The organism is Virgibacillus siamensis (genome assembly GCF_900162695.1).
In the GTDB taxonomy this organism is placed as follows: Bacteria; Bacillota; Bacilli; order Bacillales; family Amphibacillaceae; genus Lentibacillus; species Lentibacillus siamensis_A.
Map to the genome: position 1 here is coordinate 1,781,606 of NZ_FUIH01000007.1, position 230,686 is coordinate 2,012,291.

226 protein-coding genes, 3 tRNA genes, 3 rRNA genes, 1 other RNA gene, 5 riboswitches and 1 other annotated feature (2 of these 239 cut by a window edge) are annotated in these 230,686 nt (G+C 41.5%); of the genes, 67 read left to right on the forward strand and 166 right to left on the reverse strand.

What is annotated here, in order from left to right:
- On the reverse strand, positions 1-352 hold the 5' portion of the coding sequence (locus tag B1K71_RS12795) for a pseudouridine synthase (protein WP_077327613.1). It extends 365 nt beyond the left edge of the window; 352 of the gene's 717 nt are visible here — the first part of the coding sequence; its start codon is at positions 350-352; its stop codon lies off the left edge, out of view.
- A 12-nt stretch (positions 353-364) separates the two neighbouring features.
- Complete coding sequence (locus tag B1K71_RS12800) at positions 365-1,984, reverse strand: putative polysaccharide biosynthesis protein (protein ID WP_077327616.1); 1,620 nt, start codon at positions 1,982-1,984, stop codon at positions 365-367.
- 126 nt (positions 1,985-2,110) lie between these two features.
- Between B1K71_RS12800 and B1K71_RS12805 the strand changes: the two genes are divergently transcribed.
- From B1K71_RS12805 to B1K71_RS12810, 3 genes are all read left to right on the forward strand, one after another.
- On the forward strand, positions 2,111-3,385 hold the full coding sequence (locus B1K71_RS12805) for an NAD(P)/FAD-dependent oxidoreductase (protein WP_077327619.1): 1,275 nt from the start codon (positions 2,111-2,113) through the stop codon (positions 3,383-3,385).
- A 65-nt stretch (positions 3,386-3,450) separates the two neighbouring features.
- Positions 3,451-3,609 (forward strand): hypothetical protein, encoded by a 159-nt coding sequence (locus B1K71_RS19930; RefSeq protein ID WP_175631908.1) that lies wholly within the window; start codon positions 3,451-3,453, stop codon positions 3,607-3,609.
- 124 nt (positions 3,610-3,733) lie between these two features.
- On the forward strand, positions 3,734-3,922 hold the full coding sequence (locus tag B1K71_RS12810) for a hypothetical protein (protein ID WP_077327622.1): 189 nt from the start codon (positions 3,734-3,736) through the stop codon (positions 3,920-3,922).
- Between the two features lie 55 nt (positions 3,923-3,977).
- On the opposite strand, the gene rrf is transcribed toward B1K71_RS12810, so the two are convergent.
- From rrf to B1K71_RS12845, 6 genes are all read right to left on the reverse strand, one after another.
- Positions 3,978-4,093, reverse strand: a 5S ribosomal RNA gene (rrf, locus tag B1K71_RS12815).
- A 66-nt stretch (positions 4,094-4,159) separates the two neighbouring features.
- A 23S ribosomal RNA gene (locus B1K71_RS12820) occupies positions 4,160-7,077 on the reverse strand.
- Positions 7,078-7,160: 83 nt separating this feature from the next.
- Positions 7,161-7,233: transfer RNA gene (locus B1K71_RS12825), tRNA-Ala, on the reverse strand.
- A 16-nt stretch (positions 7,234-7,249) separates the two neighbouring features.
- A tRNA-Ile gene (locus B1K71_RS12830) sits at positions 7,250-7,326 on the reverse strand.
- A 120-nt stretch (positions 7,327-7,446) separates the two neighbouring features.
- Positions 7,447-9,010: ribosomal RNA gene (locus B1K71_RS12835) — 16S ribosomal RNA — on the reverse strand.
- Together the 16S, 23S and 5S rRNA genes with 2 tRNA genes alongside form the textbook arrangement of a ribosomal RNA operon.
- Before the next feature lie 422 nt (positions 9,011-9,432).
- The gene (locus B1K71_RS12845) at positions 9,433-9,738 is read right to left on the reverse strand and encodes a rhodanese-like domain-containing protein (protein WP_077327629.1); all 306 of its coding nucleotides are present in this window, start codon (positions 9,736-9,738) and stop codon (positions 9,433-9,435) included.
- Positions 9,739-9,847: 109 nt separating this feature from the next.
- Between B1K71_RS12845 and B1K71_RS12850 the strand changes: the two genes are divergently transcribed.
- A complete protein-coding gene (locus B1K71_RS12850; RefSeq protein WP_139343331.1) occupies positions 9,848-10,618 on the forward strand; it encodes a hypothetical protein in 771 nt (256 codons plus the stop codon).
- A 50-nt stretch (positions 10,619-10,668) separates the two neighbouring features.
- Here the strand turns inward: B1K71_RS12850 and leuS are convergent, their stop codons facing one another.
- Positions 10,669-13,086, reverse strand: a complete 2,418-nt coding sequence (leuS, locus tag B1K71_RS12855) for a leucine--tRNA ligase (protein WP_077327634.1) — start codon at positions 13,084-13,086, stop codon at positions 10,669-10,671.
- 44 nt (positions 13,087-13,130) lie between these two features.
- Positions 13,131-13,342 (reverse strand) — a binding site (T-box leader).
- 123 nt (positions 13,343-13,465) lie between these two features.
- Between leuS and B1K71_RS12860 the strand changes: the two genes are divergently transcribed.
- Complete coding sequence (locus B1K71_RS12860) at positions 13,466-14,035, forward strand: class I SAM-dependent methyltransferase (protein ID WP_077327637.1); 570 nt, start codon at positions 13,466-13,468, stop codon at positions 14,033-14,035.
- Here B1K71_RS12860 and B1K71_RS12865 read toward each other — a convergent pair.
- Positions 14,032-15,114, reverse strand: coding sequence for a tetraprenyl-beta-curcumene synthase family protein (locus B1K71_RS12865; protein ID WP_245799266.1), 1,083 nt, complete (start codon positions 15,112-15,114; stop codon positions 14,032-14,034). The two genes, B1K71_RS12860 and B1K71_RS12865, sit on opposite strands and share 4 nt — an antisense overlap.
- A gap of 86 nt (positions 15,115-15,200) precedes the next feature.
- Between B1K71_RS12865 and B1K71_RS12870 the strand changes: the two genes are divergently transcribed.
- On the forward strand, positions 15,201-15,728 hold the full coding sequence (locus tag B1K71_RS12870; RefSeq protein WP_077327641.1) for a gamma carbonic anhydrase: 528 nt from the start codon (positions 15,201-15,203) through the stop codon (positions 15,726-15,728).
- Positions 15,729-15,820: 92 nt separating this feature from the next.
- Here B1K71_RS12870 and asnB read toward each other — a convergent pair whose 3' ends face one another.
- Positions 15,821-17,725, reverse strand: a complete 1,905-nt coding sequence (asnB, locus tag B1K71_RS12875; protein WP_077330225.1) for an asparagine synthase (glutamine-hydrolyzing) — start codon at positions 17,723-17,725, stop codon at positions 15,821-15,823.
- A gap of 421 nt (positions 17,726-18,146) precedes the next feature.
- Positions 18,147-19,346 (reverse strand): methionine adenosyltransferase, encoded by a 1,200-nt coding sequence (gene metK / locus B1K71_RS12880; protein WP_077327643.1) that lies wholly within the window; start codon positions 19,344-19,346, stop codon positions 18,147-18,149.
- A gap of 132 nt (positions 19,347-19,478) precedes the next feature.
- Positions 19,479-19,586: riboswitch (SAM riboswitch) on the reverse strand.
- A gap of 206 nt (positions 19,587-19,792) precedes the next feature.
- On the opposite strand from metK, the gene pckA reads away from it, so the two are divergent.
- From pckA to B1K71_RS12895, 3 genes are all read left to right on the forward strand, one after another.
- Positions 19,793-21,382, forward strand: a complete 1,590-nt coding sequence (pckA, locus tag B1K71_RS12885; RefSeq protein WP_077327646.1) for a phosphoenolpyruvate carboxykinase (ATP) — start codon at positions 19,793-19,795, stop codon at positions 21,380-21,382.
- A gap of 294 nt (positions 21,383-21,676) precedes the next feature.
- Positions 21,677-22,450, forward strand: a complete 774-nt coding sequence (locus tag B1K71_RS12890; protein WP_077327648.1) for an ABC transporter ATP-binding protein — start codon at positions 21,677-21,679, stop codon at positions 22,448-22,450.
- Between the two features lie 16 nt (positions 22,451-22,466).
- A complete protein-coding gene (locus tag B1K71_RS12895) occupies positions 22,467-23,279 on the forward strand; it encodes an ABC transporter permease (RefSeq protein WP_077327651.1) in 813 nt (270 codons plus the stop codon).
- Positions 23,280-23,391: 112 nt separating this feature from the next.
- Here B1K71_RS12895 and ytkD read toward each other — a convergent pair whose 3' ends face one another.
- From ytkD to B1K71_RS12945, 10 genes are all read right to left on the reverse strand, one after another.
- Positions 23,392-23,856 carry an RNA deprotection pyrophosphohydrolase gene (gene ytkD / locus B1K71_RS12900; RefSeq protein ID WP_077327654.1) on the reverse strand — a complete coding sequence of 155 codons (465 nt, stop codon included), beginning with the start codon at positions 23,854-23,856 and terminating at the stop codon, positions 23,392-23,394.
- 33 nt (positions 23,857-23,889) lie between these two features.
- Positions 23,890-24,495, reverse strand: coding sequence for a hypothetical protein (locus B1K71_RS12905; RefSeq protein ID WP_077327657.1), 606 nt, complete (start codon positions 24,493-24,495; stop codon positions 23,890-23,892).
- A 190-nt stretch (positions 24,496-24,685) separates the two neighbouring features.
- On the reverse strand, positions 24,686-25,006 hold the full coding sequence (locus tag B1K71_RS12910; RefSeq protein WP_077327660.1) for a hydrolase: 321 nt from the start codon (positions 25,004-25,006) through the stop codon (positions 24,686-24,688).
- A 100-nt stretch (positions 25,007-25,106) separates the two neighbouring features.
- The gene (locus B1K71_RS12915) at positions 25,107-25,952 is read right to left on the reverse strand and encodes an ABC transporter ATP-binding protein (RefSeq protein WP_077327663.1); all 846 of its coding nucleotides are present in this window, start codon (positions 25,950-25,952) and stop codon (positions 25,107-25,109) included.
- A 334-nt stretch (positions 25,953-26,286) separates the two neighbouring features.
- Positions 26,287-27,819 carry a mechanosensitive ion channel gene (locus tag B1K71_RS12920; RefSeq protein WP_077327666.1) on the reverse strand — a complete coding sequence of 511 codons (1,533 nt, stop codon included), beginning with the start codon at positions 27,817-27,819 and terminating at the stop codon, positions 26,287-26,289.
- A 78-nt stretch (positions 27,820-27,897) separates the two neighbouring features.
- On the reverse strand, positions 27,898-29,331 hold the full coding sequence (locus B1K71_RS12925; protein WP_077327669.1) for an o-succinylbenzoate--CoA ligase: 1,434 nt from the start codon (positions 29,329-29,331) through the stop codon (positions 27,898-27,900).
- 77 nt (positions 29,332-29,408) lie between these two features.
- The gene (gene menB / locus B1K71_RS12930; protein ID WP_077327672.1) at positions 29,409-30,227 is read right to left on the reverse strand and encodes a 1,4-dihydroxy-2-naphthoyl-CoA synthase; all 819 of its coding nucleotides are present in this window, start codon (positions 30,225-30,227) and stop codon (positions 29,409-29,411) included.
- 34 nt (positions 30,228-30,261) lie between these two features.
- A complete protein-coding gene (gene menH, locus B1K71_RS12935; RefSeq protein WP_077327674.1) occupies positions 30,262-31,065 on the reverse strand; it encodes a 2-succinyl-6-hydroxy-2,4-cyclohexadiene-1-carboxylate synthase in 804 nt (267 codons plus the stop codon).
- Between the two features lie 4 nt (positions 31,066-31,069).
- Positions 31,070-32,800 (reverse strand): 2-succinyl-5-enolpyruvyl-6-hydroxy-3-cyclohexene-1-carboxylic-acid synthase, encoded by a 1,731-nt coding sequence (menD, locus tag B1K71_RS12940; protein WP_077327677.1) that lies wholly within the window; start codon positions 32,798-32,800, stop codon positions 31,070-31,072.
- 2 nt (positions 32,801-32,802) lie between these two features.
- On the reverse strand, positions 32,803-34,188 hold the full coding sequence (locus B1K71_RS12945) for an isochorismate synthase (RefSeq protein ID WP_077327680.1): 1,386 nt from the start codon (positions 34,186-34,188) through the stop codon (positions 32,803-32,805).
- Between the two features lie 172 nt (positions 34,189-34,360).
- Here B1K71_RS12945 and B1K71_RS12950 point away from each other — a divergent pair, with 172 nt between their 5' ends.
- On the forward strand, positions 34,361-35,296 hold the full coding sequence (locus B1K71_RS12950; protein WP_077327682.1) for a 1,4-dihydroxy-2-naphthoate polyprenyltransferase: 936 nt from the start codon (positions 34,361-34,363) through the stop codon (positions 35,294-35,296).
- A 13-nt stretch (positions 35,297-35,309) separates the two neighbouring features.
- Positions 35,310-35,693, forward strand: coding sequence for a hotdog fold thioesterase (locus tag B1K71_RS12955; RefSeq protein ID WP_077327685.1), 384 nt, complete (start codon positions 35,310-35,312; stop codon positions 35,691-35,693).
- 184 nt (positions 35,694-35,877) lie between these two features.
- Here B1K71_RS12955 and B1K71_RS12960 read toward each other — a convergent pair whose 3' ends face one another.
- From B1K71_RS12960 to B1K71_RS12970, 3 genes are all read right to left on the reverse strand, one after another.
- Entirely contained in the window at positions 35,878-36,468 is a 591-nt protein-coding gene (locus tag B1K71_RS12960) for an ECF transporter S component (protein WP_175631988.1), read from the reverse strand.
- Between the two features lie 158 nt (positions 36,469-36,626).
- A riboswitch (FMN riboswitch) is annotated at positions 36,627-36,775 on the reverse strand.
- A 467-nt stretch (positions 36,776-37,242) separates the two neighbouring features.
- Positions 37,243-41,619 (reverse strand): S8 family peptidase, encoded by a 4,377-nt coding sequence (locus B1K71_RS12965; RefSeq protein WP_077327688.1) that lies wholly within the window; start codon positions 41,617-41,619, stop codon positions 37,243-37,245.
- A gap of 576 nt (positions 41,620-42,195) precedes the next feature.
- A complete protein-coding gene (locus tag B1K71_RS12970) occupies positions 42,196-43,254 on the reverse strand; it encodes a M20/M25/M40 family metallo-hydrolase (RefSeq protein WP_077327691.1) in 1,059 nt (352 codons plus the stop codon).
- Between the two features lie 184 nt (positions 43,255-43,438).
- Between B1K71_RS12970 and B1K71_RS12975 the strand changes: the two genes are divergently transcribed.
- The 5 genes from B1K71_RS12975 (at position 43,439) to B1K71_RS12995 (ending at position 49,213) form a co-directional block, all read left to right on the forward strand.
- Positions 43,439-43,987: a thioredoxin family protein gene (locus B1K71_RS12975; RefSeq protein ID WP_077327694.1), complete on the forward strand. Its 549-nt coding sequence runs from the start codon at positions 43,439-43,441 to the stop codon at positions 43,985-43,987.
- A gap of 103 nt (positions 43,988-44,090) precedes the next feature.
- Positions 44,091-45,119: a potassium channel family protein gene (locus tag B1K71_RS12980; RefSeq protein ID WP_077327697.1), complete on the forward strand. Its 1,029-nt coding sequence runs from the start codon at positions 44,091-44,093 to the stop codon at positions 45,117-45,119.
- An 81-nt stretch (positions 45,120-45,200) separates the two neighbouring features.
- A complete protein-coding gene (gene yugI / locus B1K71_RS12985; RefSeq protein ID WP_077327700.1) occupies positions 45,201-45,578 on the forward strand; it encodes a S1 domain-containing post-transcriptional regulator GSP13 in 378 nt (125 codons plus the stop codon).
- Positions 45,579-46,126: 548 nt separating this feature from the next.
- A complete protein-coding gene (locus B1K71_RS12990) occupies positions 46,127-47,461 on the forward strand; it encodes a glucose-6-phosphate isomerase (protein WP_077327703.1) in 1,335 nt (444 codons plus the stop codon).
- A 582-nt stretch (positions 47,462-48,043) separates the two neighbouring features.
- A complete protein-coding gene (locus tag B1K71_RS12995; RefSeq protein ID WP_077327706.1) occupies positions 48,044-49,213 on the forward strand; it encodes a MalY/PatB family protein in 1,170 nt (389 codons plus the stop codon).
- 41 nt (positions 49,214-49,254) lie between these two features.
- On the opposite strand, the gene B1K71_RS13000 is transcribed toward B1K71_RS12995, so the two are convergent.
- Positions 49,255-49,827, reverse strand: coding sequence for a superoxide dismutase family protein (locus tag B1K71_RS13000; RefSeq protein WP_077327709.1), 573 nt, complete (start codon positions 49,825-49,827; stop codon positions 49,255-49,257).
- An 83-nt stretch (positions 49,828-49,910) separates the two neighbouring features.
- Positions 49,911-50,093 carry a hypothetical protein gene (locus B1K71_RS13005; RefSeq protein WP_077327712.1) on the reverse strand — a complete coding sequence of 61 codons (183 nt, stop codon included), beginning with the start codon at positions 50,091-50,093 and terminating at the stop codon, positions 49,911-49,913.
- 110 nt (positions 50,094-50,203) lie between these two features.
- Between B1K71_RS13005 and kapB the strand changes: the two genes are divergently transcribed.
- On the forward strand, positions 50,204-50,596 hold the full coding sequence (kapB, locus tag B1K71_RS13010; RefSeq protein ID WP_077327715.1) for a sporulation phosphorelay system protein KapB: 393 nt from the start codon (positions 50,204-50,206) through the stop codon (positions 50,594-50,596).
- Between the two features lie 292 nt (positions 50,597-50,888).
- On the opposite strand, the gene B1K71_RS13015 is transcribed toward kapB, so the two are convergent.
- From B1K71_RS13015 to B1K71_RS13025, 3 genes are all read right to left on the reverse strand, one after another.
- Positions 50,889-52,067, reverse strand: a complete 1,179-nt coding sequence (locus B1K71_RS13015; protein ID WP_077327718.1) for a cation:proton antiporter — start codon at positions 52,065-52,067, stop codon at positions 50,889-50,891.
- A gap of 6 nt (positions 52,068-52,073) precedes the next feature.
- On the reverse strand, positions 52,074-52,562 hold the full coding sequence (locus B1K71_RS13020; RefSeq protein WP_077327721.1) for a cation:proton antiporter regulatory subunit: 489 nt from the start codon (positions 52,560-52,562) through the stop codon (positions 52,074-52,076).
- Positions 52,563-52,640: 78 nt separating this feature from the next.
- The gene (locus B1K71_RS13025; RefSeq protein WP_077327724.1) at positions 52,641-52,904 is read right to left on the reverse strand and encodes a phosphocarrier protein HPr; all 264 of its coding nucleotides are present in this window, start codon (positions 52,902-52,904) and stop codon (positions 52,641-52,643) included.
- 204 nt (positions 52,905-53,108) lie between these two features.
- On the opposite strand from B1K71_RS13025, the gene deoD reads away from it, so the two are divergent.
- From deoD to B1K71_RS13040, 3 genes are all read left to right on the forward strand, one after another.
- Positions 53,109-53,816, forward strand: a complete 708-nt coding sequence (gene deoD, locus B1K71_RS13030; protein WP_077327727.1) for a purine-nucleoside phosphorylase — start codon at positions 53,109-53,111, stop codon at positions 53,814-53,816.
- A gap of 243 nt (positions 53,817-54,059) precedes the next feature.
- Positions 54,060-54,659, forward strand: a complete 600-nt coding sequence (locus B1K71_RS13035) for a biotin transporter BioY (RefSeq protein WP_077327730.1) — start codon at positions 54,060-54,062, stop codon at positions 54,657-54,659.
- A 150-nt stretch (positions 54,660-54,809) separates the two neighbouring features.
- On the forward strand, positions 54,810-55,283 hold the full coding sequence (locus B1K71_RS13040) for a divergent PAP2 family protein (RefSeq protein ID WP_077327733.1): 474 nt from the start codon (positions 54,810-54,812) through the stop codon (positions 55,281-55,283).
- Between the two features lie 40 nt (positions 55,284-55,323).
- On the opposite strand, the gene B1K71_RS13045 is transcribed toward B1K71_RS13040, so the two are convergent.
- Positions 55,324-56,001 (reverse strand): 3D domain-containing protein, encoded by a 678-nt coding sequence (locus B1K71_RS13045; protein ID WP_245799268.1) that lies wholly within the window; start codon positions 55,999-56,001, stop codon positions 55,324-55,326.
- 64 nt (positions 56,002-56,065) lie between these two features.
- Positions 56,066-56,377, reverse strand: a complete 312-nt coding sequence (locus B1K71_RS13050; RefSeq protein ID WP_077327735.1) for a YuiB family protein — start codon at positions 56,375-56,377, stop codon at positions 56,066-56,068.
- Between the two features lie 222 nt (positions 56,378-56,599).
- Here B1K71_RS13050 and B1K71_RS13055 point away from each other — a divergent pair, with 222 nt between their 5' ends.
- Positions 56,600-57,583, forward strand: a complete 984-nt coding sequence (locus tag B1K71_RS13055; protein ID WP_077327738.1) for an NAD(P)/FAD-dependent oxidoreductase — start codon at positions 56,600-56,602, stop codon at positions 57,581-57,583.
- A 167-nt stretch (positions 57,584-57,750) separates the two neighbouring features.
- Here the strand turns inward: B1K71_RS13055 and B1K71_RS13060 are convergent, their stop codons facing one another.
- The 3 genes from B1K71_RS13060 to B1K71_RS13070 all read right to left on the reverse strand — a co-directional run bounded on the left by B1K71_RS13060 (position 57,751) and on the right by B1K71_RS13070 (position 59,390).
- A complete protein-coding gene (locus B1K71_RS13060; protein WP_077327740.1) occupies positions 57,751-58,107 on the reverse strand; it encodes a HesB/IscA family protein in 357 nt (118 codons plus the stop codon).
- 81 nt (positions 58,108-58,188) lie between these two features.
- A complete protein-coding gene (gene dapF / locus B1K71_RS13065; protein WP_077327743.1) occupies positions 58,189-59,046 on the reverse strand; it encodes a diaminopimelate epimerase in 858 nt (285 codons plus the stop codon).
- Positions 59,047-59,063: 17 nt separating this feature from the next.
- Entirely contained in the window at positions 59,064-59,390 is a 327-nt protein-coding gene (locus tag B1K71_RS13070; RefSeq protein WP_077327745.1) for a YuzD family protein, read from the reverse strand.
- A 152-nt stretch (positions 59,391-59,542) separates the two neighbouring features.
- On the opposite strand from B1K71_RS13070, the gene B1K71_RS13075 reads away from it, so the two are divergent.
- Positions 59,543-59,767, forward strand: coding sequence for a NifU family protein (locus B1K71_RS13075; RefSeq protein WP_077327748.1), 225 nt, complete (start codon positions 59,543-59,545; stop codon positions 59,765-59,767).
- Positions 59,768-59,843: 76 nt separating this feature from the next.
- On the opposite strand, the gene B1K71_RS13080 is transcribed toward B1K71_RS13075, so the two are convergent.
- Positions 59,844-60,812 carry a 2-hydroxyacid dehydrogenase gene (locus B1K71_RS13080; RefSeq protein ID WP_077327750.1) on the reverse strand — a complete coding sequence of 323 codons (969 nt, stop codon included), beginning with the start codon at positions 60,810-60,812 and terminating at the stop codon, positions 59,844-59,846.
- Between the two features lie 27 nt (positions 60,813-60,839).
- Positions 60,840-61,811 carry a hypothetical protein gene (locus B1K71_RS13085; RefSeq protein ID WP_077327753.1) on the reverse strand — a complete coding sequence of 324 codons (972 nt, stop codon included), beginning with the start codon at positions 61,809-61,811 and terminating at the stop codon, positions 60,840-60,842.
- 92 nt (positions 61,812-61,903) lie between these two features.
- On the opposite strand from B1K71_RS13085, the gene B1K71_RS13090 reads away from it, so the two are divergent.
- The gene (locus B1K71_RS13090) at positions 61,904-62,416 is read left to right on the forward strand and encodes a phosphatidylglycerophosphatase A family protein (RefSeq protein WP_077327756.1); all 513 of its coding nucleotides are present in this window, start codon (positions 61,904-61,906) and stop codon (positions 62,414-62,416) included.
- A 35-nt stretch (positions 62,417-62,451) separates the two neighbouring features.
- On the opposite strand, the gene B1K71_RS13095 is transcribed toward B1K71_RS13090, so the two are convergent.
- The gene (locus B1K71_RS13095) at positions 62,452-63,222 is read right to left on the reverse strand and encodes a TIGR01457 family HAD-type hydrolase (RefSeq protein ID WP_077327759.1); all 771 of its coding nucleotides are present in this window, start codon (positions 63,220-63,222) and stop codon (positions 62,452-62,454) included.
- Positions 63,223-63,237: 15 nt separating this feature from the next.
- Positions 63,238-63,678: a DUF86 domain-containing protein gene (locus tag B1K71_RS13100; protein WP_077327763.1), complete on the reverse strand. Its 441-nt coding sequence runs from the start codon at positions 63,676-63,678 to the stop codon at positions 63,238-63,240.
- A gap of 90 nt (positions 63,679-63,768) precedes the next feature.
- Between B1K71_RS13100 and B1K71_RS13105 the strand changes: the two genes are divergently transcribed.
- Complete coding sequence (locus B1K71_RS13105; protein ID WP_077327766.1) at positions 63,769-64,038, forward strand: SAV0927 family protein; 270 nt, start codon at positions 63,769-63,771, stop codon at positions 64,036-64,038.
- Between the two features lie 80 nt (positions 64,039-64,118).
- Here the strand turns inward: B1K71_RS13105 and B1K71_RS13110 are convergent, their stop codons facing one another.
- From B1K71_RS13110 to cpaB, 21 genes are all read right to left on the reverse strand, one after another.
- Positions 64,119-65,357 carry an IS256 family transposase gene (locus B1K71_RS13110; RefSeq protein WP_077324861.1) on the reverse strand — a complete coding sequence of 413 codons (1,239 nt, stop codon included), beginning with the start codon at positions 65,355-65,357 and terminating at the stop codon, positions 64,119-64,121.
- A 117-nt stretch (positions 65,358-65,474) separates the two neighbouring features.
- Positions 65,475-66,917, reverse strand: coding sequence for a VWA domain-containing protein (locus tag B1K71_RS13115; RefSeq protein WP_139343332.1), 1,443 nt, complete (start codon positions 66,915-66,917; stop codon positions 65,475-65,477).
- Between the two features lie 42 nt (positions 66,918-66,959).
- Positions 66,960-67,751 (reverse strand): hypothetical protein, encoded by a 792-nt coding sequence (locus B1K71_RS13120; protein ID WP_077327772.1) that lies wholly within the window; start codon positions 67,749-67,751, stop codon positions 66,960-66,962.
- Between the two features lie 21 nt (positions 67,752-67,772).
- Positions 67,773-69,113 carry a vWA domain-containing protein gene (locus tag B1K71_RS13125; RefSeq protein ID WP_077327775.1) on the reverse strand — a complete coding sequence of 447 codons (1,341 nt, stop codon included), beginning with the start codon at positions 69,111-69,113 and terminating at the stop codon, positions 67,773-67,775.
- A gap of 303 nt (positions 69,114-69,416) precedes the next feature.
- Complete coding sequence (locus tag B1K71_RS13130; RefSeq protein WP_077327777.1) at positions 69,417-69,626, reverse strand: hypothetical protein; 210 nt, start codon at positions 69,624-69,626, stop codon at positions 69,417-69,419.
- A gap of 28 nt (positions 69,627-69,654) precedes the next feature.
- Positions 69,655-70,161 (reverse strand): hypothetical protein, encoded by a 507-nt coding sequence (locus B1K71_RS13135; RefSeq protein WP_077327780.1) that lies wholly within the window; start codon positions 70,159-70,161, stop codon positions 69,655-69,657.
- 18 nt (positions 70,162-70,179) lie between these two features.
- On the reverse strand, positions 70,180-70,848 hold the full coding sequence (locus B1K71_RS13140; protein WP_077327783.1) for a Tad domain-containing protein: 669 nt from the start codon (positions 70,846-70,848) through the stop codon (positions 70,180-70,182).
- A complete protein-coding gene (locus tag B1K71_RS13145; RefSeq protein ID WP_139343333.1) occupies positions 70,848-71,252 on the reverse strand; it encodes a TadE/TadG family type IV pilus assembly protein in 405 nt (134 codons plus the stop codon). The genes B1K71_RS13140 and B1K71_RS13145 overlap by 1 nt, the downstream gene beginning before the upstream one ends.
- Positions 71,253-71,283: 31 nt before the next feature.
- Entirely contained in the window at positions 71,284-72,114 is an 831-nt protein-coding gene (locus tag B1K71_RS13150) for a hypothetical protein (protein WP_077327788.1), read from the reverse strand.
- 49 nt (positions 72,115-72,163) lie between these two features.
- On the reverse strand, positions 72,164-73,456 hold the full coding sequence (locus B1K71_RS13155) for a hypothetical protein (protein ID WP_077327791.1): 1,293 nt from the start codon (positions 73,454-73,456) through the stop codon (positions 72,164-72,166).
- 64 nt (positions 73,457-73,520) lie between these two features.
- Positions 73,521-74,231, reverse strand: coding sequence for a hypothetical protein (locus tag B1K71_RS13160; protein WP_077327794.1), 711 nt, complete (start codon positions 74,229-74,231; stop codon positions 73,521-73,523).
- A gap of 21 nt (positions 74,232-74,252) precedes the next feature.
- Positions 74,253-74,966: a hypothetical protein gene (locus B1K71_RS13165; RefSeq protein ID WP_077327797.1), complete on the reverse strand. Its 714-nt coding sequence runs from the start codon at positions 74,964-74,966 to the stop codon at positions 74,253-74,255.
- Positions 74,967-75,050: 84 nt separating this feature from the next.
- Positions 75,051-75,863: a hypothetical protein gene (locus tag B1K71_RS13170; RefSeq protein WP_077327800.1), complete on the reverse strand. Its 813-nt coding sequence runs from the start codon at positions 75,861-75,863 to the stop codon at positions 75,051-75,053.
- 86 nt (positions 75,864-75,949) lie between these two features.
- Complete coding sequence (locus B1K71_RS13175) at positions 75,950-77,368, reverse strand: hypothetical protein (protein WP_077327803.1); 1,419 nt, start codon at positions 77,366-77,368, stop codon at positions 75,950-75,952.
- A gap of 28 nt (positions 77,369-77,396) precedes the next feature.
- Positions 77,397-78,803 carry a VWA domain-containing protein gene (locus B1K71_RS13180; protein ID WP_077327804.1) on the reverse strand — a complete coding sequence of 469 codons (1,407 nt, stop codon included), beginning with the start codon at positions 78,801-78,803 and terminating at the stop codon, positions 77,397-77,399.
- Positions 78,804-78,847: 44 nt separating this feature from the next.
- A complete protein-coding gene (locus B1K71_RS13185; protein ID WP_077327807.1) occupies positions 78,848-79,057 on the reverse strand; it encodes a Flp family type IVb pilin in 210 nt (69 codons plus the stop codon).
- 19 nt (positions 79,058-79,076) lie between these two features.
- Positions 79,077-80,012, reverse strand: coding sequence for a type II secretion system F family protein (locus tag B1K71_RS13190; protein ID WP_077327810.1), 936 nt, complete (start codon positions 80,010-80,012; stop codon positions 79,077-79,079).
- A gap of 3 nt (positions 80,013-80,015) precedes the next feature.
- Positions 80,016-80,945 carry a type II secretion system F family protein gene (locus B1K71_RS13195; RefSeq protein WP_077327812.1) on the reverse strand — a complete coding sequence of 310 codons (930 nt, stop codon included), beginning with the start codon at positions 80,943-80,945 and terminating at the stop codon, positions 80,016-80,018.
- Entirely contained in the window at positions 80,917-82,287 is a 1,371-nt protein-coding gene (locus B1K71_RS13200) for a CpaF family protein (protein WP_077327814.1), read from the reverse strand. The genes B1K71_RS13195 and B1K71_RS13200 overlap by 29 nt, the downstream gene beginning before the upstream one ends.
- An 18-nt stretch (positions 82,288-82,305) precedes the next feature.
- Positions 82,306-83,433: an AAA family ATPase gene (locus tag B1K71_RS13205; RefSeq protein WP_077327817.1), complete on the reverse strand. Its 1,128-nt coding sequence runs from the start codon at positions 83,431-83,433 to the stop codon at positions 82,306-82,308.
- 37 nt (positions 83,434-83,470) lie between these two features.
- Entirely contained in the window at positions 83,471-84,262 is a 792-nt protein-coding gene (cpaB, locus tag B1K71_RS13210) for a Flp pilus assembly protein CpaB (RefSeq protein WP_077327819.1), read from the reverse strand.
- Between the two features lie 416 nt (positions 84,263-84,678).
- Here cpaB and B1K71_RS13215 point away from each other — a divergent pair, with 416 nt between their 5' ends.
- A complete protein-coding gene (locus B1K71_RS13215; protein ID WP_077327821.1) occupies positions 84,679-84,972 on the forward strand; it encodes a hypothetical protein in 294 nt (97 codons plus the stop codon).
- A 26-nt stretch (positions 84,973-84,998) separates the two neighbouring features.
- Here the strand turns inward: B1K71_RS13215 and B1K71_RS13220 are convergent, their stop codons facing one another.
- Positions 84,999-85,274: a YutD family protein gene (locus B1K71_RS13220; RefSeq protein ID WP_077327824.1), complete on the reverse strand. Its 276-nt coding sequence runs from the start codon at positions 85,272-85,274 to the stop codon at positions 84,999-85,001.
- Positions 85,275-85,414: 140 nt separating this feature from the next.
- On the opposite strand from B1K71_RS13220, the gene B1K71_RS13225 reads away from it, so the two are divergent.
- Together B1K71_RS13225 and B1K71_RS13230 are read left to right on the forward strand one after the other, a co-directional pair.
- Positions 85,415-85,972, forward strand: a complete 558-nt coding sequence (locus B1K71_RS13225) for a YhcN/YlaJ family sporulation lipoprotein (RefSeq protein ID WP_077327826.1) — start codon at positions 85,415-85,417, stop codon at positions 85,970-85,972.
- 42 nt (positions 85,973-86,014) lie between these two features.
- Positions 86,015-86,983 (forward strand): M23 family metallopeptidase, encoded by a 969-nt coding sequence (locus B1K71_RS13230; RefSeq protein ID WP_077327829.1) that lies wholly within the window; start codon positions 86,015-86,017, stop codon positions 86,981-86,983.
- A 252-nt stretch (positions 86,984-87,235) separates the two neighbouring features.
- On the opposite strand, the gene B1K71_RS13235 is transcribed toward B1K71_RS13230, so the two are convergent.
- From B1K71_RS13235 to B1K71_RS13275, 9 genes are all read right to left on the reverse strand, one after another.
- Complete coding sequence (locus tag B1K71_RS13235; protein ID WP_077327831.1) at positions 87,236-87,334, reverse strand: methionine/alanine import family NSS transporter small subunit; 99 nt, start codon at positions 87,332-87,334, stop codon at positions 87,236-87,238.
- Positions 87,335-88,876, reverse strand: coding sequence for a sodium-dependent transporter (locus B1K71_RS13240; protein ID WP_077327834.1), 1,542 nt, complete (start codon positions 88,874-88,876; stop codon positions 87,335-87,337). It lies immediately after the preceding gene.
- 200 nt (positions 88,877-89,076) lie between these two features.
- Positions 89,077-90,633 carry a Na+/H+ antiporter NhaC family protein gene (locus B1K71_RS13245; RefSeq protein WP_077327837.1) on the reverse strand — a complete coding sequence of 519 codons (1,557 nt, stop codon included), beginning with the start codon at positions 90,631-90,633 and terminating at the stop codon, positions 89,077-89,079.
- Positions 90,634-90,747: 114 nt separating this feature from the next.
- A riboswitch (Lysine riboswitch) is annotated at positions 90,748-90,925 on the reverse strand.
- Between the two features lie 46 nt (positions 90,926-90,971).
- Entirely contained in the window at positions 90,972-91,763 is a 792-nt protein-coding gene (yunB, locus tag B1K71_RS13250) for a sporulation protein YunB (RefSeq protein ID WP_245799269.1), read from the reverse strand.
- An 83-nt stretch (positions 91,764-91,846) separates the two neighbouring features.
- Complete coding sequence (locus B1K71_RS13255) at positions 91,847-92,149, reverse strand: YunC family protein (RefSeq protein WP_077327840.1); 303 nt, start codon at positions 92,147-92,149, stop codon at positions 91,847-91,849.
- A 77-nt stretch (positions 92,150-92,226) separates the two neighbouring features.
- A complete protein-coding gene (locus B1K71_RS13260; protein WP_077327842.1) occupies positions 92,227-93,621 on the reverse strand; it encodes a bifunctional metallophosphatase/5'-nucleotidase in 1,395 nt (464 codons plus the stop codon).
- Positions 93,622-93,632: 11 nt separating this feature from the next.
- Positions 93,633-94,454 (reverse strand): sulfite exporter TauE/SafE family protein, encoded by an 822-nt coding sequence (locus tag B1K71_RS13265; protein ID WP_342742137.1) that lies wholly within the window; start codon positions 94,452-94,454, stop codon positions 93,633-93,635.
- A 153-nt stretch (positions 94,455-94,607) separates the two neighbouring features.
- Entirely contained in the window at positions 94,608-96,083 is a 1,476-nt protein-coding gene (locus B1K71_RS13270; RefSeq protein WP_245799271.1) for an MFS transporter, read from the reverse strand.
- A gap of 281 nt (positions 96,084-96,364) precedes the next feature.
- Positions 96,365-96,982 (reverse strand): DedA family protein, encoded by a 618-nt coding sequence (locus tag B1K71_RS13275; protein ID WP_077327845.1) that lies wholly within the window; start codon positions 96,980-96,982, stop codon positions 96,365-96,367.
- A gap of 137 nt (positions 96,983-97,119) precedes the next feature.
- Here B1K71_RS13275 and B1K71_RS13280 point away from each other — a divergent pair, with 137 nt between their 5' ends.
- The 3 genes from B1K71_RS13280 (at position 97,120) to B1K71_RS13290 (ending at position 99,217) form a co-directional block, all read left to right on the forward strand.
- Positions 97,120-97,290, forward strand: coding sequence for a twin-arginine translocase TatA/TatE family subunit (locus B1K71_RS13280; protein WP_077327848.1), 171 nt, complete (start codon positions 97,120-97,122; stop codon positions 97,288-97,290).
- A 295-nt stretch (positions 97,291-97,585) separates the two neighbouring features.
- Entirely contained in the window at positions 97,586-98,203 is a 618-nt protein-coding gene (locus B1K71_RS13285) for a DUF47 domain-containing protein (RefSeq protein WP_077327851.1), read from the forward strand.
- A gap of 12 nt (positions 98,204-98,215) precedes the next feature.
- Complete coding sequence (locus B1K71_RS13290; RefSeq protein ID WP_077327854.1) at positions 98,216-99,217, forward strand: inorganic phosphate transporter; 1,002 nt, start codon at positions 98,216-98,218, stop codon at positions 99,215-99,217.
- 139 nt (positions 99,218-99,356) lie between these two features.
- On the opposite strand, the gene B1K71_RS13295 is transcribed toward B1K71_RS13290, so the two are convergent.
- Positions 99,357-99,665, reverse strand: a complete 309-nt coding sequence (locus tag B1K71_RS13295; RefSeq protein ID WP_175631911.1) for a transporter suffix domain-containing protein — start codon at positions 99,663-99,665, stop codon at positions 99,357-99,359.
- 227 nt (positions 99,666-99,892) lie between these two features.
- Here B1K71_RS13295 and B1K71_RS13300 point away from each other — a divergent pair, with 227 nt between their 5' ends.
- The gene (locus tag B1K71_RS13300; protein ID WP_077327860.1) at positions 99,893-100,846 is read left to right on the forward strand and encodes a nucleoside hydrolase; all 954 of its coding nucleotides are present in this window, start codon (positions 99,893-99,895) and stop codon (positions 100,844-100,846) included.
- A gap of 153 nt (positions 100,847-100,999) precedes the next feature.
- On the opposite strand, the gene sufB is transcribed toward B1K71_RS13300, so the two are convergent.
- The 15 genes from sufB to B1K71_RS13375 form a co-directional block, all read right to left on the reverse strand.
- The gene (gene sufB / locus B1K71_RS13305) at positions 101,000-102,397 is read right to left on the reverse strand and encodes a Fe-S cluster assembly protein SufB (RefSeq protein WP_077327864.1); all 1,398 of its coding nucleotides are present in this window, start codon (positions 102,395-102,397) and stop codon (positions 101,000-101,002) included.
- Positions 102,398-102,458: 61 nt separating this feature from the next.
- Positions 102,459-102,890 (reverse strand): Fe-S cluster assembly sulfur transfer protein SufU, encoded by a 432-nt coding sequence (gene sufU, locus B1K71_RS13310; RefSeq protein ID WP_077327866.1) that lies wholly within the window; start codon positions 102,888-102,890, stop codon positions 102,459-102,461.
- Positions 102,880-104,100, reverse strand: a complete 1,221-nt coding sequence (locus tag B1K71_RS13315; RefSeq protein WP_077327868.1) for a cysteine desulfurase — start codon at positions 104,098-104,100, stop codon at positions 102,880-102,882. Before B1K71_RS13315 ends, sufU begins: the two co-directional genes overlap by 11 nt.
- Entirely contained in the window at positions 104,100-105,410 is a 1,311-nt protein-coding gene (gene sufD, locus B1K71_RS13320; RefSeq protein WP_077327871.1) for a Fe-S cluster assembly protein SufD, read from the reverse strand. The genes B1K71_RS13315 and sufD overlap by 1 nt, the downstream gene beginning before the upstream one ends.
- A gap of 18 nt (positions 105,411-105,428) precedes the next feature.
- Positions 105,429-106,214 carry a Fe-S cluster assembly ATPase SufC gene (gene sufC / locus B1K71_RS13325; protein ID WP_077327874.1) on the reverse strand — a complete coding sequence of 262 codons (786 nt, stop codon included), beginning with the start codon at positions 106,212-106,214 and terminating at the stop codon, positions 105,429-105,431.
- 689 nt (positions 106,215-106,903) lie between these two features.
- Complete coding sequence (locus B1K71_RS13330) at positions 106,904-107,737, reverse strand: MetQ/NlpA family ABC transporter substrate-binding protein (protein WP_077327877.1); 834 nt, start codon at positions 107,735-107,737, stop codon at positions 106,904-106,906.
- 15 nt (positions 107,738-107,752) lie between these two features.
- Positions 107,753-108,421: a methionine ABC transporter permease gene (locus tag B1K71_RS13335; protein ID WP_077327880.1), complete on the reverse strand. Its 669-nt coding sequence runs from the start codon at positions 108,419-108,421 to the stop codon at positions 107,753-107,755.
- Entirely contained in the window at positions 108,411-109,442 is a 1,032-nt protein-coding gene (locus tag B1K71_RS13340; protein ID WP_077327883.1) for a methionine ABC transporter ATP-binding protein, read from the reverse strand. Before B1K71_RS13340 ends, B1K71_RS13335 begins: the two co-directional genes overlap by 11 nt.
- An 89-nt stretch (positions 109,443-109,531) precedes the next feature.
- Positions 109,532-109,643: riboswitch (SAM riboswitch) on the reverse strand.
- Between the two features lie 60 nt (positions 109,644-109,703).
- Positions 109,704-110,021, reverse strand: coding sequence for a thioredoxin family protein (locus B1K71_RS13345; protein ID WP_077327886.1), 318 nt, complete (start codon positions 110,019-110,021; stop codon positions 109,704-109,706).
- Between the two features lie 10 nt (positions 110,022-110,031).
- Positions 110,032-110,385 carry a toprim domain-containing protein gene (locus tag B1K71_RS13350; protein WP_077327889.1) on the reverse strand — a complete coding sequence of 118 codons (354 nt, stop codon included), beginning with the start codon at positions 110,383-110,385 and terminating at the stop codon, positions 110,032-110,034.
- A gap of 233 nt (positions 110,386-110,618) precedes the next feature.
- Positions 110,619-111,002 carry a glycine cleavage system protein GcvH gene (gene gcvH, locus B1K71_RS13355; protein ID WP_077327892.1) on the reverse strand — a complete coding sequence of 128 codons (384 nt, stop codon included), beginning with the start codon at positions 111,000-111,002 and terminating at the stop codon, positions 110,619-110,621.
- 63 nt (positions 111,003-111,065) lie between these two features.
- A complete protein-coding gene (locus tag B1K71_RS13360; RefSeq protein WP_077327894.1) occupies positions 111,066-111,422 on the reverse strand; it encodes an arsenate reductase family protein in 357 nt (118 codons plus the stop codon).
- 169 nt (positions 111,423-111,591) lie between these two features.
- Positions 111,592-113,376, reverse strand: a complete 1,785-nt coding sequence (locus B1K71_RS13365) for an acyl-CoA dehydrogenase family protein (protein WP_077327896.1) — start codon at positions 113,374-113,376, stop codon at positions 111,592-111,594.
- Between the two features lie 136 nt (positions 113,377-113,512).
- Positions 113,513-114,688, reverse strand: coding sequence for an acetyl-CoA C-acetyltransferase (locus B1K71_RS13370; RefSeq protein ID WP_077327898.1), 1,176 nt, complete (start codon positions 114,686-114,688; stop codon positions 113,513-113,515).
- Positions 114,689-114,708: 20 nt separating this feature from the next.
- Entirely contained in the window at positions 114,709-117,108 is a 2,400-nt protein-coding gene (locus tag B1K71_RS13375; RefSeq protein WP_077327900.1) for a 3-hydroxyacyl-CoA dehydrogenase/enoyl-CoA hydratase family protein, read from the reverse strand.
- A gap of 212 nt (positions 117,109-117,320) precedes the next feature.
- Here B1K71_RS13375 and B1K71_RS13380 point away from each other — a divergent pair, with 212 nt between their 5' ends.
- The 7 genes from B1K71_RS13380 (at position 117,321) to crcB (ending at position 122,134) form a co-directional block, all read left to right on the forward strand.
- A complete protein-coding gene (locus B1K71_RS13380; RefSeq protein ID WP_077327902.1) occupies positions 117,321-118,172 on the forward strand; it encodes a YitT family protein in 852 nt (283 codons plus the stop codon).
- Positions 118,173-118,437: 265 nt separating this feature from the next.
- A complete protein-coding gene (locus tag B1K71_RS13385; RefSeq protein WP_077327904.1) occupies positions 118,438-119,376 on the forward strand; it encodes a metal ABC transporter solute-binding protein, Zn/Mn family in 939 nt (312 codons plus the stop codon).
- A 14-nt stretch (positions 119,377-119,390) separates the two neighbouring features.
- Complete coding sequence (locus B1K71_RS13390) at positions 119,391-120,146, forward strand: metal ABC transporter ATP-binding protein (protein ID WP_139343381.1); 756 nt, start codon at positions 119,391-119,393, stop codon at positions 120,144-120,146.
- A 17-nt stretch (positions 120,147-120,163) separates the two neighbouring features.
- Positions 120,164-121,018 carry a metal ABC transporter permease gene (locus tag B1K71_RS13395; RefSeq protein WP_077327908.1) on the forward strand — a complete coding sequence of 285 codons (855 nt, stop codon included), beginning with the start codon at positions 120,164-120,166 and terminating at the stop codon, positions 121,016-121,018.
- Complete coding sequence (locus B1K71_RS13400) at positions 121,015-121,428, forward strand: Fur family transcriptional regulator (RefSeq protein WP_077327910.1); 414 nt, start codon at positions 121,015-121,017, stop codon at positions 121,426-121,428. Before B1K71_RS13395 ends, B1K71_RS13400 begins: the two co-directional genes overlap by 4 nt.
- Positions 121,428-121,802, forward strand: a complete 375-nt coding sequence (locus tag B1K71_RS13405) for a fluoride efflux transporter FluC (RefSeq protein WP_077327912.1) — start codon at positions 121,428-121,430, stop codon at positions 121,800-121,802. Before B1K71_RS13400 ends, B1K71_RS13405 begins: the two co-directional genes overlap by 1 nt.
- Positions 121,799-122,134, forward strand: a complete 336-nt coding sequence (gene crcB / locus B1K71_RS13410) for a fluoride efflux transporter CrcB (protein ID WP_077327914.1) — start codon at positions 121,799-121,801, stop codon at positions 122,132-122,134. The genes B1K71_RS13405 and crcB overlap by 4 nt, the downstream gene beginning before the upstream one ends.
- Positions 122,135-122,296: 162 nt before the next feature.
- Here crcB and B1K71_RS13415 read toward each other — a convergent pair whose 3' ends face one another.
- The 3 genes from B1K71_RS13415 to B1K71_RS13425 all read right to left on the reverse strand — a co-directional run bounded on the left by B1K71_RS13415 (position 122,297) and on the right by B1K71_RS13425 (position 123,819).
- On the reverse strand, positions 122,297-123,100 hold the full coding sequence (locus B1K71_RS13415) for a VLRF1 family aeRF1-type release factor (protein ID WP_077327916.1): 804 nt from the start codon (positions 123,098-123,100) through the stop codon (positions 122,297-122,299).
- Positions 123,101-123,169: 69 nt separating this feature from the next.
- Positions 123,170-123,484, reverse strand: coding sequence for a DMT family transporter (locus B1K71_RS13420; protein WP_077327917.1), 315 nt, complete (start codon positions 123,482-123,484; stop codon positions 123,170-123,172).
- Positions 123,481-123,819 (reverse strand): DMT family transporter, encoded by a 339-nt coding sequence (locus B1K71_RS13425; protein ID WP_077327919.1) that lies wholly within the window; start codon positions 123,817-123,819, stop codon positions 123,481-123,483. The genes B1K71_RS13420 and B1K71_RS13425 overlap by 4 nt, the downstream gene beginning before the upstream one ends.
- A 102-nt stretch (positions 123,820-123,921) precedes the next feature.
- Positions 123,922-124,013, reverse strand: a riboswitch (guanidine-I (ykkC/yxkD leader).
- 124 nt (positions 124,014-124,137) lie between these two features.
- On the opposite strand from B1K71_RS13425, the gene B1K71_RS13430 reads away from it, so the two are divergent.
- Complete coding sequence (locus tag B1K71_RS13430) at positions 124,138-124,704, forward strand: YitT family protein (protein WP_077327921.1); 567 nt, start codon at positions 124,138-124,140, stop codon at positions 124,702-124,704.
- Positions 124,705-124,872: 168 nt separating this feature from the next.
- On the opposite strand, the gene B1K71_RS13435 is transcribed toward B1K71_RS13430, so the two are convergent.
- From B1K71_RS13435 to aceA, 4 genes are all read right to left on the reverse strand, one after another.
- The gene (locus B1K71_RS13435) at positions 124,873-125,463 is read right to left on the reverse strand and encodes a nitroreductase family protein (RefSeq protein WP_077327923.1); all 591 of its coding nucleotides are present in this window, start codon (positions 125,461-125,463) and stop codon (positions 124,873-124,875) included.
- Between the two features lie 191 nt (positions 125,464-125,654).
- Entirely contained in the window at positions 125,655-126,914 is a 1,260-nt protein-coding gene (locus B1K71_RS13440) for a C40 family peptidase (protein ID WP_077327925.1), read from the reverse strand.
- Between the two features lie 231 nt (positions 126,915-127,145).
- Positions 127,146-128,096, reverse strand: coding sequence for a magnesium/cobalt transporter CorA (gene corA, locus B1K71_RS13445; RefSeq protein WP_077327927.1), 951 nt, complete (start codon positions 128,094-128,096; stop codon positions 127,146-127,148).
- A gap of 213 nt (positions 128,097-128,309) precedes the next feature.
- The gene (gene aceA, locus B1K71_RS13450) at positions 128,310-129,587 is read right to left on the reverse strand and encodes an isocitrate lyase (protein WP_077327929.1); all 1,278 of its coding nucleotides are present in this window, start codon (positions 129,585-129,587) and stop codon (positions 128,310-128,312) included.
- Positions 129,588-130,000: 413 nt separating this feature from the next.
- On the opposite strand from aceA, the gene B1K71_RS13455 reads away from it, so the two are divergent.
- Positions 130,001-131,014 (forward strand): aromatic acid exporter family protein, encoded by a 1,014-nt coding sequence (locus tag B1K71_RS13455; protein WP_077327931.1) that lies wholly within the window; start codon positions 130,001-130,003, stop codon positions 131,012-131,014.
- A gap of 201 nt (positions 131,015-131,215) precedes the next feature.
- Here the strand turns inward: B1K71_RS13455 and B1K71_RS13460 are convergent, their stop codons facing one another.
- From B1K71_RS13460 to B1K71_RS13490, 7 genes are all read right to left on the reverse strand, one after another.
- Positions 131,216-131,845, reverse strand: a complete 630-nt coding sequence (locus B1K71_RS13460; RefSeq protein ID WP_077327933.1) for a response regulator — start codon at positions 131,843-131,845, stop codon at positions 131,216-131,218.
- Positions 131,838-132,881, reverse strand: a complete 1,044-nt coding sequence (locus B1K71_RS13465; protein WP_077327935.1) for a sensor histidine kinase — start codon at positions 132,879-132,881, stop codon at positions 131,838-131,840. The genes B1K71_RS13460 and B1K71_RS13465 overlap by 8 nt, the downstream gene beginning before the upstream one ends.
- Positions 132,878-133,609 carry a cell wall-active antibiotics response protein LiaF gene (gene liaF, locus B1K71_RS13470; RefSeq protein WP_077327936.1) on the reverse strand — a complete coding sequence of 244 codons (732 nt, stop codon included), beginning with the start codon at positions 133,607-133,609 and terminating at the stop codon, positions 132,878-132,880. The genes B1K71_RS13465 and liaF overlap by 4 nt, the downstream gene beginning before the upstream one ends.
- Positions 133,610-133,703: 94 nt before the next feature.
- The gene (locus tag B1K71_RS13475; protein WP_077327938.1) at positions 133,704-134,333 is read right to left on the reverse strand and encodes a PspA/IM30 family protein; all 630 of its coding nucleotides are present in this window, start codon (positions 134,331-134,333) and stop codon (positions 133,704-133,706) included.
- Positions 134,334-134,383: 50 nt separating this feature from the next.
- Positions 134,384-134,737 carry a lmo0954 family membrane protein gene (locus B1K71_RS13480; protein ID WP_077327940.1) on the reverse strand — a complete coding sequence of 118 codons (354 nt, stop codon included), beginning with the start codon at positions 134,735-134,737 and terminating at the stop codon, positions 134,384-134,386.
- Positions 134,738-134,940: 203 nt separating this feature from the next.
- Complete coding sequence (locus tag B1K71_RS13485; protein WP_077327942.1) at positions 134,941-135,924, reverse strand: LLM class flavin-dependent oxidoreductase; 984 nt, start codon at positions 135,922-135,924, stop codon at positions 134,941-134,943.
- Positions 135,921-136,508: a DUF1836 domain-containing protein gene (locus tag B1K71_RS13490; RefSeq protein ID WP_077327943.1), complete on the reverse strand. Its 588-nt coding sequence runs from the start codon at positions 136,506-136,508 to the stop codon at positions 135,921-135,923. Before B1K71_RS13490 ends, B1K71_RS13485 begins: the two co-directional genes overlap by 4 nt.
- A gap of 131 nt (positions 136,509-136,639) precedes the next feature.
- On the opposite strand from B1K71_RS13490, the gene trhA reads away from it, so the two are divergent.
- Positions 136,640-137,287 (forward strand): PAQR family membrane homeostasis protein TrhA, encoded by a 648-nt coding sequence (gene trhA / locus B1K71_RS13495; RefSeq protein WP_077327944.1) that lies wholly within the window; start codon positions 136,640-136,642, stop codon positions 137,285-137,287.
- A gap of 28 nt (positions 137,288-137,315) precedes the next feature.
- On the opposite strand, the gene B1K71_RS13500 is transcribed toward trhA, so the two are convergent.
- From B1K71_RS13500 to secG, 9 genes are all read right to left on the reverse strand, one after another.
- Positions 137,316-138,500, reverse strand: a complete 1,185-nt coding sequence (locus tag B1K71_RS13500) for an MFS transporter (protein WP_077327945.1) — start codon at positions 138,498-138,500, stop codon at positions 137,316-137,318.
- 6 nt (positions 138,501-138,506) lie between these two features.
- A complete protein-coding gene (locus B1K71_RS13505) occupies positions 138,507-138,968 on the reverse strand; it encodes a MarR family winged helix-turn-helix transcriptional regulator (RefSeq protein WP_245799273.1) in 462 nt (153 codons plus the stop codon).
- A 128-nt stretch (positions 138,969-139,096) separates the two neighbouring features.
- Positions 139,097-140,152 carry a M42 family metallopeptidase gene (locus B1K71_RS13510; RefSeq protein ID WP_077327946.1) on the reverse strand — a complete coding sequence of 352 codons (1,056 nt, stop codon included), beginning with the start codon at positions 140,150-140,152 and terminating at the stop codon, positions 139,097-139,099.
- Between the two features lie 262 nt (positions 140,153-140,414).
- Positions 140,415-142,019 (reverse strand): APC family permease, encoded by a 1,605-nt coding sequence (locus B1K71_RS13515; RefSeq protein ID WP_077327947.1) that lies wholly within the window; start codon positions 142,017-142,019, stop codon positions 140,415-140,417.
- 723 nt (positions 142,020-142,742) lie between these two features.
- Positions 142,743-143,106: a transfer-messenger RNA gene (gene ssrA / locus B1K71_RS13520) on the reverse strand.
- A gap of 94 nt (positions 143,107-143,200) precedes the next feature.
- Positions 143,201-143,665 carry an SsrA-binding protein SmpB gene (gene smpB / locus B1K71_RS13525; RefSeq protein ID WP_077327948.1) on the reverse strand — a complete coding sequence of 155 codons (465 nt, stop codon included), beginning with the start codon at positions 143,663-143,665 and terminating at the stop codon, positions 143,201-143,203.
- A gap of 399 nt (positions 143,666-144,064) precedes the next feature.
- On the reverse strand, positions 144,065-146,227 hold the full coding sequence (gene rnr, locus B1K71_RS13530; RefSeq protein ID WP_077327949.1) for a ribonuclease R: 2,163 nt from the start codon (positions 146,225-146,227) through the stop codon (positions 144,065-144,067).
- A gap of 49 nt (positions 146,228-146,276) precedes the next feature.
- Entirely contained in the window at positions 146,277-147,023 is a 747-nt protein-coding gene (locus B1K71_RS13535) for an alpha/beta hydrolase (protein WP_077327950.1), read from the reverse strand.
- 90 nt (positions 147,024-147,113) lie between these two features.
- Complete coding sequence (secG, locus tag B1K71_RS13540; RefSeq protein WP_077330239.1) at positions 147,114-147,344, reverse strand: preprotein translocase subunit SecG; 231 nt, start codon at positions 147,342-147,344, stop codon at positions 147,114-147,116.
- A 153-nt stretch (positions 147,345-147,497) separates the two neighbouring features.
- Between secG and B1K71_RS13545 the strand changes: the two genes are divergently transcribed.
- The 5 genes from B1K71_RS13545 (at position 147,498) to clpP (B1K71_RS13565) (ending at position 151,790) form a co-directional block, all read left to right on the forward strand.
- Positions 147,498-148,421: an alpha/beta hydrolase gene (locus tag B1K71_RS13545; protein ID WP_077327951.1), complete on the forward strand. Its 924-nt coding sequence runs from the start codon at positions 147,498-147,500 to the stop codon at positions 148,419-148,421.
- A 66-nt stretch (positions 148,422-148,487) separates the two neighbouring features.
- Positions 148,488-150,194: a phosphoenolpyruvate--protein phosphotransferase gene (gene ptsP, locus B1K71_RS13550; RefSeq protein WP_077330241.1), complete on the forward strand. Its 1,707-nt coding sequence runs from the start codon at positions 148,488-148,490 to the stop codon at positions 150,192-150,194.
- A 187-nt stretch (positions 150,195-150,381) separates the two neighbouring features.
- The gene (locus tag B1K71_RS13555) at positions 150,382-150,612 is read left to right on the forward strand and encodes an RNA polymerase sigma factor (RefSeq protein WP_077327953.1); all 231 of its coding nucleotides are present in this window, start codon (positions 150,382-150,384) and stop codon (positions 150,610-150,612) included.
- Between the two features lie 56 nt (positions 150,613-150,668).
- Positions 150,669-151,178, forward strand: coding sequence for an RNA polymerase sigma factor (locus tag B1K71_RS13560; RefSeq protein WP_077327955.1), 510 nt, complete (start codon positions 150,669-150,671; stop codon positions 151,176-151,178).
- Positions 151,179-151,196: 18 nt separating this feature from the next.
- Complete coding sequence (clpP, locus tag B1K71_RS13565) at positions 151,197-151,790, forward strand: ATP-dependent Clp endopeptidase proteolytic subunit ClpP (protein ID WP_077327957.1); 594 nt, start codon at positions 151,197-151,199, stop codon at positions 151,788-151,790.
- A 177-nt stretch (positions 151,791-151,967) separates the two neighbouring features.
- On the opposite strand, the gene B1K71_RS13570 is transcribed toward clpP (B1K71_RS13565), so the two are convergent.
- The 10 genes from B1K71_RS13570 to rpoN all read right to left on the reverse strand — a co-directional run bounded on the left by B1K71_RS13570 (position 151,968) and on the right by rpoN (position 162,673).
- Entirely contained in the window at positions 151,968-152,552 is a 585-nt protein-coding gene (locus B1K71_RS13570; protein ID WP_077327959.1) for a nitroreductase family protein, read from the reverse strand.
- Between the two features lie 14 nt (positions 152,553-152,566).
- The gene (locus B1K71_RS13575; protein ID WP_077327961.1) at positions 152,567-153,526 is read right to left on the reverse strand and encodes a nucleoside hydrolase; all 960 of its coding nucleotides are present in this window, start codon (positions 153,524-153,526) and stop codon (positions 152,567-152,569) included.
- Positions 153,527-153,797: 271 nt separating this feature from the next.
- Positions 153,798-155,081: a phosphopyruvate hydratase gene (eno, locus tag B1K71_RS13580; RefSeq protein WP_077327963.1), complete on the reverse strand. Its 1,284-nt coding sequence runs from the start codon at positions 155,079-155,081 to the stop codon at positions 153,798-153,800.
- Between the two features lie 46 nt (positions 155,082-155,127).
- Positions 155,128-156,666, reverse strand: a complete 1,539-nt coding sequence (gpmI, locus tag B1K71_RS13585) for a 2,3-bisphosphoglycerate-independent phosphoglycerate mutase (protein WP_077327965.1) — start codon at positions 156,664-156,666, stop codon at positions 155,128-155,130.
- Positions 156,663-157,421, reverse strand: coding sequence for a triose-phosphate isomerase (gene tpiA, locus B1K71_RS13590; RefSeq protein WP_077327967.1), 759 nt, complete (start codon positions 157,419-157,421; stop codon positions 156,663-156,665). Before tpiA ends, gpmI begins: the two co-directional genes overlap by 4 nt.
- 16 nt (positions 157,422-157,437) lie before the next feature.
- The gene (locus B1K71_RS13595; protein ID WP_077327969.1) at positions 157,438-158,619 is read right to left on the reverse strand and encodes a phosphoglycerate kinase; all 1,182 of its coding nucleotides are present in this window, start codon (positions 158,617-158,619) and stop codon (positions 157,438-157,440) included.
- 323 nt (positions 158,620-158,942) lie between these two features.
- On the reverse strand, positions 158,943-159,950 hold the full coding sequence (gene gap / locus B1K71_RS13600) for a type I glyceraldehyde-3-phosphate dehydrogenase (RefSeq protein WP_077327971.1): 1,008 nt from the start codon (positions 159,948-159,950) through the stop codon (positions 158,943-158,945).
- Positions 159,951-160,003: 53 nt separating this feature from the next.
- A complete protein-coding gene (locus B1K71_RS13605; RefSeq protein ID WP_077327973.1) occupies positions 160,004-161,023 on the reverse strand; it encodes a sugar-binding transcriptional regulator in 1,020 nt (339 codons plus the stop codon).
- A gap of 121 nt (positions 161,024-161,144) precedes the next feature.
- Complete coding sequence (locus B1K71_RS13610; RefSeq protein WP_077327975.1) at positions 161,145-161,387, reverse strand: glutaredoxin family protein; 243 nt, start codon at positions 161,385-161,387, stop codon at positions 161,145-161,147.
- 14 nt (positions 161,388-161,401) lie between these two features.
- Positions 161,402-162,673: an RNA polymerase factor sigma-54 gene (gene rpoN, locus B1K71_RS13615; RefSeq protein ID WP_077327977.1), complete on the reverse strand. Its 1,272-nt coding sequence runs from the start codon at positions 162,671-162,673 to the stop codon at positions 161,402-161,404.
- A gap of 355 nt (positions 162,674-163,028) precedes the next feature.
- On the opposite strand from rpoN, the gene B1K71_RS13620 reads away from it, so the two are divergent.
- The 4 genes from B1K71_RS13620 to B1K71_RS13635 all read left to right on the forward strand — a co-directional run bounded on the left by B1K71_RS13620 (position 163,029) and on the right by B1K71_RS13635 (position 168,625).
- Positions 163,029-164,468 carry a sodium/proline symporter gene (locus tag B1K71_RS13620; RefSeq protein ID WP_077327979.1) on the forward strand — a complete coding sequence of 480 codons (1,440 nt, stop codon included), beginning with the start codon at positions 163,029-163,031 and terminating at the stop codon, positions 164,466-164,468.
- Between the two features lie 178 nt (positions 164,469-164,646).
- Complete coding sequence (efeO, locus tag B1K71_RS13625) at positions 164,647-165,516, forward strand: iron uptake system protein EfeO (protein WP_175631912.1); 870 nt, start codon at positions 164,647-164,649, stop codon at positions 165,514-165,516.
- 2 nt (positions 165,517-165,518) lie between these two features.
- On the forward strand, positions 165,519-166,814 hold the full coding sequence (efeB, locus tag B1K71_RS13630) for an iron uptake transporter deferrochelatase/peroxidase subunit (protein ID WP_342742141.1): 1,296 nt from the start codon (positions 165,519-165,521) through the stop codon (positions 166,812-166,814).
- A gap of 29 nt (positions 166,815-166,843) precedes the next feature.
- On the forward strand, positions 166,844-168,625 hold the full coding sequence (locus B1K71_RS13635; RefSeq protein ID WP_245799275.1) for an FTR1 family iron permease: 1,782 nt from the start codon (positions 166,844-166,846) through the stop codon (positions 168,623-168,625).
- Between the two features lie 95 nt (positions 168,626-168,720).
- On the opposite strand, the gene B1K71_RS13640 is transcribed toward B1K71_RS13635, so the two are convergent.
- A tRNA-Arg gene (locus tag B1K71_RS13640) sits at positions 168,721-168,794 on the reverse strand.
- 210 nt (positions 168,795-169,004) lie between these two features.
- Here B1K71_RS13640 and B1K71_RS13645 point away from each other — a divergent pair.
- The 9 genes from B1K71_RS13645 (at position 169,005) to clpP (B1K71_RS13685) (ending at position 178,133) form a co-directional block, all read left to right on the forward strand.
- Positions 169,005-170,003, forward strand: coding sequence for an ABC transporter ATP-binding protein (locus B1K71_RS13645; RefSeq protein ID WP_139343335.1), 999 nt, complete (start codon positions 169,005-169,007; stop codon positions 170,001-170,003).
- Positions 170,000-170,998, forward strand: coding sequence for an ABC transporter ATP-binding protein (locus B1K71_RS13650; protein ID WP_077327988.1), 999 nt, complete (start codon positions 170,000-170,002; stop codon positions 170,996-170,998). Before B1K71_RS13645 ends, B1K71_RS13650 begins: the two co-directional genes overlap by 4 nt.
- A 21-nt stretch (positions 170,999-171,019) precedes the next feature.
- Complete coding sequence (locus B1K71_RS13655) at positions 171,020-172,654, forward strand: ABC transporter substrate-binding protein (RefSeq protein ID WP_077327990.1); 1,635 nt, start codon at positions 171,020-171,022, stop codon at positions 172,652-172,654.
- Between the two features lie 91 nt (positions 172,655-172,745).
- On the forward strand, positions 172,746-173,750 hold the full coding sequence (locus tag B1K71_RS13660; protein ID WP_077327992.1) for an ABC transporter permease: 1,005 nt from the start codon (positions 172,746-172,748) through the stop codon (positions 173,748-173,750).
- Positions 173,751-173,773: 23 nt separating this feature from the next.
- Positions 173,774-174,691, forward strand: coding sequence for a nickel transporter permease (nikC, locus tag B1K71_RS13665; protein WP_428848862.1), 918 nt, complete (start codon positions 173,774-173,776; stop codon positions 174,689-174,691).
- Between the two features lie 101 nt (positions 174,692-174,792).
- Positions 174,793-175,383, forward strand: coding sequence for a DUF6305 family protein (locus B1K71_RS13670; RefSeq protein ID WP_077327996.1), 591 nt, complete (start codon positions 174,793-174,795; stop codon positions 175,381-175,383).
- Positions 175,384-175,398: 15 nt separating this feature from the next.
- Positions 175,399-176,790, forward strand: coding sequence for a sensor histidine kinase (locus B1K71_RS13675; protein WP_077327998.1), 1,392 nt, complete (start codon positions 175,399-175,401; stop codon positions 176,788-176,790).
- On the forward strand, positions 176,765-177,376 hold the full coding sequence (locus tag B1K71_RS13680) for a response regulator (RefSeq protein ID WP_077328000.1): 612 nt from the start codon (positions 176,765-176,767) through the stop codon (positions 177,374-177,376). Before B1K71_RS13675 ends, B1K71_RS13680 begins: the two co-directional genes overlap by 26 nt.
- Positions 177,377-177,539: 163 nt before the next feature.
- Positions 177,540-178,133, forward strand: coding sequence for an ATP-dependent Clp endopeptidase proteolytic subunit ClpP (clpP, locus tag B1K71_RS13685; RefSeq protein ID WP_077328002.1), 594 nt, complete (start codon positions 177,540-177,542; stop codon positions 178,131-178,133).
- A 117-nt stretch (positions 178,134-178,250) separates the two neighbouring features.
- Here the strand turns inward: clpP (B1K71_RS13685) and B1K71_RS13690 are convergent, their stop codons facing one another.
- The 6 genes from B1K71_RS13690 to B1K71_RS13715 all read right to left on the reverse strand — a co-directional run bounded on the left by B1K71_RS13690 (position 178,251) and on the right by B1K71_RS13715 (position 183,876).
- Positions 178,251-178,505: an HPr family phosphocarrier protein gene (locus B1K71_RS13690; RefSeq protein WP_077328005.1), complete on the reverse strand. Its 255-nt coding sequence runs from the start codon at positions 178,503-178,505 to the stop codon at positions 178,251-178,253.
- A gap of 148 nt (positions 178,506-178,653) precedes the next feature.
- Positions 178,654-179,607, reverse strand: coding sequence for a DNA-binding protein WhiA (whiA, locus tag B1K71_RS13695; protein WP_077328007.1), 954 nt, complete (start codon positions 179,605-179,607; stop codon positions 178,654-178,656).
- Between the two features lie 22 nt (positions 179,608-179,629).
- Positions 179,630-180,592: a gluconeogenesis factor YvcK family protein gene (locus tag B1K71_RS13700; RefSeq protein WP_077330245.1), complete on the reverse strand. Its 963-nt coding sequence runs from the start codon at positions 180,590-180,592 to the stop codon at positions 179,630-179,632.
- Positions 180,592-181,479, reverse strand: a complete 888-nt coding sequence (rapZ, locus tag B1K71_RS13705) for an RNase adapter RapZ (protein WP_077328009.1) — start codon at positions 181,477-181,479, stop codon at positions 180,592-180,594. Before rapZ ends, B1K71_RS13700 begins: the two co-directional genes overlap by 1 nt.
- Positions 181,480-181,840: 361 nt before the next feature.
- Positions 181,841-182,794, reverse strand: coding sequence for a thioredoxin-disulfide reductase (trxB, locus tag B1K71_RS13710; protein ID WP_077328011.1), 954 nt, complete (start codon positions 182,792-182,794; stop codon positions 181,841-181,843).
- Between the two features lie 83 nt (positions 182,795-182,877).
- Positions 182,878-183,876, reverse strand: coding sequence for a tetratricopeptide repeat protein (locus B1K71_RS13715; RefSeq protein WP_077328013.1), 999 nt, complete (start codon positions 183,874-183,876; stop codon positions 182,878-182,880).
- A 122-nt stretch (positions 183,877-183,998) separates the two neighbouring features.
- Between B1K71_RS13715 and B1K71_RS13720 the strand changes: the two genes are divergently transcribed.
- The 3 genes from B1K71_RS13720 (at position 183,999) to B1K71_RS13730 (ending at position 186,281) form a co-directional block, all read left to right on the forward strand.
- Positions 183,999-184,643: a nuclease-related domain-containing protein gene (locus tag B1K71_RS13720; protein WP_175631913.1), complete on the forward strand. Its 645-nt coding sequence runs from the start codon at positions 183,999-184,001 to the stop codon at positions 184,641-184,643.
- 91 nt (positions 184,644-184,734) lie between these two features.
- Complete coding sequence (locus tag B1K71_RS13725; RefSeq protein WP_077328017.1) at positions 184,735-185,583, forward strand: ABC transporter ATP-binding protein; 849 nt, start codon at positions 184,735-184,737, stop codon at positions 185,581-185,583.
- Entirely contained in the window at positions 185,583-186,281 is a 699-nt protein-coding gene (locus B1K71_RS13730) for an ABC transporter permease (protein WP_077328019.1), read from the forward strand. Before B1K71_RS13725 ends, B1K71_RS13730 begins: the two co-directional genes overlap by 1 nt.
- A gap of 24 nt (positions 186,282-186,305) precedes the next feature.
- On the opposite strand, the gene B1K71_RS13735 is transcribed toward B1K71_RS13730, so the two are convergent.
- The 18 genes from B1K71_RS13735 to uvrB form a co-directional block, all read right to left on the reverse strand.
- The gene (locus B1K71_RS13735) at positions 186,306-187,976 is read right to left on the reverse strand and encodes a glycerol-3-phosphate dehydrogenase/oxidase (RefSeq protein ID WP_077328021.1); all 1,671 of its coding nucleotides are present in this window, start codon (positions 187,974-187,976) and stop codon (positions 186,306-186,308) included.
- A gap of 200 nt (positions 187,977-188,176) precedes the next feature.
- Positions 188,177-188,563, reverse strand: a complete 387-nt coding sequence (gene dhaM / locus B1K71_RS13740; protein ID WP_077328023.1) for a dihydroxyacetone kinase phosphoryl donor subunit DhaM — start codon at positions 188,561-188,563, stop codon at positions 188,177-188,179.
- Positions 188,563-189,186: a dihydroxyacetone kinase subunit DhaL gene (gene dhaL, locus B1K71_RS13745; protein WP_077330247.1), complete on the reverse strand. Its 624-nt coding sequence runs from the start codon at positions 189,184-189,186 to the stop codon at positions 188,563-188,565. The genes dhaM and dhaL overlap by 1 nt, the downstream gene beginning before the upstream one ends.
- 20 nt (positions 189,187-189,206) lie before the next feature.
- Positions 189,207-190,193: a dihydroxyacetone kinase subunit DhaK gene (gene dhaK / locus B1K71_RS13750; RefSeq protein ID WP_077328025.1), complete on the reverse strand. Its 987-nt coding sequence runs from the start codon at positions 190,191-190,193 to the stop codon at positions 189,207-189,209.
- Positions 190,194-190,290: 97 nt separating this feature from the next.
- Positions 190,291-191,784, reverse strand: a complete 1,494-nt coding sequence (gene glpK / locus B1K71_RS13755; protein WP_077328028.1) for a glycerol kinase GlpK — start codon at positions 191,782-191,784, stop codon at positions 190,291-190,293.
- A gap of 16 nt (positions 191,785-191,800) precedes the next feature.
- Entirely contained in the window at positions 191,801-192,631 is an 831-nt protein-coding gene (locus B1K71_RS13760) for an MIP/aquaporin family protein (protein ID WP_077330249.1), read from the reverse strand.
- A gap of 216 nt (positions 192,632-192,847) precedes the next feature.
- Positions 192,848-193,393 carry a glycerol-3-phosphate responsive antiterminator gene (locus B1K71_RS13765; protein ID WP_077328031.1) on the reverse strand — a complete coding sequence of 182 codons (546 nt, stop codon included), beginning with the start codon at positions 193,391-193,393 and terminating at the stop codon, positions 192,848-192,850.
- A 17-nt stretch (positions 193,394-193,410) separates the two neighbouring features.
- Positions 193,411-193,929, reverse strand: a complete 519-nt coding sequence (locus tag B1K71_RS13770; RefSeq protein WP_077328033.1) for an acyltransferase — start codon at positions 193,927-193,929, stop codon at positions 193,411-193,413.
- Positions 193,930-193,932: 3 nt separating this feature from the next.
- A complete protein-coding gene (gene ppaX, locus B1K71_RS13775) occupies positions 193,933-194,568 on the reverse strand; it encodes a pyrophosphatase PpaX (protein ID WP_077328035.1) in 636 nt (211 codons plus the stop codon).
- Positions 194,543-195,502 (reverse strand): nucleoside recognition domain-containing protein, encoded by a 960-nt coding sequence (locus B1K71_RS13780; RefSeq protein ID WP_077330251.1) that lies wholly within the window; start codon positions 195,500-195,502, stop codon positions 194,543-194,545. The genes ppaX and B1K71_RS13780 overlap by 26 nt, the downstream gene beginning before the upstream one ends.
- Positions 195,503-195,530: 28 nt before the next feature.
- Positions 195,531-196,367, reverse strand: a complete 837-nt coding sequence (gene lgt, locus B1K71_RS13785; protein WP_077328037.1) for a prolipoprotein diacylglyceryl transferase — start codon at positions 196,365-196,367, stop codon at positions 195,531-195,533.
- Positions 196,368-196,379: 12 nt separating this feature from the next.
- Positions 196,380-197,315: an HPr(Ser) kinase/phosphatase gene (gene hprK, locus B1K71_RS13790; RefSeq protein WP_175631914.1), complete on the reverse strand. Its 936-nt coding sequence runs from the start codon at positions 197,313-197,315 to the stop codon at positions 196,380-196,382.
- A 153-nt stretch (positions 197,316-197,468) separates the two neighbouring features.
- A complete protein-coding gene (locus B1K71_RS13795; protein WP_077328040.1) occupies positions 197,469-197,831 on the reverse strand; it encodes a phage holin family protein in 363 nt (120 codons plus the stop codon).
- Complete coding sequence (locus B1K71_RS13800) at positions 197,831-198,025, reverse strand: PspC domain-containing protein (protein WP_077328042.1); 195 nt, start codon at positions 198,023-198,025, stop codon at positions 197,831-197,833. Before B1K71_RS13800 ends, B1K71_RS13795 begins: the two co-directional genes overlap by 1 nt.
- A 21-nt stretch (positions 198,026-198,046) precedes the next feature.
- Entirely contained in the window at positions 198,047-198,718 is a 672-nt protein-coding gene (gene bshB2, locus B1K71_RS13805) for a bacillithiol biosynthesis deacetylase BshB2 (protein WP_077328044.1), read from the reverse strand.
- A gap of 21 nt (positions 198,719-198,739) precedes the next feature.
- Positions 198,740-199,093: a YojF family protein gene (locus tag B1K71_RS13810; RefSeq protein WP_077328046.1), complete on the reverse strand. Its 354-nt coding sequence runs from the start codon at positions 199,091-199,093 to the stop codon at positions 198,740-198,742.
- A 152-nt stretch (positions 199,094-199,245) separates the two neighbouring features.
- Positions 199,246-202,122 (reverse strand): excinuclease ABC subunit UvrA, encoded by a 2,877-nt coding sequence (uvrA, locus tag B1K71_RS13815; RefSeq protein ID WP_077328047.1) that lies wholly within the window; start codon positions 202,120-202,122, stop codon positions 199,246-199,248.
- A 55-nt stretch (positions 202,123-202,177) separates the two neighbouring features.
- A complete protein-coding gene (uvrB, locus tag B1K71_RS13820; protein WP_077328049.1) occupies positions 202,178-204,160 on the reverse strand; it encodes an excinuclease ABC subunit UvrB in 1,983 nt (660 codons plus the stop codon).
- Between the two features lie 226 nt (positions 204,161-204,386).
- Here uvrB and B1K71_RS13825 point away from each other — a divergent pair, with 226 nt between their 5' ends.
- Positions 204,387-205,121, forward strand: coding sequence for a FixH family protein (locus tag B1K71_RS13825; protein WP_175631915.1), 735 nt, complete (start codon positions 204,387-204,389; stop codon positions 205,119-205,121).
- A gap of 51 nt (positions 205,122-205,172) precedes the next feature.
- Here the strand turns inward: B1K71_RS13825 and B1K71_RS13830 are convergent, their stop codons facing one another.
- The 15 genes from B1K71_RS13830 to B1K71_RS13895 all read right to left on the reverse strand — a co-directional run bounded on the left by B1K71_RS13830 (position 205,173) and on the right by B1K71_RS13895 (position 222,401).
- On the reverse strand, positions 205,173-206,360 hold the full coding sequence (locus tag B1K71_RS13830; RefSeq protein ID WP_077328053.1) for a PDZ domain-containing protein: 1,188 nt from the start codon (positions 206,358-206,360) through the stop codon (positions 205,173-205,175).
- Positions 206,361-206,701: 341 nt separating this feature from the next.
- Complete coding sequence (locus B1K71_RS13835; protein ID WP_077328054.1) at positions 206,702-208,162, reverse strand: S41 family peptidase; 1,461 nt, start codon at positions 208,160-208,162, stop codon at positions 206,702-206,704.
- Positions 208,163-208,291: 129 nt separating this feature from the next.
- Positions 208,292-209,674, reverse strand: coding sequence for a murein hydrolase activator EnvC family protein (locus B1K71_RS13840; RefSeq protein WP_077328055.1), 1,383 nt, complete (start codon positions 209,672-209,674; stop codon positions 208,292-208,294).
- Between the two features lie 57 nt (positions 209,675-209,731).
- Positions 209,732-210,625: a permease-like cell division protein FtsX gene (ftsX, locus tag B1K71_RS13845; protein ID WP_077328056.1), complete on the reverse strand. Its 894-nt coding sequence runs from the start codon at positions 210,623-210,625 to the stop codon at positions 209,732-209,734.
- Positions 210,615-211,301 carry a cell division ATP-binding protein FtsE gene (gene ftsE, locus B1K71_RS13850; protein WP_077328057.1) on the reverse strand — a complete coding sequence of 229 codons (687 nt, stop codon included), beginning with the start codon at positions 211,299-211,301 and terminating at the stop codon, positions 210,615-210,617. Before ftsE ends, ftsX begins: the two co-directional genes overlap by 11 nt.
- 310 nt (positions 211,302-211,611) lie before the next feature.
- A complete protein-coding gene (gene cccB / locus B1K71_RS13855) occupies positions 211,612-211,956 on the reverse strand; it encodes a cytochrome c551 (RefSeq protein WP_077328058.1) in 345 nt (114 codons plus the stop codon).
- Positions 211,957-212,133: 177 nt separating this feature from the next.
- Positions 212,134-213,235 (reverse strand): peptide chain release factor 2 gene (prfB, locus tag B1K71_RS13860; RefSeq protein ID WP_217697239.1). Its coding sequence is split into 2 segments (ribosomal slippage): positions 212,134-213,162 and positions 213,164-213,235, totalling 1,101 coding nucleotides; the frame shifts between segments, so codons are not numbered across the junction.
- 68 nt (positions 213,236-213,303) lie between these two features.
- On the reverse strand, positions 213,304-215,817 hold the full coding sequence (secA, locus tag B1K71_RS13865) for a preprotein translocase subunit SecA (RefSeq protein ID WP_077328059.1): 2,514 nt from the start codon (positions 215,815-215,817) through the stop codon (positions 213,304-213,306).
- Between the two features lie 200 nt (positions 215,818-216,017).
- Positions 216,018-216,173: a hypothetical protein gene (locus tag B1K71_RS19940; RefSeq protein WP_175631916.1), complete on the reverse strand. Its 156-nt coding sequence runs from the start codon at positions 216,171-216,173 to the stop codon at positions 216,018-216,020.
- A 275-nt stretch (positions 216,174-216,448) separates the two neighbouring features.
- A complete protein-coding gene (gene hpf, locus B1K71_RS13870) occupies positions 216,449-217,006 on the reverse strand; it encodes a ribosome hibernation-promoting factor, HPF/YfiA family (protein WP_077328060.1) in 558 nt (185 codons plus the stop codon).
- Between the two features lie 238 nt (positions 217,007-217,244).
- Positions 217,245-217,919, reverse strand: coding sequence for a ComF family protein (locus B1K71_RS13875; protein ID WP_077330253.1), 675 nt, complete (start codon positions 217,917-217,919; stop codon positions 217,245-217,247).
- Between the two features lie 2 nt (positions 217,920-217,921).
- The gene (locus B1K71_RS13880; protein ID WP_077328061.1) at positions 217,922-219,298 is read right to left on the reverse strand and encodes a DEAD/DEAH box helicase; all 1,377 of its coding nucleotides are present in this window, start codon (positions 219,296-219,298) and stop codon (positions 217,922-217,924) included.
- Between the two features lie 76 nt (positions 219,299-219,374).
- Positions 219,375-220,217, reverse strand: coding sequence for a DegV family protein (locus B1K71_RS13885; RefSeq protein WP_077328062.1), 843 nt, complete (start codon positions 220,215-220,217; stop codon positions 219,375-219,377).
- Between the two features lie 226 nt (positions 220,218-220,443).
- On the reverse strand, positions 220,444-221,136 hold the full coding sequence (locus B1K71_RS13890; protein WP_077328063.1) for a response regulator: 693 nt from the start codon (positions 221,134-221,136) through the stop codon (positions 220,444-220,446).
- A 125-nt stretch (positions 221,137-221,261) separates the two neighbouring features.
- Complete coding sequence (locus B1K71_RS13895) at positions 221,262-222,401, reverse strand: sensor histidine kinase (protein WP_077328064.1); 1,140 nt, start codon at positions 222,399-222,401, stop codon at positions 221,262-221,264.
- 148 nt (positions 222,402-222,549) lie between these two features.
- Between B1K71_RS13895 and B1K71_RS13900 the strand changes: the two genes are divergently transcribed.
- Positions 222,550-223,182, forward strand: coding sequence for a YigZ family protein (locus B1K71_RS13900; protein WP_077328065.1), 633 nt, complete (start codon positions 222,550-222,552; stop codon positions 223,180-223,182).
- 30 nt (positions 223,183-223,212) lie between these two features.
- Here the strand turns inward: B1K71_RS13900 and nagB are convergent, their stop codons facing one another.
- From nagB to B1K71_RS13925, 6 genes are all read right to left on the reverse strand, one after another.
- Positions 223,213-223,938, reverse strand: coding sequence for a glucosamine-6-phosphate deaminase (gene nagB, locus B1K71_RS13905; RefSeq protein WP_077328066.1), 726 nt, complete (start codon positions 223,936-223,938; stop codon positions 223,213-223,215).
- Entirely contained in the window at positions 223,939-225,102 is a 1,164-nt protein-coding gene (gene nagA / locus B1K71_RS13910; protein WP_077328067.1) for an N-acetylglucosamine-6-phosphate deacetylase, read from the reverse strand.
- Positions 225,103-225,125: 23 nt separating this feature from the next.
- On the reverse strand, positions 225,126-225,272 hold the full coding sequence (locus B1K71_RS19945; RefSeq protein WP_175631917.1) for a hypothetical protein: 147 nt from the start codon (positions 225,270-225,272) through the stop codon (positions 225,126-225,128).
- Between the two features lie 92 nt (positions 225,273-225,364).
- A complete protein-coding gene (locus B1K71_RS13915) occupies positions 225,365-225,862 on the reverse strand; it encodes a VanZ family protein (protein WP_077328069.1) in 498 nt (165 codons plus the stop codon).
- 58 nt (positions 225,863-225,920) lie between these two features.
- Positions 225,921-226,253: a helix-turn-helix domain-containing protein gene (locus B1K71_RS13920; protein ID WP_077328071.1), complete on the reverse strand. Its 333-nt coding sequence runs from the start codon at positions 226,251-226,253 to the stop codon at positions 225,921-225,923.
- 73 nt (positions 226,254-226,326) lie between these two features.
- The gene (locus B1K71_RS13925; protein ID WP_077328073.1) at positions 226,327-226,458 is read right to left on the reverse strand and encodes an anti-repressor SinI family protein; all 132 of its coding nucleotides are present in this window, start codon (positions 226,456-226,458) and stop codon (positions 226,327-226,329) included.
- Positions 226,459-226,730: 272 nt separating this feature from the next.
- Between B1K71_RS13925 and B1K71_RS13930 the strand changes: the two genes are divergently transcribed.
- The gene (locus B1K71_RS13930) at positions 226,731-227,396 is read left to right on the forward strand and encodes a class D sortase (protein WP_077328075.1); all 666 of its coding nucleotides are present in this window, start codon (positions 226,731-226,733) and stop codon (positions 227,394-227,396) included.
- Positions 227,397-227,482: 86 nt separating this feature from the next.
- Complete coding sequence (locus B1K71_RS13935; protein WP_077328077.1) at positions 227,483-229,507, forward strand: penicillin-binding transpeptidase domain-containing protein; 2,025 nt, start codon at positions 227,483-227,485, stop codon at positions 229,505-229,507.
- Positions 229,508-229,806: 299 nt separating this feature from the next.
- Here B1K71_RS13935 and B1K71_RS13940 read toward each other — a convergent pair whose 3' ends face one another.
- Positions 229,807-230,262 (reverse strand): carboxymuconolactone decarboxylase family protein, encoded by a 456-nt coding sequence (locus B1K71_RS13940; protein WP_077328078.1) that lies wholly within the window; start codon positions 230,260-230,262, stop codon positions 229,807-229,809.
- 156 nt (positions 230,263-230,418) lie between these two features.
- Between B1K71_RS13940 and B1K71_RS13945 the strand changes: the two genes are divergently transcribed.
- On the forward strand, positions 230,419-230,686 hold the 5' portion of the coding sequence (locus B1K71_RS13945; RefSeq protein ID WP_077328080.1) for a DUF6612 family protein. Its footprint extends 677 nt past the window's final position; the window shows 268 of its 945 coding nt (coding positions 1-268); its start codon is at positions 230,419-230,421; its stop codon lies beyond the right edge, outside the window.

Sequence of the window (230,686 nt, forward strand, 5' to 3'; positions counted from 1 at the left end):
GATCCCCGTCATTTGTAAGAAGAAGCAACCCCTCTGTGTCCTTATCCAGACGTCCAATTGGAAACGGGTTGAATTTATTATAATTTACGGGTAATAAATCAATGACCGTTTTTTCACGATTGTCAACAGTTGCTGATATATATTCTGACGGCTTGTTTAGCATAATATATACATATTGTTGAAATTCAACTGGTTCATTATTCACTTTGACAACATCTTTTTCAGGATCAACGTACAGACTGCTGTCTTTAATCACGGTGTTGTTAACCGTTACGAACTTTTTTTTAATCAGTCCCTTGACGTCTTTCCTGCTGCCGACACCCATATTCGAAAGCAACTTATCAAGGCGCATCATTCACCCTCCTTATCTGCGAAAAATTTTGTCCAGAACACGTACTTTGTTGCCGAGAACACGATCCAGCAAGGTGGATTCATATGCAAACCAGACATAAACACCGCCGCCAACGGCAACACCTGCAACCAACATAATTACTGCTGACAACCGGTCCTCTTCTATATTCAGGAAACTTCCAAATATTGCTTTTGTAATCCAGATGGCAATACACATAATAACGGTGAAAATAAATATCAGCACAAACCGCTTCAGCGTCTGATTAAATGGAAATCGGATAGATACACCAATACGCCATAAATTTAGAATCACTGCGGTACCGACCGCAAGCGCTGTTCCAAAAATGGCACCTTTTGCACCAAACATATGGATTAGCTGTATATTAAACAGTATTTTCATTAATAAGCCGCCGGTTAAGCTGACCACAGCAAATCGCTGTTGATTGATCCCTTGTAAGATGGAAGATGTCACTGTAAACAACGCGAACAAAAGCGCAACTGGTGCATACCAGCCAAGTAATGGACCAGTTATGCTTAGATTTTTCGTCCCGTATAGGGCACCATAGGCCGAATCAGACAGCATTAGTAATCCTACAGCTGCCGGAACAACCAGCACAAGAACAATTTGCAGCGCCTGGTTGATTTGCTGATTCAAAACCTGCCTGTTATTAGTTGTAAATGATTTAGTCAAAGCCGGTAATATGGCCAATGACAATCCCGTTGCAAGGGTTACCGGAATAATCACCAATTTGTGACCAAATACATTAATTGCACCCAGAGCTATCTCCCAATTATCCCCTTCTCCAATCGCAATCATAGCCCGTTGAAACGTAAGTGTATCAACTAATTGATAGAGCGGAGTTGCAATTCCAACAATGACAAATGGACCTGCATATCGGAATAATTCTGTGATCAAATCTTTCGTTGGTATGTCCTGTGAAAATTTTTGCTGTTTTACCTGTTTCTGAATATGCGGTTTCCGCTTTCGCCAGTAATACCACAAAACCGCACAGGAACCGAGCGCCCCGATAAACGCTGCAAAAGCTGAGAAACCCACTGCAGTTGCGACGGTCCCACCCATTATTTTCATAATAATAAAGGTTGCTGCCAGAATAAATACAATCCGGATTATTTGTTCAACAACCTGAGAAACAGCAGTGGGTCCCATCGATTCGTAACCCTGAAAAAAACCGCGTGTTATACTCATTGCCGGAATAATTAATAACGCAAAACTAACCATTCGAATAACCATTGTACCCTCTTCACGGGTAATATCTCCATAGTCTTCGCTTGAAATAATAAAATTGGCTAAGGGTTCGGCCCCAAAAAAGAGCCCCAAAAATGCGATGAAACCGGTAACCAGCATTAATGAGATTCCGGTCTTATAAATGCGCATACCTGTTTCAAAGTCACCCATGGAATTATATTTGGAAACAAATTTTGAAACGGCTAAGGGAACACCAATTGTGGAAATACTAATAAAAATATTATATGGTATGTAAGCAAACGAATATAACGTTCCCCCTGTTTCCCCAACAAGTGTATTAAACGGAATGAGATAAATCATTCCAAGAAATTTCGATAAAAATGTGGCACTAGTAAGAAGCATGGTGCCTCTGACAATATTCGACATTGTTTCACCTGCAATTTATTCATACTTTAATTGTTATTTTATCATATAAGCAGCCATTCACGGCATTATTTCAATTTTTCTTAGCCTGAAAACATGATACTATATATGGGAAGGGAATGAAAAAAGTTGATTTATGATGTAATTGTAATCGGTGGCGGACCTTCCGGATTAATGGCTGCGATAGCAGCAGCTGAACACGGCGCCAACACAGTTTTGCTCGAAAAAGGAAGAAAATTAGGGAAAAAGCTCGCCATTTCCGGCGGCGGACGCTGCAATGTTACAAACAGGCTGCCACAGGAAGAAGTAATCAGACACATTCCAGGAAACGGAAAATTTTTATACAGTCCGTTCTCTGTATTTAATAACTATGATATTATCGACTTTTTTGAAGGGATGGGCGTTGGTCTCAAAGAAGAAGATCACGGTCGCATGTTTCCTGTATCCAATTCTGCAAAAACAGTTGTTAATGCACTGATTGATAAACTTGACGAATTGAATGTTAACGTGCAAATGAACACACCAGTGAAGGCCTTGCACTACGGTGAATCAGAGCATCATTTAATTTTGTCCGACGGTGAAAAACTACATACAAAGTCGATTGTAATAGCTGTCGGTGGTAAAGCTGTACCTCACACCGGTTCGACCGGGGATGGCTATGCATGGGCAAAAAAAGCCGGTCATACTATAACAGAACTATATCCAACTGAAGTTGCCCTTACTTCAGACGAACCGTTCATCAAAAATAAGCGGCTGCAGGGATTATCTTTAAGAGACGCAGCGCTTACTGTTTTAAATAAGAAAAATAAGCCAGTTATCACACACCGGATGGACATGATTTTTACCCACTTTGGTGTATCAGGACCAGCAGTACTGCGCTGCTCCCAATTCGTTGTAAAACAACTAATGAAAGGACAAAAAGAAGTTTCCATGACCCTTGATGTTCTGCCCGACGAACAGGAAGAAAATTTATTGCAGAGATTGCAGACGTTAATTAAAGAAAACCCGAAAAAATCAATAAGAAACGTATTAAAGGGAACCGTTCCGGAGCGTCTTTTAGAATATATCATACAGGAAAATCAGATTGACGCTGATCAAAAAGCTGCGAACATTTCCAGCGAGGCACTACGCACAGCGGTTCATCAAATGAAACACTTTTCATTCAAGGTGAACGGCTCACTTCCACTTGATAAAGCGTTCGTAACAGGCGGCGGTGTTTCCATCAAAGAAATCGTACCAAAGACAATGCGGTCCAAAATAATGACCGGTCTATATTTCTGTGGAGAGATTTTGGATATACATGGTTATACAGGCGGCTATAATATAACATCTGCCCTTGTAACAGGACGCCTTGCGGGTATGAATGCCGCTGTCCAATCAAGTGAATTGGCATTTGATTCCTGACATGATTCCGTTTTTTTGACCAAACCTAAAAATGTCCGGGGACAATAATGGAAAGGGTTGAAAACATGCAAAAGAATCAAATCTGGCTACCGTTAATCGCTTCCGTCGGTGTAGGCGCAGCGACTTACTATACGATGACAAAGAACAACCAAAACTTTAGTCAAACTATGCAAAAAATGGTACCCTTTGTTTCTCAAATGAACGGCGGCGGAGGAAGCCAATAGCAAAACCCATAAAGCAAGCAGCGCACCCGGACTGGGTGCGCTGTTATTTTTCCCTCTATATCGATTAAACCGCACCTTATACAAACATTGTGCAGATCTTTGTTTGAAGGTTGATTTTTAGTTCGTGAAGGTTGATAAGTTCTCGTTGATGGTTGATAAGTTCCAGGTGAAGGTTGATTCCTTCTCAATGATGGTCGATAAGTTCCAGATGAAGGTTGATTCCTTCTTAATGATGGTCGATAAGTTCCGGATGAAGGTTGATTCCTTCCTAATGGTGGTTGATAAGTTCCAGACGAAGGTTGATTTTCTTTAAAAAATGTTTATAACGAAAAAGAGTGTACATGGTTAAATGTACACTCTTTTTAATTGCCTGGCGGCGTCCTACTCTTGCAGGAGCAAAGCCCCAACTACCATCGGCGCTGGAGAGCTTAACTGCTGTGTTCGGCATGGGAACAGGTGTGACCTCTCCGCTATTGCTACCAGACCTATAAGGTCTTATTTTATACCTCAAAAACTAAATAAGAGTATCTGCAACGGTTCATCAAAAGATATAGTTAAGTCCTCGATCGATTAGTATCCGTCAGCTCCACGTGTCACCACGCTTCCACCTCGGACCTATCAACCTCATCGTCTCTAAGGGATCTTACTCACTCGAAGTGATGGGAAGTCTCATCTTGAGGGGGGCTTCATGCTTAGATGCTTTCAGCACTTATCCTGACCACACGTAGCTACCCAGCCATGCTCCTGGCGGAACAACTGGTACACCAGCGGTGTGTCCATCCCGGTCCTCTCGTACTAAGGACAGCTCCTCTCAAACTTCCTGCGCCCACGACGGATAGGGACCGAACTGTCTCACGACGTTCTGAACCCAGCTCGCGTACCGCTTTAATGGGCGAACAGCCCAACCCTTGGGACCGACTACAGCCCCAGGATGCGATGAGCCGACATCGAGGTGCCAAACCTCCCCGTCGATGTGAACTCTTGGGGGAGATAAGCCTGTTATCCCCGGGGTAGCTTTTATCCGTTGAGCGATGGCCCTTCCATGCGGAACCACCGGATCACTAAGCCCGACTTTCGTCCCTGCTCGACTTGTAGGTCTCGCAGTCAAGCTCCCTTCTGCCTTTACACTCATGCGAATGATTTCCAACCATTCTGAGGGAACCTTTGGGCGCCTCCGTTACCTTTTGGGAGGCGACCGCCCCAGTCAAACTGCCCGCCTGACACTGTCTCCGGACCGGATCACGGCCCTGGGTTAGAAGGTCCGTACAGCCAGGGTGGTATCCCACGGATGCCTCCGCCGAAGCTGGCGCTCCGGTTTCGATGGCTCCCACCTATCCTGTACAAGCTGTACCAACATTCAATATCAGGCTACAGTAAAGCTCCACGGGGTCTTTCCGTCCTGTCGCGGGTAATGTGCATCTTCACACATCGTATAATTTCACCGGGTCTCTCGTTGAGACAGTGCCCAAGTCGTTGCACCTTTCGTGCGGGTCGGAACTTACCCGACAAGGAATTTCGCTACCTTAGGACCGTTATAGTTACGGCCGCCGTTTACTGGGGCTTCGGTTCTACGCTTCGGCTTGCGCCTAACGCTTCCCCTTAACCTTCCAGCACCGGGCAGGTGTCAGCCCCTATACTTCGCCTTTCGGCTTCGCAGAGACCTGTGTTTTTGCTAAACAGTCGCTTGGGCCTATTCACTGCGGCTCACTCGTAAGCAAGCACCCCTTCTCCCGAAGTTACGGGGTCATTTTGCCGAGTTCCTTAACGAGAGTTCTCCCGCTCACCTTAGGATTCTCTCCTCGCCTACCTGTGTCGGTTTGCGGTACGGGCACCTATGAACTCACTAGAGGCTTTTCTTGGCAGTGTGGATGCAGGAACTTCGGTACTCTATTTCCCTCCCCATCACAGCTCAGCATTGTTGGACGGATTTGCCTATCCAACTGCCTTACTGCTTGGACGCACACGTCCATCGGTGCGCTTTCCTTCTCCTCCTGCGTCCCCCCGTCATTCAAACGTTCATGAGGTGGTACAGGAATATCGACCTGTTGTCCATCGCCTACGCCTTTCGGCCTCGGCTTAGGTCCCGACTAACCCTGAGAGGACGAGCCTTCCTCAGGAAACCTTAGGCTTTCGGTGAAAGAGATTCTCACTCTTTTTTCGCTACTCATACCGGCATTCTCACTTCCAGATGCTCCACCAGTCCTCACGGTCTGACTTCACAGCGTCTGGAACGCTCTCCTACCACTGTTCGTAAGAACAATCCGCAGCTTCGGTGATACGTTTAGCCCCGGTACATTTTCGGCGCAGCGTCACTCGACCAGTGAGCTATTACGCACTCTTTAAATGATGGCTGCTTCTAAGCCAACATCCTGGTTGTCTGGGCAACGCCACATCCTTTTCCACTTAACGTATACTTTGGGACCTTAGCTGGCGGTCTGGGCTGTTTCCCTTTCGACTATGAACCTTATCACCCATAGTCTGACTCCCAAGGCTGCGTAACCGGCATTCGGAGTTTGACTGAATTCGGTAACCCGGTGAGGGCCCCTAGTCCAATCAGTGCTCTACCTCCGGTACACATTCCTTGAGGCTAGCCCTAAAGCTATTTCGGAGAGAACCAGCTATCTCCGTGTTCGATTGGCATTTCACCCCTACCCACACCTCATCCCCGCATTTTTCAACATACGTGGGTTCGGGCCTCCAGTCAGTGTTACCTGACCTTCACCCTGGACATGGGTAGATCACACGGTTTCGGGTCTGCGACCGTATACTCATGCGCCCTGTTCAGACTCGCTTTCGCTGCGGCTCCGTGTCTTCCACTTAACCTTGCATACGATCGTAACTCGCCGGTCCATTCTACAAAAGGTACGCCGTCACCCATTAACGGGCTTCGACTACTTGTAGGCACACGGTTTCAGGTTCTCTTTCACTCCCCTTCCGGGGTGCTTTTCACCTTTCCCTCACGGTACTGGTTCACTATCGGTCACTGGGGAGTATTTAGCCTTGGGAGATGGTCCTCCCGGATTCCGACGGAATTCCTCGTGTTCCGCCGTACTCAGGATCCACTCCGGAGGAAACACACTTTCGACTACAGGGCTCTTACCTTCTTCGGCCGGCCATTCCAGGCCGATTCGTCTAATGTGTTTCTTGGTAACTCCAATGGAGTGTCCTACAACCCCAGAAAGCAAGCTTTCTGGTTTGGGCTGTTTCCGTTTCGCTCGCCGCTACTTGGGAAATCGCGTTTGCTTTCTCTTCCTCCGGGTACTGAGATGTTTCAGTTCCCCGGGTATGCCTCGCCTATCCTATGTATTCAGATAAGCGTTCTGTTCCATTACGAACAGCGGGTTTCCCCATTCGGAAATCCCTGGATCGAAGTCTACTTACGACTCCCCAGGGCATATCGGTGTTAGTCCCGTCCTTCATCGGCTCCCAGTGCCAAGGCATTCACCGTGCGCCCTTCTTCACTTAACTATGAATTAGCGTACTTTATCTTCGCCTTCGCTTTTGATTTGATGTCGTTGATTACTCTTATTCAGTTTTCAAGGTACAAAAAGTGGAGCCTAGCGGGATCGAACCGCTGACCTCCTGCGTGCAAGGCAGGCGCTCTCCCAGCTGAGCTAAGGCCCCATATGATTATTATAGATGGTGGGCCTGAGTGGACTCGAACCACCGACCTCACGCTTATCAGGCGTGCGCTCTAACCGGCTGAGCTACAGGCCCATCTATAAATAAAGTATGGAAAGAATTACTCTCTCAAAACTGAACCAAACAACCAAGTATGCCTTCCGTAATAATCCAGCTCCAGCGTCCGTGACGCCTGCGCTTTCTCATAATCCTTAGAAAGGAGGTGATCCAGCCGCACCTTCCGATACGGCTACCTTGTTACGACTTCACCCCAATCATTGGCCCCACCTTCGGCGGCTGGCTCCAAAAGGTTACCTCACCGACTTCGGGTGTTGCCAACTCTCGTGGTGTGACGGGCGGTGTGTACAAGGCCCGGGAACGTATTCACCGCGGCATGCTGATCCGCGATTACTAGCGATTCCGGCTTCATGCAGGCGAGTTGCAGCCTGCAATCCGAACTGAGAATGGTTTTATGGGATTTGCTGCACCTTGCGGCTTCGCTGCCCTTTGTTCCATCCATTGTAGCACGTGTGTAGCCCAGGTCATAAGGGGCATGATGATTTGACGTCATCCCCACCTTCCTCCGGTTTGTCACCGGCAGTCACCTTAGAGTGCCCAACCTAATGCTGGCAACTAAGATCAAGGGTTGCGCTCGTTGCGGGACTTAACCCAACATCTCACGACACGAGCTGACGACAACCATGCACCACCTGTCACTCTGTCCCCGAAGGGAACACGCTGTCTCCAGCGCTTGCAGAGGATGTCAAGACCTGGTAAGGTTCTTCGCGTTGCTTCGAATTAAACCACATGCTCCACCGCTTGTGCGGGCCCCCGTCAATTCTTTTGAGTTTCAGCCTTGCGGCCGTACTCCCCAGGCGGAGTGCTTAATGCGTTAACTGCAGCACTAAGGGGCGGAAACCCCCTAACACCTAGCACTCATCGTTTACGGCGTGGACTACCAGGGTATCTAATCCTGTTCGCTCCCCACGCTTTCGCTCCTCAGCGTCAGTTACAGACCAGAGAGTCGCCTTCGCCACTGGTGTTCCTCCACATCTCTACGCATTTCACCGCTACACGTGGAATTCCACTCTCCTCTTCTGTACTCAAGTCCTCCAGTTTCCAATGACCATTCGCGGTTGAGCCGCGAGATTTCACATCAGACTTAAAAGACCGCCTGCGAGCGCTTTACGCCCAATAATTCCGGACAACGCTTGCCCCCTACGTATTACCGCGGCTGCTGGCACGTAGTTAGCCGGGGCTTTCTGGTCAGGTACCGTCACGGTACCGCCTTATTCAAACGGTACTTGTTCTTCCCTGACAACAGAGTTTTACGATCCGAAAACCTTCATCACTCACGCGGCGTTGCACCGTCAGACTTTCGTCCATTGCGGATGATTCCCTACTGCTGCCTCCCGTAGGAGTCTGGGCCGTGTCTCAGTCCCAGTGTGGCCGATCACCCTCTCAGGTCGGCTACGCATCGTTGCCTTGGTAAGCTCTTACCCCACCAACTAGCTAATGCGCCGCGGGCCCATCTGTAAGTGACAGCTAAAAGCCGCCTTTCATCACGTCACCATGCGGTGACGCGCTTCATTCGGTATTAGCCCCGGTTTCCCGGAGTTATCCCAATCTTACAGGCAGGTTGCCCACGTGTTACTCACCCGTCCGCCGCTCGTTCCACAGACTTCCACCCGAAGGCTTCCGTCTGCTTCCCGCGCTCGACTTGCATGTATTAGGCACGCCGCCAGCGTTCGTCCTGAGCCAAGATCAAACTCTCCAAAGAAAACTCACTTTTGGCTCTTCCAAAAGTGTAGTTGCACTTGTGCAAGTAAGAATCGCTTCTTATTTGCCAAAAAAGTTTGTCTATGATTGACACCAATCAACCATAGGTTTAAGTCTTAGCTTTAAAATTGAATCCAGGGAAAAGCATTTGCTTTTGTCCTGTTTCGCTTGACATACTGGTTATTTTGTTCAGTTTTCAAAGAGCAAAATTACGCTACAATCTTTCGACAGCATAAAAATTATATCATTGTTAATAATGTTTGTCAATACAACATTATTCAACATTTTTTGGCGCTGTTTTTTAACAGCAAAATTAATAATACGCCCCACAAAGAAAATTGTCAATAACTTATTCAAAAAAAAATCAGAAGAAAGCGCAATGATTGTATTACGCTTACCATTACGCTTCCCACCCAAAACTAATCACACAACAACTTCGCCTTTCCAGTCAAGCATGCCACCGGCCATACTTGATACATGAAAACCATGTTCATCCATAAATGCTGCAGCTGACATGCTTCTCCTACCCGAACGGCAAACCATAACGTAATGCTTGTTTTTATCAAGTTCCTGCAGAGAATCTGGAATTTTTTCAAGTTTAATATGTTTTGCGCCTTCTATCATTCCTTGTGCAACTTCATCATCTTCCCGTACATCAATGATCACGTCATTTTCTTTCTCGATCATTTCTTCTACTTCTTCCGGTGTTACCTCATTTATATGATCCATTCAATCAGCCTCCGTATAATAATCTCCCTTATTATCATAACTGCTGCAATGAATAGCTTGCAACCATCTGACACAAAATACACTAACAACGAAAAGCGGGGTTTTATTTATGAAGTATATAATATGTCACATATGTATGGTGCTTCTACTATGTTCAGTCACATCAGTTACTGCAGCCAAAAAAACAACCAGCCTGCCGACACCTGATCAAATCAGCGTATTTAATGAGGATTTAACAGGCGACGGGAAGAAAGAATCAATTGCTTTAAAAGGAATTCAATTTTCAAATGAAAGTACCTTTCTTAAAGATATTTGGGCCAATATTGAAATGAATAATCAAAGATGGAAAATCAGTTATGATGGAGGGTATAAACCTGTGCTGCAGTTTATGGATTTAAACCATGATAAGGTTTACGATGTTTTTTACAAAAGCTCAAAAAAGGTCAACGGAAATGCTTATCACCATCAATTGAACACATTGAAAAATGGAACACTAAAGAAAATCCCTTTACCGACTCAGCGCTATATAAAAGTGCAATTCGCAGATAACTTTCAGATACAGGTTCAATTATCACCAAATGAGAAAGCAGTTACGACCAGTTTCAAAAAGCGGGCATCCGAATATATCCAACACGGAATTTATACTAAAAATGGGGAATTGCTGGCGGATGCTACTGTGAATGAGGAACCGATAGCATCCTATAATCCGGTTTTTATCAGTAAGCAGAAAGGATACGGGTTAAAAAGCCGTCAACCGATAAAGGGGATATCAAAAGACGATACTCTTGGAACCATTGATACGCTTTGGTATTTTGAAAACGGGAAATGGGTTATCCTGAAAACCAAATGGAATCCGGCCAATCAGAATAAAAAATCCTAATCATCAAAAAGGACCCTGCTCACACAGACGGAGAGCAGGGTCCTTTTTTTCTAATTTGCTACTATATTAACCAATTTACCAGGAACTACGATTACTTTTCGAACTGTTTTTCCTTCAATCCATTCCTGAACCTTTTCATTTTCAAGTGCCAGTTTTTCCAATTCATCTTTTTCAATATCTTTTGGAACGCTTAGTTTCGATCTTACCTTCCCCATTACCTGCAGAACAACTTCTGTTTCTTCTTCAACAAGCTTGGTTGGATCGTAATTTGGCCAATCTTCATATGTGATCGTATCCGAATGTCCAAGCATATTCCACAGTTCTTCCGACAAATGTGGCGCAACCGGTGAAAGCATTTTGACAAAGCCTTCAATATGTTTCTTGGATATCTTCTCAGCTTTATAACCTTCATTAATAAATACCATTAATTGTGAAATCCCGGTATTGAAATGCAGATTATCAAAGTCTTCCGTCACCTTTTTAACTGTCTGATGATAAACTTTATCAAGTGTTTCATCACCATTTCCTTCAATGACTTTATCGGCGATTTCATTCGTTTCTTCGTTCACAACCAGTCTCCACACTCGTTCCAGAAAACGGCGTGAACCATCCAGGCCGTTTGTTGACCATGCAACTGCAGCGTCAAGCGGCCCCATAAACATTTCATACAGACGAAGCGTATCCGCACCATGTGAATGAATAATATCATCCGGATTTACGACATTTCCTTTTGACTTACTCATCTTCTCATGGCCTTCACCAAGAATCATCCCCTGGTTAAACAGTTTCATGAAAGGTTCCTTTGTCGGTACAACACCAATATCATACAGGAATTTATGCCAGAAACGTGCATACAGCAGGTGAAGTACCGCATGTTCCGCACCACCTATATAAATATCAATCGGCAGCCATTCCTGCAATGCTTTTGGATCAGCAAGCTGTTCCGCATTATCCGGATCAACGAATCGCAGAAAGTACCAGCAGCTTCCGGCCCATTGCGGCATTGTGCTTGTTTCGCGGCGACCCTTCATACCTGTATCCGGATCGGTTACATTCACCCAATCACTGTTTGCAAGCGGTGATTCACCGGTTCCGGACGGCTTAATATCATCCATCTCCGGCAATTCCAGGGGCAGTTCTGATTCAGGAACGGTTGTCATCGAACCGTCTTCCCAATGAATGACAGGAATCGGTTCACCCCAGTAGCGCTGTCTTGCAAACAGCCAGTCACGCAAACGATACGTAACCTTTTTCTCTCCTTTGCCAGTATCCTCCAGCCAGTCAATCATTTTGCTGATCGCTTCATCTGTTCTAAGATCATCCAGAAAATCCGAATTGACATGCTTGCCGTCACCTGTATATGCCTCTTTGGAAATATCCCCGCCTGCAACAACTTCAATAATCGGCAGGTCAAATTTGGTCGCGAACTCATAGTCACGTTCATCATGCGCCGGTACTGCCATAATTGCCCCGGTTCCATAAGACATCAATACATAATCGGCAATCCAAATTGGCACCTTTTGGCCATTCACCGGATTAATAGCATACGCACCGGTAAATACACCTGTCTTATCTTTTGCAAGATCTGTTCGTTCCAAATCAGATTTTGTCTGGATTTTATTAATATACGCATCCACTGCATCTTTTTGCTCAGCAGTTACGATCTTATCCACGTATGGATGTTCAGGAGCAAAAACGGCATATGTCGCACCAAAAAGTGTGTCCGGGCGAGTCGTGAACACGGTAAATGTTTCATCAAAACCATCAATTGCAAAATCCACTTCAGCACCTTCTGAGCGGCCAATCCAGTTTCGTTGCATATCTTTAATGCTTTCCGGCCAATCCAAGTCTTCCAGATCTTCCAGCAGCCGGTCCGCATATGCAGTAATTTTCAGCATCCATTGCTTCATTGGTTTACGAACAACCGGATGTCCTCCCCGTTCACTTTTTCCGTCAATAACTTCTTCATTTGCCAAAACTGTCCCAAGCGCCGGGCACCAATTAACCGCTACCTCATCCATATAAGCTAAGCCGTTTTCATACAGTTTGGTAAAAATCCACTGTGTCCATTTGTAATAGTTTGGATCTGTCGTATTGATTTCACGATCCCAATCATACGAAAACCCGAGTTCTTTAATTTGACGTTTAAACGTATTAATATTTTTTTCCGTAAACGCCGCAGGGCTATTTCCGGTATCAAGCGCATATTGCTCTGCCGGCAATCCGAAAGCATCCCACCCCATTGGGTGAAGCACTTCATACCCCTGCATCCGCTTCATGCGCGAATAGATATCAGTTGCTGTATAGCCTTCCGGGTGACCGACGTGCAAACCGGCACCTGACGGATATGGAAACATATCAAGCGCATATACCTTATCTTTATCTGAATACGTATTCGTTTTAAAGGTTTTATTTTTTTCCCAGTATTGTTGCCATTTTTTCTCAATTTCCTTATGGTTGAATGTCATTATGTTTGCCTCCCTTAATCAATAAAAAAAGCCACCCATCCCACTAAAGGGACGAGAGACTGAATTCCCGCGGTACCACCCGATTTAACACTTCTTTCGTGTTCGCTTGGATCCTTAACGCAGATTCACGGCAGGAACTAATCCTTTCATCCCTGCAGCTTAAAGGCGAGTTCATAAATCTTCAGGAGCAGTTTTCACCAGCCACTGCCTCGCTTGACCCGAACAATTTACTACTAATCCTTTTCAACGCCGATAGTATATGTATATCGAATTTTAATCAAAGTGTGCTGCTTTGTCAAGTTATTGCACAATATTTCGTGAACCAGCGGCTTCGTGATAGAATTATTCTAGTATTTGACAAAGAGAGGCGAGCCTATACATGATTAAAGGAATTATCAATTATTCTCATCACCTGCTAGAAACCGCTGTTGAAAAAGGAGACACCGTTATTGATGCCACATGCGGCAACGGCCATGACGCTGTCTTTCTGTCAAAACTGGTCGGTGAAAATGGACAAGTATTTGGGTTTGATATACAGGAACAGGCTGTCATCAATACACGAAATAGACTTGCGATGAATGGTTACACCAATGCAACCATCATCCAGGACAGTCACAGCAATTTTATTCATCATATTGCAGTTGACCAGTTAACGAAACTAGGCGGTGCCATTTTTAATCTTGGCTATCTTCCCGGAAGTGACAAATCGATTATTACTAAAGGGGAATCAACCATTCTGGCCGTTGAAGGCATTTTATCCCACCTGAAACAAAACGGCCTCGTTGTCTTGGTAATTTACCATGGTCATGAAGGTGGTTCAGAAGAAAAAGAACAAATCATGAAATATGCCCGGTTGCTTGACCAGAAACTTTTCCATGTACTCTATTACGGATTCATTAACCAAAAAAACGATCCGCCTTTTATACTGGCAATCCAAAAAAGAAACTAGTTACGAGACGCCCGTTTTCTTTTCAACGTATAATACATTCTTGTATTCCAATGGAAAAACCAGGTGCTTCCGCCGCTTGTCTGAATTAACTGTTTTGTCATTCCTTCTCCTCCAATTAATTTTTGGACTTTCGGGTCACCAAGGTACAGTCCAATCAGCCCCTGCTGGATCATTTCATGAAAATGGCGGTCAGGGAGCTGCTGTGCCTGCCAGGAGGCTTGTTCGATAAAATGCATAAACCGCCTTTTCATATGTGCTTCATTATCAAAAAAACTGCAGAAATTCAAATCCGCTTCCTTCTGGTCCTCCAGTTGATCAATATAATAATCCAATAAGATATGCAGCCCTTGCATATAAGGAAAATACCCGCGGCAGATTTTTGCTGCTTCCTCATCCGCTATTTTTCTTCCAAGCGAGTACGATACGATGCAAAAAATGCCCAAAGTCGAACCGGCAGCGGCAGAAAATTCATACCAGGCCAACCTAGTTTGCTTACCACTGTTTTTCTCATACCAGTTCTGTAACCTTGACACACGTTCGTCTACACGAACATGCTTATGTACTTGCAAATCACAGTATAAGTGATTCAAATGAAACAGATAGTCACGCACATCGTCATAATTATCAAGGATTCGGATTGTTCGTTGACATACATGGACAAGATCAGCAAGGTATGATCCATCAGACTGTTCCTGCCGCAGCCTATAGTAATTCTCAATGGTGTTCCCGGGGCTTAGCGCATCAACCATAGACTGATGCAACAACCGGAAATCAGCGGGATCGAGTGATGTACTTCTATCGCAAAGATTATCCAGATAGTCACTGATTGTCTGATATGCTACAATAAACCGAACCGCCTCATTCCACCTATCACCTGCCAGCAGCGCATACACAGCTCCCCCTTGACAGTGAAACCGTTTTGACCGAATACTTGCGAGTGCCTGTGTACGCAGCTCAGCGTCGGGAATTGCAGCAGCCCGCTTCTTCCAATACTCCAGTTCTTTTTTGACGGCAGGAAAGATCCTTAAATACACATTTGCCATTAATGTCAGCGATGATTTCGGCAGCTTAACTTCCAATGTTGCTCCTCCGTTTCTTTCGTTCGATACCAATTTATACAGTTTGCTATAATACATATATGACCATATTTTGAAGGGGGATTCAAATGATTCATCATTATAAAGAATTATACCCAAAAATCGACAATTCCGTATTCATCGCACATGACGCCGAAATTATCGGCGATGTAACAATCGACGAACAATCCAGTATCTGGTTCAAAACAGTCATACGCGGAGATGTTGCCCCTGCCCGGATTGGAAAGCGGGTTAGTATCCAGGATTTATCCATGCTGCATCAAAGTCCGGATAACCCGGTCATTGTTGAAGATGATGTAACCGTTGGACATCAGGTAACCCTGCACGGATGTACAATCCGTAACAATGCATTAATTGGCATGGGGTCCGTTATTCTGGACGGGGCAGAAATAGGTGAGAATGCTTTTGTCGGGGCAGGAAGCCTCGTACCACCGGGCAAAAAAATTCCGCCGCACACGTTGGCTCTTGGGCGCCCTGCCAAAGTAGTGCGATCCTTGACCGATGCAGACTATCAGGAAATGAAGCGTGTACTGCACTCGTATGTGGAGAAAGGTCAATACTATAAGCATCATACGAAACTTGGACAGGACTTTTAACATTTAACAGAGAAAACATTCCTGAGTTCCCGCGTTATTCGAGCAAATTCAAAAAACAGGCAATAACGGTACAGCCGCTATGCCTGTTTCATTTATTGTGTTACTTTTTCGATTACGCTATCCGGTTTACTTAACGCATTAACATCAAACTTATTTTCGATATTAATTTGGTGCCACAGCATAAACATAAGAACTGTCCATATCTTTCTGCTGTAATCCCCTTTTCCTTGACAATGCGCATCAAGAAGCCGGATGACATAGTCTTTATGAAGCAAATGATCGGTCTGGCTTTCCTGAATCAACTGCTTCGCCCATCCATTCAACTCATTCTTCAACCAGTGACGTATCGGAACCGGAAATCCAAGTTTTTTACGATCAAGTACATGGTCCGGAATAATTCCCCGTGACGCCTGACGCAAAATGCTCTTAGTCGTGCCATTAGCAATCTTCATATCTACCGGAATCTGGCTGGCCACTTCGAACACGTTCTTATCTAGGAATGGCACACGCAGTTCCAATGAATTTGCCATTGTCATTCTGTCTGCCTTCAGCAAAATATCCCCGCGCATCCATGTATGAATATCCACATACTGCATTTGGTTAACAAGCGGATAATCCTGCACTTCATCAAAAAGCTTTTCCGTTACTTGCTGGTAAAAAACATTTTTGTCGTATGTCTTCAATAACTCCTGTTTCTCCACATCTTCAAACATTTTGGCATTGCCGATATAACGGTTGCGGAGTGGTGTTGTTCCCCGTTCCAAAAAGCTTTTGCCGCGAACACCTTCCGGAATAGCATCTGCTACACGTGCAAGCAGTGATTTAGCCGGTGTTGGAATGGAATTGAACATTCTCAATGATTCCGGTTCGCGGTAAATATTATATCCGCCGAATAACTCATCAGAACCTTCACCTGATAAAACAACTGTGACATGTTTTCGTGCTTCCCGTGCCAGGAAATATAACGGAACACATGACGGATCTGCCAATGGATCATCCATATGCCACATGATTTTCGGCAGTTTTTCCACATATTCTTCAGGTGAAATAATATAGGAGATGTTCTCTACATCCAGCTTTTCCGCTGTTTCTTTGGCAACATCCACTTCTGAAAAACCTTCCCGTTCAAAACCAACTGAGAATGTTTTAATATTCGGATTGAATTTTTTAGCCATTGCAACAATGATGGTGGAATCAATTCCACCGGATAAAAATGAACCAACTGGAACATCACTGCGCATATGAACATTGACAGAATCATACATAACATCCTGAATCCGCTTTATCCAGTCCTGCTTTTCCATTAACACAGGGTTAAATGTTGCATGCCAATACCGGGTAAACTTCAGTTCTTCCCCGGGCTTTGTCACAAAATAATGGCCAGGCTCCATTTTTTTAATGCCTTTTGTCATGGTTAAAGGCTCAGGCACAAATTGGAAGCTCAAATAGTGCTGCAGCGCCGTATAATCCACTTCTTCGTCTTCCATCATTAATGTAATGCTTTTCTTCTCAGAGGCAAAAATTGTTCCTTGATTGGATTCTTTGTAAAACAATGGTTTTATACCAAATGGATCCCTTGCACCGTATAATGTTTCCTTCTCCTTGTCCCAGATAATTATGGAAAACATCCCTCGCAAGTACTGAAATGCATCCTCTTTATGTTTGGAAAATAAAGCTGCAATTACTTCCGTATCGGATTCGGTCGCAAATGTGTATCCTTCTTTAAGCAAATCCTCTCGTAATTCAACATAATTATAAATTTCCCCATTAAAAATAAGCCAGATTTTGTCATCATCATAACTCAATGGCTGCTGGCCGGACTCAATGTCAATAATACTTAGTCGTCTGAATCCGAAAGATACATAGTCGTCATGATAATACCCTTCATCATCCGGACCTCTATGTGTAATAATATTGTTTTGATTTTCAAATTCATTTAATTGATTTGCATTCATTTCAACTGGTTTGTTTCGCAGTATTCCTATAAAACCGCACATCTTTTTTGCCTCGCTTTCATTCATGTTGAACCCTTAAGATTATACCATAAATGTAGAATCTTTACGAAAGGACTTATATTATGCCCGAACAGGATAATCACGTTTGTCACAACCCACAGAATCCATTTTTCAGACAAAATTCAGGGCTGGGACAAAAGTGTGTTATCCAAAGAAAAAAACGAACAACCAATTAGAAAATGGAGCGTCTAGCCGCTCCGGAAATATACTTCGCTTTCCGCGGGCAGCTGTTGAGCCTCCTCGTGCTTACGCACTGCGGGGTCTCATCTAGGCTTTACTTCCCGCAGGAGTCTCCGTATATTTCCTACGCTAATTCTCTAATTGTTCGTCTTTTTAATAACACGTTTTGTAATGTCCCAGCCACGTTTTGTCTAAAAAGAAGTGCATTTAGCACCTCTCTCTATTATTCATTTATAATAGCTTGCAGTTCCTCGATCTTGTCTGTCTTTTCCCATGGAAATAATATATCTGTTCTGCCGAAGTGTCCGTATGCGGCTGTTTTTTTATAGATTGGACGCTGCAAATCCAACATCCGGATGATTCCAGCCGGCCGCAGATCAAAAATCTTTCTAGTTGCTTTTTCCATTTCAGATTCAGCAACAGTACCGGTTCCAAATGTGTTAATGGAGATTGAAACCGGCTCTGCTACACCAATCGCATATGCCAGCTGCACTTCACACGTTTTCGCCAGTCCTGCAGCAACGATATTTTTGGCCACATAACGGGCTGCATATGCAGCAGAGCGATCAACTTTGGTTGAATCCTTACCACTGAAAGCACCACCACCGTGTCTTGCATATCCACCATACGTATCCACAATGATTTTGCGCCCGGTTAAGCCGGCATCCCCCTGTGGACCACCGATCACAAACCGGCCCGTTGGATTGATAAAGAATTTTGTTGATTCATCAAGCAGATTCGCTGGAACAATCGGACGTATAACATGTTCAATTAAATCTTTTTCAATTTGTTCGGTCGAAATGTCCTGATGATGCTGCGTGGAAATAACAATCGTATTGACTTTAACCGGTTGATTATTTTCATCATATTCTACCGTAACCTGTGTTTTACCATCAGGTCGCAAATAATCCAATATATGATCTTTCCGGACATCTGCCAGCCGCTTTGACAATTTATGCGCAAGTGAAATCGGCAATGGCATTAATTCCTCTGTTTCATCACAGGCAAAACCAAACATCAAACCTTGGTCCCCTGCACCAATAGAAGCAATTTCTTCATCGGTTTTATTCCCTTGTCTTGTCTCATATGCCGTATCAACCCCGCCGGCAATATCAGCTGACTGTTCATCGATAGCAGTCAGTACAGCACATGTTTCAGCATCAAATCCGAATTTTGCCCGCGTATACCCAATATCTTTGATAGTCTGGCGCACAATTGCAGGAATATCTACATATGTAGTAGTAGAAATTTCCCCGGATACCAATACTAATCCTGTAGTAACAGTTGTTTCGCATGCGACCCTTGCATTAGGATCATTTTTTAATATTTCATCCAAAATGGCATCTGATATTTGATCACAAATCTTGTCCGGATGACCTTCTGTAACCGATTCAGATGTAAACAAACGACGATTTGCAGTCATATGACTAAATCCTCCCCTAAAATAGATGGTACGGAAATCTGTCTATTCAGTGTATGATTATGTTTTAATAAGGTTAGAAAAAATAAAAAAACCTTTCCCGTAATCATGAGGAAAGGAATGTGCAGCCTTTCGCTCTTATTGTCCAAGGATAAATCCTTGCTTCAGGTTAGCACCTTTTCACATAACGTGACGGTTGCTGGGCTTCATGGGGTCTGTCCCTCCACCGACTCTGAATAAGAGAGTTTCCGCTCGAAATTCAGCTTAACGGAATAGCGCCGTCATGTCAACTCTTAACGTGTGTACACATTTGACAATAAAATTTCATATAATTATTCGTATAATTAGTATGGACTAATCTTGTGAATGTGTTATACTAAATAAACAGATTTACACGATGAATCAAATGCATGTCAATTAAAAATCCATCAAAAAGGTAGGTATCACATATGAACGCGGTGGAACAATCAAAACTTATCAAAGAATTGCTTTCTCATCACAACTTGCAAAATAATCTCTCCGTGCCACAGCTCGTTGAGAAAATATTATCACGCGGTGAGGGAACATTGTCCGCCACAGGTGCTATTCGCGCTACTACCGGTAAATATACCGGACGCTCCCCTAAAGACAAGTTTATCGTACGGGATGAAACAACACAGGATGTTATTGACTGGGGATTGGTCAACCAAGAAATTGACGAAGCTTCCTTTGATAACCTGTACGAAAAAGTGATTGCATATTTAAAAAAGAAAGATGAGCTATACCATTTTAAAGGCTATGCCGGTGCCGATAAAAATTATCGTCTCCCCATTCAGGTTTTTAATGAATATGCATGGCATAACTTATTTTCCAGACAATTGTTTATTGAACCGACAGAGGAAGAAGTAGAATCGCATCAATCAGAATTCACTATCGTATCTGCTCCTACATACAAGGCAGATCCGAAAGTGGACGGAACAAATTCCGAAACATTTATACTTGTTTCATTCAAAAAGCGCACCATTTTGATCGGGGGCACGGAATACGCCGGGGAAATCAAGAAATCCATCTTTTCCGTGATGAATTTCCTTCTCCCGCAACGTGATATTTTATCAATGCACTGCTCAGCAAACGTTGGCCAGGAAGGCGATGTTGCACTGTTTTTCGGCCTGTCCGGAACCGGTAAAACAACCCTTTCCGCCGACCCGTACCGTCGTCTGATTGGTGATGACGAACACGGGTGGAGTACCAATGGTGTTTTCAATATTGAAGGTGGATGTTATGCAAAATGCATTAACCTTTCCAAGGAAAAGGAACCGCAAATATACGAAGCTATCCGATTCGGTTCTGTTTTGGAAAATGTAATTCTGGATGAAGGCTCACGAAATCCTGATTATGATGATACATCTTTAACGGAAAACACTCGGGCTGCCTACACACTTGAAAACATCGATAACATTGTTACACCAAGCGTTGCCGGTCATCCGAATACAATCATTTTCCTAACGGCGGATGCTTCAGGAACCCTTCCGCCAATCAGCAAACTGACTAAAGAACAGGCAATGTATCATTTTCTGAGCGGCTATACAAGTAAACTTGCCGGTACCGAACGTGGCGTAACCGAACCACAGGCAACTTTTTCGGCCTGTTTCGGTTCACCATTTCTTCCGCTTGAGCCGTCAACATATGCTGAAATGCTAGGTGAAAAAATCGATCAATATAATACAAATGTTTTTCTTGTGAATACCGGTTGGACCGGTGGATCGTATGGAACCGGTAAACGGATGAAGCTCTCCTACACCCGGGCAATGGTTCATTCAGCACTTGAAGGTGAATTAAACTCTGCTGAAACAACCAAGGACGATATTTTCGGACTGGAAATTCCAATGCATGTTCCGGGAGTACCGGATGAAGTCCTGATTCCTAAGAAAACATGGAACGATAACGAAGCTTATAACAAAGAAGCTCAGGCGCTTGCCATGAAATTTCATGATAATTTCAAACAGTTCACCCATGCAGGTGATGAAATCAAAAACGCCGGTCCTTTATACCGGGGTTAAAATCAATTGTTTCCTCATCCCACAAGGATTTTTTAATATATGATGGAAAAAGCTTTTGTCAGGTAAATGCTGACTACGGCCTCTCTTCAGGGGCCGTTTTTTTTGTGCCGGTCTGAACCAAAGTGGAGGTAAACTAAACTAGGCATGCACACATTATTGCTTGGCAGCATAGATTAATGACAACACATCTTGAATCGGGAAAAGCTGCTAAAATCTTTTCCGGATCTATTAAAAATGATGAAAGGGAAAATTCAGAATTTGCGGGGAAAACTGAAAAGCTAAGGAGGAAAAGTCATGTCATTTCTTGCCTTAGAAAATATTTCACACCATTACTTTTCAGCAAAAACATTTACAAAAGCATTGGATAATATCACATTCAGCGTCAAAGAGGGCCAAATAACAGCTGTCCTTGGGCCGAGCGGCTGCGGGAAATCCACATTACTTTCCATTATTTCCGGAGAAATTCAGCAAACTGAAGGGAATGTCCTGCTGGATCAGAAGCCTTTAAGCCAATCTGAACACACAATTGGACTTATGCTGGAGCACGACTATCTTTTTCCCCGGAAAACAATTATCGATAATGTACTGATTGGCCCCAAAATATCCGGTCAATTGTCCACCGAAACCAAACAGAGAGCCGTGGACTTATTATATGATGTCGGTCTGTCTAATGTCAGTAAGACTTATCCTAATGAATTATCCAAGGAGATGCGACAACGGGTGGCTTTCATCCGGACTTTAATCACCGACCCGAAAATCCTGCTTATGGATGAACCTTTTTCTGCTCTTGACTACCAGACAAAACTCAAACTCCAGGATCTTTTCGCAAAAACCCTGAGGACATACCACAAAACAACCCTTCTTGTAACACACGACATCGAGGAAGCGATTGCTATGAGTGATCGGATCATTGTCATGGAGTCTGGATCAATTGACAGAATATATGACGTTCCAATCGAGCTCCGTGAGGAAAAACCGTTTTTTGTTCGAAGACATCCAAAGTTTCGGATACTGTTTGAAAAAATTTGGGAAGGATGCCGTAAACATAAAACAGATCCTTTTTATTAACGGGCGGTGGAATCATATGATAGAAGCCAAATCAGATTATCGTCTTTTTAAACAGCAAAAAAATAAACAAAAACGCGGGAAAAGAATTATATTTTTCCAGCAGCTTTTGATACTGATTGCCTTTTTTGGCTTGTGGGAACTGGCAAGCGAAATGCAATGGATTAATCCATTGTTATTCAGTTCACCTTCCCGAATTATCAACTTGCTTATTGAAAATGGTTCAGACGGTTTATTATGGATGCACCTGCGGACAACAATACTTGCAACGTTAGCCGGGATTACGATCGGTACTATTAGCGGAACCCTGATTGCCTGCATACTTTGGTCATTGCGATTTTCCGGCTTGATGAACCCTTATCGAACCATCATATATGCCATGCCAAAAGTAGCACTTTCACCAATTATCATTGTTGCACTTGGTCCGGGATATGCTTCCATCATTGCCATGGGATCGATTATGACGGTACCTGTCACTACATTTGTTGTAAATGCAGCCTTCAGGGAGATTGGCCCCAACTATATCAGAGTTCTAAAAAGCTTTGGTGCAACAAGAGGACAAATTTTTAAGGAAGCTGTACTTCCTGCTGCTCTCCCGACAATGATTTCGTCCTTAAAGGTGAATGTCAGGCTTTCTTTGGCAGGGGTTATTGTAGGGGAATTTCTGATGTCAAAACAAGGGCTTGGCTACCTGATTTTGTATGGATTTCAAACGTTCGATATTACCCTTGCTATGTCCAGCCTACTCCTGTTAACTTTAAGTGCTGCGGTTATGTACAAAATCTTTGAATGGATTGAACAGTACCTGATTAATCCCAAGCATTTCATGTAAAAAAAGGCCGGGACTAAAGCGTTTATCCAAGAAAATCCGAACGACGAATTAGAAAATGTAGCCGCTCCGGAAGTTCAGCTTTTGGATTACACGTTTTTGGTCCCAGCCTCTTCTATTTAAATTTCAGGTATTTCATACAATGAATTAGAACACCATCTTTCATAATAAAGCTGTACAATTCATTTTGATCCACATTTTCCGGGATGGCATCCAACAGAACCGGCCCATCTGTTTCATAATACGTATCCCGATTAAGCAATGACGCGATGTCCGCGTAATAAACATTCTTAATAACATTACCAGCTTTACCCGCGACAAAATACTGGGCAATATAGCGAATTTTCCGGATTGTGCCCCCTGTTTCCTCCATCACTTCCCGAACAGCAGCCTCGCCTGCTGATTCACCTGGCTCAACTTTTCCACCCGGGAATTCAAGACCACGATCTTTATGCCGTGTAAGAAGCCATTTCCCATTATATTTGCAAATTACCCAAACATGCTTAGGCTCTTTGGAAAAAGGGTGATCATCAAAAGATAGCTTTACTTTGTTACGATAATAATCCTTAAACGTATACATAAATAACTTCAACTGCTTTCATTTTCTTTTACATCATTGGTGTTTAATGCTGGTTATTTTCCACTTGCCACCACTATAGGTGAATTCAAACTTTACTGTATAACTGCCATACAAATCATTTTTATTATGCTGGACAACCTGCACCACATTTTTATCCTTACGTATCATATCATAGTCATTCTGTTCCTGAAACCATGACGGTCTCTCAGTCGGAACAACATACAATCCATCAGCCTTCTCCTTGAAATAAAAATCAACATATTTTAATGCAACTTCTCTTGTCGTTACTGTTTCAAACTTATTAAGCAATGCTTCCTTAGAATCGAAATGAATAACCTTGTTATGCTTATCCAAATCCTGTATCAAAATATTCATAAACTGGTTAGTCATTGAAATAACCTTCTGATCCGAAAGCTTTTTCATGTTTTCTGATTGACTTATTTTTTTATGTTGGCTGTCCTTTTCAGAGTTCTGAAAAGCCTGGACTTTTTCAACGCTTGTCCTGGATGCTTTTGGATTGTCACTATACTCGTGAGCTGTAACAGTTTGTACATGTGCAGTTTGGATCAGGAATAATAATGGTAAAACAATCGCCCCGGTAATGATCCATTTAAAATACGTTCGATGGTTATCCTTCATTGCTGTTTCCCCCTCCGTATTTATGTATAAGATGAATTTGGTAATACTATTCCTTTTTTCAGGAAATGTAAACGTAATATACACCTGATATCATACATAATTTCTGCTGAAGGCTCGTATTCCCCGCAAACGACTGTTTCTTTTGATTGAAAAAGAACAGGATCATAAACCCTGTTCCTCCGCAAAATTTTTACATATGATTTTCAGTTAAGACACCCATATTCGTAATATGCTCTTTTGTTGCGTCATTTCCCAGATCATAAATCAACCGATATGCATCCGTAATCCCGGCATCATAATCATCATTCGGTTCATCTTTATGATATGGTCTTATAGGTACATGTGCTCTGAAAAATCCATTGAGATCCGCATCATTCATACGATCTAACTTCGCCCGCAGCAACTGGGCTTCTTCCCATGTCGCATGGATCACAAAATCGGCATTGTTTCCGTATTCAATTCTGGATATTTCCTGGCTTGCCATATTGACATAATATTTTTTTCTTTCCATACTGCACCTCCCATTCTTAATTTGCCTAAGAATCGGAAATGAATGTATAGAAAAACCCATTCATCCCCTTCCCACGGATGAATGGGTTTTGTAAACAAATTCAGTTTAATGCAGCTTCTGATGTGTTTGTTCCGGTCCCGGCACCACCATTGGCATAAATACATCTGCCTCTTCCATGCGGGATACACATCGGTGTTCCGAACATTGGATCAAACGTAACATCACACTTCATCTGGAATACTTCATGAACAAGCTTGCATGTGACGATTTCTTCCGGTTTTCCTTGGGCAAATACTTTCTTATCCCTAATTGCCACAATATGATGTGCATAGCGGCAGGCAAGGTTCAGATCATGCAGTACCATAACCACTGTACGGCCATCTTTTTCATTTAATTCAAACAATAAATCAAGAACATCGATTTGATGTGTCATATCCAAGTAAGTTGTTGGTTCATCAAGCAAAATGGTATCGGTGTCTTGAGCGAGTGTCATCGCAATCCAGGCACGCTGTCGCTGTCCACCGGAAAGTGAATCAACTGTACGATCTTTAAATTCAACCATATTGGTGACATCAAGCGCTTTATTGACTGCCTGATCATCTTCTTTTGACCACTGTTTCAAAAACCCGCGGTAGGGATGACGCCCCTGTTTCACAAGTTCCATTACTGTCAATCCCTCTGGTGTGACCGGACTCTGCGGAAGGATAGCAAGCTTTTTAGCCACTTCCTTCGTACGCATTTTAGCGATATCTGCACCATCCAGTACAATATCCCCGCCTTTTGGCTTGAGGAGCCGTGCCAATGAACGCAGCAACGTAGATTTTCCACAGCCGTTTCCACCGATAAATACAGTGATTTCACCTTTAGGTATTGTTATATCCAAATCATCTATTATAATATCTTCGCCATAGCCAAGCGTTAAATCCTTCGCTTCCAACGTCTGCATATTGGAATCTCTCCCTATGTCATACTTTACATTTAAAATAACGGCAAACCCGGTAGACAAATACTGCTCATACGGGGTCACCTGGAAAACAACATACATATGTAGCCTGATGTATGCACTTACTTTTTTAAAGTACTATTTACAGTTTATGAGGTTTTAGCCTATAAGTCAATGATTTTGAGAATCATTTTCATTCAAAAATTTAAGTTTCAGAATCGACTGAACAAAGAAAGTTTTTATAAAGCGCGTTAAACTGATTATATAAATAAGAAGGACACCCATTCAAATGGATGCCCTTCTTAGGCGATTGGTAATTTGTGCCTTGTCCTTTACTTTAGAGGTTATCTTCCTGATTTTTATCTTTTATTTTGGTTTCTTCTATTGTTTGATCAAACCTTGCTAAATGCTTGCTCGCAAATTCTTTTCCGCCAAGACCGAACGCAAGTCCAAATGCCAGCGCCAACCCGCCGAGAATTAGCGTAAATGCTGTGGTTACGATTGATGTAGCAATGCCAAGCTGTGACAATGCCATAAATACAGCTAATACGATAATCGCATATTTGGCAAATGCAGCAAGGACTTTGCTTGCCGGTCCAGCCAGTAAATTAACGAGAATGGTCTCAACAATACCCGCAATAATTAAAGCAACACCAAGAACAAGTACTGCAGCAAGTACATTTGGTAAATAAGCGGTTATGGCTGATGCAATATCAACCAGAAATTCCAGCTTAATCAATGTTAAAGCCTGTACTGCAAGGAAAAAGACAATCAGGACTTGAACAATATACCCGACAAGTGCCGACGGCTTCATTTTGGAGTCAAATGCATCTTTATTGCCAATCTGTATTTTGGCTGCCAGTCCGTCAAAACCAAGACGCTGCAATAAACCAGTTACAAATCCGCCGATAAATTTACCAAGCCATACGCCCACCAGAATCAGTGCGGCTGCAATCAGAATATTCGGGATCATATTCATAATGTCATTCAGCATAGAAATTGCCGGATCCGTAATTCCGGTAAGTTCAAGCTTTTCCAATGCTGCAATCGTAATTGGAATCATGATTAAAATGAATACAAGATTTCCAACAAACGCAGCAAGACTGGTTCCTTCAAACAGTTTTTGCATTTTTAACTTAATGACGATGCCTTCAGAACCTGCTGCTTTAAGCAGATTAACAACAATTCCTTTAATAATCTTGGCTACGAACCAACCAACGAAGAAAATCAGCGCAGCAGCTATTAATTTTGGAATAAAGGCAAGCAGTGTTGCCAGCAATCCGCTGAATGGTTCTGATACTCCTTGAATACTCAGTGCGTCAAGCACACCAGGAATGAACAGAAGCAGAATCAGATAAAATGCTACCTTTCCGACTGTTTCCAGTGCATTATCGGCATCCTCTTCACTTGCAGAAATTTTCAGTTTGGAGAATACTTTCTCCAGATTTACCTTTTTTCCTCCGGTAACTACCAGCCACTGAACAACTGTAGCAATTGCAAATGCAAGCAGCAGAATCAGTCCTGCCTTAAGAACAGTCGGAATAAAGGCAAAGAAAGTAGAAATTAAATCAGATAATGGATTTGCGATCATATTAAGGTTTAACAAATTAAAGAAAATGATAAACACAATGATCAGCAATATGTAATAAACCACTTTTCCAACTACCCGATTGGAGTTTAAAGGTTTATCACTCGTTCGGAATTTGTTGAACAGTTTCTCGTCCAAATTTGTTTTTCCAAGCGCTTTCTCAATCGCGTTTGCAATCATTTTGGCAACCAGCCATCCTAGCAGTAATGCAATGATTGCAATAACAAAATTCTGCAATCCTTGCATGAAGCCTGAAGATAGATACTGATCCATAAAGTTCATAAAAACTCCCCTTTCCAAGAATGTAGTAATATATTCCTTTTAGGGAGTTTTTTAAACATATTTTCGCAAAACACAACATTAATCGACAAGAAATTCCGACAATTTACCTCTGACAATTTTATTGGACGCATTGCGCGGCAGTTGATCCACAAAAATAATCTTCCTTGGAAGCTTATATTTGGCAAGATGTTGTTGCGCATATTCCAGAATTTTTTCCTTGGTGATCTCGTCCTTTTTCACAACAAAGGCAATCGGAACCTGTCCCCATTCTTCGCTTTCTTTGCCAACTACAGCTGCTTCCTGAATTGATTCAAGCATGGCCAGGACGGATTCAATCTCACTTGGATATATATTCTCTCCGCCGGAAATGATTAAATCTTTTCGACGGTCCACCACAAAAAGAAAACCATCTTCATCGACATAACCAAGATCACCGGTAGATAACCACCCGTCGTGAAAGGAGTTTTGTGTCGCATCGGAATTATTATAATATCCATTCGTGACCATTGGACCTTTGACAAAAATCTCACCAACCCCATTGTCAGCCGCAACGATTTTTAAGCGGGCGGGAAAAAGCGGTTTTCCGGATGACCCCAATTTATCTAAGGCATTGTCGGGACTTAACGTAACAATTTGTGATGAAGTTTCCGTCATGCCATATGATTGAAAAACCGGAATCCGGTGTTCCTTTGCCTTCTCAAGCAGCGATTTTGGCGCGGAACCTCCTCCAAGAAGCATGCTTCTGAAACTGGCCGGATAGCTGGCATCCTCCAGTACATTCACGAGCCTCTTCAGCATGACCGTTACAACAGAGGCTATGGTAACATGCTTCGTCATAATCGCTTCATGTACCTTTCTTTCATCGAATGTCTCCATCAAATAGGCCGGAATTCCATAAATCACACTTCGCAAAAAGATGGACAAGCCGCCAACATGAAAAATTGGCAGGACAGCGAGCCATTTATCTTCACTGTTCAGACCAAAATTAAGCATGGAACCAACTGCACTCCACCAATGATTTCCATAAGTATGCATAACGCCTTTCGGAAAACCGGTTGTACCGGATGTATAAATGATTGTAAATAAATCATCCAATTTTAATTCATTGCGGAGCGTGATCTCCGTTTCATCCAGTTTCTTTATTTCGGAAAATGAATATACAGGAACATCCAAGGTTGGTCCCTGTTCTTTGACAAGTACCGTTTCAACGCCTGCATCTTGAATCTGATAGTTTAATTCTCTGGCAGTAAGACGCATATTCAACATCACAGCAACCGCCCCAAGATAGCTGATTGCGTGAATGGCAATGACCATGTCAACGTGATTAGCTGAGAGTATGCCTACACGTGAATCAGCTGTAACACCAACACTTGCAATTTTTCTGGCAAAATGCTGACTTCTGTTTTTCAGCTCCCGGAATGAAATCAGCGATCCATCTTCACATTCAATCGCAGTTTTCCCGGGGGAAAGCTCTGCCTGCTTTGTCAGCCAATGCGGAATTGTTTCAGACATTTATAAAAAACCTCCTGTATAAAGAAAAGCCTTTGCCAAATAAGCAAAGGCCGTTCACTCGTATTAACACGCAGTCATCACGGAAAACGCGGGAACTTTTTCCAATCCGGTTTTCTTTTTTCTTTAAATGCATCTCTGCCTTCTTTTGCTTCATCGGTCGTATAATACAACAATGTAGCGTCTCCACCCATTTGCTGCAGTCCGGCCCATCCATCAACATCCGCGTTAATTGATCCTTTCAGGAAGCGCAAGGCTGTTGGAGATTTCTCCAGCATTTCACTACACCATTGTAATGTTTCTTCTTCCAGTTGTTCCAATGGCACAACTTTATTGACCATGCCCATTTCATATGCTTCTTCAGCATTATATTGACGGCATAGATACCAGATTTCACGGGCACGTTTATGACCAACCATTCGTGCAAGCAGTCCGGCACCATACCCCGCATCAAAGCTGCCAACCTTTGGACCGGTTTGACCGAAGATGGCATTGTCGGCTGCAATCGTCAGGTCACAAACAACATGCAGCACGTGACCGCCGCCAATTGCATACCCGGATACCATTGCTATCACAGGTTTTGGAATTGTTCTGATCAAACGCTGCAAATCAAGAACATTCAGGCGTGGAACCTGGTCACTGCCAACATATCCACCATGTCCGCGAACAGTCTGGTCCCCGCCGGAACAAAATGCTTTGTCCCCTGCACCTGCAAGAATAACGACACCGATGGATGAATCATCACGGGCATCCGAAAATGCATCAATCATCTCATTCACCGTAAGCGGAGTAAATGCATTATGAACACGGGGGCGGTTCATCGTTATCTTCGCAACACCATCATATTTTTCATAAATAATTTCTTCATATTTCTTTGCTTCTTCCCATTGTACAGTCATTCTTTTCCTCCTTTAACATACTCATATGTAGCCATTAACTAATGGACTGTAAGAACTCAATTACTATTTTACCAAAAAACTGCGGTTGTTCCACGTGAATTGCATGTCCTGCTTTTTCAACAACCATCAAATCCGCTTCCGGCATGTGATTTACCATGATTTTATTGATTCCGACAAACTTATTATCATATGCTCCCGCAATCAATAAAACCGGAAGTTTCAGTTCTTCCAGCCTGTCCCACCATGATGGCTGGATTCCTGTCCCCATCGAGCGGAGTGACATCGCCAATCCTGCAGCTGACTGGGATAGCCGTTCATCCCGGATCGATTGCCGAATCATTTCCGGCAGCTTTTTTTGGGTTTGAAACAAGGGAATATTTTCCCAAAAATCAACAAATGCAACAATACCATCCCGCTCCAACCGTTTTGCAAGCTGTTCGTCGCGGTTCACACGGGCAGTTCGTTCTTTCTCGTCATTAAGTCCGGGAGAGGTACTCTCCAGTGTCATGGAGGAAACCTTTTCCGGATGAAGCATTGCAAATGACAAAGCAGTTCGGCCGCCCATTGAATAACCAAGTATATGTACCTGGTGCAGACCAAGCTCAGCGAACAAGCCGGCAAGATCGGCACAGCATGCTTCCATCGTCACAGACCTTTCGGAAACCGTTTTTCCATGTCCCGGCAAATCAATGACTAACAGTTTGAATTCATGTTTCCATTCACTGACAAATCTTGACCATGTTCCGGAATCTCCCGTAAATCCATGTAAAAGAACGACCGGCTTTCCTTCACCTTCTATTTCATACCAATAGGATGTGCCATTTCTTGTAAAATACACTGAATCATTCCTTTACATTGAGCAAATCATTTGTAATGGCATCCCATTTTTCACGGTGCCATTGCATGTTTCCCGTACGATCTGTCTTCACTTCAATTACTGAAAGTCCATTGTATTGATAGCTGTCATCGAGCGCGTTTTTTAATTCACCAATTGTACGGACATTTACGTAATTCCCGCCGTACATGTTAACAAGATGACTGAAATCAACATTCATCGGCGTCCCGAACAATGCTTCAAAATGTTGCTTGTGATTGTTTTGCGGTAGGAATGAAAAGATTCCCCCGCCATCATTATTGATTAATAAAATCGTAATGTTTAAATGGTATTGCTTTGCTGCCAACAGCCCATTCGAATCGTGAAAAAAGGATAAATCACCAAGTAATAAAACGGTCGGCCCACTGGAGGCAGCTGCACCCAACCCGCTTGATACCATTCCATCAATCCCATTCGCGCCACGATTTCCCATGATATGAACAGATTTTGAAGTAGTTTCAAAAAAGGTATCGACATCACGAATGGCCATACTGTTCCCAACATACAGATTTCCGCCATCCGGTATCGTTTCTGCCATAATGCGGACAGTACTTCCTTCAGTCAAGTCATCTTCCTGTTTCAGAAGATAGCACTTAGCGGTGTCATTCATAGACTGCCACTTTCTTAGCCATTCCCCATCGGACATATTCGTTTTTTCCGCGAGCCGGTTGCACAATTCAGCAGGATCCGCATAAATAAATGCTGATCTGTTTCCAGCAGGTTCACGGTAACCTTCTTCTTGTTCCACAATAAATTGCGGCACTTCACCATGTTCCTTCACAAAAAACAGATAAGGCTTAGAAACCGGCATCGCACCAAACCGGATAATATAATCCGGTTTTAATTTGTTACGGATTGTCTCATTCCGCAATATGGCATCATAACCTTCAATGATAACATCTTTAGCATGGTTTCCCGCGCGAAGCTGTGAAAGAGGATCCGCTAAAATCGGCAATTTCCAGGCAGTTGCAAATCTTACTGCAGCTTCCGCAAATGCTCTATCTGTCTGTGGACCGCAAACAATCAATCCTTTTGACAGCCGGCTGATCTGTCCCGACAGCTGCTCGACCTGTTCATCGCTTAATTGTCTGGAACCTGCATACATAGGATAGTATGCGTGTTCCGGCGAATCTCCCCACAAATTTTCCAGGGTGAAATCCGGAACTAATGGTTCGCGGAGTGGAAAATTTAAATGTACTGGACCGGCATTTCCCGCATTCGCTGTATATACTGCACGAGATGCTTTGCTGCGGACGTAATGAAGCATGGCATCACCTGCTTCCGGCAGTGCCATTTCATGAAACCATTTTGCATAATCACCGAACAGTTTCAGCTGACCAATTGATTGTGGCGCCCCGACATCTCTTAATTCATGCGGTCGATCAGATGTCAGTACGACAAGCGGTACCCTACTGTAATATGCTTCAACGATTGCTGGAAAATAATTAGCTGCAGCTGTTCCGGATGTACAAACAATCGCTACCGGACGTTTTTTCTTTTTCGCCATTCCCAACGCAAAAAAGGCAGCTGAGCGTTCATCGAGAATCACCCATTGTGACATTTCCGGATGTTCACTTAGTGTCATTGCAAGCGGTGTGGAACGTGATCCTGGTGAAATAACAACATCCGTCAGTCCGCTCTTGACAAGTTCATCTGTAAAATTGGCGATATATCGTGATAGTTTTTCGGTATGATTCATCGTTAGCCTCCTAAAACGGACAACATTGGTGTAAATTTGATTGCAGTTTCTTCATATTCAGCCATTGGATCCGAATCTTTTACGACACCACAGCCGGCAAACAGGGACACCTCATCACCCTGGATTAGCCCTGAACGAATAGCGACTGCAAATTCACCATTTCCATTGCTGTCAAGCCAACCGATTGGTGCTCCATACCAGCCTCTGTCCAGCTGTTCATGTTCCCGGATAAATTCAATTGACTCCTTGCGAGGCACCCCGCCTAATGCTGGTGTCGGATGCAGCTTTCCAATAATATCAAAAATACTGTATCCAGCACTTAATTTTGCTGTGACTGGAGTAAACAAGTGCTGTAAGTTTTTTAATGGATAAATAACCGGCGCATCCGGTATCTTAATGTCTGTGCAATAATGTTCCATTGCATGCTTAATCATACTGACAACAAACTCATGTTCGCTTCGGTTTTTCTCATCGTCAAGCAAATTTTTAGCAATCTGATTGTCTTCAGAAGAGGTTTCCCCGCGCGGAGCTGTTCCTGCCAGGCAAGTTGACAAAACGTGACTCCCCTCCACCTTGGCAAGTCTTTCGGGTGTAGCTCCAACAAAACAGTCCCCATCCTGTTCAAAAGCAAAAATATAACTGTTTGACTGTGTATAGATGAGGTTATCCAGCACAGCGGAAATGCCTGCCGAATGTTTCAATTTCACACGCAATTCTCTTGCAAGGACAATTTTATCCGCATCTCCCTGGTTAATCGTCTCAGTTGCCAGTTTGACGGTATCCATCCAATCCCGCGGCGCAATTTCCTCCTGCCATTCAATTACCGGTTCATCCGGGAATGAAGATTCACACGGATTTAGTAATAATGATTCATGTTGTTTAATTGAATCAGCCAATTTTCCGGGATTTGACCTTTCATCAGCCTGTACATTTACCGTTAAAAAATAACCCGATTCATTTACTGTTAACATATATTCGGGAACAGTAAACAAACTATGACCGAATTTTTCCCACAAACGTGATTTACGGATGTCGGGGTCAAACGACATACCGCCCAATGAAAGCAAACCAGTTCCAGGCACCTGGAAAGGATTATCAATAATTGCATCCTGCAACAAGCTTTCCCACAATTTTTCCGTCTGCTGGAATCGATTCGCTTCCGCGCTGATTGTATAGGACTTGCCAACGCCAACAATATAAAACTGGTCAGCAGTACTGGACCAAAATGTACGATCCTTTGTGAGCTGTTTGGCATTCTCAAAAAAGTGAAGCGGCTCAACAGCATTTATTTTTCGTGTAATGCTGATAAGTTTCGTACGGTTACTGTCTATTTTATGAATTGCCTCGGCAAGCTTGCTCTCAAGCAATTCCTCTTTTATTTCAATCATTTCATGAACCTCCGTAACATAACACTAAAAAAGTACCATATCTATTTTATTCTCTTTCGACTCGATTCTCAAGAAATCTCTTCTTTTATGTCGTCTTTGTGACATTTTAAATTGACACCCCATGCTAAATTGCCTAAAATTAATATGATATACAATGAAGGAGAGAACATCTGTGAGTACAGCAAATCATACATCAATAAAACAAGCATTAAATGAAAAAAGCGGATTTCAAATTTGGTGGCGCCTGCTCCGGCCGCATACATTAACGGCTTCATTTGTCCCGGTCTTCATCGGAACCATGTTCGCTACCCTGGAGCACACGCTTCATATCGGATTATTTATTGCCATGCTCGTTGCATCCATGCTCATTCAGGCTGCAACAAATATGTTCAATGAATATTACGATTTCAAACGCGGTCTCGATAATGACCAGTCAGTTGGCATTGGCGGGACAATTGTGCGGGATGGTGTCAAACCGAAAACGGTATTGAACCTGGCACTTATTTTCTTTGGTATTTCCATTCTGCTTGGTATTTATATTTGCATTTCATCGAGCTGGTGGATTGCCGTAATCGGCTCCGTATGCATGTTGTTTGGTTACTTGTATACCGGCGGGCCGCTTCCCATTGCCTACACGCCATTGGGAGAAATTTTTTCCGGCTTTTTAATGGGAACAGTCATCATCTGCATCAGCTATTACATTCAGGCAATGGAATTTTCTGCTTCGGTCATTTGGGTATCCTTGCCGATTGCCATCTTCATTGGCGGCATCATGATGTCCAATAACATCCGCGACCTTGACGGAGATAAAGAAAACGGCCGTAAGACACTAGCAATCCTGCTTGGCAGAAAAAAAGCAATCGTCTTTTTGGCAATAATGTTTACACTCTCATTTGTATTAACAGCTGTTTATATTTTTACGGGACTGCTTCCATTATGGTCCATTATTTCCTTTATAAGTGTTATTCTCGCAATTGACGTCATCAAGAAATTCCGCGGCAAAACGAAACCGCTGGAAATGCTTCCTGCCATGGTTGCAACCGGTAAAACCAATACAATTTACGGACTTCTTTTAGGAATATCATTATTGATCAGCAATTTCGGTTAAGGGGGACTAACGATTGAATGTATCCAATACGCTAATCGAAACACTTGGAATTGAAACAGTAAAAATGGAAAAAGATGAAGTCATTATGACCATGCCTGTCGATCACCGGACACATCAACCAGTCGGATACCTGCATGGAGGCGCAAGTGTAGCACTAGCCGAAACTGCTGCCAGCATGGGCTCCATGTTAAATGTGGATTTGGAAAAATATCTTGTATTCGGGATTGAAATTAACGCAAATCATATTAAAAGCAAACGTGATGGCGTCGTTACCGCAACAGCAACTCCAACACACATTGGTAAAACAACGATGGTATGGGAAATAAAAATCACGGACGAAGCGGACCGCCTTATTTGCATATCACGGTGCACTGTAGGAGTCGTCCCGAAAAAATAATCGCTTTTATTACGCCGCCTGGGTGATCAGGCGGTTTTATTTTGAGGTTGCCGACACTTGTTATTTTTCCCGTATTCCCCGCAGTTCTAACGATATTTCTTTTCTTATTACAATAAACTTCACTGAAAAAACATCTTTTTACATCCAAAAAAGCGCCTCCGAATATGGAGGCGCTCCTTTATATTTATGCTGCAAGATTCGATTGTTTTTGCTCAATCCATGTTCTCATCTTCAGAAATAGCGGTACAAACAGCATGCCTACAATGATGCCTTTAATCACGTTAAATGGCAGTACACCAAGCGAAACGGCAGCCCATTTAGCACCGCTGCTCATATCTTCCCACCCCATAAACCAGGCATATGCCGGAAGAATAATGAGATAGTTGAGAACGCTCATGCCAATCGCCATAATAATCGTTCCAGAGGCAAGCCCGGAAATGATGCTTTTAACACCTTTGTATTTATGATACAGTACAGCAACCGGTACAATAAACATTACTCCTGCCAAGAAGTTTGCTGTGACACCAATTGGATCGCCTGCACCTGATACAATCAGATAAAGAATATTTTTAATAGCTTCTACAAGCACTCCTGCCATTGGTGAAAAAATTAATGCAGCGATTAATGCCGGTACCTCACTAAAATCAATCTTCAAATACGGCGGCAGAAACGGTAACGGGAAATTCAGGAAAAATAATAGCAATGATATCGTTCCGAGTAACGCCAAAATAATAAGCCTTAACAATTTTGATGACTGCACACCTGCAGTTTTCATCATCAATCTCCTCCCTCATCTGCTATCGATTCACATCTGTCCGTTTTTGATGAAGGATAAGCTTTATTTCCCGTCCTACACAAAAATCCCTAAAGCCTAATCGGGGCCTTAGGGATTTATTCACAGGAAAACAGAGGCGCATAAGCACCAAGTTCAGCTCGCATCTTCTCCCATCCAGACTGTAACTGTCGGTCCCGGATTTTCACCAGGTCAGCCGCTTGTCAATACGCCTTAGCGGGTCACGGACTTAGAACACAAATGGCTCATTACCGTCGGTCGGGAATTGCACCCTGCCCCGAAGATGGAATCGATATGTTGTTTGAGATTATTATACTATCATTTTATGTATTTGCAAAGTATTGTGCTTAAAATAATAATAACCTGGATTTCGTTGAAAATCGAGGTATTATTCCATACAACTATTTGTTTATGAATCAACCTTCAACTGTTGCTATCAACCGTCGGAGGTGCGTAATCAACGTTCAACTGTCTTTATCAACCATCGGATGCGCGAAATCAACCCTCCCGCATGTTTTATCAACGTTCCTAAACAGAAAATCAACCCTGCGATCCAAATATCAACCTTCAATCATTGCTATCAACCTCCAAGGGGCGTAATCAACCTTCAACTGTTTTTATCAACCATCAGAAGCGCAAAATCAACCCTGCAATCCAAATATCAACCTTCCAACTCGAATTTCCACATGCACCACACCCCCGATTACCTCAAAAAAAGAGAGCGCTGTTTAGCGCCCTCCTTGTCAAGGTCAGCTGTTACTCGCCGTCTACGTTGATAAACAACTTGCCATCGGTCGTTTGACGTGTTTCATTACCGAAGTCATCGACGACTTTCACTTCGATAACAGCGCCCTCAGCAACGACATTGCTTGGAGCTGTCCAATACCCGACATAATGTCCGTCTTCCATTTCCATCATTGGAAGCTCTGTCGCATTGGATACGCGTGCACGAGCATTTGTCAATGGCATATGGATAAAGAATGTTGCTTCCTGTCCGGGCTCACTGTCAAATTCAATCCGTACACTTTCACCAGCATTGAGATGCTTATCCTCAGTTGGTGTCAGACTGTTGATTGTCGGTGCTACAAAATCAACATCTATCGTAACCGTTTTTGTAGTTGTGTTGCCGGCCAAATCTTTGGAGGCAACTTCAATTTCATTTTCTCCGTTGTCCAGCAAGATACGTTTTGAATACGATCCGTCATCAGCAACATCTGCTGTACGTCCATTAACTTTTACAAAGTCAAGGTTCGCATCAGAAATTGTACCTTCCACTGTAACGGTTTCACGATTTGTTTTATCTCCATCTTGCGGACTGTCAATAGATAATTCAGGCTTCATTGTATCAAGTGTGACTGTGATTGCTCCGGATTCTCCCGTCACTGCCCCATCCAATTTTGATACTGCCTTGAACTCATTTGCCCCTTCATCAAGTTCCACATCGATGGAGAATTTACCATTGTCTCCAATTTCGGCTGTTCCTGCTTCCTCACCATTATTCATAAGCTGAATAGTAGTTGTTGGTGAAGCAGTACCTTCAATCGTAACGTTTGTGTCATTGGTAATCAAACCAGCATCCGGGGATGTAATTTCCGGTTTGTTTACCTCATAACTTACACGTGCACGTATCATATAGTTACCTTCATTTGCAGGTGATTGTGACCATGTTCCGCCTACATATTGGTAACTGCGTTCTGCATTTGTACTGCTCTCATCAGTTGCCAGACCAGGTGCATTTGGATTCGGATCCTTTTGAATATAAACCATATAGAAATCGCCGTTTACGATAATATTGTGTTCGCGTAAATCAACGACAGTCCATTCATCCAAATTCCGCACTGCTTCTGCATCCACAGGACCTGCGATTTTTTCACCAGGTGTGCCATCTGGTCCGGAAGCATCCCATACTTCTACGGCAAAGTCAGTACCGCCTGGTGTCGGCCAGTCTGTGCCGTGGAACTGGAATACACCTTCTGTGACAACAGCTGATTCTTTTCCTTCAGGCAGTGACATTTTTACTGCCCAGCCATTACCGGCATCATAGAATGCGCGGGCATTCTCGGCTGTTCCATCATCATAGCCGATTTCACCGCCGGGATACGTGTAGAATGGCTCAAGTTCAATATCAAGCTGTTTGTCTTCAGTCAGATTCACTTCAACTTCCTTGCCATAGTAATCCCTGGCCATAACTTTTACAGTGTATGTTCCTTCATACCCTGTTATGGAAAAGTTTCCATTTTCATCAGAAGTGACAGGTTCAACATTCGCATCTTCCACGAGCATGATGGTTGCACCTTCAATTGTTTCACCTGTCTGCTCATCCGTTATGGTACCACTGATAGTAGCTTGCGGAAGTTCTTCAAGCGTGAAATCAGCCTGTGCCGTGCTATCAGCTTCAAGTTCAACTGTCTGTTCTCCGGATGCATACCCATACGATTCAGCTTTCAGTGTATATGTTCCCGCAGCATGGCTCAAGGAATAGTTACCAGTTGCAGGATCAGTCGTTACAGAACGTCCTGATTCCAAAACACTGACCTGTGCAGTCATCGGCAGCAAGTTCGGGTTAACTGCATCTTCTGTAACAGGAGCCTTTTCTTCTTTTGGCATTTTCGGACGTATTTTGTCCGGATTAACTTTTTCCTTCAAACCAGCTTTTGGATTGGCTTTTACAACACCCAATCCATTTCCATGGAATAAACGATTGTGATGCCCGTTATTTCCTTTTTCCTTTCCAATGGAAGCTTTGCTGCTTTGTGATGTATCAGATAATGCTACATCATCAATATACCAGCCTGGATCGGAAACACTATAGTCAGAAGTCAGGTTAAATCCGATATATACCCGCTGACCGCCGTATTCAGACAGGTCAACTTCCGCTGGAACCCAACCATCTGAATCACCCTCGATTTCCATCAACTGTGTCCATTCCTCACGATCGGTGGAAATGAATACATGACCGAAATCATAGGCATTTCCGGAATCATATTTTTCCAGGTTATACCACTGGTTGAACTGTAAATATGCGTTGCCTTCCGGTAAATCAATTGGGGGCATGACAAGTGTCGCATTCATTTCATCGTCATATTCACCATCAAGATTTGTTGCATATACATTTTCACCGGATGCAGCACTTTCAGGACCCGATGCCGGCACTCCCCATTCCCAGCTGTTATTGTCGCCGAATGATGTCCAGCCGGCAGGAGTTGATTCGAAATCCTCCGCGTAACCGGTGGAGATACCTTGTTTCACATCAACAGTATACGCTTCACTTACGACTTCATTGTCGCCAAAGTCGTTCACAATCCATTTATATGTTAGTGTACCTGTCACGATCTGTTCACCAGGAATAGTGGCTGCATAATCGCCATCCTTGAAATCGCCGGCAGTACGTCCTGCTTCAACAGATTGCCAGTCACCGTTTGAATCAAGGTAGCTCAATTCAACTGATTTTACACTGATATTGTCTGTTACATGTACATTTAAATGAAGGTCCATACCCTCGTAAGTTTGACTTGGGGCGTTATGTTCAAACGCAGGTGCCTCACTATCTTCACCTGGTTTTGTTACTGTCCCTTCAATTGTACCGATTCCGTTCTGCAGCGCCATTACCGCATCATACGCATTAACCAATCCATAGCCATATCCATTATTCGGCGTTTCAGGATATGTTTCATCAGTTAATGGAATTGCAGTATCCATCATCAACTGCTCCATCTCATCCGCAGACAAGCTGCTGTTTACTTGATGGATCAATGCTGCAACGCCGGATACTGCTGGTGCAGCCATGGAAGTACCGCTCCATCCCCCTTCATAACCACTGCCTGGAACAGATGAGCGTACACCAACACCTGGTGCAGAAACATCCGGTTTGATTTCATCGTATGGAGAAGGCCCCAACAATGAAAATCCAGCCAGGTTATTGTTACTGTCGGTTGCCCCTACTGCAAAGGATTCCGGGTAGTTTGCCGGTGCTGCAACCGAACCTGGACCACCTGGGTTAAAAAGACCAGTATTACCGGCAGAGAATACCGGAAGAATACCAGCTGCTCTCCAGTTAATCACGACATCACGGTACCACTCATCCAGACCTGGGCCACCACCCCAAGAATTATTGACAATGTCCGGTGCCATATCAGCACGAGCATTGCCTTCTGAATCGGTTGGTGCCAAGATCCATTGTGCCGCTTCAAGCAAGTCGACATCAGTACCGCCAGCAGCAGTGAACGCTTTCACGGAAATAAACTCAGCTCCCGGCGCTACACCGACCTGGTTCGTACCATCCGGTTCACTTCCAACCATAGTTCCGATTGTATGTGTACCATGCCCAAGGTCATCATACGGTTCAGATTCCCCTGCAGTCGTATCCAGCCAGTTAAAGTCATGATTCACTTCACCGGTTGCTTCATCATAGCCGCGATAATTATCTTTCAAGGCTGGGTGGTCCCATTGAACACCGGTATCAATACTTGCCACAACAGTACCGGTACCATCAATTCCCATATCCCAGACTTCAGGAGCATGGACCTGATCCACGTTCCATTCAACATTAGCAAGACGCGATTTAGGCGTTTTTGCATTTTTGGTTACGGCTTTAAACAGGTGTCTTGTTTCGTTAGGTAAAATTTTCTCAACTTCTGCAAAGTTTGCTACATTTTTTGCGACTTCTTTTGTTGCAGTAACAGCCATTCCATTGACAATATAAAATGATTTAATATTGTCAGCATTGCCCTTCTTCTTCTGTTGCTGCAAATATTTCTTCACATTTTGCTGTGATTCAAGGGAGGTTGACTTTAGTTCGGAAATGACTGCCGAACGTTGCACAAATTCTGTTTTTTGCGCGGTAAGATCAGCAGATTTTGCACTTTTCCTTGCCTGTTTTGCAATCTTCTTCGTATCAGCTTTTTCTTTGAACTTAATCAAGAATGTTACTTGGTCTTTCTGCTTAAACTGTTTCTGCAGCCGATTATTGATCTTTTCTTTTGCAACAGCCTGCGTATCCTTAACCGAATCGTACAATTTGTTTGCATTCGGTTGGGCGTTCGAGATACCTGGCATCAAAAGTGAAAAAATCATTAGCAATGAAGCTGTAATACTAAAGATTCTTGTTCGACGCTTTTTCTTGCGCAATTTCATTCCTCCTCCTTGTTTTTTAATGCCGCAATTCAACCACACAAAAAAGCTCCCATTCGCCTCCTTTACTAATAAAATTAGTGCCGGTTCTCAGCTGATTGTGGAGCTGCCTGTAATATCTTTGTTGTTATTGTAACAGTACTGTATTATTTGCGAATTTTCTGTCGAACGATGTCGACAGAATTCATGATTTTGTCAATTGATAGTTTTGTCGTATATTTAAAAAATTCCATATCATACCAAGGAACCAATTTTTGTCGATTATATGTCAAGCAAAATGTATTAAATGCCTTGAAGACAGCAATACGTAAAAACAATCAGGAAATACGTAACTTGCTTTCATTTTCCGGTTAAAAAAAATGCATCTTAAAGACCAGTATTTTTTACTTATCTTAAAAATAGATGAATTAATTTGCAAAAAGTGGTTATTTTTTCCTGTTTATATTACAATATTATTTCAGTTTGGTTACAAAGATATAGAAAATTTCAAAAAAACAACATCCTTTATTACTATTTTGAACACCAAAAAAAGCCCTGAATCCTTTTACAGATTCAAGGCTTTTTATATTGGTTCAATGATTAATCATCGAGTGGATTCATACTTTCTTCCCCGCTTAAGTTAGCAATCATCGTAACCAGCAGTTCGATTTCTTCATCGATGTCTTTTAAACTCGATGTTTCCACTGGTGAATGCATATAGCGAAGCGGCAGGGAAACAAGTGATACCGGTACACCCTTGCCGGTCAGACGCATTCTGTCCGCATCCGTTCCAGTCATGCGCGGTGTTAATTCATATTGTACATCCATTTTTAATTCACGCGCTGTTTTTTCCAGCAGCTTATTGATTTTGATGTTAATTGGTGCACCTTTGGCTAAAACAGGTCCGCCATCAAGCTTGACATCGCCATGCTTGTTTTTGTTGACACCCGGATAATCGGTTGCAAACGTAACATCACAGGCAAGCGCCATTGTTGGTTCAACTCCCGCAGCAGCAAAATAAGCACCACCCATATTGGTTTCCTCATTAACGGTGCTGGCTGCATAAACGCCTACATTACAACCCTTTTTGGAAAGACGCTTTAATACTTCAGCTACAATAAACGACCCAGTCCGGTTATCCAGGCCGCGGCCGGATACATAACGATCCATCAATATTTCAGGTTCGGTTTTATAAACAGCTAAATCACCAATCTGAACATGTTTCTCCGCTTCATCTTTCTGTTTATATCCGCAATCGATGAATAAGTCATCCAGGTCAAAATCATTTTTTAAACCACCATGATGCTGGGCATTAACACCAATGACACCAGTCACTTGCCCGTTATACCCAAGAACATTGACCTTCATTCCTACTGCAGCTTTCGGATTGATGCCGCCCATTTTATCGAAATGCAAAAATCCATCCTCGTCAATCCGATTAATAACGAGTGCGATTTCATCACAATGGCCGGCCAAAAGCACCTTAAAAGGTGCATCAGGATTCAATACACCAATTGCATTGCCTGCGTGATCTGTTCTGATTTCATCAGCAAACCCTTTCACATATTGAATCCATTTCTTTTGGATTTCTACTTCATTACTTGATGGAGACGGTGTATGTAATAACTCCAGCAAGAAATCTCTGTTCGCTTGTTCCATTGATTTCCCTCCTTCAAAACATAAAGAATCATTTCGCTTGGGATTCAAGTAAAACGCATTTTTCATCTTTAAAATTTCCCACATACCCATGATAGCAAACTTTTAGCACGGAAGCACATCTGTTTACCTTCCCTTTGCAATTGGATAAACTTATACCAGAATCACACTGAAGGAGTGGACAGAAATGGACTTGAATCAATGGTATGAACACGCAATCAATCCCGATGCCTACATTGATAACATGCAAAAAAACAAAGAAAACCTGCTTCATATTTATGATCATTTTACACCGCCTGAAGAAGATGCATTGATTAAGCGTCTTAAGGATAAACATCTACGTGCCATCGTTCTGACAGAAGACTGGTGCGGAGATGCCATGCTGAATATTCCGGTATTACTTCGTTTATCTGAACAGGCAAACATACAGGTTCGCATGCTTCTGCGTGATCAGAATCTTGAACTGATGGATCAATATTTGACCAATGGAAAATCCCGCTCCATCCCGATTTTTATTTTTATCGATGAAGATGGAAACGAGGTAGCAAAATGGGGGCCGCGTGCAGAAATAGTTCAGGAATATGTTGACGAATCCAGAAAAAAACTGCCTCCTAAAGAATCCGATGATTTTGATGAAAAGGCAAAAGAAATGTACATGTTTATGTCCAAGTCGTTCCGGGACAACCCTTCTTTCTGGCAAGCTGTATATGAAAGCATTAAAGATGCACTGCAGTAATTACCAAACCCGTCTTGTACAGGCGGGTTTTTTATGATGCATAGGAATGTCATGCAGTTGCCTATACTATCCATATACTATTTCCATTTAAAAAGGTGACCCCATGAATATTGAATCCTTTAAACATATATATTTTCGTATCCCCATTATCATAAGGCTTTTGGTCTCTGTTTTATTGTTAATGCTAATTTTCGGCACGATTATCAGTTTCGTTGAGCCGAATGAGTTTAAAACGATATTTGATGGTGTATGGTGGGTTGTCGTCACAGGTGCAACAATCGGATATGGTGATCTTGTACCTCAAACCGTATTAGGAAGACTTATTGGCATTGTTCTAATGTTGACAGGCGGCGGATTACTGACATTTTACATCACATCCTTATCATCAGCCGCAATTAACCACGAGCAGGATTTATCCAAAGGTAAAATATCCTACAAAGGAAAAAATCATATCATCGTGATAGGCTGGAATGAACGGACAAGGCAGTTAGTCAGAATGATAGAAGACAAAAATAAGGCATTTGAAATTGTACTGATCGACCGAACCGTTAACAATCTTCCCTATCGGCATTTTCCCGTGCATTTCATCCATGGCGATCCAAGTGAAGATGCGACGCTCATTCAAGCCAATATTCAACATGCAGCATCAGTCATTATTACCTCAGATATTACAAAAAAAGAACGGCAGGCTGATGTTTCCACCATTCTGACCACAGTTGCAATCAGGGGCAATAATGAATATGTGCCGATCAATGCTGAAATACTGTCCATTTCACAGGTAGAAAATGCGATTCGTGCGGGGGCTAATACTGTAATCAGTTCCAACGATTTCATGAGCACGCTTTTTTACCATGAAATTTTTCATCAGGAATCTACACGGCCATTCGAAACAATTCTTGCCATGTTAAACAGCCAGCAGTTTATTCAAAAACCGCTGCCGGAAAAATTAACAGATTGCACCTTTCAAGAATGTGTGATGCATCATATGCAGAATCGGCAGCTATTAATCGGTATAATCCGCGATGACACATGGACCATGAATCCCCCTGCTGAATTCAAACTCAAGAAAGATGACAGACTGCTCGTGTTGATGTCCTGGCAGGAAAAGTCAGCGGCGGACAAACAAGAATAGCTTTTTTGCCTCAATGGAATATTTATGATAAAATATTTTATTGTGTGAAAAGAAACGAATAAGAAATGGGAGTTGTTCAGCATGACGGAAAAGTTTGAGAAAGGTCAAATTCTGCAAGGAAAAGTTACAGGAATCCAACCATATGGCGCATTTGTTGCTTTAGATGAGGAAATTCAGGGACTCGTTCATATTTCCGAAGTAACACATGGATATGTTAAAGATATTAATGATCATTTGACAGTCGGTGATGAAGTAAACGTTAAAATCCTGAACGTTGATGAGGAAAACAACAAAGTGTCATTATCAATCCGTGCAACAGAGGAAGCACCGAAGAAAAGTTCCAAACCCAACAAAAGCAAAGTACAGGAAGAATCCAATACCGGATTCAACACACTAAAGGACAAGCTTGAAGAATGGATTGAACAATCAAAAGAACGCGAGGGAACATTTAAGAAGTAAAGATCCGGTTTCCTGAAATCAATCCTGTATTCGGGTACATTATGCAATCAAAAGGAATCTATTTTTCTTTTATCAGAAGGCTTTCTTCGTGATACAGCTGACAATGACCGTCAATGTTTCCGCAGAAAGTCTTTTTTATTATCCTACAGGAAATTATAAAATTTTATGCTTGTGTATAATTAGATTACCGAATGAAGCCACGTCCAGCTCCAGCGCCCAGCAACTAGCAAACTTCACACTCCTCCACTACGATAAAGAAGACTTGCCGATTGGTGAAACCAGAGGCTTAGTCGCACTTATACCCTTGTGGTGAAAGTCAACATCGTTCGCTTCCAGCTCACCGTGTTTCCTTTATCTCATTGCGGTTGGAGGAAGATCGGCTAAAACCGCCGCTTTGCGCGGCAACGCCGACCCACCCTGCATGGCAGGGCGCAGTTTGTACGTTGCTAACCGGGCGCTTGCGCTTTTGTTTTCTTCAAAAGCTCATTCTTGCTTAAAATCCTTCAGTTCGGTAAAGTGAAAATGTATCGTTAATAAAGGAGGATATCATGACACATCTATCTTTTTCATACAACAAAGCATTGTCTTTTTTTAATGAAAATGAATTGGACTATCTGAAACCATTTGTAGAACAAGCCCATCAGGCATTACATAATCAAACGGGACAGGGGAATGATTTTCTGGGTTGGCTCAACCTTCCGGAATCATATGATAAGGAAGAATTTACCCGCATTCAACAAGCAGCAGATAAAATAAGGAATGATTCCGATATCCTGCTTGTTATCGGAATTGGCGGTTCGTACCTGGGTTCGCGTGCAGCAATTGAAATGCTAACCCATTCATTCGGACTAAACAAGAATGCACCACAGATTATTTTCGCAGGTCACCACATGAGTTCAACCTATATGCATGAATTGTTTGACGTTCTCGAAAACAAAGATATTTCTATCAATGTTATCTCGAAAAGCGGAACGACAACCGAACCAGCTATCGCCTTTCGTATCTTTAAAAAGTACCTTGTCGATAAATACGGAGAAGAAGAAGCTCGAAAACGGATTTTCGCCACTACCGATGAAGAAAAAGGTGCCCTGAAAACGGCTGCTGATGAAGCAGGATATGAAACGTTTGTCATTCCGGATGATGTAGGCGGACGTTACTCTGTACTGACAGCAGTCGGGTTGCTCCCAATTGCTGTAAGCGGTATTTCGATTGATGACATGATGCAGGGTGCGAAGGATGCTATGAATGACCTCAATACCCCGGAACTTTATGATAATCCTGCATATCAATATGCAGCAGTACGAAACATTCTTTACAATAAAGGAAAGACAATTGAAATGCTTATCAATTATGAACCGCATCTGCAGTATGTTGCTGAGTGGTGGAAACAGCTGTTCGGCGAAAGTGAAGGAAAAGATCAAAAAGGTATCTTTCCTGCCTCCGCCAATTTTACAACCGACCTTCATTCAATGGGACAGTACATACAGGACGGCCGGCGGGATCTTTTTGAAACCGTGCTGCATGTAAAAGAACCTAAGCATGAGCTGACACTGGAAGCGGATGAAGCAAATTCGGATGGTCTGAACTACCTTGCCGGAAAAACCATTCATGACATTAATGACAAAGCATTCCAAGGCACGATGCTTGCTCATACAGACGGCGGTGTACCAAACCTGGTTGTTGAATTACCGGCACTTGATGCCTATTCATTCGGTTACATGGTGTACTTTTTTGAGAAAGCATGTGCCATCAGCGGTTACCTGCTAGGCGTCAATCCATTTGATCAGCCTGGTGTGGAAGCATATAAGAAAAACATGTTTGCATTGCTGGGAAAACCGGGTTTTGAAGCAGAAAAAGCTAAACTGGAGGATCGTTTGAAATAAAGCATTTTCCAAGAACAAAAGCGGAAGCGCCCGTTAAGCAATGTACAAACTGCGCCCTGCCATGCAGGGTGGGTCGGCGTTGCCGCGCAAAGCGGCGGTTTTAGCCGATCTTCCTCCAACCGCAATGAGATAAAGGAAACACGGTGAGCTGGAAGCGAACCGATGTTGACTTTCACCACAAGGGTATAAGTGCGACTAAGCCTCTGGTTTCACCAATCGGCAAGTCTTCTTTATCGTAGTGGAGGAGTGTGAAGTTTGCTAGTTGCTGGGCGCTGGAGCTGGACGCGGCTAATCAGAAAATGTTAATGATCCACAGGTGAAAATTCTATAATTTTCTAGATTGTATAGAAAAAAATTACAAATTTCTTGTCAAAATATGTTTATATTAATGGAATCCGGGTATTACTATAAATGTAAGACTTTCTCGTATTCCCCCTGTAAAGCAAGGCGTTTCTAACGCTTTGCTTCTTTTTTTTGCTATTTATTAAGCATGCGTCCTTTGCAGACAAACCGCTAATCAAGCGGCTCCCCTTCTATTTTGTTATAATAATCGTATGATTAAGTTTAGCAGGAGGAGATCATTTGGGAATATTTGAGGAAATTCACGACCGTAAAAATACGAGATCTGTTAAATGGGATATGCTGAAGCCCGTTTTCCAGACGGATGATGTACTGCCAATGTGGGTTGCCGATATGGACTTCAAAGCACCACAGGCCGTTAATGATGCATTAAAAGCACGTGCTGATCATGGGATTTACGGCTATACCATCATTGATGAAGACATAAAAAAATCAATTACCAACTGGGTTGAAAATCGTCACAACTGGACAATTAAACAGGATTGGCTATCATTCAGTCCCGGTGTTGTGGCAAGTTTGCATATGGCTGTTCAAACCTTCACAAAACCGCATGACAAGGTGCTGATACAGACACCCGTTTACACACCGTTTTATAAAGTTATTGAAGGTCATGACCGGCAAATTGTAAAAAACAAGCTTCAATTAAAGGATAATTATTATCACATTGATTTCGCCGATTTTGAAGAAAAGTTAAAAGAAGTGCAAGCCTTCATGCTCTGCTCCCCGCATAATCCGGTCGGCAGGGTCTGGACAGAGGAAGAACTTCAGAAAATGGCTGAATTATGTCTGAAGCACGATGTAATTATTCTGTCCGATGAAATTCATGCCGATCTGATCTATCCTGGTCAAAAGCATGTTCCAATAGCATCCCTTTCTGCGGACATTGCCAATCAGACCATTACATTCATGTCCCCGTCCAAAACATTTAACCTTGCAGGGCTGCAGGCATCCTATATCATAACTGCCAACGAGGATAAACGTAATGCTTTAAGTGAACAATTGGAAAAGCAGGGACATCATATGCTTAATACAATGGGGAATACTGCACTTTACGCAGCATATGAGCATGGAGAAGAATGGCTTGATGAATTGCGTAATGTGTTAAAAGAAAACCAGGATTATGCAACAGAACTGCTCGAGGAAAAAACCGGCGGCAAACTGCAGGTTATTCGCTCTGAGGGTACATACCTTCTTTGGATTGACTGCAGTAAGTTGAACATGGACAAAACAGCGTTAAAGAAATTCATGATTGAGACTGCCAAAGTTGGTTTAAATGCCGGTGCTGACTACGGCGAAGAAGGCGATCCCTTCATGCGGATGAATCTTGCCTGTCCGAAACAAATAGTGGAAGAAGGCGTTGACCGCATTGTGAAGGCTGTTAATACGTTATAAGCAAAAACGGGATCCGCACAGACCAGGATCCCGTTTTATATTTATTTTTCTTTCTGTTTCTCATTGTACATCGTTGGATCGGTTGGTGAATTTCCCGGATTTTTATCTTTATTGGAAATGACGCCGCAAGCAATCCGAGGTCCTGAATCACCGCCCGGCTGGCTTACCCCGTCATCCTGACCGGCTGTAATGACGAGTGAGGTTCCTCCCCCTTCGATCAATGAATTTTTTCCGTCAAGCAATGTTGCCTTTGGAAGCAGCAATTCAGCGTCAGCCAGTCCGCCGGAATCAGCCAGTATATTCGGCAAATCACCAAGATGCGCACCTTCAGGATTCATCGGTCCATGCTCTTTTCCCTCGGGATTAAAGTGACTGCCCGCACTTTTGAAATCCGGACCTTTGCATTTTGGGTATTCATGCACATGGATCCCGTGAAACCCTGCTTCTAATCCCTCCAGTTTCAATTTCACTTGTACCCCTTCAGGCTGCTCGGTCAATTTAGCGGTTCCTATCATATCACCGCCTGCATTATACATTTCAACCGTTCGGGCTGTTTCCATATCTGCTGAACATGCCGTTAATACTAATAGGAACATAATCAATAATACCCTCATTTTCGCCGCTCCTTTTCAAACACTTTACGAGTAGTATTTGCAAGGAGACAAAAAATAAACGGACCAATTTCGTTCGTGGTCCGTCACTCTTTGTCATGGTTATTCAGCTTGTGCTGGTACTGTTGATTAAATTCTTTTTCTTCTTTTTTTGATTTTTTATAAAAAACATACATCATGACGGCCGCACCAATCATGAAAATAATCAGTGTAATCACTGCAGGAATGTATTCTGTTTTATCCTCAGGAAAATAAAGAAATTCCATCATCACTATCACATCCTCGTCAGCTAGTATAACATTTTTTGCCTCCTTGCGGAATAATGATTAGCCATTCCAATTGATTTTTGGCACAATAGAAACGAGGGAGGTACATATTTATGACAATTTCAATAGGAGACACCGTTCAAGTAAAATATAACTCGGGAAAATATATTGGGGAAGTTCTTGAAGACCGTGGAGACCGTTTTTTGGTAAAAGTTCATGCTGTTCAAAAACACCCGAAACAAGGTGATCTGCACAATCTTGGCCAAGTGGAGGATGTCTTTTTTCATGAGCGAAAGGCACTGGCACATTATGAAAAAATGAACGTCGTCCGTTCTGCTGTTCGCCCGTTTGACGGAAAAATCCCGGACTACGCGGAATCACTTCAAGACGCAATCGACGATTTGAAACAGACACTTTTACAAAAAAATACAGAATACAACGAGCTTGCCCTGACAACGCTGAAAAACCTTGAAGAGAATGACTATACCAATAGTTATTATAAATAATGATACAACTGCAGCCCCGGTCTGGGGGCTGCAGTTGTTAGTTTTGAATCACCCGGGGCAATCCCACATGTGAAGGTCGATAACTCACATTGATGGTTGATTCGTACATCCCGAAAGTTGATTATCCCACAATTACGGTTGATTCCTATCCACTATTGGTTGATAATCCTTAATGAAGGTCTATTTCATCAGATGAAGGTTGATTCCCTGCCCCGCCATACCTTGTACACCTCCAGTTCACAAACCATCGTACATAAAAAAGCGCCCCATCCATAATGAGACGCTTTTTTACTTACACGGTTGGGACGCGTAAATTTTTCTTCTTCTTTGGTGGTTTCCCATATATTTTTGTAGTAATATTTGGTGCGTAATTAAATATCATCATGCCAAGAAATGCCGTTATAATAATGTAAACCCCACCAAATACCTTAATTGATCCAGCAGCAACGCCCGCAATAACAACGGAAAATTCACCACGTGCACAAAGTGACAAGCCCGCCCTTAATGCAACTCGTTTCGGAAGCCCGTACAATTTTCCACCAATTATTCCAAGCAGTACTTTTGCAATCAATGACCAAGCAACAAGTGAAATCAGCATTCCAACGAACGGAATACCATTTCCCAATTCAATCGTTGTTCCAAAGTAGACAAAAAAGGTAGGCAGCAAGAGGTCCTTAACTGGAGATACGGTTCCTTCCACCTGTTCAATTTTGCCAATTTCCGCGAGCATAACACCAGCCAGAAATGCACCAAGAACTTCGGATAGCCCAAGGGAGACAGCGAGCCCGCCAAATGCTACTGCAATTCCTACCAACAGCACAATCTTGAAGTCTTCGTCATCAATCCGCAACAGGAATTTTTCGAAACGCTTGAAAACTGTTTTTCCAAGGACAACCGCAATAAGTGCAAGCCCTAAAATTTTTCCAATCAGCAACAGCATGTCCATTCCAGTAAATTGATCACCACTGCTTAACGCTATGATAATTGCAACCAAAATTGGTGCAACCAGATCCTCAAATACCAAAATTCCCAGAATATATTCTGTTTCAGCATTTGCCATTCGGCCTTTATCATCAAGCAGTTTCGCTGTTATCGTTGAACTGGTTGCAAATGTAATACTGCCAATGACAAACGCACTGAACAAGTCCGCACCAAACATAACTGCTATTATAATAGAAACAAACAAACTCAACAGGACATCCAACAGACCAGAACTCCAGATTTTCCTGGCCATTCCCCCAAGACGGCTCATATTAAATTCGAGTCCCAAAAGGAAGAACAATAAAACAATCGCAACTTCACCCGAAAATTGCAAAATCTCATTCTCATGTATTAAACCTGCGATTGAAATTCCAAAAAGAATATAAAGAATGACATTTGGAAACCTGGTCCTGAATCCGATATATCCTAAAATAAAAATACCCAGTAAAATTAATCCGGCACCTAATAGTGTAGGAACGTCATTCCACAAATTGCATCAGTCCTCACCCTTACAAAGTTTAGACAAGGTGGAAATCTGTTCTTCTTTCCCAACGGACATAAGAACATCGCCTGGTTTTAAAGTGGTGTCCGCTTCCGGTATGGCGATTACATCCTCACCATGGACAATGCCAATGATTGTCGCACCGGTAATGTTCCTTACATCAGATTCCTCAATCGTTTTATTTGCGAGAATCGATTTTTTCTCCAGTGTAATGTAATCTATAATAATTTGCCGCTTAAACATCCGCATTTTATCAATGCCCACCGGCTGGTATGTCGCACCGAGCAGTTGTGCGGCAATTTCCCTTGTTTCATCAGGGGTTAAATCCATCGCAAAATCTGCTTCATCATTTTCAGCATCATCAAAAAAGTAAAGTTCCCGTTTTCCTGTATGATGCACAATGATAACCAGCATATCTTCCTCAGCAGTTTTCAACGAAATTTTTTGCCCGATTCCAGGCAATTGGGATACTGAAATATCCATCCATGTCACCTCTTTAATTCCAATTTCCACGCTACACAAAAAAATTAAAAGCTAGAGGGAATTCTCTCTAGCTCCAACTTATTCACCCAAATGTTCTTTCATTACTTCAGCAACACCATTGATTGCTTCTTCTTCGTCACCGCCGTTTGCAGTGATTTTAACTTGTGCATCTTTCGGAATACCAAGTGACATAACACCCATAATTGATTTCAGGTTAACGCTTTTGTCATTATAAGAAATCTCAATTTCTGATTCAAACTGTCCTGCCTTATTCACAAGCAATGTTGCCGGACGAGCGTGTACACCCGTGTCAGCTGTAATTGTAAATGTTTGTTCTTTCATATTATTTCATCCTTCCGAATATAAGTTCATTTTTTATGTACATGTATAACCTGCACAGGTTTATTATATACAATAACAGCTTATTTTGAAACCAAAAAGTTACTGCATTGTTTATTTAGATTGCACTAACTTATTTGTTTTTAAACGCGCATTATGATACCGTTACGTTGAATAATTCCGAACTGATAGGGAGGCAACAAAAAAATGAGTGTACATATAGGAGCAAAACAAGGTGATATTGCCGATAAAATTCTTCTGCCCGGTGACCCGCTAAGAGCAAAATTTATAGCGGAAACATTTTTGGAAGATGTTTCCCAGTACAATAAAGTCCGCGGCATGTACGGATATACAGGCACATATAAAGGTGAGCGCATTTCGGTTCAGGGAACGGGTATGGGAGTGCCATCCATCTCCATCTATGTCAATGAATTGATTCAAAGTTATGATGTACAAAAACTGCTTCGGGTCGGAACGTGCGGTGCAATCCAAAAAGATGTCCAAGTACGTGATGTAATCCTTGCTCAGGGAGCTACAACCGATTCCAAAATGAATCAAATGATTTTTAATGGCATTGACTATGCGCCGATTGCAGATTTTGATTTGCTGAAGAATGCTTATGATACAGGTATTGAAAAAGGCATGAACTTGCGTGTGGGAAATGTTTTTACCAGTGATACATTTTATCGGGATAATGCTCGGGAAGTGAATGAACTGCTGGCAAAATACAAAGTACTGGCAATTGAAATGGAAACTACCGCATTATATACCTTGGCAGCCAAATATGATCGACAAGCATTGTCCGTCCTAACTGTATCTGATCATATTCTGACTGGTGAAGAAACAACCGCGGAAGAACGACAGACGACCTTCAATGAAATGATGGAAATTGCCTTGAATGCAGCAATAAAGTAATTTCAGAAAGAGGCTGAGACAAAAGTGTATGATCCAAAGAAAATCCGAACAACTAATTAAAAAATGGAGCGAATAGCCGCTTCCGGAAATATACTTCTCTAGTCGCCAAATTGTTCGTCTTTTGAATCATACTTTTTGATATGTCCCAGCCTCTTTTCACGCCTTCATTGTTCACCTATGCATTAATAAGTTGACAATATTGCCTTGCCCCATTTAAGATAAATAAAGAAAGGGGCGAACAACGTGAAAGATTTAAGAGCAACTGATCTTACGTTTGGAGCGGTTTTTGTGTGTCTCATGACGGTTGGGGCCAATATTGCCGTCTGGTTCCCGATGCTGGCCATACCAATAGGAGGTGCATCGGTGCCAATATCACTGCAAACCTTCTTTGCGATACTTGCCGGACTAATGCTTGGCAAAAAACTTGGCAGTATTTCAATGATTACGTACATATTGGTTGGAATTGCCGGTGTGCCCGTTTTCGCAAACATGTCAGCAGGTCCGATGGCACTCATTTCACCAACCGGCGGATTTATATTCTCATTCATATTTATCGCGTTCTTTGTCGGAATGATCGCTGAATTGACTAAAAAACCGTCCATTCCCGTTTATACATTTGCATCACTTATTGGACTGGTCTTCAACTATGGAATTGGGGTTACGTACATGTATGCTGCCATGAATACATGGCTCGAACTGCACGTGACCTATCAGGCAGCATGGATTAGTATGATTCCATTTCTAATAAAAGATACTGCCCTCGCAGTACTTGCCGGTGTATTTATGCTCAATTTGGCCAAGCGGATTCCAGCGAGATGGACACCTGCCGCTAAAGCATCGTAAACTGTAAAGATGGCATTCCTGTATGGGGTGCCTTTTTTACGTGATAAAGCGCAGTCATTATGATAAAATTGCATATCATATAATTGAAGTACGTTTTCGTGTTATCCATGAAACACATATGACAACAACAGAAAGGATGTTTTCAGATTCATGGACTTTTTCGCGAATTTTCCATTATGGGCTGCCTTAGCTGCAATCGTATTTGCACAGGTGGTGAAAATTCCGCTTCGGTTTGCGGTGACTGGTGAATTCAAACCGGGACTCGCCTTTAGTACAGGAGGAATGCCAAGCAGCCATTCAGCAGCAGTGGCCGCTTTGACCACCGGTGTCGGGATCATGGAAGGTGTAACTTCAACCATGTTTGCCATTGCAGCCATCTTCAGCATTATCATCATGTTCGATGCCTCCGGTGTCAGAAGACAGGCAGGTGAACAGGCGGTTGTCCTAAATAAACTTGTCAAAGATTTTCAATACTTTGTGGACGGCGCCAAGGGCTGGAACCGGAAGGAAGAATATGAAAAACGAAAGGAACTGAAGGAATTGCTTGGCCACCAGCCAATTGAAGTGTTTTTCGGCGGATTGTCGGGAATCGCCATAGCTTTTCTTGTATATCAGCTCTATTAAAAACAGGCGCCCTGCACCATGCAGGAACGCCTGTTTTTAATTAGCTCTTTTTAATTTTTTCACGAAACACTTGCAAGGCATGATTTTCATTCAACTTTTTAAGCTCGTCGGCTGTTAAAGTACCATCACCTCGTTTGATGATGTACACTTCCACTTCCTGCTTCCCCCACTGCGAATAAACGTCTTCCACTGTTTCATAATAAAGATCGATTTCATTTCCGTTAATTGCAGCGCCTTTATCCGCAACCACTCCATATCCGTAGCCCGGAATGAACATTACAGTTCCTATCGGGTAGACGTCCAAATCCGCTGCGATAGTAGAGTACAAGTCTCGTGTAACTTCAATACCGGAATAAGTAATGCCGTATGTTGAATGTTCAGGTGTCTTGCCGGTTGACTCATATCCAGCCGTATATCCTGTCGCAACAACGGTATTACTCGGATATTGTTCATAATTTACAGCTTCCGCCAATGTTTGCGGCCCTTTAATCTGCTCACTTGAAATATACCTTTTGGGGGATTTTTCAACATTAAGCTCTTTCTTTTTCAATGCAACATGCCTTTTACTAAATGCATCTTCTGTCGTTACGGCAGCCGGCAGTACACTGTCCTCAACAGCTAATGCAGTCATATGCGACAATGCAGGCCATGCCGACCAAAGTAATCCGATAAGCAATGCATACATTCCTGTTTTTTGAATAAATTTCAGATTTTTCAATGATAACACCTCACTCTGCATGTCATCATTTCCAATCTATTAAGTTTTTATTCATATAAAAGAGTTAAAACATTTGATAGCCGCTCTTTCGCAGGAATTTTATTACAAATCCGGATACAATCGTACCAATGAATCCAGCGCCCAAAATAGTAATATCAACAATAGTAATATCCATCAGCCGCGATAAAGCCTCCGAAAACGCACTGTCTGGATGCTTGAAATATTCCAACGTTGAAAAATTATCCACAATCATCACAATAATAATCGGATAAATAAATGCCATCAGCCATGTACGTCGCAGCAGCATATTCAAAATAAACGCCAAACCAAAAAATATGACAAAAAACAATAATATCGAAACAACCAATTGAATCAATGCTGTGTCTCCCTTCACACTTACATACAAAAACCATTCTATAATAAAATAGCACCGGCAACAAGTACAGTCCCCGCACTTCTTTTTAACAATTTCACGACAACTATTCCCCTTGTATAAGTCTGCATACTGAAGAACGTGTGCTTTAATACACAGAAGCCGGTTGTTTGTGATACTATAGGAATGGTGTTTTATTCGACAATCATAAATGGGGGAATTTCCATGTCAGATAAAGTATACGACGTAACAATTATTGGCGCCGGCCCCACTGGCTTATTCACTGCTTTCTATGGTGGAATGCGCCAGGCAAGCGTAAAAATAATTGATAGTTTGCCGCACACTGGCGGGCAATTAACTGCCCTGTACCCAGAGAAAGATATATATGATATAGCCGGTTTTCCGAAAGTCGGTGCACAAGAACTAGTCGACAACCTGGAAGAACAGGCCAATATATTTGATCCAACCATTGTACTGGAACAATCCGTTCAGCAAATTGAGCGGCTGGAAGATGACACATTCAAGCTCATTTCAGATAAAGAAGTACATTATTCCAAGACGATTATCATTACAGCCGGAAATGGCGCATTTCAGCCTCGCCGGTTAAATGTCGGGGAATGTGACCAATTCGAGGGTGTCAATCTGCATTATCATGTAAAAGACATGAATCATTACAAGGACCAGAACGTTATGCTCCTTGGAGGCGGTGACTCCGCAGTGGATTGGGCGCTCATGCTGGAACCAATCGCGAAAAAAGTCAGCCTTGTCCATCGCCGCGATAAATTCAGGGCACACGAACACAGTGTCGAGAAACTTTTCTCGTCAAGCGTAGAAATTTTAACACCGTATGTACCAAAAGCTATCAGCGGAACGGAAAAGATTGATACGGTTACTTTGGAAGAGGTAAAAGGGGATAAGACAGTAGAAATCGACGTCGATTCTGTCCTATGTAACTATGGTTTTGTTTCCACCCTTGGGCCGATAAAAGAATGGGGACTGGAAATCGAGAAAAACAGCATCGTCGTCAACTCCCGGATGGAAACAAACATCCCGGGCATCTATGCAGCCGGAGACATTTGTACTTATCCGGGAAAAGTCAATCTGATTGCGACCGGATTCGGCGAAGGACCAACCGCCATCAATAATGCCAAGCAATACATTGATCCAAAAGCCCGCATCCAGCCGAAGCACTCAACCGCAATGTTTTAAATATATGAAGCCCGAGCACTAATAGAGTGCCCGGGTTTATTTATGAAAAATTTCCGATGATGGAAAGCTCGTTTTTTCCATGACGGACCGTATTTCTATGTGGAGAAGTGCCAAAACAAATTAAAAAAGCCGAAGCACTCAATAAGTGCCCCGGCTATACATGAAGTTTAGCAATTCTCCGGTGTACCTTCACGATTCTTCGCTTTAAACGAAGATCCGCACCCGCACGATACAATAGCATTCGGATTATCAATTGCGAATCCGCCGCCCATCATGTTTTGTTTATAATCAATGGTAGTTCCTTCTATAATCGGTTCATCCTGATTAAAAATAACAACAGGAATTCCGTTAATGTCATATGTGTTATCCAGATCTTCATTCACATCGTATTCAAAACCAAGTGAATACGAAAGTCCGCTGCAGCCGCCACCTTTAATGCCAAAACGCAGGCGAACACCTTCCTCTTCACCATGCATCATTTCTTTTACCTGATCAGCTGCTTTATCCGTAATGGTTATAACCATCTTTACCCTCCTCTGTATTTTGACGGTTTCATACGAATCATTACCTCAAGTATACAAACTATGTTCGGATCGTTCAACCAATCAATCTTTGAAGAAATAAATGCCCTCTGTTATAATCTCTGCCCCGCCAGTCATCCAGACCAAGTTTTGATAATCCCATTTAATCCGCAAATCCCCGCCGCTTAAATGGACCGTTATCTCATTTCCACGCTCTGCTATCCCGTTTAAAACCGCTGCAACAACTGCTGCGCAAGCACCTGTACCACACGCTTGGGTGACACCTGAACCCCGCTCCCATACGCGAAAATTCAGTTCGTCCGGTGACACTGCTTCAACAAATTCAACATTTACCCCGTCCGGAAACCGTGAATCGTCAGTTATAACAGGGCCAAGTTCATAAAGCGGAGCATCCTCGATGGCATCCACAAAAAATACCGCATGCGGATTTCCCATAGAGACTGCCGTAATCTCAAGTTCCTCCCCATCTGCAACAAACGGCTCAGAAACAACTTTATCAACTTCTTCCCCTGTCATCGGAATGTGTGACCGCTGCAAAATCGGCTCGCCCATGTTAATCGTAATCTCCTCCACCATACCATCGACAGGCTGAACCGCAGCCTTCACCACATTCGCGCGGGTTTGGATGTTAAAATCCTCCGTCTTAACAATTCCCTTTTCATACGCATACTTTGCAACGCAGCGTAATCCGTTGCCACAATTCATTCCTTCAGAACCATCCCTGTTAAAAATCCGCATACCAACGTCTGCTGTATCACTCGGATGTATCACAATCATGCCATCCGATCCGATACCAGTGTTGATGTCTGATACCTGCCTGGCCACCTCAGGAAATAGGTCCTCATCCAATTCATCATTAAATAAATCGATATAAATGTAATTATTTCCTAGTCCATGCATCTTTGTATAGGCTATCTTCATCTCCATACCTCATTCCATTAAGATTGCAGTGCAATACCGTGTTTATCCAATTCACGATAAATTGATTTCAGCCTCGGAATACCCTCCGCAACCAGTTCATCATTCACAAAGACAATCGGATAAAATAAATCTTCTTCAATAATCCGCTCTACAAAATCCTGATGCTTTTTCACTTCAGGCGGATTATCGATATCAATATATTCATAATCAATGTCATCAGCAACATATTTTCTTCCAATAGCTGCCTGCAGCCATTCATATGTATCCTTTGATCCTGGTGCACCTACACAGCTGGCACAAATCTGTTCAGCACCGTAAACCGTAACCAGTAAATTTTTCTCCATATATTGCTCCCTCACCTTCATAGTTACTTATATTTTACAAAATACTTGTTTAAAGATAAAATAAAAGAAGCTGTAATTGATGAAATGAAATTATGGATAGATTTTTTCGGCAATTCATTTTATAATGGTAATCAGAAAGGAGAAGATGGATAATGCATGAGCAAGTACAGGAAGTGTTAAGCAAATTACGCCCATTTTTACTGCGTGACGGTGGAGATGTGGAGTTAATTGATGTAGATGAAAATGGCATTGTACTTCTTCGTCTCATGGGTGCATGTGGCAACTGCCCAAGTTCTACAATCACTCTGAAGGCCGGAATTGAACGCGCATTGATGGCAGAAGTTCCCGGTGTAACCGAAATCGAACAGGTATTTTAAAAACATATAGATAAAAGCAGACACCCATACGTGTCTGCTTTTTATTTGATAAAATCCTATAGGCACCTGTCGAAATTTATTGTGTGCTTACCGGCGTTAATGGTTTTTCACCGTTGAATACTGCGGTTACGTTATCAAGGCATAATGTGAGCATTTTCGAACGTGTCTCCTCACTTGCGGATCCTATGTGGGGCAGTGCTGCCACATTATCAAGCTGGACAAGCGGATGTTCCGCACCGATTGGCTCACCTTTAAATACATCCAAGCCGGCAGCGCGAATTTCTCCTTTCGTTAATGCATCGTACAATGCATCTTCATCGACCGTTCCCCCACGCGACACATTCACAAATACTGCCGAGTTTTTCATTTTCCGAAATGCTTCCCGATTAAACAAATCCGCTGTCTGATTCGTTAACGGCACAAGACAAACAACAAAATCAGATTCGGCAAGCAATTCATCAAATGCTTTATAAACCGCCCCGATTTCCCTTTCAGCATCCGGTTTACGCGAGCGTGCATGATACATTACGTGCATATCAAACCCTTTTGCCCGTTTTGCAACAGCCTGCCCAATTCTGCCCATTCCAACGATACCGATCGTTTTATGATGTACATCTGCACCGGCCAGCAAATACGGTGACCAATTTTCCCATGCATTACTTTTAATATACTCACTGGCTTCGACAATACGACGGGCCGCTGCCATTAACAAGGCAAACGTCAAGTCAGCCGTTGTATCAGTCAAAACATCCGGTGTATTGGTTACCATTACACCCCGTTCCTTTGCGGCAGCTACATCAACATTATCAAAACCGACCGCCATATTGGCCACAATTTTCAGCTTTTCCCCATGTTCAAGCAGCTCACGGTCGATTTGTTCGGTCAGCAAACAGAGCAACCCATCGGCATCCTGTATTTCTTTAAGAAGCACATCCCTTGGCACTGGTTCATCCGCCGCTTCCCACATTCGAACATCAAAATGGCTGCGATATGGCTTTAGCACTTTTTCCGGTATTTTTCGTGTTACATAGATTACTGGTTTCAAAAGTCCATCGCTCCTCTAAAATTGTGATTATAACCAGTGTAACACAGGGATTTCCAACCTCTCACAATCAACACCCGCTTCATCAAAAAATTTCCCCAGACGCCGCTCATAATCCTGCTGTCGGTCAAGCAATTCCTCCAATTCAAGAACGCTCCCATCATTCCCTCCTTTGGCAAATCCCCTTTCCATTGCGTCAAATAGATGAATTGGGAAAATCAAACGTGCATAAATCATCCGCCAGCTGAATACCGATAACTGCCGCTCTTCCTGATAATCATTTAAAAAATCCCTGATCTTTTTGACCGGATCGTTTACCTGAAGCAGCCTGTGCCGGATATATTCCGCTAAATCCCTTGCCGGATGATCATAAACCAATTCATTTGTCCATACAAAACCATCCGCTAAATTTCCGGCATATCGCCTTAGTCCCATTGTTCCTTGGTCTACATCGCCAAAACGCTTTTCCCCCTCACTTTCCTGCATATATTGAATTGCATTTTCACTGATACCAACAACATATGGTAGCGCATCCGACAGCAACTTGCTCCACGGTGTCGGATTCTCATTCACATCCATAACAATTTTATTTTCAAATGCAGTAAGCTTATCAATCCATAATTGTTTCCATTGCCCATAGCTTGAAATTTCCTGCGGTTCATACGGATAGTCAAGACCACCCATGTGCAATTCCGCCAGCGCCTTCCCTTCCGACAAACTATGACCGGTTTCGGCAAATGGCGCCTTTACCACAAAGAAATGATCGTTCCGATAACGTGTAAACCATTCGCCGCTTACATTTTGAATTGGATAGGCAATTTTTGTATAATGATTTTCAACTAAAAAATACGCTGCAGCAGCTTGCTCCATATGTATCATTTCCTTATAGTCGGCTGAAATGGTAAAATAAAGAAAGTTATCCTGCTTAAAACCCTCCCTTCCGTTCATAATAATTTTTTCATGTGCCTGTATACCATAGAAATCAGTGAGCAATTCCTTCACGGATATCCTCTCCATTCAAAATAGATCTATATCCTATAACTATGTTTGTACCGGCAGTTTTTTAACTATAAATGAAAGAAAAGGTGGTTCGAATGGATAAAAATACACAACAGAGTGAACTTGAATTAAAAGCAAGAGAATGGCTGACACAACGCGGTGTCACCCTTCATGATATCGCAGAACTGGTTTATTACCTGCAAGCCAAGTACCATGAAGACTTGACGATGGATGAGTGTCTCCATAATGTGGACCGTGTCTTAACCAAACGCGAGGTGCAGAATGCGATTTTGACTGGAATTCAGCTGGATACACTTGCCGAAAAAAACATGCTTGACCGGCCGCTGCAACAAACGATTGAAACGGATGAGAGTCTGTATGGAATTGATGAAATCATCGCCTTTTCCATCGTCAATGTATATGGCTCCATCGGTTTCACGAACTACGGATATATCGATAAGCAAAAACCGGGCATTCTGGAAAAACTGAACGATAAATCAAGCGGGGAATGCCACACATTTTTAGATGACATTGTCGGGGCAATTGCCGCTGCCGCATCAAGCCGCCTGGCACACGGATCGGCTGACGTAAAACAATTGGATGACTGAAAAGATCAAAAGCTGCTCGATACTGAGCAGCTTTTTCAAATATTGTCCATCCATTGATATAAATTTTGCACATAGTAGGTTGGCTTTTTCGCCAATTGCGGATAATCGGCAAAAGGAGTGACACCGGTAAATACCATTAACGTATCAAGCCCTGCATTTATCCCCGCGAGTATGTCTGTGTGATAGTTATCGCCAACCATCAATGTATCCGTACTGGAAGAACCAATTGTCTCCAGCGCCTGTTCCATAATGATCTCTTCCGGTTTGCCAATAAAAGTCGGCTTTTGACCTGTACTGACCGTGATCACCGAGGTCAGCGCACCATTACCCGGCTCCAGTCCGCGCTCAGTTGGAATCGCCGCGTCACTGTTGGTCGAAATAAATGTTGCCCCATTGCGAACAGCAATACATGCTTTGGACAATTTATCATAGCTGATATCCCTGTCAATGCCAACTACCACAAAGTCACAGTCTTTATCCGTCAAAACAAGCCCTTCGTCATTTATCGCCTGATGAAGCCCTTCTTCACCAATCACATAACAACGTGCATTTTCATGTTGTTTCCGAATAAACTTGGCGGTTGCCAGACTTGAGGTGAAAACATGTTCAGGTGTCGATTGAATATCCATCCGCTTTAGTTTATCGGAAATCTGTTCTTGTGTTCTGGAGGAATTATTCGTCAAAAATAAATACGGTATACCCTCTTCAACCAGCTTGTCCACAAATTCACCGGCTGCCTCAATCCGTTCATTTCCTTTGTACATCGTTCCATCCAAATCAATTAAATATGCATTATATTTCCTCAACTGCAGTACCTCTTTCTACTCATTCTTTAAAAATGCGTTGGCAACCCCTAATTCATTATCCAGATATTTTCTCACATAGGCACTGAATTCCGTTAATTTATCCATGTTGTCCCGCAACGTTTTTTCGAGCAATTCATGGTCAACCGACAAATATTCTTTCACTAGATGTTTACGCAATAAAATAACTGCCTTCAGTCCCTCATCATAGTGCTCCGGAACGACTTTTTCATCAACCAGAATATCGATAATATCCTCATAACTGCCCGGATCGCGCATGATGAACCCGTCAATCATCATATTTCCGACATCAAGCATCGACTCAATTACCATATGTACGGTACGTTCCAAGTATAATTTTTCCATAAAAGAACTAAACTGATGCTTTTTCACCTCAGCAAGCAGTTCTTTCATATAATCAAGTATTTCTTCAATTTTTTTACGATCAACAAAGTACATTTTTCACCCTCCGAATATCGTGCTCATTTAACTATATCATAAGAACCGAATCATGTTATAGTAAAATAAAATCGCATGGAGTGAAATGAAATGGATAAAAGCTTTGACATACTGAAAGATGAAACACAAACAAAAGAAATACGCTACATAAGTTTCAAAGGCAACCTGCAACGATACGACTTTGCCCTTATGCAGCACGAAGAGGATCCATCCAAACTTGTTGTCATCTATCTGCAGAAAAACCGTTTCGCCTTTTTAGGAAAAGAAGACCTGGATAAAGAAGGCGAGATTGAGCACGTTTTCCATGAGACTGAAATGGAAGCGGATGAGATCAGGGCGTTTTTGCGGGGAGTGCTATAAGAATAAAGGGAAGAAGCCGCCCCCGAGGCGACTCCCTGGTTTTAATTTGGGTTTGTCAAATAAAGTGTGTAAGTTAATTATTACTCAAGATATTTGGAGACCCTGTCTTTGAAATGATCATGCACAAGAAGCTGATTCATCACCATAGCCCAGTTTTGGATGTGTCCACCATCCCATTTTTTCTCTAATTCCTGGATTCGCAAAAACAATAGCTTTAACAGGGCATTCTCGTTGGGGAATGCTCCTTTTTTGGTTACTTTGCGAAAACTGGAGTGGATGCTTTCTACGGCGTTTGTCGTATACATGACTTTACGTATGGCACTGCCGTAATCATAAAGCTGTTCGACATGATTAAAGTTTCGTTTCCAAACATCAATCGCTCCCGGATAGGCAGCCCATTGTTGCTTAAAGGATTCAAAGGCACTGTGACAAGCTTTTAAACTTGGTGCACCATATACCTTTCTTAATGCTTGAGTAAATGGCTTATAATCCTTGCTTGGAACGTATTTCACGGAATTGCGAATCAGATGGACCATGCAGCGTTGAACGACAACGTTCGGAAAAATGGCTTGCGCCCCTTCCTCCAATCCACTAACACCATCCATGGAAATAAAGAAAATGTCTTCCACTCCTCTGGCTTTGATTTCATCAAAAATCTGCATCCACTTATGCTTGCTTTCTGTTTCATTCAACCATAATCCAAGTATTTCTTTTGTCCCTTCCATGGTGTAACCAAGAATCGTATAAACGGCATATTTCTTCGTTTCATACTGGTTTCGAATGGTCGTATACATGCAGTCCACAAATACGAAGGCATAACAGTTACTTAAAGGTCTGGCCTGCCATTCTTCTAAATCAGGCAATACATTGTCTGTAATATCCGAAACCATGTCATGAGAAACCGAAAATCCATAGATATCTTCAATCGTGGAGGAGATATCACGTTGGGACATTCCACGGGCATACATGGCTATCACCTTGTCCTCAATGGCAGAAACATCCTTTTTCCGTTTAGGGATAAGTTTTGGATCAAAAGATCCATCACGATCCCGTGGAACTTGAATATCCAGTTCGCCTGAACTGGTATGGATGTTTTTCTTTCCGTATCCATTCCGCCTGTTTTCCGTGTCCTTTTCAGCTTTATCATTCGATTCATACCCCAGGTGATGATTCATCTCTCCTTTTAACATGGACTCAAACATAGGTCCAAATATATCTTTCAGGGCGTCTTGCATATCTTCAACGGACTTTGGCTGGTATTCTTCAATAATCTTGTTCGCTAATTCTTCGGAGTAAGGATTTCTTTTCGGCTTTGCCATAAAAATCACTCCTCTTATCTAGTAATTCTATTCTACCAAATAAAAAAACTGTGTGAGTAAGAACCGTACGCATTCTTACTTACACAGTTAATATTACACTCCCTTTAATTTTGAAATCTATTTGTGGTTTTTCTTCGTCTCATTTTCAAATCTTTCATTAATAGATTTTTTCATTTCCGTAATTTTTTGTTCACTGATTTCTTTTAATGTCACTTCCAGTTCATCTACTGTTTCATCAATTTCATCGATAATATCATCCACCCTGTCTTTAAGTTCCATTTTTTGATCATGCGTGATAATTCCAATGTCTTTCATCACATTGGCTAAACTGTTTAGATTATTACTTGTTCCCAGTGTGGTGAAATACCAGTCATTATGAAGCCCCATAATATCAAAACTATTTTCGACCTCAATATAATCCACATCTTTCAGAGCATCTTCTTTCCATTCTTCCCAGGCTTCCAGCACTTCTTTTGCACGCTTGAATTCCTCTTGAAGTTCTTTTTCATTGTCTGCAGTAGCAAAAATACCACCGGATACCTCAGCCATTTTTTCCAATTGCCTTTGTGCTTCAGCATCTGTTTGAAAACCAATAATATTAATAATTGGCTTAGCATTGGAATTCGCCAAAGATTTTGCCACTTTAACAGGATTACCACCGCAAGTTTCAATTCCATCACTGACAACATAGATCAAATTAGTATTTTTCTTTGTATCAAACTTACTTAATGCTTTCTTTGACTGTTTTAATGCACCAGCAAGCGGCGTCCATCCACTTGGCTGAAATTTATCCAATGCTTTCTGAAATTTCCCTTCTTTAAATGAATCAAATCCGTAAACCTGTTCAATTGCATTACATGACATTTCTTTATCACCCTCAGACCCGGTTCCTTTGTGTCCATATACACGTAATGAAACATTTGCTTCCTCAGGTAATTGCGATAAAAAGGCATTAATTGATTCTTTGGCTACATCCATCCGTGTTCCATTGCCAGCAGGATTAGCCATACTGCCACTGGAATCCAAAATTATTTCGACATTATAATTCTCTTTAAAATGGAATTTTGCATCAGGTAAATCCGGATTTCCAAACGAAGCAAATTCCCATTTTTTAATCATATCTTGTGGGTTGGGATAATTTTCAGACACAAGCCAGTACATGAAACGTAAATACTTTCGATATTCCTTATCTGTAGGGTTCTTACTCATTGGGCCTAGTTTCTCAAATTTCTTTTTAATCTTTTGTTCTAGATCGTAAATATTTTTTTTATCTCCTCCAAACGGACCAGCCGTCTGCTTAGCGAGACCCTCAACATCTGTTGGAATTGGAAGTAAATCCTTTAGCTTAACCTTTTCTGTTGGTTCACTTTCAGCGGGTTTATCCTCTTTTTCATTTTTGTCATTCGATGTTATACTGTTAACTTTCTTGTTCTGATTACCTTCTTTTTCTTCCTGTTTGTCAATTTCCGATTTTGCATTGTTATTTCCACTGTCGCCACATGCAGCAAGTAATGTAAACAATAAAATTACAATCATGAATACTAACCACTTCTTATGCACAAACACAACCCCTTTTCATCAAATTTCATTAGGTTTATTAACTTATTCCACATCCCGATACCGGTAATTGTATTTATAATAGACAACCCGTTCTTCCGTCGTGAAAGTTGATTGACTCCAAATGTCCCTATGTTCACTAGTTTCTTTCGTTTTAACCATCTTTAACTCGCCTGGTTCCAGTTCCATTATGTTGGAATTGATAACCTTCAGTTTTTCCTTGTCGCCATTCTGTACGTGTAACTTGACTTGCACCTCTTTTTTCTGATCCATGTTATTGCGTATGTAAAACACATTATCAAATTGCTCGTCAATACACCTGGTTCCTAGGCAATCACTTGTTGACCTCATAAGTACAATTGAAAAATCTTTATTTTTCGGTGATTCTTCCATCATATTTATGGCGTTGTTCAATGTAACAGCATATGTGACTTTTTGCCCCAACGGCATGAACCACAGGAAAAAGATAAGCAACGTTCCGCCTATTACACCGGTTATAATCCATACAACTCTTGGATTATGAAATGTTTTTGACAAATTATTACGACGTGCATATAACGTGGCAAAAAAGTTAATGATGGCCATAATACCCACAATTAATCCAACCACAATTAACCCAATGATACTGCCGGTACTATTTTGAAAGAATGCCAGATTATAGGCTGATGAAAGATAAAAATTAATGATGATACTACCAACCGAAATTACAGCAAACAGGAGAAGCGGCCCTTTCCAATTAACCTTTTGCCGCTTCCCTTTTCGGACATCAATCATGGACCACGCAAACCATATGAATGGTATTACATAAATAACAATCACTATTCCGATATAGAGCAATGCAAGTAATCCTCCCTCACCTTAGTTTTTCGACCGCTCTTTCTTCATCTTATCAATCAAATCACTTGCCTTTTGCTTCTCTCCTTCAATCCGCTTTTTAAGTTGTTCCTCTTTCTTTTCGTTCAATTGGTCCAACTTTTCCTCTCTGGATTCTATCAGTTCCTCTACTTTATCCGCTTCTTTTTCCGTTATTTTCTTCGTTTCAACCAATCCTATTAATCCCGATAACAGAAAATCTTTCTCCTGTGAAATAACATCATCAAAATCGGAAGCAATTGCATCCAAATCATCGTTCTTATGAATCGCATCCCAGGTTAGATCCACACCTTCCATAGCGCTCCACATATTTAGCTCTGCCGCTTCAACCGCTTCCTGGATATTATTCTGTGCTGCCACAAAAATATCTTTGCCGGAATCAACATTCGTGAAAGATCCGCCACCGGCTTTCGCAACTTTTTTCAGCTGTGCCTGTGCTTTATTTCCTACATCGAAGCCAATAATATTTACTGCAGTCGCAATGCCTGAATCGTGTAATGTCTTTGCGGCATTTACAGGATTGCCCCCACAGGTTTCCTCCCCATCACTAATGATGTACACAACATTTTTCACGTTTTTTCCGGAATAACCCTTTAAATCCTTTTTCGCCGCTTTTATTGATGCAGCAAGTGGCGTCCAGCCGGCCGGTTTAAATTTAGACAGCGACTTATTAAATTTTGCCTTTTTATATGTACTGAGCGGATAAACAACTTCCGTACTGCTGCAAGATTTTTTCTTGTCGGCGTCACTCCCGGTGCCTTTGTGCCCATAGACCCGTAACATTACCTTAGCATCTTTAGGTAAATCGGAAACGAACTTTTGCAATGATTCTTTTGCTGCTTTCATTTTCATTTCGCCGTTCACATAAGCACCCATACTTCCACTTGCATCCATCAACAAGGCAACATGCAATTTTTTATTTTCTTCCTTCTTGTCCGAACCCTTGCCCTGCTTGGGTGCTCCATCCACGATAAATGAAGGGTTGAAATTTTTGTATTTCTTCAATACCTTGCTGTAATCAGCTGCCAATAAATGAATTAAATGGTTATATGCTTCATCGGCGGTAAGATCCTCAGGCAATGACCCAACAGTTTTCTTTAATTTTTCAGGTCCCATTTTCTCAGATGTAAAGGCTTCACCCGGCCCTTCCTTCACCATTGCTTCGGGTTCTGTCGCCGCTTTCGGTATATTCGATTTGTCCGGTTCTTCTTGCTGTTCCCCGGCTTTTTCGTCTTTCTTACCTTTTGCTGCTTCATCTTCTGAACAACCTGTCAATAGAATCATAAATGCAAATAAAATTATGGAAAGGAATTTTGCTAGTTTCATTTGTACTTCCACCTACTTATCAATAAATTTTAACCAATGTAACATCAATTAGGCTTTCTTTTCTTCCGAGACCATCCCCCTCTATCAGTTTGCCATACATTTTGACCTTTCTGGATGTCTCCCAGAGGTTCGAACTCACTTCGGGAATATTATTTTGTTCCTGGGACTGATTGCTCTCTTTAGGGGGATTTTCCTTTTTGCAGTAACATCTGTACAGCCTGTAAAAATATTTTTCCTATATATGTATGCTCTTTATATAAATAAAAGGGAAAATGCTAAAACCGTCATTTTCCCTTCTTAAAATTATGATGATTGCTTCCCTTCTTTTTCCCATATGGCAGTGAGATGATTCTTCCTCATAAGCGGAAGGGCAAACCCAACAACAATCGCGGTTAACGGAAACCCTTCTGAACCCGCCAGCCATTCAAAAACCGTCACAGGTACAAAAATACCATAGATAAAAATCATTAGGATCAAGTAGAATCGCCGCCAGTTCTTTTCGGATTTTGACATGAATGTAACACTCCCTGAACAGGTTTATTTACTCCGTATCTAGCTGGACATTATACTCCTCAGCTAAGTTTAAAAACTTCTCGTCAGCTTTCTTCCCTAACTCTATTGCCTTCTTCAATTGCTCATTTGCTTTATTCACCAGTTCTTTTGCTTTTTGCTCGCCAATTCCTTCACCCATTTTTTTCACTGCATCAAATTTCATATTCATGCCTTTTTCCCATTTCTCAAATTGGTTGAGTCGCATTCTATGTAATTCCTTTACAACATCCGTTTTAGGATCCTGTGATTTCAGATATTCCGCAATATCTTTAACAATTGGCATTGCTTTTTCCTTTTGCATTTGATAGGCAGCCTTTGGATTTGCCTCTTGGAGAGATTGTTTAATAATTTTATCCAATTCTTCACCTTTATCATTTACATTTTTAAGATAGCTGTTATGGTATTCAACAATCTCCTTAGCCTGTTCGGATGCACAGGCCGCTAATAGCATAACAATTGATAAACCAATTAAAAATAATACCTTTTTCCCTTTCATTCCAATATCCCCAATCTATTAGTTGTCAAGTGGAATCGTATAACTATAATTCCAGATTTCATCCAGGAAATCTATTTCCGGACCGGCCGATTCCTGGTAAACGTTCTCCTCTAACCCTTCCATATACCCATCAAATGATACACTTTCCATTTCATTTGCAGCTCTTACATAAAATCGGTTATCCCGTATGTATAAAACTGCCCCCTCTAATTTACCACCATTATCTGTAATTGTATCTTTCACTTCATTTATGACCTTTCGTTCTATATGTTTATTCTGAAGCAACTCATGTAATTTCTGCCTGACAACGTCTTTGTTTAGCTCTTCTGTTAATACTTGGTCAAATGCCTCCACTTCAATTTCATTTTGTGACCAATCATTATAGGCTCCATTGTTTGCCAATGCAGTTGCTCGATCATCCACATCTTCTTCAATGTCCTTGAAGAAAGCTTGAAGTGCTCCTTCCAGCGTATCATGTTCATAATCGTAAATGACCTTCCGAACTTCTTCGTAGAGTACACTCGAACCTGATAGGCTTGCCTGTTGTACTGTTGTTGTTGAATCCTCCTTCGTAGCAAGTGCAGCACCTAAATTCAACACAAAAATAAGCAGTATCATAATAATGCTTAGCATTCCGAGGACAAATAGCGCAATATTTCCCTCTTCATTTCTGATAGATTTCCACATCACTCAATCACCCGACCATAGGCTTCAGTGGTATAGGGAACAGAGGGTAGGGAATAACCCAAAATTTCTTCGGGTAAAAAGATCAAATGTATATTAACACTAACGCTGGCAGAAAACTCTTTACTTCCCAAGTTCGAACCTGAAATTGAACTTGCCTGCAAATAATTGCCGGTGGAGGATAATATCTCTCTGGCAGCTGTTGCGGCCTCGGCAGGATTTTCTGTTACAGAGTATACCGTAGCATATTCATTTGCAGCCGATTGCGTAACTAATACAGCATTAACACCAACAACAAACTGGACAATAATCATTAACAACATCAGAGCCAATGGTACAATCCCCAGAAACTCTATTGTTGCTGAACCATCTTCACTTTTTGCCTTTTTTCTCCACCATTTAAGCATCATACACTCTCCTACCCTTATAGTTACTATTTTATAGATTTGGATGCCGGATATCCTTTTTCATGGAATTAATCCGCTTTTGCTGTTCGCTATAAAAATAGTCCCATACTGCTTCCTTATGCTCATTCATATTCATGTCCTCCAAACCTTCCACATAAGTTACACTATTGATTTCTTTCGTTAATTTCCGTTCACCTTTTGCAAATTCCTTTATATACTGATTGATTTCATGATTTGATAATTCATTTACGTGCTCATTATCTTTTCGATCTTGATCTATCTTTTCGAATAAATCAACTGCACCACGATTTACAAGCAGCTGTTTATATTGTATATAATCCATCTCGAGGAATACTTCTTTCGCGTATTCAATATCTTCAGGAAAAAATTTGGAACCATCAATTTCCTTTTGATCATAATAAGTCGTATATTCATTCATAAGTTTCACATGCTTTTCCTGAAGCTCTATTTGTGTATTGAGCGAATTCCAACATGTTTTATAATTTTCACGTACATTATCCAATAACACTGCTTTCTCAAGTACAGTTTCCAGGAAAGTTCTTGTTTTATAAAAAGCTTGCATATCGATATTCTTCCGTTCCATTCCATACCTCTGAATATTGCCAGTCATCGTTAACAGCAATATAAGCGATTCGAAAGCTTTTTCATAGTTTTCCAAGGACGTATTACTGCCTGATGACAAAACGGCTGCCTTTGTTTTATCAACTATTCTCTTTTGATAATAGACAAGGTAATAATCTGCATCCTCTAATCGAAAGTGCTGTGGATTAAATTTCACTTTCTCAAAAAACTTTTTATACTTATTGGCTTTTTGTTTGATTGATTGATCTACCTCTGACAACCTTAGCATCCTTTCTAACACAGATTCTTAGATAAGGCTTTCTTCATTATTAAAACCATCCAGTTACTGTATCCCATGCACTGGACGCAACATCTTTAATCGCGTTTCCTGCTTTTTTCGCTAAATGCTTCCCAGTATCCCATAAATTACCTTTCCAATTATCCGCAAATAATTTAACACCTTTGGAAACTACCCAAACACCCGCTCCAACGGCTACCATACCAGCACCAATTGCCTGACCGCCTGGTATTGCTGAAGCAACAACACCGGCGTTCATCAACGTATTTCCCAGGCTTGCCGTTGCATCAGCAACAGCGGAAGTTTTTTCAGCCCCGGATGCATCACTGGTTAAAACATCATATGCCTTGGCACCTTTATATCCCGTTTCGAATGCAGAAACTCCCGTGCCAACAACTGCTGCAGCAACATTTAATTTTGATAATGCACCTACAGAAGCCGCTGGCGGGGTGAAATTATCAGCTGTTCTAGCTGCATCCGCTAATGTATCAGTCGTTGAAGCAAATTGACGTGCAGTACGAAAATCCTGCACACCTTTAACACCATCAGCCACATGTGTATATGTATCATACATACTATTAATGGCATTATTCCCAACACCAAGTTTAACCCCGTTCATAAGTATATTGGAATAAAACCTGCCACCATAGTTAAACTTAGGGTTGTAGCCGAGGTCTTTCATCTTCATATAAGTTTGATAGTCACCCATCAGCTTGGCCTGACCCATTACCACATCATTGACAATATATTTACCTACGTTATATTCGTAAGGGAGCTTTGAATACTCTTCCAATCCAACATCATTGTCTGTGCCATTACCGGGCGTACCGTTTTCCTTTGCTCCATTGCCTTCTGTTTCGTTACCGTCCGTGACATTTCCTTCTGCTCCATCGCTGTCTGTTCCGTTACCGTCCGTGACATTTCCTTCTGTTCCATCGCCGTCTGTTCCGTTACCGTCCGTGACATTTCCTTCTGTTCCATTGCCGTCTGTTCCGTTACCGTCCGTGACATTTCCTTCTGTTCCATTGCCGTCTGTTCCGTTACCGTTCGTGCTATTCCCTTCCCAACTCTTACCTTCCCAGGGGTTTCCTGACCACAGTAAACTGTCACCATCCCAGGAGTTTCCTTCCCAGGTATCTCCGGACCAGGTGTCCCCGGACCATTGTGTATCATTACCTTCCCAAGAATCTCCTTCCCACGGATTTCCTTCCCAAGTGTCACCCTCCCATGGTCCCACTGCAAAGGCAACAGGAGTTAATACAGGTTGAAAGATAACAAAGATTATTGCCAAGGAAACTAAGATTTTTTTAATTAATCCGCTCATAAACTTCCCTCATTTCTAAGTAATTTAATGGAGATATATAGAAAACACTTTTCCTTTAAAAGAGTCAAAAACGTGAATTATCAACATCCAATGTCTGCAGTGACTTTCTCCACTTAATTATATAAAATGTAACAAGAAAAATAATGAATGGATAAAATATCAAATTTAATACCATTTGTGTAATAAGCTGGGCAGCAAACAAATCTGTAATTTTTATTAACTGGGTTGTTGTAAGAATTCCCAATCCCAGTTCTAAAACACCCGAAACAAGAATAATTAATGCAATTTTGAAAAAACGTTTTCTGCCAATCCGGAATCCTTCCTTAAATGCTTTCCATACAGATTTACCGTCAAATACACTAATATATGGAATCGGGAAAAATAGTATTAATATGATCAACCCAGGAATTATGAATAACGTCAGACCCGCAGTTATTAAAATCGAAACAATACAGGCAAAGACAAATACTGTGAATCCATTTGAAAAAAAAATATAAATGGCATTCCGTAAGCTATATTCGTTTCCTTCTTCTTCGTTATACACAAAACGAATATATGGTACCTGGGCATAGATAAAAATTAATAAAGTTATTAAACCGTAATATATGTCCGCAAATGAATAAATAGGAGTGGTTCTTGGAGTGATAGCATATATGTAATTGGTTACGAATGAGTGCAAAATTAATAATGGCAATGTTGTCGTAAGCATTAATACAAGAACTTTTTCAAATTCACCCATATATAATTCCCAAGTTAGTTTAAGTGGATGCTTCATAATTCCCTCCTTAACAAGTAATTAAAATACGTTTTCAGTTTCAACATCAAGTGTATCCTCTGACTCCCGCCATTTTATAATCAAGGATGTCAAATACATAATAACGAATGGAAAAAATAATATATTTAAAGTCATTTGCGTTATAATCTGTGCGGTAAATGACGACGAGATTTTAAAAATTTGAACTGACAGTACTACTCCGACACCAGCTTCAAGGAGTCCCGTAAATAATATAAGCAACAATATTTTTAAAAAATGTTTTTTTCCAATTCGAAAACCCTCTTTGCAAGACCTCCATACAGACTTTCCATCAAAAATGCTAATGTATGGAATCGGGAAAAAAATTGATAATAGAACCAATCCCGGAATCAGAAATAACATAAAACCAATTGTAGAAATGAAAGAAAGCAAACATGCGAATACAAATACGGTAAATCCATTTACAATGAATTGAAACAATGCATCCCGTAAGCTATGCTCTTTTCCACGATATTCATTATACACATATCTAATATAGGGAGTCTGTGCATAGAGAAAAAACAATACAGTCAAAAACCCATAGTAGATATCTGCATACGAATACCTTACAGTAAAACTTGGTGTTATTGCATACACATAGTTAGTTACAAAAGAATGAAGCAGTAATAATGGAAATGTTGTGATAATCATTATTACAAAAACCTTCTCGAATTTCCCTGTATATAGTTGCCATGTATTTCTAAGTGGATGTTCCATTATTATCTCCTTCCGGTTATGGGATAAAATTAGATAGTTATCCCATCCGTTCTACTACATATCGGTTATTATTTTGTAAAAAAACTATGGGAAACGTAATTTTTCATGGTCAACTTCAACTAGCTCATCCAGATCCCTATAATATCTGTTAAGCCATTTATCATATAATTCCTTATATGAATAATGTTCGCCCAAGACCCTGTCTTTTGTTAGTTCATTAAGAGACCTTTCCAAGTCATCTTCGGCAGCTGAACTTGTCATTTCTCTTAATAAGTTTGTATCCACAGATTCATTTACATTTTCCCGATTTTGATAAATAAAATCAAAATCCTTTCGGGTATCATACCTTGGCTTCAATTGTTTATACTGTATTAAATCAAATTCAGGGATATATTTAACTAAGCACTCCACCTCCTCAAAAGTAAACAAACCTTTTTCATTCACACGTTCTATAATATTTCTTGCCCTGGTAAGAAGATTAATTAGTTGATTTTGAAGTTCCTGCATTGAATTTAAGGTATCATACGCCCTTTTATAAATAACCTCTTTTTCACTATCTAAAATCTCTGAATCTATTACAGTTTTTAAATACATCTTTATCTTTTCATGCATTGAAAAATCTAAATTTGCGCGGGATTCACCTTTATTTGTTATGTTATGTTCACTCACTGAGTAATAAACATGTGGAGTAAGAGCCTTTAATGCATCATTTTTATTACCGTTGTCTGGAGTAACTACAGCGTATCCCTTTATTGATGCAGTCATCTTATTTTCGTATATCGCAAAATAGTAAACTGCATTATTCACCATAAATCCATTAAGATTAACTGTAGTATTTTCAAAGAATTTTTTGTGTTTTTCAGCTAATTTAAGAAGTTTTTTGGCACTGATTTTCATTTGACATCCCTCGCAATGTATAAGTCTATACCATTTAACACTATCTTGCATTGAGCATAACAGAATAGGATTATAATCCTATTCTGTTAAGAAAGCCAACCTGTTACAGTATCCCAGGCTTTTTTGGCAGTATCTTTTACCGCGTTACCAGCTTTTTTAGCTAAAGATTTTCCAGTATCCCAAAGGTTTCCTTTCCAATTATCCGCAAATAGCTTTACGCCTTTAGATACTACATATATCCCTGCACCCGCTGCGGCAAGACCAGCACCTATCGCTTGCCCCCCGGGTATCGCCATTGATACACCACCAGCACTCATTAAGGTTTCTCCAAAGTTTGCTCCGATATCCGCACCAGCCGATGTCACTTCGGTTCCCGAAGCATCACTACCAACTTTATCCACGAATGTACTTATACTTTGGCCAGTTTTATATGCAGATACAGCAGTATTTACAGCGGATAAACCTGCATTAAATTTGGATAATGCCCCCATACTTTGCCAAGTACCTTTGATCTTGGAAAAATCAGTATTATGTAGTAGCTTTGAGCCTGAATCACGAAATAATTCAGCATACTTACCAATACTTGATGTACTTGAAACACTTTGTGAGGCTTTTTGTGCTGACTCTGAAACATCGGCGAATTTTTTTGCCATTCCCCGAATGTCTCTCACGTTATCATATGCGTCATAGCCTTTGAACCCTGCATCAACAGCACTTACAAACTCATTATCACCCAAAAACAACTTCGTGCTATTGAGTAAAAAATTTGAGCCAAATTTCCATGGTCTGAATTTTCCTCCCTCAATTCCGAGGGCATAATTCAAACTATCATTAACAAAGTTTGCACTACTGTTTGCCACATCATTTACTAAATAATGCCCTGCCTTGTAAAAAGGAGAGTCATAGAAAGACTGATTATCGGTGGTGTTTCCAGAAAATCCAGAATTTGACCAAGGGGCATACTGAAAACCAATTCCCGGATAACCCGATAATGCCCATGGATTTCCTGTTGTTGTCTCTCCATTAAATCCATCCCTGGTCCATGGATTTCCATCTGTTTCATTTCCATTAAATCCATCTTTGGTCCATGAATTCCCGTCTGTTTCATTCCCGTTAAAGCCGTCTTTAGTCCAGGGATTTCCGTCTGTTTCATTCCCGTTAAAGCCGTCTTTAGTCCAGGGATTTCCGTCTGTTCCATTTCCATTAAAGCCGTCTTTAGTCCAGCCTTCCATATACCAGGGGAGGCTGCTCCATTCATAACCTAACCAATCTGTTCCCTCAGTACCTTCCCAGTCAGAACCTTCCCATGGACTGCCATCCCATTCAAGTTCAGATCCATCCCAAGGATTCCCATTCCATTTATCTCCTGACCAGGTATCACCTTCCCAGGTATCACCCGACCATGAACTGACAGCGTATACTGTAGGTGTCAATACCGGAAAAAAAGCAATAAATGAAATTGAAATCAAAATTAATAACTTTTTTATCCAATTGTCAATGTCCATCACCCCGTTAATTCATTAATTCTGGGTGTTATTTCTGTGCCTGTGTATCAAACTTTTCTTGAACAGTCTTTTTGGTTTTTTTGATATTTTCAGCACTGATGTTTTCCAAGTTTTCACCAATAACATCATTCAATTCTTTAATATGATCATTAATTTTTTCTGCCATATCTTTCATTTTTTGTTCCTGATCAAATGTAATTTTCTCCATCTCTTCTAACATGCTTACTACTGTTACCAAATGGTTACCCTGTGAAAGCGCGTTAGAGTACCAATCATTGGTAAGTTCCAATATGTCGAATGAGTTTTCAACACTTTTGGCGTCAAGGTCATCAATTGCATCTTCTTTCCATTCTTCCCATGCTTCAAGAACTTCTTCAGCACGCTCAAACTCCTCTTTTAGCCCTTTCGGATCGTTTACAGTTGAATATATCCCATCAGACACTTCCGCCATTTCCTGTAATTGCTTTTGAGCTTTTGCATCAGCCTGGTAACCGATTATATTTATAATTGGTTTTGAATTTGCTTTTGAAAGAGATTCAGCAACCTTTACAGGATTTCCACCGCAAGTACCTATCCCATCGCTGACAAGGTAAATCAAATTGGTATTATTTTTTGCATCATATTTTTTTAAAGCTTTTTTAGATTGTTTCAATGATGCGGCTATCGGGGTCCAGCCCTTCGGTGAAAATTTATTCAATGACTTTTGAAATTTAGCTTCTTTATATGGTGCAAATCCATACACTTGCTCAATTGCATTACATGACATCTTTTTATCAGCATCCGAACCTGAGCCTTTATGTCCATAAACCCGTAATGATACATTTGCTTTTTCAGGAACAGTCTTTAAGAAATTATTAATCGCTTCTTTTGCGAGTTCCATCCTGGTTTTACCATCTGCCCCCACTGCTGCCATACTTCCACTGGAGTCTAATATAATCTCTATATTATAGTTTTCTTTGAAATGATAGCGTGAGTCAGGTAAATCAGGATTGCCAAACGAGGCAAACTCCCATTTCTTAATCATGTCTTTCGGATTTGGCAAATCTTCTGCAACTAACCAATACATATATGCCAAATATTTATTCATTTCATCTTTTGATGCATTTTCACTCATATTCGGTAACTTTTTCAATTGCTTTTTTACTTTTTTTTCATTGTCATGAACGCTTTTACCCGCAAACATACCTGGCTTTTGTGAAACAAAGCCAGATACATCTGTCGGGATTGGCTGTACCTGTTCTAAAATAGTGTTATTTTGTGATTCATTATCAGCCTCTGACGAATCACTGCCTTCTTTTGATTTTGCTGCAGTATCTTCCCCATTGGATACTTCTGTATCAGTAGCATTTTCTTCGTCATCTTTATCGTCACTGCAACCTGCAATAATAAAAATCATAGATACTATTAAGAACATATAGAATATCTTTTTAGACATGTAGTAAAGGTCCCCTTATTTCTTACAATATAATCTATATTTAGTTAGCCAATATCTTCGATTAGCTCATTAAACTTATCAACAAGGGTATCTCCAAAATCCCCACCACTGAATGCCTGAGAAACAACACCAACTAGAATAACAATTACCGCTGCAATACCAATCCACTCAAGTGTTTGAGATCCTTTTTCATCCTGCTTTAATTCCTCAACTCTGTTCATAGCCTTTGCGTAAATTCCATTCATAAATTTCATTTAAAATTCCTCCTAGTTTTTAAAATAAATTAAAAATACTATTTTCACCCATCAACATATTCATGATCATTAAGCCAGCGATCATTAATATGGAAACAGGTGCGATTAAAAATGTTGTTACCAATGTTACTTTCGGCGATGCTTTTGCCGCCAACTCTTTCACTTGTTCCTGCCGTATTTTCCTTAACTCTTCCGCTTGAATTTTGAACGTTTTTGCTATCGGTATTCCAAGGTCCATTCCTTGTATAAGTGCCTTTATCAATGATTGAAATTCTTCATTATCGTTTCGTTTCAGCAGTTCACGATATGCTTTTTCTCTTGGAACACCAAGGTCGATTTCCTGATTGAATCGTGTGAACTCTTCACGAATTGGACCGTCGAAATATCGAATCACCTCCCTTAATGCATGATCCAGACTAACTCCCGCCTGTAAACTGGTACTTACCGTATCCATAAAATCGGGCAAGTCTCTTCGAATTAACGTTTGACGTTTCTTTGCCTCCCTTCGTACCAGAATAATCGGTATGAAATAACCGATTAGTGGATTAAATATAATCATATATTGAGAGAATGGCAGGCCAATAACCATGGATAACAATCCGGAAAAGAAACCGATAATAAATAAAAACATTTTCAATCCCTGAAAACGGGAAACAGTCAGTTTTAATGGGTTTCCGGATTTTCTCAGCCATTCTTCCACCATATGGTTCTCACTGAAAAAATTAATTCTTTGCCCCAAATCCGCAAAATCGTCGGCATAATTTGTGATACGACTAAAAAGTTCAGCTCTTCGGTTTTTCTTTTTTACTTTTTTCTCAAATGGATCGATGTGTGTTACATCTGCAACATGATCGATTGCAAATCTTTTCTCACGAAGAAAACTCCAGAAGTGTTTCATTGCAATCAGACAGCAGAACCAAAAAGCAATTATTGTTAAAATTATTAATGCATCCATAAACTACACCTTTATATTCGTAATTTTTCGAATCAGGAAAAACGATAAAAGAATTGCGACAATAAATATAACCAATATAATTAAGCCGAATCCTGAAAATAGTGGTTCAATAAAACCATCAATTACATTATTCATGACCAACAGCAGGAATATGGGCAATGCAGGTACAATAAAAGATATATATTTTTCTTCAGAAGTCATCGTTTTGATAACTTGATCTAGTACCTTTCGTTCTTCAAACGTATCCGCCATTGTATCCAGTGTTAATGCCAGGTTTCCACCTGTCTTTTTCTGAATCAGGAGGGTAGCGATAAATAGATTAAAATCCCTTGATTTATTCCGCTTTTGCACGGACCGGAAAGTCTTTTCCATCGTCACTCCGAGTTTTAATTCATTCGAGATTCGTTTAAATTCATCGCCTGCCGGGGCCGAAACCTCCCGTGCTACGATATCAATCCCCTGGTTTATGGTCAATCCGGATCTTGCAGCATTACCAAGTATCCTGCAAATTTCACCCAATTGTTCATTAAAACGGATTTCATAATTATTTTTTCTGAAGTAAAACAGTAAATAATTTGCTACAAAAAGTAACAGTATTGGCAACAATATCGCCACCGGAATCGGCATCCCAAATACTGAATAGAACAAAACAAATATTGTCAAATAACCAGCTATTAAAATACCTATGTATTCTGAAGGAAGGAGCTTTAAATTGGCATTTTGCAGTTTATTGTGCAATGCTTGGGACGACTCTTTTTCATCAAAATTGTCACCCCATTTACTTATAAAGCTCTTACGTTCCTCTTCCGGGAACCATTGTCTGACCTTCTGTTTCCATTCCTTTTTCTGGGTGCGATACCCTAAATAATAGTAACCGAATAACAGTAGAGAAAGTACAGCTAAACTATAAAGTATGGACACTGCTATATTCATAATCTGCCTCCTCTACTGGGGTAAAGAAATCCATATCCAGATCAATTCCAAAAACCTTCAAGTGTGGCATGCATTTCGGGATAATCCCAGTTGGTGTGAAGTAGCCCTTAATATTTCCTTCACTATCAACACCTGTACGCTGGAACCTAAATATATCCCGGATTTCGATTTTGTTTCCTTCCGTCTTTTCCACTTCAGATATATTAGTAATTTTACGGGTTCCATCGGTAAGTCGCTGTGCTTGAACAATATAGTCCAATGCACCGGCTATGTAATCACGAATAACATGTGTAGGAAGATCCATACCCGCCATAACAACCATCCCTTCAACACGGTTAACCGCATCTGTTGGTGTGTTCGCGTGGACGGTTGTCAATGAACCTTCGTGACCAGTATTCATTGCCTGAAGCATGTCGAATGCTTCCGCACCACGCACCTCACCGACTATGATTCTATCGGGACGCATTCGCAGCGAGTTTTTAACAAGATTTCGAATTGTAACCTCCCCGCTGCCTTCAACGTTTGGCGGACGGGCCTCCATCCCCACAACATTAGGTCGATCAAGTCTGAGTTCCGCTGAATCTTCAATTGTTATAACCCGTTCACCAAGCGGTATCGATTTAGCCATTGCATTCAGCAAAGTGGTTTTACCACTACCGGTTCCACCGGAGATTAATACACTTAGTTTTGTTTCCACCAATGCTTGCAGAAATATAGACATCTGCTGTGTAAACGTATCATATTCCTGTAAATCATCCATCAGAAAAGGTGTCTTTCGAAATTTTCGAATGGAAAGAATTGTTCCTCCCAGACTAATTGGAGCAATAACGGCATTTACCCGACTTCCATCCGGCAATCTGGCATCAACCATAGGCGAACTTTCATCAATTCTTCTTCCCAAAGGTGCAACCACACGATCAACAATATGCCGAACGTGCGACTCATCTTTAAATGATACATTCACCCGTTCCAGCCTGCCTTTTCGTTCCACGTAAATTTCTGTTGGTGCATTGACAAGTATTTCCGTAATGGAATCATCTTTCAACAATGGTTCCAATGGACCAAAGCCAACACTCTCATCAATTAACATGGATAGAAGAGATTCTTTATCCTGGCGTGGAATTACTACCTTTTCCTCTGACATAAACTGATTGATAAACCGTTCAATCTTCAACCGTTTATCCGATTCATTCAGCCTTGTAATTTGTTCGAGATTCACTTCCGTCAAAAGCCTGGTCTTATAATGTTCGACTAATTCATCTATATAGCCGCGGTTGGACACAAAACTAGTATCGATGTCATTATCTGGTTTATTAGCTGTACTTCTTTGAAAGAGGGACATGATACCACCACCTGTTTATTATTTCAGCATGGAGTGAACCCATTTATGTATATCTTTTGCCACTGGAGTCATTTTCTTTTCCTGTGGCACCTTACGTAATGGTTCACCCTGATTGATATATGCTTGAACGTGTTTTATATCCTTTCTGATTTCCGCTGCTATTCCATAGGATACAAATCGTTCCATATCTTTCTTTGTCAGTTCTTTTTCTTTACCTTTAAAGTTCATGACAAATTCCATTCGATCTTCCGTAATAATCCCTAAACGTTGGAATAATGTTTCCACACTTTTTAGTACACTAATCGCTACTGTATCGATATTCATAACATAATAGATTCGATGTGCTTCTTCCAATACGGTAAATGTTTTCTCATCCATTGAGACTGGCAGATCAACAACAATGAAATCATAGCTGCGTTTTGCGGCGCGCAGCAGTTTTAGAATAAAGTTTTCGTTGATTTTTTCCGCCAGTTCAGCATCCCTTGGACTAACTAATACGTTTAACTCGGAATGTTCTTCTTTTTCGGAGACATTTCTAATATGATGTTCTCCAATTTCATCTATTACTGGCAACAAATCGATAATTGACCGGTTGCTTTCGATTCCCAAAAAGGTTTCAGCACCGCCATATTGAAGATTCAAGTCGATAAACAGAACTTTCGCCGTTGATTCAAGTTTCAATGTTTGGGCAAATGTTGTGCTTATTAAGGATTTCCCGGTACCACCGCTACCGCTGTAGAATGCAAATACCTTTCCCCCACCGCGTTTAAAGCTGTCAGCAGTTTTGTCATCCCGGCTCCCCGCTTCTCTCGACATCGCCTCAAGTCTTTCCATGAAAATAAGCTCTTCACCCGGAAGTACATAAAACTCGGAAACTCCTAATCTAATAAGACCTCTTAACAATTCAAAATCCTCTTGATCATTTATACAAATAATAGATGCATTCGGATTTTCTGCCAGAACAATCTGTGCATCATCAACAGCTGACTTACCTTCGTTCACAATAATGATTAATTGTGCATTATATTTGGTTAAATCGGCTGCTGAAACAAAATGCAATTGAAAAGATTCGTTAATTTTCTCATTTAACGAAGCAATTAATTCTTCGTTGTTTCCTAAAACATAAATGTCATTAACTATACTCATTTGTGTCCTCCAACTACATTGCTATGTGCTTCAATTATTACTTATCACTTTTTTTGTTTTCATCTTTACCAGAATCTTTTTGCTGTTCTTTTTTCTTATCTTTTGAATCCTTGGATTCGTTTTTCTTCTTATCATTTGTTTTCTCGTTATCGGATTCCTTTTTCGCTTCCTCTTCTTCAGATTCAGAAGTTTGCTGTTCATTTGATTGCTGTTCCTGCATTTGACCCACACTTGATTTAACAATTCTTAGGCTGTCAGCATAGTTTTGCATATGTATTAATTCAGGAACTTTTTCAAACGGAACTTCCAGTTGTACCCCTTGAAATTTCCCTTTTTTCTTAGCCACTCTGGCTACCTTAACATCCTTCATGAAAACTTCAGTTACCGGCTTTTCCTCAAAACTATGCGAAACAATGATATCGACTCGATCAAGTGCAATTAACTCCTCATCAAAGAATACCTTTTCAGATTTTATCAAGGTAATCAATCTGTTTCCGGCCTCTGTAACGGTTGATGCTTCCTTTAAAATGTTTTTCGTGATAATGTCGCCTTTATCCACAGGGACTACCGCAACTTTTCCTACCAACGTGTCAGGGTTTGTTATGTGTTCATCACGAAGATATTTTTTAGGTATCTCATCGGTTGTAATATCATCTGGTGTTATTACCGATCTTGAAGAAATATCATCTTTCGCGACATATATCGTCACAATTGTCCCCAGATTGCTGTTCAAAGCCTGAACTTTTTTCAATACCAGGAAACCTGATACCAATGCTAATACAAGTGCAATGAGAAAAAATATTATTGCCTTTCTTTTCGATTCAAGCATTCATTGACCCTCTTTCCCTTCATTAAATAAGACATAATTATAGCTTTATTCAAGGTTTATATATACTACATGATTACATAAATTTAAAATATGTCAATTTGGTTACAATGGGCAGTAAGAATTATGTAGTTGCTTCTTCTTATACCTTTAATGCAAAAATGTTAAACCTCTGTAACAAATCAGACAAAAAATAGTTATTAATAACTATTTTTTGTCTGATTAACTTATTATTAAATAGGCATTATGTTTCATTATAGTTCTTTTTATCTATTTTTAATTATTGTGTATCTTGTGACATTTATCTCGAATTCGAGATATTTTTTTAGTAGTAAGGAACCAATCATTTATTGGAGGAAATTGGCATGGTTTTCGCTTTGATTATTATCAAAAGATAAACGGAAAGAAAGGATGATAAAATGACAAAAGGAAGCAAGAAAGAATATCGTGATTTTTCCAATGTGAAAAATGTCCGGGAAAACCTGATCCCCGAAGAATTTCCGGAGGGGCCGTTTGGATCTTCCATCAATGACGAAGAGCCGCCATATACGAAATCAACCCCATGGACGGAAGGGCAACGGCGGCAAAGCGCCTTTATCTATCCGGATAAACTGCAGCACGATGATTTGCCGAGACAAACACCCGGAGCTCATCCGCTGCATGATGAACCCGGTGATCAAACGAATGATGTGGATGACATTGATGAGGATTAGCAGCAGTTCCTGATGGACTGCTGCTTTTATTTATCCACTTTTTTCATAATGAAATATGCACAGCCAAAATTGCAATACTCATAAAGATAATCATCCAATGTACTGATTTTTGTATCGAATGCAGCTTTGGGGTTCTGGTCATCATAAAACCCCTTTAATCGGAGTTGTTCGTATCCCCAGTCGCCTACGATGAAATCATACTTTGACAGGATATCAGAATATCGCTCATTCAGACGGTCTTCCTGAAAACCATCTTTAACATTTTCAATTATTTCGTAGGTCTTGCCTTGTATTTCAATCAATTACACGTCACCTCGCAAAAAGCTGTCTTTAGTTTATCACATTTTCTTACTGTTGCAACCAGCAATTCATTATTAATTGGTATGATTTTTTTTAATTTCAACAAACTAAAGCCATAGTAAAAATTCGGAGGCTGATAAAAATGACCAGAATGTTATTGCTTTCTCTCCTGTTGATAAGTGCGGCATTGGCAGGCTGCGCCAATAATGATAACCCAGACAATGCAACTGATGAACGGGATCAGATTACAGATGAACTTGATCCTTCCAATGAAAGTGCACCCGGAAACTCGGAACAAGATAAGAAACTTGGTTATGTGCGGTATACGAAAGATCAATTAAATAATGATGCAGAGCGTGATCATTCGGTGCGTATCGATCGCACCAAACTGGCAAACATGATTACCCGGATTATTCTTCGGAATGACGGATTTGAGGAAGTCGCTACACTTGTGACCGACAAAGAAGTGTTAATTGCTTATGATAAAAACGATCAATTGAAAGAAAAAGAAGCGGCGGAGATTGCCAAAAAAACAGCCGTATCTGCTGTTCCGGGTTATTTCCATGTGTATGTATCTGGAGATGATACACTGATTCAGGATATCCACAGTTTGCATAATTCCAATGTACAGGACGACAGTTATGACAACACTCTTGACATTATCATCCGTGAGATGAAGAAATCGCCACAAGGTGATTAATCATACAAAACTGCCGTGATAAGGAGGTGGAAATTAAATTATATGAAATATGTTAAAAAATGTATTCTGTTTGCCTTGACTGCTGCCTTTCTGCTCCATGCGCAATCTGTTCATGCTGAGGATAAGGATGAGGAATTATTTGATGAGCGTATGGCACTTTATAAAAAAACGGAGGCAGTTACACAATTGCCATGGTATTATATTGCAGCAATCGATCAATACGAACGGAATAGCAAAAAAGATGATGAAGAAGAGAAGCTTATTTCGATATCCATTCCTCCCGAAATCTGGTTCGGAATCGGTAACAGTTCCAAAATAAAGGCCGAAAATTTTATTCAGTTCTTCCATGGTAAAGGCCGTGATGGAAACGGTAATGGGAAGGCTAATCCGAATAATCCGGAAGATGCGCTTTTTACAATGGCCAATATCATTATGGAATATGGACCAACAAAAGATGAGGTAAAAATTGCACTTTGGAATTTTTACCACCGGGATTTAACTGTTCAGACAATCATGAACACGGCAAAAGTCTTCCGCAAATTTAAAACAATTGAGCTGAAGGACCGGGATTTTCCGGTTTCCACCAAATATAATTACAGCTACCGCAGCACATGGGGGGATCGTCGGGGTTTCGGAGGTCTGCGAATACATGAAGGTACAGATATTTTTGCCGATTATGGCACTCCGGTGAAATCAACCACATATGGTGTTATTGAGATGATGGGCTGGAATCTGTACGGCGGCTGGCGTATCGGGATTCGCGACATCTACAATATTTATCATTATTACGGACACATGAGCGGGTATAATGATGATATTGAAGTTGGACAAGTTGTTAAGCCTGGTGATCTGCTTGGTAAAGTCGGTTCCACCGGTTATGGGCCACCCGGAACATCCGGCAAATTTCCGCCACACCTGCATTATGGGATGTATAAAGATAATGGATACAGCGAATGGTCATTCGACCCTTATCCGTATTTGAGAAAATGGGAGCGTATGGCGAAGGATTAGAGTCCTGTTGATCCCCCTGGTACGTGAAGGTTGATTTCCGGGGCACGATGGTTGATTTCTCGCCCTTGTTGGTTGATATCTCCCAAGGAAAGGTCGATTTCCGGCACTCGAAGGTTGATTCCCCACCGGTATTGGTCGATATCTCCCGTTGAAGGTCGATTCTTGGCACAGTAAAAAATTTAATTTCACAGGCACGTTTCTCCACTTCCATCAAAAAGAGCCTCTACCGCATAAGGTAAAGGCTCTTAAAAGTTACTTTGATTTTTTAACCGCATTTGTGATGCTGGCGGCTAATCCGCCCCAAATAATCACCATACCAAGGATCATAACAACTATTGCTGAAGCACTCATTTAGTTAGCCTCCCCAGTTTTATTTTTGTCTTTCTCATCTGTGTTTCCGGATGCTTTCCATTTGGCAAGTGCAAGCAGGATTCCAATGATCAGTGCACCACCAGCTACGAACCAGCCGCCGTATAGAATAAAGCTGTCGGAGTAGCCCCCATAGTTACCTGTCGGAGTCTCAAAAAGCTTCAATAGGTTATCTCTGAACAGCTGGAACATCGTGTACCCCAAGACAATTGGGGTTATAAAAGTCAGGCTGACAGTCCACCAGCCGCCTAGTTGGATATCCGAAATTTCGTCCGCATGGCTGCGGAATGTTCCCAGTTTGCGCAGGAACCATGCCATCAGAATGACTTCTACCAGACCGAGCATTGCTACTCCAAATTGATTAATGAAGTAATCGGCTGCGTCAAGGAAGTTCAGTCCGCCTCTTGTCGCAAACAATAAGGATATGATGGCCGCAGTTCCGCCGCCGAACAGAACAGCTTTGTTACGGGAAATTTTAAACTTATCCACCAGTCCGGCTACATATGTTTCTGTGATGGACATAAGTGATGTTATTCCGGCAAGTACGAGTGAAATAAAGAACAGGAACCCGAATAGTTCATTTAATGCCGGAAATTCGTTAATGATTGCCGGAAATACGACAAATGCCAAACCGACACCACCTGTAACAACTTCATCAACAGGCACTCCTTGCTGGGAAGCCATGAACCCAAGTACACCAAATACGCCGATACCACATAGCAATTCAAAGCTGGAGTTACCAAATCCGACGATAAAGGCGTTGTTCGTTAAGTCTGTTTTTCTAGGCAGATAACTGGAGTATGTGATCATGATAGCAAATGCAATCGACATACTGAAGAAAATTTGCCCATAAGCAGCGACCCAGACACTTGGATCCCATATTTTATCAAAGTTTGGTTCAAAAAATGCATTCAGGCCTTCTATTGCACCTGGTAATGTTACAGCACGTATAACGATAATAAGGAATATAATTACTAATGCAGGAATGAAAATCCTGTTTGCAATTTCAATACCTTTTTTAACACCTTTAAATAAAATTCCAAGTACAACAATCCAAACGATGATTAACGGGATTAGCACCCCTGGCACAAATCCGCCAACCTGACCCGGATCGGCAAGGTTTAAGTAATCGCTGAACAGGAATGTTTCTGTGTCATCCCCCCAGCTCAGATTAAATGAAAAGATGGAATACGATATTGCCCAGGCAATTATTACAGAATAATAGGTTGAAATAACAAAGGCAACAATTACCGCCCACCAGCCTATCCATTCGACTTTCTTTCCGCCTATGCGATTGTACGTCAGTGGTGCGGAACCCCGATATTTATGACCCATGGTAAATTCCATAATCAGAATTGGAATACCAGCGGTCAATAATGCAATCAGATAGGGTATAAAAAATGCTCCCCCTCCATTTTCATAAGCAACTGCAGGAAAACGCCAGATGTTCCCTAATCCAACAGCAGAACCAACTGCCGCTAAAACAAACCCTGCTCTCGAACCCCATTGTGAACGAGTTTCCATGATTAGACCTCCCCCTTTTTCCTGTTACAATCAATGTATGTCCGACTATAACAAGGAATGTTAGTAATCTTTGTTTTTTTCAGATATTTCTGCTTGTATTATACCGGTACTTTCCTACTATGTCAAAAATATAAATAGTAATATTCAATTTATCTTTATTAAAAGAACCCTTTCACCATGAGGCGAAAGGATTCATGTATTTAATTTTCATGTTTGGTTTTTTCCATAAATTGGATCAGCAAGGCAGTTGCGATAATAACAATGATGGATGCAAGCAATCCCACTGCCACCAAGTCAGTAAAACCAACTACCAGATAACCAATTGAAGCAGAAACAGCTGCGATAACAGCGTATGGGAGCTGTGTCATCACATGATCAATATGATTGGAGCCTGCACCCGTTGATGACAAAATGGTTGTATCAGAAATCGGTGTGCAATGATCTCCGAAGACGGATCCGGCTAGTACTGCTGCAAGGGATGGCAGCAGCATCGATACATCGGTTATCGATGTAACTTCTGCTGCTATCGGAAGCATAATGCCGAATGTGCCCCACGATGTTCCTGTTGCCAATGCCATTATCCCGGCAATCGCAAAGAATAAAAATGGGAGCAGTGACGGACTGATCGAAGCATCACTGACAATTTGGGATAGATACTCACCGGTTCCCAGGGTACCTATAATAGAACCGATCATCCAGGCAAGCAGCAAAATATAAATGGCTGGCAGCATCGTTTTAATACCTTCAACGAAAATCTTAATGATTCCCGCTTTCGGCTTCTGCTGCAGCCCATGGAAAATCCAGGCGGACACAACAGCAGCAACACCTCCGATTAACAGAGAAAGATTGACGTTTGTGTTTGCGAACGTCGACAGCAATGTAACGTCTGTACCGCTAGCCATTATCCCTGTCATAAGCATTGCCGCTACGGTTGCTGCAATAAGGATACCAATCGGTACAAGTAAGTGATAGATCCGCCCGTTGCTGTGCGGATCAAACACATCGCCCAAATCCCCCGGCACATGATCTGTTTCGGGATTAAGCAGGATTCCTTCGTTCATGGCGCGCTCCTCATGTTTTCGCATTGGCCCGATGTCCATTCGGAAGTATGCGACTAAAAACACGAGTAATAATGCTGCCAGTGCGTAAAAATTCAAAGGAATAATTTTTATAAAAGCTTCCAGCGGCTGTATTTCTGTAATTTCATTTGCAGCCAATAGTCCGCCAATAATTCCGATGATATACGCACCCCAGCTGGAAATAGGCGATATAACAGTCACAGGGGCTGAAGTTGAATCAATAAAATAAGCAAGCTTTGCCCGTGAAATGTTATGCCTGTCCGTCAGCGGCCTTGCAATCTGGCCTACAGCCAGACTGTTGAAATAGTCATCAATGAAAATAATTAATCCAAGAACACCAGTCATCACCTGAGCGCCTGCTCTGGTTTTGACCCGTTTAATCATCCATTCCCCAAATGCTCTGCTTCCGCCGGACGCGGTCAAAAATGCTGTTAATACACCCAGTAACAGCAAGAACCCTAATAATTGGAAATTGCCGACATTCAACTGACCATCTATCACAAATATTCCATAAAATACAGCCCATATTTCTTTCAATGAACCGATAATTGCAAAATCGTGAATAAATAATGCTCCGACAACGATTCCAGCCCCGAGCGACAGCAGTACTCTTCGTGTGAGTAATACAAGCACCAGCATTAACAATGCCGGAATAATCGAGTAAATAGTTCCTTCCATAATCATTTCCCCCATTTTCTGTTGCGGCACTTACTGATCAATAAAAATACAAAAAAAAGCAACGATAGAAAATAACCTACCATTGCTTCGCTTTAGTAATTGTTATCCTCCATCACGATCAGTAGTTCTCCATGCACTTCGAATCAGCATGACAGTATGCTTTTTATTCAAAAACATACCAGCAATAATGGACATGACCTCCACTACGCTTCGGCAAATGGCCCTTTCATCAATCGTCATCGATGTCATACTCGAATTGATTACTTATGCCAGCTGCACCTCTACCTCACCGATCTGATAAGGTAATGCTATTTAATTTCCTAGCATAGTATAGCAGTTTATTTGTCTTTCTTCAAGGAGTCTTTTGGAACAGATATGGATGGATTATTACCATCAGCTCCGTAAAACTCCGGCACCGGACCCATAATAACAGTTGAATCAATCGGTATTTTCGTACTGACTTCCTCTACCTCCGATGTGAACGGAATAACTACCTGTACATCAGCCTCGACAAGTATGTAAATGGTAACCAGTGAGTTGTTAATACCAAACGGTTCTACATTCCTGATGACATCTGTTCGCACACTTCCGGCTAGCTCCAAATTAACCGGAATTTTCGGACCTAGATTGGCAAGCGCTGAATTACCTGTTATCTGACCAAGCGGGATTTCCACAACAGTTGGATCTTTGTTTGGCAAGTCTTCCGCAGTGCCATTATATTCAATCGGTTCATCCAATGATTCTTCATATTGAGGCTGCCTTCCTTCGTTCATCGCCATAAAAAATTCTTCCACCCGATCTGTGGCAACCCTGTTTATCTTGCTGACCACATTCGTTTTCCAGCTAAGGGTGGTAACTTGCCCCTCATTATCTGTTGTGGTAACAAATATGTCATCAAAATCATAGTTCTCCGCAAACTTAACAGCCATATTAATCCCTCTTGTTGCAAACTCTTGTGTTTTAATTTTCGCGATATCCATCAACACCGGTTTAAAACCTTGGTTAATAATCCAAAAGCTGAACCAAACCGAAGTGATAAATAAAACCATTGTAATAATGATGATACTTTTTACCGGAGGCGGTGTCCGGGGTGATCGTTTTTTATGGATAAGCATTGGCCGTTTCATCATTAAAAAAACCCCCCTAAAACAACGTATGCTTGTTTATAGGGGGTTAGAATTAAATTCCATCCAGCTGTAGTCAATTTGATTCGTCATGATATTTTCAGCAGGGCATCTTTGCCGATCATTCCCGGTTCCCAGCCGTATTCCCCGGAAGCATCGGTTATTTTCTCCAGTGGTGCATGAAGCAGCTGATCAATTGTTTTCACCCCGACTGCACGGCCGGCGATAACCTTTCTGTCGGCCAGCACCTCGTTCAACAAATCGACATCCAGCGCACCACACATAATGTAGCCTATCTCATTTGAAATCACCAGTAAATTTGTTTTTGGAAGTTCTACTGTGATTGCCGTAAAGAACATACCTTCCACCTCTAGCGGATTGACAGTCAACATCCGAAAAATGCCTCCCTCCTGATACACATGATATGGTATGCAGGCGGAAGACATATTGTCACCTGGATTTTAAGTGGTTAGCCGAAGTGAGTACGCAATGTATCAGCAAGCAAATCACGAAGAAACTCCGGTAAATAGTATTGCTTCGTTTCTGATTTGGCGATTTCCGGCAGCAGCCGGCCAAATGTGAAAGTATCGGCAGTCGCCACTTTATATGTTTTATCCGGATCAAGCGGACTGCCATTACGGGTTACCTGTTGAACATATTCATGTCCGTCATCACGGAAAATAGTATCAACATGTATTCCTGAAAAAATCATTTTACCGATTACTTCACCGCGAAAGCCAAATCCTTTTAGTTTCAGTTCCGTCAGTTCCTTCGTATAGGAAGCACGGACAACCTCGATTAGTTCATCACCGCTCAACTCAACCGTACATGGATTGATCGGGTGCGGACAAATATGATGAATATCTTTATATGTTACATCGCCTGCCGGAAGCTGATCAAGCAGGATCCCCGCATTGAGCATCGCGACGTCTGCATTCGTCCAGTCTTTTATAGTATCAGTCAGCTTTTGCATGATTTCTGTCTGTTGGAACCATTTTACATCAATCGGCTGTTCCAGATGTATCACCGGCTGCCCCAGAATTTTATCCGCCCGAATGCTCAGGTCATGCAATGTCTCCTCAGTCCGAAGATCTTTCGCCATATGGGTAATATCTGTTGTGTGTGCTTCCTTTTTTACAATCGATTGTGCAGTATGGTCCCATGTCAGCGTAACCTCGCCAACAAATGCACAATGCTTTCCTGCAGCGGTAATCAAGGTGTCGTTGATGATTTCACTATCCCGGAGCAGATGGTGTGTATGTCCGCCAATAATCAGATCAACATCACCAAATCGCCGGGCAATTTCCTGATCCTCGGAGATGCCAAGATGTGATAGCAGCACAATCACATCCGATTGTTTTTTTAATTCGGTTATATATTTTTCCAATGTTTTATATGGCGGTGAAATATGCCAGTCCAGTAGTTCATAAAAAGCATTAAACGGGGCTGTCAGGCCAATCACACCTACTTTAACACCGCCTACGGATTGAATGTTTATCGTTGGCTGCTGCCAATCGGGTTCATCTGCCGTCATACTGTGCAAATTGGCACACGTAACCTGAAATTCCGCTTCGTCATACAAATGGCGCAAATCGTCATGTGCCAGCGTAATCCCTTCATTATTGCCAATTGTCGCAAGATCGAAACCTGCATCATTTAAAAGCCGTACATTTGCCTTTCCCATAAATGCTTCAGCAATCGGGTGAACCCGGTCCACATGATCCCCAATATCCACCATCCAGCAAGAGCTGTCTTCTGATTTCCGTTTTTCTTTTTCAGCTTTAAAATAAGCTACGACTCGAGACCAATTCTCAAAATTACTATGTAAATCATTTGTATAGTAGAAATGTATTTTTTCTTGCATGAAAATACTCCTTACATCAATCCTTCAACTATTAAGCGGATTCCAATAATAATCAATATAACCCGCAGCACCCATTCCAGCTTATTTCCTTTGATATGCTGATTAACTTTCGCACCGATTACACCGCCAACCAATGCACCCGGAATAAACAGGATAGCGTACTCCCAGATAACATGACCAAGGTAAATATGTGTGCCCGAGCTGATTATGCTAATAAAAAATATCATAAACATGGAAGTTGCTGATGCAATATGCACCGGTATCCCAAAAAGCAGTATTAACGCCGGTACCAGAATAGATCCGCCGCCAATACCGAACAAACCGGAAAGTATTCCAACGATAACAGAGATTACAATTGCCTGCCAAACTGATACATTATAATGATACGTTTCATCATCAACTGTGAAGGTACGTACTTTTTCCTTATTTCCCGGAACCGTGTCCGGCCGTTTTCGCTTGATTAGAAAAAGCATCGACAACCCAATCATTAACATCCCGAAATAAAGCGAAAATCCATTACTGTTCACAAATTGATTCAGCCACGCCCCGAAAATACCGGCCGGGATACAGCCAATCAGGAACAACAAACCAGTTTTGTAATCCACTCTCCCTTTTTTCATATAGGATACTGTTGAGGAAAAAGCAGTAAATACCATTGTGACCAGCGATATTCCGACAATCATCTGTGGTTCCGCCCATGCGAAGGCATCGGAATATTTATATAAAAATAACAGGCTTGGAATCAGGATAATCCCCCCGCCTAGCCCGATCAAACTGCCAACAAATGCAGCTGCCACTGCAATCACAATACATATGATATAAACCAAAGCCAATCCCTACCAATCCATCTCTCTTCCTTTATAGTAGCATTAATCGGAAGTGAAATGCACGAATTCAAATTGCAGCCAATACCGATTTGATGACAAATACGTGCAATGCCACATAAAACTTCCCGTTTATGTGGCACTGTGTAAAGATCTATTTACTTATACTTCATTTTCATTATTGTAATCATCTTTTCGTTCTGCTATTTCACTTTTTTCATCGGTCCACCATAATGCTTCTTCAGGATCTTCCAGAACATCTTTAATCTCATCCTTCTCTTCAACAGCAGGCGGCTGACCTCTCAATGATTTTCCCGAAGTCTCAACAACGAAAAATGCAACAATGAGAATGCCGACTATGGAGGCAAAGATGATATAGTATGCTGGAACAAGCCTGGTCATCGTTGCGCTGATCAACCATGACACAACGAGCGGTGCTGTACCTCCGAATACTGATGTCGCTACATTATACGTAATTGCCAATGATCCATACCGTACCTCTGTAAAGAAGAGCGAAGGCAATAATGATGGCATAACACCTTGAAATGATGCGAGCAGCGCTCCCAATATCAATAACCCAAGGAAAACCAGCCAGTTATTTCCGCTTCCGATTAATAGAAACGATGGAACAGACAAAATAATCATTCCGGATAAGCCGAACATAATAATCCGCTTATTCCCGATACGGTCACTAAAATAACCCGCCGTTAAGACAAATGGAATCATGATGACCATCACAACAAGTATTAATAACAATCCCTTGGTGTCCCCGTATCCAAGCACAGCATTTAAATGGGAAGGCATATAGGTCAATATGACATAGTATACGGTATTATAAAAAGAAACCAGCCCTAAACCAATCAGTAATGACCTGCGATGGTACACAAATATATTTTTAAGGGATGCCTTTCGATCCTCATTGCCCGCTTCCTCGGTTTTGGATTCAAACGCCGGTGTTTCTTCCAAATTACTTCGCAGGTAAAAGCCAATGATGCCAATAGGAGCAGCAATGAAGAACGGGATTCGCCATCCCCAGTCATGCATCGTTTCTGATCCTAAAACAAATGTAAGCAGTGTAACTATTCCGGCACCAGTGATATACCCCACTAAAGTACCTACTTCAAGACCACTGGACAAAAATCCCCGCTTCTTATCTGCCGTTGACTCTGCAATAAACGTCATGGCACCCGAATATTCCCCGCCTGCCGAAAAGCCTTGAACCAATCTGGCAGCAAGCAATAATATAGGGGCTGTTATGCCAATGGAAGAATACGTTGGAATCAACCCGATACTTAGCGTTGCAAATGCCATTATAATTAAAGTAATGGCGAGGATCCTTTTCCGCCCTAATCGGTCACCAAGCATTCCGAAAAATAACCCGCCAAATGGACGAACTAAAAAAGCGACAGCAAATGTGGCAAAACTGAACACCAGCTGCAATGGACCACTAAACTCAGGGAAAAATAGAGCACCAAGAATAACAGCGAGATATGAATAAATACCGAAATCAAACCATTCCATTGCATTCCCTATCGCTGTTGCAACAACCGACTTTTTCGCCACCTCTGTGTCAACTACAGTAACATCATCTTTGTGCAGGTGTTGTGTTTTGTCCTTATGTTTTTTCTTTTTATCCACCTATTTGCTCCTCCTCGTTTTCAACTTTCATAAACCTCAATCGTGGATTAATTTTATTTCCACAAGGTTTTAATTTCCTAAAGATGATAAGGTTAAACATATTTTACAAATAAATACCATTGTTTTTAATTGTATCATGTCACTAAGGCGGGCTGTAATTACGAATAAGGGGGGGAAGCAGTATGTTCAACCTAATAAAAATATGTACAGCTCATTATAACAATGAAACTGTACATATCGATACCGGACTATATATCTAATTTTTTACAGATTAAATATCCTTAACCTTTCATATTATTCCTTTTCTTTCGGATGAACAGAATAATCAACACGATGATTCCAGCACCAATCAGTGCGTAAGTTATCGTTGAGTATATATCCATAAACTGAAGAATATCTGTCCATGATTCACCCAAGACAGCGCCAATTGAAATGAGTATCACATTCCATGCAACGGTACCGATCATGGTAAACAGTAAAAATAACCAAAATTTCATATTTGACATACCAGCTGGAATCGAAATTAAGCTTCTTACAAGCGGAATCATCCTGCAAAACAGTACAGTCCAATAGCCATATCTGTCAAACCACCCGTCTGCCTTACGAATATCTTCTTTTCGAACACGGATGATATGTCCCCATCTGTCAACAATGTTCTCCATCCGTTCCACATCGAAAAGCACACCAATCCCGTAAAGAATGATTGCGCCAAGTACCGATCCTGTAGTTGATGTAACGACAACTCCCATAAAAGTCAATTTGGTTGTCGTTGTCATAAACCCTGCGAAAGGGAGAATCACCTCTGATGGTATTGGCGGAAATACATTTTCCAACGCCATCATAAAAAGAATTCCAATATAACCGAATTGCTCCATTATATCTGTTACCCATTCTTGCATGATTAACCTCCGTAATAGATAGCTTGTCCATTATTAATTATAATCCTATAGTATAGCAGATATGTTGAATTGGTACATTTTAATAACAAGCGTTATAATATTTGGTAAGCATTAAATATCCTTTGGAGTGATGATATATGTTAAGTAATATTGGTTTTTCAGAATTAATTGTAATCCTGGTCATTGCATTGGTCGTTTTTGGTCCTTCCAAATTGCCGCAAATAGGAAAGTCAGTTGGAAGAGCATTAAATGAGTTTAAAAATGCGACAAAAGATATTATGGATGATGATGGGCCCTCTAAAAAATAATGATTTTGCTTCGCAGCACACTTTAAAATAATAGATCTGATTTGCCCCCACCTTTCATTTTCTTGTTCCCCCAACTTCATCAACTTAACGCTTTTACAGATCAATCCACCGCTCATAACCTGCTTGGACATGACTGGTACATGCTCCTTGTGATAAAAACACAAATATCAGTAGCATCGGGGATATTTTTTTGATAAGATGAAAAAGGATTTTGTTATTTTGTGTCGTTAATTGTCTAAAAATGGCTGTATTTAATAAAACCCATGTTTCGTATTTCATAATGGAGGGACATTAAATGTTCAATAAAAAGTCAGATAAATTTTCACTTTACTTGGTCGATTTTGCTCAGCATTTAGTTCAAGCAACAGATCATTTCGTTCATTACAAAGTAAAAGACCCAGTAACATTGAGAGAATTCGCCAATACGATTAAACAATATGAAACAGAGGCAGACAATAAAGTACATGATATCATCAAGAATTTAAATCAGGCCTTTATAACGCCGATTGAACGAGAGGATATCATGCAGTTGACAATGACTCTGGACGATATCATGGATGGTATGGAGCAATTTACTGCATTAATGGATATTTACCAAATCTTAAATTCCGACAACTATATTGACCGTTTTTCAGACAACATATTAAAATGTTCAAATGAAATTTTGACTGCAATGGAGTTAATTGCCGATAAAAAATTAAAGAAGGTTGAATCCCACGCGATTATGATCAAGGATTATGAACAGCAATGTGACGACTTATACCGTGAATCGTTGCGAAACTTATTCCAATCCGAAAAGGATCCGATAGTTGTCATACAATACAAAGAAATTTATGAGACGCTGGAAGATATTGCAGATGCCTGCCAAAACGTCGCCAGCACACTTCAAAGCATCATCATGAAAAATGCGTAAAGAGGGATTCGGATGGATATTCTTTTTTTAACAGTCATATTAATAGTGATTTTTGCCCTGGCCTTTGATTTTATCAACGGCTTTCATGATACAGCTAATGCTATTGCCACCTCTGTATCAACCAAAGCCCTCACACCGAGGAAGGCGGTTATATTAGCGGCGGTAATGAATTTTGTTGGAGCACTGACATTTACCGGTGTTGCCCAAACGATTACCAGTGGAATTACAAATCCATTTAATTTGGAAAACGGCTTAATTGTTATCTTAGCTGCTTTACTTGCTGCGATTACCTGGAACTTAATCACTTGGTATTTCGGCATCCCAAGCAGTTCTTCCCATGCCATTATCGGATCGGTAATAGGGGCGGTAATTGTATCGGAAGGATTGCATGCGATTAACTATAGCGGACTTAGCGGGATTATTATTGCATTACTGGCATCCCCGGTTCTTGCTTTTCTGATCGGTTTTATTTTATATGGAATTATTAAATTCGTTTTTAGGAACAACAGTAATTTATCCAAAACCAACAAGCGATTTCGGCTTGTGCAAATAGCAACAGCTTCACTGCAGTCATATTCCCATGGTACGAACGATGCCCAAAAGTCAATGGGGATCATTACGATGGCGCTGATTGCGGGAAATATGCATGATTCCACCTCAATTCCCTTTTGGGTGCAGGTAGCCTGTGCCACAGCGATGGGGCTGGGAACTTCTATTGGAGGCTGGAGAATTATTAAAACAGTCGGTGGTAAAATTATGAAGATACGGCCGATTAATGGTGTGGCAGCTGATTTAACGGGAGCAGCTGTTATATTCGGAGCAACATTGATTCACCTTCCTGTCAGTACAACACATGTTATTTCATCAGGAATCCTGGGTGTCGGTGCTTCTCACCGTGTTAAAGGAGTTAACTGGGGCGTTGCCAAACGAATGATAATCACTTGGTTTATAACCCTCCCAATCACTGCAATACTTGCCGGAATATTTTACTGGATCATTAATCTGTTTTTATAGCGAATATATACAACAAACCCTTGCCGCAAAGATCTCATGGCAAGGGTTTGTTATATTAACTGATAGTGCATTTTATCCTTGAACTATTCACTCCGCCTGCTTTTGAAAAAATATTTAACAGCACTGCGGATGCATTCCTTCAATATTCATGTTGGGATTTTTTATCCCTTGACTTTTTAAACCAATTTACAGGATTCAAGTATTTTCGATAACGTTTCATCAATTCCTTGCCAGCAATAATACAACTAATCCAAAACGCAACTTCCCCCAACACAACAAATACAGGAATCATAATGACTTTTATGTTGGTAGATAGAGGAGCAAAGGGAACAACAAAAGCAATGCCATATAAAATCCAGGAAAGTATAAAAAGAAAAATACCAACCCTTTTCAAAGTATGTTTTGTGCTCTGACTTGCAGCAAATTGTTCCTTTTTTTGATATCTCATCATAACAGATACCCCCAATCCCCAAATATCGTTAAATCGGCCAGCTTGTTCTTAGACACCAGTATCCACTTCAATTTTTCATTTATTCCAGTATACCGTCTGGACGGTTTTTATGTCAAGATTTTTTTTCATTTTAAATTCGCTGATACTGGCTGTGTTCTATCAGTGTCGGACAAACATACAAGCAAACCTGTCTGTTTTTCCATAGGGTAGATTGGGGTGAAAAAATGAAAAAAATAATTTTATTTGCCGATACAGGTATAGACGATGCAATTGCGTTAATATACGCGTTGAAAAATCCGGAAATAGAGTTGATTGGAGTGGTCAGCGGCTATGGCAACATCGAACGGGAAAAAACTTACAGGAATGTCGAGTACTTGCTGGAACTGGCAGGTCGTACAGATATACCTGTAATTGCTGGTGCTACCCGTCCCCTGAGTGGTGATGAACCCGTCTTCTTTCCTGAAATTCATGGTATGGAAGGACTTGGGCCGATTGAACCTCCAATTCCAGAAGAACGTTATGCAAACCGGACGAATTTCAGTAAGTTGTTCAATTTGATTAAGAATAACGCGAATGAAGTAACCATCGTTAATGTCGGACGTTGCACATCACTGGCTATAGCCCATTATTTAAGCCCTGAAGTGATGGAAGATGTTAAGGAAACCTACTTGATGGGCGGAGCATTTATCGAACCAGGCAATGCGACTCCAGTTGCGGAAGCGAATTTTTTCGGTGATCCGATTGCAGCTAATTACATTTGTCAACATGTAGTTGATCTGACAATTGTACCTTTAAATGTGACAAGAGATGCCTTATTGACTCCCCGAGTTGTCAATCTCATCGACATGCTTGCCGATTCACCTCTTGAAGAAATAATCAAACCAATTCTGGATTTCTATTATGAGGTCTATCAACAATTAGAGCCAGGTATTGAAGGAACACCGATGCACGATTTGGCAGCATTAATGGCGGCTCTTGATATTGACGGATTGTTTCAATACAAAAAACGACAGGTTGAGGTTGAACATAAAGGTAACTTAGCATACGGTAAAAGTATCGCTGACTTCCGACCAGGATCGAGTAATTGTTTTGGACCAAAATGTTCACGAATTGCCCTGGAAATTAATCAGGATCTCTTTGTAACAAACGTCTTCAAAGTCTTGACGAATCATAGATAAACCAGCCTGTCCGGGGAATATTGTTTATCTCATGGACAGAAAATGAACAAATCAGGAAAATACTATTGGAGAAAGCATTCAAACGGGGAACAAATAACAAAATCAAAGAAAAAACCTTGCCACAAATACTGATGTGACAAGGTTTTTTTAGGGTTAACCGATCGAACCTTCCATTTCCATTTTAATCAGTCGATTCATTTCGACTGCGTATTCCATTGGAAGTTCTTTTGTGAATGGCTCGATGAAGCCCATTACGATCATTTCTGTTGCTTCTTCTTCACCAAGTCCGCGGCTCATCAGATAGAAAAGCTGTTCTTCTGAGACCTTGGATACTTTAGCTTCGTGCTCAAGTGAAATGTTATCATTATTGATTTCGTTATATGGAATGGTATCTGATGTGGATTCATTATCCATGATCAGCGTATCACATTCGATGTTTGAGCGCGCACCGTCTGCCTTGCGTCCGAAGTGTACCAGTCCGCGGTAGTTAACTTTACCGCCTTGCTTGGAAATTGACTTCGACACAATCGTTGACGATGTGTTTGGTGCCAGGTGATGCATTTTCGCACCGGCATCCTGTACCTGTCCTTTTCCGGCGATTGCGATGGACAGTGTATTACCACGTGCCCCTTCACCTTTCAAAAGGCATGCCGGGTATTTCATTGTCAGTTTGGATCCGATATTACCATCAATCCACTCCATAGTTCCGTTCGCATCAACGGAAGTACGCTTCGTAACCAGGTTATATACATTGTTTGCCCAGTTTTGAATTGTTGTGTAACGGCAATATGCATCTTTATGAACGAAAATCTCTACAACTGCACTGTGAAGTGAGTTCGTTGTATAAACTGGCGCTGTACAGCCTTCCACGTAGTGAACAGAAGAACCTTCGTCCGCAATAATCAGTGTACGTTCAAACTGACCCATGTTTTCCGAGTTAATACGGAAATAAGCTTGCAATGGTGTATTGGACTTAACACCTTTTGGTACATAAATGAATGATCCACCAGACCATACTGCCGAGTTCAATGCAGCAAACTTATTATCGGATGCAGGGATAACTTTACCGAAATATTCTCTGAAAAGATCCTCGTTTTCTTTAAGTGCTGTATCTGTATCTTTAAAGATAATCCCCAGTTCTTCAAGATCTTCTTTCAAACTGTGATATACCACTTCAGATTCATACTGTGCGGATACACCGGCAAGATATTTTTGCTCTGCTTCCGGGATACCCAATTTATCGAATGTCTGCTTAATTTCATCTGGTACTTCATCCCAGGTTTTACCCTGTCTCTCGGATGGTTTAACATAGTAAACGATCTCGTCAAAATTTAATTCAGAAAGATCGCCGCCCCATTGTGGCATTGGCTTTTTATAAAATTGTTCCAATGCTTTCAAACGATAATCCAGCATCCACTGTGGTTCTTCCTTCATTCTGGAAATCTCTTCAACCACTTCACGAGTCAGCCCTCTTCCAGAGCGAAAAACTGAAACGTCTTTGTCATGGAAGCCATATTTATACTCTTCCATTTCCGGCATGTTTTTAGCCATGCTGAATACCTCCTTGTAGTGTTCGTACTATATTCCAAAACTGATTTAATCAGTAATTCTTTTATTCCTGAACACCCTTCTCCATTGCTTTCCATGCAAGGGTGGCACATTTGATGCGGGCAGGGAATTTCGACACTCCCTGCAATGCTTCAATGTCGCCGAAATCCATACCATCTAAATCCAATTCTTCCCCAAGCATCATCTGTGAAAAAGCTTTTGACATTTTCAGTGCATCATCCAGCTTTTTCCCTTTAATTGCCTGAGTCATCATGGATGCTGAAGACATGCTGATGGAACAGCCTTCACCGGTAAATTTGGCATCTTTGACAATTCCATCTTCCACTTGCAGCTGCAGTTGGATCCGATCACCGCAAGTGGGATTATTCATATCGACGGTCAATGCATCACCTTCAACAGTGCCGCGGTTTCTCGGATTTTTATAATGATCCATAATTACCTGTCTATATAGTGTATCAAGGTTGTTAAAAGACATCACCGAAAAACTCCTTCGTTTTCAAAAGTCCATCGACTAAACGATCAATATCTTCTTCCGTATTATACAGATAGAAGCTTGCACGTGCGGTTGCTGTGACATCCAGCCAGCGCATAAGCGGTTGTGCACAATGATGCCCCGCCCTGACCGCAATACCTTCTGCATCGAGGACTGTAGCTGTATCGTGGGGATGAACATCATTCAGATTGAAAGTTACAAGTGCTGCCCGTTCTTCCGGACCATACACTGTAATTCCATCAATTGCACGAATTTTATCCAGTGCATATGCTGCAAGTTTATGCTCGTGCTCCGCAATGTTATCCATACCAACTTCATTCAAAAAGTCGATTGCAGCACCTAATCCAACTGCTCCGGCAATGATTGGGGTGCCGCCTTCAAACTTCCACGGAAGCTCTTTCCATGTTGAGTCGTACAGATTCACAAAGTCAATCATTTCTCCGCCGAATTCAACAGGCTCCATGTTTTCAAGCAGCTCCCTTTTGCCGTACAGAACGCCAACTCCGGTCGGTCCGCACATTTTGTGACCCGAAAACGCATAGAAATCTGCGTCAATATCTTTTACATCCACTTTCATATGTGGAGCACCCTGGGCACCATCGATTAGAATAACTGCACCATTATTGTGAGCAATTTGTGCGATTTCCTTGACCGGATTAACAGTACCAAGCACATTGGATACATGCGTGACCGCAACAATTTTAGTCTTGGATGTAACAGTTTCCCGGACACTTTCCAATGTAATTGTTCCATCAGGCTGCATTGGAATGTATTTTAATGTTGCTCCTGTAGCTTTCACTGCCTGCTGCCACGGAATGATGTTGCTGTGATGTTCCATTGGGGTTATCACAACTTCATCCCCGGGCTTCAGGTTAGCCCTTGCATAACTGTATGCAACTGTATTGATCGATGTCGTTGTACCGCGCGTGAAAATAATTTCACCGGTACTATCAGCATTAATAAAACGTCGAACCTTTTCACGAGCACCTTCATATTTCTCCGTAGCTCTAGTGCCCAGTGTGTGAACACCGCGATGTACGTTCGAATTATCCTGACGATAGTACGTATCAACTGCCTCAATTACGGAATGCGGTTTTTGTGATGTTGCTGATGAGTCAAGATATACTAAGGGATGTCCATTAACTTCCTGGTTTAGTGCAGGAAATTGCTGTCGTATGGCTTTTACATCCATTAGTAAACCTTCCTTTCAATTACCTGTGTCAACTGTTCTTTTACAGATGCAATCGGCAGTTCATTAACAACCGGTGCAAGGAACCCGTGAATAATCAGCCTTTCTGCTTCATGACGGGAAATCCCGCGGCTCATCAGATAATACAGCTGCAGCGGATCGACACGTCCGACTGATGCAGCATGCCCTGCTGTTACATCATCTTCATCTATCAACAGAATCGGGTTGGCGTCACCACGTGCTTTTTCACTAAGCATTAATACGCGTGATTCCTGTTCGGCGTTGGATCGTGTTGCACCATGTTCGATTTTGCCAATACCGTTAAAGATTGCAGTGGATTGTTCTTTCATAACACCATGCTGCAAAATATGCCCTTCCGAATCTTTACCGAAGTGGACGATTTTAGCGGTAAAGTTCTGTGTTTGCTTGCCGCGTCCTACAGAAACAGCACGTGCATTGGATCCGGAATTATCACCAATCAGATGTGTGATGTTTTCTGAAACCGTATTTCCTTCATTCATCTGGCCTAATGCCCAATCGATTTTAGCATCGCGGTATGCAACGCCACGGCGGTTTATATAAGAAGTTGTTCCAGCTGCAAGATTATCAACAGCACCAAATGAAATCTGTGCATTATTGTTTGCAATAACTTCTGTTACAATGTTTGCAACTGTTTCCTGTTCAGGATCCCGGGATATATAGTTTTCCACGTATGTGAGAGAACTATTATCGTCGGCAACAACCAATACGTGGTTGAACAACGCTGTCTCCGGGTCCTCCTGCCAGAAAATAACATGGAGCGGTTCCTCCAATTGTACATTTTTCGGAACATAGACGAATGCCCCGCCATTCATTAACGCAGCATGGAGTGCAGTCATACGGTGTTCATCAACAGCTACTGCATCCTTCATGTAATAGCGCTGTACAAGTTCCGGATAATCCTTCAGTGCAGTGAAAATGTCAGTGAAAATAACACCTTTTTCTTGCAAATCCTCGTTCACGGATGCATAGGCAAGTGTATGATCGCGCTGAATCAATAGGTTTCCTGATTTATTTTCCATATCCAGAAATTCCTGGATGTCTGCCGGCAAATCTTCCAATGATGAAATTTTTTCGCTTTGAGCAGCTTCATGCTTGAATTTATTAAAATTCCACCTGCTGATTTTCGTTTTATCAGGTTGTGGCATTTCCAGCGAATCAGCTTGATCCAAAGCTTGAAGGCGTAAATCCCGCATCCATTCAGGTTCATTTTTATCTTGTGAAAACTGGCTGATATAGTCTTTATCGTATGGCAGCTTTGTTTCTACAGTCATACTACCCCTCCTAACTTTTTACGCTTCTTGTTCAACTGTTTCGTCTTCAATGCCAAGTTCTTCTTTAATCCAGTCATAGCCTTCCGCTTCAAGGCGCTGTGCCAATTCCGGTCCGCCGGATTTAACAACACGGCCTTGCATCATAACGTGGACTTTATCTGGTGTGATGTAGTTCAACAGACGCTGATAGTGGGTAATAATCAGGCAGCCAAAGTTATCATCACGCATTTTATTAATCCCTTTGGATACGACTTTCAATGCGTCAATATCTAAACCGGAGTCAATTTCATCCAAGATGGCAATTTCCGGTTTAATAAGCATTAATTGAAGAATCTCGTTACGTTTTTTCTCCCCGCCTGAGAATCCTTCATTCAGGTAGCGCTGTGCCATGTTCTTATCAATTTCCAGAAAATCGAGTACACTGTCCATTTCTTTAATGAACTTCATCAATGAAATTTCATCGCCTTCTTCACGGCGGGCGTTAATGGATGAACGCAGAAAATCAGACGTTGTTACACCGCTGATTTCACTTGGATATTGCATTCCAAGAAACAATCCGGCACGTGCACGCTCATCAACTTCCATTTCCAGAACGTTTTCACCATCAAGAAGTACTTCCCCTTCTGTGATTTCAAATTTCGGATGACCCATGATCGCTGATGCCAGTGTTGATTTACCAGTACCATTCGGTCCCATTACAGCGTGGAATTCGCCACCCTTTATCGTAAGGTCTACACCTTTTAATATTTGGTTGCCTTCAATGGATACATGAAGATTTTTAATTTCAAGCGTTGATCCTGCCATGTCGATACCTCCAGTTACTATTATGTTCTTATTTTTCAAATGGACATTACATCCATTCTCAATTTATTCTCATTACAATCTTAAATCATTTCGAATGTATAATCAACTCTTTAATACCTTGAAAACAGATGTTTGAATATATGAAAACATTCAAGATTGAAGACTAGTTTCTACATTATTATATATCATTTTCAGGAAAAAATTAAATGTCGCGGGTTGTGTAATTATAATGTTTTTTTAAGGCGTTTTTTTATCAAAAAATCACTGGCACCCCGTCAGGAGCACCAGTGTTAACTTTTATTTATGAAGTTGACTATCAATATCAGCGACAATTTGCTTACACTTATCATATTCATGCTGTCGTCTCTTTTCCACGGAAATGCGTTGATCAAGTTTTCTTTCATACTCTGCAAAACCAATCTTGTGAGACTGTTGCATTGCTTTCTCCATCTCTGGAGTGTAATTCATCTTTATGCCACTATAAATAGTGAATCATCCTTTCGAATTGATTACAATAACTATGCTAACATAGGACGATTCCCGCTCCAAAAGTGATTTAAACCTTTCACACTCTCCAGAACCATATTTACAAATCAGAAAATTGGATAGCAAACTTTCACCAAAACTTTTTACGAATTGCTCCCATTTGCTATGGTTTCCTTAAAATTCGACTACAATAACACTCTGGTTCACTTGCTGTCAGCAGTTTTTCCATCAACGGGCACTACTGCTCCGTCAAATTCCTTCAAAATGTAATTCTGAATCTCTTCGGAATGCAGCACATCAACCAGCGTTTTCAATGCTTCATTATCTTTATTTTCTTTCTTTACAGCAACAACGTTCACATATGGAGATTCTTCACCTTCCAGAATCAGTGCATCTTCCATCGGGTTCAAATCTGCTCCGATTGCATAGTTCGTATTAATCGCTACCAGTGTATTTTCTTCTGTTTCGTAAAGCTCAGGCAGAAATGCTGCTTCATAGTCATATGAGAACTTCAGGTTTTTCGGGTTTTTCACAATATCATCCACTGTTGCCTCTACATGATCAACATCATCTGCTATTTTGATTAAACCTGCTTTTTCCAAAAGTGACAATACACGGCCATGATCCGCAACTGAGCGGCTCATAAGCACTTCAGTTCCCTCAGGTACTTCCTTAATACTATCAAATGATTTTGAATAAATTCCCATTGGCTCGATATGAATACCGCCTAAATGTGTAAAATCATAACCAATTTCTGCTTTTTGTTTTTTCAAATACGGGATATGCTGGAAATAGTTCGCATCAATTTCACCGCTGGACAAGTCTTCATTCGGAAGTACATAATCCTGATATTCTTCAATTTTAAGCGTAATACCTTTATCCTTCAAAATTGGCTTTGCTTTTTCTAAAATTTTTGCGTGAGGTGTGCTTGATGCACCGACTTTAATAACATTATCCTTCGCGCTGGATTCATCCCCGCCACATGCTGCAAGTACTAAAATAAATAATACAGATACGAATGCCAATACCTTTTTCATCTGAATTCTCTCCTTTTATCGTTTATCTAATTTACTGGAAATAAAGTCTCCAATGAACTGAAAAATAAATACAATAATAACAATTAGAATGGTACAAATTAGCACAACATCAAATTCCCGGCGCTGGAAACCAAAGAAATAAGCATAGTTCCCAAGTCCGCCTGCACCGATAACACCCGCCATAGCTGTGTAGCCAATGAGCGCAATCGCTGTAACAGTCAGACCGGATACAAGTGCCGGCATCGATTCCGGCAGCAGAACCCGGAAAATAACAGTCCATGTTTTAGCTCCCATTGATTTGGCTGCTTCAATTACCCCTTTATCCACTTCCTTCAAGGCAATTTCAACAAGCCTTCCATAAAATGGCGCTGAGCCAATAATCAGGGCGGGTAAAGCTGCGTTTGGTCCACGGATTGTACCTATTAAAAAATCTGTAAATGGGAACAGCAGCAAAATCAGAATAATGAATGGAATTGCCCGGAACACATTCACAACCGCTGCAGCAATCATATTTAAAAATTTATTTTGCCAAATACCACCTTTTCCGGTCAGAAAAAGCATCAATCCGAGTGCAATCCCCAGAATCAACGTGCCAACCAAGGCAAGTATCGTCATATAAAAAGTCTCATACGTGGCAACCCACAACTCCTGGGTGTCTATATTCGGAAATAACTCAGTCAACATCACGGACCACCTCCACTTCCACAGAGGTTTCATTCTTAATATAGTCGACCGCCTTGTCTATTTCAGATGGCTGACCATCTATTTGAACGAATAGGGTTCCATATGCCCCACGCTGTGTCTGCGTGATTTTTCCCTGTAAAATATTGATATCAATGGCAAACTTCTTGGCGACACTGCTCACCACTGCCTGATTGGCTGTTTCACCAAGGAAATGCAGGCGGATGATTTTACCGCTTTGGTACGTTTCAACCAGACTGGCATATACTTCATTCTCGTCACTGGTACCCATCACCTGTTCCACGAACTTTTTCGTAACCTGCTGCTGCGGCCTCAGGAAGACATCCATCATCTCACCTTGCTCCACAATTTTTCCTTCTTCCATGACAGCAACCCGATTGCATATCTTTCGGATGACATGCATCTCATGGGTAATCAAAATAACAGTCAGATCCAGTTTTTTATTAATGTCAACCAGAAGATCCAAAATCGCATTTGTTGTTTCAGGATCAAGTGCTGATGTTGCTTCATCACAAAGCAGCACTTTCGGTCTGTTTGCGAGTGCTCTGGCGATACCGACACGCTGTTTCTGACCGCCACTTAACTGTGATGGAAAGGCATTTTCCCTCCCGGACAACCCAACCAATTTTATTAATTCCTGTACACGTTCCTCCCGTTCACGTTTTGGAACTCCGGCAATTTCAAGCGGGAAGGCAATATTATCTTTTACCGAACGCGACCAAAGCAGGTTGAAGTGCTGAAATATCATCCCGATTTCCTGTCGTGCAAGCCGTAAACGCTTCGTATTCAAAGCTGTAATTTCCTGCTGATTTATAACAATTCTTCCGTCTGAAGGTTCTTCCAGCCGGTTCAGAAGCCGTACAAATGTACTTTTCCCTGCCCCGCTGTACCCGATTACACCGAATATTTCACCTTCGTTGATGGATAGGGTTAAATCATCAACAGCTGTAATGTTATTCTTATTAGATGTAAATACTTTGCTTAAACCCTCGATTGAAATCAACAAAATCCTCCTTCAGACATTACGATGTCACAAATTAAAAACGCCCTTCCGTAAGAGAACGGAAAGACGTAAGCTGCTATCTTCACGTTCTCTTATCTGTCAAAGCTGTTGCTTTGCAGGAATTGGCACCTTTTCAAATAAACTTCATTTGAGGTTGCCGCGGTTTCACAGGGCCAGCCCCTCCACCGCTCAGGATAAGAGAAAAACGTATTAAATTTTTAAAAAGTATAATCAAGATATTAGCATCCATTTGCCGGCATGTCAATCATTTTTTGCGAACAACTCCGGTTTATATTCCATTAGATAACGATAAATATTTGGTATGGAACGGAATGCATATACTTTTTCCTTCACTTCATTGTTTTCCTTTATCAACAGGCATGGAACACTTTCCACTTTATTTTCCTGCATGAAGTCAGGATTCAAGGATGCATTCATGTCATAAAATATATCTTCACCATGGACCGATTCAATTTTATTCAGCATTGATTTTGCCAAACTGCATGTACCGCAAAATGGTGTGTAGATATACAGTAACAAACGATCCTGTTGTAATACTTCCTCTGTTGCTTCCTGCAAAATGATCACCCTATAGTAAAAAAATCGGATTGACCCTGATTCCCTTTCCGGCCAACTCCACTGCTATATCGTGTTCAGGGGTCGCCGCAACTTCACGGTATTCACCGCTAACGTACATATGCTCGGCATGGGGCAGTTCCCTGGTCAATTGCCGCCGCAGTTTCACTCCTGAACTGTCTTCATCAACTAAAATATACACATCACGGTTATCGAGATTGTACGTTTCCAAAAGTTCGTCAAACTTTTCCACACCAAGTGTGCCGTTCGTACATATGATTTCGAGGTCTTCCGTAATGACCTTTTTAATTTGTTTTTTGTCTGTCAAACCTTCGACAATAATGATTTTTCCCGGATCATCCGTCATCACCAAATCGCTCCCAGTTGAAAACAGATTCTTTAAAATTATAACACAGCAGCCAGGGTGTACAGTTATTTTATGCTTGATGCATGATTTCATAGAAATATGGCTTCCTGCTAAAAAGAACTCTTACAAAAAGCATATTCCATTTTGTAACCCTTATGCTCCAAATTGTACGTTTAGTTGCTTGAGCAATACTCCAAAAAAAGAAAAGCAGGCAAAATTGCCCGCTCCATTCATTAATCTTCGTCAACAATTTCTTCGTATTTTTCTGCTGACAGCAATTTATCAATTTCTGATTCATCGGAAGGTTCAACAACAACCATCCACGCCTTTTCATATGGAGATTCGTTCACAAATTCGGGACTGTCTTCCAGTTCCTCATTTATTTCAACGACTTTGCCGCTGATTGGTGCGTACAATTCTGAAACTGTTTTAACTGATTCGACACTGCCAAATGGTTCATCAACCTCAATTTCATCACCGGTTTCCGGAAGCTCGACAAATACAATGTCGCCAAGTTCAGATTGTGCGAAATCGGTAATCCCAATTCGTACTTTGCCATCTTCTTTTTTGATCCATTCGTGTTCCTCGGAATATAACAAATCTTTTGGTAAACTCATTGAAATTCCTCCCATATTATATTGCAATTTTACTATACTAACTCTTCGACACTTTTTCCAGTACTATTTCCAAGTGTCTTCAAAAACTTCTTCTTTGAACCCAACCGTTACGTTTTCACCATCTGTAACGATCGGCCGCTTGATCAGCATGCCATCTGATGTAAGCAGTTCCGCCATTTCTCCAGTATCGGCATCTTTAATTTTTTCTTTTATGTTTTGTTCCCGATACTTTTTTCCACTTGTATTGAAAAACTTCTTCGCGGGCAGGCCGCTTTTATCAATCAATTCAAGCATTTTTTCTTTGGACGGCGGCGTATCCACAATATGTACAGGCTTATAATCCAATTTCTGTTCATCCAGCCATTTCTTCGCCTTTTTACAAGTACCGCAATTCGGATACCAGTAAAACATCAGCCCCATTCCGCATCCCTCCTTACATTAAATCAATCTAGATACATTATAGCAAAAACATCCTGACAAGGTCGACGAAAACAATTATTCGACATAATCAAAAAACCCGGGCGGTGCCTGCTACTTGTCGAAAATGTAAAAAGCCCCACCGGTATGGTGAGGCAGATTTGTTTGGTTTTTATACGTAATATTTTTCGGCTTCGATAATTCCTGCCGCGATTTCCCGTTTCTTTCCGATTACATTGGTTGGTGTATGACGGGTCAGTTTGCGCAGTGATGACAGCATCATACGCAGTGTGTCCCCGGATTCAACAGCAATTAATGTTTCTTTGGCATCTGCTTCTATACGGTTGAATGCTTCTTGTACATATACTTGAGTATACAGCAGTTTTTGCTTCGCTTTTTCCGCTCCGTCTCGGTTAAGCGCTTTTTCAGTACGAAGAATTGCGGATTCCATATTGTACACTTCAGCTGTCATATCAGCCAGGTTAACTAGGATTTCCTGCTCATTTTCCAGTTCCTTCATATATTTCTGTGTGGCAAGTCCGGCTCCAAGCAACACCATTTTCTTCGCATTTTTCAGGAGATATTTTTCCTGTTCGAGCGGTTCATCTCCGACTTCTTCCGGCATCATCATCATAAGCTCTTCCTGCAGGGTTTGTGCTTTCTGCAGCAATGGCAGTTCACCTTTCATTGCCTTTTTAAGCAATGTTCCCGGCACAATCAAACGGTTGATTTCATTCGTACCCTCAAAAATCCGGTTAATGCGGGAATCACGATACATCCTGGCAACTTCATATTCTTCCATGAAACCATAGCCGCCATGCAGTTGAACTGCTTCGTCTGCCACGTAATCCAGGCATTCCGTAGCTGTATATTTATTCATGGAGCACTCGATTTGATACTCTGCGATTGCCTTTGCAACTTCACGTCCGTCTTTCAATTGCTCATCGGTCAATGCGCCCATACGTTGTTCGAATAAGCCGACTGTACGGTAAACGGCACTTTCGTTAGCATATGTCCGGGCTGCCATGGTTGCAAGTTTTTCCTGTGTCAGACTAAAACTTGAAATCGGAGTATTGAATTGCTTACGTTCATTCACATATTTTGTTGCCAATTCAATTCCTTGTTTGGATCCGCCAACACCACCGATAGCCAATTTGTAACGGCCAACGTTCAGAATGTTAAAGGCAATTTTATGTCCCTTCCCTTTTTCACCAAGCAAGTTTTCAACAGGCACTTCCGCATCTTCCAAAACCAATGTACGGGTTGATGAACTTTTAATCCCCATTTTGTTTTCTTCCGGACCGGTTGAGACACCAGGAAATTCACGCTCAACAATGAATGCGGAGAAATGTTCCCCATCAATTTTTGCATAAACAATGAAAACATCAGCAAAAGCTGAATTGGTGATCCATTGTTTTTCACCATTTAAAATGTAATGTGTTCCAGCTTCATTCAGTTTTGCGGTTGTTTTTGCCCCAAGCGCGTCAGATCCCGAGCTTGGTTCGGTCAGGGCATATGCAGCCAGCAGTTCGCCTGTCGCCAGTTTCGGCAAATATTTTTCTTTCTGTGCATCGTTACCGAAAAATACAATCGGCAGTGAACCGATACCGACATGAGCACCATGTGTTACAGAAAAACCGCCTGCACGTGAAAATTTCTCTGTAATCAAGGAGGAACTGATTTTATCAAGCGCCAGACCGCCGTATTCTTCCGGTACGTCTGCGCCGAGCAGTCCCAGTTCCCCTGCTTTTTTTAGCAAATCAACGGAATGTTCAAATTCATGGTTCTCCAGATTTTCAACCTTTGGCAACACTTCACCGGCGACAAAATCTTCCGTTGTTTTGGCAATCATTTTGTGCTCATCGGTAAAATCTTCGGGCGTGATGACATCATTGCCGGTTAAATCCTCAATTAAAAATGCTCCGCCTTTAAAAAGCTTATCCTTCGTTTCACTCATTACAAATCATTCCTTTCCGTTACGGAATATTTTATTAGGCACAATGTTTGCCCACGATAGAGCCACTTCATAACTGGACGCGTATATCCCATCGCATTCAACAAAATACGACAAAATTCGGGTGGTGCCAGACACCTTATAACAATTCGAATACGCCGGCTGCGCCCATTCCGCCTCCAATACACATGGTGACGACACCGTATTGTACGTTGCGGCGTTTCATTTCATGAATGAGGCTGAGTGTTAATTTGGTTCCTGTCATGCCCAATGGGTGACCGAGTGCGATTGCCCCGCCATTGACATTAACAATGCTTGGATCCAAATCAAGTTCCTGAATTACCCTGACCGATTGTGATGCGAATGCTTCGTTCAGTTCAATCAGGCCAATGTCATTCAGCTCAAGGCCGGCAATTTTCAAAGCTTTCGGCACTGCTTCAATCGGACCAACACCCATAATCTCCGGTTCCACACCGGCTACCGCAAAAGAATGGAATTTCGCCAGTGGCTTCAACCCTTCTGAATCAGCCTTTTCACGATCCATCAGCAGAACGGATGCCGCTCCATCACTCATTTGGGAAGAGTTACCGGCAGTTACAGATCCAGTCATGCTGAATGCCGGTCGAAGTTTCGCCAGCACTTCGGGAGTTGTTCCTGCACGTACGCCTTCATCCATTTCAAATAGCTTCGTCTTTTCTTCAATTTTATTTTTGGGCCCAATGACGCGCTCTGTTACTTTAACGGGAACAATTTCTTCTTTAAATTTTCCTTCCTCAATAGCTATTGCCGCACGTTCATGGCTTTGTGCCGCGAATGCATCCTGATCTGCACGTGAAATGTTGAAACGGTTCGCCACTTCTTCAGCGGTATAGCCCATCCCCATATAATATCCTGGTGCGTCTTGAACAAGCTTCGTATTTGGTTTAATAACATGACCACCCATCGGAATCAGGCTCATTGATTCCGCGCCGCCGGCTATCATCGTATCACTTGCACCAACCATAATACGCTCAGCTGCGTATGCGATACTTTGCAGACCGGACGAACAATAACGGTTAATCGTGATTCCCGGCACATCGTTACGCAGCCCGGCAAGCCCCGCGATATTACGTGCCATGTTCATACCTTGCTCCGCTTCGGGCATGGCACAGCCGATAATGACGTCATCGATATTGCCATCATAATTGCCGGCGCGTTTCAGCGTTTCTTTAATTGTTAGTGCTGCAAGATCATCAGGTCTCGTGTTCGCGAGTGATCCTTTGTTAGCTTTTCCCACAGGGGTCCTTGCACCTGCGACAATTACTGCTTCCTTCACTGTTCCTTCCTCCTCTTCAATTAGTTACGTAGTGGTTTACCTTTTAAAAGCATGTGCTGCATACGCTGCTGTGTCAGTGGTTCTGAAATCAAACTCAGGAATGCTTCACGTTCCAGGTCAAGCATAACCTGTTCATCAATGCGTGTTCCTTCTTTTATGCGTCCGCCTGATAAGACATAAGCCAATTTCTCAGCAATTTTTACGTCATGATCTGATGCATATCCGCCAAATCGCAATGTTTTCGCTCCCAGGAGCATTGCAGCATAACCGGCATCTCCGACCACCGGAATTTTCTCCCGCTTCGGTGCAGTATAACCTGCCTTATCCAGTGCCAATACACGCTGTTTTGCATCATGCAGAAGATGATCCGGATTGACACTGATGGCATCATGTTTATTCAAATACCCATTTTCCACCGCTTCTGCTGCGGAAGTGGAAACTTTGGCCATTGCCACTTTCTCAAAAACATCGTTGGCAACTTTCGTCAGGTCCAGGTCAACGCCCTCCGGCAAATTGCGGAGTTCCTTTAAGTAAAGTTCCTTCGTTCCACCTCCGCCTGGGATTAGCCCAACACCGAATTCGACAAGTCCCATATACGTCTCAGCAGATGCCTGAATAGCTGCGGCTGGCAATGACACTTCTGCACCGCCACCAAGTGTCATGTTAAATGGTGCAGTAACGACGGGTTTCCCGGAATACTTAATGTTCAATGCCATGTTCTGGAACTGACGAACAACCATATCCAGTTCAAAGAAGTTGTCATCTTGTGCTTCCATCAGCATCATGCCAAGGTTGGCACCTACACAGAAATTTTTACCCTGATTTCCGATTACAAGCCCTTTATAATTTTTCCCGACTTCCTCAATAGCGTGATTTACCATCTGGATGATATCGAGACCGATTGCGTTACTTTGTGAATGGAACTCAAGCAGGGCAACATCGTCCCCCATATCTATCAAACTGGCACCGGTATTTTTCTTAATCACTCCATTTACATCTTTCATCCGTTTTATATTAATCTCTTTCGGGTTAAAATGCTGTTGTTTATATTCACCATTATCATAGTAATAGACATTTCCATTGTCCGTTTTATAGAAGGATTTGTTACCGGTCTCAAGCATTTTTAACACCCATTCCGGAACGGTTTCGCCTTCTTCCTGCATGCGTTCAACAGACTTTTTCACTCCGATGGCATCCCACGTCTCAAATGGACCGATTTCCCAGCCGAATCCCCATTTCATTGCCTGATCGATGGAAACAATGTCATCAGCAATTTCTCCGGTCAACTCCGCGGAATAAATCAGTGCCGGTTTCAGCACAGACCAGATCAGATCCCCAGCCCTGTCGCCTTTCGCTTTTACAAGCGCTTTCAATTTGCGACGGGAGCCTTTCTCCTGTTTGGCCATTTCCGTTGCTGGGGTCTTTAATTTTCTGCGATCCTCATATTCTAGTGTTTTCGGATTCAATTGATAGATGGTACTCCCATCTTTCCCTTTCTTTTTCAGGAAGAATCCTTGACCGCTTTTAGCACCGAGCCAGCCTTTATCCTGCATTTTCAACATGAAATCGGGCACCTCAAACAACTCTTTTTCCTTGCCTTCCACCTGATCGTGCACATTATTGGCTACATGAATAAACGTATCCAATCCAACAACATCAAGCGTTCTGAATGTAGCACTTTTTGGACGGCCAATCATTGGACCTGTTACTGAATCCACTTCCCCAATACTGTAACCGCCTTTTAACATTTCCTGTACGGTCACCAAAAGTCCATAAGTTCCGATTCGGTTTGCAATGAAATTAGGTGTATCTTTCGCTTCGACAACACCTTTTCCCAAAACATCCTCACCGAATTTTTTCATGAAATCGAGCACGGCGGGATCTGTATGTTTCGTCGGAATGACTTCCAGCAATTTTAAATAGCGCGGCGGATTGAAAAAATGCGTTCCGAGAAAATGTTTACGGAAGTCTTCCGAACAGTCCGCAGACATCGCCTCCACCGAAATTCCTGATGTATTGGAAGTAACAATTGTTCCTTCTTTACGATGTTTATCCACATTCGCAAAAACTTTTTTCTTTATATCCAAATTTTCAACAACCACTTCAATAACCCAGTCTACTTCTGCCAGCTTTTCCATATCGTCATCCATGTTACCGATTTCAATTAAATCAAGACTTTTTTTGGATGTGATTGGTGACGGTTTCTGTTTAAGCAGTGCCTTTTTGCTTTGGGCCGCCATGCGATTTCGTACAGCCCTATCTTCCAACGTCAGGCCTTTATTCTCTTCATCCTCGGTTAATTTACGTGGTGCAATATCCAGCATGATTGTTGGTATTCCCACGTTCGCCAAGTGTGCTGCAATCCCGGAGCCCATAACACCAGAGCCTAATACTGCGGCACGCTTGATTGAATGCTTCATGGTTTATCCCCCTATCTGCATTTGAATGAATACTCATTCATTTTACTTTTAAAAATAAAAGATAGTCCCCTATCCATCTATTCCAAGTATAAAATATTATCTGACTTTTAGCAAATGATTTTTTTAAATTAAAAAGGTGCCTCGGACTGTTATGTCCTTGAAAACTGCGTTAAACTATTAGAGGCATCATTCACAGAAAGGAACGTACATATATGAAAAAAACAGTTTACGAATACTTGCAAATAATTATCGGCGCAACGCTTGTCGCGCTTTCCTATAACATCTTCCTGCTGCCGGCAAAACTTGCTGCAGGCGGCATTTCGGGTGTCAGTACAATTTTATTTGAATTGTATGGGCTAAGTCCCGCTTTCACGCAATTTCTGATTAATTTACCGATATTTGTTATTGGCTGGATTGCACTTGGTAAAGACTTCAGCTGGAAAACGCTAGTCGGAACATTCTGGGTACCGTTTATTATTTATTTAAGTGCGGATATCCCGTATACCATTACCAATCCATTCCTCGGCGCGGTGTATGGCGGGATCATCCTGGGTATTGGACTTGGAACGGTTTATAAAGGCCGGGGATCAACCGGCGGCACTGCAGCAATCGCACAAGTCGTTAAAAAGTTCACAGGTCTCTCAAGCGGTTATTGCCAGCTGATTGTTGACGGATTTGTCGTCGTTTCTTCCATTATTGTATTTAATCTGGAGCTGACATTGTTTGCATTAATGTGTATTTATATTACAAGCAAAACGATTGATATCGTGCAATTGCGTACTTCTGCATCGAAATTAATTATGATTATAACGGAAAATGAAGAAAAAATTCAGCGGCTGATAAATGAAGAAGTTGACCGCGGCATGACAAAAGTCCGTACAGTCGGCGGTTATTCAAATGAGAACAAAACAATGATTCTTTGTGTTACTGAGCAGCAAGAGGCTGTGAAATTAAAGCGTACACTGCAAAATGAGGAACCAACTACATTTGTAATTTTCCTGAATGCATCTGAAATCCTTGGGCGCGGATTTTCACTGGACAAGTATTATGGACAGAAGTTGTAGTGGATTGGACAGGGTATCTGCTGTAGTTTAACAATGCAATCCGGTTGTAATATTATACGACGGTGTTCCGATCTTTGTTCTGCAGAAATTAGCCGGTATTCAGTCAGCGGGAGTCACTTTATCTATCAGCAAAAATAACCGGATGGTGCTCCGGTTATTTTTTTGTTTATAACTTTCATAAACACAATCGTAATCATTCCTATTTACAAATCGTAACCATTACGGTATTATAAAAAAGCAAACTTACCAAAGGAAGGAATTGAAGATGCGATTTTATAAAATACTAATGACACTTTTCTTAACAGCTATTGTGGCAGCAGGGTGTTCAACACCAACTTCTGAGAAAAATGATGGTGAACTTACCGTCTATACTTCCATTTATCCGATTCAATATGCTGTCGACCGAATTGGCGGTGACACAGTCCATACCGAATCAGTCTACCCTCCGGGGGTTGATGCACACACATACGAACCTTCGACAAAAGAAATGACTGCGATTGCTGAAGGTGACGCATTTATATATCTTGGTGCGGGAATGGAAGGATTTGCTGAATCAGCAGCGCAAGCACTTGATTCACAGGATGTCAAAATGATTGAGCTTGGAACACATGATGAACTTTTCCATACAAGTGGCGAACATGACGATGGAGAAGAACATGTGCATGGCAGTCACCATCATGGTGATAAAGATCCGCATATTTGGCTGGATCCAACACGAATGCTTGATATGGCGGGCATAATTAAAGGAAAACTAATTGATATGAATCCGGAAAATAAAGATACGTATGTGAAGAATTTCAACAAACTAAAAAAAGATTTGCTTGAACTGGATAACCATTACCGAAAAACATTAAAACAAAAAGATAATAAGGAAATTCTTGTTTCGCATGCCGCCTATGGGTACTGGGAAGAACGCTATGGTATTGAACAGCTTGCCATCAGCGGGTTATCATCAAGTGAGGAGCCATCGCAAAAGGAACTGACAAACATAATTGATACGGCAAAAAAACACAATCTCAAGTATATCATTTTTGAGCAAAATGGTTCTGACCGTGTCTCCAGTATTTTGCAGGAACAGCTTGGTGCGGAAGCATTGCACATCCATAACCTTTCAGTCCTGACACAGGAAGATATCGATAATGGCGAAGATTACCTTTCTCTAATGAAACATAACCTTGGGGTACTCGATAAAGCTACCAATTAAAGGAGAGATGAATGTTGGATGAACCGATCGTTTCAATGAAAGATATCACGTACGCATATGAAAACAAAACCGTCCTAAACCACATAAATTTTGAAATTCCCGCCGGTTCCTTTATGGGGCTTGTGGGACCAAACGGCGGTGGAAAAACCACCCTGGTCAAATTAATTTTGGGATTGCTTAAGCCTGATCACGGAAACATTCAGTTGTTTGGAGAACCCGCTGATAAATTTAAAGCAAAAAATAAAATTGGTTTTGTTTCACAAAAAGCAAATTCATTTAATAAAGGTTTTCCAGCAACGGTGTATGAAGTGGTTTCCATGGGTTTGACAGCAAAGGTCGGCTACTTGAAGTTTTTGAATTCGAAGCACAAAACCGAAATTCTGCATGCTATTGAACAGGTAGGTATGCAGGAGTACACCCGCGAAAACATCGGCAACCTTTCCGGTGGACAGCAGCAACGGGTATTTATTGCCAGGTCACTTGTCAGCAAACCGGAACTGTTGATTTTGGATGAACCGACTGTCGGGGTTGACTACGAAAATGTGAAACGATTTTATGAACTCCTGCATCGGCTTAATGAAAAGAAAAATATCACCCTGCTGCTTGTCACACATGACACGGGAACGATGACTGAACACGCTACAGATATTGTCTGTCTGAACAAAACACTACACTTTCATGGAAAACCGGAAGAATACACATCTCTATCCGAAAGGGACCTGTCGCAATTTTACGGACATCCGGTAAGCATTGTGGCACACGATCACTAACAATTGGGGGAAACATCATGCTGGCCGATTTTTTACAATACGATTTTTTACGACACACATTTTTGACAGGTCTCCTGATTGGAATAATTGCTCCGCTTTTAGGAACCTTCATTGTCGTCCGGCGTCTTTCCCTGCTGGCAGATGCGTTATCCCATGTGACACTGGCAGGGATTGCATTTGGTCTTTTAGTCGAAAAGAAAATTGCTGCGGGAATAATTACGCCATTATACAGCGGAATGGGATTTGCTGTACTTGGATCCATTTTTATCGAAAAACTGCGCGGCGTGTATAAAGCGTACCAGGAACTGGCGATACCGATTATTTTATCCGGCGGCGTTGGATTGAGTGTCATCTTCATTTCACTTGCAGATGGCTTCAATACGGAACTGTTTAATTACTTATTCGGCTCTGTTTCGGCAGTCAGCAGAACGGATTTTTATTCCATTCTGGGCATATCGATTGCCATTATAATTGTCATTCGAATTTTTTATAAGGAACTTGTCACATTATCGTTTGATGAAGAACATGCTATCGTTTCCGGAATTCATTCCAAACGAATTCATTTATTGTTTATTATAATGACTGCACTTGTGATTGCTGCATCCATTCGTGTTGTTGGCGTACTGCTTGTATCCGCATTGATGACACTGCCGGTTGCCGCAAGTATGCGACTGGCCCGGGGATTTAAACAAATGCTTTTTCTGTCAATTATTTTCGGTGAACTGGCTGTTATTCTCGGTCTGATAAGCGGCTATTATTTCAGCATCCCGCCCGGAGGTACCATTGTTCTTGTCTCCATTATCATTTTACTGGTTTCCATTGGAATGAAACGATTTTCATTAGTACCAAAAGGAGAGAGTGAATCTGAATGAAACTGGATGAAGCGATGAAACAATTAAAAGAAAAAGGCTATAAAACAACGGCAAAACGGAAAGACATGCTCACGTTTTTTGTGAAAGCTGACGGTTACCGGACTGCGAAAGATCTGATTCAATACATGGAACCGACATATAAGGGGATCAGTTTTGACACCGTATACCGGAATCTGCATTTATTTGATGAGATCGGATTACTGGAAACAACTGTATTAAACGGCGAAAAACAGTTTCAGATAACTTGTACACATAACCACCACCATCATTTCATCTGTAAGGAATGCGGCAAAACAAAGGAAATTGCCGTCTGTCCAATGGATGAAGTAATGAATGAACTTGGCAACTATTCCATAGAAGGACATAAATTCGAAATCTACGGATTATGTCCAATGTGTAAGAGTGCCTGATGCAAATTTATTTAGCTGTCGGTATTGGTGGTATGGCAGGGGCACTGGCAAGGTATGGAATTTCCGTTTTGTTTGCTTCTGTTTCCGGATTTCCCATTGCCACGTTAATCGCTAATTTAATCGGCTGTTTTTTGCTTAGTTATTTATTGAATCAGCCGCGCATCAAAAAAATACTTTCCGAAAAAGTCTATACAGCACTTAGTACAGGATTGATCGGGTCATTTACCACGTTTTCCACCTTTGCCGTTGAAACCATTGCATTATGGCATGTTAGCGCAAGTTTAACCTTCACATATGTTCTAATCAGTATCGCTGGCGGGCTACTATTTGCATACGCCGGATTTCAGACGGCTGGAAAGCAGGTGAACAGATGAGCTTTTTATATGTAGCAATTGGCGGATTTTTTGGCAGCATGGCTCGGTTTTCCTTTGCCAAACTGACGGGGAAACATCCCATTGGAACATGGATTGTAAATATTACCGGTTCCGTCCTGCTTGCACTGCTTGTACGTTTTCATGTATCCGAAGCCATTTCTGAATGGCTGTGGCTATCGGCCGGGGCAGGATTTTGCGGGTCATTCACCACCTTCTCCACTTTCGGAAATGAAACATTGAACTTGTTACTTGAACACAGATATTTTACAGCGTTGCTTTATATAATCTGTTCGCTGGCAGTCTCCTTCACGGCTGTTATATTAATACTATAAATTTTTATTAAAAGATAGGAGAAGGCTGGGACAAAAGTGTTTTATCCATTGAATAATTTGAACAACCATTTGAAAATGGAGCGAATAACCGCTCCGGAAAATCCCCTCTTGTTCGTTTTTTGGATTACACGATTCTGATATGCCCAGCCTCGCTTTCATTTTTTAACCAAATACAGTTTTAAGAACTTCTGTCTCCTCATGATCCAACATGTTTTTATGAATCACTTGGGTTACCGGTTTATTGAGATATTCTTCCAGCTCATGTGATCCATCTGATTCGCCGACAACAAATAATTTTTTCCAGTCATGATCTTTTGCCATCTTATCCATTTTTGGGGCAATTTGTTTATACCAGCGCTGTCTATTCGCCTGATACCGTTCTTTAAAGTTATCTTGCTGTGTACTCTTGCCGCCAGCCCCCATCGATGCTCCAGCCTTATGCGGGCCGGTAAACTGACGCCAGTGATCAGTGTTCACATCAAATTCATAATGGAATTCATCTAATATTTCGTTCATCGCAGTTTCCACTACTTTTATCTGGTCCTGCTGCACTAAAATAATGCCTGATTTCGGAAATTCCCAATGCAGCTTTTTCAGCTGATCCAACTGTGGTGTTTCCTCCCAATAAAATTCAGTTTCTACACCGAGCTGAACCTTAGTTGCATACCAGACTCTCTCATCAGCAGAGGCAAACAAGATAACACCTCTCTGTAAATATTGTTCATTCGAATGGACATATTTTTCAGCCTTCTGTTTCACAAGCTGAAAATTTTCCAACTCCTCTTTATTGTTGGATTCCTCCAAATAGCTTTCAAAATTGCGCAATCCATTTTTAAAATGAATTTTCCATTCACCCGCCTGCTGCTCCGGGTCAGATGGATCGGTGTTTAAATACATTGAAAATACTTTATTCGTACCGTCCTGTTTTACATGTTCCAGTTGCTTAATCTGTTCGGTTAATTCCATGTAATATCGGCACTCCTTTAAAATCGTTGTTAATAATTCCGTATCCGATATTACGTCTTAATAAACATGTCAGGAGATTAGTTTTAATCCAACCGCAGCAGTCAGTACCATACTTATAAACAGAATCCTGCGCCATTCAGTTGATTCTCCGTAAAATAGAATTCCGGCTATTGCACTGCCTACTGTCCCAATTCCAGTCCACACTGCATAAGCAGTACTCATCTGAATTTCTTCCATTGCAATGCTCAAAAAAATAAAACTGATGGTAAACCCTCCGAATAACCAGGCAAATGACCAAAAATTTCTCTCATCATTAACCTTGTTTATCCCCATCACGCCGACGATCTCCCCTATTCCAGCTATCATTAAAAATACCCAGCTCATGTTGCCCTATCCCCTTCCGCTTCCGTCGTAATTATTTTCAGGCCAATAACTCCGCTAAGCAGAACCGCAATCAGAATTACCTTAGCAGTGCTGAAAGGCTCACCAAAGACAGTAAAGTCCAATATGACCGTGCCGGCTGTTCCCATTCCTGTAAAAACCGCATATGCGGTTCCAACCGGTAATTTTCTGGACGCCACAATTAAAAGATGCATACTGAAATAAATGGCGATTACAGTCAGAAGCCATTCCCAGGTGCTATTGGCATGTTTTAAACCAACTACCCAGCCGATCTCAAATAGTCCTGCAAAAAAAACAATTGTCCAGCTCCTATTCATGTTTCTACCTCCTGTATGGTTGATGTGCACACTTATCACGAACATGTTTCCCAAGCTCCGATCGCTCAAAAATAAAAAGCCCGGGACGATATCATTCAGATATCCTCCCGGGCTTTTCTCCCGCCGTGCACACCTACGTGCGTCTTCTCTCGGACCAGTCCAGCCCACACTGCGGAACCCTAGAAGACTTTAATAATGTTAGTATAGCCGACAAGCTTCCCCTGGTCAACCTTCATCATTAATTATGGATATTCACTTCATTACTTACATATCTTTTTATATGGACTAATTTGGACAAGATATGTGGTGATACCTTAGATGATTAAAAAAATGATTTCCACTTTATTTGGCAGCTGCTTGATTGCCATCGGAATAAACTGTTTTGTGATACCCAATCATTTGGTTGATGGCGGTATTATTGGGCTTGGATTGATCGCAAAGTATTCATTCGGCTTTAAACCCGGTTTAACGATTATTGTGCTTAGTCTGCCTTTATACATTATTGCCTGGTTCCGCTTTCGGACGTATTTCTATAATGGCATGCACGGGCTGCTCATTTCCTCATTTCTTATCGACTATTTTCATCCATTATCCACACTCCATACCGCACCGGTCCTGATCAGTGCACTGACAGGCGGATTGTTCATTGGGACAGGTATTGGTATCATGCTGCTTGCAGAAATCAGCACCGGTGGAACTGATCTGCTCGCATTGATGGTAGCAAAAGTCACTTCATTAAATGTCGGGATGATTATCCTTTTTATTGATGGTGTTGTCATCTTACTGGGGTCAACCGTCATTAAGGAAACAACGATTTTTTATTCCAGTTTGATGGTCGCGGTTATTGGTTTAACAACTTCCATTATTACAAAAAACAGCAGCTGACAAATTTTCGTTGAAACTGGATTTTAAAAAGAAGGAGCTGGGACATAAGTGTTTTATCCAGCGACCCGAACAATTATTAGAGGAATGTATTAGCGCTATTCCCCTATCCTAATTGTACATCTTTTCAATAACACATTTTTGATATGTCCCAGCCCTCTAAAATGGACGTTATAATTTTTCCTGGAACAATCCTTCAGAAAGGAAAGCATCTGTTGCATTCCGGTCTGATGGTATTTCACGTTCTTGGAACTGTTCAAGCAATGATGCCTTATCTCCTTGGTAACCGATCGCAACAATTGCATGTACCGCATAATTTTCAGGGATTCCAAGCACCTCTTTCGCCTTTTGCTTGTCAAATCCACCCATCGCGTGTGTGGACAAGCCTTTACGAGCTGCCTCTAGTGCCAAGTATCCCCATGCAGCACCGGTATCGAACGCATGTGAAGGATTATTTCCTCCAGTAAATTCGGCATCCGTTTTGGAAATGACTGCTGTTAATACCGGCGCTTTTTCACACCATGCCACATTGCCATCATTGATGAAGGTGTAAAAACGATTACGATCTTTTTCTGTACGGGCAATAACAAATCTCCACGGCTGAATATTTGCAGCTGATGGCGCCCAGCGAGCCGCTTCGAAAATACCCCGCAATACATCCTCTGAAACTTCCTTATCCAAAAATGATCGTGGAGACCACCTTTTAATATAAATTGGATCAATATCATGTGCCGCCGTACGCAACTCTTTCACATCTTGCATATTACTGTTTCCTCCTCTGAATCCTTGCTAAATAAATTAAAAAAATTCCCGAAAACATTATACAAAAGATAATTGGGGAATGTAATTTATCTGCCTGATATTCAATCAAATATTTAACCCAACAAACTGCTCAAAAAGACAATAAAAAAGATCTACCCTTTATGGATAGATCCTAATATTGACATCTTTAACTATCGAATACGGCGAACATGACCACTGAAATGATTGCTCCAGTATACATTATTTACGCTGGCAACTGCTACCCCGGTACTATTCTGTGCACCGAGAAACTTGCCATTCCCTAAATAAATGGCTACATGTCCATTCTTCTTATACGTATCAAAGAAGATAAGATCACCAGGCTGTGCACTGCTGTATGAAACCTTTGTTCCAACAGACTGTAATGCAGATGTACTGGATGGGATTGAAACACCAGCTTTTCCAAATGCCCATGATACAAAACCGGAACAATCAAATCCGGCTGGAGTTTTGCCTCCAAATACATATGGTGTTCCTGTAACTGAGTAACCAGCTGATATTGCCGAACTGAAACTTCCAGATGAAGCTTTTGAAGAACTGCTGCTTAACTGTGTTAAATCCCTGCCATTATCTGAGGAACTTGATGTTGCATCCGAACTTCCGGATTCAGATGCTGAACTTTCCGTACTGTTTTGTGCTGTTTCCCGGGCTTCTCTTGTTTCGCGTGCAGCGCGATCGCGGATTTCCTGTTCAACTGCGGCAAGGCTGTCATCTTTATTTTCTAACTCGGCTTTCATGTCACGAAGTTTTTCTTCTTTCTCTTTCAATTGTTTCTTATCATCTTCCACTTGGGCTTTTTGTGTTAAAATCGTATCCTGTGTAAATTCAAGTTCAGCTTTCATATCTTTTAAGTCATGAAGTTTTTTCTCTACCTTGTCCTGTTTCTTTTCAAGTTTCGCCTTATCTTCTTTCTGTTGTTCCATCAGATTTTCATCAGCTTCCGCAATTTTGGAAACAGCAGAAACACGGCTGATTAGATCACTGAAATTCTTTGAACCGAAAACGACCTCCAGAAAACTCACATCCCCACCGCTTCGTTGATACGACTTAATGCGATCTTTCAGGATTGCGTAACGTTTTTCGATATCCTTCTCCAATTCCTTAATATCTTTTTCAAACGCTTCTACTTCTGTCTTCGTATCCGATATTTTACTTTTTGTTTCACTCATTTTTTCTTTGTTTTGTTTTAAAGCATTTTCGACTTTATCTACCTTTTTATTCAAATCCTTCAACTCTACCATAACGTCAGCGATTTTTGATTCGGCTTGAGATAAATCTGCTTTAACGTCAGATCGTTGGGATTGCACTTCCTGTAAATTGCTCGGAGTTTCCGCATAAACGGTACTGCCAAAAACTGCACTGCCAAAAACAACCACACCTGCTGTGGCGATTGTACTAATTGTTTTCTTCAACTTTCTATTCCCCGCTTCCCCTCATAACCGCAAAATCTGTTTATGTATGTTCGTGATTTTCTGGGTAATTTGCAGTAATATGAATAATTATTAAAGAATATGTAACTTTTTATCTTAGGTCATTCGCATTATATCATCTAAAAATGACATGATTGTAATAAATGTATTACAATTCTATTTCAAAAATGAAAGCGGTTCTTTCATTAAAAAAAGTGCAGTCATACTGCACTTTTAGTCGAACCATCCTTTTTTCTTAAACCAAAAAAACATCGAAACACTGACTGCAATCATAATAATCCATACGATAAAATACCCATATTTCGCATCAAGCTCCGGCATATATGTAAAGTTCATGCCGTAAACACCTACGATAAATGTCAATGGCATGAAAATTACCGAAATAACTGTCAAAACCTGCATCGTCTTGTTTGTCTGATGCGAGTTTAATGAAAGGTAGCTGTCCCTGATGTCCTGTGTCATCTCACGGTTTGAAGCAATCATGTCAGCAACTTTAATCAAATGGTCATGAATATCGACGAAATATTCCCGCCGTTCGTGAATACCTTCCAGATGGTGTGTATTTAAAACACGATATAACAAATCCCGCATCGGATGGACGGTCTGCCGGAGTTTAAGGAGTTCACCGCGACGGTCAAACAGCTGATCAAGCAGCTGCTCCATTGACAATCGGTTTGTGTTGTCCTCCAGTTCATTAATATGGTCCTCAATATCATAGACAATCGGAAAATATTTATCGACAACATTATCCAAAAGCTGATGAAAAACGAAATACTCGTCCAGCTCTTTCTTGTTTTTTATCCGGTTTAACAGACTGAAAACGGAGTTGATAGAACCTGAGGAATGCTTATGAAACGTAACAATTCTGTTCTCTTCCAGAAAAATATCAATTTCCCGCTTGGATAAGTCTTCCTTACTAACTGCATGAATAACAAAAAATGAGTGATTTTCATAATAATCCATTTTGGGGCGCTGCAGGTCATGCATACAATCTTCTACCGCCAGCGGGTGAAAATGAAAATGTGATTCCAACAATGCAATTTCATTATCGGTCGGTGCCTCGAAATCAACCCAAACCCAGGAAAATTCTTGTTTTTCCAGATCTTCGACAGTCAGGTTGTTGATTATCTCATTATCGTTTGTTTGTGCCACAATGCTTATCATGTGAATATCCTTTCTTTCGTGCTATCTTACTTTTTCCTATTCCGGCCTTGTTTAAACACCCCAGTTTCCAAAACACCAACCATGTTCTATCGGGAATATTTACCGTTCTATCAGGAAAAACTGTCATTCTATCAGCAAAAACAATAGTTCTATCAGGATTTCCAAAAAAAAAAGACACCCTCATCAATGAAGGTGTCCATCCCGTTTCGATAATTACGATGTAAATTGTTGGGTTTCCGTCGATCCTGCCAATGCTCCCGTTGATGATGTGCCGCCGGAAATAACCTGTGCCACTTCATCAAAATATCCAGTTCCGACTTCACGCTGGTGCCGTGTTGCACTGTAACCATCGGCTTCACTCGCAAATTCTGCCTGCTGTAATTTGGAATAAGCGGCCATGCCATGGTCCTTATATCCACTCGCCAAATCAAACATGCTGTGGTTTAATGCATGGAAGCCTGCTAATGTCACAAACTGGAATTTATAACCCATTTTACCGAGTTCGTCTTGAAAGGAAGCAATTTCAGCATCAGAAAGCTTTCCTTTCCAATTAAATGACGGTGAACAATTATATGCCAGCAGTTTATTTGGATATTGCTTATGAATGGCATCAGCAAACCGCTTTGCCTCCTGTAAATTCGGTTCGGATGTCTCACACCAGATCATATCGGCAAATGGGGCATATGCAAGACCGCGGGCAATTGCCTGGTCCAACCCGGACTTTGTTTTGAAAAATCCTTCCGATGTACGTTCGCCTGTAATAAAGTCTGCATCATATGGATCCACATCACTTGTGATCATATCAGCAGCATTTGCATCTGTCCTTGCAATAATAATTGTCGGTGTTCCCATTACATCAGCGGCAAACCGGGCAGAAATCAGATTGCGCACTGCTGTTTGTGTCGGCAGCAACACCTTTCCGCCAAGATGTCCGCATTTCTTTTCGGATGACAATTGATCCTCAAAATGAACGGCTGATGCGCCGGCTTCAATCATCGATTTCATGAGTTCAAATACATTTAACTGTCCGCCGAAACCTGCTTCTGCATCTGCAACAATTGGTGCAAACCAATCAACAGCTTTTTTTCCTTCCGCATAATGGACCTGGTCAGCACGCTGCAGCGCCTGGTTAATCCGCTTCACAACGTTTGGCACACTATTAACCGGATACAGGCTTTGATCGGGATACATCTGTCCGGACAGGTTGGCGTCGGCAGCCACCTGCCAGCCACTTAAATAAATAGCTTTCAAACCTGCTTTCACCTGCTGTACTGCCTGATTCCCCGTCAAAGCCCCAAGTGCATTAATGTAATCCGAACCATTTACAAGATCCCATAACTTTTCCGCTCCCTTTTTTGCAAGCGTATGTTCAATATCAATCGATCCCCGCAGCCTGATGACATCTTCCGCTGTATAAGGCCGCTCTACATTCACCCAGCGCAAATTGTTATCCCATTCATTTTGAACTTGTTCCACACGATTATTTGACATATTCGGTTCCTCCCTCAATTAATTGGATAACGATCAGATTCTCTGCAAATTCAGCTTCACATTGTTATAACACAAATACCCCATAATACATATTGTTATATAACAACTTAGGTAAAAAAATTACTCTTCCTTTTTAGAAAGACAATGTTCACATTCCAGTATCATACTACGTTCATCAATACGTTTTCCACACTCTGGACAAGTTGGAGTTTTCATCTGATCACCCTCCTTTTATATAACAGTTTATTATTTTATTTTATTGTTATAATACAGTCTATGTGATTTAAAACTAAATTGCAACCCCTTCTTTAAATTTTTTTATTTTTTTCCGATTGATTGTTTATAAAAGCTTGATAACTGCGGCTGTTACTGGAAAAATAGAAGAAGATAGTTGATGTTGGAGATGACGTGGTATGAAAAATTTTAAAATCGCCGGCAGTCGGATTGTTAAAACCGGACTGTCTGTTTTTCTGACAGCATGGATATGTGTCTTGCTGGACTGGCCGCCTGTTTTTGCTGTTATAACTGCAATTGTAACGATAGAACCAACTGTATCAGACTCCATAAAAAAGGGAGTTATTCGCTTTCCTGCTTCTGCAATTGGATCTGCCTATGCTGTATTTTTTATTTCGCTGTTCGGCAACTCGCCGCTTACATATACACTTGCAGCAGTTTTAACAATCGCGACGTGCTATAAACTGAAATTATATTCCGGCCTGCTTGTGGCTACACTTACTGCGGTTGCAATGGTGGAAGTAATTCACAGCAATTTTTTAATTTCCTTTTTCATTCGCTTGGGAACAACTACTACGGGACTTGTTGTATCAACAGTCGTCAATATGATTATTTTACCGCCGGATTATACACGTGAAATAACGGGCGGTTTACAAAAAGTATCGGGACAGACAGGGATTGTCGTTAAAAAGATTTATCATCATCTGCTTGAAAAGAACAATGAAGTCGATATTACCATTGAAAATGCAATAAACCGTCTGGATACTACCATTCACAAAACTGGGACACTTGTCCGGTTTCAAAAAGAAGAAGCTAAATACCATCCGCTTGCCGGCAGTGATAAACGGAAATTTGAACATGCGGAAAGGCAGTTGGTCCGACTGCGTCTAATTCATTACCACTTGAACAATGTGATGCAGCTGCCAACTGAGAATATTAACTGGTCTGAGGAAGAACGTTTGATTATTTTTGAGGCTACGGACGAACTGGCTGAGGCGTTGATACATAAGGGCAGTTATAATTCCAATATACATGCAGAGTATTTAAAAAAGATAACACATATTTTTTGGAAGCGGAACAATACGATTCCTGAGGATACTACTAACTTTCCACCTGAATATGTAATATTATATGAACTTGTTTCCATCTATAACCTTGCAGCAAACGAGTATAAAAAAGACCGGGACATATAAAATATAATTCCTCACTTTAACGGTTGATTTCTTCGTCTTGAAGGTTGATTTCTCCATGTGGAGGTTGATTCCTTCGTCTTAAAGGTTGATTTCTGCTCAATGTTGGTTGATTTTGTGTATCTAATGGTTGATAATCGCTGCAGAAGGTTGATATACCAATCATTCTTTGTATAACACACCTTTGACCCGGTCTCTTTTCAACTAAACCAAATTATGTTTAAACGCATAAATTACCGCCTGTGTACGATCCTGCACTTCCAATTTCCCCAATATATTACTGACATGCACCTTCACTGTTTTCAATGCGATAAACAACTCATCGGCAATTTCCTGATTCGTCTTTCCCTGTGCGACGAGGTAAAGAATCTCCTGTTCACGGTCTGTCAGCTGTTCATGAAGATTGGGTGCAGGTTTTTCACGCATACGGTTCATAATTTTACCGGTGACTTCCGGCTCCAAAATAGATTCTCCGGCATCGGTCTTCCGGATTGCGGCCGCAATTTCATCGGCCTTCGAAGTTTTCAGCATGTAACTGGTGGCACCAGCCTCAAGTGCCGGATACACTTTTTCATCATCCAAAAAACTGGTCACCACAATGATTTTGGCTTCCGGCCATTGTTCGATAATCCGTTTTGTTGCTTCAATTCCGTCCATTTCCTTCATGACAAGGTCCATCAGAATAACATTCGGCTTCAGCTCCAGCGCAAGCTTAACTGCTTCACCGCCATCATCTGCTTCCGCCACAACCTCAATATCCGGTTGTGCAGATAAATATGCCGATACACCAATACGCACCATTTCATGATCATCAGCAAACAATACATTAATCAAGTTGCTCACCCTCTTTTCTGTAGCTCGGAACTTTGACTTCCAAACGCGTTCCTTCATCCGGCAAACTGACTACTTTGAATGTACCGCCGATTTGGTAAGCACGTTCCCGCATATTCTCAAGTCCATATGAGCTCGTTTTTACCTGCTCCAAATCAAACCCAATTCCATCATCAACGACACGCATAATAATCATTTCATCGCGTTCAATCAGCATCACATTCAGCGATGATGCTTTTGCATGCCGCAGTGTGTTCGAAACCGATTCCTGCAAAATTCGGAACAGCTGATCTTCCACACCTTTGTCGATTGTAAAGGCTTCTGCTTTCCATTCAATCTTCATTGGTACTTTTTGCGTCAGTTCAACGAGCAGTTCTTTGACACCTTCCTGCAGAGATTTCCCTTTCAATGGTACAGGACGCAGATGCAGCAACAATGCCCGCATTTCCAGCTGTGATTGATGTATCATTTTTTCCACCATTTGCAGCTGTTTACGGATTGAGGTATCTTCAGGAGGGTTCATTTCATTAATAGCTGACATCATCATCGACGCCGCAAACAACTGCTGACTGACTGAATCATGCAATTCTCTTGCCAGTCTGTTCCGCTCCTGGACAACTATTTCCTGCAGACTTTTTTCCCGTTCCTGCGCCCGCTCTGTTACAAGACGTTGTGCATGCTCGGTTTGCAGACGGATTTTTTCCTGTATCTGTCCAACATGATATCGTATTTTTTCAAGTTCTTTAAAAGGTTCTTCATCATCCGAAAGTTTTTGCCCCTTGGCCACTTCATCAAGATGTTTTTCCACCCGTTGAATTCGCTGCCGCCAATACCAGGCTGTCATAATTCCGATCACGGCACCTGCCGTAATAGGGGTCCCCACCACATATACAATGAACGGAACATCGTATAGTGTTTTTTGTACGATATAGGACCAATCATCCGGCGGGAATGCAGCAAAAGTTATACCAACTACAGCAAGCGTAATAAATAAACTGAAAAATATCGCGGTAACGACGTGTCGGAAAATCGTACTCATATCCGTTTCACCTCGATATCCCCGGAAAACTGCGAGGTAACAATTTTTACCCGGGAAGAGGCATGATCATATTGTTCCGTCTGGTAAAAAAGTGACTGATTCATCAATTTCCGGTGATGATTCCCTAAAATATGCGCCCTCCCAAAAACAGCGCTGTGATGAATACTTACTTCTACTTCATACGGCACAAAGATTGTAATATTGCCAAGAACATGACGGATGGAGATGACCGCGGTATCATTTGGCAGCACTGTATTGCTTAAATCAATAGTCCGGTCACCAAAAGCACCATGTATATTTACATCCCGCCATTGATATACCGTATCCGTTGTTTGCTGATCACCGAACAATTTATGACCAAAGAGCGGGGTGATTTGTACTGTCGGTTGTTCATTAACAATATCCGGACCCGGCAATGACGGCTTAATAATGTCGGATTCCTGTTTGGATTTAGAATAGTTTACTAAAAACAGTACAATTGCCGCGACAATCAGAAATCGGACCGCCAGCATATTCAAAACGGAAAAAACTAAACTGATTAATCCAAGCCAGAAAAAGATTTTCCCCCATAATTTGGTGAAGTGTTTCCAGCCGATATAAATAAAAAATCCGGAAAACAAAGCGGATACTATCATCCCGCCGTGAAAAAAAGCGATTTCGATTACAAAGAGAATCACTCCAATAATGAATATCCAGTTTAAGGTGTCCGTTGATAATCGATGAAACATGAAGTGACCCTCCATTCCCCATTTATGTAAAACAGACGCAGAAGTACTGCGCCTGTTCAGTATATCATTTTTTCACAGTAGGCTCTATACTGTTCTAGTTAGCCTCTTCCTGCATTTCTTTTTCAAGTTTGGCAATTTTACTGTCGAACGTGCTTCTGTAATAAGAACTGTTCACTTTGTATTCTAGTCCTTCGATATATTTTTCCATTTCTGCAAAACGATGAAATGGTTTTTCGGTCGAATCATCGACTACCCGGTTAATTTGATGATTGGCGCGGGCGATATTTTCTCTTCCCATCAATTCCATCCGGCGTAAATGCATGTCTTTCAACTTATGTTTCATATCTTCGTATTTCTGTTCCAGTTCTTCCAGTTGTTGAACCGCTTCTTCACGGGAAGCTTTCATACGATCTGCCCGTGCCTGATACTCTTCATATTCCCGTACTGCAAATTCATGCATTTGTTCTTCGCCGGCTTTTTCGGCGATACCCGCTTGACGCTGGCGCTTATCTGCCATATCTTGCGCTTTATGAAATTCTCTTGTGAACTCATCTTTTAGCTTATGCTGACGATCCACCAGCCTGCGCACTCTCTCCTTCTCCTGTTCACTTTGACGCAAATACTGGTTTAACGCTGCAATCGGGTTCTTCTGTTCTTTCTGGTCCATCATATTATGAAGATCCGCTGATACGGAATCTTTAATACGTGTAAAAATATTCGTCATGGTTTTTCGCTCCTTTTTTAATATAAGATGTAACGTACCATTTTTATTTCTTATCGATTTATTTCTGCCCATTGACGTTCAAAATTTTGAAATGGATCATTATCTTCCACAAATTGTCCTGCAGGCTGTGCATCGTCTTCTTTCCAGCTTTTATAAATCAGGTACAGCCCATATGCTGCCGCAACACCGATCACTGCATAGATATTGGAAAGGCCAATGCTTAGTACGATTAACCCTGCTATGACCCAGCCGACCTTGCCTGCTGTTGAATCACTTTTAACAAACTTTTTAAAAATCACATACAGCAGCCATACACTTAGACCAAGCAATATCATCGGTCCGAGATTTGCCAGCAAAATGAAAAAGGCAATCAGACCTCCAACAAATAACATAAATTTCTTCATGCATTCCGCCTCCTTTCTTAATTCAATCTTATCGAACACAACGGTCGCACGTAATGATCCCCAGCCATATTTTGAACTAGGTCTGAAGGCGTATATTGAAATAAAAAAATGCACCCCGTTTGAGATGCATTGCTTCATCAAGTGTTTCCGATGTAAATTAAATACTGATTTCTTGCGGCAAGAACCAGTCCAAGTATTCGAACCTATTTATTTAAATCAAACACTGCATCAGCAAGGAGTTTATACGATTTCATCCTAGCTTCATAGCTGTGTGTAATCGTTACGATCATCCATTCATCTGCATTGTATTTCTTCTGCAGTTGTTCCAACTGCGTCCTGACTTGCTGCGGATTTCCGACAATCATTTTATGGCGCATTTTCCGGATTGTTTCCTGCTCCTCCACTGAAAATGCATAATTTTTAGCCGTACCTGCTGAAGGGACACGTCCATCCCCTTCACCTTTTCCCTTCTGAATATTCCATAATAAACTACTCAATGCCAATTGTTCTGCTTCCGCCGTCGTTTCAGCACAAATAACCGAAACAGTCACGATTGCTCCTGTTCCATCCTCTTTGTATTTTTTTACAATCGCCGGACCATCCGCATCACTCATAAAGTGACCAAATACATATGGCAGTCCTTTCCGGGAAGCAAGTAAGGCACTTTTTTCACTCGTTCCAAGCAGCCATACTGTTGGCGAACGATGGGGCACCGGCGTCGGCTTGATTTTGGAAAACATCTGATCTTCCGCAAAATCGTTATGTAAAAAGTGCAGCAGGTCATCAAGTGCATCCGGCATCCGACGTACATTTTCCAAAAAATTACCAGAGAGTGCGATGGATGCTTCAGCTGATCCACCTGGTGCACGGCCAATACCCAAATCAACACGATCCGGATATAACGTTGCTAACAAGTTATACGTTTCCGCAACATGGTACGGCTTATAATGCGGCAAAAGAACAGCACCTGCACCAATGCGGATTCGCTTCGTATATGATCCAATTAACCCAAGCATAACATCCGGATTGGGACAAGCGAGTCCATCCATATCATGATGTTCTGCTATCCAATACCGAGTGTAACCAAGCTCGTCCGCCAGCACAGCCAGTTCAAGCGATGCATGCAACGCATCCCGGGCTGATTTTCCGGATGAAATTGGTGACTGATCCAAAATACTAAGTTTCATTTTTGATGCCCCTTTTCTTCTTTCCCGATGGCATCGACCATTTTTTCCGCTGCCCTTCGATAGTAATTACTCATATTTGTCATGACTGCAACCATTAATAATTGTTCCAGATACTTTTTGTCATCATCATCCAAATGCTTTACCTTCTCATGAACCGCATCTGAATGTTGATGTACAGCTTTCGAAAACTGATCCACATTATCCCTGTCAAGCTTCAGATAACAGTCGTAAAAGTCTTGCAGATTAAAGGCTTTATCCGTTATATTTTCATTCAGCTTTTCAAGCGTCTGTTTAACATCGTTGATGGATAGTGCACCTTTCATTTGATAGATCATACTGATAAGCATCAAATGTTCTCGTGAATATTTTTTATTTTTAACCGGAAAAAATAACTTGCCCTTGGCATAATTATTAATCATCGTTTTCGTCAATACTTTTTCATCATCATTTCGTTTGGACGCAGCGAATTTATTCTCAAATAATTGTATCACCTGATCCATGTACAGATTTAAATCCGGAATATCCTCCAATGTTAATTGGGAATCTAAATGCATATTATCAATAAAGTGTTCCATATTATTCATCATAAAACTCCAGTTTGTTTTTTGTACATTATACGAAATATCGGCGCTAAAGTAAATGTTGACTACATAATGATATGCGTATATCATTGTTATATAGTTTTAAAAACTACATACAAAAAGGGGTTAATTTAATGAGTGTTTATATTCGCGAACCAGTTAATGGACTGACACACTTATTAGGAGCATTTTTATCATTTGCAGGGCTGCTTGCTTTGGTCATTAAAGCCGTGGAAACATCGGAATCAGCACTTGCGCTGGCATCGGTCATTGTCTTCGGAATCAGCATGATTTTACTTTACAGTGCATCTGCCACGTATCATATGGTGATTGCAAAAGATCATGTCATCGCATTTCTCAGACGAATTGATCACTCGATGATTTTCGTTTTGATTGCGGGAACGTATACACCATTTTGTCTGATCAGTCTGCGTGGCACAACCGGATGGACGTTATTCAGTATCATAACGGCAATCGCTGTCGCCGGCGTAACTTTTAAATTAATCTGGTTTCATGCACCACGACTGTTATCCACTGTTCTATACGTTGCGATGGGATGGATTGTAATCTTTTACAGTGCACACCTGCTGCCGATTATCGGCGGCGAAGGAATGTTCTTGCTCATGCTTGGCGGTTTTTTTTACACAGTTGGCGCCCTGATTTACTGGAAAAAACCAGCATTCCTGTCATTTAAACACTTTGGATTCCACGAAATATTTCACCTGTTTATCATGGCCGGAACATTATGTCACTTTTTCTGTATATATGGATATGTATTATAAAAAAAGCAGCCAATCGGGCTGCTTTTTTTTATTGATTCTCCACCACTTCATATTCCTTTTCTGCTTTTGCAAAACCTATGCTGTAGAGGAAGAGCAGTATCACAATACTTAAAATCGAAAATCCATAAATAAAGTGGTAGCTTGTTACAGATACCAGCATTCCCAATCCGGTTGAACCGATAGCCATTCCCAAATCCATTGAGGAGAAAAACATCGCATTTGCTGTCCCCTGCTTGTGTCTTTCCACAAAGCTGACTGCAATTGCTTGCAATGTCGGGGTGACAATCCCGTACGAAATACCATAGAATACCCCTGCAACGAGCAATGTTATCGTATGATGTGTAATAGACAAAAGAAACAATGCAATCATTCCGGAAATTGCCGCGGGGTATATAACAACTTTATGTCCATATTTGTCAAACCATTTTCCGGAAAACGGCCGAATAACAGTCATCATAATCGTCATGACAAGGAAAAACAGGGAAACAGATTTCAATCCCGCTTCGTTTCCGAGTCCGCTCAAGAAACTGATAACCCCTCCTAATGTAATCGTGAAAAATACAGTTAAAATACATGGAAGCAATGCCTTTTTATCAAAAACATATTCCTTCAGTGTAATGTCTGCTGTCTCATTTTCGGAAACAATCATTTCAGGAGCCTTGACAAAAAAACATAATAAAAGTGCTGCAATGGTAAGGATAACTGAAAAAATAATCATTACATTGTATGAATAAAACTGAAGTAATGCCAGCGCAAACATTGGAGCAACACTCGTTCCGATACTAGTTGCCATGCCATAATACCCTATCCCCTCGCCAAGGCGTTTTACAGGAATGATAGTCGTTGCCATTGTCGCAAAAATCGTTGACACAATCCCGAATCCAATCCCATGAATTGCCCGAAGACTAAGCAGAACAGCAATAGAATCCTGTTCATAGCTCAGGCCAACTGAAACGACAAGGAGGATTAAAGCGGCTGTACTGATCACTTTCATATTAATTTTTTGCATCATATAACCAATCAGCGGACGCGTTAAAATTGCGGCAGCCATAAAAACGGTCGTCATCAATCCGGCTTGTGTCGGGTCGTTTTTTACCGATGTAATATATGCCGGAAAACCTGCCGTTAATAACTGCAGGCATAGAAAAAATAAAAAGGCCATTACAACAATGGCCAAAAATTGGGGTGTCCATAACTTTGGTGCATTTCTCATATAAATCTATTCCTTCTTTCTGTTCCATTCAATTTCCAATAAGCTATCAATGTTGTTTTCCAGGGAGGAAAGTACTTCCTGATAAAGCCGCAGTTTTTCCGAATCAATGTCACCGATCAATTCACTGTAAACCTCTTTCAGGTATGGCCCCACACTATTTACCAGATTGGATCCTTTTTCGGTAATCTGTATTAAAAAGGAACGTCGGTCATCCGGATTCTGCACCCTTGTGGTATATTCGTGTTTTTCCAGTAAATCAAGGATTTTCGTTAATGTGGCTTTATCTTTATCAGCTCGTTCAGACAAAGTTCTTTGGTTGATTAGACCGGATTCATAAACAGTTCGTAAAACGGCCCATTGCTCTGTGGTAATGTTGAACTCCTTCAAATGATGATTAATAATCCGTGATATTTTCTTGCTGAGACGGACTGTGGCTGAACCAATCGCTTTATCTAAACTCAAGGACATGGCACATGCTCCCTTCATTCCAATCTTAATTAAGTATACACGAAAAGTATGTTTGTGTAAATATAATTTGTGCACAAACTAAAATAAATGATAAAAATGATCCGGTATTCGCCGGATCATTTTTTAGTTTAGTATTCTACCAGATCAGATTGCACGTAGTGATATAGTAATTTTTCCGTATGATGAAGTGACTTCTCATGTGTTCGCTCATATGCATGGGATGAATCGATTCCGGGACCAATCAAACCATGGATAATATCATGACCGGCACGTATTGCGGCCGATGCATCAGAACCATAGTAAGGATAGATATCAAGCTTATATTCAATATCATTTGATTCTGCAAGCTGAACAAGGTGCTTACGCAATTCATAATGGTATGGTCCGCTGGCATCTTTGACACAGATGGAAACAGTATATTCATCAGTGGATTGTCCGTCCCCCATGGCACCCATATCAACTGCCATGTATTCCACTGTTTCCGGAGTAATATTTGAATTTCCGCCATAACCGATTTCTTCATTATTTGAGATCAGGAAATGAGTCGTGTATGGGAGTGTTATATCTTCTTCTTTCAGTCGTTTAATAAGCTGCAGCAGCACAGCCACACTTGCCTTGTCATCAAGGTGACGGGATTTAACGAATCCGGTATCGGTCAATTGAACACGGGGATCAAACGCAACAAAATCGCCTACCTCAATTCCAAGCTTACGTATATCATCAGCATTTTCCACTTCCGCATCAATACGTACTTCCATATTTTCCTGATTCCGCTCAGCTTTACCTGCATCTTTATATACATGGACGGAGGTCTGATGCATCAAAATTGTTCCGGTGAATTTTTTACCATCGGATGTTTGGATTTCGCAGTATTCCCCTTCGACTGCATTATAATGGAAACCGCCAATCAAATTGATGCGAAGACGACCATTATCTTTTACCTCTTTAACCATTGCCCCTAATGTATCAACATGGGCTGTCAGCATTCGGTGTTCGGTTTTGCTCTTGCCGGGTAATGTTGCAATTAAACCGCCTTTCCGATTCCGTTTTGTTCCCACCTGCAAATCTTTTAAATAATTTTCCACAAAACTTATAACCTTTGCAGTATTTCCGGACGGACTCGGAATGGAAACCAATTGTTTAAGCAGTTCCTTTGTTTCGTTAATGTTTGGATATACAGCCATAAAACGTTTCCCCCTTCTATGTATTTATCAGTTTCATTGTAACATAAGAAGGATTTTTGGCAGTTCACTGCCGCTAATGGCAACAATCTAAATGGCTGCCGAATGAACATATCGAAAGTGTGTATTTCAAAAAAAGAACGGTACCCAGACCAAGCCTGAGCACCGTTGACACGCATGCTTCTAGTGAAGTGAAGTATATTTCCGCAGCTGGGTACAGGCACCGAGTTCTTCTTTTGACAGAACTCGCTTGCCCAGGAATCAATCAGGAAGCTTCTTCTGTAGCTTCTTCTTCATCATCGGTTATGCGGGCTTTTTTCAAGGCGCTGTTCACACCCCAATAAAAAATCCCCAAAGAACCAAGTGCCATTACAACACTATCCCACGGTCCCGCAAGCAATTGATATGGCATTTCCCCACTCTCTGTTGTCGGACCAAATGATCCAATGAGAGACATCAATACCAAGAAGACATAATAACCAAATAACCACCCTGATGCCTTAAAGTCTTCTTTTAGATTTTTACGGATGGATTCATCTTTATCGGCAAAAGCAAAGAACAAGACAATGGAGCAAACTGTAATTGACACTAGCAAAATAATATTTGACCAGCCGCTCCATAAGGCTACCAATGAGGCGGCCATAAATGTGAGCGGACCGATGAAACCAAGACCTTTCAATACGAATGGTCGCTTCAAATCAGGCGCAGATTTACGCAGAGCGGTAACTGAAACTGGACCGGTCATATACGTCAGGACAAATGAGAATGTAACGGCACCGATTAATCCGCTCCAGGCCTGGAACTGTGTTGGTAATGTCCAGGCAATCCCCATTATCATTGCAAGCCATAAAGCTCCCCGTGGCAACCCTGTTCGTTTATCCACCTTTGCAAAAACACTGTAGAAGTAACCATTCTTTGCCCAGGCAAACATAACGCGGGCAGTTCCAGAGAGAAAAATATTCCCTGTTGCAGCAGGCGAAATCGCGGAATCCAATAAAACAAGGTTTGCCAGCCACACAATTCCCAAGACACCGGCCAATTTAGCCCACGGTGATGTAAGTTCAATTCCTGCCCAGCCGTTGCTCAGCATATCACCGGGAACAGCAGCGACATATGCCAACTGCAGTAATACATACAATCCAAGACAGAGAACAACAGAAAGAACAATTGCCCACGGAACATCCCTTTGCGGATTTTTCGCTTCACCGGCAAAATCTACAGCCTGCCTGAATCCAAGGAATGAAAAAGCAATCCCTGCTGCAACCACGGCTTTAAAAATGCCATGAAGTCCCCCTGGATCAGCTCCTCCTGCACTAAAATTGCTGAAATCTGCATTCAGTAGCAGCATAATAACAATTAAGATTGGAACAACAAACTTAAAAAATGTGATAAACGTATTGAATTTTCCGAAGAAGTTAACACTCCAGTAGTTGATTAGGAAAAAGATAACAACCAATCCTGCCTGCACAGCGAAACCAAGCGCAGACGGACCACCATCAGCCGTTGTCAACGCACCCCAGTAAATCGTTGCATACTGCCGAACAGCGATAACTTCTACACCGATTACACTTGTATAACCAAGCATGGAAGCGAAACCGACCAGATAACCCACAACTGAACCATGCGAATAATCGGGATAACGGAGAAAACCACCACTTCTAGGCATTGCTGCGGACATTTCTGCGTAAGTTAAACCAATTAAAATTATTATAAAAGCACCGATTACCCAGGATAACCATGCACTTGGGCCCGCAAACCCTGCCGCAGTCATGGCACCATAGAGCCATCCTGAACCAATTATTGACCCGCAGCCCAGAAAAGTCAGGTCCAGCAGACTAAGTTTCTTTTTGAATTGACCTTGATTTGACAAAGTAAATTCCCCCTTTAATTAACAAACAAGGATTTTCCGGTAAACTATAATTTATGTATTCCCTCCCTCCGCTTTACAATTTTTCCATGATCATAATTTGGATTTCATCCTAATCACACTGTAAATAGCGAAATGGCATTTTCTGCTATTTAATACCTAGTATATAATTCACAAAAAATGTTGTCAAACAATTCCTAAAATACACATTAACAGGAAAATTGGATTAATTGGAAGAGCAGTATAATACAGGATTTATTGGAATAAATAAACATTTAATTTCAGGAGGTATACGATACGGCTATCCTAATAATAATATGGCGCAAATCCTCATGCGGATTTGCGCCTTGTAACGTCCTTTTAACGCTCATTTTAAAATAAATTAAAAATTGACAATTTTCCCGAGCGAATTCCTGAAATAAAAACCCATTCACCCCATTGTTGCTCCATAGCTGGCCTATAAAAAAACATTTGTTCTAATTCATAAGAAAATGGAGATGAAGAAATGAAAGACTGGGAGGCAGCATACATAGCTGGAATACTGGATGGTGAAGGCAGTATAACCTTAGAATAGTACGTAAAAGGAAACGTGCATTATAACAATGTGACTCCCCGCAATAGGAAATACACCGAAAAAACCTATGCTAGAAAACTTTCTTTTGAAAAGACTTTTTTGCAATATAACCTGTGGAGGAATTTTCATAAAAAAACCACCAACATATGTATTGGTGGAGACGGTGGGAATCGAACCCACGTCCAGAGATATCGCCACTCAAGCATCTACACGCTTAGTTGGTATATTATCTTTCACTGCATCTTTGGCCTGCCAACAGGCTTCAAAGCAGCTAGTCTGATTCGTTTCAACTATCATCCTCAGACGGCGAATGACAGTATAGCCCGCTTCATTTGAGACCCTTCAATCTGCCACACGGGCGATGGCAGGAAGGATCGCTTTAGAACTACTTACGCAGCTGCTAAAGCAGGTTGATTTGTTTCTTTGCCAGTTATTATAGGCGATAACGTTTTACGAGCCGTAACCTCGACGTGCAGCCTGAGCTCAATCTATCCCTGTCGAATCCGTAACGTCCCCATTTAGTGGAGAATCGCTCGGAATAGAACGAGCAATATTTAATTGATATATTTATTATAACATATAAACCGTTGGAATCAAGAGCTGGTAGGTTTTACCGCATATTTTCCTTAATAGCACGATCAACATCACGCTTCATTTGCTTGCGTTTCAGATCCTCTCGCTTATCATATTTCTTTTTCCCTTTTCCAAGGCCAATCAGCACTTTTGCTACCCCGTTTTTAATATAGACTTTCAGCGGTACCAATGCATACCCTTGCTGTTGGGTCAGACCAAGCAATTTATCAATTTCCTTACGGTGAAGCAAAAGTTTTCGTGTGCGGGTTGGATCGTGATTGAACCGATTTCCCTGTTCGTATGTTGCGATGTGCATGTTGATCAGGTAAAGTTCACCCTTATTGATTCTTGCGTGCGAGTCTTTAAGGTTTATTCTGCCGGCACGAATTGATTTGATTTCGGTTCCCTGCAAAACAATTCCTGCTTCGTATGTGTCCTCTATAAAATAATCGTGACGGGCTTTTTTATTTTGTGCGATTACTTTTCCATTTCCCTTAGGCATAACGTGCTTCCTCCTACTACTTGCGTGAACCTTATTCTATCAAAATCCTTCACGAAATCCAATTGTTTTTACTGCCGGGTGTGAATGGATGGTGAAGTAGCTGTGATGTATTAAACTGTTTTACACCGATAATCAACCCTTTATGAAGGATATTAACCTTTACCAGGAGAAAATCAACCTCCAAATGAAATTATCAACCATCATCGGTATGAAATCAACCGTCATTGGTCAGAAATCGACCTTCATCCACATGGAATCAACTCCCCTCCCAAGATATCAACCTTCAATTGAAGTTCCGTTTCCACACGGCAGTCTTTTGACATTACTGTAAAAATTCACATAAAAAAACCAATGCAGGCGCCAAGCAGCTGCATCAGTTTTAAAAATGGTGTGTAGTTTTTATTTCCGTTTATTCTTTTGGCTGGATGGTGTGTTATCCGCCAGTTCAAAATCAACAATCCGCTCATCAAGATTCACCTTAACAACCCGTACATCCAGTTCATCACCGATGCGGTAGATATTCCCGGTCCGTTCCCCGATCATGGCATAGCTGCGTTCGTCAAAATGGTAGTAATCATCGGTCAGGTAACTTACATGGACAAGCCCTTCGACTGTGTTTTCCAGTTCAACAAACAATCCGAAATTAGTAACAGAACTGATTACACCGGTAAACTCCTCACCGATTTTATCCTGCATGTATTCCGCCTTCTTCAAATCATCGGTTTCCCGTTCCGCATCAACTGCTGCCCGTTCCATTTCTGATGTGTGACGGGCGATTTCAGGCATGTGTTCTTTCCAGTATTTGATTGTCTGCGGATCCATTTTTTTATCAATCAGATACGTCCGGATCAGACGGTGTACCGTTAAATCGGGATATCTCCGAATTGGCGATGTGAAATGGGTGTAATATTCAGTTGCCAGTCCGAAATGCCCGATGCTTTGCGGATCATATTTTGCCTGCTGCATCGAACGCAGCATCAGCTTGGACACAATCATTTCTTCCGGTTTGCCTTTAACCGCTTCGATTACTTTCTGCAATGCCTGGGGATGAATTTCATTGGCAGTTCCTTTAACCGAGTAGCCAAGTCCGGCGATAAATTCAAAGAAATGCTGCAGTTTTCCTTCATCCGGGTCCTGATGGATGCGATGAATGAATGGTACGTCCATCCAGTGAAAATGTTCTGCAACTGTCTCATTGGCTGCAAGCATGAATTCCTCAATCAGCCGTTCAGCAACGGATCGTTCACGCAACACGACATCACTTGCTTTGCCGTTTTCATCGACAAGTACCTGGGCCTCTTTGAAATCAAAATCAATCGCACCGCGCCCCATTCGCTTGCCACGCAAGATTGATGCAAGTTTCTCCATCTGTTCAAACATTGGGACAAGTTCCTGATATTTTTCACGGACTTCATCATCGTGATCAACCAGGATTTTATTCACATCTTTATAGGTCATACGTTCATTCGTTTTAATAACGCTCTGAAAAATATCGTGATTTATTACTTCCCCTTTTGGACTGATTTCCATTTCACAGCCTAGGGTCAGCCTGTCCACCTGTGGATTTAATGAACAAATCCCATTTGACAGCCGATGTGGTATCATCGGAATCACACGGTCAACAAGGTAAACACTTGTCCCGCGTTCAAATGCCTCTTTATCGATTGGTGTATCCTGTTCCACATAATAACTGACATCAGCAATATAGACGCCGAGCATGTAATTGCCATTGTCCATTTTTTTCACAGATACGGCATCATCCAAATCCTTGGCATCGGCACCGTCAATGGTAACAATCATTTCATCACGGCGGTCGACCCGGTTTTCCAGTTCGTCCGGTTCAATTTCTTCCGGAGTGTTGGCCGCCTGATCCATAACCTCTTCCGGAAAATCTAGTTTAATACCGTTTTTATGAATGATTGAAAGAATATCAATACCCGGATCGTTTTTATGTCCGAGGATATAAATAATTTCTCCTTCCGCACTTTTACCGGCTTCCGGATATTTCGTAATATGGACAATTACTTTATGACCGGTTACAGCCCCGCCAAATGCACCTTTTGGGATAAATATATCATTTGGAATCCGCTTGTCATCTGCAACCACAAACCCAAATGATCTATTGTTCTCAAATGTTCCAACAATCTGGTGTGTTGCCCGTTCCAAAATCCGGATCACGGTTCCTTCTGGTCTGTTGCCATCATTGCTCTGTTTTTCCAGCCGGACCAGTACTGTGTCGTTGTTCATTGCTGACCCCATATCCGAATGATGGATGTAAATGTCGGCCTGGTTTTCATCATCCGGAATTAAAAATGCGAAACCTTTGGCATGCATCTGAATTCTGCCGCGGATCAGATTCATTTTTTCCGGCAAACCGAAACGATTTTTCCGGGTGCGGACAAGCTCCCCTTTCTCTTCCAATTCATTAAGTGATTTGATAAGTTCTTTAAAATCATCTGTTTCAGTCAATTCCAATTCTTTTTCCAGTTCATTCACAGATAAAGGTTTTTCCCGATGTTCGTTAAAATAATTTTGCAATCTTTCTTTTATTGCTTCACTCATATGTTCACCTTCTTTCTATAGTATTGTTCACGTTTTTTCCACTTTATAATCATTCGCTCCAATCCAATGACTCCAGAAAATTATAAATATCCTTGTGCAATTGTTCTTTTTCTTTATCCATCGTAATCACATGACCCGAATTCTCATACCATTTGATATCCTTTTGATCGGACTGGATATTTTCATAAATATAATTCGCACTGTCTGTATTAATCATTTCATCCTGGCTTGCCTGTACAACCATTGCAGGTGCGTAAATCGTGTCAACATTATTTTTCACTTCTGTTATGAATTTACCGAGATCCTGAAACATGTCTTTTGAATGATCCAAAAGTTCGTTGATTTCCCTATCAATCGTTTCTGCATCTTTTCCTTCAAGCTGCTTAAATTCTTTTGCTTTTGCCTTAAATCCTGTTGTAAGCTCTGTTTCATTGTCAAAGAACATTGGAGCACACATGGTAACCAGTCCCTTGACCTGATTTGAATAAGCAAGCTTTAATGTAAGAACGCCGCCAAGTGACAGTCCGGCCACAGCAATTTCCTTATATCCGAGCTCTTTCAGATGATTGTATGCATTGATCACATCTTCCCACCATTGTGACGCATTCGCCTCGACAAGCGCCTCGGGTTCCTTTCCATGCCCCCGGTAGATTGGGGCATGGCTTGTATATCCTTTTTTCTCTAAAAACCGGCCAAGCATACGGACATCGGCGGAATGTCCGGTAAATCCATGCAGTAATAATACCGCACGAGGACCAGCTTCAAACGTAAATGGTTTTGGTAATATTATTTTCATTTTGCGACATCTCCTTTATTAATTCCCGGTATATACCATACCCTATTAAAAAACCCTTATCACATGGTTTGCGATAAGGGTTATCATAAATTATAAAACGTATGCACTTAGAAAGGCTAAAACGAAAAACAGCACCCCGGTTACAACTGTTCCTCTATGCAGTACAAGATCTGCACCGCGGGCCTTCTGTTTCCCGAAAAGCTGTTCGGCACCGCCGGAAATTGCTCCGGAAAGCCCCTCACTCTTACCTGATTGCAATAATACAAGAACAATCATTACAATTGCATCAACTATCAATAAAATATTCACGACCCCTGCCATAATCAAATGACACCTCCCATAACGGACAAATACCTACAAATAATGTAGCATAATTACATATCCAACCGCAAGCTATTTTCCTTAATTTTGGACGTTTCACTGTTTTCATTTTATCATAGAACGTATATTACCTACGAAATGGATGGTTTTAATATGGAAAAGACTTTTTGGCTGACAATGGAGGATGGTGTGCAGGTACATGTGAAAAATTGGTACAATCCTGCCAGAAAACCACGGGTAGTTGTCCAGCTTTCCCATGGGATGGTGGAACATATTAACCGGTACAATGAGTTTGCTGCATTTCTGCTGGCACATGATATTTTTGTGTATGGCAACGACCACCGCGGTCATGGGAAAACCGGTGAAAAACAAGGACTCTTCGGGCATCTGGCTGATCAGGATGGTTTCGAACGGACAACAAGGGATCTTATTATGATTACAAAACAAATCAAAGCGGATTATCCGAACGTCCCGTTAATTTTATTCGGGCACAGTATGGGATCATTTCTCGCAAGAAATTATATTGCTCAAAACAGCAATTTGCTTGACGGGGTTATTTTGTCTGGCACAGGCTATTTTCCCAAAATACAAAGCTGCATCGCCAAATTGATTGCTTCACGGCTTCCGCCGAAAGAAAAATCTCCATTGATGAATTCGCTGGCATTCCGTTCATATAATAAACGAATTAATGACAAGCAAACCAATTTCGACTGGCTGTCCAGTGACAGAAAAATCGTTAAGACCTATATGGAAGATCCAATGTGCGGACATATTCCGACAGCACGCTTTTTCTATGACTTAATGACAGGACTAATTAAGATTCAGAACTGGCAAAGCATCCAATCAGTCCGGAATGATTTACCATTATTGTTTATCAGCGGAAGTGAAGACCCCGTCGGTGACTATGGTGACGGTGTCTGGAAAACGGCTGAAATGTATTATCGTGCAGGTGTCGAGGATTTAATTGTCATGTTATTTGATCAAGGAAGACATGAATTATTAAACGAAAAAAACCGTGATCTCGTCTATGATGAAATTCTTCGCTGGATCGAGGCCCGAATTAGTCGCAATGCTTGAACCAAGATGCAGGAAAAGGGTACAATAAAGAGTGGTACAAACAGAAAACTGAAGGGTTGGTTAAGAATGATTCAAGGAATAGCAGCATCAAACGGGATAGCAATTGCCAAAGCATATATGCTCACTGCCCCGGACTTATCTTTTTCAAAAAACAACGCTGAAAATCCTAACCTGGAAGTGGAACGCCTTGAGAAGGCCCTGGAAGTTTCCAAACAGGAACTGGAAAAAATAAAAGCACATACAAAGAAAGAAATTGGTGACGAACATGCGGAGATATTTTCTGCACATTTACTTGTCTTAAGTGATCCGGAATTGATTAATCCAATGAAGGAAAAAATCAATACCGAAAACGCAACGGCTGAGGCGGCACTTGATGAAACAGCCAATATGTTCATTGAAATGTTCAAAAACATGGATAATGAATACATGCGGGAACGTGCAGCAGACATTCACGACGTTACAAAACGCGTGTTGGCACATCTGCTTGGTGTAACTTTTCCCGATCCGGCATTGATTGATGAAGAGGTTATCGTTATCGCAAACGACTTGACTCCATCCGACACGGCACAATTGAACCGGCAGTTTGTAAAAGGTTTTGCAACCGACATCGGCGGCCGCACGTCACACTCGGCTATTATGGCGCGTTCACTTGAAATACCTGCTGTAGTTGGCACAAAACAAGTTACGAAAGATATCCAAAAAGATGACATGATCATTGTAGACGGTATCGAGGGAAACGTCATCGTGAAGCCGTCTGATGAACAGTTGGCAGCTTATAAAGAAAAACAAGAAGCATTTGCGAAACAAAAAGAGGAATGGGCCAAGCTAAAGGATGAACCAACCATTGCTTCTGATGGTGAGCAAGTTGAACTTGGAGCAAATATTGGTACTCCGCAAGATGTGGAAGGTGTTCTCGATAATGGCGGTGAAGCTATTGGGTTATACCGGACAGAGTTTTTATACATGGGTAAAAATGAACTTCCTACTGAAGAAGAACAATATGATGCCTATAAATCCGTGCTGGAACAGATGGGAAAAAAACCGGTAGTCGTCCGCACACTGGATATCGGCGGCGATAAGGAATTAAATTATCTGGATCTTCCCGAAGAACTAAACCCGTTCCTTGGCTTCCGGGCGATTCGATTTTGCCTGGAGAATACAGATGTGTTCCGTACCCAATTACGTGCATTGCTGCGTGCAAGTGTACATGGCAACCTGAAAATTATGTTTCCGATGATTGCAACACTCGAAGAATTCCGCCAGGCTAAAGCAATTCTGCTCGATGAAAAAGATAACCTTAAACAGGAAGGCGTAAAAGTTTCCGACCAAATTGAAGTCGGCATCATGGTCGAAATTCCATCCACTGCTGTAACGGCAAAACAATTTGCGAAAGAAGTGGACTTTTTCAGCATCGGTACGAACGATTTGATTCAATATACAATGGCGGCGGATCGGATGAATGAACGTGTATCCTATTTATATCAGCCATATCACCCGGCAATTCTGAACCTTGTCAGCAATGTTATTGAGGCAGCGCATGCCGAAAATAAATGGGTCGGCATGTGCGGTGAAATGGCCGGTGATCCGATTGCCATTCCAATTCTGCTTGGGCTCGGCCTGGATGAATTCAGCATGAGTGCAACATCCATTCTGCCAGCCCGCACACAAATCCGTGAGCTGTCGAAAGAGAAAATGGCTTCTTATAAAGATAAACTATTGTCTATGGCTACTGCCGAAGAAGTCATGGAATTTGTGAAAGAGAAAACGGAATAATTTTTATAGCAACTTTGCCCGGACAACAATAAAGTCCGGGCTTTTTTCTCTTCCCGCATCCACAGTACTAAACCCACTTATACTCTAAAAATGATTGGAATCATAAAAACTTTGTAATAACCCGTATCTTTTTACACCAATTTTTCGTTTATATGAGTGAAAGGAAAATATTAAGGAGTGATTTGCAATGCGGCCGCATGTACAAAAAGCTCTAGCCAAAGCGAATGAAAACTTTGAAAGTGCTGTTCAGCCATACTTGAATGACTTAAAAAACTATTGCTTGTCATTGACAAAATCATCATGGGACGGCGAGGACCTGATGCAGGAAACGTTAATAAAAGCTTACAAAAGCTGGATTAAAAAACCAAAACAAGTATCCAAGGCTTATTTTTTCGAATTGCATCCAATACATGGATAGATGGATTCCGAAAACGAAAGCCATCTGTAGATTTCAATCAGGAACTGTCCGAATTGATGGTAAAGGAAGAAATGGTATCCGATGAATTGTATCACGCCATGGAATTATTACTGCGTGAACTTACACCTAAACAACGCTTGGCTATCTTATTGTCAGGTATGGATTATACTGCGCAGGAAACCGCACAGATGACAGGAACAAGTGAAGATGCAGTTAAAGCAGCTCTCCGAAGGGCCAGAAAAAGGTTGGAGCGGAGCAAACACGAAGATGATCAGAATATAGATGATGACAGAATAAATACGTACATTACCGTATTGCAAAACGGTAATTCCGAAAAATTGATTGATCTTTACCAAAGAGAAATAATGGAACCGCTTCAGATATCCAACCAATCTGCACATATTGGTCCCGGTTCACTTCCGTCATTGCAGCAAATTTCAGGCGCTGGTCTGTCATACATTCTTGTGGCAGTCCGGATTCAAAGCGGAAAAATGCTATTTATACCGTTTTACCGTTCAGAATGGCTGAATTTATGGTTAACACAGGGTTTTTCATTCGCGGCATAATGAAAGGAGTTATCAAGAATGTCAAATGTCATTCCATATGTCGTTGATCAAACAAATCATGGAGAGCGATCCTATGATATTTATTCCAGGTTACTAAAAGACAGGGTAGTATTCCTTGGTACAGAAGTAAATGATGAAGTTGCGAATAGTGTCGTTGCACAGTTATTGTTTTTAGCTGCGGAGGATTCGGAAAAGGATATTTCACTATATATTAACAGCCCGGGAGGATCCATCACAGCAGGATTCGCAATTTATGATACAATGCAGTTTATTCAGCCGGATGTACAAACAATATGCACCGGATTTGCGGCGTCATTTGGTGCCATGCTGCTTGTAGCCGGAACAAAGGGTAAGCGGCTCGCGCTGCCAAACAGTGAAATCGTGATCCATCAGCCGTTGGGAGGGGCAAAGGGGCAGGCAAGTGATATTGAAATTAGTGCACGTCGTATTATCCAAACGCGAAAAAGGATTAACACTATTCTTTCCGAGCGTACCGGGCAACCAATTGATAGAATCAATAAAGATACAGATCGTGATTATTTCATGACAGCGGAAGAAGCCAAAGAATACGGGATGATTGACAAAGTTGTAAAATCAGTGGATTCGGTATAACCCCCGAATTATCCCTTGAACTTCGCACAAATGACAGGCTGGGACAAAAGTGTTTACCAAAAAACTGAACAACTAATTGGATAATGGAGTGTATAGCCGCTCCGGAAATTCCCGATTGTTCGGCTTTTGAATTACACGTTTTTAATATGTCCCGGCCCCTTTTTTCAAGCTAGTGTATCATTCCGATACGATCTCCAGTTTTTCTTCAATCGGTGTCCTTCCTTTATCCCGTGGTATTTTTGCGGGGTACCCGATTTGCATTACTGCAGCAATTTTAAACCTTTCTGGATCCAATCCGATATCCTTGGAAAAACCGGTATCATGCATATACGGGGTGATTGTCCAAAGCATTCCGACACCAAATTCCCATGCAGCCAACTGAGCATTTTGAATAAATGCACAGACAGAAGCGTATTCCTCCTCATAACGCACGGGATCTTCTTCTTTTTCAAAAAAGATGACCGCATGGTGCGGTATTTTCAAAAGGAATTCCCGCATTGACTCTGTCATCTTAATTGTCTTTGGGTCATCATCAGTTTTCAGCATTCCAATTCGCTGATAGCTTTTAAGTATCGCATTAACAAATTCACGTTTGCCATTTTCCTGGTAGATTTTTATGTTCCACGGTTCTTTCATATAATGCGTTGGCGCATACGTGCCATAAGAAAATATTCTTTTTAAAATTGACATATCCACTTCGCTGCTTTTAAAACTGTGAACGGACCTGCGTTGTTTGATTGCATCCAGTAACTCGATGGTCATCACCCTTTTTTCTTTTAGTCGGACTGTTGAAGTGACATCGTTGTCATAAAATCCATGTAAAACTTTTTATAATCCATGGCAAACGCAATTCGTTGCGGCCGAACTTTATCTTTTTCTTCCATTGGACCACCGGGACGAATATCCGCGATACTCTGCCCGCGTGCAACACCAGTTTCCTGCTGCACTATTTTAACCGGCAGTGTCCGGTATGTGAACATATCTTCATGAATAATGGCCATTAACGTAACCACATCATGCATTGGGCCACCCCGGATATCGGGATAAATTTGTTTATAGTAATTGTAATAATAATCAAGCATCGGTTTGATAATATCCAATTTCCCAACCTGATCGATATAATCGGTCATCTTAGGTGTGACCACCGCTTTTTGTGTCACATTCAACGGAAGAATGGTTACGTCCCGAGCATATTTTAACACAATCTGGGCTGCGATAGGGTCTCCATAAAAATTCGCTTCTGATACAGCGGTTACATTTCCCGGAACCCAAAACGCCCCGCCCATAATATAATACTGTTTTATATTATCCATCAATGACTGATATAAGATAAACATGGTTGCGAGCGATGTAAGCCGCCCAATATTGACGATGATTAATTCATCTTTGTATTCATTAATGATATCGACAACCTTGGAAAAGTTTTCGACAACTTCATTTTCTTCAGCCTCTGGCGGGATAATCGGACCAAGCCCGTATTCGCCGTGAATTTCCGGAAAATACTTCGGATTCTCCCCTGTCATCGGGTTTTCTGCACCACCCATAATAATAACCCGATTCCCTATATCTAACAGTTCCCGTATATAATTTACATTAGCCAGCGCATTTTCTCTTGAAATATTTCCATAATCGGCCACTACCCCAATTATATCAATCTCATCCTTAAAAAAAGAATAAATAAGTGCAATCGTATCATCTATTCCGATATCCCCGAAAAGCAATACTTTTTTGACCATCCTCTACCCCACCTTTAATAGGAATTGATTTATCAACAGATTATTCCAGAGAAAGGTGTCCTGTGTTAATGGGATCAGGAAATCTGCATTTGGAAGGGCATATTCGCGTGTTTGGAGGGTGTCTTCGCACGTTTGATGGCAGGTTCGCACGTTTGGATAAACGCTTTGTAAGGAGGAGTTGAATTTCGATTCTTCATTATTGCAATAAACGAAAAGAGGAGGCATCTATTATTCCAAACAAAAAAGAGCGGAAAAATCCGCTCTTCCTTCATTACTTCAAGTTATAAAATGATTTTAAGCCGCCGTACTCACCCATTCCGGCTAATTCATCTTCAATGCGAAGCAGTTGATTGTACTTCGCAACACGGTCTGTACGTGATGGTGCGCCGGTTTTTATTTGTCCGGCGTTTGTTGCAACAGCGATATCCGCAATCGTTGCGTCTTCTGTTTCGCCGGAACGATGTGAGATAACTGCTGTGTAGCCGGCTCGCTTGGCCATTTCGACAGCTTCGAACGTTTCGGTCAACGTTCCGATCTGGTTTACTTTAACCAGTATGGAGTTGCCAACACCTTGTTCAATGCCCTGCGACAATTTGCTTGTGTTCGTTACAAATAAATCGTCACCAACCAGTTGCACACGGTCGCCGATACGATCGGTCAGAAGTTTGTGACCTTCCCAGTCATTTTCATCCAGACCGTCTTCAATGGAGATAATTGGATATTTGTTAATGAGCACTTCGTACCAATCAACCATTTCGGCGGAAGTTCGGACTACACCTTCACCTTTCAGATTATACTTTCCATCTTCGTAAATTTCGGAAGAGGCAACATCCATTGCAAGCTTTACTTCCTCACCAGGCTTGTAGCCTGCTGCTTCGATTGCTTCCACGATTGTTTCCAATGCTTCTTCATTTGATTTCAGGTTTGGTGCAAAGCCGCCTTCATCACCGACACCGGTGTTATAACCTTTGGATTTCAGTACATTTTTTAATGCATGAAAAATTTCCGCACCGGTACGCAATGCTTCCTTAAATGTTGGAGCAGCAACCGGCATAATCATAAATTCCTGAATATCCACATTGTTATCGGCATGTTCACCACCGTTTAAGATATTCATCATTGGTGTAGGCAATGTTTTTGCATTAAACCCGCCAAGATAGTTATACAGTGGCAATCCAAGATAGCTTGACGCAGCGTGGGCTGCTGCCATGGATACACCAAGAATGGCATTGGCACCAAGATTTCTCTTGTTTTCGGTACCATCCAGCTCAATCATGATTTGGTCAATGATATTTTGACGTGTCACATCAACACCGAGCAGTTCCGGTGCAATCACGTCATTTACGTTCTGCACTGCTTTTTCGACACCTTTTCCAAGATAACGGTTCTTATCACCGTCACGAAGCTCAACCGCTTCATATTCACCTGTTGATGCACCACTTGGCACCAATGCGGCACCAAACGCACCGGATTCGGTGGATACTTCCACTTCTACTGTTGGATTTCCTCTTGAGTCTAATACTTCACGTGCATATACGTCTGTAATGTATGGCATCACAATCGCTCCCTTATTTTCTTGAATACATTTAGTTTACCATGAATCATTTTTTAATTAACGTTTCACCAGTCATTTCAGCTGATTTTTCTACATCGAGTAAATCAAGCAATGTTGGTGACAGATCCGCTAGAATTCCACCTTCGCGAAGTTCAGCATCTTCTTTTGTCACGATAACAGGTACTGGATTTGTCGTATGCGTAGTCATCGGTTCATCTTCCATCGTGACCACTTCATCTGAGTTACCATGATCGGCAGTAATAATTGCATTTCCGCCAAGATCGAGAATTTTATCCACGACCTTTCCAAGGCATTCATCAACTGCTTCAATCGCCTTGATGGTTGGTTCGAGCTTGCCTGAATGACCAACCATGTCCGGGTTGGCAAAATTCAGTATGATAGCATTGGGCTGCCCGGAGTCCAGTTCCTTCAAGAGCGCATCTGTTACCTCGAATGCACTCATTTCCGGCTTCAAATCATATGTTGCCACTTTTGGTGAATCAATCAGAACCCGCTTTTCACCGGGGAATTCCTGCTCACGACCGCCGCTCATGAAAAAGGTTACATGCGGATATTTTTCCGTTTCGGCAATACGCAGCTGGTTCATGTTGTTCTGTGACAGCACCTCACCGACTGTATTATCCAAATTCACTGGATTATAAGCTACATAACCATCAATTGATTCACTGAAATTCGTCAGCATGACAAAGTCCAGATTTTTAGGTACTGCATCACCACGATCAAAGTCATGAAAATCCTCATTGGCAAACGTGCGGGAAATTTGAATTGCCCGGTCAGGACGGAAGTTGTAAAAGATAATAGAATCCCCATCCTGCACCTTGCCGATTGGCTCATCGTTTTTATCAGTCAGTACAGACGGAATAACAAACTCATCATAAATTCCATTTTCATAAGAATCATCAACAAGCTCATATGGATCTTTATATTTCGGTCCCTCACCATATACCATGGCATCATAAGCTTTTTTAACACGTTCCCACCGTTTGTCGCGGTCCATTGAATAATACCTTCCTGAAATGGTTGCCAGTTGACCGATACCATATGCTTTCATTTTTTCTTCGGTTTGTTTAATATATTTCTTCGCCGTTTGCGGTCCGACATCACGGCCATCCAAAAAGGCATGAACATAAACATCCTGCAGGTCATTGTCACTGGCCAATTTCAGCAATGCAAACAAATGGTTAATATGACTGTGCACACCGCCATCTGAAAGCAGGCCAAATATATGCAGTGCTTTACCTTTTTCTTTTGCATTTTGAATTGATTTCAGAAAAGCTTCTTTTTCAAAAAAGTCACCTTCCTCAATGGACAGGTTTACCCGTGTCAGACTTTGATATACGATACGGCCGGCACCGATATTTAAATGCCCTACTTCCGAATTCCCCATTTGCCCTTCCGGAAGTCCGACCGCCTTACCACTGGCATTCAGCTGGTTATGCGGGTATTTCTTCCAAAACCGGTCAAAATTAGGTGTTTTTGCTTGTTTTACTGCATTACCCTTTTCCTCACCCCGGATACCAAAACCATCAAGAATGATCAAGGCAGCTAGTTTATCCTGATTCATTTCGTACCTGCCTCCACGAGTTTGAGAAATGATTCTGCTTCAAGACTGGCACCGCCGACCAATGCTCCGTCAATATCAGATTGTGCCAGCAGCTCATCAACATTGGCTGGCTTAACACTTCCGCCATATTGAATCACAACTTTTTCAGCAACAGCTTCTGATGTCACATCTTTGATTACATTCCGGATATGCGCACACACTTCATTGGCATCTTCACTTGAAGCTGTTTTACCTGTACCAATTGCCCAGATAGGTTCATAGGCAATGATTACGGAAGCGGTCTGTTCATCAGTTAAGCCTTCCAATGCTTTACGTACCTGATTTTCAATATGATGCTTCGTTTCATTCGCTTCCCGTTGTTCCAGGGTTTCTCCTACACAGATGATTGGAGTAAGATTATGACTGAATGCTGCATGTGCTTTTTTATTAACAGTTTCATCGGTTTCAGCAAAATATGCGCGACGCTCCGAATGGCCGATGACAACATGTGTGACACCCAAATCACTTAACATAACCGGGCTTACTTCACCGGTAAAAGCGCCGTTTTCTTCATAATGCATATTTTGGGCACCGATTTTAACAGGTGTACCTTTTGATTTCTCTACAAGTTCCGGCAAAAATGGAAACGGTGCACAGACAATCGCTTCCACATGATCATCAGCCGGCACCTTATTTACAACATCATCAGCAAATTGTTTTGCTTCTGCAAATACCTTGTTCATTTTCCAGTTGGCAGCAATTACATTTTTCCGCATTTCCTCACCTCATTTATTATTTTTCATCCAACACTTGTACGCCTGGAAGAACTTTACCTTCCATAAATTCTAGTGATGCTCCGCCACCGGTTGAAACATGATCCATTTCGTCAGCGAACCCGAACTTTTCAACCGCTGCTGCGGAGTCCCCGCCACCTATAATCGTATATCCTTCCGTATTGGCAAGTGCTTCAGCAACCGCTCTCGTTCCACCGGCAAAAGCGTTCATTTCAAATACACCCATTGGACCGTTCCAGATGACCAGCTTCGAATCAGCTACAATCTGTTCATAGGCTTCACGGGTTTTCGGACCAATGTCCAACGCCTCCCAATCGGCTGGAATTTCATCGATTGCGGTGATTTTCGTATTGGCATCTTCGGAAAAATCATCCGCAACTACTGCATCTTTCGGCAATACAAAATGGACGCCTTTATCTTTTGCTTTTTGCATAAATTCTTTTGCCAGATCAATTTTGTCCTCTTCCAACAATGACTTTCCGATTTCATGCCCCTGTGCCTTTACAAATGTATAAGCAAGACCACCGCCGATAATCAGATTGTCTACTTTATCAAGCAGATTATCAATGACGTTAATCTTATCTTTTACTTTTGCACCGCCAATAATGGCTGTAAACGGGCGCTCAGGGTTGTCCAGTGCTTTACCCAGAACTTCGATTTCTTTTTCCAATAACAGACCCGCTGCTGACGGCAGCAGTTCGGCAACGCCTGTTGTCGAAGCATGTGCACGGTGTGCCGCACCGAACGCATCATTCACATACAAATCAGCCATATCGGCAAATGCTTGCGCCAGTTCCGGGTCATTCTTTTCCTCACCAGCTTCAAAACGAACATTTTCAATCAGTAAAATATCCCCATTACCAAGCTGGGAAAGAGCCTCTTCCACTTCGCCCCCGACTACTTCATCTGTTTTGATGACTTCTTTTCCAATCAGGTCACTGAGTCTGGCCGCAACGGGATCAAGGCGAAGTTCTTCAACCGTTTTTCCTTTTGGCCGTCCCAGATGACTCGCCAGAATGACTGCTGCACCATTTTCAGTCAGTTGACGAATTGTCGGAAGTGCCGCTTTAATGCGTGTATCATCTGTCACTTCACCATCTTTCATTGGAACGTTGAAATCAACGCGGCAAAAAACTTTTTTACCCGTAACATCCAAATCCTGAAGTGTTTTCTTGTTCATGTCAAAACCTCCCGCTACTTTACTTATGTACCAGTTTAGATTTTCCCAAATCTTCTATCCGCTAATCATTATACTAGAAATCGAAACACAAATCACAATTCACCTGATGGAGCATTTAAACCGCGCCCATTTAAAAAGGAAATATCCACGTTTTCGGGACATATATCCACGAATTTAGATAGGTTATCCTTGAATGCTGAGTGTTTATCCACGAAAACAGGTGTGATATCCACGATTAGCTTCCAGGCAATGATTTCACTCATCGGCCCTATACAATCAGAAAAGGAGGAGGAAACTTCCCCCTCCTTCCTATTGACTGTTCCTTACAGCCCTTGATTCTGAATATATACTGCCATATCAACACAGCGTGAAGAGTAACCCATTTCGTTGTCATACCAGGAAACAACCTTAACCATGTTATCTTCCATTGTCATCGTTGAAATACTGTCAAAAATGGATGAATGGGTGTTTCCGACAATGTCACTTGAGACAAGCGGTGCTTCCGTATATTCCAGAATACCCTTCAATTCGCCTTCTGCAGCTTCTTTGAATGCTTTGTTCACTTCTTCTTCAGTAACATTCTGATCCAATTCCGCTACAAGGTCGATAATAGAACCGTCTGGAGTTGGAACACGGATTGCCATACCATTCAGTTTGCCGTTCAAGTCCGGCAGCACTTTTCCAACAACCTTTGCTGCACCGGTTGTTGTCGGGATAATATTTTGTGCTGCTGCACGTGCTCTGCGATAATCTTTATGCGGCAAATCAAGAATTTGCTGGTCGTTTGTATATGAGTGTACGGTTGTCATCAAACCGCGTTTCAGACCGAATTTGTCATGCAGCACTTTTGCAAGTGGTGCAATACCATTTGTTGTACAGGAAGCGTTGGAAAGAATATGGTGTTTTGCCGGATCGTAATCCTGTTCGTTTACACCCATTACCATTGTCAAGTCTTCTTCTTTTGCCGGTGCTGAAATAATTACTTTTTTAGCTCCTGCATCCAGGTGTTTTTTAGCATCGTCACGTTGTGTGAAACGTCCGGTTGATTCAATTACAACTTCCACACCGAGGTCGCCCCACCCAAGGTTAGCCGGATCGCGTTCAGACAATACTTTGATTTCCTTGCCGTCCACAACAATGTTTGAGCCGTTCACAGTAACCTCTTCATCCAAAATACCATGAACAGAGTCATACTTAAGCAAGTGTGCAAGCATGTTTGCATCGGTTAAATCGTTTACTGCAACAACCTCTACTTCATCATTTTTCAGTGCCTGACGGAAAACATTACGTCCAATTCGTCCAAATCCGTTTATACCTAATTTTACTGCCATTTATAATTCCTCCTAAAAATTATAGTTAAATTCATATATTTTAAAAGGGATACTTACCCCTTCAATATCTTTTCTGCTGCCGCTTCATCGGTGATCAGCAAATCACTGTTTCCTTTTTTAAAATAGGAAGCAATTGCGTTTGCCTTCGATTCACCCCCGGCGATTGTCATAACTTGCTGAGCGTCTGTCAAATCATCCAGTTGAATGCCGATTGTCCTGACTTTATGAACAACATCACCCTGTCTGTCAAAATAATAACCAAATGCTTCACTGACAGCCTCGGATTTCTCCAATTTCCTGTAAACTTCTTTGGGAGTCTTTCTCCGTTCGGCCATTGTCAGCGCATCACCAATTCCATGCAGTACAATGCCAGCACTTTTTATAAGTTGCAATGTATCCTGTATGGAAGGTTCATTAATCATCGTCTGATAGGATGTTTCACTTAATGGATCCGGAACATACAACAGTCTGTATGAACCATTCGCCTGCCTTGCCATTCGTGCTGCAATGGTATTGGCCTGGTTTTCTTCTTTTTCACCAATCCCTCCTCTGGCTGGCACAAACCGGCAATCCTCCGCATGTTCAAACGGAGTCATCATCTCAGCAGCAGCGGCCATTGTCGTACCTCCCGTAACAGCAATCGTCATGCCGGTTTTTACAACTTTTTTCAAATTTGAAATGCAGACTTTGCCCATTTCCTGTTTAACCCAATTGTGTTCATCGCTGTTTCCGGGAACGATTATAACCTCTTTCACTTGTAATCTATCCTTGAGCTGCTTTTCTAAAACACTCAATCCCATTGCTTCTCGCATAAATTCCGACAAGTGGTCAATAACCAGTTTTCCCGCTTTCGTTATTTGCATTCCTTTTGCAGTTACATGAATCAGACCCTGCTCCTGCAAAAAATCAACTTCGCCCCGCACAAAACGTTCGGTATATTCCGTGTTGTCGGCAAGGCTGCGCCGTCCAATCGGCTGAAGCAATTCAATATGCTGCAGGATAGAATATCGACGCTGCATAATTTCCAGCAAATCAGGATATAATTTTTTCTGTACATCAATTAATTCCCACATCCGAAATACTCCTTATCCGGACATTTATTGTCCCGCCTTTGAAAATTATGTCCCGCAGTTGCCAAAAAAATATAAACAACTTCTACAGCTATTATTTTACCATACGCTTTGTATTATGCAATTAATTTGATTTTTTTAAAGCTGTTTCCAATGAATCATAAGTAATCTGCTCACAATCAAGCATGATGTCATTTATTTGCACCACTGGAATCATCAACTGATATTTTTCCAGCCAATCATCCTTTGTATAAATATCCCTTTCCTCCATTTCAAAGGGATATTCAGGCCGCAATAAATCCAGCAATACTTTGGCATCATCACACAATGGACAGTTTTCCTTTGTATAAAATATTAATTTATGCATCAGTATACTCCTTTTTATTTTCGTTTTGTGGAAGACGGTATTCCCAGTTGTTCACGATACTTCATAATTGTTCTGCGCGCCACAGCTACATCAAACTGCTTCTCCAATTTTTCTTTTATTTTTTGGTCCGATAATGGTTTTCGTTTATTTTCATGCTGGATCAGTTCATGGATCAGTTGTTTTATGACAAATGAAGATGTCTCTTTCCCATTCTGCTGCGTGATACCGGATTGCAGAAAAAACTTAAGCGGAAAAACACCATTTCTTGTCTGTATATATTTATTGGCAATTGCACGGCTTACGGTTGATATGTGCAGATCCAAATCGGCCGCTATCTCTTTCAATGTCAGCGGCTGCATCATAAACGATCCGTGTTCAAAATATAGTCGTTGTTTCTCAACAATTTTATGGATAACTTTTTCCAATGTATTTGACCTGTAGGCTATCGCTTTTTTCAACCAATTAACCTGGTTATATTTTTCTTTCAAAAATGCCGCAGCCTCTTTTTCGTCTGTTTTAAAATCCAAGTAGTCTTTATTGATTTCAATTACAGGCGAGTTCCATTTAAAGAAAGAAATTTTCCATGTTCCATCTTCTTCATAAATGGCGGCTTCCGGAATGATGTAATCCGGTCTGCTATCAGCCAGCAGCTGCCCAGGTTTTGGGTGACAGGATTTGATCTGCTCAACCGCTTCCATTGCTTCGCTTTCAGATATGGCAAACAGCTTGGAGATTTCCGGTATATCTTCTGCAGCAAGCAGTTCCATATGCTGATCAATCAAATTGAATGCAACACTTTCGGCATCGTCAAGTTGTAAAAGGATGCACTCCTTCAAGTTTCTAGCCCCAATCCCGGCAGGTTCCAGTGACTGAATATATGTGAGTGCCTTTTGTACATTTTCAATGGTTGTCTCACAGTTGTCCGCCCATAGGGATAACTCAATATCCAAATATCCATCCTCATCAAGCGAGTCAATCCCGAATACGACCGTCTCTTTCAAATGTTCCGGAATGGAAAGTGTATAAAGCTGGCTTTTCAACTGCTCATACATCGTCAATGTTTTGGAATTGATTTCTCCGACAGCAGCCTGACCTGTATTTGATGTCTTATAATTATATATTTCATAATCGTAATTTACTTCTTCAATTAGAGGGTTCTCCTTGGAAAGCTCACTGATATAGTCAATCATTTCCAATCCTGTATACTGAAGCAAATTAATCGACTGTAAAAGAGACTGATTCATTTTCTGTTTTAATGTCTGCTCCAAATTCAATTTCTGCTTCATTGTATCCCTCTCCCCCTATTCTCCTATTTTGCCATATAATCCACAAAAACTCATCCTGTACACACATTATTTTCACCATGCAATGTAGAGCCGTCTTTTGTTTTGTACTGGAGCTTTAGAAAGAATGCATGTTTATCTGCCGAAATTTATATACATGTACTAAAAGTTTGGTGAGAAATTTTATTTATGCTGCGTAACGGTAATTGGTTTTGTAACTGAGACATTTTGATGATTCCACACCTTTTTCACCGGGCTTCCTAATATAAATTTAGAAGGAGTGGATAAGCGTGTAATTTTATTCTCCTTAATCTCTGCGATTGAAGATTTTAACAAAATCAACAGGAGGAGGCTAACCGTGAACAATGTCATCATTGTTGAATTTGCGCTCTACTTCATTGTCATTATCGGAATCGGCTATTTAACAAGCAGGACCAAAATGAGCCATTCCGTTTTTTTGCTTGGCGGCAAAAAACTGCCTGGCTGGGCACTGGCTTTTTCAGAACGGGCCACTGGGGAGTCTGCATGGCTGCTCTTAGGATTTACCGGGTTTGTATTTACGACCGGACTGGCCGGTATTTGGGTGGCGGCCGGGATTGCGCTTGGTATTATATTTTCCTGGCTTGTCCTGGCCAAAAAGTTTATGCACGAAACTGACAAACACAAAGTTTTGACCCTTCCTGATTATTTGGCGGTCAATTTCGGAGCTAAAGCAAATATCATCCGCTGGGTGTCAAGTATTTTAATCGCAAGTTTCTTTATGTTTTACGTTGGAGCACAACTGGCAGGTGCAGGAAAATTATTTTTCACTTCATTTGAAATGGATAAAACGCTCGGAATTGTTTTGGCTACTATTGTTGTTTTGGCAATTGCCTTTTTTGGCGGATTCATCTCGGTTGTCTGGACGGACATGATCCAAAGCATCATGATGCTAATCACATTATGTGTTTTGCCCGTCGTTGCACTGATTTATATCGGGACCCACGACTTATCCATAACTCAATCGCTTGCGACTGCGGGTGATTCATTCAATTCATGGTTTGGCGGGACAACCGGGTTTGCACTTGGGATTCTGTTCTTTAACAATTTTTCCTGGTTTTTCGGGTATTTGGGTGGACAGCCGCAGCTTAGCGCCAGGTTTATGGCGTTAAAAAATGAAAAAGAGGCTAAACAAGGAATCTCTGTCGCTATCATTTGGACTATTATGGCTTATACAGGCGCATTCCTAATCGGGATTGCAGCAATCGCAATGTATAATCAAGGTTCATTCACAGATGTGGAAACCATTCTGCCGCACATGATTTTAGATCTAATGCCGCCTTGGATTGCCGGCATCTTACTTTCCGGAATTCTGGCGGCAATTATTACGACAGCCAATTCCCAATTAATGGTTGTCACTAGCTCAGTCAGTGAGGATATTATCCATAAAGCGCTTGGTATGAATTTGTCAGATAATCAGCTGTTATGGGTATCAAAAATTACGATATTGGTTTCCGGGTTGGTTGGAATGGTCATCGCCCTGACGTCTGATTCGCTGCTTTATCTGATTGTCAGTTGGGCATGGGCAGGGGTTGGCTGTACATTATCACCTGCCATTCTGATGACCTTTTTCTGGAAACGGTATTCGGGGACAGGGGTTATCGCAACGATTATTTCCGGGTTCATATTTACCGTATTGTGGATCAGCACACCACTCGATTCCATCATCACATCACGATTTTCCACATTTTTCATCGCAGCATTTTTCGGAATTCTATTCAGCCTGCTTTTTCCTGACAAACAACCAACAAAAGAATAACCGAAATCCCCTAACGGTCAGCCGCCACCCAGGCTGACCATTTTATCCCCCCCGCTGAAGATTATTCGACAAAATCCGGGTGGTGCGAGACACCTAAAATTCTCCTTGATAACCATTCTCAGTTGCTTTATACTTATTGAGTGAGAATGATTTTCAATATTAATTAGGGAGTGTTTTGATGAGAAATACATACAGGGTTTCCACCGCTATTATACTTTCTGCTTCTCTCTTATTCGGGTGTGCCCCATCAAATGAAGATACTTCTGCCGATACAGCACAGCAGAATGGCAATTCTCTTGAAAAGGCATCATCCGAAAATCCCAAATTGGCAAATGTATCTGAGAAGTACCGGAAATTTGCGATTAACCAGATTGATAAATTTGTAGAAAAAACGGTTGATTTTTCCGATGCTGTTATCAATGGAAATATTAAAAAAGCTAAAAAGCTTTACGCACCAGCCCGTATGTACTATGAACGATCAGAGCCAATTGCCGAGGCTTTTGCCGGTCTTGACCCGAAAATAGATGCGCGTAAAGGTGATGTGCCGCTAAAAGAATGGGAAGGATATCACCGAATTGAAAAGGGTTTGTGGGAAGAAAACACGACAAAAGGTTACGAAAAATACGCAAAACAACTGAAAAAGGACGTTAAACTGCTCCGTGCAAAAGTTGAAACAGTTGACGTAACACCTGAACTGCTTATTACCGGTGCGGTGGATTTATTGAATGAAGTATCCACTTCCAAAGTTACCGGCGAAGAAGAACGTTATTCGCACACCGATTTGTATGATTTTGCTGCCAATGTGCAAGGAGCGGAAAAGATTTTTGAAATTTTAAAACCAGCGTTGCAGGAAAACCATCCTAAGCTGGCTGACAAGATCAAGAACCGTTTCGATGGGTTGAATGATTTATTAAACCAGTACAAAACAGAGGACGGTAGGTATATTTCCTATACAAAACTAAAAAAAGATGAAGTAAAGGAATTGAGCCAATCCATCAATAAACTGGCAGAGCCACTTTCACAGCTTGGAGTGGTGCTGGAGGGATAATGATGAACAACGAAAAGAATCAGCAAAACAGAGACTTTTTCGAAAAGAAATACTCCAGACGCAGCCTGCTGAAAACTGCGGGGATCGGCGGCGTTGGTGTTTTCGTTGGTGCATCAGGACTTGGCGGCATCCTGTCATTAACCGATACCCCTGAAAAACAAGCAGAAACATTGGCGGCTGATACAGTTCCATTCTATGGAAAGCACCAGGCAGGCATTGCCACAAAGATGCAGAATAATACATATGTCATGGCGCTAAACATTACGGCTGACACCAAAAAGGAACTAACCGATCTTTTCCGGAAATGGACGAAGGCAAGTGATGCAATGGCTTCCGGAAAATTGGTCGGTGATCCAACAACGAACGAATTTCTCCCGCCGGATGATACAGGGGAAACAATCGGGCTATCGGCAGCAAATTTAACAATCACTTTCGGTGTCGGTCCTACATTATTCACCAAAGATGGCAAGGACCGATTCGGCATTGCACATAAAAAGCCAAAGGAACTGAAGGAACTCCCCGTTTTTTCACGTGACCGTCTGGAAGACAAATGGTCTGGCGGGGATGTTTGTATACAGGCGTGCAGTGACGATTCACAAGTAGCATTCCATGCTGTACGGAACCTTGTCCGGATTGCCCGTGGAAAAGCAAATGTACGCTGGGCGCAAGAAGGCTTCCAGCGAACAAAGAAAGCCAGCGAGAAAGGCAGAACACCGCGAAACCTTTTCGGATTTAAAGATGGTACGGTAAACCCCGATACGGGCAATAACGAGGAAATGAACAAGGAAATATGGGTCCAGCCCGGTGATGGGCCTGACTGGCTCGCCGGAGGATCTTATCTTGTTTTCAGAAGAATTCAGATGTTTATTGAAGTTTGGGATCGTACCACCCTTAAAGGCCAGGAGGAGACCTTTGGCAGGCACCGCGATACGGGGGCACCACTTGGGAAACAGAAAGAATTCGCACCGCTTGAACCGGAACGAAAAGATGAGCTGGGCGCTAATGTCATTCCGGTAAATTCCCATGCCAGCCGGGCGCATGGAAACGGTAAGGAGCAAATTCTTCGCCGCTCCTACTCCTATTCGGATGGTATGGATCCGAAAACCGGAACGTTCGATGCAGGGCTTCTGTTCATGTGCTACCAGCGCAAGCCAAGCGAGGGATTCATTCCAATTCAAAAACGGTTAGCCCAACAGGATAAATTGAATGAATATATCGTTCATAAAGGCAGTGCCGTTTTTGCATGTCTGCCGGGAACAAAAAACGGGGGATTTATCGGGGAAACATTGTTTTACTGATTCTTCCTCCGATCAGGAGTTGAGTGCCAATGAAATGGAATAAAACTAAATGGCTGATAAGTATGATAGTTTTTTTGGTTGCAATTAGTGGAATTTTCATCAATCAGAGCAAAGTGGTTGCTGCGGGAAAACTTGATGCTTTATATATTCAAATCGGTGATGCCATGATGAATGCAAAAGATATGAATTGGCAAGCCGTTGATCAGAATATTACCTCTTTCAGTAATCTATGGAAAAATACCAATAAAAAAAATCATGCTACGGCAGATGATGTAACGAAACAACTCGAAATCATTACCGCGAATCTGGAAAATAAAGAAAAGAGTGCGAAAAAAATCAGAGCGCATCTTTCCGCACTTTCCCAATCACTGAATGCGTTCAAAAACAAAACCAAACCAGCCGGAGACAAAGGTCAGCATAAATCTATTAAACAACTGCTCCCCTACCTTGATACGATAGAAAAACATGTTAAATCCGGGGAAATGACGAAAGCTGCGAAAGGGTACGATGAGTTTGTAACAGCATGGACAGAAAAAGAAGTAATTGTGCGTAACGAAAGCATTACATCATATGGTGCCATTGAAACCCAAATGGGCTTTTTACGAATAGCCTTATCCCAGGAACCACCAGATATAAAAGGTGCGAAAGAAGGAATTACTAAATTACGAACAGCCATTCAAGACTTTTTAAAAGGAAAACGTGCGGCAGGTACCGGAGATCAGAAACATTCTTTAACTGATGCGGTACAATTGTTAAACGATTCTGCCGGTGCAATGGCGGATGGAAAAAGTGAAAAATCTGCTGATTATCTTAAGCAACTGCTCGTCATCTGGCCGTCAGTTGAAGGTAAAGTACGCACATCAGACCCGGCTTTGTACAGTGAAATTGAAAATAATGTTCCAAAAACAATCAGTATCCTGAAATCGGAAAATGCGGACCTGGAAAAGGCTGAAGGAATTATTACGGATCTGGAAAAACGACTGCAATTAATTACCGGGGACACCGAATATACTTTTGTCGATGCCCTGCTTATCTTATTCCGGGAAGGTATGGAAGCTATATTGATTATTGCCGGGCTGTTGGCCTTCCTGAAAAAAACAAACAATGAACGAAAAAAAGGATGGATTTGGGGCGGTGCTTCAGCAGGGTTAATTGCCAGTGCCATGATGGCCATCTGTATTAACCTTTTTTTCTCCAATGTCACAGCTGCAGCCAGCCGTGAATATTTGGAAGGCATAATCGGTTTGACAGCTGTTTTCATGATGCTGACTGTTGGGGTCTGGCTGCACAAGAAGACGAATATCAATCACTGGAACCAGTACATTGAACAAACGATGTGTAAAGCGTTAGCCAAGGGAAGTCTTGTTTCCATTGCTGTGTTGAGCTTTTTATCCATTTTCCGTGAAGGTGCCGAGACAATCATATTTTACGCCGGAATGGCCCCTTCCATTAAGTTGAGTCAACTGATACTGGGAATTGGAATAGCACTGGTTATTTTGTTTATTCTTGGATTTTTCATTATCCGTTACAGTGCAAAAATTCCTGTTCGGAAATTTTTCCTTGTAGCAACAGTGCTGATTTATTTCCTTGCATTCAAGATGGTCGGTGTAAGCATTCACGCACTGCAGGTAGCCAATTCATTGCCGATTCATTATATACAACAGATTCCTTTTTTTGAATTTATCGGCCTGTATCCAACAGTAGAAACAATTGTGCCACAGATGATCCTGCTACTCGCCATCGCCGGAACAGCCCTTTACGTACGCCGAAGCGGCAACCTGAAAGCCGCAAACGCAATATCTTCAACATAATTCGGGAAAATGCGGGTGGCGCTTTGCACCAACCGCATTTTTTCCATTTAAAAGGACCCGCCTGTCAATCTTAGGCGGGTCCTTTTTGTTTTTAGCGCGCCCAGAGGGATTCGAACCCCCGGCGCCTGGTACCGGAAACCAGTGCTCTATCCAGCTGAGCTATGGGCGCAAATTCAATCGCACATAGGCTATTATAACGCCACATTTTCAGATAAACAAGCCCTTTTTCAAAATACCTTCTTCAAAATATTATTTTCCAATTTTATTATTTTTGAGAAAAAAGAGAAAAACCCCAAAACCAAGAATCAACCTTGTATACTGTACATGAATTCCAAATCATCTAACAATTACAAATGAATGTACGTAAAGGAGGATGCAAATGGACAAGGATGAACCACTCCTTGAAGTTAAAAATTTACATACACATTTCTTTACTAAATCTGGTGTTGTTAAAGCTGTTGATGGTGTCAATTTCACTGTCAACCCCGGCGAAACACTGGGAATTGTCGGTGAATCCGGATCAGGAAAAAGCATTACAGCACTATCTATTCTTGGCCTTATCCCCTCTCCGCCGGGAAAAATTGTCGATGGTGAAATCAACTTCAAGGGTGAAAATCTTTTTAACAAATCGGCTAAGGAAATGCGAAAAATCCGCGGAAAAGAAATCGCCATGGTCTTTCAGGATCCAATGACATCCTTAAATCCTGTCTTTACCGTCGAAAAACAGATGATTGAAACCATCCTGGCACATGAGAAAATGACCAAACGGCAAGCGAAAGGCCGTGCACTGGAACTGTTGGATCTTGTTGGCATACCAGATCCCAAAAAAAGGTTGCGGAATTATCCGCATGAATTCAGTGGCGGTATGCGGCAAAGAGTGATGATTGCGATGGCTTTGTCATGCAACCCCTCCCTATTAATTGCAGATGAACCAACAACTGCGCTTGATGTGACTATCCAGGCACAGATTCTTGAACTGTTCAAACGGATGCAAAAAGAGCTGAATATGGCGGTTGTCATGATTACCCATGATCTAGGCGTTGTTGCCGAAGTGTGCGATCGTGTCATGGTCATGTATTCAGGAAAACCGGCCGAATATGCAGGGACAGGACATTTATTTGATTATGGAAAACACCCGTACACACTTGGCCTGATGAATTCAATACCAAAAATCACCGCTGAAAAAACGAAACTTGAAGCAATCGAAGGACATCCTCCCGATTTGCGTGCCCTGCCCAAAGGATGCAGTTTTGCACCCCGATGCAAACATGCCATGGAAAGCTGTCTTTCCGATGACCCGGAACTTCGGGAGGTTGAGGATAACCATTACGTTCGCTGTTTACTATATGAGGATTCGAAAAAGGCGGTATCGACATGAACACATTATTGGAAGTAAAAAATATTAAAAAACATTTTCCGCTTAAAAAACAAAACCCTTTGTCAAAAGAACAACCCGTTTTAAAAGCGGTGGATGGCATTTCTTTTTCCATTAATGCCGGTGAAACGCTCGGGCTTGTCGGAGAAAGCGGATGCGGGAAATCAACTGCCGGACGGGTTATGCTGAAATTGCTGGAACCAACTGAAGGAGAAATTCATTACAAGGGTGAAAACATAACATCTTACAAGGGTGAAAAACTCCGCAAGCTGCGAAGGGACATGCAAATCATTTTTCAGGATCCATATGCATCGTTGAATCCGCGTAAAACCATTGAACAGACAATCACAGAACCAATGAAAATATTTCGCATTTCCAAAGTAGAACAGCAAAAAAAATTGAACCGGCTGCTTGATGTTGTCGGGCTCAGTTCGTATCACAAACAACGGTATCCGCATGAATTCAGCGGCGGTCAGCGGCAGCGCATAGGAATTGCCCGATCTCTGGCACTGGAACCGGAACTGGTCATTTGCGATGAACCTGTCTCAGCGTTGGATGTTTCGATTCAGGCGCAGGTAATTAATTTAATGGAAGATTTGCAGGATGAATTTGATCTCACATATATTTTTATCGCCCATGACCTGAGCGTTGTTCACCACATCAGTGACCGTGTTGCTGTCATGTATCTGGGTGAGCTTGCCGAAATTGGCGAAGTAAATGAAGTCTACCAAAATCCGAAACACCCATATACACAGGCATTACTTTCAGCGGTTCCCGAAGCAAATCCACACCATGAAAAAAAGCAGATTATATTATCCGGTGATTTGCCTTCACCTGCAAACCCGCCCCAGGGCTGCAAGTTTCACACACGGTGCCCTTTTGCCGAGGAAATCTGCCGCACCCAGAAACCAAAACTGAAAAAAGTTTCCGAAAACGGACAAATGGCAGCGTGTCACTTTGCTAAGGAGGTGGTAGCGAAAAACACCGCCCAAATCTAAAAATGATCTGAAGGAGGATGTATGTTGAAAAATCGAAAGTTCATGTTTCTGTTATCTTTGCTCTTTACTGTAATGTTTGTACTGGCAGCATGTACACAGGATGCAGGCACCGGCTCCGGGGGAAGTGCTTCCGGTGAAAGTGGATCTTCAGATGATTCCAACGGTAAAAAAACACTGGTCTTTGGCCGTGGAGCCGATTCCATCCAATTGGATCCGTCAAAAGTTACGGATGGTGAATCAATCTATGTTACTAATCAGATTTATGACCCGCTAGTCCGGTACAAAGTGGAAGGAACCGAAGTTAAACCTGCCCTGGCAACCGAATGGGAAGTCAGTAAGGATGGACTGGTCTGGACTTTCCAGCTTCGGGAAGGTGTTAAATTCCATGATGGAACAGATTTCACAGCGGAGGATGTTGTATTCAACTTTGAACGATGGGCATCTTCAGGTGAATATATCTACTATGGCTACATGTTTGGAGCTACGAAGGATGACCTTGGAGGAATTATTGAAAAAGTTGAAGCTACAGACAAGTATGAAGTGAAAATCACCTTGTCAGAGCCTAATGCTCCATTTCTCCAGACATTAGCAATGCCGCCATTTGGTATTGCCAGTCCGGACGCCATCAAAAAATATGGTGAAGACTACTTTAAGAACCCTGTCGGAACCGGTCCATTTGTCTTTAAAGAGTGGATTCCGGATGACAAAATCACCCTAACGAAAAATAAGGATTACTTTGGAAAAGTCGCAAACGTAGACAAAGTCATTTTCCGCACTATTCCGGATAACGGCGCTCGTTTTCTGGAGCTTCAGGCAGGATCAATTGACCTGATGACAGGGCTGAACCCGCAGGATATTCAAACAGCGGAAAATGATGAGAATCTGAAAATCATCCGCCGACCATCGATGAACATCAGCTATATGGCAATGAATATGAGTAAAGATGGCCCAATGTCAAAGAAAAAAGTACGTCAAGCGATTAACTGGGCTATTGACAAAAAAGAACTGATGACACTATTTGAAGGTATTGGCAAGCCTGCCAAAAACCCAATTCCGCCGTCACTCTGGGGTTACAATGATGAAATAGAAGATTACGGATACGATGTGGAAAAAGCTAAAACACTGCTTGCTGAAGCTGGATATCCGGACGGGTTTGATACAACTTTGTATATCATGGCAAACCCGCGACCCTATTTACCGCAGCCAAAACTGACTGCACAGGCCATTCAGCAAATGCTGAAGAAGGTTAATATTAACGTAAAGATAATTGAAAATGACTGGGATACGCATTTAGCAGTAACCGAGGATGGAAAACATGACATGGCATTTTTGGGATGGACCGGTGATAACGGTGACCCGGACAACTTCCTTTATGTATTACTTGATAAGGATAATGCCAAGAAAGGATCTGCGGGTAATATTGCATTTTATAAAAGTGATGAGGTCCATGACTTGCTAAAGGCAGCACAAACGGAAATGGATCAGGAAAAGCGGGTTGAATATTACATGAAAGCACAAGAAATCATACATGAAGATGCACCATGGTTCCCGATTGCACACACAACACCACCGCTCGCGGCAAGCAAGAAGGTTGTAAACTATACACCACATCCTACCGGAAGTGAACCATTCAACCTTCTGGATATTAAAGAATAAAAAACAAAACAGGAACATTCCCGGGGATTCACGCAACAATCTCCGGGAAATGGCTTCCTTGAATTTTACATAATAGACGGGAGGTACACTGATGCTTCAATATATTGTAAAACGAATACTGATGCTTATCCCCGTGCTGCTTGGTGTGTCCATCCTTACCTTCTCCCTGATTCATCTGATTCCGGGTGACCCGGCAAAAAGTATGCTTGGCAATAAAGCAACGGAAGCACAACTGGAGGCACTCCGGCATGAGTTAGGTCTTAATGATCCCTATGTCGTGCAATACGGCCGATTTTTAGGTGATATTTTGCAAGGAGACCTTGGACAATCTGTACAGTCCAAAGAAGATATTGCCGTACAGTTAATGCACAAGCTGCCTGCAACGATTGAATTGACTATATTTGCTATGATTTTAGCGGTCGTTATCGGGGTTACAGCAGGGGTTATCGCAGCCGTGAAACAGTATTCCTGGTTTGACAACCTCAGTATGACCGGAGCGCTGTTCGGTGTTTCGATGCCAATCTTCTGGCTTGGCCTGATGATGATTCTGTTTTTCTCTGTTGAATTGCAGCTTATGCCGCCTTCCGGACGGTTATCGTCGGGTATTGATCTGAACACCATTACCAATTTTTTTCTGCTGGACAGTATATTAACCGGCAACTGGATAGCGTTTAAAGATGCATTCTTCCATCTTCTTATGCCAGGCATTGCACTTGGAACCATACCGATGGCGATCATTGCCCGGATGACCAGATCAAGCATGCTGGAAGTGATGAAGCAGGATTATATTCGAACAGCGGATGCAAAAGGGCTGAGAAAACATTTAATTATTTTTCAGCATGCCTTAAAGAACGCCTTCCTTCCTGTTTTGACCGTCATTGGTCTGCAATTTGGACTGCTGCTCGGTGGTGCCGTTCTGACCGAAACGATTTTCTCCTGGCCCGGTGTCGGGCGATACGTCTACCTGGCAGTACTTGGGCGAGATTTCACCGTTGTGCAAAGTACTATTTTAGTGATTGCAACCATTTTCGTACTGGTGAACCTTATAACAGATTTACTGTATAAATATTTTGATCCGAGGATCAGTTATGATTGATACCCTGACGAAAGGATGTGCATTTGATGGAATTGCAGCCGAACCCGGCCGGAAATACAGATACAGCGCTTCCTGATGAACTTGCCCACAAAAAGAAAAGCAGCTTATGGAAAGATGTATTTTTTCGGCTTATTAAAAGTAAAACATCACTGATCGGGTTGTGTATCATTCTTCTTTTAATTGTTACTGCTATATTTGCACCATTAATCGCAACACACAACCCTACAAGCTATGAATCCATTACCAATCGCTATCAGCCTCCATCCGCAGAACATTTTCTTGGAACGGATGCACTCGGAAGGGATATTTTCAGCAGAATTGTATATGGTACGCGTATTTCCATTCAAATTGGTGTTTTTACCGTAGCCATATCGATGATTATCGGTGTCCTTCTTGGAGGAATTGCTGGTTATTTTGGAAAATGGATTGATCAGATTATCATGCGTGTTGTCGATATTCTAATGGCGTTTCCAAGTATTTTACTGGCTATAGCACTCGTTGCTGTCCTGGGGCCGAGCCTGCAAAATGCCATGATTGCAGTCGGGATTGTCGGAATACCACAGTTTGCCCGGATTGTACGATCGGCAGTATTATCAGTAAAAGAAACAGAATATATTGAGGCCGCTAAAGCTATTGGTGCCAAAAACGGCCGGGTACTGATGCAGCATGTATTGCCTAATTGTCTTGCTCCAATTATCGTTCAGGCCACACTTAGTGTTGGTACGGCAATTCTGGATGCAGCCGGATTAAGTTTTCTTGGACTTGGAGCACAGCCGCCGACACCCGAGTGGGGCGCGATGTTGAGTGACGGGCGTGCAGCATTGCAAAATGCACCATGGGTTGTCGCCTTCCCCGGAATTGCCATCTTTTTGGTTGTTCTTGGCTTCAATTTATTCGGGGACGGATTACGTGATGCTTTAGACCCACGATTAAAGGAATAATTACAATATTGGAAAAGTGTAGTAAGATAAGGTAAATGCATCCGCATTTTCCTTATCTTTTTTTGCCTGTATGCCGGTATTTTAAGGGAGTTGACAAAATTTTGAAACGATATGTCCCCATTTCGGTTTGTTTTGTCAGTGCTTTGATCCTCTGCTTTATCTCGATCAATGACACACATTCCGAACACTTTAATACATACCCAAATCTGCCAGCACCAATTGGCAAGGAAAAAATACTGATTACATCCACCGGACAAGCCCCCGAGGGAAGCATTTTGCTGCAAATCGCCCAGAAGCTTAACCTTGAGGCAGATTACCGCCCCAGAGCATTGGGGTCAGATTTATATGATTACAATAGTGTTGTTATCCTGCTCGGCTACAGTGCCAATGGATTGAAACAAACAAACCGGACATTTCAAGAGGAACTAATTCGGACACGAACACTGCTAAAGGAAGCAGAATACACACATCTGCCCATCATTCTTGTAAACATATCCGGCTTTTTCCGTGATGATCGCCGAACCATAAAATTATTTAAGGAAACCGCCCCATATGCGGATTATTTCATAGGGATGAAAAATACGAAGAAGAAAGCAGCGCAAATTGACCATCTGAGGGAACTTCAAGTCCCTGTTACCCTGGTTAACGGGTTGAAAGACCTATCCGTACCGTTCAATGCCATATTCCGATAGAAAGGCTGACAAATCATGATCCGCAAAAAAAAATCGATACTATTATTATCAATTGGGCTGCTGCTGATTTTTTACGGCCTGATACTTCCTGTATTTCTGAATGATTGGTCAATATGGCTCGCTAAAAATATCCATAAGAGTATTATACAGCATGACAGTGGACTGCTTTTAATTACTTCCTTTTTATATATTGCAAAATATATGATGACGTTTTTTCTTGTTCATTTTGGATCGATGCTCATTGTACAAGTCTTTCGGATCAAATTAAATACCGTTTCCTGGTCATTCGCCTACATCGGAATTGTTCTAATCTCCCTGTCGATTTTTAATCAAATATACACGGAGCACTTCACATACCTTGGTTACTTTTTGACAACTGGCATCATTGTACTGCTGCTGCAATATATACCCAGGCATAAATATTTTTATTTTATTTATTCCATCATATCATTTCTCGTTCTGCTTTCCGTACAATGGATGCAGCTTATTCCGGCACTTTCCCGATTTGGAATTGGCACCAATGACCTTGCTGCAGGCATTAAGATCGCGGACAGTTACCTGACGGGAAATAACCTTTTCAATACATTGGCAACCATCTTTTTCAGTGTGTTTTCAGTCATTGCCATCATTGTTACGTTACTAATCCATCTGTTTAATAAGCAAATTAATACATTGCGGAAATATCAGGTTCAGGAAGAAATACTGCACGAAACCCGCTCAGCACTTGTTGATTCAAAAGTTCATGAAGAGATCAATATGCTTGTTCATGATCTGAAAACCCCGTTGGTAACAGTTGAGGGCCTTGTATCGCTGATTCAAATGAAAATGCAATCGAAACATAATCCTTCTTTAAAAACATACGTCAGCCGGATCGACCGTTCCATTACGAAAATGAAAGACATGATTTCTGAAATACTGCATGATCAGATGAAACAGGAATTATCCGTTCAGGAACTTCTCCAATACGTAACAAGCCATCTTAGTATGGATGAACAGCGGATTAATTTGAAAATAGATTTAGATGAAAATCTCCCATTTATCTATGTCAATAAAATACGGTTTTCCAGAGCTATTTCGAACATTCTTGAAAACGCCATCATTTCTTTTGATGGAAAAGAAGGATATATCCATGTCACTGTCAAAAGTATAGATACGAGAATTTTAATTCGCATTCAGGATAACGGTCCCGGTATAGACGCCACCCACCTGAAAGAAATCTGGAAAGAAGGATTCAGTACACGAAACTCATCCGGATTAGGTCTTTCCTTTGTGAAACGGGTGGTTGAAAACCATCATGGTACAATTGATCTCAAAAGCATCCCCGGGAATCAGACGCAAATAAATATCAGACTACCTATCAGTAAAGAAGGTGAAAACGCCAATGAGCACCACTATATTAATAGTTGATGATAACGAAGACATTCGTTTTACACTGAAAGAAATATGCTGCTCCGCCGATTGGAATGTGATAGAAGGCAGTACAGGAAAGCAAGGCATTGAACTTTTCAAAAAAATGCACCCTGACCTTATGTTACTTGACTACCATATGCCGGATTGGGATGGAATAAAAACAACGAAAGAATTACGCAGTATCAGTGAGAAAACCCCTATTATCATATTGACCGTTGATGAACGTCAGGAAATTGCCGATGCATTTCTACAGGCTGGTGCAACTGATTTTGCCCTGAAACCAATCAAAGCACCTGATCTTATTTCCCGGATCCGTATTAATTTAAAGATCGCAAAACTTATGGCCGGCAAGGAAAATGTCTTTGTGGAAAAAGGCATACGGCAGGCTACCCTGAATTCAATTAAAAATTACCTCGTGCAACAAGATTCCCCATCCTCCATCAACGAGATTCAACAGGCATTGCCGATTGCCTACCAGACTGTCCACCGGTATTTATACTACCTGGAAAACAAGGGCGAAGTAGAAATCATTTCACAGTATGGCAAGCAGGGACGCCCGACAAATACGTATAAACTTGTTTAACTGGGAGGGTTTATATTATGGTGGAAAGGGAATGATGGAAAATGTGATTTTTATGCAGGATTTGTTGAACGTTTTTGTTTGACCTTTTTTGACCTATTCGTTATGATAAAAATATCCAATAAAAACTGGATTAATTTGAGATGAAATAAGGAGGATTTTACACATGAATTTAATACCTACAGTCATTGAACAGACAAACCGTGGAGAACGCGCATATGATATTTACTCACGTTTATTGAAAGACCGAATTATTATGCTTGGAAGCGGCATCGACGATAATGTTTCCAATTCGATTGTGGCGCAATTGCTTTTCCTCGCTGCGGAAGACCCGGACAAAGATATCTCCCTATACATTAACTCACCGGGCGGATCCATTACAGCCGGCATGGCAATTTATGATACGATGCAATTCATTGAACCGGATGTATCAACCATCTGCACAGGTATGGCAGCATCAATGGGTGCATTCCTGCTTGCCGCCGGAGAAAAAGGAAAACGCTATGCACTGCCAAACAGTGAGGTGATGATTCACCAGCCACTAGGCGGTACCCAAGGTCAGGCAACAGATATTGAAATTCATGCCAAACGGATCATCCAAATGCGTGAAAAAATCAACCAGATTCTGGCTGAACGCACTGGTCAGCCAATCGAATTAATCGACCGAGATACAGATCGGGACAACTTCATGACAGCTGAAAAATCAGTGGATTATGGCTTAATAGACAAAATCTTAACAAACAACAAAGACAAGAAATAAGTAAATATGAATTGTATTGTGAGGCTATTCCAATGGGGATAGCCTTTTTCGTGTTGTGTAATTTAATTTACTACAACAGAACCAATTTAAAAATGCCTCCTCATCTAAGAGACATTTTTAATCGTTCCTAACAAATTGGGTTAATCTGTCCAAAGCTTCGTTCTCATCCGATCCTTCCGCAAAAAGCGTAATCGTTTCCCCTGTTGTCACCGCAAGGCTCATTAATCCCATTATACTTTTGGCATTGACCCGTTTTCCATCCTTTTCAAGGAATAAATGTGCAGCAAATCGGTTTGCCTCCTGTACAAATAATGCCGCCGGCCGAGCCTGTAACCCGGTTTCTAATTCAACCGTGACCGATTTCTCAATCAATCTCCTCATCCTTTCCAACTGAAATCGTTTACAAGTAATATTAAAAATTCGGCCCCCGCCCGACTTTGACGGTAGCCTTTCAATTAAAAGAATTATAATTAAATTAACGCTAGTATATCATAATCGGCTTTGTCCAGTAACATTTATGCTACTCATTTTTCAAAAGTTTTGTGTCAAATTGAATTTTATCAGCAAATTCATCAATCTTTTTTAGACGGTGATTGACACCGGATTTCGAAATTTTCCCTGTGGAGACAAGTTCGCCCAGTTCTTTCAAGGAAACATCCTGATGCTTAACGCGCAGTTCGGCAATTTCCTGAAGTTTCTCCGGAAGTGCATCAAGACCGACTGTCCGTTCAATCAGCTTAATATTCTCGATTTGCCTGAACGCCGCACCAATTGTTTTGTTCAGGTTGGCCGTCTCACAATTCACGAGTCGGTTTACTGAGTTTCGCATGTCCCGCACAATCCGGACATCCTCAAACTTGAATAATGCATTATGCGCACCAATAATACTTAAAAACTCCGTAATCTTTTCTGCTTCTTTCAAATACGTAATATAACCTTTTTTCCGCTCCAGTTTTCGTGCACGAAGATCAAAATCATTCAATAAATCGCATAATGCATTATTATGCTCCTCGTATGCATTGAAAATTTCCAGATGATAGGAGGAAGTTTCCGGATTGTTGATGGAACCTCCGGCAAGAAATGCTCCACGCAAATATGATTTTTTGCAGCAGTCTTTTTGTAAATATTTTTCGGAGATAGTTCGCACAAATGAGTGGGGTTTGTGTAAAATATCCAATTCCGTTAATAATTTTTCCACATCTTCCTTTATCCGGACGATGTACACGTTATTTTTCTTCAATTTCATTTTTTTTCGGACAAGCAGTTCGACCGGTAAATCATACAGTGACTTGATCAGTGTATAAATGCGGCGTGCAATCGCTGCGTTCTCCGTCTGTGCGTCCAATGTATATTTACGCTGTGACATGGAAATAGCACCATTCATTCGAATAAGTGCAGCAAGTTCAGCGTGTTGACAGCATTGATCTGTTTCAATCCCCGTCAGTTCTTTCTTTATTTCCGATGCAAACGACATTTCGTCACCCCCTCCAGCAAAATCATTTGGATTCAATTATGGAATAAAGCAGTTTGGCAATTTTATGTGTATCATGTCTGAGTGTTGTTCTGGAATGGTTTATAATGTCTCCCTCTATAATCTGCAACCCCATTTCCAGCAAACGATCTGTATCATAAATCACCGGTTCGGCATTTTCTTCTGCATACACATCACGCACATTTTTACTGATTGGTTCATTATGGACAATTATTGAATCGACCGCGTCATTACCGACGTGATCGCATATTGCCTGAACATGGTCAGATGCCGTATAGCCTGTTGTCTCCCCTGCTTGTGTCATAACATTACACACATAGACAACTTTTCCGTTTGTTTCCTGAAGCGCCTCATCCACTTGCGGTATAATCAAGTTTGATAAAATACTTGTATATAGGCTTCCTGGAGCAATTACAACAAGGTCCGCCTTTTCTATTGCTTTCAATGCATTCGGAAATGGCTGCACCGGCTGCGGACTTAAAAAGACACGTTCAATCCGTTTGTTCGCCAGAGGAATTTTTGATTCACCGGAAACGATAGATCCATCAGACATTTTGGCATGCAATGACATATTCTCATTGGAGATTGGATAAATTTTTCCTTTCACATTTAAAACACGGGAAATTTCCTTTATACCAGTGTAAAAATCACCGGTTATAGAGGTCATTGCGGCAAGCAGCAGATTCCCCATCGAGTGACCCGACAAACCATTACCGACTGCAAACCGGTGCTGGAACAATTCAAGCAGCATCGGTTCTGCATCAGATAGAGCAGCAATTACGTTTCGGATATCACCGGGGGCTGGAATTGCCATTTCATCGCGAAGCCTGCCGGTACTGCCGCCGTCATCTGCCACTGTAACAAGTGCAGTAAGATGTACAGGCAAATTTTTTAAACCTCTCAAGAGTACAGGCATTCCTGTACCGCCGCCAATCACTACAACCCTTGGCTTCCTGTTGTTCTGCATCATGAATGTCCCTTTCTCTTATCAATATCGCGATGTGTCACATGGGTAATGTAATTTGCAGATAATTGTTTCGCAAAATATTCCGCAAGTGCTACCGATCGATGTTGTCCTCCGGTGCAGCCAATTGCGACTACCAGCTGTGACTTTCCTTCTTTTTTGTACTGGGGAAGCATAAAATGAAGCATATCCAGTACTTTTTCATTAAATTTAATTGTATCCGTCCATTTAAATACATATGAGGAAACTTCGGGATTTAAACCGGTCAAAGGCTGCATATGCGGTACATAATGCGGGTTTGGCAGAAAGCGAACATCAAATACAAGGTCCGCATCAATTGGAATTCCATATTTAAAACCGAATGATACAAGGTTCACCGAAAATATCTCCTGTTTTTTTTCCGTGTATGCCTTCAAAATTTTTTCCCGCAATTCCCTCGGTTTCAAATTGGTTGTATCAATAATCCGTTGTGCCCTGCCTCTTAACTCATCAAGAATTTTCCGTTCCTGCTGGATTCCTTCCAGTGGAAGGCCGCCGACTGCGAGTGGGTGTGAACGGCGTGTTTCTTTATATCTTGTCACAAGTGATTCGTCTTTTGCATCCAAAAACAGTATATGTTCATGCACCCATTCTTCTTCACCCAAAATATCAAGTGCTTCAAAAAGAGAATCAAAAAATTCCCGTCCGCGCAGGTCCATTACCAGAGCAACTTTACGGATGTTGTTGGTTGAATCCTTCATCAGTTCAAGAAACTTTGGGAGCAAGGCCGGGGGAAGATTATCCACACAGTAATACCCCAAATCTTCAAAGCTCTGTACAGCTACCGTTTTCCCGGCGCCTGACATTCCTGTTATAACAACTAATTTTGTTTCCTCTTCATTCACTGACATGGTATTTCCCCCTCATATCACCTTCCGATCCGAAAGGTGATTGATCAATTCCAAGATCTCTCTATATACAAACAATCTATTCAGCATCGACTCTTTTTTAACCATTATCCCTATTATACAATGAAAAAATTCAAAGCAACAAGTATCTGTTTGACATCGACAGATTTGGACAGGACTGTGTACTTTTTTTACACAAAAAAAGGTGCAGATGAACGTATCATTCATCTGCACAAAGAACTAATTTATTTATTAAAAGGGGGTCAATTAGTTAATTATATTGTACCCGATTTTTATTGCATGCGTGTTACAGCAGCGTTAAAAAGCAATTACTTTCTGAAAAATTACTTTTACAGAAGTTGGATTAGGATTTTGCAGCTTTTAATTCTTCCATTAAATCCTCAATATACTTTTGTGCATTTTCAGCAGCAATACTTCCATCCCCAGTTGCTGTCACAATCTGTCGAAGGTTTTTCTCCCGAATATCTCCGGCAGCAAAAATTCCGGGAATTGACGTTTCCATCTCTTCATTTGTTGGAATATAGCCATCTTCATTGGTAATACCAAGTGATTGAAAAGGCTCGCTAAGCGGGACCATTCCAATATAAATGAAAACCCCGTCAATTGGATGTTCGTATTCCTCACCGGTCTTATTGTTAACCAGGGAAACGCCGCTTACTTTTCCGTCGGGACCATTGATTGTTTTTGCTTCCGTGTTCCAAATGAATTCCATTTTTTCATTGTCAAAGGCACGCTGCTGAATAATCTTCTGAGCGCGAAGTTCATCACGCCGATGCACAACCGTTACCTTATCCGCAAAACGTGTCAAATAAATACCTTCTTCAACGGCAGAATCACCGCCGCCAATTACAACAAGATGTTTTTCTTTAAAAAATGCGCCATCACAAACTGCACAATAAGAAACTCCGCGTCCCCCAAGTTCCTCTTCGCCGGGAATGCCAAGCTTTTTGTACTGTGCACCGGTTGTTATGATTAGTGCTCGCGTATGATATTCTTTTGATCCGGCAATAACAGTTTTATATTCGCCGTGATCCACAACATCTTTAATATCTCCATACGCATATTCCGCACCAAATTTTTTGGCGTGTTCAAACATTTTATTTGATAAATCCGGTCCCAAGACATGCTCAAAACCAGGGAAATTTTCCACATCTTCTGTATTTGCCATTTGACCGCCGGGAATCCCTCGCTCAATCATCAAAGTATCCAGATCAGCCCTTGATGCATAAACCGCAGCTGTCATTCCGGCTGGGCCGGCGCCTGCTATAATCACATCATATATACGCTCTTCGGACATAGCTCTCAGTCCTTTCTTAACATTATAATGAAGCCATATTTATCGTATTAGATTTACCACATTACGTCTACTTTTATGCTTGATTACCCCCATGGACCATCCTGTTTGGACAAATCCGGATGACGCCTGCATCCCTCTTCCCATAATGAAAGGGCTTTGGACGGCTCTCCAAGCTTGTAAGCCGCAATGCTGTAATACTTATAAAACGATAAATGATTTTTCGAAGTACCTTTTGCAAGTTTGCGAAATCTGTCATATGCCTCCTGATACAACCCTGTCCTGGCAAAAGTAATTGCTACACGGAGCTGCAGCTGTTCATGAAGCGGATATACATTTCGCAACGTCTGAATATGGGTTTCATACTGTGTAATATTCCCGGATTCGTACGAAAATATTGCCATATTTATATGACTGTTCAACGAATTTGGATCCTCCTCCAGCAATTCCATTTCCATTTTAATTGCGTCGTCCTGATAACCGGAGAAGAACAATGCCTGTGTATAGTCATGTTTGATTAATGGATGCCCCGGGAACAATGTCTTCATTTCATCGAGTAATGTCAGTGCTTTTTCCCATTCGCATTTTTCGATATGATAAAAAACGGTTTCCTGGTAGATCAGGAGCTCATCTTCTTCATCGGTAAACCATTCATCATCTTCCTCATCGATATCAACCATTTCGATCAGACTTTCAGCCGCCTCTTTAAACTCACCATCCGGGTCTTTGTCCAGATAGGAATTTGCATACTTTTTGGCATCATTCAATAGACCAAGGTGCGCATAATTGTTTGCCAGCAGGTAATAACAGTCTATACAATCATCACCGGAAAATTGCAGCACTTTAGTCAATAGCTGATTCGCTGCATGGTATGCACCAATTTCCGTATAAATAACCGACATCTGGCATTGATAAAGCGGATCCTCGGGTGCCATTTCAATGGCCTTGCGCAGCCATTTGATCGCACCTTCGAAATTCCGCTTTTGAAATGCTTCAACACCTTTTTGAAAATAAAAATCGCCTTCCGGAATAAGCGGGAATACATTTTCGTGCTGTTGATCTTTTTTGTTTTCCGACTGGTGCATGCATATCCCCCTTATCTCGATTAATATCGACAAAAGTATATCATAAATGAATGCAGAATCCTACATGAAAATTTATAAAGAATGGACACTTATTTGGTATGTAATTTTTCAAAAGCAGGATCTTGCCAATTTTTGACGAATATATAGCATTAACTATACTTGGAGAGGTGATTCCACTGGTATCTGGTCTCCGATTAAAAACATATGATTTACTGATTTTGGAAGCAATTTTACGAAGGCTCAAGGAGAATTATCGGTTTGATGAAAAACTAATTGCAGCATACCGAAAAGAAAAAGCAGGATATGACGGTGAAAGAAATGTTGACACACTCTCCACCTTCCTCCGAAATAATTTTTTAGTAATACGAGGACTTCGCCTGGAAAATCCCCCATTCCAATTTCAAATCGATACTCTCATCCTTTCCAAAGGTTTTTTCCTTATTCTAGAAATTAAAAACGTTGCCGGCACACTTCAATATGATTCCAAACAGAGGCAATTAACACAATTTGCGGATGGAAAAACCAAGTCCTACAAAGATCCGATTATGCAGGCTGAAGCGCAAAAGCACCATCTGCAAACATGGCTCCGGCAAATTGGAATTATCAATATTATCTACGCCTCTATCGATATAGTTTCTCTTCTGTCGATATATCTGCGCTCATATTTGATAAAAGTTTCCCATGTTGCCCGGGCAAATCATGGTATACTATATCTTGGGATTATTCACAAACGAAAGCGCAAGGAATTCAGAGCATGTCCAATCTGAAATAAATTATATGCAGTACATTTCATCCAGATTATGTTACTGCAGCAACAACCAAAATTGCATAGAATCGAAACACGAGGAGGGTTTTACGGTGGAAAACGTGATTGAAGTGAACCATTTGCGGAAAAAATTCGGGGGGAATTCTGCAATTGATGATTTAAGTTTTCATGTCCGGAAAGGAGATATTTTTGGTTTGCTGGGACCAAGCGGATCAGGAAAAACAACAACAATTAAGATTCTGACAGGCGAACTGGATAAAACAGATGGTCAGGTTTCGGTTTTGAATGAATCTTCATCTACATTCCAATCATCCTATTTTAAATCTAAAATTGGCATTCTTTCCGACAACAGTGCATTATATGAGCGCTTGACCGTGTATGACAATCTGAAACTGTTCTGCAAACTTTATAATGCTCCGCTCAAGCAAATAAATGCAATACTGCAGGATGTAAACATGGAACAAGAACGTTCTAAAACTGTTTCAAAACTTTCAAAAGGGATGAAACAGCGGATTTTGCTTGCAAAGGCATTGATTCATAAACCGGATTTGGTATTTCTTGATGAACCGACCTCTGCACTCGATCCTGGAAACATGGCACAAATCCATCGCGGTCTTAAAGCGCTTAATGAAGCCGGTACAACGATATTTTTAACCACACACAACATGGAGGAGGCTACGGAATTGTGTGACCGTGTTGCCTTTCTCAACAATGGAAAACTTCAGGAACTGGATAACCCTGAAGCACTTCGTTATAAATATTCTACTCATGCGTTCCATGTGGAGACGATAAATGGAGAAAAGCTGGTCATTGACAACTCACCTGAGAATGCGGACCAGATCCGGAACATGATTGCGGAAAAGCAAATCAAGTCAATAAACACCGATAAACCGACACTTGGACAAATCTTTTTAAAAGTAACCGGAAAGGAGCTTGTCTAATGAATGTGCATCGCATCCAGGCTATATTTGAAAAAGACTTAAAAGATTTCATGAAAAACATGATGCTTTTGATGATGCCTACAATTCCAATAATACTGGCGTTACTATATTCCCGTCTCGGCAAAGGGGATGAAGAACTTCCGTTGTTTATGCTGTATATGATTGTCGGCATTACCTTTTCGACTGTTACATCCAGCTGCATGATGACCATGATGGCTGAAGAAAATGAAAAGAAAACATTACGCGGGCTTGTTCTTTCACCTGCTTCATTTATTGATATTTTAGTAGGGAAAAGTCTTGTCACAGGGTTAATGACAGCTATTTCATTGGTTATTTCTCTGCTGATTGCCGGAATAGATCCATTCCTGGCTGTAAAACCAATTATTGGGATGGTGTTATTATTCCTATTCTTTCTGTTTCTAGGTATAGGAATCGGCCTGTTTGCAAAAACCGTTGCAGCAACATCGGCATATCTGATGCCTGTCATGTTCCTATTTGGTTTTACCCCAATGTTTAATTTACTTGGAATTGACGAGGACAGCATCGTTACCAAAATCATTAACGTTTTCCCGCTCCCACAATTAATTAAAATGCATGAAGATGGATCATGGTTCCCACTTGGGATTGTACTGATTTGGGTGATTGCAGCTGCAGCATTTATGGCTTTATGTTTCCGGAAAAGAAGTACAGATGATTAAGAAAAGGCTAATCGCAAATCGCGATTAGCCTTTTCTAGTTTCGACCGGATGAACCGCCTCGTATAATAACTGTTCAAGTTCATCTGTATACTTTTTCGTTTGTTCCTCGCTCCATCCAAGTCTTTCAGCCATGTAGGCAATGACATGATCCTTATGTTTCTGAACAAATTCAATGTCAAAAAACAGTGCACCTGTCCGCCTGATGAAGAAGTCGACCGGTTTATACGTTAATTCGTATTCAATGGCATAAGTCAATTCGGCAAAAACGGCCGGGTCAATGCCTGCTTTATCCGCATTTGTCGTTTCTTCCTGATATAACTCAAAAATTTTATCTGTATTGGCACCGTATTTCTGAACCAAAAATTCAGCTGTTTCCTTATCGATCCCAAGCTCTGCCGCTTCAGATAGTTTGGCATCTTGATAACGTTGAAATCCTTTTGAACCGCCAACATCACCACCGGAAATCGACAAATGTTCAGTAACCGATTTGGAATAAAGAATCCCGTCTTCTTTCTTCAATTGATTCACAACTGTATCCACTGCATCTGCAGCCATTTTTCGATAACCTGTTAATTTACCGCCAGCCATTGAAATCAGTCCGGAGTCGGAGATAAAGATTTCATCTTTGCGGGAAATCTCGTCGGGATTTTTTCCATCTTCTGCTATTAGCGGCCGCAAACCTGCATAGCTGGAATCAACATCTTCCTTGGTCATGTCCAGAGATGGGAAAATATAGTTGATAGCATCAAGCAAATAGTCACGGTCATCCTCTGTCATTACCGGATGTGAAATATCACCGTCATAACTTGTGTCCGTAGTTCCAACATACGTTTTTTTATTACGCGGAATGGCAAAAACCATCCTTCCATCGGGGGCATCGAAATAGATCGCCTGCTTAAGCGGAAAACGGTCATTTGAAAAAATCAAATGTACACCTTTTGTCAAATGCAGTGATTTACCGGTTTTGGAACCATCAATTTCTCGCAGATCATCCACCCATGGACCACCAGCATTTACAATCTTTTTCGCGCGGATTGTATGCTGTTCACCTGTCAACTGGTTTTCCGCTACAACACCGGTAATTTTCCCGGCTTCGTAAATAAAATCGACAGCTTTTGTATAATTGATAGCATGTGCGCCCTGTTCAACAGCTTTCTTGATTACCTCAATTGTCAGCCTGGCATCATCTGTTTTGTACTCCACATAGTAGCCGGAACCTTTTAATCCGTCTGATTTGATTAGGGGTTCTTTAGCAAGTGCTTCATCCGGGCTGAGCATTTTTCTTCGTTCCGATTTCTTGACGCCTGCCAAAAAATCGTAAACGCGCAAACCAATATTTGTTGTAAATGGCCCGAAGTTACCTTCTTTATAAAATGGAAGCATCATCCACTCCGGTGTTGTAACATGCGGTCCATTTTCGTATACAATAGCCCGCTCTTTTCCAACTTCGGCAACCATCTTCACTTCAAATTGCTTCAAATAGCGTAATCCGCCATGGACCAGCTTTGTTGACCGGCTGGATGTTCCTGCAGCAAAATCCTGCATTTCAATTACTCCGGTATTCATGCCGCGGGTGACCGCGTCAAGCGCAATACCGGATCCAGTGATACCGCCGCCAATGACAAGAACATCCAGTTGATGATCCGTTAAATTTTGATAAATTTTATCCCTGTGATAACTTGAAAAAATAGTCATAGTCCGTTTAACCTCCCTTAATATCAATACCCTTTAAATGATATTTTCATGTGTTTTATGGAAGTTGTTTTAAAAAAAGAAAAAACCACAAATCAAACTGATGACACAGTAGTGTTCATCAGCCATTTGTGGTTTCTCCATTTCTCCGACACATGTATTAACTTACATACATCATATCAAACTGTTCTAAAGGTGTAAAGTTACTTGACTTCTTCGCCGTATTTTTTAACGACAGCAGCGTAAACATCATCAAAACTTTTTCCCATACCAGACTCAACGGCTGCAAGATATGCTCCTTCCATGACCGGCGCTTCAGCAATTCGAATGTCTTTTGCATCAGTCATCTCTATAGCAATCTCGGCATTCATTTTCGCGCTCCCAATATCGTAAAAGAGCAATACGCCGTTTCCATTATCCGCCCGCTCGATAGCCTCCTGGATTTTCCCAGCATTTGTACCGATTTCATTGTCTTCTGTCCCACCGGCAAGTTCTACCGGGACATCAAGAATAACCTGCCGTATCATGTCTTTAATCCCTTCCGCAATCTTTGGGCTGTGTGAAATCAGAACAAGACCTGTATATGCCATTAATGGTTGCCTCCTTTAACCGCATAAGCCAGACCGGCGAATATATAATATGAAGTTGCAGCCCCGGGGTCGATATGACCAACGGACTTTTCCTTAAAATAAGCTGCTCTTCCCTTGGTTGCCTGCATATCTTCTGTGTCCGCCATTGCTTTTTTGGCGGTTTCTATAATACTATCCGATGAAAAATCATCTGTTCCCGAAAAATAATCAGCCATTGGTGACCAGACATCCAAAAGTGTTTTTTCACCCTCGGTTGACTTTCCACGTTGTTTCACACCGTTCACAGCCTCATTTAATGCAGCGGAAAAAGCCGCAGTATCAAGGTTCTCCTGCCCTTTTACCGAAGTTGACATTTTCAAAAATGCTGTCCCCAATAAAGGTCCGGATGCACCACCAACTTTTGAGATCAGTGTCATTGCGGTATCCTTTAATACATCCGAAATGGTTTGGTAATCTTGTTCTATCATTTTATGCATTACTTCCTGAAAACCTCTTGCCATATTAATGCCATGATCACCATCACCAATTTTCTGGTCGAGTTCAGTCAGGTATTCTTTGTTTTCCTGAATGTACTTGTTTGAAAGTTCCAGCCAGGTTGCTACATCCTTAACGGTTAATTCCATTTGCATTGATCCTTTCTCAATTAAAATGCAGGTGCAGAAGTTTCCGCATCCAGAAGTTCTTTCAAGTTATCATCCAACTTCATTAATGTAACGGAACATCCTGCCATTTCCAGTGATGTCATATACCCGCCGACATAAGTCCGATAAACATGAATACCTTTCTCCTTTAGTATTTCCTGAACCTTTTTATTTACAATATACAATTCCATCTCCGGTGTTGCACCTAATCCGTTAACCATTACCGCAACATCGGAGTCCGCATAATCCATGTCCTCCAGTACTTTTGCCGTCAGTCTTTCGGCTATTTCATCGGCTGATTTTAATGTTTCCCGTTCAATTCCCGGTTCGCCATGAATACCGATACCAACTTCCATTTCATTATCCTTCAATTCAAAACTGGGCTTGCCTGCTTCCGGAACGATGCATGATGTTAACGCCATTCCAATTGAACGTACATTAGCGACAGCCTTATCAGCCAATATTTTTATCTCCTTTAATGATGCGCCTTGATCTGCGAGTGCTCCGACAATTTTGTGCACCAGCACAGTACCGGCAATCCCTCTTCTGCCAGTGGTAAAGGAACTATCCTCTACTGCAACATCATCGTTTACAACGACTTGTTCCACATCTATTCCTTCTGCTTCCGCAAGTTCTGCTGCCATTTCGAAATTGATAACATCCCCGGTATAGTTTTTGATCACTAAAAATACACCATTTCCACTATCGACAGCTTTAATTGCTTCCAGAACCTGATCCGGTGTCGGTGATGTAAAAATCTCGCCGGAAACTGCTGCATCCAGCATTCCTTTTCCCACATACCCAGCATGTGCCGGCTCATGTCCGCTTCCACCGCCGCTTACAATACCAACCTTGCCCTCAACAGGCGCGTCGGTCCTGACAATAATCGATGTTTCCGGCAGCTGCTTTACTGTATCCGGGTAAGCTGCCGCGATCCCTGCAACCATATCCTTTACAACTTCATTGGGATTATTGATAATTTTTTTCATAAACGCACCCCCACTTTCCGGTATTTTGACCCATTTAAGAGTTGCTAAAAGAGGGAAATCATGATCGTTACGTCATTATTCCCCCCTTAAAAAACAATTATTTAAACTTGCGTGTTGCTTCTACAGCTTTTTGCCATCCTTTATACAATTCACCGCGGCTGTCGTCTTCCATTTCGTGCTTGAACAACCGGTCTGTTTTCCATTGTGATGCAATTTCATCTTTATCTTTCCAGTATCCAACCGCAAGACCGGCTAGATATGCCGCACCTAATGCAGTTGTTTCCTGAACAACCGGACGCTCAACCGGAACACCCAGCATATCGCTCTGGAACTGCATCAGGAAGTTATTTTTAACAGCGCCCCCGTCAACGCGCAATGTTTTCAGGTTAATTTCAGAATCGGTGATCATCGCATCCAGTACATCTTTTGTCTGATATGCAAGGGACTCAAGTGTAGCACGAATGAAATGTGCCTTCGTTGTACCGCGGGTCAGTCCGAACACCGCACCACGTGCATCACTGTCCCAGTATGGTGTACCTAGACCGACAAATGCGGGAACCATATATACACCATCTGTTGAATCTACTTGTTGAGCAAAGTCCTCCGTTTCCGGTGCTGAATCTATCAGTTTCAAACCATCCCGGAGCCATTGAATCGCAGACCCTGCAACAAAAATACTTCCTTCAAGTGCATATTCTACTTTCCCATCAACACCCCATGCCAATGTAGTTAACAATCCATTATCCGATTTGACACCTTCTTCGCCGGTATTCATCAGCATAAAGCATCCGGTTCCATATGTGTTCTTAGCCATCCCTTTGTCAAAACATGCCTGGCCAAACAATGCAGCCTGCTGGTCTCCAGCAATTCCGGCAATCGGAACTTCATGACCGAAGAAATGATAATCAACTGTGTTCGAGTAGACTTCAGATGATTGGCGAACTTCCGGCAGCATATTTTTCGGAACACCTAGAATGTCCAGTAACTCATCATCCCATTTTAAATCATAAATGTTGAACATCAATGTTCGGGATGCATTGGAATAGTCCGTTATATGTGTTCTTCCACCTGATAACTTATAAACAATCCATGTATCCATCGTTCCAAACAACAGGTCGCCCTTTTCGGCCTTCTCACGTGCACCTTGCACATTATCCAGGATCCATTTTACTTTTGTTCCTGAAAAATACGGGTCAAGCAGCAAACCGGTTTTTTCCCGGAATAGATCATTGTAATCGTTAGCACGTAATTCCTTACAGATATCCTCCGTCTGGCGCGACTGCCAAACAATTGCTCTGTAAATTGGCTTTCCTGTATGCTTATCCCAGATTACAGTTGTTTCCCGCTGGTTGGTAATGCCTATACCGGCAATCTGACTCGGTTCTGTATCTGATTTCCGTAACACTTCCGCAATACAGGAAAGTACTGAAGTCCATATTTCGTTTGCATCATGCTCAACCCAGCCTGGTTTCGGAAAAAACTGCTCAAATTCTGTTTGTGCTGTTTCCACAATAGAACCGTCCTGATCAAATAAAATTGCTCGTGAGCTGGTCGTTCCCTGATCTAATGATAAAATATACTGCTTCGCCATTTTTACATTCCTCCCATTAGTTAATTTGTTCTTCTACTTTGTCTGCTACAGTTCTGCCTTTTTTAAGTTCTGCACTTGCTGCACCAATCATGATGACGACCACGACAACACTTAAAATCCAAAACAGTGCAGTATAGTTTCCTTCAAAAATTGCCTTGTAAAACACACCACCGTAAACACCGCCAAGAATCGGACCTACAACCGGAATCCAACTATATCCCCAATCGGATCCGCCTTTCCCCGGTATCGGCAGAACAAAATGCGCAATTCTTGGTCCCAAATCACGGGATGGATTAATCGCATACCCGGTAGTTCCGCCAAGAGACATACCTATCGCAACAATCAATAACCCGACAATTAATGGGTTCAATCCTTCAGTGAATTCATTTGCACCAATAAACATAAGACCTGACAACAGGATAAATGTACCGATAATTTCACTTACAAGATTGGATAAAGGACTTCGAATTGCAGGGGTTGTACAGAATACATCCCGCATTGCCACCTGGTCTTTCGTTTTTTTCCAATGAGGCAAATAGTTCAGAAACACAATGCATGCCCCGATAAACGCACCGATCATCTGTGCTGAAATATACATTGGCACCTTTGCCCACGGAAATTCACCAGCTGCAGCAAAACCGAGTGTAACGGCAGGATTAACATGTGCACCGGTAAATTTACCAACAGCATATACCGCCATTGTTACCGCAAGTCCCCAGCCGATGGTTATGACAACCCATCCGGCTCCTTCAGCCTTTGATTTATTCAAAACAACTCCTCCAACAACACCTCCACCTAATATAACTAAAATCATGGTACCTACTAATTCCGCTAAAAACTCCGGCAATTGAATCAGCTCCTTTATAAAATATGAAACTCCTGATTGTGAAATGAATACAGAGAAACCCACACTCAAATAGACATACCTCTCTCAGGGGTTCTATTCAAGTGTGGGTCTCCATGTCTCCACCACGATCTTAACTTGTAAAAATATTTTATCGCAAACTGAAACCGCTGTCAACTGCAGTTCGCCAAAAAATGATGAGAGGAACCCCAAAACTATTCATTCTTTCCATAAACTTGTATTAGAAGTAGTAACAGCTACAGCCCCGCCAGCCAGTGCGTGACCCACATCCTCACGTGATCTTATAAGTCCGCCGGCGATTACAGGTTTATTGGCCTGTTCTGTCAGTTCACCAATAACGTCGGGTATTAGTCCGGGCAAAACTTCAATACAATCCGGGTGAAACCGGTCAATCATTTTGATGTTCTGCTCAAGCGCCAGACTGTCAAGGAGGAATACCCGCTGTACCGCAAGCAGTTGATGCTTTTTGGCAAATTTGATAATGTTTCCCCTTGTTGAAAGGATCCCATACGGCTTAATTTCCCGAACAAGGAATTCCATCCCGTAATCGTCAGCCTTAAGCCCTTGAATCAAATCTACATGAATCAACGCTTTCTTGCCGGCCCGTTTGGAATAATCCACAAGACTTTTCAGCTGGGAAAGACGTGTTTCCAAAAAAACAACAAATTCATGGTTGGATTCCAGCGCTTTTTCAAAATCTTTCATTCTTCTCACTGCCGGAACAATTCCTGCTGGTATTTCCATTCAATAACCACCTTATCTTATAACTCTTCCTCTTTTGAACGCCGCTCCATCTCTTCTTTTGTAAAAATTATTTTCATCGGGTTTCCGCCGACAAACGCCCCGGGAGGAACATCCTTATGTACCAGTGAACCTGCTGAAACCACCGCCCCATCCCCTATCGTTACACCGGGGAGAACCGTTGAGTTCGCACCAATCATCACACCATCACCGATAGTAACTTTGCCGATCCGATATTCCTTTATTAAATATTCATGTGCTAAAATAGTTGTATTATAACCAATTACGCTGTTGGAACCGACCGTTATTTTTTCCGGAAACATAATGTCCGGCATGACCATCAAGGCAAATGCCGTTTTCGATCCGACGTTCATACGCAAAAATGTCCGGTAAATCCAATTTTTAACAGATAAAAATGGGGTGTACCGGGCAATTTGGATAACAATAAAATTTTTAGTTACTTTCCAAAAAGGTACCGTCTTATATATTTTCCACAGCGAATTGGCATCTTTTACGTAATAACGATCGGTTTTGCGCATGATTCACACTCCTGCAATTTTCAATAAATCCCGCATATCATCCAGCATGTATGTCGGTTCATACGAAAGCAGTTTTTCCCTGCCTTTTAAGGACCAGGCCACACCGGCAGTACGAACCCCGGCATTTTTTCCTGCTTCAATGTCATGATGATTATCACCGACCATCAAGGTTGATTCAGCACTTGCCTCCATTGCCTGCATTGCTTTTAAAACAGGTTCAGGATGTGGTTTGGCATGATTCACATCATCTAAGGCAATAATAGTTTCAAAAAAATGATCCAATCCTGTAACTTTCAGCCCCATATCAACAGTTCGACGCATTTTAGTCGTAACGATTCCAATTTGAATAGGCTTTTCCCGTAATTTTTCAAGTGTCTCTGCAACATAAGGAAATGCAATCACGTAGTCATCATGGTGCTTCAGGTTATGTTTTCGGTATGCGGCAACCATTTCATCTGCCCGATTTTGATCAACTTGAAGAAAAGAATCCCTGAGGGGCGGGCCGATAAATTCTGCTGCATCGTCACGTGTCAGGTCTTTTCCAAATTGATTGAATGTATGCATAAATGATTCGATAATCAGTTCATTTGTATCGATTAGTGTTCCATCCAAATCAAAGAGTATTGTACGAATGTTCATGTGATGTGTCCTTTCTTTTTTGTTTTTCCATTCGTTTCCAAGTAAAGGCTACTGCCATAGTCAGTAAGATTGCTGTAACCAAACGAATTACAAGGAGAGGTAAGACAGGTATTCCGAGTGGTACAAATACCAGCGTATCTTCCACAACCGCATGGCACGATACAAGGAATATCAATGCCAGATACATATCACGGCGGGATACACCATCTTCCTCAACAGCCTGTATCATCATTCCGGCACCATATGCAAGACCAATTGTCAGTCCGGTGACCAGTGTCATGGATGTATTTTTTTCCATGCCTAAAAGCCTGGTAAAAGGGGCAAGCTTATTAGAAACAATTTGCAGCCACCCTTTTTCACGCAGAACCTGCATAACCATCATCAGCGGAATAACAATTAGTGCAAGTTGCAATATTGCCAGAAATGCTGTTTGCAAACCTTGAATGATAATTTCAGTCAATCCATCAGGCACTGAATTGGCTGTTGAAATCATTCCATATGCTGCCATATTATTTCCACCTGACCAGAATAGGTTAATCACTGCGGCGGACATGATTGCCAGCGATATGCGGATTCCTGAAATCAACCACCCATTCACACCGGCTTTGGAAGCTAAAGTCGATTCGATGAACAGGTTATGGGAAAATGACATCATAACAGCCATTATAAAAACTTCTTTTACCGTAAAATCAAATGACACAATCGCAGCAATACCGGCATAAAGATTAAGTGCATTTCCCAGCACGAGCGGAACTGCAGCTTCCCCGGATAAACCGAATAATGCCATTAATGGACTGATTTTCTCAATAAGCCACGGCAGTACCGGTGTATGCTGTAAAATGGTCACAATAAGTGTTATTGGAAAAATGACTTTTCCCAATGTCCAGGTAACTGATAATCCTTGCTGAAACCCACGAATTAAAATTCCTTTCAACACTTGTTCCCTCTTTTCGAAACGATTCTTATTTCTTAACCTCTTCCCCGTTATAACGGCGTTTTGCCATTCCCGAGACACGACGATAAATAATCAGCCCTGCCGTGAATAGAATCAATACAACGGAGATAAGCTGGGCCATGCGAATGTCAGTCCCCGGAATATACAAACTGTCGGTTCGCATTCCCTCGATAAAAAAGCGGCCAGCCGAATAAGCAATCACATAACTGAGAAAAACCTCTCCGCGTATTGGATTGTATCTGCGGAAAAGAAGCAGAAAAACGAAAATTAACAAGTTCCATACAGATTCATACAGAAATGTCGGATGATACATCGTCCCCTCAATACACATCTGATTCATAATAAAATCAGGTAAATATTGATGGAAACTGTTGAATGTCGCTTCTGAAATCGGTCCGCCATGTGCTTCCTGATTCATAAAGTTTCCCCAGCGGCCAATCGCCTGCCCCAGAATAAGACTTGGGGCAATGATATCTGCCAGTTGCCAAAACGATACCTTTTTCACACGAGTATATATGATGGCTGTCAAAACAGAACCGATCAATGCACCATGAATGGCGATTCCGCCTTCCCAGACAGCAAACACATCCCACCACGGAGCACCAACATACCGGTCCCATTCGAAAACCACGTAATAAATTCGTGCAAATATGATAGCAGCCGGAATAGCAAAAACAATCAAATCGATGATCAGATCCTTATGAAGTCCAAGCCGGTCTGCTTCCTTTGTCGCTAAGTACAATCCAATAAAAACACCAAAGGCAATAATAACGCCATACCAATAAATTGTTAAAGGACCAAGCTCAAGAAATACCCGGTCCAATGAAGGTGCATTACAACTCAATATAACCAGCTCCTATTCCGTTTCATCGTTTCCCTGATCAATCATCGCTGTCAGCCGTTCAGAAAATTCCTCAGCAGCATTTACACCCATCCGCTTCAGTCTGAAGTTCATAGCCGCAACCTCAATAATGACAGCAAGGTTTCTTCCGGGACGAACGGGAATGGTCGCCTTTGGAAGGCTGACGTCCATGATTTTCATTCTTTCTTCATCAAGTCCGAGCCGATCATACTGTTTATTCTCATCCCATAATTCCAGATTAATGATCAGTGAAATTTTTTTATAACTGCGGACTGCACCCGCACCAAACAGTGTCATAACATTAATAATTCCCAGCCCGCGTATTTCAAGCAGATGTTCAATCAATGGAGGCGGGTTCCCAATAAGTCTGTCATAATCTTCCTGACGAATTTCAACACTATCGTCCGCCACAAGTCTGTGTCCGCGCTTTACGAGCTCCAGTGCTGTTTCACTTTTACCGACACCACTTTGACCAGTTATTAACACGCCAACACCATAAATATCCACTAAAACACCGTGGATAGCCGTAAATGGGGCAAATTTTGCCTCCAGATAGTTCGTCAGTCTGCTGATTACCCGGGTTGTCGTGCGTGGTGAGTGCAAAATGGGCACACCCGATTCGTTGGCTGCGTCAAGCATCGCCTGGGGTATTTCCATGCCGCGTGAAATCACAATACCCGGAGTAATATCAGTGCATAGCTGTTCCATACGCTCTTTTTGATGTTCAGGAGTTAAATCCAAAAAATACGCCATTTCGGTTTTGCCAATCAACTGCAGGCGTTCCATTGGATAGTAGTTGAAATAACCGGTCATCTCAATTCCCGGTCTTGATATGTCACTTGTCGTTATTTCCCTATGTATACCGTCTTCTCCTGCCACCAAGGTTAAATTAAAGTTTTCCAGCAGGTCTTTTGTACGTACTTTTGCCATTATTGTACCCTCCAGTTGATTCCCTGATACTGATGTTTATTGTAGCATATTTTGACCATACTCAGTACAGCATGTTTAAAAATGGTTTATTAAAAAAACGGCTAGTTAACGCATATAGGCAGAAAAATAAATCGCAGGGGGACTCCTTGCGATTTATTCTTTCGTAACAGTATCCTTTACAAGCCGGTTTAACAGCAGATTTAATATGGAGATAATGACAGCTGCAATGATAGCTGTACCAAAACCATCAATAACAAACGATTCATCCATAATGCCCTGAGTGAGCATCAGTGTGATCGCATTAATGACAAAGAGAAATAAACCGAGCGACACAACCGTGATCGGCAATGTCAAAACAATTAAGATTGGTTTAACAATCACATTCAATATTGCCAGAATGATACTTGCGAGCAGTGCGGTACCAAAACCGGCAACATGAAACGATTCAAATAATTGCGCAACAACAATCAATGCAACAGCATTCAGAAAAATAGACAAAAGCCATCGGAACAGCATCAACGTACCTCCCGCTCATTTGGTACAACGAAAATACAGACAATATATACGAATACGCCGAACGCACCAAACAAAACACTTACCGCAAAGAGCAGCCGTACAATGGTTGCATCAATGTTGAAATATTCCGCGATGCCTGAACAAACACCCGCCAGCATACGATTGGATTCTGACCGGTATAAACGTTTCGACATACGAACCCCGCTCCCTTTTGGTTATTTTTCAAAATCCCATATAAAAAAGTATTCATTACCTAAATGCTTTTTGGCCCGATCCTGTAATTCACTGTTCGTGGTTTGACTGTTTCTTATATTACTTAGAACACCACTTGCCTGGGATTTATGTGACTGGATTGCTTCCATTTTTTCATCAAAATAATCCGTAACATCATTTTTCACTTGCGGAACACCAATCTCCTCAAAATAATTATTCGTAATCGCCTGTGCCCAAACGGTTGGGCGTTTTTCCGGCGCCATCAGCCGCACAGCCTCAATCGCTGCTGCCCCGAGAGCGTTATGATCAGGGTGCACTGCATGCTCCGGATAGTGTGTAATAACAAGACTTGGTCTGATTTCTTCCAGAATAGCTTTCAAATGTTGCGCCACTTCATCCCTATCCTCAAATTCCAATGTTTTATCACGATACCCGAGCATACGCAGGTCGATATCCAGCTTCTTGCAAGCTTCCTTCAACTCCTCTTTTCTGATTTCCGGAAGACTTTCACGGTTTGCAAATGTGGGATTACCCATGTTCCTGCCCATCTCTCCAAGCGTACCGCATAAATAGGTTACAGGCACACCTTGCCGACGAAATTTCGTAATCGTACCAGCAGCACCGAATGATTCGTCATCCGGATGCGGATATATAACAACAACGTGTTTCTCCATCTCTTTCACCTAATCCTTTCTTTAATGCCGAAATGGTGTTTCACTTATTTGCAGCGATACCATCAACCGGCCTTCCCGGTCGTGCCCTGCAAGCAAGAGCTGATTTTTACCGTGAATGGTCCAGTCAGTCAACCCTTCCGCATAGATCCATCCAATATCCATCTTTAATCCGGCACGATATGTTTTACCATTCCCCACAATTTTTGCTTGTGAAAAATTCACCTTTGCATTACGGATATAAGCCCCCACCGTATATGCTTTATCATCAAAATGGCTGGCATATGCCCCGTTTGTCGTTTCCAAATGGACATAAACATCTTTATTCACAAAGCTCTCCAGCCACTTCTGCACTTCCAATTGTTCAATTGGTTTCATCTGTATGTTCCTCCCTGCTAACCATCTCTTTTTACCTTATCGAAACACCTGTATCGCGTCAAAAATTCTGTCCGGATTCTATGTTGGGAATTAACGTTGCATTGTGTTAAAAAAGCAGTGAGCTTAGAGAAAATGCTCACTGCTTTAGAAATTTAATTACTTCCTACTTTTTCATGTTTCTTAATATCTGCTTCCATTCGATTGCGGTCTCGTTCCAGTACCGGTTTCAAATAACGTCCGGTATAGGATTCTTCTGTGGCGGCAATTGTTTCCGGTGTACCGGCGGCAATAATTTCGCCCCCCCGGTCACCACCTTCAGGACCAAGGTCAATAATATGATCAGCTGTTTTGATTACATCAAGATTATGTTCAATAATCAAGACTGTGTCCCCATTTTCCACCAGCCGCTGTAAAACATTCAGCAGACGGCGGATATCATCTGTATGCAGACCAGTTGTCGGCTCATCCAGAATATAAAATGATTTACCGTTCGAGCGGCGGTGCAGTTCACTTGCCAATTTCACACGCTGTGCTTCCCCGCCGGACAATGTTGTGGCCGGCTGACCAAGCTTCACATAACCCAGTCCCACGTCATAAACAGTCTGCAGTTTGCGTTTGATTTTCGGGATATTGGCGAAGAAACCAAGAGCCTCCTCGATTGTCATTCCAAGCACATCTGCAATACTTTTCCCCTTATATTTAACTTCCAATGTTTCACGATTATATCGTTTACCGTGGCACACCTCACATGGCACATAAACATCCGGCAGAAAATGCATTTCGATTTTAATAATCCCATCGCCGCGGCATGCCTCGCAACGTCCGCCTTTAACATTGAAGCTGAATCGTCCTTTTTTATATCCGCGGACTTTTGCTTCGTTTGTCTGAGCAAAAACGTCACGAATATTATCGAACACACCGGTATATGTCGCTGGATTGGAACGGGGTGTGCGTCCAATCGGCGACTGGTCAATATCAATGACTTTTTCAATATGCTTAATACCTTTTATTTTCTCATGTTTCCCCGGTTTATGTTTACCCCGATATAATTGTTTCGCCAATGATTTATACAAGATCCCATTTATTAATGTACTTTTTCCGGAACCGGAAACACCTGTTACAACAGTCATCAGCCCAATTGGGAATTTGGCATTAACATGTTTCAGGTTGTTTTCCTCTGCACCAACTACTTCAATATTCTTCTTGTTAGGTTTGCGTCGTTTAACAGGCAACGGGACGTACTCATTTCCCGATAAATATTTTCCGGTCAATGATTCTTGATTTTTCATCACTTTCTCTGGTGTTCCACTTGCAACAATTTCACCACCGTGTTCACCGGCACCCGGTCCAATGTCTATCAAATAATCAGCGGCGAGCATTGTATCCTCATCATGTTCCACAACAATTAGCGTATTGTCCAGGTCACGCATCCGTTTTAGCGTATTGATCAGCCTGTCATTGTCACGTTGATGCAGACCGATGGACGGCTCATCCAGTACATACAGAACCCCTGTCAATGCTGAACCGATTTGAGTTGCCAGTCGGATTCGCTGTGCCTCTCCGCCTGATAATGTGCCTGCAGCACGGGAAAGTGTCAAGTATTCCAGCCCGACATTATTCAAAAAGTCAAGGCGATCACAAATTTCTTTCAGAATCATTCTGGCAATTGTTTCTTCTTTTTCTGTAAGCTCAAGGTTTTGAAAAAAATCTTTTGCCTCCACAATGGAAAAATCAGTAACCTGGCTAATGTGCAATTTATTCACCAGCACTGCCAGTGCACCTTCCCGTAATCGATACCCGCCACAGTCCGGGCAGTTGGTCTGTGCCATATATTTCTCCAGTGTTTCACGGATAAAATCCGATGAAGTCTCTTTATAGCGGCGTGCAATATTATTCAGGACACCTTCAAAAAAGATGTCATTGTCACGAACATTCCCAAAGTCATTTTTATAATGAAAATGAATTTTTTCCTTTCCGCTTCCATACAAAATCTTGTCCATTTGTTTGGCGGGAATTTTTTTAACCGGTATATCCATGTCTATTCCGTAATGATCACAAACACTTTTAAGCAATTGGGGATAATATTGCGAACTGATCGGCTCCCAGGCAACAATTGCATGTTCATTCAATGATTTGTCCCAGTCAGGAATGACAAGGTCCAGGTCAACCTCCAATTTGGTTCCAAGTCCATCACATGTTGGACATGCACCGAATGGACTGTTAAAGGAGAATAACCTCGGTTCCAATTCTCCAATGGAAAAACCGCAAATCGGACATGCGTGATTTTCATTAAACATCAGTTCTTCATCGCCAATTACATCGACGATTATCTTTCCTTCCCCTAGGGCAAGTGCTGTTTCAATGGAATCACTAAGACGTCCGGCGACACCATCTTTGACCACAATACGGTCAACCACTACCTCAATGGAGTGCTTTTTATTTTTCTCAAGTTTTATTTCTTCCGTTACTTCACGCATTTCTTTATCAACACGAATTCGGACATAACCTTCACGCTTCAATTTTTCAAACGTTTTTACATGTTCTCCTTTGCGTCCGGAAACAACCGGGGCAAGAATCTGCATTTTCGTACGCTCTGGATATTCCAGGATTCGGTCAACCATTTGCTGAACAGTCTGTGACGTGATTTCAATTCCATGCTTTGGACATGTAGGCCGCCCGATGCGCGCATATAAAAGCCGCAGGTAATCATAAATTTCAGTAACCGTACCAACCGTCGAACGCGGGTTTCTGCTTGTTGTCTTCTGGTCGATGGAGATAGCCGGTGATAATCCTTCAATCGCGTCCACATCCGGTTTATCCATCTGTCCCAGAAACTGACGGGCATATGCGGAAAGGGATTCAACATAACGGCGCTGTCCTTCCGCATAAATGGTATCAAAAGCAAGTGATGATTTACCCGATCCGGATAATCCGGTTAAAACAACAAGCTTATTTTTCGGAATTTCCACATTGACATTTTTCAGATTATGTGCGCGTGCACCTTGTATTTTGATTGATTTACTAGGCATGAACTGGTCATCCTTCCACTTTCAATATCGGCTCAACGGATATTGATTCCGTTCTTTAGCCTTCTGCTTTCAATTCAAGTATTATATCACGAAGTTCCGCAGCTTTCTCGAAATCAAGCGCTTTGGCTGCTTCCTTCATTTCTTGTTCCATATTATCAATAACCTTTGACTTCTCCGCTTTTGACAATTTGGTAAGGCTGGCGGATTTATTTTCATAGTTTTCCTGATCCTCGGCGGCAACTGTAGCTCGGATAACGTCACGAACATCTTTCTTGATGGTTGTCGGTGTAATATCATGTTCTACGTTGTAGGCCATCTGCTTTTCCCGGCGCCGGTTAGTTTCATCAATTGCCACCTGCATCGAATTCGTAATCTTATCCCCATACATAACTACTTCACCATGCTCATTTCGTGCCGCTCTGCCCATTGTTTGGATAAGTGATCGTTCAGACCGCAAGAACCCTTCCTTATCGGCATCCAGTATAGCAACCAGTGAAACTTCCGGAATATCCAGACCTTCTCGCAGCAGATTAATCCCGACAAGCACATCGTATTTACCAACCCGCAGATCCCGGATAACTTCAATACGTTCGAGCGTTTTAATCTCCGAATGCAGATAAGCTACTTTAAAACCGATTTCCTTCAGATAATCAGTCAGATCTTCCGCCATTTTCTTCGTCAGTGTTGTTACAAGAACACGTTCACTCTGTTTGGAACGTGTATTGATCTCCTCAATCAGGTTATCAATCTGACCTTCAATCGGCCGTACATCAATTTTTGGATCAAGCAATCCTGTCGGCCGGATGATTTGTTCCGTCACATCAGGTGTATGTTCATTTTCATATGGTCCTGGCGTAGCTGAAACATAAATCAGCTGATTGGTGGCTTTTTCAAACTCGTCAAACTTAAGCGGCCGGTTATCAAGTGCGGATGGCAGGCGAAAACCATGATCAACAAGCACCTGTTTTCGCGCCTTATCCCCATTATACATTCCCCGTACCTGTGGCAATGTAACGTGTGATTCGTCAACAACAACCAGAAAATCATCCGGGAAATAATCAAGCAGTGTATATGGCGTTGAACCGGCTTCACGAAATGTCAGATGACGCGAATAGTTTTCAATCCCCGAACAAAAGCCCATCTCATGCATCATCTCAATGTCGTAATTGGTCCGTTGCTCCAGTCGCTGAGCTTCCAATAATTTATTGTCATCCCGCAGTTCCTTTAACCGATCTTCCAGTTCCTGTTCAATATTTTTAATCGCCTTTTTTAATTTCTCTTCACGAGTGACAAAGTGTGAAGCAGGGAATATGGCTACATGTTCCCGATCACCGACAATTTCTCCTGTTAGTGCATCCACTTCACGGATCCTGTCTATTTCATCGCCAAAAAATTCAATTCGCATACAGTGTTCCTCTTTTGAGGCAGGAATAACCTCCACAGAATCCCCGCGAACCCGAAATGTGCCACGCTGGAAATTGATATCATTCCGAGCATATTGGATATCCACAAGATCCCGCAGAAGCTGGTCACGATCTTTTTCCATTCCCATCCTGAGTGACAGCACCTGGCTTTCATAATCTTCGGGTGACCCCAAACCATAGATGCATGATACACTGGCAACAATAAGAACATCACGCCGTTCAAATAAAGATGATGTTGCTGAGTGCCGCAGTTTATCAATCTCATCATTGATACTGGCATCCTTTTCAATAAATGTGTCTGTTGAAGGTACATAGGCTTCCGGCTGATAGTAGTCATAATAACTTACAAAATACTCCACTGCATTATTCGGGAAATATTCCTTGAACTCACTATACAACTGTCCTGCCAATGTTTTATTATGTGCAATTACCAATGTGGGACGGTTTATTTCCGTAACTACATTTGAAACGGTAAACGTTTTTCCGGTTCCCGTCGCACCAAGGAGCGTCTGATGGCGCTGTCCGGCCTTTACCCGGTCAACCAGTTCTTTTATTGCGCTTGGCTGATCCCCGCTTGGCTCGTATCGTGCCACAAGGTCAAATTGATTTTTCACAGGTCAATCCTCCGTTCGTCGGTATACTATCCAGTTTACCATAGTTTCATTAATATTTTAACAGATAAGCGAACAAATATTCGATTAATCTGCTCAACTTTTTAATATCCATTCTATCCAATCACATCGGTCATAAATCTGTAAAAATAAATGCTTGTTCCTGCATTGATATGACAATCCTATTTACATATAATCAAATTAGGACACAAACGAAAGGACAATGACAATGAAAAAAATTATATTGTTGCTATTCACGGCTGCTGTACTTGCTGCATGTGGTCAAACCGATAATACAAGCAGTTCTTCCGATGAAGTAGTTCAGTCAATAAAAGCTGATTTAAAAGTGCCGGAAAATGCCGGCATTGGAGACAAGGTTACCTTCAAAGTCTCGGTAAAACAGGATGGAAAAGCGATTGAAGACGCAGATGAAGTGAAATTCGAAATCTGGAAAAACGGTGCAAAAAATAAAAGTGACATGATTGAAGCAGAGCATACATCCGGTGGTATTTATGTTGTCAAAAAAACTTTTGACCAAAAAGGTATTTACTATGTACAGTCACACGTTACAGCAAATCAAATGCATACGATGCCAAAAAAGAAAATCAATATCGGAAATGCAAAAGCCAATAAAGACCGATCTGGGGAAAAGCATGAACATGGTCACCATCATTCCCAGACAAAAGTAAATTTCAATCCTCCCGAAACGATTACTGCAGGTAAGAAAACAACATTTACCGTTAATGTTTCAACTAAAGAAAAGCCACTTCAAAATGGATCTGTGACCTTGGAAATCTGGCAAGAAAATCAGGATAAACATCAATGGCTGAATATGACAGAACAATCAGGCGGTACATATAAAGGAAAAACCACTTTTGACAAAACCGGAGCCTATCAAATTAAAGTTCATGTAAAAAAAGATGACATTCATTACCACAAAGTGTTTAAAACCAAGGTAAAATAAAATGAGGAAGAGGCAATAAAGTGCTAATAACACTTTATTGCCTCTTCTCTGTTACCGCTGGATCATCTGCTCTGTTTCATAATTCCGAAATGCTGTCGTTACAATTCCAAGTTCATGATGGTCCCCTTCATATAAAGCACTTTGCACATACCTGGCCTCACCGTTTTCATCGACCAGTTCCAATTTAAAAAAGGTATTTTTCTGCAATGCATAATAAAAATCATCCAGGCTGTTAACTTGTTGTCCACTCACTTTGACAATCGAGTCACCAACTTGTACTCCCAGCCGATCTGCAGGTGAATTGGGCAAAACGGCAAGGATTTTAATACCTTTCTTTCGCCGCATGAAACAGGCATTGTTTCTTTGATCCGCATTACGGTGCCTGAAATTGATCAATTCTTTACCGATTATTCCAAGCATAACTGCGATAATCGACAGCCAGGGAATGAAAATACTTCCTACTGCCAATAACAATACCAGAACGCCAAGTGACAAAACCGATTTTGAAATTCGTGCAGCAGCTTTTTCAGGCAAGCTTCCGCTGACTTGATAGTCAAATCCAATCAGAAACGGAACCAGCAATAAACTATATGTCTCCCCATTCATGGAAATATAGGGCCAAAATGGGATAAAAGGCGTTATTAAGCCGGATGGGACTAAAACAAAAAAAGGTATAACTCCTATTTTTTTCAAATGATGAACCCCAATAAGCATTCCACGCCTGCCAGAGACCAGTTCCGGAAATGTATTATTGTTTCGAATACGTTTTATCATCATTGCCTCTGCGATAAGCATAACTGCGAGTAAAAAAACCAAACCGGAAATGTTTGTTTTGGAAAACCAATTTTCAAATAAAGCCAGATTTACTGGAACAACCGGTAACAGAAGCAAGATAAAGCAAGAGATACCGATTGTGTAACTTGCGGATAATAATGAAAAGCGTAACGAAATACTAAGGATTATAGCAAGGATACTTAGAACCAAAATAGTTCCATACGAAAAAACGACACCGGCTCCCAGACAAACAATAGAAATAACCAATCCCGAAATTAAGCCAATGACCCAAGTGCCATTCCATTCCGAAAAAACATCAAATAATTTAAATCCGAAATAATGCCGTTCCCGTTTAATGCGTCGAAGTCCGGCAAGGAAAACTAATATAAGTATCCAATACAATAATGGATTTAAGAATGCCTTGCCAATCCCTTTTGCCAGTTCGATAAACCATGATTCCACCATTTGATCACCTACCCCGATAATGCAAATCTTCTTGATTAACTGTTATATTCGATATTTTTCGATTTATCTCCTGCCTGTATACGTTAAAATTATCACGGACAGAAAGAGGCCGGGACAAAAAGTGTATTATCCAAAAGAAAACACAAACAAGTAATAAGAAAATGGAGCGTATAACCGCTCCGGAAATATACTTCGCTTTCCGCGGGCAGCTGCTGAGCCTCCTCGTGCTTACGCACTGCGGGGTCTCATCTAGGCTTCTCCTCCCGCAGGAGTCTCCGTATATTTCCTACGCTAATGTTCGTCTTTTAAATGACACTTTTTGATATGTCCCAACCTCTGTTTTACTCATATAATACATGCAATGCTTTTTTCATTTGCCGATCTTCTTTGCCGGCACGAATTTTTTCAACAATCGCTGTTTCAATCTTTCCTGCTGTTTTTTTATCAATTTTACCGGTTACTTGGAGATCATGTTCCGTTTGGAATTTCTTAACAGCTGTTTCGGTATTTTTATTAAAATAGCCGTCCGTGCGTCCCGGATTATAGCCAAGACCTTTCAACATAATCTGGATATTTTCCACTTTATCACCGGTATGATTGAACGTAATAGGTTCATTTACTTTAACAGGGTTAGTGAAATAATAATCCGGCTGTTTCACTTTTACGGTAGGTTTAACACCCTTTTTGTGTATCCATTTCCCTTCTGGTGACAACCATTTAAAGAATGTAAGTTTAATTGTACTGCCATCTCCCAGCGGCACCGCCTGCTGAACGGTTCCTTTTCCAAAACTCGTTACTCCAACAACATCATAACCTGCATCTTTCATGGCCACAGCCAGGATTTCGGATGCGGATGCACTGCCTTCGTTAATGACCACACTGATTGGATAAGGTTTCTTTTCATCCAGTTCCGAAAAGGATTTTGATTTCTTACCTTGTTGATTTGCTATTTGAACCATTGGCATATCTTTGGGGATGAAGTTCTTCAATATCCCTTCAACTGCACTTAATAATCCACCCGGGTTACCCCGCACATCAATTACAAGCCCCTCAATTCCTTTTTCCTCAAGGTCCTTAAGCTGTTTGGAAAAGTGTTGTGCCGTTTTTTCGGAAAAAGAAGTAATTTCAATAACACCGGTTTTTTTGCTATTAATTTCTTTCACTTCCGAATAAACCGTCTCAAGTGGAATATCATCCCGGACAATGGTTACGTCAAATGGATCCTCTACACCTGCACGCTGTACTTCCAGAACAACTTCCGAACCTTTCTCACCGCGAATCAGTTCTACCGCTTCAAATAAATCCATGCCAACGACACTTTTCCCATCAACTTTCAGGATTTTATCATTCGGCCGTAACCCGGCCTCCTCAGCAGGAGAGTCTTTAATCGGGGCAACGATATTAACTTTCCCGTTTACCATGCTTACTTCGGCACCGATTCCTTCAAACGAGGATTCAATCGTGTCGTTAAACCGTTCCATTGTTTCCGCGTCCATGTATGTACTGTAAGGATCGTCCAGCGACTTCAACATGCCTTGAATGGCACCTTCAACCAATTGCTTGTCCGAAACATCCTTCAAGTAGTTGTCTTTTATCATATTATAGGCATTGGCAACTTTGTTCATGTTCTCCATCAAATTGACTTCCTTGTTATCCGAGGAATCCGATTTATCATCTGAATCCAGAACAACCGAATTGGAATTGTCATCCTGTGCCAGTTGAACCCCAAAATAGGCACCTGCAAAACCTAAAACAAGTGCGGCAAGCAAGATAAGAACAATGTGCTGTTTACGGAGATTCATAGTTTCACCCCTACATCTTTGATTAATTGGCTATCATGGCCAATAATACGGAAAAGGCATCACACCGTAATGTGCGATGCCTTTAATATTATAGTTTATGCGTTCAAAATGCAAATACATTCCTGAAAATTACGGCAGATAAGGTAATGGATTTACACCGCTGTGATAGTTCCATGGTCCGATATGGACTTCGAAATGCAAATGTGCTCCGAATGAATTACCCGTATTACCGACCGCACCAATCGTTTGTCCGGATGAAACTGATTGACCGAGACTGACTGACCTGCTTGATAAATGTGCATATACGGTAGTCTTATCATATTGCGGATGATAGACGTAAACAACATTGCCGTAACTGCTGGAAACTGCTGACCTTGTTACTACACCACTTGCCGCAGCATGAACAGGCGTGCCGATCGATGCCGCAAAATCAATCCCGTAATGATAGCCCAGGCTTCTGCCGCCATATCCGGATGAGATACTGCCCGCTACAGGATAGTTGAATATAGCATCTCCACCGCCGCTGCTGTAGGTTGTTGCGGATGAACCGCCGGATGAAGATGAAGGACTGCTGCTTTCTTGCTGTTGTGCTTCACGTTCCCGTTTTTCAGCAAGCTGTTTCAATCGCTCTTTCTCACTTGCAGCTTTTTCTTTAGCTTCTGCAATAACAGCTGCCTGATCACTCAGTGTTTTTTGCTGCTCTGCCAAACTCATCTTATACTGTTCAAGTTCATGATGTTTATCTTTTAACTTGCCCATCAGGTTTTCTTTCTCATCCATCTGATTGTTCAGTTTGGATTTCAGTGATTCAAGATCTTGCTTTTGATTTTGAAGAGATGCTTTCTTTTGTTCCACTTCTTTTTTCTTTTGCTCAATTTGTTCTTTTTTGTTTTCCACTTCTGCTTTTTTATGTTGAACTTCGCGTTTTTCAGCCATATGAGTTTCCATAATATCTTTATCCTGGTCCATTATAGTATTAACTGCTGTGGAGCGGCTAATAAAATCACCAAAACTCTGGGAACCCATAATAACTTCTATGTAGCGCATGCTGCCTCCATTTGACTGGATGGCACGCAGGCGTTCTTTTAACATCTTTTCACGTCGCTCAATTCGTTTTTGCAGTACGTTTATCTCTTTTTTCAACTGTTCGATTTTTTCTTTGGCAGCTTGGATTTGGCCATTCAGGTTTTCTATCTGTTTGTCCGTTTCATCAATTGCGTTCTTTTTTTTCATAATTTTGCTCCGGGTATTTGACAACTTTTGATCAATGGAGTTTATTTCACTGTTGACCTTACCCTGTTTGTCCAGGTTTTTGGAAATTTTCTCTTCTGTATTCGCTGCTTTATTATTTAAATTTCCTTTTTTCTTATCTATCTTGTCTTCTTTTTTCTCCAAGTCATTGATTTTATCATTTAAACCATCGATTGAAGCAGCTGATACATTATCCCAGTTCATAAGCCCTGTCCCGATAAAAAGGACAGTCACAATTGTAAGTGAAGCTATTTTTTTCATTCTCGTTCCCCTTCCCTATGCAAATTGCTGTGAATATTTCATAGATTGACACGTTTTTTATACTTTCAAGAATTTGCGGACACTCATAACACTTCCCCAAACCCCAATAAGTGCTCCGATTGCAAGTATGATGAGCGAAAGTTGCCATGCAAAAGGGTTAAACGGCAATATTGTTACGAAATTATACGTAATCTTCTCACTTATGTTGTTGGCAAGGTAATAATACCCTGTCAGCACAGCTGCTATCGGCAGAACAGAACCAAGAATACCAAGCAGCAAACCCTCAATAAAGAATGGCCATCTGATAAATCCATTTGTGGCTCCTACCAGTTTCATAATGCCAATTTCCGTACTTCTTGCCATAATGGTCAATTTTATTGTATTTGAAATCAGGAATATTGCGGTAAATACAAGTCCCACAATTAAAATCAAACCAATGTTACGTGCATAATCATTAAACTGAAACAATCGCTGTACGACGTCTTTTCCATAATTAACCTCATATACATTGTCAAAAGACTTAATTTTTTTTGCTATTGCCATCGTATCGGCGGGATTTTTCGCTTGAACAATGTATGCATGGTTAAGAGGGTTGTCCTGTTTGAACAGTTTCCATGCTTCCCCTTCTTCTCCCATACTTTTAATCAAGTTGTGAAGCTGCTGATCTTTTGAGGAGAACCTGACACTTCCGACTTCATCAATGTTTTTAATTTGCTCTCCAAGCTCTTTGATTTGGTTTTCGTTCGCCGTTAAATCAACTAACGTTTCAATTTTTACATCTTCTTCAATGTTGTCGGCTATATTGTTCAGATTCAGCATCAATGCAAGAAATGCACCCACGAGAATTAATGTAGTTGTTACCGCACCGACCGAAGCGACTGTCATCCAGCCGTTTCGAAAAATATTTTTCGTTCCTTCTCTGAAATGACGCCTTATTGTCCTAAACTTCATAGCCGTATTCACCTCGCTGCTCATCACGTACAATCAAACCATCTTCGACAGCGATTACGCGCTTTTTCATGGTGTTAACAATTTCTTTACTGTGGGTGGCCATGATAACGGTAGTCCCCATTGCGTTAACCTCTTCAAATGTCTTCATTATTCCCCAGGATGTTTCCGGATCAAGGTTTCCTGTCGGCTCGTCCGCAATGACAATCTTCGGATGATTTACTATAGCTCTTGCAATGGAAACACGTTGCTGTTCCCCTCCTGATAATTCAGCAGGTATGAAACGGGCCTTATTTTTCAAACCGACAAGTTCCAATACGTCCATTACCCTTTTTCGAATGGTACGCGGCGGCTCTTCTATTACCTCCAGTGCAAATGCTATATTTTCATAGACTGATAGTTTGGGGAGCAGTTTAAAGTCCTGAAAAACAACTCCTATTTGCCTTCGTAACATCGGAACTTTTCTTTCTTTGATTGTTCTGATATCCTTCCCATTGATGATAATCGTTCCATTTGAGGGTTTTACTTCGCGGTACATCAGTTTTACGAATGTGGACTTTCCTGCGCCGCTGGGGCCGACTATGTATACAAACTCACCTTGTTCAATATCTATATTTACTCCATTTAGTGCTGTAACACCGTTGGAATATGTCTTGTAAACATCTTTCATATTTATCATGAATGTATCACCTTTACTCGTAATTGTTGAAGAATCATGTTGTCGAATCTCCCCTGTAAATCTGTATTTTTGCCAACGTTGCTTTCACCTTGCAGAACAATGTTTCCCTATAAAGGATTACTAGTAATTATAACATTTTTCGGCAAAAAATTTAGACCTATTTACATTACATTTATGTTTCAAAAAATGTATCACAGTCGTGAAATTGTAATATTATGTCGCAAAATCAGTTAATGCAGGTTACCGACAAACAAAAAACTTGGGATATCGACAAGTTCGATATCCCAAGTTTTTCATTTAAGTATCCCCATTATTTCTTTTTCGCAAGCCACGATGCTACTGCTTGTCTGTCTTCCTTCGATACCTGTTTCTGAGGAGGCATCTGACCTCTGCCATTTTTAATGATATTAGCAATTTCGTCGGCAGAATAACGTGAACCAACTTTAGTCAGGTCAGGTCCCATGCCGCCGGATAAATCGGATCCGTGGCAGGATGCACAGTTGTTTTGGAAAATTTCTTCTCCTGAAGCAGCGGTATCAGTTGATCCGCCGCCATTGTCGGAAGAACCATCTGATGCGCCGTCATCTCCACCGCCGCCACACGCGCCGAGCACCAGCGCTGTACCGAAAAGCATCGTACATAACAATTTCTTCATAGTTCAAATCCCCCTAACGTATAAGTGTAAAGGTTATCACCAATAGTATAACCTATTTTTGACGGAATAAAACCGCTCATGAAGGCAATTTTTTCCTGCTATCCCACCTAAACATTGGAAGTCAAATACTATGACTATTTGTGTCAAATTCTTGAAAGCTTTTTGACAACGGCATCTCTAATTTAATTGTGAACGCAAATATGCATCAATGAATTGGTTCAGGTCGCCATCGATTACACCTTGTGCATTTCCTGCTTCAACGTTTGTACGATGGTCTTTAACCATCGTATACGGATGAAATACGTACGACCGAATTTGACTGCCCCAGCCAATTTCTTTTTGTTCGCCACGAAGCGCGGCAACCTCTTCTTTCTGGCGCTCCAACTCCAATTGGTACAATTTTGATTTCATCATCTTCATCGCCCGTTCACGATTTTGGATTTGCGACCGCTCTGACTGGCAGGTCACCACCACTTTTGTCGGAAGGTGTGTAATCCGAACTGCAGAGTCGGTTGTATTAACATGCTGTCCTCCCGCACCGCTTGACCGATACGTATCAATCTTTATATCTTCTGTTTTTATTTCAATATCAACATCATCAGTCATTTCCGGCATTACATCACAGGAAGTAAATGAAGTATGACGGCGGCCGGATGAGTCGAATGGCGAAATCCGAACAAGGCGGTGAACACCCTTTTCAGCTTTCAGATAACCGTAGGCATTGTGTCCTTTAATCAACAGTGTAACACTTTTAACACCGGCTTCATCCCCCGGTTGATAATCAAGTGTTTCCACAGAAAAGCCTTTTCCTTCTGCCCAGCGTTGGTACATTCGTAAAAGCATGCTTGCCCAATCTTGTGATTCTGTACCACCGGCACCCGGATGCAATTCAAGAATCGCGTTATTTGCGTCATATGGTTCACTTAACAGCATTTGCAATTCAAAGTTTCCGATTTCTTTTTTAACAGACTTTACATCGCTTTCCAACTCAGCATATAATTCCTGATCATTTTCCTCTTTTACAAGCTCGTATGAAACATTGAGATTGTCAAGTTCCTCAACAAGCTTTTCAAAATTAACGACATACTCTTTCAGCCCATTAACCTCACCTATAACCTTCTGGGCTTTGTCCTGATCATCCCAGAAACCGGGTGATGCCATTTCCAGTTCCAATTCTTTGATACGGTCTTTTTTCGTATCCAGGTCAAAGAGACCCCCTAAAATCGTTGATTCGTTTTTCCATGCTTTCCAGTTCATGTCCAATTTCAGTAAGTTCCACCGTTCATCACTCCTACAAATAAAATCAGTTATGCCAATGAAAGAACCCCCAAAACGGGAGGTTCATCATCATTTACCATGGCAGTTTTTATATTTTTTGCCACTTCCGCATGGACAAGGATCATTACGTCCAATGTCTTCCGTTTTCACATATGGTTTACGTGATTTTTTCTTTTCTTCCTGATCTCCGGAAACCGCTTGCGTGTTTTTTGCCACTTCCTGACGCTGCAGATTATCACGAATTTGTGCCTTCATCACATACTTGGCAACCTCTTCTTCAATAGCAACAACCATTTGTTCAAACATGTGAAAACCTTCTGCCTGATACTCTTGCAGCGGATCATTTTGTCCGTATGCACGCAAATGGATACCCTGGCGAAGCTGATCCATTTGATCAATGTGGTCCATCCACTTCGTATCAACTGTACGCAACACAATTACTTTTTCGAACTCGCGCATCTGTTCCGGTGAAAGTTCTTCTTCTTTTTCGTCATAGCGCTCTTTTACTTTGTCCATGATAAATTCGGTTATTTCTTCAGGCTCTTTACCTTTGATATCGTTAACCGAGATATCATCATAGTCGAGAAGGTTTCCATGTACATATTCAACAATTGAATCCAGTTCCCAGTTTTCATCGAGTTCATCCTGTGTGTTCGCACCAACAACACGCTGTAATGTTGATAAAATCATGCCTTCAATAATCTCACGAAGATTTTCTGTTTCTTCAATAACATCAAAACGCTGCTTGTATATGATTTCGCGCTGCTGCCGCAGCACATCATCATAAGACAATACAGTTTTACGAGCGTCAAAGTTGTTTCCTTCCACACGTTTTTGTGCCGATTCAACTGCCCTTGAAACCATTTTACTTTCCAACGGCTGTGAATCATCCATTCCAAGCCGTTCCATCATAGATTTCAGATTGTCAGAACCAAAACGGCGCATTAGTTCATCTTCCATAGACAAATAAAATTGAGTCAACCCCGGATCTCCCTGACGTCCTGAACGACCACGAAGCTGATTATCGATTCGGCGTGACTCGTGCCGTTCTGTACCAATAACAGCCAGTCCACCAAGTTCTTTTACACCATCACCAAGTTTAATATCTGTACCCCGGCCAGCCATATTGGTTGCGATCGTAACAGCGCCGGGCTGTCCGGCGTTTTCAATTATTTCCGCTTCACGAAAATGGTTTTTCGCATTTAGTACGTTATGTTTTACCCCGGCCTTTTTCAGCAATTTGGAAATTAATTCAGATGTCTCAACTGCAACTGTACCGACAAGAACCGGTTGTCCATTTTCATATCTTACTTTTATATCTTCAACAACAGCGCGGAATTTACCATCCATCGACTTATAAATCATATCCGCTTTGTCATCCCGGATAATTGGCTTATTGGTAGGTACAGCAACAACGTCCATGTTGTATATGTTACGGAACTCTTCCTCTTCCGTTTTAGCCGTACCTGTCATACCAGCAAGTTTATTGTACATCCGGAAGAAGTTCTGGAATGTAATCGAGGCAAGTGTCATACTTTCATTCTGTATTTGCAGCCCTTCCTTTGCCTCAATGGCCTGATGAAGCCCATCAGAGTACCGGCGTCCTTTCATTAGACGACCGGTGAATTGGTCGACAATGATTACTTCGCCTTCCTGTACCACATAATCTGTATCACGATGCATCGATGCATGTGCCTTCAATGCCTGATTGATATGGTGTGTCAATGATACATGATCAAGATTAAACAAGTTTTCAATATTAAAATAAGATTCCGCCTTGTTGATTCCTTCTTCTGTCAATTGCACGCCTTTTGTTTTCTCATCATACGTATAATCCGTTTCATGTTTAAGCGTACTGACGAATGAATTTGCCTGCATATACATTTGTGCAGACTTTTGTGCAGAACCGGAGATAATTAAAGGGGTTCTTGCTTCATCAATAAGGATTGAGTCCACCTCATCAATAATTGCAAAGTTAAGTGGACGCTGCACCATCTGCTCCTTATATAAAACCATATTGTCACGCAAATAATCGAAGCCGAATTCATTATTTGTACCATACGTTATATCACTGTTATATGCTTCCCTTTTTTCTTCTTTTGATAGGCCGTTTCCATTCAAACCAACCGTCATGCCAAGAAAATTATAGAGTTCCCCCATTTCCCGGGCATCACGGTCTGCAAGGTAATCGTTTACTGTAATAATATGAACTCCTTTTCCGGAGATAGCATTCAGGTAAGCAGGCATGGTTGAGGCTAAGGTTTTACCTTCACCTGTTTTCATTTCGGCAATATTACCTTCATGCAATGAGATCGCACCCATCAATTGGACGGGAAAAGGACGCATTCCGAGTACACGTTTCGAACCCTCACGAACTACTGCATATGCTTCAACAAGTATGTCATCCAGACTTTCGCCATTCGCATGCCGTTCTTTAAATTCCACAGTTTTTTGTTTTAGTTCTTCATCGGTTAATTTCTCTATTTCAGTTTCCATTGCTTCTATCTGATCAACTTTTTTCTGCAGTTTCGATAATTGTCTTTTTGTACCATCACCAAAAATCTTTGTCAGTAAACCTGCCATTTAAAACGCTCCTCAATATGATTAAAAAATCACTATAAAATTACTTTAATCCATCATTAATAATAACGCATCTAGAGTAGTATGACAACTCGTTAGACAGTAGGATGACGTTAAAAGGATTGTCCGGGGATGGACAATCCTTTTATTGGGGATAAATGGGGAGACAGCGGTTAATAAGCAGATCAAGCGATTGGAATCCATTATGTGAGTGAAACAGGATGTGTTCTTTCGCTTACCTTCTTATCCAGTTCAGATAATCTTTGATTTGTAGCAGCAACGATTTCAACCAGCTGTGTGATTGTTTCCTCGTGCTGTCGAAGCTTTTTAGTCAATTCATCATTGGTCATCTCACTCACATATTCTGCTCCTTTCGCTTTGATGATTCAGTTATACCATGAAGCATTTAAAATGCACCAATTGCCATTTTTCAAATTTGGCAATTCGTTCGACGTTTTTCGAGCAAAAATTCAACTGATTTTTCAGTTTTCCAGTCAAAATTGGTGATTTTAACATGATATTTGATATAGAATTTAAAATTCGGTAATTCCTTCGACAAAAAATGACATTCCTGAAAAAACATTCAAAGACGGCCCCGGAAACCCGGCGCCGTCCATTTTATTAACTATATTCATTAGCTGTTAGGCTCAATCAGTCCATACCTTCCATCTTTCCGTCTATACACAACATTTGTATCGCCGGAAAGCGCATTGGTAAAGACATAGAAAGCATGACCAAGCATATCCATCTGCATGACAGCTTCCTCAGAGTCCATCGGCTTCAAATTAAATCGTTTTGTCCGGACGATTTCAATGTCATCTTCGTCCGCTTCGGCAACCTGGGTGCTTGCCTCTTTTTCCAATTCAGCAAACACATGTTTTGGAGAACCTTTCTGTCTAAATTTACGATTCACTTTTGTTTTGTACTTACGAATCTGTCTTTCCAATTTGTCCACTACAAGATCGATAGCCGCATATAAATCAAGATGCTGCTCCTCCGCTCTCAATAGCAGATTTGTCATTGGAATCGTAACCTCAATCCTCTGTTCATCGTTATAGACACTTAAATTTACGTGTACATCGGATGTGGGTGGTGTATCGAAATATCGTTCGAGTTTGCTAATCTTTCTTTCTACGTAATCGCGTATTGCCCCTGTCACCTCAAGATTTTCACCACGAATGTTGTACTTCATAAATAGTGTCCTCCTTTCATCCTTATGTGTATATTATACTACGTTACCCGTCATATTTCCTGCTTAAACTGTTAAAAAAATGCATCGGAATTTGGCGTCATTTGTCGAATTTTTTCTCTAAGCCTTGCCCCCGCTGCTTTACAAGTGATTAAACATTTGAAAAATAGTGAAATATTCCTATGCATTCCACTGTATTTCCGACGAAATGGTCGAAATGCTGCAATTTGCACTAAAATAATTACCCGCGTACCAGTGTAAATGAACAAACTTCCGGGCAGTCATTTTCTTTCAGAACGGTTGCGGCATGCCTTAACGTTGTTCCAGTTGTATAAATATCATCAATTAGAATAACAGGTTCGGATACAGCACGCTCCACTCGAAATGGGTTTCCAGCAGTAATACGTTCATAACGGGTTTTCTTGGATTGTTTTTCTCCATGGATTCTGGACAGTGCGTCTTTTATTTCAAGTGTCAGAAGGCCGGCCAAAAAAACAGCCTGATTAAATCCACGCTCCATAAGTCGCTCGCTGCTTAAGGGGATTGGAACAAGCACAGCATTTTTGGGAAACATGGCGGACTTTTGTCGAAAACTGGCGCGATATTGTTTTTGAAAAGCATAACCAAGCGCATAGTCACCACGATACTTCCATTGTGTAATCATTTCCTGCATAACGTCATTATACTGAAAAACAGAATGATTAAAGGAGAGCGGATCATTGCGCTCACCCCACCAGATACAGTCGCCGCAAACAGATGCCTTGCTTTTTCGGCTACATATTTTGCATCGTAACCCATCCAGTAATACGAGTTCGGTTTTGCACATATCACACAGGTTCTCTGGTTCCGGCAGCATAAACAGCGTTGTCCAGCTAATTTCCGGAATGATTTCTCCATCACACCATAGACAGTTCATCGTCAACTAAAACCTCCCCGTTTATTCATTTTTTTGATGGATTGAACCGCTTCTGCCATGGCATTCGTTTTTCCGTCATGAAAAAATACAACCTCTCCGGTTGGATCATCCGGGCTTCTTCCAGCCCTTCCTGCTATTTGTACAAGGGCGGCTTCATCAAAAACTGTATGTCCAGCGTCCAACACTGCTACATCAACTGATGGAAATGTAACACCCCGCTCCAGAATTGTTGTTGTAACAAGTGTTTGAATATGCCTGTTTCGAAACTTTTCGATTTTTTCCTCCCTATCCTTATCAGATGCATGTACTGCAGTTATATTATCCAATCGGATTGCTTTAAGGTTCGGAATAAGATGGTTCGCGAGGTTAATTGTAGGAACAAAAATAAGCAGTTGTCTGTTGGGATTTGTTCTTTTTTGTATCCAGTCCTTAAAAACCTTCGGGGGATGGTACTGTTTAAGAGCTTTTCGTAATGAGAAGGACATACGCAAAACCGGGACCGGTAATGGATAACCATGAAATCGGCTCGGAACAAAAATATGTGGAAGTTTTTTCATTGCGATCCGATGACGGTGGTTCCGGCGTGGTGTTGCAGTCAGATAAATAGTAGTACTGTTTGCTTTTCTGGCACGTTCGGCAGCAAAGGCAAGCGAGGGATCTGAATGGTATGGGAATGCATCAATTTCATCAATGACAATCACATCAAATGCGTGCTTAAAGCGAAGCAGTTGATGGGTCGTCGCAATAATCATTTGGGCTGTTCCATCTCGTTCACGGCTTTCGCCATACATTCCCTGAATATAAACACTGGAAAACCCATCACGCATTCGTGGAAGCAATTCACGCACAACATCGGTTCTTGGCGTGGCAATACAAATCCGTTTTCCCATCCGGAGGGTCTCTGTTATTCCCGGGAACAGCATTTCAGTTTTTCCTGCTCCACACACTGCCCATACCAGTAATTCAGTTTCATTGTGTTTAATTGCCGCGGTAATCCGTTCGGCTGCATGCTGTTGCACCGAAGTCAGTTTACCTTTCCAGCTGCAGGCATCAGGATGCTCTGGCCAAACTGCCTTTGGCCCCGACCATTCATACAGAGGCTCACATTCAATTACCCTTCCCATTTGAATGCATTTCCGGCAATAACCATGTGTTTTTTCACAGCGTAAACACGGCATTTTTCCTAGCAGGGATGTTTTTCGGTTGCCGCAACGCTGACATTCCAGCTGATAAAGTTTTCTTTCAAACGATGGAACAGATGTAAAATAAGAAGATTGAAGAAGTTGTTCGAAAGCGGTTTTATTAATGGGGATTTCTCTTCGCAGCAGTAACTTTCCATCATATCTGGAAATAAAATCATGTTCCAGTTGAAGTTGCATGGCCTCACACTCCCGTTTAAATAATGAAACGCTGCCAGCCAATGGTAGACTGGCAGTATAATAAACATAATAATGGCTATTTCATATACCAGCAGACACCAATCGCACCCTCACCCAAGTGCGTGCCAATTACGGGACCAAAATAACTGATCATACTGTCCATGTTCGAATAATCACCATCTACTCTGTTTTTCAATTCAATAGCTGATTGTTCATGATTGGCATGAATAAAAACAACTTTCATGTCCCGCCCTTTTTTGGCATCCTCTTCAAGCAGACCGATAATCCGATTAAGCGCCTTTTTCCGTGTGCGAATTTTTTCGAATGGAACAATTACTTTATCGACAAAATGCAGAACCGGTTTTACTTGCAGCAGACTGCCGACTATTGCCTGCGCTCCGTTCAAACGTCCCCCACGCTGTAAATGACTTAAATCATCAACCATAAAATAGGCACGTACACTTTGTTTCATGTGGTCAAGTTGATCGATAATTTCCCGCGGGTTTTTACCGGCAGTTGCCATTTCAGATGCTTCAAGCGCATAGAACCCCTGTGCCATGCAGCTAATCTCAGAGTCATATGGATATACATCAATACCTTCAACCATTTCACCGGCACTTGCAACCGCCTGGTATGTGCCGCTGATGCCACTTGATAAATGGATGGAAATGACAGCATCATAATCAGCAGATAGCTCTTCAAATTTTTCCGTGATTTCTCCAATCGACGGCTGAGAGGTTTTTGGAAGTTTTTCGGAAGCTTTTACTTTTTGATAGAATTTTTCGGTTGTAATATCGATTCCTTCACGATAAGATGTATCACCGAATACAACACTTAATGGAACAACATGGATATCATATTGCTCTTGCAATTCTTCTGAAAGGTATGCTGTACTATCCGTCATTATAGCAACTTTCATCGTCTACCCTCCTTTTATCTTTAAAACTTGTATTACTATTTTACATGAACAGCTGAAACATTGCATTATTTATGGAAAATGCGCACTTCCCACATCACTTGGAACAAAAAGCACAAGCGCCCGTTACGTAATTACCCGCAAAAAATTCTATAGGTTAAAAAATACCTTGTCACCAATTGGCGACAAGGTATCCAATCTTTCTTAGGAAACTAAGGAACAAATCCAATTAATATGTTACTTCCACCCAGCCCTTGCGAATAGCTGATACAACCGCCTGTGTACGGTCATTCACATTCATTTTCTGCAATATATTGCTGACATGGTTTTTAACGGTTTTTTCACTGATGTATAATGATTCCGCAACGGCGCGATTGCTTTTACCATCTGCAAGAAGCTGCAGCACTTCACATTCGCGTCTTGTTAATAAATGTAATGGTTTTCGGTATTCCAGGTTTTTTTCAGCTACCCTGGACATGTTTTCCTGGGCAAGACGACGATATTCCTGCACCAGATTGTGTGTTACTTTCGGATGGAGATAGGAACCTCCCTCACTGACCACTTTAATCGCTTCGATTAACGAATCAGAATCCATTTCCTTTAGCAGATAACCTTGTGCACCTGTTTTCAGTGCATGTGTTACATAGCTTTCATCGTCATGGATAGATAGAATGATAACATTTGTATCAGGAAAATGTCTTACCAGATCCGATGTTGCCTGTACACCATTCATTGTTGGCATATTGATGTCCATAAGTACAACATCCGGATGATATTCTTTCACTAGTTTGGATGCTACCAGCCCATCATCACCTTCAGCTACGACTTCAAAGGATGGTTCAAATTCAAGAATTCGCTTAACACCTTCGCGAAAAAGCTTGTGGTCATCAATCAATAAAATCTTGGTTCGTTTCGTATTCATCGGTATTGTTCCTCCCTGATTAAATTCTATTTTATCTAAATTTACCCCATTACATTATCTATGAAGGTTCTATCTCTATTTTTATTAGTACCAGTATAACGAATTCTGTTGAAAAATGGTAATCATTATGAAAGTTCATATGGAACATCAATCAAAATCGTAGTTCCTTTTCCAATCGAAGTATCAATGGATAAATTCCCTTCCAGCATTTCAACACGCTCCCGCATCCCAATTAAGCCAAACGATTTGTCATGTTTCATGGAAGGATCAAAACCCTTGCCATTATCCTTTATTTCCATTACAATATTTGCTTTATTCAGTTCCAGTCTAACTTCAATACAGGTTGCATCGGCATGTTTGATGGCATTTTGCACAGATTCTTGAACCAACCGAAAAAAGGCAATCTCATACTTCTGATTTAACCGTTTCTCTTCACCAACCGAGGAAAAGGCAATTTCGGAATCATTATAATCGCCTATCGTAGCTATATACTTCTTGATGGTAGGAACAAGGCCAAGATCATCCAAAGCCATCGGCCGCAGATCGTAAATAATCCGGCGGACTTCATAAAGCGATGACCGTATCATTTTTCGAACACTTCTAATTTCCTTTAATGCTTCATCCACGGTTCCGTTTCGAAATGTCCGGTCCACCAACTCGGAGCGCAATAAAATATTTGCAAGCATCTGTGCCGGGCCATCATGGATTTCCCGGGAAATTTTCCTGCGCTCTTCTTCCTGTGCTTCAATAATCTTTAGTCCGAATTCCTGTTTTTCTTTTGCCTCAGCTATCATTTCGTTAACTTGTCTGAAATCATCGTTTAAGTAAGTGAGGATAACAGATATCTTCCCCGCCAGGCCATCGGCGCGTTCAAACGTCTGATCCAATGCAACCAAACGGCGTTCCAGATCTTCCCGTTTGTTTCGTAATTCTTTTTCTTCCTGACGAAGCACCGCCAATTGCGTTTGCATTTTATGTGTATTTTCATAGACTTCGCGTATTTCAGTTTCTGAATAACGGTCAAAAAATTTACTTACTTCTGAAAGCTGCTGCCTGGAATAGCGCACTTTCTGTTCCAGCTGGTCACCGTCTGTAATATGTTGCGCCATTTCTTCTTTTGTTTTCTTCAAATCACGTTTAAGTGTCTCATATTCCTTTCTGGACTCTTCACTGATATTGAAGATTTCATCTTTACTGTTTTGCACAACATCTACCATTTCATCAATGACAAAATCCAATGTTTTCTGTTCCAGTTTTTGTACCATACAGTACCACCAGCCTATGATATAATTATTCGTATCCATTATTTTCTTTAATAGGGTCTTTTATCATACTTCCGGAAAACTTTTTTAAAATAATAAGTATTTCTATTCCTTACCCTAAAGTCTGTTATCAGGAGGTTTTAAAAAACATATGCTCTCTTCTTATTATACCGTAAAAAAGGAAACTGCAAATGAATTTATCGTTCAGAAGTCACGATTTATCGGCTATGTTAAACGCACAGATACAGAAGATGCTGCACAAGAATTTATTCAGCAAATTAAAAAGAAGCACCATGATGCCACCCACAATTGCTCCGCGTACATGATTGGTGAAAATAATCAGGTTCAAAAAGCCAATGATGATGGTGAACCAAGCGGAACGGCTGGTGTTCCAATACTTGAGGTCCTTAAAAAGCGTGACCTGAAAGATACCGTAATCGTTGTTACCAGGTATTTTGGCGGAATCAAGCTTGGTGCCGGCGGCTTGATACGTGCATATGGAAATGCAGCGTCGCGCGCAATTGAAACCGCTGGCGTTGTGGAAAGACGCTTAATGAATGGCTTTTCCATAACTGTAGATTATCCATTGCTTGGAAAATTGGAAAATGAATTGCGGAACTCTGAACATGTGCTTGATTCCATTCAATACTTGGAAAAAGTGGAATTTATCGTTTTTGTCAGGGATGGATTTGAGGAGAATTTCCTGGACTGGATAACCAATTTGACCAGTGATACTGCAAAGGTGACGGAAAAGGGAACTGCATACGTGGAGATTGATGTCTGATCAACATCAATCTTCACGGTGCTGCACTGTCTATAATTTTGACAATGCAGCCTCATCACCGATAATTACAACATTAGTATGTTGTTGCAGTATGGATGCCGGAAATTCTTCCGTTATTTCACCCTGAACGAGTTTTTGAACAGCCTCGGCTTTTTTTTCGCCAGACACGAGCAAGAGTATTTTATTACTTTTCATGATTGTATCAATCCCCATTGTAATCGCTTGTGTTGGCACCTCTTCCAATGAGTTGAAAAATCGTGCATTTGCTTGACGTGTCGATTCGTCAAGTTCGATTGTATGTGTCTTGCTGTCAAAACTGGTACCTGGTTCATTGAATCCGATATGACCATTTAAGCCAATCCCCAAAATCTGCAAGTCTGCATAACCGACATCACGAATTAATTTTTCATACTCAGCACATTCCTTTTCAGGTGTTTTCGTATCACCATTCGGCACATGGGCATGTTCGATTGGAATATCGACAGCATGAAATAACTTTTCATTCATATAGTACCGGTAACTATTCGAATCTTCCCCGCTAAGTCCCACATACTCATCCAAATTAAATGTTGTCACATTTTGAAAGGAAACATTATTCTTTCGATAGGCTTTTATCAATTCCCCGTACATTCCTTCAGGGGTTGAACCTGTTGCCAATCCGAGGACCGGATTATCTATTTCCTGAATAGTTTTGATTACCAGTTCACTTGATTTTTGACTCATTTCCTCATAACCCTTTAATTTTACAATTTCCACTTAATCTTCCTCCTTGTATGCTGCTGCACCGCGGCAAATCGTGTATCTAATATTCAATGCATCATCTGTCAGCAAAAGGTCGGCATCTTTCCCCTCCCTGATGCTTCCTTTACGGTCATATATACCGAGCTGTTTCGCCGGATTTTCGGATGCCATTTCCATAACGTCCCTGATTGTAACATTTTTCAATTTCAGCATTTGTCTTGCACCTTGATCCATTTTCAAAATGCTTCCGGCCAGTGTTCCATCTGCAAGAATAGCCCGATCTTCCGTTACAGTTACAGGTTGGCCGCCCAGCTCATAATCTCCGGCATGCAAACATTTTGCCCGCATGGCGTCAGTTATTAAAATCAGCCTGTCGCTGCCAACATTTCTATAAATAAGTTCGAGCATTTCCGGGTCGACATGAATACCGTCCGCTATCAGCTCCGCGCGCAATTCTTCAAGTTGAAAACCCGCCCCGACTGCACCAATATCCCGATGATGGATTCCTGACATTGCATTGCATAAATGTGTCAGCTGCCGCAGACCGTTTTCGACGGCTTTTTTAATCCCATTAAATCCTGCCGCTGTATGGCCAGCTGAAACATTAATCCCTGATTCGGCAAGTGTTCGGATGAAGTCACCATCCTGATCATGCTCCGGTGCCATTGTAATCGTTTTAATGCTGTTGCCGGAAAGTGACTGCCATTTCTGAAACAGTTTCATATCCGGCTTAACAATATGCTCTTCCGGCTGCGCACCTTTTTTGCCCTTTTCGATAAACGGTCCTTCCAGATGCACGCCAATCACTTCAGCATGTCCTTCCTTGGAATGATATGCAGCAACATTTTCAAGTGCTCGTTCGATGTTATGGTGCGACTGTGTGATAGTCGTCGCCAAAAAAGCCGTTGTCCCTTCTGCGGGTAAAACAGCTGCCATTTTATCCAGTGCGGCTTCAGTAGCATCCATTACATCCGAACCATCTGCGCCATGAATATGTCCATCGATAAAGCCTGGAATCAAATTTAATCCTTTTCCGTCAATAACTTCAGTACCTTCAGAAGGTTCCAGCTGATCATTTATTTCTTTGATTTTATTATTTTCGATAAGCAGTGATCCCTGTACGTTTCCTTTTTCTTCAGTATAAATGGTTGCATTTTTTATAAGTAATCCAGTATGCATTTTTCATCCAATCCTTTTATAGCTTACTTTGTCTGTAAATTATTGTTATCTGTTCTCAGCAGTTCATATACCAATGCCTGAATCAGTTCTTCCGATGATTGGAATTTAGCGTTTTCTGTGTCTTCGATCATTTTTTTAAGCATATGTTTAAATCGTTCTTGTTCTACCATAACGATACCGCCTTTTAAAATTATACGCCAATCATACCATATTCGCGCGAAAAAAGGTGTCGAACGATGTCGATTAACGCATTTTTATATTACTATTTGGCTATTCCTCCCGATTTTGTTTTCCAATGTAACAATAACACTATACAAATGGCAAAACCGGCACCGATACCATCAATTACAACATCACCTGCGTATGGTGTACGGTTTGCTGTGAATCCCTGGTGAAATTCATCTGTTACAGCATATGTGATGGTCATCATATATGACAATGCCAGAAGCAGCCACATTGTTCTCCTGCAAGTCTTTTTCAAAGCTAAATAAAACAATAAAAGTAAGATAAAGTAGACACCAAAGTGAGCCCCTTTACGGACAAAAAATTCAATCAATCCATCGACACCCAAAACTTCCGTACTTACCTCTGAATGATGATATGTAAACGAAACCCAGTCCAAATATGGTTCCAAAAATGATAAATTCAGTAAATTTCCCAGAAACGGCTTGATATTCTGTTCTTCATACGGCTGTGCAGACGAATAGAAGATCACGCCCATCCATAATAGAGGCAAAAGCCAGTATATGTATTTTTTCATTTCTTACACCTTTCCTGTTCCAACAAAAAACCGCAAGCCATGGCTTTACGGTCTAATCTTATTTATCCTGTTCTTTTCTCCACTTTGTAAATTCAAGATATTCTTTAAACTGCTCTTTGGAAACACCAGAATCCATCGCTTCCCTGACGATTTCCAGCCATTCACCATCAAGTTCCGGTTCTGGACCATTTTGATTATCTTCACGAATCAGTTCATTTACGGATACACCGAGTACGGTGCTGATTTTTTCGATAAACTGAATCGATGGGTTTGACTGAAGATTTCGTTCAATGGAACTTAAATAAGATTTAGCCACATCAGCCTTGTCAGCTAATTCAGAAATGGACATCTTTTTATCCTGCCGTAATTTTTTTATTGTCTCGCCGATCATGTCCCACACCTTCTTTCAAAGAGATTATACCACAAAAAGGTGTATGGTTCTATATTGAGTACAGCTTTTTTCATCACGTTGTGTCCCGCCGTGCTTTTGCCAGAAACAGTCTTATTTCCTCTGCGGTCAGACCGATTGTTTTCGCCTGTTTAATCAATTCCAGCCATTCATAGTCCACCTCAATTTTTTCTACTGCACTTCCCATAAACATTCCCCCAATTAATAACTTGCGGTCACCCTGTCATGGACCGCACCAAAAGAACCATGACTTTTTATTTACACATTGTGCGAATCTTTAATACTAATATACTACATATACAATCCATTTTGGGTGTCTTCTTTTGTCAGAAACAAACTAGTTTTGCACACAGTAAAAAAAGCTTTGCCGAGATAGGTCTAACGAACGGTTTTGCAGTTGATTTAATTACCTGTTTCCATTATATTCGTTATAAAGAACTCAATTTGGTGGTGCTTATTATGAGAAGACTTGCGGTTGTTGTAATTATAACTGGAATAGCACTAGTCTTAATTGGCGGATACCAATGGTTTTCCTCCAAAAAAGCACAACAGGAAACGATGCACGAAGCGCGTACACTATTGAATAAAAAAAATCCTGAAACCAACTTGCCTGCTTTTACGTTTGATAAAAAGAAGCCATTCACCAATCCACCCTTCACGGACAGAAAAGGGAATTCTGAACCAGCAGATTCCCCCGACATTGACACAACTTTTGAACCTGAATTTGGTGAAATAATTGGTATATTGCTTATACCTGATTTGGATGCGGAACTTCCTATTGTAGAGGGAACAGATGCCGATGACCTGGAAAAAGGGGTGGGACACTACACCGGTACCGCATTTCCAACACAACATAATCAGATTGTTCTATCGGGGCATCGGGACACTGTTTTCCGGAGAACGGGAGAACTCGAGATTGGAGATTTATTAATTGTACAACTGCCATATGGTAATTACAGCTATGAAATAACAGATACAGAAGTAGTTGATGCAGATGATCGCACTGTCATTGTCCCCACCGCTCCACAAGAGGTTTTAACGCTGACTACATGCTATCCATTTTCTTTCATAGGAAATGCACCTGACCGATATATTATTACGGCGTTACCTGTGCGGAAAAATTAACAATTAATCCTGTTTTCGTACATGTTTTTGCTTATAGAAAATGATATGATAATAGATGGATAGAAACAGAAATTGAGGGGGCCATTATGAAAAGAATATTGCTTTTACTGCCTGTATTATTCATTTTATTCCTGTCTGCCTGTTCGGATGATGGAATTACACCGCAGGAGCGGTTTGATAAATATGTCAGTCATTGGAACAGTCAGGAATTTAAAAAAATGTATGACATGTCTTCCAAAAAATCCACCGATACATATCCTGCTGAGAAATATGTCAAACGGTACAAAGATATATACGGTGATTTGGAAATTAAAAATGTAAAAGTTACGTATGACAAACTATCGGAAAAACAAACCGAAAAAGCAATGGAAAATGGAAAGATAACCATTCCGTTCAGTGTAAAAATGGATTCCATCGCAGGACCTGTTAAATTTGATTACAAAGCAAGACTTGTTCAAGAAGGTGAAGATGACAAAACAAACTGGTATGTTAACTGGAATCCCGGATTTATTTTTCCAGCCATTAAGAATGGAGGAAAAATCGGTTTGGAAACGGAAGAGGCCCGACGCGGTGAAATATTGGACCGCAATCGGATGCCGCTGGCGATCAATGATGTTGTCTATGAAATAGGAATTATCCCCGGCAAACTTGGGTCAAATCCTGATCAGCAAAAACAACAGATTGCCAATTTGCTGAACATGTCAGTTGAATCAATCAACAATAAGATAAACGCTGACTGGGTCGAATCTGGCATGTTCGTACCAATTAAAAAAGTTCCAACTTCCAATGATAGCACACTAAATCAGTTATTTAACCTTAGTTCTGTTGTTAAACGTGATGTTACGGGAAGAGTATATCCCTATGGTAAAGCGACTGCACATCTGGTCGGATACGTGGGTAAAATCACTGCGGAAGAACTGGAAAACCTGGATTCCAAAATTTACGGTCCAAATGATGTGATCGGTAAACGCGGTCTTGAGCAGCGTTTCGATAAACAACTTCAAGGTGAAGACGGTGTAAAAATTACCGTTACGAAAGAAAATGGTGAAACAAATGTTATTGCCGAAAAACCCGTAAAAGACGGCAAAAATATTGTAACGACAATCGATGCAGACTTGCAGCAGAGAATATTCAAAAGTTACGACGGAGAAGCGGGCACCGCAGCCGCTATCGACCCGAAAACCGGGGAAACGCTGGCGCTTGTAAGCAGTCCGTCATTTAATCCAAATGATTTCTTATACGGAATCTCACAGTCAAAACTGGAAGAGCTGCAAAACAATCCGAAAAAACCATTAATTAATCGTTTTGCAGCCACATTTACACCGGGGTCAAGCATAAAGCCGGTAACAGCCGCCATCGGATTAAACAATGGTACCATCAAACCTGGTGAAGGTGTAGAAATCAATGGGCTGACATGGAGCGGCGGCGAAAACTGGGGCGACTATAAAGTAAGACGTGTTTCCACTTCAAGTCAACCAGTCGATGTAACAGATGCCCTGATTAGATCGGATAACATTTACTTTGCCATGCAGGCGGTAAACATGGGTGCGGACAAATATGTAAAAGGCTTAAAACAATTCGGCTTTGGCAAGGAGTTTCCATTTAAATATCCAATTCAAACATCAACAGTATCTACGAGTGGAAACATAAATGATGAGGTATTGCTGGCAAACAGCAGTTACGGACAAGGGGAACTCCAGATCAGTGCCTTGCATCTTGCCATGACGTATACGCCAATTTTGAACAAAGGAAATATGCTGAAGCCTACCCTGCTAATTGATGAAAAAGACGGAGAAGTCTGGAAGAAGAACTTAATCACTGATAAACAAGCAGATCTCCTGCAGGATGCGTTGCGTAAGGTTGTTGCTTCTCCAAAAGGAACGGCAAATGGAGCCCAGCGCGCTGACTTTCCGATATCCGGTAAAACGGGGACAGCTGAGCTGAAAAAGACCCTTGACGAGAAATCAGGGGCCGAAAACGGATGGTTCGTCGGCTATCCATCCAAATCGAAAGACATTCTGATATCCATGATGGTAGAACATACAGAAGATAATGGCGGAAGCAGTTACGTAGTGGATAAAGTAACGAACGTTTTAATGGATGTTAAATAGTTTTTTAATTAACTGCCCAGCCTGGGATTGTTCCAGGCTGGGCTTTCCATTTCGCCCAGCGAATGCGGGTTATTTCCTCCGCAAAATTTCACGCCATGTTGAAGGTTGATTTTTTCAATGTCTAGGTTGATTCTTCACACTTGTTGGTTGATTAATCACCAATGGAGGTTGATTTTCCGTGTGAAAGGTTGATATCACTTCCATATGGTTGATTATCGCAGTAGATTTTCATCATCTGATGACTACTGTTGAATTCCATGAAAAAAACCTCTGCATCCACAGAGGTTTTTACAATCCTATTATTTCTCCGGCTGATAGTTTCCGGGAACTGCCCGCATTGTGATAGCCAGACGGTTCCAGCTGTTAATGGTATTGATTGCATAAACAAGATCGACAAAATCTTTTTCATCAAAATACTCACGGACTTCCTGATACAAATCATCGGAAACGTCATGAGTGGAAATTTCTGTGATCACTTCTGTCAATGCCAATGCCGAACGTTCCCTGGCGGTGTAGTAATCCGTCTCACGCCATGCATTCAGTCCATACAGTCTTTGTTCAGTTTCGCCGTTCGCCCGTGCATCTTTCGTATGCATGTCCAGGCAAAATGCGCAGCCGTTAATTTGAGATGCCCGCGTTTTAACCAACTCCAGCAATGTCTGGTCCAATTTTGTCGATTTCATATATTTCTCAAAACCGACCATAAGCTGTAATGCCTCAGGTGCAATAGAGTAATAATTCAAACGTGCTTCCATTTAAATCCCCTCCACCATGTAATAACCTCAGTTTAATTCTATTCCTTTTTTATAGTAAACAAAAATAATTGAAACCAATATACCATTGAATCGTACAATACATTATTGGTATTATTTTTACAACAAACCAAATACATCCAGGGAGGAGAACTGGCGATGAAAAAAGTTTTATTATCATCCATGATTGTTTTCATGCTGATGCTGCTCGCAGCATGCGGACAATCCGAAAACACAAGCGACAGTGGAAGTGAGTCCGGCAACGAGGATCCGAAACAAGAGAAGAAGGAAGAATTGACGGCATTGCAGGTTATTGAGAAATCCGGCAAAACAATGCAAAACTGGCCAGGAATGGAATATTCCATGGATTTAAACCAGAATATCACTGCGACCAAAGGTGATCAGACGAAGAAGATGAAAACCCAAA

What these genes read in the sequence shown, in the direction of transcription:
- B1K71_RS13435 (WP_077327923.1), bottom strand. Translation starts at nt 125,463, where the DNA reads ATGCAAGATGTGAAAGAGTTGCGTACGGCGGCACATGATATTGATCCA.
- B1K71_RS13730 (WP_077328019.1), top strand. Translation starts at nt 185,583, where the DNA reads ATGAATGTGCATCGCATCCAGGCTATATTTGAAAAAGACTTAAAAGAT.
- B1K71_RS13090 (WP_077327756.1), top strand. Translation starts at nt 61,904, where the DNA reads ATGGATAAAAATACACAACAGAGTGAACTTGAATTAAAAGCAAGAGAA.
- B1K71_RS12870 (WP_077327641.1), top strand. Translation starts at nt 15,201, where the DNA reads ATGATTCATCATTATAAAGAATTATACCCAAAAATCGACAATTCCGTA.
- ptsP (WP_077330241.1), top strand. Translation starts at nt 148,488, where the DNA reads ATGATTCAAGGAATAGCAGCATCAAACGGGATAGCAATTGCCAAAGCA.
- B1K71_RS13405 (WP_077327912.1), top strand. Translation starts at nt 121,428, where the DNA reads ATGCAAATTTATTTAGCTGTCGGTATTGGTGGTATGGCAGGGGCACTG.
- nagA (WP_077328067.1), bottom strand. Translation starts at nt 225,102, where the DNA reads ATGCATACTGGATTACTTATAAAAAATGCAACCATTTATACTGAAGAA.
- B1K71_RS13055 (WP_077327738.1), top strand. Translation starts at nt 56,600, where the DNA reads ATGTCAGATAAAGTATACGACGTAACAATTATTGGCGCCGGCCCCACT.
- B1K71_RS12915 (WP_077327663.1), bottom strand. Translation starts at nt 25,952, where the DNA reads ATGCAGACGTTGGAAGCGAAGGATTTAACGCTTGGCTATGGCGAAGAT.
- B1K71_RS12905 (WP_077327657.1), bottom strand. Translation starts at nt 24,495, where the DNA reads ATGAAGGATAACCATCGAACGTATTTTAAATGGATCATTACCGGGGCG.
- B1K71_RS13195 (WP_077327812.1), bottom strand. Translation starts at nt 80,945, where the DNA reads ATGAATATAGCAGTGTCCATACTTTATAGTTTAGCTGTACTTTCTCTA.
- B1K71_RS13240 (WP_077327834.1), bottom strand. Translation starts at nt 88,876, where the DNA reads ATGGAAACTCGTTCACAATGGGGTTCGAGAGCAGGGTTTGTTTTAGCG.
- B1K71_RS13280 (WP_077327848.1), top strand. Translation starts at nt 97,120, where the DNA reads ATGTTAAGTAATATTGGTTTTTCAGAATTAATTGTAATCCTGGTCATT.
- B1K71_RS13285 (WP_077327851.1), top strand. Translation starts at nt 97,586, where the DNA reads ATGTTCAATAAAAAGTCAGATAAATTTTCACTTTACTTGGTCGATTTT.
- B1K71_RS13595 (WP_077327969.1), bottom strand. Translation starts at nt 158,619, where the DNA reads ATGAACAAGAAAACACTTCAGGATTTGGATGTTACGGGTAAAAAAGTT.
- B1K71_RS13510 (WP_077327946.1), bottom strand. Translation starts at nt 140,152, where the DNA reads ATGGCTGTATATCCAAACATTAACGAAACAAAGGAACTGCTTAAACAA.
- B1K71_RS13060 (WP_077327740.1), bottom strand. Translation starts at nt 58,107, where the DNA reads ATGGTTATAACCATTACGGATAAAGCAGCTGATCAGGTAAAAGAAATG.
- sufC (WP_077327874.1), bottom strand. Translation starts at nt 106,214, where the DNA reads ATGGCAGGATCAACGCTTGAAATTAAAAATCTTCATGTATCCATTGAA.
- B1K71_RS13885 (WP_077328062.1), bottom strand. Translation starts at nt 220,217, where the DNA reads ATGAAAGTTGCTATAATGACGGATAGTACAGCATACCTTTCAGAAGAA.
- B1K71_RS13560 (WP_077327955.1), top strand. Translation starts at nt 150,669, where the DNA reads ATGGTAAAGGAAGAAATGGTATCCGATGAATTGTATCACGCCATGGAA.
- B1K71_RS13000 (WP_077327709.1), bottom strand. Translation starts at nt 49,827, where the DNA reads ATGAGGGTATTATTGATTATGTTCCTATTAGTATTAACGGCATGTTCA.
- B1K71_RS13655 (WP_077327990.1), top strand. Translation starts at nt 171,020, where the DNA reads ATGTTGAAAAATCGAAAGTTCATGTTTCTGTTATCTTTGCTCTTTACT.
- bshB2 (WP_077328044.1), bottom strand. Translation starts at nt 198,718, where the DNA reads ATGGAGAAACACGTTGTTGTTATATATCCGCATCCGGATGACGAATCA.
- B1K71_RS13700 (WP_077330245.1), bottom strand. Translation starts at nt 180,592, where the DNA reads ATGCAGAACAACAGGAAGCCAAGGGTTGTAGTGATTGGCGGCGGTACA.
- B1K71_RS13535 (WP_077327950.1), bottom strand. Translation starts at nt 147,023, where the DNA reads ATGAAAATAATATTACCAAAACCATTTACGTTTGAAGCTGGTCCTCGT.
- kapB (WP_077327715.1), top strand. Translation starts at nt 50,204, where the DNA reads ATGACAATTTCAATAGGAGACACCGTTCAAGTAAAATATAACTCGGGA.
- B1K71_RS13835 (WP_077328054.1), bottom strand. Translation starts at nt 208,162, where the DNA reads ATGAATCTCCGTAAACAGCACATTGTTCTTATCTTGCTTGCCGCACTT.
- B1K71_RS19945 (WP_175631917.1), bottom strand. Translation starts at nt 225,272, where the DNA reads ATGGTAGAACAAGAACGATTTAAACATATGCTTAAAAAAATGATCGAA.
- B1K71_RS13125 (WP_077327775.1), bottom strand. Translation starts at nt 69,113, where the DNA reads ATGAAACTAGCAAAATTCCTTTCCATAATTTTATTTGCATTTATGATT.
- B1K71_RS13040 (WP_077327733.1), top strand. Translation starts at nt 54,810, where the DNA reads ATGGACTTTTTCGCGAATTTTCCATTATGGGCTGCCTTAGCTGCAATC.
- menB (WP_077327672.1), bottom strand. Translation starts at nt 30,227, where the DNA reads ATGACTGTACAATGGGAAGAAGCAAAGAAATATGAAGAAATTATTTAT.
- B1K71_RS13455 (WP_077327931.1), top strand. Translation starts at nt 130,001, where the DNA reads ATGAAAAATTTTAAAATCGCCGGCAGTCGGATTGTTAAAACCGGACTG.
- B1K71_RS13715 (WP_077328013.1), bottom strand. Translation starts at nt 183,876, where the DNA reads ATGCACCAGTCGGAAAACAAAAAAGATCAACAGCACGAAAATGTATTC.
- smpB (WP_077327948.1), bottom strand. Translation starts at nt 143,665, where the DNA reads ATGCCTAAGGGAAATGGAAAAGTAATCGCACAAAATAAAAAAGCCCGT.
- B1K71_RS13770 (WP_077328033.1), bottom strand. Translation starts at nt 193,929, where the DNA reads ATGCGCAAAACCGATCGTTATTACGTAAAAGATGCCAATTCGCTGTGG.
- B1K71_RS12925 (WP_077327669.1), bottom strand. Translation starts at nt 29,331, where the DNA reads ATGTCTGAAACAATTCCGCATTGGCTGACAAAGCAGGCAGAGCTTTCC.
- B1K71_RS13130 (WP_077327777.1), bottom strand. Translation starts at nt 69,626, where the DNA reads ATGTCAAAATCCGAAAAGAACTGGCGGCGATTCTACTTGATCCTAATG.
- B1K71_RS13645 (WP_139343335.1), top strand. Translation starts at nt 169,005, where the DNA reads ATGGACAAGGATGAACCACTCCTTGAAGTTAAAAATTTACATACACAT.
- B1K71_RS12945 (WP_077327680.1), bottom strand. Translation starts at nt 34,188, where the DNA reads ATGATTGAAATAAAAGAGGAATTGCTTGAGAGCAAGCTTGCCGAGGCA.
- B1K71_RS13475 (WP_077327938.1), bottom strand. Translation starts at nt 134,333, where the DNA reads ATGACGAATATTTTTACACGTATTAAAGATTCCGTATCAGCGGATCTT.
- B1K71_RS13275 (WP_077327845.1), bottom strand. Translation starts at nt 96,982, where the DNA reads ATGCAAGAATGGGTAACAGATATAATGGAGCAATTCGGTTATATTGGA.
- B1K71_RS13365 (WP_077327896.1), bottom strand. Translation starts at nt 113,376, where the DNA reads ATGAGTGAAACGAAGGATAAGCTTTTTAAAGGCGGAGCATTTTTAATT.
- menD (WP_077327677.1), bottom strand. Translation starts at nt 32,800, where the DNA reads ATGAATCATACCGAAAAACTATCACGATATATCGCCAATTTTACAGAT.
- B1K71_RS13930 (WP_077328075.1), top strand. Translation starts at nt 226,731, where the DNA reads ATGAGAAGACTTGCGGTTGTTGTAATTATAACTGGAATAGCACTAGTC.
- B1K71_RS13935 (WP_077328077.1), top strand. Translation starts at nt 227,483, where the DNA reads ATGAAAAGAATATTGCTTTTACTGCCTGTATTATTCATTTTATTCCTG.
- eno (WP_077327963.1), bottom strand. Translation starts at nt 155,081, where the DNA reads ATGCCATACATTACAGACGTATATGCACGTGAAGTATTAGACTCAAGA.
- cccB (WP_077328058.1), bottom strand. Translation starts at nt 211,956, where the DNA reads ATGAAGAAATTGTTATGTACGATGCTTTTCGGTACAGCGCTGGTGCTC.
- efeO (WP_175631912.1), top strand. Translation starts at nt 164,647, where the DNA reads ATGAGAAATACATACAGGGTTTCCACCGCTATTATACTTTCTGCTTCT.
- B1K71_RS13380 (WP_077327902.1), top strand. Translation starts at nt 117,321, where the DNA reads ATGAAAAAAACAGTTTACGAATACTTGCAAATAATTATCGGCGCAACG.
- B1K71_RS12965 (WP_077327688.1), bottom strand. Translation starts at nt 41,619, where the DNA reads ATGAAATTGCGCAAGAAAAAGCGTCGAACAAGAATCTTTAGTATTACA.
- gpmI (WP_077327965.1), bottom strand. Translation starts at nt 156,666, where the DNA reads ATGAATCAGGATAAACTAGCTGCCTTGATCATTCTTGATGGTTTTGGT.
- B1K71_RS13875 (WP_077330253.1), bottom strand. Translation starts at nt 217,919, where the DNA reads ATGAACTGTCTATGGTGTGATGGAGAAATCATTCCGGAAATTAGCTGG.
- B1K71_RS13400 (WP_077327910.1), top strand. Translation starts at nt 121,015, where the DNA reads ATGAAACTGGATGAAGCGATGAAACAATTAAAAGAAAAAGGCTATAAA.
- B1K71_RS13290 (WP_077327854.1), top strand. Translation starts at nt 98,216, where the DNA reads ATGGATATTCTTTTTTTAACAGTCATATTAATAGTGATTTTTGCCCTG.
- B1K71_RS13570 (WP_077327959.1), bottom strand. Translation starts at nt 152,552, where the DNA reads ATGACCATCGAGTTACTGGATGCAATCAAACAACGCAGGTCCGTTCAC.
- B1K71_RS13680 (WP_077328000.1), top strand. Translation starts at nt 176,765, where the DNA reads ATGAGCACCACTATATTAATAGTTGATGATAACGAAGACATTCGTTTT.
- B1K71_RS12975 (WP_077327694.1), top strand. Translation starts at nt 43,439, where the DNA reads ATGGACTTGAATCAATGGTATGAACACGCAATCAATCCCGATGCCTAC.
- B1K71_RS13300 (WP_077327860.1), top strand. Translation starts at nt 99,893, where the DNA reads ATGAAAAAAATAATTTTATTTGCCGATACAGGTATAGACGATGCAATT.
- dhaK (WP_077328025.1), bottom strand. Translation starts at nt 190,193, where the DNA reads ATGAAAAAAATTATCAATAATCCCAATGAAGTTGTAAAGGATATGGTT.
- B1K71_RS13375 (WP_077327900.1), bottom strand. Translation starts at nt 117,108, where the DNA reads ATGAAGCATTCAATCAAGCGTGCCGCAGTATTAGGCTCTGGTGTTATG.
- ytkD (WP_077327654.1), bottom strand. Translation starts at nt 23,856, where the DNA reads ATGTATACGTTTAAGGATTATTATCGTAACAAAGTAAAGCTATCTTTT.
- B1K71_RS13180 (WP_077327804.1), bottom strand. Translation starts at nt 78,803, where the DNA reads ATGTCTAAAAAGATATTCTATATGTTCTTAATAGTATCTATGATTTTT.
- B1K71_RS13420 (WP_077327917.1), bottom strand. Translation starts at nt 123,484, where the DNA reads ATGAGCTGGGTATTTTTAATGATAGCTGGAATAGGGGAGATCGTCGGC.
- tpiA (WP_077327967.1), bottom strand. Translation starts at nt 157,421, where the DNA reads ATGCGGAAAAATGTAATTGCTGCCAACTGGAAAATGAACAAGGTATTT.
- B1K71_RS13165 (WP_077327797.1), bottom strand. Translation starts at nt 74,966, where the DNA reads ATGGAACATCCACTTAGAAATACATGGCAACTATATACAGGGAAATTC.
- B1K71_RS12890 (WP_077327648.1), top strand. Translation starts at nt 21,677, where the DNA reads ATGTCATTTCTTGCCTTAGAAAATATTTCACACCATTACTTTTCAGCA.
- yunB (WP_245799269.1), bottom strand. Translation starts at nt 91,763, where the DNA reads ATGATGAAACGGCCAATGCTTATCCATAAAAAACGATCACCCCGGACA.
- B1K71_RS13100 (WP_077327763.1), bottom strand. Translation starts at nt 63,678, where the DNA reads ATGTACTTTGTTGATCGTAAAAAAATTGAAGAAATACTTGATTATATG.
- B1K71_RS13020 (WP_077327721.1), bottom strand. Translation starts at nt 52,562, where the DNA reads ATGGATATTTCAGTATCCCAATTGCCTGGAATCGGGCAAAAAATTTCG.
- B1K71_RS12960 (WP_175631988.1), bottom strand. Translation starts at nt 36,468, where the DNA reads ATGAAAACTGCAGGTGTGCAGTCATCAAAATTGTTAAGGCTTATTATT.
- uvrA (WP_077328047.1), bottom strand. Translation starts at nt 202,122, where the DNA reads ATGCCTAGTAAATCAATCAAAATACAAGGTGCACGCGCACATAATCTG.
- B1K71_RS13330 (WP_077327877.1), bottom strand. Translation starts at nt 107,737, where the DNA reads ATGAAAAAGGTATTGGCATTCGTATCTGTATTATTTATTTTAGTACTT.
- B1K71_RS19930 (WP_175631908.1), top strand. Translation starts at nt 3,451, where the DNA reads ATGCAAAAGAATCAAATCTGGCTACCGTTAATCGCTTCCGTCGGTGTA.
- B1K71_RS13765 (WP_077328031.1), bottom strand. Translation starts at nt 193,393, where the DNA reads ATGGAAATACCAGCAGGAATTGTTCCGGCAGTGAGAAGAATGAAAGAT.
- B1K71_RS13605 (WP_077327973.1), bottom strand. Translation starts at nt 161,023, where the DNA reads ATGTGGGAATTAATTGATGTACAGAAAAAATTATATCCTGATTTGCTG.
- ftsX (WP_077328056.1), bottom strand. Translation starts at nt 210,625, where the DNA reads ATGAAGTTTAGGACAATAAGGCGTCATTTCAGAGAAGGAACGAAAAAT.
- B1K71_RS13430 (WP_077327921.1), top strand. Translation starts at nt 124,138, where the DNA reads ATGATTAAAAAAATGATTTCCACTTTATTTGGCAGCTGCTTGATTGCC.
- B1K71_RS13575 (WP_077327961.1), bottom strand. Translation starts at nt 153,526, where the DNA reads ATGGTCAAAAAAGTATTGCTTTTCGGGGATATCGGAATAGATGATACG.
- B1K71_RS13505 (WP_245799273.1), bottom strand. Translation starts at nt 138,968, where the DNA reads ATGTCCTTGAGTTTAGATAAAGCGATTGGTTCAGCCACAGTCCGTCTC.
- B1K71_RS13825 (WP_175631915.1), top strand. Translation starts at nt 204,387, where the DNA reads ATGAAAAAAATTATATTGTTGCTATTCACGGCTGCTGTACTTGCTGCA.
- B1K71_RS12970 (WP_077327691.1), bottom strand. Translation starts at nt 43,254, where the DNA reads ATGGAACAAGCGAACAGAGATTTCTTGCTGGAGTTATTACATACACCG.
- B1K71_RS12990 (WP_077327703.1), top strand. Translation starts at nt 46,127, where the DNA reads ATGACACATCTATCTTTTTCATACAACAAAGCATTGTCTTTTTTTAAT.
- B1K71_RS13175 (WP_077327803.1), bottom strand. Translation starts at nt 77,368, where the DNA reads ATGGACATTGACAATTGGATAAAAAAGTTATTAATTTTGATTTCAATT.
- B1K71_RS12860 (WP_077327637.1), top strand. Translation starts at nt 13,466, where the DNA reads ATGATTAAAGGAATTATCAATTATTCTCATCACCTGCTAGAAACCGCT.
- B1K71_RS13895 (WP_077328064.1), bottom strand. Translation starts at nt 222,401, where the DNA reads ATGGTACAAAAACTGGAACAGAAAACATTGGATTTTGTCATTGATGAA.
- corA (WP_077327927.1), bottom strand. Translation starts at nt 128,096, where the DNA reads ATGATAAGCATTGTGGCACAAACAAACGATAATGAGATAATCAACAAC.
- B1K71_RS12980 (WP_077327697.1), top strand. Translation starts at nt 44,091, where the DNA reads ATGAATATTGAATCCTTTAAACATATATATTTTCGTATCCCCATTATC.
- B1K71_RS13880 (WP_077328061.1), bottom strand. Translation starts at nt 219,298, where the DNA reads ATGCAACTTCAACTGGAACATGATTTTATTTCCAGATATGATGGAAAG.
- cpaB (WP_077327819.1), bottom strand. Translation starts at nt 84,262, where the DNA reads ATGCTTGAATCGAAAAGAAAGGCAATAATATTTTTTCTCATTGCACTT.
- B1K71_RS13650 (WP_077327988.1), top strand. Translation starts at nt 170,000, where the DNA reads ATGAACACATTATTGGAAGTAAAAAATATTAAAAAACATTTTCCGCTT.
- B1K71_RS13900 (WP_077328065.1), top strand. Translation starts at nt 222,550, where the DNA reads ATGCTCTCTTCTTATTATACCGTAAAAAAGGAAACTGCAAATGAATTT.
- pckA (WP_077327646.1), top strand. Translation starts at nt 19,793, where the DNA reads ATGAACGCGGTGGAACAATCAAAACTTATCAAAGAATTGCTTTCTCAT.
- yugI (WP_077327700.1), top strand. Translation starts at nt 45,201, where the DNA reads ATGACGGAAAAGTTTGAGAAAGGTCAAATTCTGCAAGGAAAAGTTACA.
- B1K71_RS13005 (WP_077327712.1), bottom strand. Translation starts at nt 50,093, where the DNA reads ATGATGGAATTTCTTTATTTTCCTGAGGATAAAACAGAATACATTCCT.
- rapZ (WP_077328009.1), bottom strand. Translation starts at nt 181,479, where the DNA reads ATGTCAGTGAATGAAGAGGAAACAAAATTAGTTGTTATAACAGGAATG.
- B1K71_RS13675 (WP_077327998.1), top strand. Translation starts at nt 175,399, where the DNA reads ATGATCCGCAAAAAAAAATCGATACTATTATTATCAATTGGGCTGCTG.
- B1K71_RS13735 (WP_077328021.1), bottom strand. Translation starts at nt 187,976, where the DNA reads ATGACTATTTTTTCAAGTTATCACAGGGATAAAATTTATCAAAATTTA.
- B1K71_RS13200 (WP_077327814.1), bottom strand. Translation starts at nt 82,287, where the DNA reads ATGTCCCTCTTTCAAAGAAGTACAGCTAATAAACCAGATAATGACATC.
- liaF (WP_077327936.1), bottom strand. Translation starts at nt 133,609, where the DNA reads ATGTTTCATCGATTATCAACGGACACCTTAAACTGGATATTCATTATT.
- trhA (WP_077327944.1), top strand. Translation starts at nt 136,640, where the DNA reads ATGAGTGTTTATATTCGCGAACCAGTTAATGGACTGACACACTTATTA.
- B1K71_RS13465 (WP_077327935.1), bottom strand. Translation starts at nt 132,881, where the DNA reads ATGAGTACGATTTTCCGACACGTCGTTACCGCGATATTTTTCAGTTTA.
- B1K71_RS12850 (WP_139343331.1), top strand. Translation starts at nt 9,848, where the DNA reads ATGAAGTATATAATATGTCACATATGTATGGTGCTTCTACTATGTTCA.
- B1K71_RS13135 (WP_077327780.1), bottom strand. Translation starts at nt 70,161, where the DNA reads ATGAAAGGGAAAAAGGTATTATTTTTAATTGGTTTATCAATTGTTATG.
- B1K71_RS13555 (WP_077327953.1), top strand. Translation starts at nt 150,382, where the DNA reads ATGCGGCCGCATGTACAAAAAGCTCTAGCCAAAGCGAATGAAAACTTT.
- B1K71_RS13360 (WP_077327894.1), bottom strand. Translation starts at nt 111,422, where the DNA reads ATGGGGCTGATGTTTTACTGGTATCCGAATTGCGGTACTTGTAAAAAG.
- B1K71_RS13315 (WP_077327868.1), bottom strand. Translation starts at nt 104,100, where the DNA reads ATGGATGTAAAAGCCATACGACAGCAATTTCCTGCACTAAACCAGGAA.
- B1K71_RS13155 (WP_077327791.1), bottom strand. Translation starts at nt 73,456, where the DNA reads ATGAGCGGATTAATTAAAAAAATCTTAGTTTCCTTGGCAATAATCTTT.
- B1K71_RS13205 (WP_077327817.1), bottom strand. Translation starts at nt 83,433, where the DNA reads ATGAGTATAGTTAATGACATTTATGTTTTAGGAAACAACGAAGAATTA.
- B1K71_RS13025 (WP_077327724.1), bottom strand. Translation starts at nt 52,904, where the DNA reads ATGAAAGAACAAACATTTACAATTACAGCTGACACGGGTGTACACGCT.
- hprK (WP_175631914.1), bottom strand. Translation starts at nt 197,315, where the DNA reads ATGGCAAAAGTACGTACAAAAGACCTGCTGGAAAACTTTAATTTAACC.
- sufB (WP_077327864.1), bottom strand. Translation starts at nt 102,397, where the DNA reads ATGGCTAAAAACATGCCGGAAATGGAAGAGTATAAATATGGCTTCCAT.
- dhaM (WP_077328023.1), bottom strand. Translation starts at nt 188,563, where the DNA reads ATGGCATATACAGGTCTTGTTCTGATTTCACACAGCCCAAAGATTGCG.
- B1K71_RS13385 (WP_077327904.1), top strand. Translation starts at nt 118,438, where the DNA reads ATGCGATTTTATAAAATACTAATGACACTTTTCTTAACAGCTATTGTG.
- B1K71_RS13145 (WP_139343333.1), bottom strand. Translation starts at nt 71,252, where the DNA reads ATGCTTAAATGGTGGAGAAAAAAGGCAAAAAGTGAAGATGGTTCAGCA.
- rpoN (WP_077327977.1), bottom strand. Translation starts at nt 162,673, where the DNA reads ATGAAGCAGAAATTGAATTTGGAGCAGACATTAAAACAGAAAATGAAT.
- B1K71_RS13635 (WP_245799275.1), top strand. Translation starts at nt 166,844, where the DNA reads ATGAAATGGAATAAAACTAAATGGCTGATAAGTATGATAGTTTTTTTG.
- whiA (WP_077328007.1), bottom strand. Translation starts at nt 179,607, where the DNA reads ATGTCGTTTGCATCGGAAATAAAGAAAGAACTGACGGGGATTGAAACA.
- B1K71_RS13490 (WP_077327943.1), bottom strand. Translation starts at nt 136,508, where the DNA reads ATGAATAATATGGAACACTTTATTGATAATATGCATTTAGATTCCCAA.
- sufU (WP_077327866.1), bottom strand. Translation starts at nt 102,890, where the DNA reads ATGTCTTTTAACAACCTTGATACACTATATAGACAGGTAATTATGGAT.
- aceA (WP_077327929.1), bottom strand. Translation starts at nt 129,587, where the DNA reads ATGTCAAATAATCGTGTGGAACAAGTTCAAAATGAATGGGATAACAAT.
- crcB (WP_077327914.1), top strand. Translation starts at nt 121,799, where the DNA reads ATGAGCTTTTTATATGTAGCAATTGGCGGATTTTTTGGCAGCATGGCT.
- dapF (WP_077327743.1), bottom strand. Translation starts at nt 59,046, where the DNA reads ATGAAGATAGCCTATACAAAGATGCATGGACTAGGAAATAATTACATT.
- clpP (WP_077327957.1), top strand. Translation starts at nt 151,197, where the DNA reads ATGTCAAATGTCATTCCATATGTCGTTGATCAAACAAATCATGGAGAG.
- B1K71_RS13230 (WP_077327829.1), top strand. Translation starts at nt 86,015, where the DNA reads ATGAAATATGTTAAAAAATGTATTCTGTTTGCCTTGACTGCTGCCTTT.
- efeB (WP_342742141.1), top strand. Translation starts at nt 165,519, where the DNA reads ATGAACAACGAAAAGAATCAGCAAAACAGAGACTTTTTCGAAAAGAAA.
- B1K71_RS12800 (WP_077327616.1), bottom strand. Translation starts at nt 1,984, where the DNA reads ATGTCGAATATTGTCAGAGGCACCATGCTTCTTACTAGTGCCACATTT.
- glpK (WP_077328028.1), bottom strand. Translation starts at nt 191,784, where the DNA reads ATGGCGAAGCAGTATATTTTATCATTAGATCAGGGAACGACCAGCTCA.
- ftsE (WP_077328057.1), bottom strand. Translation starts at nt 211,301, where the DNA reads ATGATAAATATGAAAGATGTTTACAAGACATATTCCAACGGTGTTACA.
- B1K71_RS13140 (WP_077327783.1), bottom strand. Translation starts at nt 70,848, where the DNA reads ATGTGGAAATCTATCAGAAATGAAGAGGGAAATATTGCGCTATTTGTC.
- B1K71_RS13480 (WP_077327940.1), bottom strand. Translation starts at nt 134,737, where the DNA reads ATGAAGAAATTTATGTTATTTGTTGGAGGTCTGATTGCCTTTTTCATT.
- B1K71_RS13295 (WP_175631911.1), bottom strand. Translation starts at nt 99,665, where the DNA reads ATGAGATATCAAAAAAAGGAACAATTTGCTGCAAGTCAGAGCACAAAA.
- B1K71_RS12920 (WP_077327666.1), bottom strand. Translation starts at nt 27,819, where the DNA reads ATGAACTTTATGGATCAGTATCTATCTTCAGGCTTCATGCAAGGATTG.
- B1K71_RS13840 (WP_077328055.1), bottom strand. Translation starts at nt 209,674, where the DNA reads ATGAAAAAAATAGCTTCACTTACAATTGTGACTGTCCTTTTTATCGGG.
- gap (WP_077327971.1), bottom strand. Translation starts at nt 159,950, where the DNA reads ATGGCAGTAAAATTAGGTATAAACGGATTTGGACGAATTGGACGTAAT.
- rnr (WP_077327949.1), bottom strand. Translation starts at nt 146,227, where the DNA reads ATGAGTGAAGCAATAAAAGAAAGATTGCAAAATTATTTTAACGAACAT.
- B1K71_RS13485 (WP_077327942.1), bottom strand. Translation starts at nt 135,924, where the DNA reads ATGAAACTTAGTATTTTGGATCAGTCACCAATTTCATCCGGAAAATCA.
- B1K71_RS13215 (WP_077327821.1), top strand. Translation starts at nt 84,679, where the DNA reads ATGACAAAAGGAAGCAAGAAAGAATATCGTGATTTTTCCAATGTGAAA.
- B1K71_RS13545 (WP_077327951.1), top strand. Translation starts at nt 147,498, where the DNA reads ATGGAAAAGACTTTTTGGCTGACAATGGAGGATGGTGTGCAGGTACAT.
- B1K71_RS13255 (WP_077327840.1), bottom strand. Translation starts at nt 92,149, where the DNA reads ATGTTGACTGTCAATCCGCTAGAGGTGGAAGGTATGTTCTTTACGGCA.
- B1K71_RS13610 (WP_077327975.1), bottom strand. Translation starts at nt 161,387, where the DNA reads ATGCATAAATTAATATTTTATACAAAGGAAAACTGTCCATTGTGTGAT.
- dhaL (WP_077330247.1), bottom strand. Translation starts at nt 189,186, where the DNA reads ATGGAATTAACCGTTAAGGATGTAGCAACCTGGCTGGAACTTTCAAAC.
- B1K71_RS13185 (WP_077327807.1), bottom strand. Translation starts at nt 79,057, where the DNA reads ATGAAATTTATGAATGGAATTTACGCAAAGGCTATGAACAGAGTTGAG.
- B1K71_RS13235 (WP_077327831.1), bottom strand. Translation starts at nt 87,334, where the DNA reads ATGAGTGCTTCAGCAATAGTTGTTATGATCCTTGGTATGGTGATTATT.
- B1K71_RS13260 (WP_077327842.1), bottom strand. Translation starts at nt 93,621, where the DNA reads ATGCAAGAAAAAATACATTTCTACTATACAAATGATTTACATAGTAAT.
- B1K71_RS13070 (WP_077327745.1), bottom strand. Translation starts at nt 59,390, where the DNA reads ATGGAGAAAAATTTACTGGTTACGGTTTACGGTGCTGAACAGATTTGT.
- B1K71_RS13660 (WP_077327992.1), top strand. Translation starts at nt 172,746, where the DNA reads ATGCTTCAATATATTGTAAAACGAATACTGATGCTTATCCCCGTGCTG.
- B1K71_RS13105 (WP_077327766.1), top strand. Translation starts at nt 63,769, where the DNA reads ATGGATAAAAGCTTTGACATACTGAAAGATGAAACACAAACAAAAGAA.
- B1K71_RS13920 (WP_077328071.1), bottom strand. Translation starts at nt 226,253, where the DNA reads ATGATCGGCGAGACAATAAAAAAATTACGGCAGGATAAAAAGATGTCC.
- B1K71_RS13225 (WP_077327826.1), top strand. Translation starts at nt 85,415, where the DNA reads ATGACCAGAATGTTATTGCTTTCTCTCCTGTTGATAAGTGCGGCATTG.
- B1K71_RS13810 (WP_077328046.1), bottom strand. Translation starts at nt 199,093, where the DNA reads ATGAAACCAATTGAACAATTGGAAGTGCAGAAGTGGCTGGAGAGCTTT.
- B1K71_RS13395 (WP_077327908.1), top strand. Translation starts at nt 120,164, where the DNA reads ATGCTGGCCGATTTTTTACAATACGATTTTTTACGACACACATTTTTG.
- deoD (WP_077327727.1), top strand. Translation starts at nt 53,109, where the DNA reads ATGAGTGTACATATAGGAGCAAAACAAGGTGATATTGCCGATAAAATT.
- B1K71_RS13350 (WP_077327889.1), bottom strand. Translation starts at nt 110,385, where the DNA reads ATGACGGATGATCCGGGAAAAATCATTATTGTCGAAGGTTTGACAGAC.
- B1K71_RS13915 (WP_077328069.1), bottom strand. Translation starts at nt 225,862, where the DNA reads ATGAAAAAATACATATACTGGCTTTTGCCTCTATTATGGATGGGCGTG.
- B1K71_RS13800 (WP_077328042.1), bottom strand. Translation starts at nt 198,025, where the DNA reads ATGTCGAAACGTTTATACCGGTCAGAATCCAATCGTATGCTGGCGGGT.
- sufD (WP_077327871.1), bottom strand. Translation starts at nt 105,410, where the DNA reads ATGACTGTAGAAACAAAGCTGCCATACGATAAAGACTATATCAGCCAG.
- B1K71_RS12845 (WP_077327629.1), bottom strand. Translation starts at nt 9,738, where the DNA reads ATGGATCATATAAATGAGGTAACACCGGAAGAAGTAGAAGAAATGATC.
- B1K71_RS13335 (WP_077327880.1), bottom strand. Translation starts at nt 108,421, where the DNA reads ATGTTGACTGAGTTATTTCCGAATATAGACACCCAGGAGTTGTGGGTT.
- gcvH (WP_077327892.1), bottom strand. Translation starts at nt 111,002, where the DNA reads ATGAGTTTACCAAAAGATTTGTTATATTCCGAGGAACACGAATGGATC.
- B1K71_RS13170 (WP_077327800.1), bottom strand. Translation starts at nt 75,863, where the DNA reads ATGAAAATCAGTGCCAAAAAACTTCTTAAATTAGCTGAAAAACACAAA.
- B1K71_RS13245 (WP_077327837.1), bottom strand. Translation starts at nt 90,633, where the DNA reads ATGGAAGGAACTATTTACTCGATTATTCCGGCATTGTTAATGCTGGTG.
- B1K71_RS13110 (WP_077324861.1), bottom strand. Translation starts at nt 65,357, where the DNA reads ATGGCAAAGCCGAAAAGAAATCCTTACTCCGAAGAATTAGCGAACAAG.
- metK (WP_077327643.1), bottom strand. Translation starts at nt 19,346, where the DNA reads ATGACTGCAAATCGTCGTTTGTTTACATCTGAATCGGTTACAGAAGGT.
- secA (WP_077328059.1), bottom strand. Translation starts at nt 215,817, where the DNA reads ATGGCAGGTTTACTGACAAAGATTTTTGGTGATGGTACAAAAAGACAA.
- B1K71_RS13890 (WP_077328063.1), bottom strand. Translation starts at nt 221,136, where the DNA reads ATGAATACGAAACGAACCAAGATTTTATTGATTGATGACCACAAGCTT.
- B1K71_RS13425 (WP_077327919.1), bottom strand. Translation starts at nt 123,819, where the DNA reads ATGAATAGGAGCTGGACAATTGTTTTTTTTGCAGGACTATTTGAGATC.
- trxB (WP_077328011.1), bottom strand. Translation starts at nt 182,794, where the DNA reads ATGTCCGAAGAGCGTATATATGATGTGATTATAGCAGGCGCCGGCCCA.
- leuS (WP_077327634.1), bottom strand. Translation starts at nt 13,086, where the DNA reads ATGACATTCAACCATAAGGAAATTGAGAAAAAATGGCAACAATACTGG.
- B1K71_RS13075 (WP_077327748.1), top strand. Translation starts at nt 59,543, where the DNA reads ATGCATGAGCAAGTACAGGAAGTGTTAAGCAAATTACGCCCATTTTTA.
- B1K71_RS12910 (WP_077327660.1), bottom strand. Translation starts at nt 25,006, where the DNA reads ATGGAAAGAAAAAAATATTATGTCAATATGGCAAGCCAGGAAATATCC.
- secG (WP_077330239.1), bottom strand. Translation starts at nt 147,344, where the DNA reads ATGGCAGGGGTCGTGAATATTTTATTGATAGTTGATGCAATTGTAATG.
- ppaX (WP_077328035.1), bottom strand. Translation starts at nt 194,568, where the DNA reads ATGAACATTCGTACAATACTCTTTGATTTGGATGGAACACTAATCGAT.
- B1K71_RS13500 (WP_077327945.1), bottom strand. Translation starts at nt 138,500, where the DNA reads ATGAGAAATGCACCAAAGTTATGGACACCCCAATTTTTGGCCATTGTT.
- asnB (WP_077330225.1), bottom strand. Translation starts at nt 17,725, where the DNA reads ATGTGCGGTTTTATAGGAATACTGCGAAACAAACCAGTTGAAATGAAT.
- B1K71_RS13795 (WP_077328040.1), bottom strand. Translation starts at nt 197,831, where the DNA reads ATGCTGTTCCGATGGCTTTTGTCTATTTTTCTGAATGCTGTTGCATTG.
- B1K71_RS13925 (WP_077328073.1), bottom strand. Translation starts at nt 226,458, where the DNA reads ATGGGAAGTGCAGTAGAAAAAATTGAGGTGGACTATGAATGGCTGGAA.
- B1K71_RS13940 (WP_077328078.1), bottom strand. Translation starts at nt 230,262, where the DNA reads ATGGAAGCACGTTTGAATTATTACTCTATTGCACCTGAGGCATTACAG.
- hpf (WP_077328060.1), bottom strand. Translation starts at nt 217,006, where the DNA reads ATGAAGTACAACATTCGTGGTGAAAATCTTGAGGTGACAGGGGCAATA.
- B1K71_RS13415 (WP_077327916.1), bottom strand. Translation starts at nt 123,100, where the DNA reads ATGGAATTAACCGAACAGATTAAGCAACTGGAACATGTAAAACAGGAC.
- B1K71_RS13190 (WP_077327810.1), bottom strand. Translation starts at nt 80,012, where the DNA reads ATGGATGCATTAATAATTTTAACAATAATTGCTTTTTGGTTCTGCTGT.
- clpP (WP_077328002.1), top strand. Translation starts at nt 177,540, where the DNA reads ATGAATTTAATACCTACAGTCATTGAACAGACAAACCGTGGAGAACGC.
- B1K71_RS13830 (WP_077328053.1), bottom strand. Translation starts at nt 206,360, where the DNA reads ATGGTGGAATCATGGTTTATCGAACTGGCAAAAGGGATTGGCAAGGCA.
- B1K71_RS13160 (WP_077327794.1), bottom strand. Translation starts at nt 74,231, where the DNA reads ATGAAGCATCCACTTAAACTAACTTGGGAATTATATATGGGTGAATTT.
- B1K71_RS12895 (WP_077327651.1), top strand. Translation starts at nt 22,467, where the DNA reads ATGATAGAAGCCAAATCAGATTATCGTCTTTTTAAACAGCAAAAAAAT.